The sequence below is a fragment of the Seongchinamella sediminis genome, from assembly GCF_003457605.1.
GTDB lineage: Bacteria > Pseudomonadota > Gammaproteobacteria > Pseudomonadales > Halieaceae > Halioglobus > Halioglobus sediminis.
Map to the genome: position 1 here is coordinate 115,344 of NZ_QRAN01000003.1, position 197,827 is coordinate 313,170.

A 197,827-nucleotide genomic window follows, 5' to 3' on the forward strand; every position below is an offset into this window, starting at 1 on the left:
GCGCCCTGCCGCTGGCGGTTTCCACCGCGTGCACCGCCGCCACAAAGCGTTCCAGCTCCACCCCGTAGGCGCCGATGTTCTGGATGGGCGCAGCGCCCACGGTTCCAGGTATCAGCGCCAGGTTTTCCAGCCCGTAATAGCCCCGTGCCAGGCTCTGTTCAACCAGCGCGTGCCAGTCGTGACCGGCAGCGACGCGCAACATCACGCTGTCGCCCTGCTCACTGAGTACATCTATCGCGCTGCCGCGCTGGCAGACCACCAGGGCGTCGATGTCCCCGGCCAGCACCACATTGCTGCCGCTGCCCAGGGGCAACACCGGCAGGCCCTCGGCCCGGGCCCAGTCCAGCGCTGCGCTCAGCTGCGCCCCGGAGGAGACCTCCACCAGCGCTTTGGCATGAGACTCCAGGTGCAGCGTATTGCGGGCGCGAAGCGATTCAGCGCGCAGTATCTGCACCGCCTATCTCCCTCAGCAAGCCTTCGCTGGCAGCTTCGACCATGTCCAGCACGCGAGTAAAGCCCTCGTCGCCGCCGTAGTAGGGGTCGGGCACCTCAGCGATGCTGGCCGCGGGATCGAAGGGCAGGAACAGCCCCAGGTAGCCGCTGAACCCGGCGGGGCACATGGCCTGCAGGTCAGCCAGGTTCTGCCGGTCCATGGCCAGGATGTAATCGAAGTCGTGAAAATCCCTGACCTGGACCTGCCGCGCCCGCAATCCGCTGAGGTCGTACCCCCGGCCCAGGGCTTCGGCCGTGGCGCGTTTGTCGGGGGCGTGGCCGATATGCCAGTCGCCGGTGCCGCAGGAATCGACCCGGATCTGCTGCTCCAGCCCGCGCGCCCTGACCATCGCCTCGAACACGCCGTGGGCGGTGGGTGAGCGGCAGATATTGCCCAGGCAAACGAACAACACGCGGGTGACAGGGGATTCAGTCATGACGCTGCTCCAGTCGTTGGCGCACCGCCGCCAGGTCCTCGGCGGTATCTACCCCGGCGGGCACCGCCTCGCAGGCGGGCGCCACATGGATGCGTTCGCCGTTATACAGGGCGCGCAGCTGCTCCAGCTGCTCCAGCTGTTCCAGCGGCGCTGGCGACCAGCTCACGTAGCGGTGCAGGAATCCGGCGCGGTAGGCGTAAATGCCGATGTGCCGGTACCACTGGCCAGCGGGCATGGTATCGGTGGCGGCGTTGAATGCCTCGCGCGGCCAGGGAATGGTGGCCCGGCTGAAGTACAGGGCCATGCCGCGGGCGTCGGTCACCACCTTCACTGCGTTCGGGTTGCGCAGTTCCGCCAGCCCGTTCACCGCTTCGCTGAGAGTGGCGATAGCGGCCTCGGGATTGGCCGCCAGGTTGGCGGCTACCTGGCCGATCAGTGCCGGCGGAATCAGTGGCTCGTCGCCCTGCACGTTGACCACGATCTGCTGCTCGTCCCAGTCGCGGCTCGCCGCTACCTCCTGCAGCCGGTCTGTACCCGAGGGATGGTCGGGCCTGGTCATGCAAACCTCGGCACCGAAAGCCTGCGCCACCTGCTGGATGCGGCTGTCGTCGGTGGCCACCACCACTTCACTGGCGCCCGCCCCCAGGGCCTGCTCCCAGACACGCTGGACCATGGGCTTGCCGGCGATATCCAGCAGGGGTTTGCCCGGGAGCCGGGTGGAGCCGTAGCGAGCGGGAATAACGACTGCAAATGACATGTGTTTACCTTATCGGGAATTCAGGAACGGACCAGGGCGCAGATCTCCTCCACTACCGCCGGCGGCAGGCTGGCCTCGATGCGCAGGTACCAGGCGTCCGCCCCGGCCAGTGAACGGCATTTTACCGCGTCTTTTTCGGTCATGAGAATTGTCGAACCCTGCAGCGGGGCAAAATCCTGCGGGCGGTACTGGTGGTGATCGGCAAAGCTGCGTTCGTCGCAACGAATCCCCAGGGCCTCGAGGCTGGCAAAAAACTGGGCTGGCTGGCCGATCCCGGCCACTGCCACCATACCCTCGCCGCCGCTGAAGGCGGACAGCGGGCGTTCCTCCCCTGAGGCGACATTGACCCACGCAGTCGGCCGGTAGCTGACGCTGCTGGCGGCGTCTTCGCCGCCGCGGTAGAGCACCCGGTTGACGCTGTCCAGGCGGGAGGCAGGTTCGCGCAGTGGTCCCACCGGCAGGCAGTGACCATTGCCAGTGCCGCGCGCAGCGTCGAGCAGGGCCAGCTCGTAGTCACGCTGCAGGGCATAGTGTTGCAGGCCGTCGTCGGCGAGCACCACGTCAACCGGCCCGGCTGCCAGCAGTGCCCTGACTGCCGCGGCCCGATCCGGATCGACCACGCAGGGCGCGCCGGTGCGCCGGTGAATCAACAGGGGCTCATCGCCACACTGGGCGGCGCTGCTGTTCGCCCCGACCCGATGGGGAAACTCGCCAGCAGTGGCGCCATAGCCGCGGCTGACCACGCCGGGGGTGAGCCCGCGGGCCTGCAGCGCCTCGACCAGGGCGATGATAACCGGCGTCTTGCCGGTGCCGCCAACGGTGATATTGCCCACCACGGCCACGGGACAGGAAGCGCGATAGGATGACCAGAGGCCGCTGCGATAGAGCCAGCGGCGCATCGCCGCTACCGCGCGGAACAGACCCTCAAGGGGCAGCAGCAGCCACAGCCACCAGGCGCCACGATACCAGGCCGCCGCCAGTCCACTATCCGCGGCAGTCATTAATCGCTGAATTCCTGGTGGTACAGCTGGGCGTAGATCCCGTCCCCCGCCAGCAGTTCAGCGTGAGTGCCGGTGGCGACAATGCGGCCCTCGTCCATGACCACGATGCGATCGGCTTTTTCAACGGTGGACAGGCGGTGGGCGATGATGATGGTGGTGCGATCCCGGGAGATGCGATCCAGCGATTTCTGGATCCGGTGCTCCGACTCGTTGTCCAGGGCCGAGGTGGCCTCGTCCAGGATGATGACCGGGGCATCCTTGAGGAAAGCCCGGGCAATGGCGATGCGCTGGCGCTGGCCACCGCTCAACCCGCCGCCGTCGTCGCCCAGCGGAGTGTCCATGCCGGCGGGCATGGCGTTGATGAAATCTTTTGCATAGGCCGACGCCAGCGCCTCCTCTACCGCCTCCCGGCCCTTGTCAGCCAGGGTGCCGTAGGCAATGTTGTTGTAAACGGTGTCCTGGAACAGGGTCACATTCTGCGAGACCATGGCCAGCTGCTCGCGCAGTGCGGCCAGGCGGTACTCCTGCAGGGGGATATCATCGAGCAGGATCTGGCCGGCAGTCGGCTGGTAGAAGCGCGCCAGCAACTGCACCATGGTGCTTTTGCCGCTGCCGGAGCGGCCCACCAGCGCCACGGTCTCCCCGGGGGCGATGTCCAGCGACACATCCCGCAGCACCTGGGTATCGCTGCCCGGGTAGGCGAAGCTGACCTGGCGATAGGCGATCGCACCGCGGGCGCGGGCGATCTCCCTGCCGCCCTGGTCGACCTCGTTTTCCAGGTCAAGCTGGGCAAAGATATCCTCCGCCGCCGCCAGGCCCCGCTGGATCACCGACTGGATACTGGACAGCTGGCGAATCGGTTTGCCCAGCTGCCCCGCCGCAGTCAGGAAAGCCACCAGTGAGCCGGCAGAGAAGTCCGCCAGCAGGCTGGGTTTGAGGGCGAACCACACCAGGGCCGCCAGCGACAGCGCCAGCAGGGTCTGGATAACCGGGGTGCTGAGGGCGTCGAGGAAAGCCAGCTTCAGGCTCTGGGCGCGGTTGTAGTCACTGGCGCCGTGGAAGCGCCGGGACTGCTGCTCCTGGCCGCCGAAAATCCGCACTTCCCGGTAGGCGCCGATGCTCTCGTTGGACACCTGGGTAACGTCGCCCATGGAGGCCTGGATGCGCCGGCTGTAGCGGCGAAAGTGCTTGCCCACCACACCCACTACCAGAGCAATCGCCGGCGCCACGGCGAGAAACACCAGGCACAGGCGCCAGTTGAGGTAGAGCATGTAACTGAGCAGCGCGACCACCGTCAGGCCTTCCCTGACGATGATTTTCAGGGCCTTGGTCACCGCCCCGGACACCTGCTCCACGTTGAAGGTGATCTTGGAGATCAGCACCCCCTGGCTGTGGCTGTCGTAGTAGGCACTCGGGGCCACCAGCATTTTGTCGAAAAGTTCGCAACGCAGGGTGTGGATCAGGTTGCGCGCCACGTGGTTCATGAAGTAGGTGCCGACGAAAAAGCCCATGGAACGGATAAACGCCAGCACCACCAGGCTGATGGGAAACGCCAGCCGGGTGAACTCCAGCTTGTCCATGCCCTCTTCGTAAAAAAGGCCGTAGGCCACCCGCGAGACCAGGCCCGAGTCGGCCTTGTCGGACTGGTTCAGGGCGTCGAGCAGGAACTGCATCATGTCGGCCAGCAGCACATTGCCCAGGGAGTAGACGATGTACCCCGCCAGGCTGAGCACAAATACCCACCAGTAGGGCAGCACGTAGCCGATCAGGCGGCGGTACAGCTGCCAGTCGCTCATCTTGCCCGCTCTCACCGGGTGCTGGAGGCGAGGATTACTAGCCACCGGCCTGCTCCGGGGTGGGCTGGCGGGTGGTAATACTGAGGTGGACAAAGCCCATCTGGCCCGCGGCGTCCATGGCCCGCACCACGTCCTCGTGGGCGGCCTGGGCGTCGGCGGTAATGATCATGGGCAGGGTGGTGTCGCCGGCGGAAATCTTGTAGATCGCCGCCTGCAGGGTGCGCATGCGGTTGTCCACCAGCCCCTGGCCATTGACCCGGTAGCGGCCGCTCTCATCGATGAGTATCTCGATCTCCTCCCCCTGCGCCTCCTTGAGCTGGCCCTGGGCCTCGGGCAGGTCCACGCTGAGCTGGGTTTCCCGGGTAAAGGTGGTGGACACCATGAAGAAGATCAGCAGCAGGAATACCACATCGATCAACGGCGTCAGGTTGATCGTGACGTCATCGAGGCGCTGGCGGCGGAATTTCAAAGCTTGTGTTCCGTATTCTCTTCACTGTGCAGGGCATCCACCAGCTTGATGGTTTCCTGCTCCAGCTCGACCACGATGGCGTCGATCTTGCCGGTGAAATAGCGGTGCATGGCCAGCGCCGGAATGGCCACGGTGAGACCGGCGGCGGTGGTAATCAGCGCTTCGGAAATCCCGCCGGCCAGCACGCTGGCGTTACCGGTGCCCTGGGACATGATTTCGGCGAATACCCGGATCATGCCGACCACGGTGCCCAGCAGCCCCAGCAAGGGCGCGATGGCGGCAATGGTACCCAGGGTATTGAGGTAGCGTTCCAGGTCGTGCACCACGTGCTGGGCCGCTTCCTGGATACTTTCTTTCATCACTTCCCTGCCGTGATAGGCATTGCTCAGCCCGGCGGCGAGAATTCGTCCCAGGGGAGACGATTGCTTCAGGGTCTTGAGCCGGGCCGCGTCCATTTCACCGCCCTTGAGCTGCTTCCACACTGTCGCCAGCAGGTGCGGCGGGGCAATTTTTTTCGGGTTGAGGGTTATCAGTCGTTCAATACAGATCGCCAGCACCACGATGGAACACAGTACGATCAGTACCATTAACCATCCGCCAGCCGTCAACAGTTCCAGCACAGGGACATCTCGCCAGTTTTTCCAGGAAAGGCCCATTATACGCACAGGCCGCGGAGTGACGGAACCGCGGAAAAGTCACATCCACCAGGCGTGGTATCCGTCGCGCTTAGCTGTTAGCGACCAGGCGCCGTCGGGACCAATGGCTATGCGCAGCGCGCCCCGCCGCGCAGTCTCGTGTACGGCCACGCCGGACTGGCGCAAGCGCGCCAGCACCCGGTCGTGGGGGTGGCCAAAACGACTGGCGTAGCCGGCAGCGATCAGCCCCAGCGACGGCGACACCCGGTTCAACCAGGCCTGGTAGGTGGACGTGTTACTGCCGTGGTGTGCCACCAGCAGGACCTCGCTGCGCAGGGCGTCGCCCCAGTAGCGGATCAGCTGCTGTTCCTGCTGCCGGCTGATATCACCGGGCAGCAGGATGCGCACCCGCCGCGCTTCGATCTGCAGCACGCAGGAGGCATCGTTGCCCTCCTCCGCACCCACCGGGGACAGAAAGCGAAAGCGGGTTCCCCCGGGCCAGGTCCAGGCCTGTCCCGCCCGACAGGGCCTGCTCCGCGGATGGGCCGCCTCGCCCTGCCACAGCCGCTCCACCGGCACGGCCGCCAGCACCGCAGCGAGGCCGGCGCTGTGATCGAGGTCGTTGTGGCTGATCACCAGTTCGTCAATCCGCTCCACCCCGGCATTTTGCAACCACGGCAACACCACGCTGTGGGCGAGATTGGGACCGGCGGGATTGCCGCCGCCGGTATCGTAGAGCAGTACCCGGCCACCGGCCCGGAATACCACCGCGGTGCCCTGCCCCACGTCCAGTACGTCCAGCTGCGGGGAGTCTATCGCCGGCGGCCGAGCCAGCAGTAAGGGCAGGATCATGGCGACACAGCCCAGGCGCCAGCGCCGGGAGAGCGGCACCACCAGCAGCACCGCGGCGACCAGGGCAAGGACTATCGCCGCAGCACTGCCCGCCGCGTGGATAAACAGCGTCGCCCGCTGGTCGATCAGGTGGGCAGCGGGCCAGAGCAACTCCAGGGGGACAGCTGCCAGCTGCCAGCAACGGGTGGCCAGCGGTAGAGCGCCACCAAGGGCCAGCCCTGCACCGAGTAGCGACAGGGGAATGACGTAGCAACCGAGCAGCGGAATCAGCAACAGGTTGGCCAGCGGGGCCACCCAGCTGCTGCCCCCGAACCACAGGGCCCCCATGGGCAGCATCGCCAGCCCCATCGCCAGCTGCGGCATGAGCATCCGGCCGACCCGGCCGCCGCGCTGCCAGCGCCCCAGCCACAGCAGCATGGCCACCGCGGCGAAAGACAGCCAGAAGCCCGCCCCCAGGAACACCAGCGGATTGATGAGTGACAGCACCCAGGCGGCCACGAATAAACTGTTGAACCCGGAGCTGCCGCGCCGCAGCACCCGGGCCAGCAGAAAGCAGCCGAGCATGACCAGGGCGCGCTGGGTAGCCACCGAAAACCCCGCCAGCGCGGTGTAAACCAGGGCCATGGCAAAGGCCGTGGACTCAGCCCAGGAGTAGCGGGCCAGACGCAGGCCCGCCAGCATCAGGCCGGCGGCGAGCAGTTTTCCGAGCCCGTACCCCAGGCCGGCAACCAGCGCCACATGCAGGCCGGAAATCACCAGCAGGTGATTGATACCGTAGTGCTGGAACAACTGCCACAGGCGATGATCGACACCGCTTTTGTCGGCAACGGTAACCGCCTGCAACACGGCGGTGGCCGGCGCCGACAGACCAGCCCCTGCAATCGCTTGACTGACCCGGGCACGCAGCCGGTGGTGCCAGGCCCGCCAGGCGGGGGCAGCTCCGGACAACTGCCTGTCCCCGGCGCTGCGCACCGAGCCAACAGCGTCAATACCGCTCAGCGCATACCAGGCCTGCATGTTGAAGGAGCCCGGGTTAGCCAGGCCCCAGGGGCGGCGCAGCCTGCTCTGGAACTGCCACCACTGGCCGGGCTGGATGTCCCGCTCGCCATAATACGACAGCAGCACCCGGCGCGGACCGGCGCAGCCCCGGGGCAGCAGGCTGTCGACGATAAATTCAAAGCGCTGGCGCTGCCGCCCCTCCGCCAGTTGCGACAGCCGGGGCAAAGCGGCAACGTGGCCCACCAGGACCACCGGCTCGCCGTTGCACGCCTTCGGCAGGCGCTGCTGCAGATCCACCTGCCCGCGCGCTGAACACAGCAGCACCGCGGCCAGCAGGCCCGCCCACAACGGCCGGCGCCACAGCGCCGGCACAAGGCAACAGAGCCACAGCCAGGGTGGCAGCAACCATGGGGAGACGGCCATTAACCCTGTGGCCGCAAGCCATCCGATCATCCATGAACGCATGTAGAGAAGCCGCCCCGTTGCGGGCATAATAACTGGCCCGGCGCCGCAGCCCTGGGCGGGTGCAGCGCCGGCTTACCTGCACAGTGAACCACGCTGCCAGGGAAAGCGACAGAGCAAATGCGATCAGGCGGGCGATGCCAAAGAAAACCCTAAAGTCCATTACCCCCAGCGTTGAGCGGATGCGACGAATCAGGTCACTGCGCATTCTGGGCGAATGGATTTATGCCGGCAATCTCTGGCACATCAATCGCTACTCCGCCTCGATGGCGTTCTTCGTCGGTCTGTTCATCGCCTTTATGCCCATTCCCGGGCAAATGCTGGTAGCCGCGGCACTGGCGGTTCTGGTTCGCTGCAACCTGCCTCTGTCCGTTGGACTGGTGTGGATCACCAACCCGGTAACCCTGCCGGCGGTTTTTTTCCTGGCCTACAAACTGGGAGCGATGATTATCGGCGTCCCCTTGCAAGCGCTTGAATTCGAATTGAGTTTTCACTGGCTGGCGCACCGGCTGGAGGATGTCTGGCAACCCTTCCTGCTGGGTTGCCTGCTATGCGGCCTGTTTTTCGGCTCACTGGGTTATTTTGTCATCAATATCCTGTGGCGTTTGCGGGTAGCGAGAATGCTGCGCGAGCGCCGCCGGCGGCGACGGCGTGCACAAAAGGTGCTGGCCGAGGCCGCATCCGCCAAGCTGGAAGAGACGCCCGTCAACGCTCCTGATTGAGCACTGCGGCGGGGGCCAGCCGTGCCGCCCGCCGGGCCGGGTAAATAGCCGCCACCAGGCACATGCCCAGGGCCACGCCCGCCACCGCCAACACATCCCGCAACAGCAGGTCCACCGGCAGGAAGGACACCGGGTATACATCGGTATTGAGGAAACGGATATCGAGCACTTGCTCCAGCCCCGCCACCATTGCCGGCACCAGCTGGCTGAGCAGCGCCCCCAGCAGACTGCCGCTGACGACGCCGACGGCGCCGATCATCGCGCCCTGCAGCACGAATATCCAGGCGATATCCGCACCGGACGCGCCCAGGGTTCGCAGAATGGCGATATTGTCCTGCTTGTCGAACACTACCAATACCAGTGATGACACCACATTGAAGGCCGCCACCGCGATGATGGAAAACAAAAGGATGCTGACCAGGTCCCGGGACAGCTGGATTGCCGCATAGAGGTTGCCGTGGGTCATCATCCAGTTGGTGGCGTAGTGACCCACGGGCAACTGGTTGACCACGTCCCAGCCGATCCGGCGGACCTGGAACAAGTCGCTGCTCACCAGCCGCAGGCCACTGACCGCGTCACCAAGCCCGGCCAGCCGGGAGGCGGTATTCAGGTGCAACAGGGCCACCCCCTGGTCAAGCTCGGTGCCGGTATCGACGATCCCCGCCAGGTAAAGCGCTTCAAAGCGGGTGGCGCCGGTATCGCCGGTCAGGCCGCCGCCGGGAACGATCAGGGTCAGAGTCTCACCCACCCGGGCGTTCAGGCGGCGGGCGATACCGACCCCCAGCACCAGGGCATCTGCCCTGCCGACAAAGGTGGTTCGCTGGGCGGCGGGCAGCAGCGCCAGCAGGGTCTCGCTGGCGGGGTCGGCCGCGTCCACGCCGATGCCCTGGGCGGTTTCGATATCTGCGCCGCGCATGAACAGGCTGTCGAACTGGGTGAACGGACTGGCCTGCAGCACCTGCGGATGCTGCAGCACCTCGGCACGGCGCTCCCGCCAGTCCGCCATCGGCTGGTGGGAATACACGGTGATATGCGGCACCAGGGAAAGAATGCGCTCGCGCATTTCCCGGTCGAAACCGTTCATCACCGACAGCACCACGATCAGCAGCGCAATAGCCAGTACCAGTCCCAGCATGGACAGGGATGACAGGAAGGTAGACAGGTGCCCCTGGCCGTGGGCAAAGGTGTAACGCCGCGCCAGTCGCCCACGTTCCGCCCAGTTCACGCCCGTGCCTCCAGCCGCCCCTCGAGCAGTTCCAGCGTGCGGTGCATGTGGGCGGCGATGGCCGGGTCATGGGTTACCACCACAAAGGCCGAGCTGAGCTCGCCCAGGGCATCAATGAGGGCCAGCACCTGGGCGGCGGAATGGGGGTCGAGATTGCCGGTGGGTTCATCCATCAGCACGCAGTCCGGCTCGGTGACCAGGGCCCGGGCGATGGCAACACGCTGGCGCTCGCCGCCGGAAAGCTGGGACGGGCGGTGATCCAGGCGGTGCTGCATGCCTACCCGCTCGAGCATGTCAGCCGCCCGCGCCAGCGCCGCGCGCCGCGAATGGCCACCGATGATCAATGGCATGGCCACATTTTCCCGGGCGTCAAATTCCGGCAGCAGGTGATGAAACTGGTAGACAAAGCCCAGGTGACGATTGCGCATCCGGCACAGGCTGGCCTCATCCAGCGTCGCCAGGTCCCGGGCACAGAGCAGCACCTGTCCCTCGCTGGGGGTATCCAGCCCGCCGAGCAGGTTGAGCAGGGTCGACTTGCCGGAGCCGGAGGCGCCGACGATAGCCACCTTCTCGCCGGCCTGCAGGGTCAGTTCAACGCCGTTCAGCACCTCGACGGAGCGGTCGCCATCGCGGTAACTGCGCCCCAGCGAGCGGCACTGCAGCACCGGCTCACTCATAGCGCAGGACCTCCGCCGGAGCCACCCGGGCGGCCCGCCAGGCGGGATAGAGAGTCGCCAGTAAACTCAACGCCAGTGACGCCGCCACCACCGCGGCGACATCGGTCCACAGCAGCTGCGAGGGCAGCTGGGAAATAAAGTACACGGAAGGGTCGAACAATTTCACTCCCAGCAGGTTTTCGACAAAGACAGTAATAGCGGAAATATTGAGGCCCAAGACCACGCCCAACACTGCCCCCAGGCTGATGCCGACGGCCGCCAGCCCCAGGCCATGGGCGACGAAAATGGCCATGATGCCGCCTGCCCGCGCTCCCATGGTGCGCAGCACCGCAATGTCGCGGCGCTTTTCCGCCACCGACATCACCAGCGTGGACACGATGTTAAATGCCGCCACCGCCACCACCGACAGCAGCAACAGGCTGACCATGATCTTCTCCATTTTAACCGCCTGGAACAGGGAACCCTGGGTCTGGCTCCAGTCCTGCACCGTCAGCCCCGGCGGCAGCGTGTCCGCCACCGCATTCATGGTCTGCGGTGCGGTGTACAGATTAGCGGTTTTCAGCTGCAGGCCATCGACCCCGGCCGCGGGTCCCAGCAGTTTCTGGCCGCTGCGCAGACCGATGTAGGCCTGGTAGGAGTCGGGCTGGGCGCCCACTTCAAATATGCCGGTGACCGTCAGGCGCTTGCTGCGCGGGAATACGCCAAGCGGCGTCATCGTCAGCCGGGGCACCGTGACCTCCACCGTATCACCGGTTCGCACCGCGAGCATGCGCGCCAGGGATGCCCCCAGCACCACCGGGAATCCGGGCTCCGCCAGGCTCTGCAGGCTGCCCTGCACCATGGCCGCCGGAATACGGGAGACCTGTGCCTGCAGTGCCGGGTCAATCGCGGTGAGCACGCCACCGCGCAGGGTACGTCCGCTGGCGAGAATCACCTTGGCGGAAATATAGGGCGCTACGGCCACCACCGACGCCTGCGCTTCGATAGCGGCCGCCAGCGCCTGCCAGTCCTCTATGCCCTCCTCCGCGCTGACAAACCCGTGGGGCACCAGGGACAGGATCCGGCCGCGCAGTTCGTTGCCAAAACCGTTCATTACTGACAGCACTGTCACCAGGGAAGCCACCCCGAGCACCATACCCAGCATGGAAACCAGGGCGATAACCGAGGTGAAACGATTGCGCTTGCGGGAAAAACTGTAGCGCAGGCCGATAAAGGGGGCGTAGTTAACTATGGCGTGACCGCGGGCACTCAAGCGGGCGGGCGTCCGCTACTTGCGGTCGGCGTTATAGAAAAGATCGGGGTTCTCGCGGCTGTTCTGGCCGTCGCGGGTCTCCTCGTCACAGCGTTTGGGGTCGCCGCCGCAAATATCACAGGAGGTATCGATACCCAGGGCACCCATGCCGCCACAGGAACCCTTGATCGGCCCGCGGCCCATCATCACCCCCACGGCCATTGCGGCCATGACAAGGCCGATAAAAACTGCGGTGATCACAAACAGGCTCATAGTCTTCCTCCGTAAGCGCGAGCTTACTGTTGTCCGGTCTCTGCTTCGACCAGGTAAGGGGCGAACGCATCGGTGTGACGGCTGCTGAAGCCCTGCCCTTCGCGCTGAATCAAATATACCGCCAATCCCTGCGCCTGCGCCACTGCGAAGGCCTCGTCGGCCCCCAGCACGGTCAGGGCCGTGGCCCAGGCATCTGCCATCATCGTACTTGGGTGGACAACAGTCACCGACACAAGTTCATGTGCCACCGGCCGGCCCGTGCGCGGATCGATACTGTGGGAATAGCGTTTACCGTCAACCTCGAAAAAGTTGCGGTAGTCTCCCGAGGTGGCCACGGCAGCATTGCCCAGGTAAATCGTGCGGGCAATACCGAATCCGCCGGCCTGCGGTTGTTCGATGGCAACCCGCCAGCTGTCACCGCGCGGGCTGTAGCCGGACAGGCGCATCTCGCCGCCCACTTCCACCATGTAGTTGCTGATCCCGGCAGCGCCCAGGTAGCGGGCGATCTCGTCCACCGCAAAGCCCTTGGCGATGGAGGAAAAGTCCAGGTAGACATCGGCGTCCTTGCGCAGCCGCAGCGCCTCGCCATCCACCCGCAGGTAATCCTGGCCAACGCGCGCCATGGCGGACTTAATCGCGGCATCAGCCGGCGGCTCGGGCGCCTGGCCGCCAGGACCAAAGCCCCAGAGGTTGACCAGCGGCCCGACGGTGACATCGTAGGCGCCGCCGGACTGCCAACCAATGGCCATGGCCGCAGACAGCACCTCATAGAAACCCTGAGACAGCGGAAACCATTCCCCCACCGGCGTTCGATTGAAACGGGATATCTCCGAATCCTCGCGGTAGGTGGACATGCTGTTGTTGACCGACTCCAGCAGTGCCTCTATGCCGGCCAGCAGCTGCAGTTCCTCCTGGTCGGAGTCCGGCGGCAGTATCAGGGTGGCCGACCAGGTGGTTCCCATGGTCTGGCCGCCGAGTTTGAGCAGGCTGGCGTCCCGGGCGCACGCGGCAAGCCCGGCCACAAGCAGCGCCAACAGCGAGGCCCGGACGTAAAAAAGCCACTCCAGGGAGTGGCTTCTGGCTGGTACTGGACGGCGGATCATCAGCCGCCGAAATCGTCCAGCAGGATGTTTTCGGGCTCGACCCCGAGGTCGGTCAGCATCTGGATCACCGCCGCGTTCATCATCGGCGGTCCACACATGTAGTACTCACAGTCTTCCGGCGCGGGATGATCCTTCAGGTACTGCTCGTAGAGCACATTGTGGATAAAGCCGGTCAGGCCGTCCCAGTTGTCCTCGGGCTGGGGGTCGGACAGGGCGACATGCCACTCGAAGTTGTCGTTTTCCGCCGCCAGGCCGTCGTAATCCTCGACGTAGAACATCTCACGCAGGGAGCGGGCCCCGTACCAGAAGGAAATCTTGCGCTTGCTGTGAAGACGCTTGAGCTGGTCAAAGATGTGCGAGCGCATGGGCGCCATACCGGCACCACCACCGATGAACACCATCTCGGCATCGGTATCCTTGGCGAAGAATTCGCCGAAGGGGCCATACACTTTGACCTTGTCGCCAGGCTTGAGGTTAAACACCCAGGAGGACATGATGCCCGGCGGAATGCCTTCGCTGCCGGGGGGCGGTGTGGCAATACGGATGTTGAATTTCACCACGCCCTTCTCTTCCGGGTAGTTGGCCATGGAGTAGGCGCGAATCACCGGCTCCTTGACCACGGACTCCAGTTTGAAGAAGCCAAAGTGCTCCCAGTCGCCGCGGTACTCTTCCTCGATGTCGAAGTCCGAGTACTTTACATGGTGCGGCGGGCACTCCAGCTGTACGTAACCGCCGGCACGGAAGTCGACGTTCTCACCCTCGGGCAGGCGCAGGGTCAGTTCCTTGATGAAGGTCGCCACATTGGGGTTGGACTCCACCGTGCACTCCCACTGCTTGACCCCGAATACTTCCTCGGGCACCTCGATCTTCATGTCCTGCTTGACCGCGGCCTGGCAGGACAGGCGCCAGCCCTCGGCGGCGTCGCGCTTGGTGAAGTGGGATTCCTCGGTGGGCAGCATGGAACCGCCACCCTCCTTGATGATGCATTTACACTGGGCGCAGGTGCCGCCGCCACCGCAGGCCGAAGGCAGGAACAGGCCTGATTCGGACAGGGTCTGCAGCAGCTTGCCGCCGGCGGGAACGGTGATGGTTTTCTCGCCGTTGATCTCGATGTTGACGTCGCCAGAGCTCACCAGTGAGGAACGGGCAACGAGAATAACCGCTACCAGCGCCAGCACGATGGCAGTGAACATCACCACGCCGAATACAATTGTCATATCCATATCAGTTCAATCCCGCTTAGATATCGATGCCGCCAAAGGACATGAAGCCCAGTGACATGAGGCCGACGATGATGAATGTAATGCCCAGTCCCTGCAGGCCGTCGGGCACGTCCGAGTACTTCAGCTTCTCGCGGATACCGGCCAGAGCCACAATCGCCAGGGCCCAGCCAACGCCGGCGCCGGCGCCGAAGACCACTGATTCCGCGAAGTTGTAGTCACGCTCGACCATGAACAGGGAGGCGCCGAGGATGGCGCAGTTCACGGTAATCAGCGGCAGGAACACGCCCAGGGCGTTGTACAGCGCGGGTACGTACTTGTCGAGGAACATCTCCAGGATTTGCACCAGGGCCGCGATCACGCCGATGTAGGACAGCAGGCCCAGGAAGCTCAGGTCCAGGTCGGGGAAGCCGGCCCAGGCCAGCGCGCCGTCCGCCAGCAGGTAGTTGTAGATCAGGTTGTTAACCGGCACGGTAATGGTCAGTACCACGATCACCGCCACACCCAGGCCGAAGGCTGCCTGGATCTTCTTGGATACCGCCAGGAAGGTACACATGCCCAGGAAGAAGGCCAGGGCCATGTTCTCGATGAAAATCGAGCGTACGAACAAACTCAGTAAAGCTTCCATCTTAGACGCCCTCCCTCGCTACGGTGTGTTTGGCCATTTTGAAGTCAGGCTCTTCCACCTGATCGGTCTTGACGCTGCGCAGAACCCAGATAAAGCCACCGATAAGGAAAAAGGCGCTGGGGGGCAACAGCAGCAGGCCGTTGGGGACGTACCAGCCACCCTCGGTCACGACCGGCAGGATTTCATAACCCATGAGCTTGCCGGCGCCGAACAGTTCGCGGATGACCGCCACGCTGATCAGTACTACCGAGTAGCCGAGGCCGTTGCCGACCCCGTCGAAGAAGCTGGGCAGCGGCGGGTTTTTCATGGCGAAGGCTTCCGCCCGGCCCATGACGATACAGTTTGTGATGATCAGGCCGACAAACACCGACAGCTGCTTGCTGATGGCATAGGCGTAGGCTTTCAACACCTGGTCAACCACGATTACCAGGGAGGCGATAATGATCATCTGCACAATGATGCGGATACTGCCGGGGATGTGCTTGCGAATCAGGGAGACGCCCAGGTTGGAAAACGCACACACCGAGGTCAGGGCGATACACATCACCAGGGTGACCTGCAACGAGGAGGTCACCGCCAGCGCACTGCAGACGCCGAGGATCTGCAGGGCGATCGGGTTGTTCTTGAAAATTGGGCTCGTCAGTGTCTCTTTGATGGAATCCACGCTCAGGCCTCCCCGGATTTCAGGTTGTTAAGGAATGGCTCGAAGCCGCTTTCACCCAGCCAGAACTGGACCAGGTTGGAAACGCCACGGGTGGTCAGCGTCGCGCCGGCCATGCCGTCCACTTTGTACTCGGAATTCTTCATCGCGGGATCGACAGTGCCTTTGATCACGGTCAGCTCGATGTCGCCGTCCTTGTAGACCTGCTTGCCGTCCCACAGGGACTTCCAGCGCGGGTTATCCACCTCACCGCCGAGCCCGGGGGTTTCCTTGTGCTCGTAGAAGCCGATCCCGGCCACGGTGTTGGCGTCGCCCTGGAGGGCGATGAAGCCGTACAGGGTTCCCCACAGGCCATAACCGCGGATGGGCAGGATGATCTTGCCGATATCTCCCTGGGCATCCTCGGCGAGGTAAACCAGGGCATAGTGTTCACGGCGGAACACCTTGGCGATATCCTCGTCGGTGCTCAGCTTGTCCGACATGGACGGATCCTTGGAAGCCGCCCGCTGGTCGTAACTGGCGGGATCAACCGCATCGGTAAACTGGCCGGTGCGCAGGTCTACCACACGGGTCTCGATTTTGGCGAACTGCTCCTCAACACTGCTGCCCTCTTCCAGCATGCCGGCCGCCGAGAGAATATTGCGCTTGCGGTCCAGCGACTGGTTGGCCTCCTGGGCCGGCTTGAGCACTACCGCCGCGGTGGACACAATCACCGAACAGACAATACACAGGGAGAATGCGACGATCAGGGTCTTGGAAATACTGTCGTTACTGGACACGGGCAAGCCTCCTCTTGATATTTGCCTGGACCGCGAAGTGATCCATCAGCGGGGCGAACAGGTTGGCGAACAGGATCGCCAGCATGATGCCCTCGGGGAACGCCGGGTTGACCACCCGTATCAACACCGTCATCAGGCCGATGAGAATACCGAAAGCCCACTTGCCGGAGTTGGTCATGGCAGCAGATACCGGGTCGGTCGCCATGAAAATCATGCCGAAGGCAAAACCGCCGGTGACCAGGTGCCAGTACCAGGGCATGGCGAAGGCCGGGTTGGAGTCGGAGCCCACCATGTTGAACAGGGTGCTCAGAACGACCATGCCCAGGAACACACCGGATACGATGCGCCAGGAGGCTACCCGGGTGGCCAGCAGGACGAAGCCGCCGATCAGGATAGCCAGGGTCGAGGTCTCGCCCACGGAACCCGGAATGTTGCCGAGGAACGCGTCGGTCCAGGAAACGGTTGACTGCAGCGCCGCCATACCGTCGGCAGCGACGATGGACAGGGGCGTGGCCGCGGTATAGCCGTCAACCGCCACCCAGACCGCGTCACCCGAGAGCTGTGCCGGGTAGGCGAAATACAGGAATGCGCGGCCCGTCAGCGCCGGGTTGAGGAAATTCTTGCCGGTGCCACCGAACACTTCCTTGCCGATGACCACACCGAAACTGATGCCCATGGCAACCTGCCACAGGGGAATGTCCGGCGGGCAGATCAGGGCGAACAGGATGGAAGTGACGAAGAAACCCTCGTTCACCTCGTGGCCGCGCTTCATGGCGAACAGGACTTCCCAGAACCCCCCTACGATGAAAGTCACCGCATAGATAGGCACGAAAAACACCGCGCCGTACCAGAAACAGTGCCACAGGCTGCTGGCGTCGTAACCGCCGAGCAGTTCGATCAGCCAGCCGCGCCAGCCTTCAACCGCGGCGCCGGCACCCATCGCGTCGGTGGCCTGGAAACCGAGGTTCCACATGCCGTAAAACATGGCCGGGAAAGCGGCCAGCCAGACGGTGATCATGATCCGCTTGAGGTCTATCCCGTCGCGCACGTGGGCGGTGCTGCGGGTTACCGAAGACGGTGAATAGAAGATGGTGTCCGCCGCCTCATACAGCGCATACCAGCTCTGCAGCTTGCCACCTTCAGTAAAGTGGTGCTCGATATCGTCAAGAAACTTGCGCAATCCCACGTCTTAACCCTCCTTCTCGATCAGCGTCAGGTTATCCCGCAGGATAGGACCATACTCGTATTTGCCGGCGCACACATAAGTGCACAGGGCGAGATCTTCCTCTTCCAGCTCCAGGCAACCCAGGCTCTGGGCAGTGTCGGTATCACTGACAATCAGCGCCCGCAACAGCTGGGTGGGCAGGATATCCAGTGGCATGATGGTTTCGTATTGCCCCACCGGCACCATGGCCCGCTCGGAACCATTGGTATTGGTGGTCATCGCCAGCGGCTTGAGGCCGAAAAAGCTGCTCAGGTAGATGCCGAGGCTGGAGTGCTTGTTAACGCCCGGCGACAGCCAGCCCATGAATTCCCGGTGCCGACCTTCCAGTAACACCGACACCTGGTTGTGGTAGCGGCCCAGGTAGGCGGTACCGGTAGCGACGCCACGGCCGCCCAGCACTGAGCCGGAAATGATGCGGTTGTCACCGTCCTTGAGCTGGCCGGCGCAGAGGGCCTGCAGATCCACCCCCAGGCGGGTGCGCAGCAGGCGCGGATTCTCAACCTGGGGACCGCCCAGGGAGATGACCCGGTCAGTGTACAGGCGACCGTCCAGGAACAGGCGGCCGATGGCGATAACATCCTGGTAGCCGATTTGCCACACCACCTTGCTGGTGCTCACCCCCTCGAGGAAGTGGATATGGGTACCGGCCAGTCCTGCCGGATGGGGCCCGTCGAACTCGGCTGTTTCGATATTGCCGGCCTTGCCGGTGGCCACGCTGGCGCCGGCCGCGATACACACATACACCTTGCCGCTGGTCAGCCTGGCGAGGATATCCTGGCCGAGGGCGAAGGCATCAGCCTGCTCGGCAATAATCACGGTGGGATCTGCCGCCAGCGGGTGGGTATCCATGGCGGTGATGAAGATGGCAGATGCCTCGCTGTCGATGGCGGGCACCTTGCTGAACGGGCGGGTACGCAGGGAAGTCCACTGACCGCTCTCGATCAGCTGGCTGCGGATGGTCCCGGCATCCAGCGCGGCGGCGTCGGCGGCACTGTAACTGGCAAAGGACTCCGCCTCGTCGCCGTCGATATCGATAACCACCGACTGCAGCACCCGCCGGGCGCCGCGGTTGATCGCCGACACCACCCCGGAGGCGGGTGCAGTGTAACGAACACCTTCGGTCTTCTTGTCGGTGAACAGCAGCTGGCCGAGTTTGACCCGGTCACCTTCCTTCACGTCCATCGTGGGCTTCATGCCCACATAGTCGAATCCGACCAGCGCAACCGCGCGCGCCGCAGGTGCATCTTCAATAACTTGCTGGGGAGCTCCCTGGATAGGGATATCCATACCCCGCTTGATCTTGATCATACGATCTGCCTACAGAACTAGTGTGTGAGTTGACCGGGGACGACTACAGGGAACAAATCTACTGAATAACTGCTGCAAACGCCACTGTCGCAGTGGTGATTTCTGCCACCGCGGGATGACACATGATGCCACCTGTCCCAAAACCGCGCGCATTATAGGGGAAGCGCCCTAAAAACGCCACATTTCAGCCGTCAATTCTTTGATTTTGAACAGGTTTTAGCGCTGTTTCCGGCGCGGTAAAACTACCACAAAAGGGTTAGGCGGAGCCTCTATTCATGGCAACGGCAGCGTCCGGCATCTGTCCATCTCCGGGCGGGAATGGACAGATGCCAGTGACTGGTTCAGGCACCCTCTTTCGGGTACACCGCATAGTCAATACCGGCCATTTGCTCCAGGATCCGGTGCACCTGGCAGCTGTAACCGAACTCGTTGTCGTACCAGAGGTAGAGCACCGCCTGGTTGCCATTCACAATGGTCGCCTGGGCGTCAAAGATACAGGCGTGACGGGAGCCGACGAAGTCGGTGGACACGACCTCGGGGGAATTGGAATAGTCGATCTGCTTGCGCAGCGATGAATGCAGAGCCCGGGTGCGCATGAACTCATTGACCTCTTCGGCAGTGGTTTCACGGTTCAGGGTCAGGTTGAGAATCGCCATGGACACGTTGGGCGTGGGCACCCGGATCGCATTGCCGGTGAGGCGGCCAGACAGTTGCGGCAGCACCTTGCCGACAGCCGATGCAGCGCCGGTTTCGGTCAACACCATGTTCAGCGGCGCGGCGCGGCCGCGCCGGGAGGCTTTGTGGTAGTTATCGATCAGGTTCTGGTCGTTGGTGAAGGCGTGCACGGTTTCCACGTGACCGGCGCGGATGCCGTATTCGTCATCCATGGCCTTCAGCGGCGGCGCGATCGCGTTGGTGGTGCAGGAAGCCGCGGAAATAATGCGGTCGCTGGGGTCGATAATGTCGTGGTTGATGCCGTGCACCACGTTTTTCAGCTCACCCTTGCCCGGCGCGGTCAGGATCACCTTGGACACGCCTTTGCTCTTCAGGTGCAGCGACAGGCCGGCCTCGTCACGCCAGACACCGGTGTTATCCACCACGATGGCATTGTTGATGCCGTATTCGGTGTAATCGATGGTGTCGGGACTGTCGGCATAAATCACCTTGACCTCGTTACCGTTGGCCACAAAGCTCTGGCGCTCCTCGTCCACGCGGATGGTGCCGTCGAAAGCGCCGTGAACCGAGTCGCGACGCAGCAGGCTGGCGCGCTTGACCAGGTCATTGGGGGCCTTGCCCTTGCGCACGACCACCGCCCGCAGGCGCAGGGTGTCACCGCCATCGGTCTTGTCGATCAGGATCCGGGCCATCAGCCTGCCGATGCGGCCAAAGCCGTACAGGACCACGTCCTGGGGCTGCTCCAGCGGCTTGTCGGTGGAACCGATGTCTTCCGCCACTTCCCGCCGCACATACTCTTCAATCGTCAGGTTCTCGCCCGCACCCTTATCGTAATAATTCACCGCCAGGCGCCCCACGTCGATATGGGCAGGCCCCAGGCCCAGCTTGCTCAGCTCGGTGATCACCGGGAAAGTCTCGAATTCTGACAGCTCGTTCGCCTCGACCTGGCGAACATAGCGGTGGTCTTTCATGATCTCCAGCACGGAGCGGTTTACCAGGGATTTGCCGTAGATGTAGCATTTGACGCTCTTTTCCCGGGCCAGGCTGCCCACCAGGGGAATCATGCCTTCAGCCAGGGCTTCGCGCTCTTTCCAGTCCTTGAAATAATCGTCGGGACGTTCTCTCTTGCGGTCATTCACGGTTTGTCAGTCCTTGGCGGTATTAAGGGGCGCGTATTATCGTCTGATGGCCCTTGCCACGCAAGCCGCCCGTGGCGCATACCCGCTATCAATAGCGGCAATACACTGGAGGCGGCCGCCGGGGCCGCGCTACAATGCGCTCCTCATTAAATATCCGAAGCACTGGTATGTTCACTTCCCTGGTCCAGGCCACTCCCTGGCCGAACCAAGCCGGTTCCCGCACCGCCCTCGGCCCCTTTTACGGCGGCGCCGATGCGCGCTGTATCGCCGAACTAGCAGACCCCTCCCGCCTGCTGGTCGTCATCACCGCCGATACCAGCGCCGCGCTGGCTCTCGAGCGCGAGTTGCCCTTTTACCTGGACCGGGAGTTGGAGATACTGGCCTTTCCCGACTGGGAAACCCTGCCCTACGACAATTTCTCGCCGCACCAGGACATCATCTCGGAGCGGCTGAGCACCCTGTACCGGCTGCCCCGCCTCCAGGGCGGGGTGCTGATTGTTCCGGTTTCAACCCTCATGCACCGGCTGCCGCCCACCCACTATGTGGCCGGGTCCAGCCTGCTGCTGGAACAGGGCCAGAGCATCGATCTGGCCAGCTTCCGTCGCAATCTCGAGCGCAACGGCTACCGCAATGTGGAAACGGTATTCGAGCACGGCGAGTTCGCCCTGCGCGGCTCGCTGTTCGACATTTTTCCCATGGGTTCCGCCCTGCCCTACCGCATCGACCTGCTGGACGACGAGGTCGACACCCTGCGCACCTTCGATCCGGAAACCCAGCGCACGGTGGAAAAGGTAAGCGCCATCAATATGCTGCCGGCGCGGGAATACCCCCTGGACAGCAGCGCCATCACCCGCTTCCAGATGAACTGGTGGGATACATTCGACGTCGATCACGACAGCTGCCCCACCTACGCGGAAGTCAGCGCCGGCCGCAGCCCTGGCGGCTGCGAGTACTACCTGCCGCTGTTTTTTGATGACTGCGCCACCCTCTTCGATTACCTGCCGGAGCAGGCGGCAGTGATTGCCACCGGCGATCACCACCATGCGGCCGAACATTTCTGGCAGGAAGTGGGCAGCCGTTTCGAGGAGTACGGTATCGACCCGCGCCGGCCCTTGTTACCGCCGGAGAGGGGTTTCCTGCCGGTGGCGGAGTTCTACCGTCAGTTGAAACAGTTCCCGGTGCTCGAATTGCGCCACAATCCGCAGGCACCGGTGCATCAGCAGACCAGCGTGCTGCCCCCGCCGGACCTGGCTAGCGACCAGACCGTGACCTCCGCCGCGGCCAACCTGGCCCGGTTCATCGACGCGCACCAGGGTCCGGTGCTGCTCTGCGCTGAATCTGCCGGGCGCCGGGAAATCCTGCTGCAGTCGCTTCGCGAGCAGGGTCTCAAGCCCCCTGCCGTCGCCGGCTGGCACCAGTTCCTCGACTCCGGGGAGCCCTTTGCCATCGCCACCGCCCCGCTGGACCGGGGCCTGTACTTCGGTCCCGGCAAACCCACCCTGGTCTGCGAGACCCAGCTGTTCGGCAACCGGGTGGCCCAGCGGCGTCGGCGGCGGGCCAGCGCCGAGGCCGCCAGTGCCAACGTGTTCCGCGATATCAACGAATTGCGCGAAGGTGTGCCCGTGGTCCACCTCGAGCACGGTGTCGGCCGTTACGTGGGCCTGCAGACCCTGGCGGTGGACGGCCAGGAAGCGGAGTTCCTGACCCTGGAATATGCCCGCGGCTCGAAACTTTACGTGCCGGTGGCCTCCCTGCACCTGATCAGCCGCTATGCCGGCTCCGACCCTGACCTGGCGCCACTGCACACCCTCGGCTCGGAGCAGTGGGACAAGGCCCGGCGCAAGGCCAGCGAAAAAGCCAACGATATCGCCGCCCAGTTGCTGGAGGTATACGCGCGGCGGGAGGCCCGCCAGGGCTTCAGTTTCCAGCTGGACCAGGAGGCCTACGCCCGCTTCAGCGCCGCCTTCCCCTTCGAGGAAACGCCCGACCAGGAGTTGGCGATTCGCACGGTGGTGGACGATATGTGCAGCCCCCGGGTCATGGACAGGCTGGTGTGCGGCGATGTGGGCTTTGGCAAGACCGAGGTGGCCATGCGTGCCGCCTTCATCGCCTGCCAGAACAACAAACAGGTGGCAGTACTGGTGCCCACCACCCTGCTCGCCCAGCAGCACTACAGTTCCTTCTGTGATCGTTTTGCCGACTGGCCGGTAAATGTCGAGGTGGTCTCCCGCTTCAAGTCCGCCGCCGAGATGAAAGCGGTGTCCCGGCGCATTGCCGCGGGCAAGGTCGACATTCTGGTGGGGACCCACAAGCTGCTGCAGTCGGACTTCCGCTTCGCCGACCTCGGGCTGTTGATTATTGACGAGGAGCACCGTTTCGGGGTCAAGCAGAAGGAGGCAATCAAGGCCCTGCGTTCGGAGGTAGACATCCTCACCCTGACCGCGACACCGATTCCGCGCACCCTCAACATGGCGCTCGGCGGCATGCGTGACCTGTCGATCATCGCCACCCCGCCGGCGCGGCGACTGTCCATCAAGACCTTTGTCCGCGAGCACAATATTGCCCTTATCAAAGAGGCAGTCCTGCGGGAGACCCTGCGCGGCGGGCAGGTGTATTACCTGCACAACGAGGTCAAGTCCATCGAGGAGAGCGCGCGCAAACTGCGGGAACTGGTCCCCGAGCTCAAGGTCGGCGTGGCCCACGGCCAGATGCGGGAAACCGAACTCGAGCAGGTCATGTCGGCGTTCTATCACCAGCGCCACCACATCCTGCTGTGCACCACCATTATCGAAACCGGCATCGACATTCCCAATGCCAACACCATCATTATCGAGCGGGCCGATAAATTCGGCCTGGCCCAGTTGCACCAGTTGCGCGGCCGGGTCGGGCGTTCCCACCACCAGGCTTACGCCTACCTGCTGACACCGCCCCGCTCCGCCATTACCGCCGACGCCGGCAAGCGGCTGGAGGCCATCGAGGCAGCGGGCGACCTGGGCGCCGGCTACCTGCTGGCCACCCATGACCTGGAGATTCGCGGCGCCGGCGAACTGCTGGGCGATGAACAGAGCGGCCAGATCCACTCGGTGGGCTTCTCCCTGTACATGGACATGCTGGAGCGGGCCGTGGCCGCCCTCAAGCGCGGCGAGATACCGGACGTCGATGCGCCCCTGGACGCGGGCACCGAGGTCAACCTGCACATACCGGCGCTGATCCCGGAAGACTACCTGCCCGATATCAACAGCCGCCTGGTGCTGTACAAGCGTATCGCCGCGGCGGCCGATGACGAGCAGCTGCGCGAGCTGCAGGTGGAGATGATAGACCGTTTCGGCCTGCTGCCGGAGCAGGTGGGCAACCTGTTCGAGGTGTCGCGCCTGCGGCTGCAAGCGCAGTCCCTTGGCATTCGTTCGATTGAAGCGGGCGCCAGTGGTGGTAGTATCGAGTTCAAGGAGAGCACCCGGGTCAACCCACTGTCACTGGTCAAGCTGGTGCAGGGCGATCCCCGCTCCTACAAACTGGCCGGCGCAACCCGCCTGCGTTTCGAGCGCGACCTGGACGACAAGGTCAACCGCCTGCGGTACGTCGAGGACCTGCTCAACACCTTTGCCACTGATGCCACGGAAGACGCTGCCTGATGCCTACCCTGAAGTCCCCGCTAGTCCCCTGCCTGGCCCTGGCAGCCGGTTTACTCAGCGCCCCCGCGGTCGCCGAGGAGGAACGCTGGTACCAGGTCGAGCTGTTGATCTTCAGCCATGAGAACGGCGCCAGCGACGAGCAGTGGGAGCCGCTGCCAACGCTGGCCTATCCGGATACGGGACGTTTCCTGGTCTACCCGCAGCAGGTCGCCGCCCGCGCCGAGGCGCACGAGGGCACCAGCGAAGTGGATGAATTCGGCCGCCAGTTCCTGCGCCCCTATCCCGAGCCACTGGCAGAAGAGCCGGCGCCAACCCCGGATATCCCGCGCCGGGAAGCAGCATCCCCGCCCCCGGAGGAGGAAGCCCCCCCTGTGGACGCTGCGGCGGAACCGCCGCCGGCCCTGCCCCTGACCCCGACGCCCTTTGTCGCCCTGCCCCGCAGCAGCGCAGAGTTCTACGGCAAGGCGGCGTACATGCAGCGCAGTGGCAACTACAAGACCCTGTTCCACGAAACCTGGGTGCAACCGGTGCGGGAAAAAGGCGCCGCCCTGCCGCTGATTATCGACCGCTCCGGTGACAGCGGGGAATGGCCGCGCCTGCAGGGCAGCGTCACCCTGCATATCGCGCGCTACCTGCACCTGGAGACCAGGCTCTGGCTCAACACGTCCGGCGATTACCTGCCGGGGGCCTGGCAGATGCCAGCGCCCCCCCTGGGCCCGGTTTCCCTGATCGTGGAGGAACCGGAACCGGCAGAGGAGGACTATTTCGCGGTTGATGCTGCCATGGACGCAGAACAGGATCCCGTCGAGGATGCCCTGCCGGCCGTCGGCGAGACAGCCCTGGAGGAAGATGCCGGCCCCGTCTACCCCTGGCGCCACGCGGTGCTGATGCAGCAGAGCCGCAGGATGCGCAGCAAGGAAGTGCACTACCTCGACCACCCCCTGCTGGGGGTCGTGATCAAGCTCATGCCCCTGGATGAGGAGCAACTGCAGGCCATGGCTGAGGCGGAGATTGCCGAACAGCAGGCGGCCGCTCAGTAAGTCGCCGCCAGCGCCCCCAGCAACTGGCTCACCACCGCCGCCTCCCGCTGCAGGGTAGCGCGCATCGCATCCAGGGTCAGCGGCGCGTCATCCAGCCCCGCCGCCGCGTTGACCACCATGCACACGCTGGCGTAAGCCAGGCCCAGTTCCCGGGCGAGGGAGGCCTCGGGCATGCCGGTCATGCCCACCAGGTCACAGCCGTCGTTCGCCATCCGCCGTATCTCGGCGGCGGTCTCCAGCCGCGGGCCCTGCTTCACGCCGTGCACGGCGGCGGGCTCATGGGCGATGGCCTGTTCGCTGGCAATAGCCAGCAGGCGCTGGCGCAGGGCCCGGTCGTAGGGCTCGGTGAAATCGATATGCATGAGCGTATCGTGCTCACCGGTGTCGACGGTGTGCTCACGGCCCCAGGTATAGTCGATCAGCTGGTCGGGAATGACCAGCCGCCCGGGGCGCATGGCCGCGCTGATGCCACCCACGGCGTTGATCGCCACCACATCGCTCACCCCCAGTGATCGCAGCGCCCACAGGTTGGCGCGATAGTTGATCAGGTGCGGGGGAATTGCTCGCGGGCTGCCGTGGCGCTGGAGAAAAAACAGCCGGGTACTGCCGAGCCGCCCCTCCTGGAGCACGCGCGAGGGGTCGCCGTAGGGCGTTTCAACGGCATGGTTGTCTACAATCTCCAGGCCCTCGAGCTGGTCGATACCGGTGCCGCCGATGATGCCCAGCACTGTCATTGCCGGTCCTCCGAGCCCATGTGCATTACCTGCTCCACGTGCAGGGTCCGTGTCGGGAACGCAACCTCGGCGTCGTTGGCCTCGATGATGTCGTGAATCTTCAGCATGACGTCCTGCTTGATCTCATGGTAGCGCACCCAGTTCGTGGTTTTGGTGAAGGTGTAGACGAAGAAATCCAGCGAGGAAGGCCCGAAGGCGACAAAGTTGACGATCAGCGTTCGCGACAGGTCGATTTCTTCGTGGTCTTGCAGCATGGACTTCACCTGCTCCACGATTGCCGCCATCCGGCCCACATCCTGGTAGCGAATGCCGACGGTCTCGTAAATGCGCCGGTTATTCATCCGGCTGGGGTTCTCCACCGCGATCTGGCTGAACACCGCATTGGGCACGTACAGCGGCCGCTGGTCGAAGGTGCGAATCCGGGTCAGCCGCCAGCCAATGTCTTCCACGGTACCCTCGATATTGCGGTCCGGCGAGCGAATCCAGTCGCCGGTGGTGAAGGGCCGGTCCAGGTAGATACTCAGGCCACCAAAGAAATTGGCGAGCAGGTCCTTGGCGGCAAAGCCCACCGCGATGCCACCGATACCGCCAAAGGCGAGCAGCCCGGAAATCGACACACCGATGCTCTGCAAGACGCCGAGCCCGGCGGTTACCCAGAGGGTGATACGCAATAACTGCGCTACCGCGCGTATCGTGGCCTTGTCGGAGGACGCGCGGTCGCGGGCCTCCAGCAGTTCCTGCTCGACACCGTGAATGAGCCGGTGTACGAACCAGGCGATCAGCAACACCAGGGCCGTGTCGTAGGCCTGCAGCAGCCGCCGTTGCACCCCGTCGCCGAGGGTATAGATTTCCAGGGCGAGATAGGCAACCGCCACCCACAGCACCACCCGCACCGGCTTTTCCAGGGCGGTCACCACCACATCGTCCCAGTTAAAGCGGCTGTGGCTGGCCGCATTGTGCAGGTGATTCACCAGCATCCCCAGGGCCAGGTGGGCAATGAAGCCGCAAACCAGCAACACCGCCAGGGACAGCAGCTCCGGGCCTACGCCGAGCGCCCCCGCGGCGTCGGCAAGCATCTCCATCAGGCCGCCCATGGCATTCCTCCCGGCAATGCAAGCGCAGGTTTTTTAGACGAATTTTTCATTTTGATAATCAAATTTATTCCTAAAACGGTATATAAAAACCAGCAGGGATTGAAGTCAACTCTGGGAGTGTAACGCAACTGGTTGATCTGTTTTGAAAAGAAACGGCAACTAATCAAAGGTAATTTCGCGATCTTCGTTTATAGCGTTTTCACATAATGGACAGGCCTGGCCAGAGTGATATGTTGGACTGCCACACTGCAGAAATGCCTGAGGACAGCCACATGAAAATGCTCAGCCCCGTGACAGGGGGATGGTACAAGGACCTGCAAACCCACGCACTGTTTGAAGTGATCGACTGGGACCCCACCAACCTGGCCATCGAAATCCAGTACCTGGATGGCGAGGTGGCCGAGTACGACCTCGATGCCTGGCGCGAGATGCTGCTGGAGCGGGCGGAAGCGCCCGAGGACTGGCGCAGCGCCTTCGAACTTGACGATGAGGACATGCTCGACCCGGACCTGCCCATGCAGCCGGAAGACTGGACCAACCCGATCAACTCCATCGAGCCAGACGCCATGTACGGGGTTGAGGACTTCTAAGCCACCTCACCCCGCGCACCCCACCATCGCCGCGCTGCCCGCGGCGGGGCACCTGCCAACTGTTACCTGTCGCCACCTTCCCCGGCCATTGTTTTTGCCGCCCCCACCTGTATATAATCACAGCCACTGTATAAATAAACAGATGGGGCGACCATGGAAAAGCTCACCAAGCGGCAGCAACAGGTACTGGACATCATTCGCCAGCACATCGATACCACGGGTTACCCCCCCACCCGGGCCGATATCGCCAGGGAACTGGGTTTCAAGTCGGCCAACGCCGCCGAGGAGCATCTCAAGGCCCTGGCGCGCAAAGGTGCAATCGAGATTATTCCCGGGGCTTCCCGGGGCATCAAACTCCCCGCTACCGCCGGCATCCCCATCATCGGCCGCGTGGCCGCGGGTAACCCGGTGCTGGCGGAGGAAAATATCGAGGACTACTGTGCCCTGGCGCCGGAATTCTTCAAGCCCAGGGCCGATTACTTCCTGCGCGTTACCGGCGACAGCATGATAGATATTGGCATATTCGACGGAGATCTCCTGGCGGTGCATTCCACCCCGGTGGCCAGTAATGGCGACGTGGTGGTCGCCCGCATCGAGGACGAAGTCACCGTCAAGCGCCTGCGTAAAGGAGCCGACAAGCACCTGCTGGAATTGCTGCCGGAAAATCCGGACTACCAGCCGATCACGGTGGATTTACGCGAGCAGGCCTTCGCCATCGAGGGGCTCAGCGTGGGTGTGTTGCGCCGGGGCGCCTGAGCCGCCCGACAGATTTGCGGGCGGTACCGGGAGTGACAGCACGCCAGCGGCGTCTGTGGTGAACCGGTGCCCGATACTGCCGGCCCGGGTCTGGGGAACAGCGACCGCGCTCAGTGCAGGACGCGAGGAGCCTCGACAGCGGGTTCGTTGTCCATTTCGCCCTGCTCGGCCACTTCAGCCGCTGCCTGTATGCCAGCCTGTATCATCGCCTTGGCGACTTCCAGGCTGTTGTCCATCATGTAGACGCGCGATTCTTCGGAGAAACGTATGGTTACCAGGGGTTCGGAATCGTCGTTAGCACGTTGCAGTACGATTTCGCCGTCGCCCAGGTCAACGATCTCCAGTAAGGATGCAGACACTCAATAAACCTCTCTTCGCTGAATGCAGGTTCATTGTATCAGCACGAGGTAGCGCCTGACAGCCCGGTTTTGGTGGCGCCAGCCTGCGCCACGGAGCAACGGTCTTACCCCAGGCGCAGGCTGGTCGCGCCGCTGTGCACCACACCCTCGCTGTCGGCCAGTTCCACCAGGCGATACCAGGCATTGCGCGAAAACAGGGCGGTGAGCCCGTGCCAGAGCCTGACCGCCGCCACGTTGTCGATGTCAGGGTCAAGAAACAGGGGGTGCTCCTCACCGACAAGCAGTGTTTTTCCGGTGTTGAGTGTTAATTGCAGCTCAGCGTCCACGGGCTCGACATCAGTGACGATCAGCGGGTGCGCTTCCACCTGCAGCCGCCACTTCTCGACCGGTGTCACCAGGTAGTACTCACCATCGTCCTCCCGCCGCAGGATGCTGGCAAACAGGTTGCGCAGGGACTCCCGGCGGATGAGGCTGTCTTCGTGGTACCAGCTGCCGTCGCGGGCGATGCGGATCGGGATATCCCCGGACAGCTCCGGGTTCCACAAGTGCAGGGGCGGGCTGTCGAAATTACGCCGCTTACCGACCTGGTCGGCGATCGCATCGAGCTTGTCTGTCACCTTTCGCCTCCCGCTGCCGCCGTTCAGGCGCAGTCGCCGATCATGCGTACGTTGATGACTCCCTCGAGGACCCGCATCCGCTCAAGAATCTCGTCAGTGATGTCGCCTTCCACGTCGATGAGGTTGTAGGCGATATCGTCGCGGCTCTTGTTAAGCATGTCGATCACGTTGATATTCTCGTCGGCGAGAATCGACAGCACGCTGCCCAGGATCCTGGGTACATTTTCATTGGTGACCGACAGCCTACAACCGCTGACCCGCTCCAGGACCAGGGTGGGGAAATTCACCGAATTGCGAATGTTGCCGTTCTCCAGGAAATCCTTGAGTTGATTGGCAGCCATGATTGCGCAGTTATCCTCGGCCTCGTCGGTGCTGGCGCCGATGTGTGGCATGAGGATCACGTCATCACGGCCGATGAGCTGCGGCGAGGGGAAATCGGCGATGTACTTGCGCAACTTGCCTTCGTCCAGCGCTGCAACGAGAGCGTCCTCGTCGACAATCTCCTGACGGGCGAAGTTCAGCAGGCAGGTACCCTCACTCACCGCCGCCAGCAGTTCGCTGTTTATCAGGCCGCGGGTGGAGTCGAGCACCGGCAGGTGCAGGGAAATGTAATCACAGCGCGCGAACAGGGCTGACAGCGTGTCCGCCCGGCGCACCTGGCTGGATAGCCGCCATGCCGCTTCCACCGACAGGGCCGGGTCATAGCCGACCACATCCATGCCCATGGTCAGGGCCATTTCCGCCACCATGGATCCAATCGCGCCCAGCCCGACCACACCCAGGGTCTTGCCCACCAGCTCCGAACCCTTGAACTGCTTTTTCTGCGCTTCCAGGGTTTTGTTCATCTCGGCCTTGTCAGTCATGTGCGCGAGCGTGTCGACATACTCGATACCCTCGACAATGCCGCGGGAGCCCAGCAGCATGCCCGCCGCTACCAGTTCCTTCACCGCGTTGGCGTTGGCCCCCGGCGAGTTGAACACCGGAATCCCGCGCTTGCTGCATTCGGCCACCGGAATGTTGTTAACCCCGGCGCCGGCCCTGGCAATGGCGAGTACGGTCTCCGCTATGTCCTGCGGCTGCAGTTTGTGGCTGCGCAGCAGGATCGCGTCCGGGTGGGAAAACTCGCTGGCGATTTCGTAACAGTCGCGCGGCAGTCGCTCCAGACCTTTCACGGAAATCTGGTTGAGTGTCAGTATCTGTCTGGCCATGTTCGTTTCGAGTCCCTTACAATACGTTGATGTCAGCGGACTCGCGCAAGCCCTGCCGGTATTCGTTGTCGATCAGCTGGCTGTACTCGGCTCCAACCATTTGCTGCAGGCCGCCGCGTTCAGCTTCCGCCAGTTCCGCCAGCGAACCGGGGCTGACCCGTGCTACTTCATACACCAGGGCGTCGCCGCTGGTATTGACCACGTAATCGACCACGGATTCACCCTCGGCGGGGGGCGCCAGCAAAAACGCGCTGGCGAGGATTTCCGCGGGCACCATGCTGTTGCGCCGGCTGGCGCCCAGTTCCACCTGCCACTCGTAGCCCGCGGCCTTGGCGAAGGACTCCACGCTGTCACCGGCACGCAGGCTGCGGGCGGCGGCGATGGCCGCGGCTTCGACCGCGGCGCGGGCGCGCTCATCGGTAATCCGGGCGATGATTTCTTCCTCTACCGCCGCCAGCGGTAGCACTTCTGCCGGGTGGTGTTCCCTGACACTGACCACAACCCAGTGCTCGGGGCTGAGCTCGATCACGTCGCTGTTGTGGCCGGCGTTGAGCACCTCATCGGAAAAAGCGGCGGCCAGCAGCGCCGGCTCGGCGAACAGGCCCTCCTCCTGGTTACGGCTGACCCGCTCACTGCGCTGCACCTGCAGTGACATCTCCGTCGCCGGCGCCTGCAGATCCTGGGCATTGAACGCCAGATCTTTGAGGGTCTCGACCGTGAGCAACAACTCCACCTGGGCCTCGGCCATCGCCAGCTGCTCTTCCAGTTGCGGGCGCAACTCTTCCAGCGGTGGCGGCTCACCCTCACGGCGTTCGGTGACCTTGATGATATGGACACCCGCGTCGGTTGCCACCGGTTCGGAAACGGCATTGACGTCGAGCGCCGCTATTGCCTCTTCCATCTCGGCGGGGAAAGCGTCCCCGGCGGTGAAGCCCAGATCGCCGCCAAAAGCGGTGGATCCGATATCGTCGGACGCGTCGCCCGCGACCTCGGCGAAGTCGGCGCCGCCGGCAAGACGGTCCTGGACATCGGCTATGCGCCGGGCAAAGGCCTCATCGCTCTCGTCGCTGCCCTGCTCAAACAGGATGTGGGATACCCGGGTCTCGGTCTGGTACTGGCCGTTAACGATCTCTTCCCGATAAGCGTCGACAATCGCCTGTTCTTCAACTGGCGCCCGGAAATCCTCGGCCCGCAGTTCGATGTAATCGAGCTCTACCGCTTCCTCCGACAGGAATTCGTCGGCGTGCTCGTTGTAATAGGCCTCAACATCCCCGGCGCTGACTTCGGTTTCGCTGGCAAAGGTGGCCAGCGGGATGGTCAGGTAGCGCAGGTCACGCTGCTCGCCGACTATACGGGCATTCAGTTCCAACTCTGCGGGCGTGGCAAATTCGCTACCGGCCAGTCCCGAACGGGCCTGTCCCAGGGTCATGTCTTCGACCATGGCCTGCTTGAAAGAGGTCGGGGTGAACCCGGCTTCGCCAAGGCGGGCCCGGTACATGTCCGGGGAAAACTGGCCGTCGAGCTTAAACTGTTCCATGGAGGCTACCACGGCACCGACCTGGCCAGCGGATACCGTCAAGCCCATGTCCTCCGCCGACTGCAGCAACAGTTTGCGCTGGATCAGCGACTGCATGGCCTGCTGCGAGAGCCGCTGGTCGTCCAGCATGGTGGGGTCGATATTCTCGCCCATCATGGATATCAGCTGGCGCTTCTGGTTATCGACGGCCTGCTGCAGTTCCAGCGGGCTGATCTGCTCGCCGTTCACTTCCGCGACGGAGTTGTTGCCACCGCCAAGCAGGATGGATTCAAGACCAAAGCCGGCAAAGGCTACAACAATGACACCGACGATAATCTTCGCCATTGTTCCCTGGGAGTTTTTGCGTATGTCTTGGAGCATGGGTTGTTCTCTCGGATACTTAAAAAAAAAGCGCACCGGAAGTGCGCCTTTTTATGCTTTCAAGCTCTCATCGTTGGGACGAATCAACTCAGCCGCAACGAACTGGGAAGGCCTCAGGAGTTAACGGCATCCTTGAGGGCTTTACCTGCCTTGAAGCTGGGTACTTCTGACGCAGCGATTTCAATAGTGGCACCGGTTTGCGGGTTGCGGCCGGTGCGGGCGCTGCGGTGTTTCACTGAAAAAGTGCCGAAGCCAACCAGGGAAACCTGGTCACCTTTTTTCAGTGCGTCGGTAATGCTGTCTACAACTGCGTCCAGCGCGCGGCCAGCGGAGGCCTTGGGTAGATCTGCTGCTGCTGCAATTGCATCGATGAGTTCAGTTTTGTTCACACTTATCCCCTTGGAATATTTGGTCGGTTTGTTGGTGATCTTGGTGCCCGGGGTGGGCAAAGAAATCGTTTGTTTCGCTCTGCCGATATTGGGCTGCAACTCCTGCAATCACTGCATTTCAGCCCTCAGCGCCGACGCACGACTTTATACCAGAGCGGGAATCCCGGTCAACGTGAAACCCGCTGTTAGTGCGTATTTATGCGATTTTTTTCGTCCTCGGACTCCTCGCCGCCCCCGGTAATACCACTGGCGAGGTATTCCTCGTCACTCAATGGTTTGGGCATGGACTCCAGCGCAATGGCCAGCACTTCATCGATCCACTTGACGGCGCGGATGTTGAGGTGCTCCTTGATGTTGTCCGGAATCTCTTTCAGGTCCCGTTCGTTCTCCTTTGGAATGATTACGGTCTTGATCCCGCCCCGGCGCGCCGCCAGCAATTTTTCCTTTAGTCCGCCAATCGGCAGTACCTCACCGCGCAGGGTGATTTCACCGGTCATGGCAACGTCGGCCCGCACCGGGATCTCGGTCAGCACCGATACCAGCGCCGTACACATGGCAACACCGGCGCTGGGACCGTCCTTGGGTGTCGCACCCTCGGGCACGTGAATGTGCACGTCGTGCTTTTCGTGGTAATTTGCCGGAATACCCAGCATTTGCGAACGGCTGCGCACCACTGTAGTCGCCGCCTGTATCGATTCCTGCATCACGTCACCGAGCGAGCCGGTTTTAACGTGACGCCCCTTACCGGCAACCGCAACCGCTTCGATGGTCAGCAGTTCTCCGCCCACCGATGTCCAGGCGAGACCGGTAACCTGGCCGATCTTGTTCTCTTCCTCGGCGATACCGTAGTTGTATTTACGTACCCCCAGCAGATCGCTGAGCATCTCCGGAGTCACCGTGCTGCCGCCTTCGGCTTCCTCGAGGGTAATGGCCTTGACCATTTTCCGGCAGACCTTGGCGATTTCGCGCTCGAGGGAGCGCACGCCCGCCTCACGGGTGTAATAGCGGATAATGTCGGTCACCGCTTCCGGCGCAATAAACAGTTCGTCTTTCTTCAGGCCGTTGAGCTTCACCTGCTTGGGAATCAGGTAGCGCTCGGCAATGTTGAGTTTCTCGTCCTCGGTATAACCGGGAATGCGGATGACCTCCATCCGGTCCAGTAGCGGGCCGGGGATATTCATGGTGTTGGAGGTACAGACAAACATCACATCCGAGAGATCGTAATCCACCTCCAGGTAGTGGTCGTTGAAGGCGTGGTTCTGTTCCGGGTCCAGCACTTCCAGCATCGCCGACGCCGGATCACCGCGGTGGTCCATACCCATCTTGTCGATCTCGTCGAGCAGGAACAGCGGGTTCCTGACCCCCGCCTTGGCCATTTTCTGCAGCAGCTTGCCGGGCATGGAGCCGATATAGGTGCGACGGTGGCCGCGAATTTCCGCCTCGTCGCGCACCCCGCCCAGGGCCATACGCACAAATTTGCGATTGGTGGAGCGGGCTATGGACTCGCCCAGCGAGGTCTTGCCGACACCGGGCGGCCCTACCAGGCACAGCACCGGGCCCTTCACCTTGCGCACCCGCTTTTGCACCGCCAGGTACTCGATGATGCGGTCCTTGACCTCGTCCAGTCCGTAGTGGTCCTCATCGAGAATCCGGGTCGCGCGCTTGAGATCATGCTTGACCTTGCTGCGTTTTGCCCAGGGCACGCTGACCATCCAGTCGATATAGCTGCGCACCACCGAGGCTTCCGCCGACATGGGTGACATCATTTTCAACTTGCCCAGCTCCGCCTCGGCCTTTTCTTTCGCCTCGGCGGGCATTTTCGCCTCGTCGATGCGGGACTGCAGCTCGTCCAGTTCGTTGGGCGCCTCGTCCATCTCCCCCAGCTCTTTCTGGATAGCCTTCATCTGTTCGTTGAGGTAGTACTCGCGCTGGCTCTTTTCCATCTGCTTCTTGACGCGGCCGCGGATGCGCTTCTCCACCTGGAACAGGTCGATCTCCGCTTCCATCAGGCCCATCAGGTGTTCCAGGCGCGCGCGGATCCCGGAGATCTCCAGAATGCGCTGCTTCTCCTCCAGGTCCACGCTCATGTGCGCGGCGATCGTGTCCGCCAGGCGACCGGGCTCATCGATGCCGGTCAGCGAGGTCAGTACCTCGGCCGGCACCTTCTTGCTCAGGTTGACATACTTTTCGAACTGGCTGTTGGTGGAACGCAGCAGACCCTCGGCCTCGTCCTCGGGGATGTCATCGCTGACGATTTCCCGCACGCTGGCCACGGCAAACTCGCCCTCGTCGTCGACACTGTCGATAGCGGCGCGAAAGCCCCCTTCCACCAGCACCTTGATGGTGCCATCGGGCAGCTTCAGCAGCTGCAGGATATTGGAGACGGTGCCCACCTGGTAGATGTCATCGGCGCCGGGATTGTCATCGGCTGCATCACGCTGGGCCACCAGCAGTACCTGCTTGTCGTTGGCCATGGCGTCCTCGAGGGCCTCGATAGACTTTTCCCGGCCAACGAACAGCGGCAACACCATATGCGGGTAGACCACCACATCGCGCAGGGGCAGCAGGGGAAGTTCGATAACAGAGGATGAACCCATAATAATCTCCGGGTTGGGCGGGAATGGTGTGTCGTCCCTCGGTTAATGGGGTCGGAAACCGAGAATACAACCGCCAGGGATGGCGCCCCGGTAAGCAGATCACACCCGACCCTGGCCGGGTGCAGCCTGGCTATTCTTCGGTTGACGCCGTCCGCGCAGCCGGTTCGTTGTTCTGGTAGACCAGCAGGGGCTCGGAATCCCCGCGAATCACCGACTCGTCGATAACGACCTTGCTGACGTCATCCCGCGATGGAATGTTGTACATGGAATCCAGCAGAACGCCTTCAAGAATGGAGCGCAGACCGCGGGCGCCGGTTTTGCGCTCCATGGCTCTCTCCGCCACCGCGCGCAGGCCATCCTCGCGGAAATCAACCTCCACGTCCTCCATCTCAAACAGTTTGCTGTACTGCTTGGTAAGGGAGTTCTTCGGTTCCGTGAGGATTTGGACCAGGGCCTCGGCATCGAGTTCCTCCAGGGTCGCGATCACCGGCAGGCGCCCGACAAACTCCGGGATCAGGCCGTACTGCACCAGGTCCTCGGGTTCCAGGTCAAACAGCAGTTCGCCGACATTGCTGGTCTCGTCCTTGGTCTTCACCTCGGCATTGAAACCGATACCGCCCTTCTCGGAACGGTTGCGAATCACCTTGTCGAGGCCGGCAAAGGCGCCGCCGCAGATAAACAGGATATTGGAGGTGTCCACCTGCAGGAATTCCTGCTGCGGGTGCTTGCGACCGCCCTGGGGCGGGACGGAAGCGACCGTTCCCTCGATCAGTTTCAGCAGCGCCTGCTGCACCCCCTCGCCGGACACGTCACGGGTGATGGAGGGGTTGTCGGATTTGCGGGAGATCTTGTCGATTTCGTCGATGTAGACGATACCCACCTGGGCCTTCTCCACATCGTAGTCGCACTTCTGCAGCAGCTTCTGGATGATATTTTCCACGTCCTCGCCGACATAACCCGCTTCGGTCAGCGTGGTGGCGTCGGCGATGGTGAATGGCACATCCAGCAGCCGGGCGAGGGTCTCGGCCAGCAGGGTCTTGCCGGAACCGGTGGGCCCCACCAGCAGGATATTACTCTTGCCCAGTTCGACATCGTCGCCGCGGGTCTGGCCGTGGCGCAGCCGTTTATAGTGGTTGTACACGGCGACCGACAATACTTTCTTGGCTCGTTGCTGGCCGATCACATACTCGTCAAGAATGGCCTTGATTTCCTGGGGTACCGGCAGCTGGTCCTGGGAAGACTCGCCGCTGGACTCCTGCACCTCCTCGCGAATGATGTCGTTACACAAGTCGACACATTCATCGCAGATAAACACCGAGGGACCGGCGATTAGCTTGCGCACTTCATGCTGGCTCTTGCCACAGAAGGAGCAGTACAACAGCTTGCCGCCGTCGTCGCCAGAATTGGTGGTTTCGTCACTCATTAAGCCGCCCTACGCGAAAATAGCTGAATTTCCATCATCTTAGCCCCTAAGATGATGTTTTTTCTGGTGTATTGCAAGCCCCCCGGGGGCGCAAAAGCAGGTTATACTAACAGGCTATCCCGCTCCGCCCCTGCGCGTCACAACTTCGTCCACCAAACCGTAGGTCCTGCTGTCCTCGGCGTTCATGAAGCGGTCGCGCTCGGTATCGCGCTCGATAACCTCCAGCGGCTGACCGGTGTGCTCCGCCATCAGCTCATTGAGCTTCTTGCGGATGATGAGGATTTCCCTGGCGTGAATCTCGATATCCGTGGCCTGGCCCTGGGCACCGCCCGAAGGCTGGTGAATCATGGTGCGGGCATTGGGCAGGCAGTAGCGCTTGCCCTTGGCGCCGCCGCAGAGCAGGAACGCGCCCATGGAGGCAGCCTGGCCCACACACATGGTGCTGACATCGGGCTTGATGAACTGCATGGTGTCGTAAATTGACAGCCCCGCGGTGACACTGCCGCCGGGGGAATTGATGTAGAGGTGGATGTCCTTGTCGGGGTTCTCGGACTCCAGGAACAGCATCTGGGCGACAATCAGGTTGGCCATATGATCCTCGACCGGACCGACCATGAAGATCACGCGCTCTTTCAGCAGCCGGGAGTAGATGTCGTAAGAGCGTTCCCCGCGGGAGGTCTGCTCCACCACCATGGGCACAAGCCCCAGGTTTTCTATCGTTTGAGCATTGCGCCCGTGTGGCTGAAATGGCATAGCGTTCCGTCCCTAAATAATTGATTATGCAGATCAAAGGCGACACCCAGGCGCCGCCTTACGGAGCGGTGCTATCAGGCTTCTTCCTGCGCTGCGGGGGCAATCGCCTCCTGATAGCTGCACTCCTTCTCTGTTATCTTGGCATTCTCGAGGAGTTTTTCAACCACCTGGTCTTCAAGAACCTTGGATTCAACTGAGGCAAGCTGCTCCTGGTTGGAGTAGTACCAGTTGATCACCTCCTCCGGTTCCTGGTAGGTGGAGGCCATTTCCTCGATGGTAGCGCGCACCTTGTCGGCATCCGCCTTGAGTTCCAGCTTGGAGATCAGCTCGGACAGCACCAGGCCCAGCTTGACCCGCTTTTCGGCGTTTTCGGTGAACATGTCGTCGGGCAACAGGGACTTGAGGTCCATATTCTGACCGCCGGCACCACCGAATTGCTGGAACATCTGGTTGCGCAGGGCATCGACTTCCTGGGCCACCAGGGCACGGGGAATATCCACGTTTTCGTGGGCGGCGATTACCGCATCCATCACCTGCTGCTTGACCTTGCCTTCCACCGCATTTTTCAGCTCGCGGGCCATGTTCTCGGCCACTTCCTTGCGGAACTGGGCTTCGCCGCCCTCTTCCACCCCGTACTGGGCGAACAGCTCTTCGTTGAGCTCGGCAGGCACCATCTCCTCGACCTTGTTCACGCTGACCCTGAATTCAACCGCCGCGCCCTTGAGGTCCTCGTTGTGGTAGTCCTCCGGGAAGCTCAGCTCCAGGGTCTTTTCCTCGCCGGCTTTCATGCCCACGATACCGTCCTCGAAGCCGGGGATCATGCGTCCGGAGCCCAGTTCGAGCTCGGAGCCCTCGGCGCTGCCGCCCTCGAAGGCCTCACCGTCTTTGGTGCCGCTGTAATCGATATTGACCTTGTCGCCCTCAGCGGCCGCGCGTTCCGCTTCCTGCCAGCTGCCCTGCTGCTTGCGGAACACCTCGATGATGTTATCCACGTCCTCGTCGGTCACCTCGGCGACGGGCTTCTCGACCTCGAAATCCTGCATCTCGACGACGTCCACCTCGGGGAAGACCTCGAAGGTCGCCACGTATTCAAGGTCCTTGCCGGCTTCCAGTGATTTGGGCTCGATGCTCGGCTGGCCGGCGGGACGCAGTTGCTCCTGCACCACCGCTTCCTGGAACGACTGGCTCATTACCTCACCGAGAACTTCCTGGCGAACACCGGCGCCGAAACGCTGGCGCATGACCTTCATCGGCACCTTGCCGGGGCGGAAGCCCGGCATACGGACGTCCTTGGCAGCCTTTTTCAGGCGCTCGTCGACAGCGCCGTCTATACGGGCTGCGGGTACGCCCACGGTCAAACGACGCTCCAGTCCAGAAGTCGTCTCAATAGAAACCTGCATGGTTTATCCTCATCAATAGCCAGGTAAGCGGCGCCAGCGGCGCTCTTCTTCACTTGTTACACGTTTGACAGCCCGACCCGGGGTCGAGGCTGCTCGCAAAATGGTGCGGAAGGAGAGACTCGAACTCTCACGCCTTGCGGCACTGGTACCTAAAACCAGCGCGTATACCAATTTCGCCACTTCCGCAGGTGCTGCCTCCCGTCACCAGCCAGCTAGAATCAACTGTAACTTCATACGCCTAACCAGTTGATTATTCTGGAGTATATTAGCCCTTATAGCGGTGCCTGGAGGTCTTGCAAGGGCGCAGATTCTGCCACAAAGACCAGCCCGGTTCAACCGCTCAACGACGCGGCTCGGCCAGCAGCAGGACCAGGGGCCTGGAGGGATCCGGATGGGCCAGCGAAAACTGCCCGCCACGGGGCAACAGGGCGCCCTGCTCGGGCCCGATGAGGGCCTCCCCAAGCGCCAGCTCGCCGGCAACCACCATCAGCAACTGGTAGCCCTGGCCGCATTCGACCGCCAGTGCTGCTCCCGGCGCCAGGCTCACCCGGCGCACCTCGAAATCGGGAAAGTCGACGATGCGCTCCACCGTCACCCCGGGCGGGGCGGGCAATACGCTGAAATGATCATCCACCGGTGGGGTCAACCGCATTCTGCCCACCGCCGCGGCGGTATCCCAGTGGTCCTGGGTGAGCACTTTCTGGGCGAAGGACAGGATCTGCCGCTCGTACACCGGGGTCTGGAATTCGATGGTGCGGACACCGTGCTGCAAGGAGTGGGGCATCAGCAGGGGCACTACCACCACATCTCCCACCCGCAGCTCGCGCATCGCAGTGAAGGCATTCATTGCCGCGCGCAGCGCTTCCTCGCGCTGCCGCAGGGCCTCACCGGCTGCCGCTCCCTCGGGCAGCCCATCAATTTCCCGCCGCACTGCTTCGTAGGCCTGTACCGCGGCCAGGTAATGCTGCCGGAAGACCTCCTCACTACCGGCCGCGCGCAGCTTCGCCGGGTCAAAGCCGTAGCGAATAGCCCCCACACCGTCCGGCCAGGCATTGCGGTCGACATGGGTGACCACGTAGACCTCGCGCTTTTCCTCGTGCAGCTCGAAGTACAGGTCGCCGGTCACCTCCTGAGGCGCGGGATCGAGAATCTTCAGCAGCACCAGCGGCGAATCGGGCTCCCCTGCCTGCGCCGCCGGGAACAGGGCCTGCAGCCAGGGAATCGGCACGGCATGGCGGCCATCGGAGAATCGGCACAGACCGCGCTCTTCAGCCCCGGTAAACCAGATCTCCTGGCCCCAGGGCTTGGGAATATGCACCGGCGAGAGCACCAGCGGCTGGCCGGGCTGGAACAGCGGCAGGCCCTGCCGGTCTGCCCAGGGGCCCAGCCCGAGCTCGGCGAGCTGGCCCTGGGCGGCTGTATCGACGGTCTCTGCGACGGTGCATTCATAGTCGCCGTCCCGCCGCCGACTGTATATGGCAACCAGGGCTTGCTCCGCCGGCTCCGGCAACCACCATTGCCGCAGGGGGAAGTCCACCAGCAGGAGGTCACCCGCCTGGGCGCCGGCCAGCCAGACCGCCAGGGCCTGCACCGGCTCGCCGGACACCCTGCGGATGCTGCCTGTGCTGCTCGGGTTCAAGGACAAAAGTGCACCTCTGGCTGACTGGGATCGCGATCCATATAGCTATTTATAATTAAAATAGCTAACGATATTTCCAAATATATTAAAAAATCGCCCGATCAACTGTGGAAAATTACCAAACTTGAGCGATACTAAGAGTGTGGCTACCTATCCCCTAGTTTAGTCGGGTGGTCGCGGGAGCATACCCAATGCTCTCACAGGGAAGCAATTCCTTTATGTTTCACTCCTAATGGTCTTATTGGGTCCCCTTCCGGGACCCATTTTTTTGGTCTTAGTTTTTAATAATCAACCACTTGGAGCGCTTTTAGAGAAACCACTTCAAGATTACATGGTGTGTGTGGGCCGGTCGGAGCCCAGCGAACCTGCCAGGTGATTCTCGATCTTGGCGTTGGCTGCCGCGTCCTGCTCGCTGAACTGCACCCCGATTCCCGCCGTGCGGTTACCCTGGGCGCCGCGGGGGGTTACCCACACCACCTTGCCGGCAATGGGGATTTTTTCCGCCTCGTCCATCAGGGTTAACAACATGAATACCTCATCGCCCAGCGCGTAGGCCTTGTTGGTGGGCACGAACAGCCCGCCGTTCTGGAGGAATGGCATATAGGCCGAATAGAGTACGGCCTTGTCCTTGATGGTCAGCGACAGGATGCCATTGCGGCTGTTTTGTCTGGCGTCAGTCATGCCCCGGTCTCCCCTGTTGAAGGCCTGATACTACCACTGGCCGCAGCGCTGCCCAATACAGACTGCAGCTTTTCCAGTAAAACTTCCGTCAGCAGCTGCCGGTTGGGGTTGGCACCACCGCGCACCGCCTTCTGGATGCCGTTCAGCTCGTCCAGGGTGGCAAATATGCGCCGCCCCCGCGCGCTGTTGAGGGCCGGGCCATCCAGCTGTTTCAGGCTGCTGCGCAGGGTCGTTGCCAGCTGTTCCAGCAACTCGTCAATGGAGGACTGCTCCAGCATCCGCGCCGCCTCGGCGCTACCGATCTTGCCCGTCACCAGCGAGCGGCAGGCTATCCGCGCTGCCACCAGTTCCTCGCTGTCGGCCCGGCAATGCATGGCCTCGGCGAGCATGGGCATGCCGTCTGCCAGTGTCAGCAGCGTTGCGCTCTGCTCGCGGCTACCGGTGGCCTGGTCCAGCCAGGCCAGTGCGGTTTCCGCGCCCGGCGGTGGCAGCTTGACGATCTGGCAGCGGGAACGGATGGTCGCAGGAATGCCGTGCAGGCGGTCACAGACCAGGATCAGAAAGGTACCGGGTGACGGCTCCTCCAGCGACTTGAGCAGGGCATTGGCGGCGTTGGTGTTCATGGCGTCTGCGGGGGCGATCACCACCACCTTGTGGGCGCCGAAGTTAGCGGTTTTGGTGGCGAAACTGACCGTGTCGCGAACCTGGTCGATCTTGATCGCCCGGCTTTTTTCCTCCGGCTGCAGCCAGCGCAGGTCGCCGTGGCTGCCGCTGGCGCTGAGCTCACAGGCGTGACAGCTGCCACAGTTGAGTCCACCGCTGGGGGACTGGCACAGCAACAGGCGCGCCAGCGCCAGTGCCAGGCGCCGTTTGCCGCTGTTGGCGGCGCCGGCGAGCAGCAGGGCGTGGGGCAGGTTGCCCTCGGTCAACTGGCGGTTGAACCGGGCCCAGGTGTCGCCCTGCCAGGGCAATGGCGCACTGCTGACTGGCAGCCCCGTCAATTCCATCACCGCTGCCGCACTCCCCAGCAGGTCGCCAGCTCAGCGCAGACGTCCTGTAACTGCTGCTCCACATCTTCAAGCGGCAGGGCGGCATCGATCACCCGGTAGCGGCCGCTGCCCTCCCCGGCGAGTTGCAGGTAGGTGGCCCGCACCCGCTCAAAGAATTCGACCTGTTCCTGCTCGAAGCGGTCGAGCTCGGCACGTTCCCGGGCCCGGGCCATGCCCACATCCACGGGGGCGTCCAGCAACAGGGTATAGTCCGGCCGGAGGTCGCCCTGCACCAGCTGTTCCAGTTCGCGGATTGCCGCCATGGGCAGCTGCCGGCCGCCGCCCTGGTAGGCATAGGTGGCATCGGTAAAGCGGTCGCACAGCACCCAGCGGCCGGCGTCCAGCGCGGGGATAACCACCTCGGCCAGGTGCTGGGCCCGGGCGGCGAAAATCAACAGCAGTTCAGCCCGGTCGGCGATCGGCTTGCTCCTGGGCCGCAGCAACAGCTCGCGAATATCCTCGCCCAGGGCGGTACCGCCGGGCTCCCGGGTAACCACCAGGTCGATACCCAGCGCTGTCAGGTGTTGCTCGAGGAAGGCCATGTTGGTCGATTTACCAACCCCTTCGCCGCCCTCGACGGTTATAAACAATCCGCGTGATTCCATGCTCTCTCTTATTCTGGTGGCGGGCTCGAGCGATAGTCCTCGCGCCGCTGCAGCTGGTATTTACGCACGGCCCGCTGATGCTCGGCAAGGGTGTCGCTGAAGTAGTGGCCGCCATCGCCGCGGGCGACGAAATACAGCGACGACCCCGGCGCCGGATGCAGCGCCGCGTGGATAGCCTCGCGCCCGGGCAGGGCAATGGGGGTGGGCGGCAGGCCCCGGTGCCGGTAGGTGTTGTAGGGGTTCTCGTCATCGCGCAGGTGGCTGCGCCGCAGGTTGCCATCGAAGCGCTCACCGAGGCCGTAAATGATCGTGGGATCCGTCTGCAGGCGCATGTTCTGGTTCAACCGGCGCACGAATACCCCGGCTATTTCCCCGCGCTCGTGCTCCAGTCCGGTTTCCCGTTCGATGATACTGGCCATGACCAGGGCCTCGTAGGGCGAGTCATAGGGCAGCCCTTCCTCCCGGCCCTGCCACTCCTCCTCCAGCACCCGAATCATGGCCGCCCGCGCGCGGCGCAGAATATCGTGGTCGGTTGCACCCCGTTCAAACTGGTAGCTGTCGGGAAAAAACAGTCCCTCCGGATGCGCATACGGAGCCGCCAGCGCCAGCAGGCGGGAATCCTCCGTCCCGGCCAGCGTGGTCTGCAGTTCGTCGCTGGCGGCGAGAATTTCCAGGGCGCGGGACAGGCTTATACCCTCGGGCAGGGTCACCTGATAGCTGATCACCCTGCCCTCCTGCAGCAGCTGCAGCAGGGCCCTGGCTGTAGTGCCCGCGGGGATACGGTATTCTCCGCGCTTGATCTGCTGGTCGAGACCGGTCCAGCGGCCGTACAGGCGCAGCATCCAGCCGTCGCCGGTGACCCCGTCCGCCTCCAGCTGCGCCGCCACCGAACGCAGGGTTTCACCGGCACCCACGTCGAGCAGGTAGCCCTGCCCGGGAATGGCCAGCGGCTGCTGCCAGCGCTGCTGCAGCAGGTTGAGCGCAACGGCGACGATCGCCGCCAGCACCAGCAGTGACAACAGGAGTTTCTTCAGCACGACATCGCCCCCAGGTACTGCTCGTGCAGGGCATGACAGAGCTCATGGTTATGCCAGCGGCGCTCGCCGAGACTGGCCACCGGCTGCAGCCCGCGGATGCTGTTGCAGACGAAGACCGCGTCCGCGTCGGCCAGTTGCGCCGGCGAGATGTGGGTCTCGGCGACGGGAATGGATAGCGCCGGCGCGAGTTGTTCCAGCACCAGCCGCCGCCGGGTACCGGCAATACCGCAGGTTTCCAGGGCAGGCGTCAGCAGGCGCCCCTGTTCCAGCAGAAACAGGTTGCCGGCACTCACCGAACAGACCTGGCCCTGCTGGTCGAGAACCACCAGTTCATCGGCGTCCATTGTCGCCAGCCGCGCGGCCACCAGCACCTGCTCCAGCCGGTTGAGGTGCTTGATGCCGGCCAGCTGGGGCTGGCTGGACCAGGGCATGTGCGCCCAGTCCAGCGCAAGCGGCGGCGAGAAGAGGCTGCGATCCTGGCTTAGCGGCGCGGCGGTGATCACCACCCTCGGGGTGGCAGCGGCCGGCGGGGCATAACCGCGCGGCGCCGCGCCGCGGGTCACCGTGAGCCGCAGGGCAGCCCAGGCATGAGCCTGCAGGTGCTCGGCGGCCTGCTGCAGGCAGTCCGCAGCCCGCTCAAGGCAATCGGGAAAAGACAGGACTTGCAGCCCGGCGGCCAGGCGCTCCAGGTGCAGTTGCTGGAACTGGGGAGTGCCGCTGCGCAGCAGCAGGGTTTCAAACAGGCCGTCGCCGAAATCCAGTCCGCGGTCGGGCAGCGGCAGTGCCGATGCCCGTTCGCCGTCTACCCAGATCAGCGCAGTTGCAGACACCGCCGGCCCGGTCAGTCGGGCTTGCTGAACAGCAGGGAACCGTTGGTACCGCCAAAGCCGAAGGAGTTGGAGAGCACGCTGTGGATTTCCCGCTCCTGCGCCGTGTGGGGCACGTAGTTGAGATTGGCCCCTTCGTCCGGGTTGTCGAGGTTGATGGTTGGTGGGCATACCTGGTCGCGTATCGCCAGCACCGAGAATATCGCCTCGACGGCCCCGGCGGCACCCAGCAGGTGACCGATCATGGACTTGGTAGAGCTCACCGCAACCTGTTCCGCGGCGGTGCCCAGCACGGTTTCCACCGCCCTGCTCTCGGCGACATCGCCGGCCGGGGTCGAGGTGCCGTGGGCATTGATGTAGTTGATTTTGTCCACCGGGATACCGGCATCGCGCACCGCATTGGCCATGGACGCCGCCGCCCCGCGACCATCCTCCGGCGGCAGGGTCATGTGGTAGGCGTCACCGCTCATGCCAAATCCGCACAGCTCGGCGTAGATTGTCGCGCCGCGGGCTTTTGCCGCCTCGTATTCCTCCAGCATCATGACACCGGCGCCATCACCGAGCACAAAGCCGTCGCGATCCCTGTCCCAGGGCCGGGAGGCCGCTTCGGGATCGTCATTGCGGGTCGACAGCGCCCGGGCTGCGGCGAAACCACCCAGCCCGACCGGTGTGGTTGCCATTTCCGCGCCGCCCACCAGCATGGCGTCCGCATCGCCGAGGGCGATCAGCCGCGCGCCCAGGCCAATATTGTGGGTGCCGGTGGTACAGGCGGTAACCACCGCCAGGTTCGGCCCCTGCAGGTTGTATTTCACCGACAGGTTGCCGGAAATCATATTGATAATGGAGCCCGGCACAAAGAACGGCGAGATCCGCCGGGGGCCGGAGTTGGCCACGATCTCGGTATTCTTTTCGATCTGGCCGATGCCGCCAATACCGGAGCCGATGGCGCAGCCCACGCGCGGGGCGTTCTCCTCGGTCACCTCAAAGCCGCTGTCTTCCAGCGCCTGGATACCGGCGGCCATGCCGTACTGGACGAAGGTGTCCATTTTCCGGGCGTCCTTGGGAGCCAGGTAGGGAGACATGTCGAAGTCACGCACACTGGCACTGAACCGCGTGGTGTATGCGGAGGTGTCGAAGGCTTCGATCGGGGCGGCGCCGCTCTTCCCGGCGAGGATATTTTCCCAGGTTTCGGCAACGGTATGGCCAACGGGGCTGACAACGCCCAGTCCTGTCACAACGACTCTTCTGCCAATCAACTTAGCATCTCCTCTCGGATCGGATTATAGGGAAGCATAAAGAAGAAAAGCCGCTCTATCAAAAAATAGAAACGGCTTCTCGGGGGAGCTGCTTGGATCAGGCGAGGTTTTCGTTGATGTAGTCGATCGCCAGCTTGACAGTGGTAATTTTCTCGGCTTCCTCGTCGGGAATTTCAGTCTCGAATTCCTCTTCCAGAGCCATTACCAACTCCACGGTGTCCAGAGAGTCCGCGCCCAGGTCCTCGACAAACGAGGCCTCCGTCTGCACTTCTTCTTCTTTCACGCCAAGTTGCTCCGCTACGATTTTCTTAACGCGTTCTTCAATGCTGCTCATGATTATTTGTCACTCCTGAGATTTAGTGCTGATTCAAACCCTGATTCACGGCCTGAGCGCGCATTTTACTCTGTTTTGTCCAAGAGTTATAAATATTTTTTTTGCGCGCCGCACACCGGTAACTATTAACTGCCAATTCAAACAGTTAAGCCATATACATACCACCATTTATATGCAGTGTTTCGCCGGTGATGTAGCCCGCTGCATCGCTGCACAGAAAGCCCACCAGCGCCGCGATTTCCTCGGGCTGCCCCAGCCGGCCCAGGGGTATCTGGCCCAGCATCAGCTGCCGCTGCTCCTCGTTGAGCTCGCGCGTCATGTCGGTGTCGATAAAGCCCGGCGCCACACAATTGACGGTCACCGAACGCGAGCCCAGCTCCCGCGCCAGCGCCCGGGAGAAGCCCTCGGCGCCGGCTTTGGTGGCGGCGTAATTGCTCTGGCCCATATTGCCCATGGAGCCCACCACCGAGGTGATGTTGACGATGCGCCCCCAGCGGGCCTTGGTCATGCCGCGCAGGCAGGCCTTGCTGACCCGGTACAGGGCATTGAGGTTGGTGTCGATCACATCGCTCCATTCATCGGCTTTCATGCGCATGAGAATGTTGTCGCGGGTAATACCGGCATTGTTGACCAGCACCAGGGGCGCGCCGAATTGTCCGGCGATGGCCTTGAGCACTTCAGCCACATTGTCGTCATCGGCCACGTCCAGTTTCATTCCGCAGCCGTCGTTGCCCGCCGCTTTCAGGTAGGCGCTGATATTTTCCGCGCCACCGTCACTGGTCGCGGTGCCCACCACGGTGTAACCGTCGGCGGCCAGTTGCTCGGCAATGGCCCTGCCGATTCCCCGGCTGGCGCCGGTAACCAGCGCTACCTTCCTGTCTTCACTCATTGTCGATCTCCTCTGGTGGATAGGCGGGCTCAGCCCAGTTCCTGGCGGGCGGAAGCCAGGGATTCAGGTTCTTCCAGCGAGTAGCTGGCCAGGGCTTTGTCGATGCGCCGGTTAAGCCCGCTCAACACCTTGCCCGGGCCGCACTCGACGACACTGCTGACACCGGCATCGGTCATTGCCTGCACACACCGCGTCCACTGCACCGGACTGTAAATCTGCTGCACCAGTAGCTCTCTAATAGCCCCGGGGTCGGACTCGGTGGCGGCGTGGACATTGTGCACCACCGGGATTTCCGGGGTACTGATCTCGATGCTGGCCATGGCCTCGGCCAGACGCTCTCCCGCCGGCTTCATCAGTTCCGTATGGAAGGGTGCGCTCACCGGCAGCGGCATCGCCCGCTTCGCGCCCGCCTCCTTCAGCGCCGCAATCGCGGCTTCCACCGGCGCCGTGTGACCGGCGATCACCACCTGCCCCGGCGAGTTGAAGTTAACCGCTGCCACCACCCCGTCGGTGGCGCTGCAGATATCGTTAATGACGTCGTCGTCCAGGCCGATGATCGCCGCCATGGCGCCCTCGCCCACCGGCACGGCGGTCTGCATGAACTGGCCGCGGCTGCGCACCAGGCGTACCCCGTCGGCAAAATCCAGGGCGCCAGCGCAGACCAGGGCGGAAAATTCGCCCAGGCTGTGGCCGGCCATCAGCGCCGGGCGCGCCCCGCCCTCCGCCAGCCAGGCGCGCCACAGCGCCACCGATGACGCCAGCAGCACCGGCTGGGTGGTCTCGGTGAGGTTCAGCGCCTCCTGTTCGCCGTTCTGGATCAGGTCCCACATGTCGTAACCCAGGGCCTCCGAGGCCTCGGCGAAGGTATCGCGAACCGCCGCGAACTGGTCGTGGGCGGCGGCGAGCATGCCCACTTTCTGGGAACCCTGTCCGGGGAAAACAAAAGCGAGTGAATTGTCTGACATGGTGTATTCCTGGGTGGTCTGTCGGTGTTAGGCAGCCCGGCTGATGTGCCGCGCAGGGGCCATCCCGGCTGTACGATGCAGCAGGCAACGGGGGGCAGTATTTTCAGGGGGCAGAAATGTTGACAGCGCTCCTGGTGGCAGCGCTGCCGGGGCGGCGGAGACGGCTGTCTCCGCGGAGAAAATAAACGGTACTGGTGACCGCCGGGACAAGTGCTTAGTCGTCGGAACCGGTGTCGACGACTTTCTTGCCACGGTAGAAACCGTCGGCGCTCACGTGGTGGCGACGATGGGTTTCACCAGATGTCTGGTCTACCGACAGGGTGGATCCGGACAGGGCATCGTGGGAACGACGCATCCCGCGACGAGAGCGGGTCTTCTTGCTTTTTTGCACAGCCATGGGCTAACTCCTGATTTACTTGTCCGTTTTCAACTGCGCCAGTATGTCGAAGGGATTGGGCTTGTTGTCGCCCTCGCCCTCGTCAGGAGCCGGCCCGGTATAGTCGGACAATATCTGTTTACAATCTTCAGTGTCGTGGTAGTTAAAGGAAGGCAGGGCCAGAATCAGCTCGTCCTCCAACAACTCCCACAAATTCGCGCCCTCTTCCGGCACTATCAACGGGTCCAGGTGACGGGGAAGGTGCCTGGCCTGGTCGTCGGTCCAGACAATCCCCAGGGTGTTTTCTCCCGCCAGTTCCAGGGGCATGGCCTGCAGGCAGCGTTGGCACTCTACCAGCACCTTTGCCTGGTAGCACACCTCGATCACCGGCTGCTTTTCCTCGTCCCGGGAAAACGTTAATTCCGCGTCAATCTCCCCCTGTTCGGCAGCCAACAAGGCTGTAAATCGAGGCAAATTGGCGAGGTTCAACGCACCGCTAATGCTCACTCCACGCGCTGCCGCCTTGCGGACGTCCAGCGTGCTGGGGAGGGGCTCAGTCAACATAGGCGCGCATCATAGTGAGGCAACCCCCCTTTGTCAAAAAAAATTCTATAAAATACAAGCAGTTCTCCGACTTATTCACAGGATTGTTTTACCCCCATGGAACTGATTCTCGCCTCCACCTCACCCTACCGCCGGCAACTGCTGGAACGGCTGGCTATTCCCTTCACCTGCGAGGCGCCGGCGGTGGATGAAAAGCCCCTGCCCGGGGAGGCCCCGGAGGTCCTCGCCAGCCGCCTGGCCCTGGCCAAGGCGCGCGCCATCGCCAGCCGTTTTCCCGCGGCGCTGGTGCTGGGCAGCGACCAGGTGGCGAGCATTGCCGGCGACTGCATTGGCAAGCCGGGGAATCACCAGGCCGCCGCGGCCCAGCTGCGCGCCAGTGCCGGCCGCCGCGTGTCCTTTTATACCGGGGTGGCGCTGGTGGCCCGGTCGCGGCAGCTGGAGCTGACGGCACTGGTGCCGTTCGCGGTGGAGTTCCGCGCCCTGGCAGAAGAAGAAATCCAGTCCTACCTGCAGCGGGAACAGCCCTACGACTGCGCCGGCAGCTTCAAGTGCGAGGGGCTGGGGATCAGCCTGTTTGAGCGCATGATCGGCGATGATCCCACCAGCCTGGAGGGCCTGCCCTTAATTGCCACCAATCGCCTGCTGCGCCAGGCGGGGCTACCCTGCCCCTAGGACAGGGCCTGCAGCCGCTGCGGCGACTCCTGCGGCAGCAGCACCTCCATCGCCCGGGGCAGGCTGAGGCCGATAATGTTGGCCGCCTCGGCGTCACTGGGTACCGGCAGGCCCAGCTCCCGGGCCACCGCCTGAACCGAGGCCACGATGTGGCTGACGGCGTCGCACAAGGTGCCATCCCAATCAAATATAACCATAATCAGCAATTACTTACGGAGCTTAGTTAAAACGCTTTCCAGCTCTTCATCGAGCGCCGCCTCCAGCTCCAGGCGGCCCGTTTCGGGCAGCCGCAGGCGCAGCCTGACGGCGTGCAGGAACAGCCGCTTGAGGCCCAGTTGCTGGCCCAGGGCGGCGCCCTGGTCGGAGCCGTACTTGTCGTCGCCGAGCAGGGGGAAGCCGGCGTGCTGGGCGTGGACCCGGATCTGGTGGGTGCGCCCGGTGACTGGTTTGGCCTCCACCAGGGTCGCCCCGGGGAAGCGCTCAATCACACTGAACTCGGTGATGGAGGGCTTGCCCTCCCGGGACACCCGCACCATGCGTTCTCCCGACTGCAGCACGTTCTTCTGCAGCGGCGCCTCGACCCGCTTCAGCTTGCGCGGCCACTTGCCGGGCACCAGCGCCAGGTAGCGCTTGTCGACCTTGTCCTCGCGCAGCTGGCGATGGAGCTCCCTGAGAATCGCCGGGCGCCGGGCCACCATGATCAGGCCGGAGGTATCCCGGTCCAGCCGGTGGACCAGCTCCAGGTAGCGGTCCTCCGGTCGCATCTGCCGCAGGCACTCGATCATGCCGTAATTGAGCCCGCTGCCGCCGTGGACCGCCAGCCCGGAGGGCTTGTCGACCACCAGCAGGCCCCTGTCCTCGTAGATGACCCGCGCGGCCAGCTGTTCCGACCAGTAGCGGGGAATGGTCGGCGCCTCCGAGGGTGGCGGCGTGCGCAGTGGCGGCACCCGCACCAGGTCGCCGGCGGCGAGCCGGTGGTCCGGCTTTACCCGCCCCTTGTTGACCCGGATTTCGCCCTTGCGCATCGCCTTGTAAAGCCGGGTGCGCGGCACGCCGCGCAATTCCCGGGTCAGGAAGTTGTCCAGGCGCTGGCCGGCGGAGTTCTCATCCACGGCCAGGTGGCGGACTGTTGGCCTGTTTTCTTCGCTATCTGACATAAGCTACGGAATTCGTTTAATTTTCCTGCAATAGGTGCTATAGTCCGCGGCGTGTGATTGCCGCCGCCCGCGACCAACCGGTGCCGGCGACGCATCAAACCACTGGCGATGTTTGGGCCTGCCGATGAAATACGCATGGTACCGCCAGCCGCAATCATACAATGGACGTCAATGCGCGACGGGCAAAACCCGACTAATCCACGCATATAAAGACGATGACTGAAACCGAGCAGATAATGACTGCCGGGACACCGAATCAGATTTAACAGCGTCGTCGCCAGCCCCAGGTGCTGCGACACTACCAAAAAGGCGGAGTGAGTACCATTCCCCCCGACGCTGATACGGCCACCCTGTGTGGCAAAGTAGAAAAGAATACCTGGATGCCGGGAGTGGCATTCAAGCCCCCGTGCCCACAAGGCACTTAAAACACGCGTTTAGCGTGCACGACCGCCCTCCCCCAAGGCCTTGCTGTTTAGGGCCTGCACACTGATTCCTGCCCGGCCAGGCCTGCTCACTATAGGCTTAGGCACTTATGAAAAAAATGTTAATCAATGCGACTCAACCCGAAGAGTTGCGCGTTGCGCTGGTCGATGGCCAGCGACTGTACGACCTGGATATAGAGAATCGCACCCGTATCCAGAAAAAATCCAACATCTACAAGGGCAAGATCACCCGCGTTGAGCCCTCACTCGAAGCCGCATTTGTCGACTTCGGCGCCGAGCGCCACGGCTTCCTGCCGCTGAAGGAAATTGCCCGCGAGTATTTTTACCGCAAGCCCGACGGCGATGGCCGGGTCAAGATCAAGGACGTGGTCAAGGAAGGCACCGAAATCATCGTCCAGGTAGATAAAGAAGAGCGTGGCAACAAGGGCGCCGCCCTCACCACCTTTATCTCCCTCGCCGGCCGCTACATGGTGCTGATGCCCAACAACCCCCGCGCCGGCGGCATCTCCCGCCGCATCGACGGCGACGACCGGTCTGAGCTGCGCGAGGCCCTCTCGGCCCTGGAAATCCCCAATGGCATGGGCGTTATCATCCGTACCGCCGGTGTTGGCCGCTCCTCGGAAGAACTGCAGTGGGACCTCAACTACCTGCTGCAGCTGTGGGAAAAGATCACCCAGGCCAACGAGGAAGTCAAACCCGCGACCCTGCTGTTCCAGGAGAGCAACGTTATCATCCGGGCGATCCGCGACTACCTGCGCGACGATATCGACCAGGTGCTGATCGATTCCGCTGACGCCTTCAAGCAGGCCCAGGACTTTGTCAGCCTGGTGATGCCGCAGTTCAAGAACAAGCTGCGGATCTACGAAGACAGCATTCCCATGTTCAACCGCTTCCAGATCGAGAGCCAGATCGAGACCGCGTTCCAGCGCGAGGTTCGGCTGCCCTCCGGCGGTTCCATCGTCATCGACCCCACCGAGGCCCTGGTCTCCATCGACATCAACTCCGCCCGCGCCACCAAGGGCAAGGACATCGAGGAAACCGCGCTCAAAACCAACCTGGAAGCGGCTGATGAAATCGCCCGCCAGCTGCGCCTGCGCGACATGGGCGGCCTCATCGTTATCGACTTTATCGATATGCTGGCTTCCAAGAGCCAGCGCCAGGTGGAAAACCGGATGCGCGATGCCCTGAGCATCGACCGTGCCCGGGTCCAGGTCGGCCGCATCTCCCGCTTTGGCCTGCTGGAAATGTCGCGCCAGCGCCTGCGCCCGTCGCTGGGTGAAACCAGCGCCAAGGTCTGCCCCCGCTGTACCGGCCAGGGCACGATCCGCGACACCAAGTCGCTGGCCCTGTCGATCCTCCGCCTGCTGGAAGAGGAAGCGATCAAGGACCGCAGCGCCGAGGTGCGGGCCATCGTACCGCTGGACGTGGCCGCCTACCTGCTCAATGAAAAGCGGGTCGCGCTGAGCGACATCGAGCGCGAGGCCCGGGTCAGGGTACTGGTTGTGCCCAACCCCAACATGGAAACACCACACTTCGAAGTGCAACGCCTGCGCGACGACGAAGTCGATGGTGACCACGAGATCAGCTACAAGATCGAGATGGCCCCGCCGGATGTAGAGTCCATCTCCGATACGCACACGGCCGCCATTCCGCAGCAGGAAGCCGCGGTTAAAGCCCTGGCGCCCCGCGGCCCGGCGCCGGAAGCGGCGGAAAAGCCCGCCCAGCAGCCGAAGCAGAAGGCGGGCCAGCAGCGCAAGCCGAAACAACAGGCCGCAGCGCCACAACCGCAACCGGGACTGCTGGCTCGCCTGTGGGCCGCCCTGTCCGGCGGTGCGGAGGAAGAGCAGCCCAAAGCAGCGCCGAAAAAGGCCAGCGGCGAGCAGCAGCGCCAGGGCCAGAAGTCATCCCAGGGCAATCGCAACAACCGTAACCGCAACCGCAACCGGCGCAGCGGTGAGCAACAAGCGCGCGGCGAACGCCAGGACGACAGCCGCAAGCAGCAGGACAAGCAGCGCGACGGTGCAACCGGCGACAAGCAGAAACGCCAGCGCAGCGACGAGCAGCGCAGCAATGGCAACAGCCGCAACCGGCGCCGCAACAACCGCGACGGCCAGAGCAGCAAGCAGGAAGTGAGCGCCGAAGCGGCCAACGACAGCAAGCAGAGCGCAGCCGAGCAGCCGCAGGAGCAACGCGAGGGCCAGCCCCGCAAGCGCCCGGCGGACATGAAGCGCAGCGAACCGCAGCGCCGCCGTCGCAGCCGCAAGCCCGCTGAAGGGCAGGATGCGAAACCGGAACAAGCGGCAGCGCCCGCGGCGGTCGCCGACCTGGCTGACAGCAGCAAGAGCGAAGCGGCGCCGGCGCCACAGTCTCCGCCGCCTGCCAAGCCAGAGCCTGCGGCTGCCAGCGCCGAGCAGCCGGCAGCCACTGCCGCCCCGGAAGCGCCAGCCGCACAGCAGGAGGCCAAAACTGACGCCGCGCCGGAACCCGTGGCCACCGCCCCGGAAGCGCCGGCCGCGAAAGCGCCCGTGGCCGAGGCCCAGCCTGAGCCCGCGGCAGCAGCAGCGGCGCCCTCAGCCCCCGCAGTCGCTGCCGAGCCCCCTGCCCCGGCAGCGGCACCTGCCGGCATCACCGCCGAGGGTCTCGCTGTTAACGATCCACGGGTTGAGCCGAAGCCGGTTGAGTCTGTGGCAATCAGCACCGGGCACCCGCCGCTGTTCAGCGACCGGGTAGCCCCGCCGGCAGCGCACAGTGGCCGGGTTGAAGCCCGCGCCAGTAACGACCCCCGCGGCCCGCTGCCCGGCGTGCCGATGGCCGAGGCGGCATCCGGCAACTAAAAAGGCTGAAATATAGGCACGGGAGGCACTTCGCCTCTTGTGCCTGATTTCGATAACGGTATAATCTCGCCTTCCTCGCCCCCGGGCGAAGGCACAAACTATCTGGTTTTTCGGTGGGCTGGCTGAGTGGTCGAAAGCGGCGGTCTTGAAAACCGTTGAGGCGAGAGCCTCCCGGGGTTCGAATCCCTGGCCCACCGCCATTCATAGGTAATTTGGAATCCCCCGAGATCACAATTACCGGCTCGAAAGCCCCGTATATCGGGGCTTTTTGCTTTCTGGCAGATACCCCCGTCGTGTATACCATTCATCATCCGGGCCCGGGTATTTCTTCAGCAATCAGATTCGGCCAAATCTCCGCGGATTTTCGGCCGCTATGATCAGAGGCAGGTTGACGGGCTGATTGGGCCCGACTTTCTGGCGCCAGGCCAGAGTTACAGCCAAACCTATACCGCCCGTGAGAAAACCAGTGCCCGTGGTGAAACATTCACCCAGTCCATTCAGGTCACGGATGTAAAAACCTACCGCGGCCGACGCACGGTCACGGTGCCAGCGGGCACCTTCGACACCTGTTTGTTCGAGTCTGACAGTCAGGTCAGTGGGCCATTTCCTATAGGTGGTGTCACCCGGACCTGGTTGGGCGTGGGCACGGGTGTGCTGATCAGGGAGGAAGGAGATAACGGCAGGGAAACCACTGTGTTGCTTTCGGCGAAAATTAACGGTCGGTCGATTTAAAGGTCCAGAAGACAGCCAAGAGCGGCGACGAAAAGCGCAAGACAAGCTTGAATTGGACAAAGCCGGTGTCACGCCGCGCAGCCTCATTGTTTCTCGAATGCCATAATTGCTTGAGTGGTCGCCCTCGAGTAGCTAGACTCCCAGCCATAAACAAATAAATCATAAGGAAGGAACCATGCAATCGAGATTCACTCGTCTTATTTCGGGGCTGTTGATTTTTATGGTCCCTCTATTCGCCTCTGCGCAATCAGCAGTAATCAATTACAGCACTCCACCAGCAGCTGCTCTTCCGGTCCCGATATTCGGGCAGACTGGACTATTGCTGCTGGGCCTTGCTGTCATTGTCGGGGGGCTTTTCAATCTTCGCAAAAGTGCCAGAGCTACCAGGATACTCTCGATGATGGCGATTGCCTCCGGGCTTGCCCTATCCTCACTCTCGGGAAACTGGTTAGTGTCCAACGCTAATGCGCTCGTTGCCTACACCGAGTATTTGTTTTCAGAAAACCCTGCTCCAGTTACCGTTTCTGAATTCCCTGCGGAACTGACAAACGATCTGGAAGCTCCTGCAACTATTCAGTCGATTGAGGTCTCGGGCTGTAATGACGGGACCACTCTTGTTGGAACCTGCGAGGAAGACTTTGTTGTTGAAGCCAATGGTGGAAGCTGCACCATAGAGTCAGTTTGCACGCCTCCCCTCGGCGACCCACCGGTACTGGCAGAGCAATGTGTAACCAGCAATGATCTGGTCAGTGGAGACCCATGGACGGTATGTGAGGCTGATGCCAATAGTGCATGGGTATCTGCCGACAACGAAGGTGTATACGAGGCCGACCGCATTTGCCAACAACTCGGCTTTGACAGAGTGGACCAATATGGCGGCACATGCGGTGATGTATGCGGTTACTGCCAACCTGAAACCACGTCCTGCAGCTCTCCCGGAAACAAGACTTTTGACGGTAACGGCGATGCGAACTTCCCGCAGCTCGCGTTTGCAGTCATGTGGACTTGCGTCAATGATAACTGAGCGAAAGTAGTTCAGGTAGCACGCCCCGCCTCAGTGCGGAGCACTCTTCTGCGCTGTGACTTCCGCGCGCTCTGAGGATCTATCGCTCGCTTTTCAGGTACAGAGAGAGGAAAGTTGTTTGCCCCGCTTCAGTACTCCCCCGGCGGCGAGTCATTGTCACCTTCCAGCGAATCGGGGGGTGAAGCGATGAACAGTTCCACGCCGGCCTCGATATCCGTCTGGTCGATACGAAAGGTCACGGTGGGATAGATAACGCCCTCCTTGTGCGCGGTTACCTTGTAGGTTCCATTCACCGGCATGTTCAGCCAGGTGACGCCGCCATCTACCGACACGCTCTCCTGACTGAGGTCGGGAATCACCGAGGCGTTGAAGTAAATCGGGCCGATTGCGTCCGGTGTTTCTGGCGACAGTGAAACCAGCGCCCCCGGATCCCCGTGAGGCAGGCGATCATCGTGCATGGAACCCCAGGACTTGCCCACGGTAACGACCATCGCATTGGAAAAGAAGAAATTGGGGTAGCCATTGCTGCGCATCATGCTCTCGACAAACGGCAGCATCCCGTACTGGTAGTAATAGGGATCGATAAACTGGATGGCAAAGTCGGTGTTGTCATTATCATCGATGACATTGACGTTGGTCTTGGTGGTGACCCAGTCCTCTTTCTCGAATATGAACGAGAACTCCAGGTCAACATCGCGATCTTTTACCACGTACATGGTCCACCAGCCGGTGTCGTCGGTCTGCAGGTCGAGGTCGCGGGTCCCAGGATATTCAGCGATCCACACCCGGGTCTCGGGAACCGTTGCGTGATAATCGATGTACTCCGGCGGCTGGAGCTGGATGTCAATGCCGAAATGGTTGGTCTTGCCCATCAGCTTGACCAGGCTCACCCTGGGTCCCAGGATTTCATCCTGCAGCGCTACCTCGGGATTGGCCTCGTGTTCGTCTACGATATCCTGCACCAGACGCCGGGAGAAACGCGCATCGGTAAACACCAGGATATTGTCCTGCAGTTCGACGCCGGGGTGAATGTTGTCGCTGTCGCTGCAGCCCGTGAAAACTACAGTGCAAACCGCCAGCAGCAGACCCGTTTGCAACAATCGCCGTGCGTTTCTCATGGTATGGTTCTCCCAGCATTTTTATTGTGTCCAGCTTTTGTTGAATCCATGTTAGCATCGAATACACCTGGCGACCATTGCTGATGCAGCAGCAGAGGCGGGAAGACATGCCAGCCTTCAGGTCGCCGGCAGGTTTGCGCCTGAAGGTCAGCCCACCCCATCGAGAGGTGATGCATGATGAATCAACCCCGGCAAACAAGCGGCCTGGACGAATTCAGCCGCCGCTACCTCTACCTGCTCGCCGGCGTTGTCGCCATCGGCCTGCTGTGGTGGTTATTCACCCTCGACTATCGCGTCGCTGAACTGAATGACCTGCTGGAGGCGGATGAACAACTGGCGGCCTACCCTTACCAGTTCCGGGTGCTGTCGCTGGACAATGGCAGTGCACGCATGTCCAGCCCGCGTTCGGCGCAGATGTCGGCGATCCAGGGTTTGCGCATTCTGTTCCCGCAGCTGACCACGGCCAGCGCAGACTCGGCAGAGATGCTGGCGGCGCAGGTGAAGCTGGCGCGAACCCAGTCCCGGGCCGCCGCGCTGGTCAGCGCCGAGGCGGATGTAAACCGGGTTATCTGGGTACTGGACGAACGCTGGCTGGGCAGCCACGGGGTCTACGTCCAGTAAGCCCCGGATCAGCGCGCGATTTCGCGTTCCACGTCGGCCTGCCAGTCCCCGGCAGCAAGAGCCGGCGCCGCATTGAGCTGGGCCATCATGCGCGGGTAGTGTTCCCTGAACACCGCCATGATGTCATCGAAGGGCAGGTCCGGGTACTCACCGCGATCGTTGAGGTACTCCATGTGGCGGTTACCCGCCTGGTCGAACTCGTGGTAAATGCTGTCCTCGCGGCCGTTGAACTCCAGCGGCCGCAGGCCAAACTTGTCGCACAGCGCCCGGTTGAAGGCCGGCGTGGCCTTGACCCAGCGACCTTCCAGGAAGATGGTGGTATAGCCGTGGAAGTAGAATATTTCGGTTTCCATGGACTCGCGCAAGCGCTCGGTAGAGAGGTGATTGCGCACGTCGGCGAAACCGAGCCGGGCGGGAATGCCGCTGGCGCGACACACGGCGGCCAGCAGCACCGCCTTGGGTACGCACCAGCCCTCGCCGGCGGCCAGGACCGCGGACGCACGAAAGGACGCTGGTTCGACACCCACCGCGTAGGGATTGTAGCGGATACCGTCGCGCACGGCGTAATAGAGCCACACCGCGCGGCTCAGGTCGTCGCCGGTACCGGCATGGTCGCGGGCGAAACGCTGGATCGCCGGCGCATCGGCGTCGATATAGAAGCTGGATTCCAGGAACGGCTCCACGGGTTCAAGCTCTGCTGTCGGTTGCATTGACGACTCCCTGCTGAGGTCTGACCCCACAGTATACCCGCTCGTCCTGCTCGCTTCAGAACGGGTTTTCCAGGTCGAGGTTGACCTCGTAGCCGCCCACCCGGACTTTGCGCGCATCCAGTTCCACGTCGGCATCGCCGAGCACCCCATGGTCAAAGCGATACACCGGCTCGATGGTGCCGGCTATCATGCCCTCGTCGTAATCGGCCTGCGCCTGCACCACCGCCTCGTTGGCGGCCTGCCAGTCCTGCCACTGGCGGGCGCTGCAGCGCTTTTGCAGCAGGCTCATGGTCGCCGTGGGGCTGAGCAGGGTCGCCGAGGCGTTGTTGCCGCCAAAACCCTTGGAGTTCACTACCGCGTACTGGGCCCGCGCGGGGTCAAAGCGCCGGTGCTCCCTGCTGAAGGCCAGGTGCTCGGTGCGCACGTCGTCAGCCAGCGCATCGATGGTGGTAATGCCGGGAATCAGGCCGTGGTGCCACATGCTCAGGGTGGCGGTGACCTGGTCGCCGGAAGCGGCGCCCAGGGAGTGGCCGAGATAGCTCTTCAGCGCCACCACCGGCCAGCTGTCGATGCCAAAGGCCGCGGCCGTGCGGCTGAGAATCTCCGACTCGGTCACCCGGTTCTGGGGGGTGCCGGTGCCGTGGGCCTGCACCAGGCCACCCTCGCGAACCGCCTGTTCGCCGAGAATCGCGCGGACTGCGGCCACTGCCTTGGCCATGGTGATGTAGTTACCCACCCCCGGGCCGGAAATCGACTTCTTGTAGCCATCGGCGTTGACGAACACGTCGGTGGCCGCGCCATAAACCGTGGCGCCCAGTTCCAGCGCCAGGGCGTCATCCATCAGCACCACCATTTGCGCCGATTCGGCAATGGTGAAACCGCAGTTATTGGCAAAGGGCCGGCAGGCCCGCCGATGGTCCAGCTTGTCCCCCGGGGCCAGGCCGTCCAGCTGTCGCAGTTCCTTGTCGGTGGCCAGCGCCCCCATCGCCGCGTAGCCCTCCATCACTTCGGCATTCACCGGCGCCTCGGCGGCACCGATAAAGGCCACCCGGGCCCGGCCGGCGCGAATATCGGCGATACCGTTTTTCAGGTTGTAGAGGAAAGAGGCACAGGCTCCGAGGGTGGCACCGGTAGAGCCCATCGCGCCCAGCACATAGGCATTGATAAAATCCGAGGGCATCTCGGCCAGGCTCAGGGGGCAATACTTGGAGGTCACCCGCTTGCCGTTGTAACGGGCCTTGAGCATGCCGCCGGCGCCGTAGCTGTCCAGCTGCCCCATGGCACTGCCGGCGTAGACACTGATCATGTCCGCCGGTACCCGCTGCTGGATCATCTCCCAGTCCAGGCCCAGGTTCCCCAGCGCGTCGGACGCGGCGCACACGGTCATTTGCAGGCCCCGGGGATGACTGCGCGAGGCGTAGAGTTTGCCCGGCTCATAGCCGGTGGGCAGCTGCCCGGCGGCCTTGACCTCGAACTCGCGGTTGGTGGGCAGCAGGAACTCCTGGTGGCCCTGGATATTCACGTTGACGTGGGTTACCGAGGTGGGGGTGACTTTCCAGCTGGGCGGAATATCGTCCGGCAGGTGGCGGCGCTCGATGTCGAAATTGACCGGATGGCCGTTGCTCTCGGTGGGAAAACGCTGGTTCCAGAGTACGGAGTCAACGTCGAAGTGCTGGGTTTCGATACGCCGGATCAGCGTATGCTCCAGAATGTACTGTTCCTGCCCGGCGGGGTCGGCGAGCCCCATCATCCGTGCCAGGGCGGCCAGGGTGCGCTGCTGCTGGTCACGGTCCAGGGCCTCGTAGCCCATGCGGGCAAGCGCATGATGCCCGGAAGCGCGCCCGGCGCCATTGTATCCACCCAAACTGACGATGACCGGTAAAGGCTGGCCCGACATGATAAAAACTCCGCTGCTGTGCGACTGATCACAGCAGTGTACGGGCAGGCAGCGCAGGAATTTATAGTATATCTGCCATATACTGTGGTTTTTAAGACAGGCAACGCCCATGTACCAGATTGCCGCCCTGCTCTACCCCCGGGCCCTGGCCACCAGTATCACCCTGCCGCTGGAAATCCTCCACGCCGCCGGGCAGATCGCCCGGGTGAAATCCCGGCTCAGTCCCGGTGTCCGTCACACCCTGGCCGCGGCCACCGGTGCGCCGGTGACCCTGTTCGGCGGCCTGACCCTGAGCCCGGACAGCAGTTACCGGGAATTGCCGGCGCTGGACCTGCTGATCATCCCGGCGATCTGGCGCAATCCCGCAGCGGCGATCAACAGCACCCGGAAGTGGCTGCCCGAGCTGGCCCGGATCGCCGCCAGCGGCACCCGGGTCTGCGCGGTGGGCACCGGTACCTGCCTGCTGGCCGAGGCCGGGCTGCTGGACGGCAAGCCCGCCACCACCCACTGGAACTACCTCGAGCGCTTTGCCCGGGACTACCCCGGGGTACAACTGAAGAGCCGTCACCTGATTACCCAGAGCGACAATATCTACTGTGTCGGCAGCGTCAATTCCATCGCCGACCTGATGGTCCACGTGGTCGAGGACTGGTACGGCAGCGGGGTCGCCCGGGCGGTGGAAAACCAGTTCTCACCGGAAATCCGCCGCCCTTTCCGCGCCGCCGCCTTCCAGACCGAGGGCGTGCAGAGTCACCACGACGAAACCGTGCTGGAAGCGCAGCAGTGGTTTCAGGACCGGCTGGCGGGCAGGCCCACGGTACAGGCAGCCGCCAGCGAGCTGGGCATCAGCGCCCGCACCCTCAATCGCCGCTTCCGCCAGGCCACCGGACTGTCCCCCCAGGCCTGGTTGCAGCGACTGCGGGTGCAACAGGCCCGGGAACTGTTACGCCACAGCAACCTGTCGCTGGCGGAAGTCGCCTGGCAGGTGGGCCTGCAGGATGTCAGTCACTTCGGCAAGCTGTTCCGGGAGCAGGTGGGCATGACCCCCGGCGCCTACCGGGAAGCGGTTCGCGGCAAGCTGTTCGCCACTGAGCGCGCTTGAGGAAAACAGGCGCCTGTGGCTAAATGGGCGCCCTTTTTCAAGCCTTACCCCGGAATATTATGAGCCAGGAAACCGTAGTCATTGTCGATGGCGCCCGCACCCCCATGGGCGGCCTGCAGGGCAGCCTCGCCGCTGTGCCCGCCCCCGAGCTCGCCGCGACCGCGGTTGCCGCGACCCTGGAGCGCAGCGGTGTCGAAGCCAGCGCCGTGGACGAGGTCTTCATGGGCTGCGTGCTCCCCGCCGGGCTCAAGCAATGTCCCGCCCGGCAGGCGGCAATCGGCGCCGGTATTCCCGTTGCCGCCGGCGCGGTGACCGTCAACAAGGCCTGCGGTTCCGGTATGCAGGCAACAATCTACGGCTACGACTCCATCCTTGCCGGCACCAACAAGGTGGTAATCAGCGGCGGCATGGAAAGCATGAGCAACGCCCCGCACCTGCTGCCTCCGGGCTCCCGCGCCGGCCTGCGCACCGGCCACGGCCAGATTTTCGATCACATGTTCCTGGATGGTCTGGAAGACGCCTACACCGGCCGTGCCATGGGCAGCTTCGCCCAGGAAACCGCCGACGCAAGAGGCCTGACCCGGGAGCAGATGGACGCCTTCGCCGTCGAGTCCCTGACCCGCGCCAAGCGCGCCATCGAGGACGGCTCACTCAAGGCGGAGACTGCGCCGGTCACCGTGCGCACCCGCAAGGGCGAGACCGTCGTGGCAGACGACGAGCAGCCGCACAAGGCCGCTATCGACAAGATCCCCAGCCTGCGTCCCGCCTTCGCCAAAGACGGTACCATTACCGCCGCCAACGCCAGTTCCATTTCCGACGGCGCCTCGGCGCTGATGCTGATGGCCGGCAGTGAAGCCAGCGCCCGCGGCCTGAGCCCCATGGCGACCATGGTCGGCCATGCCCGCCACAGCCAGGCCCCCGGCGAATTCACCATCGCCCCCATCGGCGCCATCAACAAGCTGCTCGACAAAACCGGCTGGAGCGTCGCCGACGTGGACCTGTTCGAGATCAACGAGGCCTTCGCCATGGTGACCATGCTGGCCATTGACGAGCTCGGCCTGGATCACGCCAGGGTCAATATCCATGGCGGCGCCTGCGCCCAGGGCCATCCCATTGGCTCCACCGGCTCCCGCATCATCGTCAGCCTGATGTACGCGCTGCGGAAACTGGGCAAGAAACGCGGCATTGCCGCCCTGTGCATCGGCGGTGGTGAAGCCACCGCTGTCGCTATCGAACTCAACTAAAAGGTAACGGCCATGGCCCTGTCCAGCGTACCGGACATTCTCGACGACATCCGCGCCGGCAAAATGGTCATCCTCATGGATGACGAGGACCGCGAAAACGAGGGTGACCTGATTGTTGCCGCCGAGGCAGTGACGCCGGAGATCATCACCTTCTTCTCCAGCGAGGCCTGCGGCCTGATCTGCATGCCCATCACGGAAGAGCGGGCCCGCCAGCTGCAGCTGCCGCTGATGGTGCGCGACAACCGCTCGCAGCACGAAACCAACTTCACCGTGTCCATCGATGCGGCCGAGAAAAAGGGTCCCGGCATCAGCTCGCTGCAGCGCGCCCACACCGCACTGACCGCGGTGGCGGCCAATGCCAAACCCTCGGACATCAACCAGCCGGGGCATATTTTCCCGCTGGTGGCCAAACCCGGCGGCGTCTTGCGCCGGGCCGGTCACACCGAAGCCGGGGTCGACCTCGCGCGCATGGCCGGTTTCGAACCGGCGGCCCTGATCGTGGAAATCATGAACGAGGACGGCACCATGGCGCGCCGCCCCGAGCTTGAAGTGTTTGCCGAGAAGCACGGCCTGCGCATGGGCACCATCGCCGACCTGATCGAGTACCGGGCCCTGCACGAGCAATCGGTGGAGTTGAGAAATTCCAAAACCGTGGACACCGAGTTCGGCCAGTTCCAGCTGCACACCTTTCTCGACCTGATTGACGATACCGTGCACTACGCCATGACCTGCGGCGATATCGACGAGTCCGAGGATGTGCTGGTGCGGGTGCAGTCCCTGAACACCCTGCGCGATGTGCTGGCGACGCGTATCGAGGGCTCTGAAGGCTGGTCCTACCGCCGGGCCATGGCGGCGGTTGCCGCCGAGGGTAAGGGTGCGGTGGTGCTGATTGGCCAGGAGACCACCCCGGAACAGGCGCTGGCGGAAGTCGTGCAGTTCCCCGAACCACCCGTTGTGCCCGGCCCCGCCGATTCCACCGGGCAACAGAACTACCGGGTGATCGGCACCGGCTCACAAATCCTCAAGCGCCTGGGCGTGGGCAAGATGCGGCTGATGTCGGCGCCCATACACTTCAACGCCCTCTCCGGTTTCAACCTGGAAGTGACCGACTTCATCGAGCCCTGACCGGGGCTCCGCTGCTTATTCCTCGATAGTTGCCCGCCGGATTTCCTGGGCGTCGCGGTCGATCTCACAGAACGGCATATCGATCCAGCCGCTCTCGGAGTACAGGCGCGTTGCGTCGGCGTAGTGCGGCGAGGCGGGGTCGGTCGACTGCGAATAGGTGAGCACCGCATTGGCGTCGGGACAGTCGCTTTCATCCCAGCTCACCGCCTGGATGTAACTGTTGCCGGCGCGCACATTGGAATAACCCTCGCCCTCGACGAAGCCCGCGCTGATCACGCTGAACAGCATGGACCCGGAACCGCCGGGAATCGGGATACGCTCGCCATTCTTCTCCACAAACTGTACCTCGCCCCAGGGTGCATCCAGGGCGATGCCGTTGTCCTCGAACAGCGCGACCGCGTCCGCCAGCCCCTGGCGCACAGTTTCCACCAGAGCCTCATTACCGGTATTCAGGGTGTTGGGGGTGTTCACCGGGTCGGTGGCATCGAAGGGCACCGCCCACAGATTGCCCTGGCTGCCTATACGCTGCCACAGCTCGTAGAAGATATGGCCGCCGACACTGTCGATCTGGTGGCGCTTGTCCCAGGCCGCCAGCACCTCGCAGGCCTGGGCCATGGTGGCATCGGAGGCGCCGTAGGGCGACCAGTCGCCGACCGCCTCGCAGATTGCGACCACGTCGTCATTGACCAGCTCCGCCGCGTGGTTGCGCGCCGAGGTCAGGATATCGCGCACCTGCTGGTTGCCCAGGCCGTCGCCGTCGACATCATCCTCACCGGCCAGGCGCTGTTCGGCCTGCACGAAGGTAAGGCGGGTGCGAATGGTCTGCGGGTATTCCTCGGGGCCTATGGCCCGGCTAAACCCGGTGAGCAGGTTGCGCGGGTTCGGCAACCAGTAGCTGTCGTTGGCGTTGGCCGCATAATCGGTGGTGCGCAGTTTCGGCAGCTTGTCAAAACCCAGCACGTTCTCCGGCGCGCCCTCATCGTTACCCAGCTGGCAGTCCGGGTCTGAACCGTCCAGCGTCACGATACCGGCCACCGCCAGGATGGGCGTGGCAATGGGGCCGCGCACGCAGCTGTCGATCAGCTGCTGCGAGGCATTGGGCACGGTCGAGATGTCGCCGTAAAAACCCTCGCCGCTGCGATCGGCGGCGATGGTGTTCACCCAGGGAATTCCAATGGTTCTGGTGGCCTCGAGAATGTCGTCCAGGCTCTCGGCCTGGCCAAAGTTAATCCAGTTTTCCAGGCCGCGCAGGTTTTCCTGGTTGACGTCGTTGAAGGCGAAGATGGTGCCATTGAAGGTGGGCCAGCCACCGAATGCCGCCAGCTGGTTGCCGAGGTCGGCGATGGTGCCGAACTGGCTCTGGTAGAAGGTGTGCTCCACGGTCTGGCCCTCGCCGTCCACAGCACTGACGGTAACCGGCTCGAGATCAACCAGCTCATCCCCGAAATAGTACTGCAGGGGGTTGTCGGGATTGATTTCCAGCTCATGCAGGGTGAAGCGGCGCGCGGTGGATACGGTATGGCTCCAGGCCGTATCCTTGTTGAAGCCGATGTTGGCCAGCGGGATGCCGAACAGCCCCGCGCCCATCACATCGTATTCACCGGGAATGGTGTAGTGGGCCATGAAGAAACGGTTGATGCCCTGCCAGGGAAAATGCGGGTTGCCGTAAAGCACACCACTGTCGATACCGGCGGCGTCCCGGCCTATGCCGTAGGCGTTGCTGCCCAGCACCTCGGTGGCGGGAAAGCCAAAACCGGCCAGCAGTTGCTCGGGCGAAGTGGCGGCAATCTGGGCCAGGGCCTGTTCCCGCAGCGGCGCGGACACCGGCGCCAGCGCGGCAACGCTGTCAGCCGGGGGTACCGCCGCCACCAGTTCCCGGTGGAAGGGATCGGCGGAGGCCCGGAGGATGGTCTTGTGGCCGGACTTCAGGGCGTCTTCCAGCGTCACGGGCCTGACCCAGGCCGCACCGCGGCAACCCTCCTCGCCTTCGGCCAGGTTGTCGACACCGGTCTCATCCAGGTAGCGGGAAATCCCGGCGGCGTAGCCGGCAAACAGGGCCAGGCCCCGCTCGCTCATCTGGGCCTTGACCCGCTCGATAGCCTCGTCCGTGTTGTAAAGTTTCATCACGAAGTCGAATTCGAGGTTGCCATCCTCGCCCAGGTACTGCGCCGACTGGCCATTGGCCCGCACCACGTCGCGCATGTAGGTACAGAAATTCTGCTCGGCAAAGGCGTAGCCGGCGCCGTAACCCAGGCCACCCCAGTCCTCCGCGTTGATATGCGGAATACCGTACTCGGTCCAGACGATGTCCGCCCGGTAGGTCAGCTCCGGTTCCGGTGGTTCTACCGGCGGGTCCACGGGACCGGGGCGATCCGAATCCGAGGAGTCACTGCAGGCGACGACGGCAAGAGAAAAAAGGGCGATCAATGGCAGCCGGAGGCTGCCGGAAAGGGAACGGCTCAAGGTAGGCACCTGTATTTATTAATGTAAATCGTTATTGCCGGCATTCTACCCCGCCAGCCGCCGCATTCCTACTCGCGACGGCAAGCAGCACCAGTCCAATCCGGCCACCAGCGGGTATATTGTGGCCAGCTCAGCGCTGGCGGAAATTCGGCGGCCGCTTTTCCATAAAGGTGGTGATCGCCTCGATATTCTCGGCGGATCCCGCCTGCCGGGCCATGGCCTGCTGCTCCGCTTCCATGGCGGCATATATGGCCGGCAGGTGGTGCAGTCTCAGGCTGCGCTTGATCTCACGCAGCGAGTTCACCGGCCACTGGGCGATTTCCCGCGCCTTCGCCAGGGCGTGCGCCTGCAGCTCCGCTGGCGGCAGCACAGCGGCCACCATGCCCTGCGCCAGTGCCTTGTCGGCGTCTACCCACTCGGCGGTATAAAACAGCTCCGCCGCTTTCTGGGCGCCGATATTGGCCTGCAACATATAGCTGCTGGCCCACTCCGGTGCCAGGCCGAGGCTGGCGAATGGCAGGCGCAGGCGCAAGGTATCGGCGGCATAGACGATGTCGGCATGGAACAGTATTGTCGCCCCGCCACCGACTGAGGCGCCCTGCACCGCCGCCACCAGCGGTTTGTCGAACTCGGCAACGGCCAGCGCTGCCGCGTTGAACAGGGCCTGGGGGTCGACGTCCTGGTCGCCGAAGCTGGCGAGATCGACGCCGGCACAGAAATTGTCGCCGGCGCCGCACAGCAGGACGCAGACCACGGCATCGTCCCCGGCGGCGGCGCGAAAGGCGTCGCGAATGCCCGCCCACATGGCGTTATTGATGGCGTTGTTTTTCTCCGGCCTGTTGAGGGTGATAACCGCGACGCCGTCGATGTTTGCGCTGCTGATGAGATCCGTCATGCTGGGCTAGTCGTGGAAGGTAACGGTGTCGGCCAGGGCGGCGCGCTCGGTGACACAGCGGTTCGCCGGCTCGTCCGGGTCCGGATAACCAAAAGAAATACCGAACAACAGCTTGTTGGACGGGTCCACCGCCAGCGCCTCCCGCACCAGATCCACCTGGAAACTGAGGGCGGTTTGCGGACAACTGCCGAGGCCGTGGGCGGTCATGGCCAGCATCAGGGTCTGGGCGTACATGCCCAGGTCGGCCGCTTCACGCAAGCCGAATGGTGCCGGGAGAAACAGGAAGGCCACATGGGGGGCGCCGAAAAAACTGAAGTTGCGCATGAACTGCTCATGCCGTCCGGCCTTGTCGTCACGGGCAATCCCTGCCGCGTCGTAGAGCGCGGCGGCGGCGCCGTACTGCCTGCTTTTGTAAACGCCCTCGTAGCTGCCGTCGTAGGGAAAATCCATGCTCATTTTCCCGGCCACGAACTGGCCGGGCATCTCCTGGCGCAGGTACTCCAGTTTGGCGCCGGATACCACATGCACCTGCCAGGGCTGGGTGTTGCAGTTACTTGGCGCACGCTGGGCACAGGCAAACACCGCTTCCAGCGTGGACTGATCCACCGGCTGTGGTAAATAACCGCGCAGTGAACGGCGCTGGTTGACGATGGCGGTAAAGGTCTGGCTCAAATCATCTGACATGGTTACTGCTGCTTTGTCTCTGGTTGGGGGCGCCATTATGGCCACCGATCAGCTACCGGTAAACCGGGCCGGGCGCTTTTCCTTGAATGCGCGCATCCCCTCCCGGGCATCGGCGGATGCGAACACCGGGCCCGCGAGCGCATCGGAGGCCTGCATCGCCTGCTCCTCCGGCATGCACTCCTGGTGCTCGCGCAGCGACTTCACCACCGCCTGGACTGCCAAAGGCCCATTGCTGCAGATCTTGCGGGCATAGTCTTTCGCCACCTCAAGGCTGGTGCCGGCGGGAACCACCTTGTTGATCAGGCCGAAGTCCAGCGCCTGCCGGGCAGTGATGTGCTCGCCGCACAGCAGCATCTCCGCCGCCAGGCAGTAGGGAATCTGCCGGCGCAGGCGAATCGTGGAACCGGACATGGGATACAGGCCCCGCGCCACCTCGGTGACCCCGAAGATGGCGTCCTCCGCCCCCACCCGAATGTCGGTACCCTGGAGTATTTCCGTGCCCCCCGCCAGCGCATAACCTTCAACGGCGAGAATCAGCGGTTTGCAGGGCCGGTTGTCGCGCAGCAGCGCCTGCCAGTGCACATTGGGCACCTCGGCCATCAAGGCCTTGAACTCCTCGGTGGCGCGCTGCTTACCCTCGGCTCCCGCTTTCAGGTCCATGCCCGCGCAGAAGGTATCGCCGTTGGCGGTGAGAATGGCACAGTACAGGTCGTCGCGCTCGTCCAGCAGGCGCCAGGCCTTGTACATACCCAGCAGCATCTCCGGGCTGAAGGCGTTCTTGGCCTCCGGGCGATTGAGGGTGACGATCAGGACATTGCCCTGCTGTTCCACGAGGCAGTTTTTGGTGCTGATAGCGAGTTCGGGCATGTGTGGTTTCCGGTGTTTGGGTGTTCAGGTATTCGGGTTGTTATCCCACCCTGTGGCTGCCCGCCAGAGCGATGGCCAGGGCTTTCGGGTAGGCGGGCTTGCCGCTGGGGGCGCGGGGCACCTCGTCCACCACGTGCAGTTCCTTTGGCAACTTGTAGCCGGCGATGTGCTGGCGGGCGTCTTCGCGCACCTGCTCCAGGCTAAGGGGGCGGGCATCGCGCAGCGACACCACGGCGGCGACCTTGCTGCCATAGCGCTCGTCCGGGGTGGCCACCACCAGGCAGTCGAATATCGCCGGGTTGGCCTTGAGCGCCTGCTCTACCTCCTCCGGGAAAATCTTCTCGCCGCCGCTGTTGATACAGTTGGAACCGCGACCGTAAACAGTAATGCTGTTGTCTTGCTCCAGCCGCGCCTCGTCGCCCAGCAGCAGCCAGGGCTTGCCATCCACGTCGACGATGGTTTTGGCCGTCTTGGCCGGGTCCTTGTAGTAACCCACGGGTATATGCCCGCTGCGGGCGAAAATACCCATTTCGCCCGCGGCGACGTGGGCATGGGGCTCGCCCTCCCGATCGCTGATGACCGACATGAATTCACTCTTGCTGACGTTGCCCAGCCCCTGGCCCTGCCTGCCGCCACCATCCATGCCCATGCTGCCGCTTTCGGAGGAACCGAAGGAGTTGGTGATGAAAACGTTGGGGAAATGTTTTTTGAAAGCGTCCTGCTTGGATGCGGAGAACACGGCGCCGCCGGAGCCAACGCTGAACAGCGAACTCAGGTCCCAACGTCCCGGATGGGCCTCCAGGGCATCCAGCAGGGGCACCGCCATGGCGTCACCGACAATGGAAATTGAATTGACCTTCTCCGCGGCGACGATATCCCACACCTGTTCGCCCACCAGCGAGTGATGGGGCGACAGGATCACGGAGTTACCCGCCAGCAACTGGATACAGGCGTACCACCAGCAGGCGCCATGCATCAGCGGCGCCAGCGCCATGCCGACGATCGCGAAATCGCCGATGCGCTCGACGATCTGCTCCGGTTCGCTGATAGCGCCATCGGGGTGGAAGAATCCCCCGCCCCCCATGGCGGCAAAAAACACCGCCTTGTGCGGCCACATCACGCCCTTGGGCATACCGGTGGTACCACCGGTGTACAGAATGAACAGGTCGTCGTCGGCCCGTTCGGGAAAATCCCGTGCCGCGCTCTGGCCTGCCATCGCCTGCTCGTATTCCACTGAGTCCACTGCTGCGGGATCAGCGCCGGAATCGTCGTCGACGTAAACCAGGGTCTGCAGGCCGGGAACCTGATCGCGAACATGGGCGATGTGGGGACTGAACTCCCGGTTGTGTATGCAGGCCACCATGTCGGCGTTGTCGAAAATGTACAACAGCTCCTCATCGACATAGCGGTAATTGACATTGATCGGCACCGCGCGAATCTTGAAGCAGGCCAGCATCCCCTCGAGGTATTCGTTGCAGTTGTAGAGGTACAGTCCCACATGATCGCCGGGACCAACGCCCTTTGCGGCGAGGTAGTGGGCCAGCCGGTTGGCCCGCTGCTCCAGCTGCAAGTAGCTGGCGCGCTGGTCGCCGCACACCAGCGCATCCCGGGACGGCACCTTGTCGGCGACCATCTCGTACATATCGGCAATATTGAAGTGCTTCTTCATAAGGGCTGCCTATCCTTTCTCCGCACCGACAATCCACATGGCATAGAACTGGGCACCGCCGCCATAGGCATGGCCCAGGGCGAGTTTTGCGCCCTCCACCTGGTGCTCTCCGGCGTCGCCGCGCACCTGCCGCGCCGCCTCGGCAAAGCGAATCATGCCCGACGCCCCAATGGGGTTGGAGCACAGCACCCCGCCGGAGGGATTCCAGGGAATATCGCCGTCCTCGTCCAGCGAGGTGGCACCCGCCATGGTCAGCTTCCAGCCCTCGCCCTCGGCGGCGAAACCGAGATTTTCCAGCCACATGGGCTCATACCAGCTGAAAGGCACGTAAACCTCGGCGCAATCCAGGTCCCGGCGCGGGTCCGTGATACCCGCCTGCTGGTAGACATCGGCGGCACAGTCCCGTCCCGCCTGCGGATTGACCTGGTCACGGCCGGCGTACATGGTCGGCTCCGAGCGCATGGCCACGCCGCGGATCCAGGCCGGCGGTTTGACTGCCGCGTCCGCCAGTTCCTCGTTGGCAATGACCATGGCGCAGGCGCCATCTGACGAGGGGCAGGACTCGAGGAAACGCAGCGGGTCCCAGAGCATGAAGGATTCCTCCACCTCCTGCATGGTGATATCGGGCTTTTGCAGGTGCGCGAGGGGATTGCGGGCGCCGTGCAGGCGGTCCTTGACCGCCACCTTGATGCCCACGTCATAGGGCGCGTTGGCGCGGCGCATGTACTCGCGGATGATGGGCGCAAAGTAACCGCCGGCGCCCGCATTGAGGTGGGTGGAAAATGGCTGTGGCGTCGACAACGCCCACATGGCATTGGATTCAGACTGCTTTTCATAGGCCACGGTAAGCACCCGCCGGAAGCTGCCGCTCTGCACATGGGAGGCTGCCACCAGCGCAGTGGAGCCGCCCACCGAACCGGCGGTATGCACCCGCAGCATCGGCTTGCCGTTACAGCCCAGGGCGTCGGCGAGGTAGATCTCGGGCATAATCACGCCCTCGAACATGTCCGGCGCCTTGCCGATGATCACCGCATCGATATCGTCCCAGCTCAGCTCGGCATCCTGCAGCGCCCTTACCGCCGCTTCCCTCACCAGTCCTGCCATGGAGACATCGTCGCGCTTGGTGGTGTACTTGGTCTGGCCAATACCGACCACTGCTGCCAGGTTCGCCATTATGCTTTCTCCACGACAGTAACGAGATTGTGCTGCAGGCAGGGGCCGGAGGTGGCGTGCGCTATACCCCGCTCCGCTTCCCCGGCAACGATGCGGTTAAATACCTCCCCGACCCGCGCCAGCCCCGAGGCCATCATCAGGTTGCCCGCCAGCACACCGCCGCTGGGGTTGATACTGGTCTCCTCGCCCAGCCCCAGCGCCCGGCTTAACACCAGCTCCTGGTGGCTGAAGGGGGCGTACAGTTCGGCAACATCGACCCTGCCGGCACCCATCCCCGCCGCCTCGGCGGCGAGCCGGGTAGAGACTGAATCGGTCAGGTCGCGCATGCCCAGGTTGTGGGTTTCCATGCGGTGGTCTATGCCGGTGATCAGGGCATGGGGCACGCCCCACTCCCGGGCCTTCTCCACGGTGCAGATGACCATCGCCGCTGCACCGTCGGAGATGGGCGCGCAATCCGACTTGCGCAGCGGCGACACATAGCGATCCGCGGCCAGCAGCTCATCGGCGCTGATATCAGCCGCCAGCTGCGCGTTGGGATTGGCCAGTGCGTTGCGCCGCGAGCGCGACACGACTTCCGCCATATCGCGCTCGGTGATGTGGCCGCCCTCCAGTAACAGGCGGGCCTGCAGCGCGGCCAGGGAGATAGTGTCTATCCACAGCGGCGCCAGGTAGTAGGGATCCAGCTGCTGTGACAGGACGACGGGTAATTCACCGGGGGAGGACTTGCCGAAACCATAGACCAGCGCCGACTCGGCGTGGCCCATGCGAATTTTCAGGATCGACTCGTACAGTGCCCAGGCCGCATCCATTTCCACATGGGATTCCTTGATCGGCGGTACCGCGCCCAGCGCGTCCACCCCGGCGACAAAGGCGAATGCCGCGCCCTGCAGGTAATCACAGCTGCCGGAGCAGACGAAATCCACATCCTGGGCATTGCTGATGCCCAGCTGCCGGTAAACGGCGGCGAGCACCGGCATGATCAATTCCACCTCGTTACAGGCGCCCACGTCAGCGAAGGCCCGCGACTGCTGGTAGGCGACGATTGCAATCTCCTTCATCAGCTCAGCCCTCCCAACCGCTTACCGGCAGTTTGCCGATTTTCTCCACCGGCACATCGGCTTCGTCGATGGGCTTGAAGTAACGGATATTGTCCATGGCGTAATCCCACTCGTCTTCCGGCTTCCACACGGCCTGCACCCGCTGGCCGATGTGGACTTCCTCGTTGACGCACTCATCCATCAGGTGAATAAAGGAGATATTGGCACCATCGGCCACCAGGTTGGCGACGATAAAAGGCGGCTTGATAGGGTTGCCGGGAATGGGTATGTGGACAATGGTGAAGGACTCCACGGTCGCTTTGTCCGACAGGGTCACCTCTTCCTCGGTGGGAACGCCGCAGGCCGCGCAGGAGCCCCGTGGCGGCACGTACACCTGCCGGCAACGGGGGCAACGCTGGCCGGTTAATACCCCTTTCTTTACCTGGGTCAGGAATCGCGCGGGGGCAGCGCCGGCAGTGAAATTGTACCTGAGGTAAACCGGGGCCTCGATACCGGTGACCGGTTCCTGTTGCTCGCTCATTGCCTATGCCTCCTGCACCAGTTCGAAACCGTTGATGTCGGTAATAAAACCCGTGGTCTGCTCGGCCCAGCGCACCCGCACCCGGGCGCCGGTGCTGACATCGCTTTCCCGCTCTGCGCGCACCCAGTGCACCATGGGCACATCGGCGCCATCCAGCCGGATCATCGCCCAGGCAAAGGGCTGCTGGCTGGGGTGGGCCTCGCGGGGGGCACTGACCCAGGCAAAGCTGACGATCTCACCAGCCTGGCCCACCTCGACAAATTCACCCAGCGCCTCCGCGGTATCCGGGTCATACTCCATGGGCGGCACCACCACCCGGCCATCGCTGGCCCTGATGCCGACGATGTTGCGCTTGCGCAACTCGGTAAAAAAACGCCCGACCACCGGCCCGGTTGAGCGGGTGTAGGTGAAGCCCAGTTCAAAGGACTGGTTCAGTAATTCCGCTTGTGACACAGACCCTGCCTCCCATGGGGAAAATATTCGCTGAACAGGAGTATCAGTGAGATGGCATATTCGCTCAATGACCCAGCGGATCAGCTGTGAGTGACATTTCAGATCAGTATGGTGAACCAGCGCGGTTTAACCGGAACCGGGTATGGCAGGGACGCAAATTTGCCCCATAATGCCTGCAATGACTCAACACCGAGGAAAAATGCATGTCTGTTTCAGCTTCAGGTTACTTGCGCATCGGCGCCACGGACGTCGATGCATGGATGGATTTCGGCACCGGCGTTCTCGGCCTGATGGATGCCCGGCGTGAAGATGCCGACGGCGCCCGCTTCCTGCGCATGGACGATCACCCCTTCCGACTGATGATTGAACCGGCCGCGAGCGATGGCCTGATCGCCACCGGCCTTGAATTCCCCGACGAGGCGGCGTTCAGGCGCACCTGCGAGGCTGTCGCCGAGGCCGGCCATGAAGTCACCCCGGGCTCTGCCGAGGATGCCGCCAGGCGCTGTGTCACGGCCTTTGTCACCACCACCGATCCCTCGGGCAATGTCCTCGAGCTGTACTGGGGCCGGGAACTGGACTATCAGCCCCTGGCCTCGTCCCAGGGCGTGGCCGGTTTCGTCACTACCTTCCAGCAGACCGGCGACCTGGGTTTTGGTCACCTGGTGCTGCCGGCGGCGGAGTTCGATGCCACGTCTGCGTTCTATACCGATATTATCGGCATGGGCATTACCGACATTCTCTACCCCCCGGGTATGGAGGGGGCGAAAATCCACTTTATGCACGCCAACAACCCGCGCCAACACTCCCTGGCGCTGTTCAACAATCCCCACCCGCTGGGCGTTGTCCACATCATGGTCGAGGTGGAAAGCATGGATGAAGTCGGCCGTGCCATGGACCGGGCCAAGGCCGCTGGCGCCCATTTCCTCGCCACCCTGGGCCGACATGTCAACGACAACATGTGCTCGGTTTACCTGCTGGCCCCGGGCGGCATTGCGGTTGAGTACGGCTACGACGGGCTATTGATCGACTGGCAGAACCATATCGCCACGGTGAGTACCGAAGGCGACCTGTGGGGCCACGAGTACAGTTTCCCGGGCGTTAATTAAAGGCTGAACCCCGGGGCCTGCCGCTACTCCTCGCGCCGGGCGTTGGCCAGGGCCTTGTCGGTAATCTGGTTCACCAGGTTGATGATTTTGGCGACGAGTTCCTCGTATTCGGGGAACTCGTGCACCAGATGGTTGAAGTTGTGCGCCCGCTTGACAATGCGGCTGAGGATTTCGATCTCACCCTCATCCAGGCTGTGGCCACTGTCCACCTCCGCTTCCAACTGCAACAGGAAACGCAGGCGGTACTTTACAAACTGCTCGGCCAGCACCTGGGAGACGCCGGTTTCATCCAGGTCCTCGTTGCGGTGAAATTCCGGCGGGGTAAAGTCCTCGTCTTCATCGTCCAGGAATCGATTGCTCACGTTTCACTCCTCGCCGGCGGTAGTGACGGCTGCAAGACTGGTGGCACTTACTGCTGCACTTCGACAGTGACCGGGATCCAGCGGTTGAGTATGTACTGCAGGGTGCCGTTGCCGCGCATCAACTGCAGCGCCCGGTTCAGCTCCGCTGCCAGGGCCCCGTCATCCTTGCGCACGGCCCAGGCCAGCATTTCCTCGGTCAGGGGGGCGTACAGACTGATCAGGTCGTCGTTTTCCATGCTGTTGGCCAGCTGCCAACTGGTGGGAGCGTCGTGAATGTACAGGTCGATCAGGTCGTTGCGTAGAGCGGCAAAGGCCTGTTCGGTATTGTCAAATTGACTGACCTCGGCGTCCTGCAACTCCCGTTCGGCAAAATCGGCACCGGTGGAACCACTCTTTACCCCGATTCTCACCCCCTCGCGATAAACCGCCCAGGGCTGCGAGTAGCGCCCTACCTTGCTCTTGTGCATGATGGCCATCTGGCCCACCCGCAGATAGGCGTCGGTGAACAGCACCTGGGCACTGCGCTCGGCGGTGACGCTGAGCCCTGACATCAGCACATCGACCTTGCCCGCCTGCAATGCCGGCAGCAGCTGTTCCAGGGGGATTTCCACGATCTCCACCCGGCGCGAGAGAATTTCACCCACGGCCGTGGCATTGTCCGCTTCGATCCCCAGATAGCGCCCATCCTGCTTGAAGTGCAGGGGCGGATAATCGGCCGACATCCCCACCCGCAGGGTTTCCGCCGCCACGAGCATCGACGGCAGGAACAACAGGCTGGCGATGACCAGGAATCTTTTCAACATGTGAGGTGCTCTCCAGAACCAGACGCGACAAACGAATGGGAAACTGTATCACCCCTGCCTCTCAGGCCAAGGAAAAATTGTGTTTGTGATGCAATAGCCGGCTTGGGCATACCCCGCCGGTGGCGTAGAATGGCCGCATGACAGCCACAGTGTACTCAGCATGACAGCACCCATTGCCCTGGACCGAGCCCTGATCGAGGCCTGGCTGGACGAAGCGCGAGTGGAATACTACACCTGCGACCACTGCGAGGGCCTGCACCTGCAGTCCCTGCAGGACATCGAAGGCATTATCGACAGCCGCCTGTTCCTGGAACCCTGGGGCCTGCTGCTCACTACCGAACTGGAAGTGCGGCCCATGGCGCTACTGCCCCTGGCCGCCGACCTGGGCCGCCTCAACATGGACTACCCGGCCCTCAAGCTGTTCCAGGACGTGGTGGACGATGCCACCCCGCAACTGGTTATCGCCGGCACCCAGCTCGCCGGGGCGGGGCTGACCCTGGAGCAGTTTGCCACTTTTGTCGCCACCACTGTGGCGGCGACGCGCCAGGTGAGCACCGAGTGCCGGCAACTCAACTACCTGTTCGCCGAGGCAAAACCGGGGGAACACCCCGGCCCCACCGCCATTCACTAGCGGGTCCGGAAGCCGGCCAGCCCGAAACGCTTGGCCATCATCCGGTCGAACACCGCAATTGGCAGCAGGCGCTTGAGCATTACCAGGCTGAAACTGCCCTTGCCGCCGCGAATCACCGCCGGGGGATTCTGTCGCAACAGCTTGTCGACGACCGGACTGACAAATTCATCCGTAGGCGTCGCGCCCTGCTGCCCGGCCTGCGCCCGCGCCTGGATGCCGGCCTCCATGGGCTTGAACAGGGAGTCTTCCGGCAAGCGAATTCCCTCCTCCGCGTGATCACCGAAGGATGAGCGCACCCCACCGGGCTGTATGGTGATGGTGCGGATACCAAAGGGGGCCAGTTCCATTCGCAGCGCGTCAGTGACCGAATGCACGCAGGCCTTGCTGGAGCAGTAAGCCCCGGCAAAGGGGGTGGTGAACAGGCCGACGATGCTGCCGACATTGACCAGGTCTGCCACCCCGTTGCTGGCGACCGCCTTGCGCAGCAGCGGCATGGCCGCGCGGGTCACCGCCACCACCGCAATCACATTGGTTTCGTATTGCTGTCGCAGGTCCTCCCGCTGCAAATCGATGATCGCGCCGACCTGGGAAAAGCCGGCATTGTTGACCAGCATGTCCAGCTGCCCCGCCTCGGCTTCCACGCAGCTCATGGCGGCGGCGATACTGCTGTCATCATTGACATCCAGGGCCAGGGTGCGCAGGCCCTGCTGCTCGAGATCCTGCAGGGTCTCGGGCCGGCGTGCAGTGGCATAGACCTGCATGCCGCGGCGATGCAGCTCCAGGGCCAGACTGCGGCCAATGCCGCTGGAACAACCGGTGATCAATACGCTGCGTGTCATTTACAAGAACTCCTGGTTTATAAGATCTCAATCCGCTTGTTGCCATTGCGCGCGCCGGGACCAGTCGCGGGGCGACTCCCCGTACCAGCTGCGGAAGCTGCGGCTGAACGCGCTGAGCTTACTGTACCCCAAAACCAGGGCCAGTTGGGTAAGCTGCATATCACCGCGACGCAGGTGAAAAGTGGCGATTTCCCGACGTACGCTCTGCAGGATATCGCGAAAGCTGCACTGCTCGTTTTCCAGACGCGCCTGCAGCGTACCCGGTGTGGTGGCCAGGCTCGCGGCATTGGAGGCGCGGGCCATCAGCAGGCCGAAGTGTTCCGCCCCGGTCTGCCTGGCGGCCAGATGCAGGAGCCGCATGTAGTTGCCATAGGGAAGAAACACGCCCGGCACTGTGAGCACCTCGAGCGCCACGTCTGCCGCTGCCAGCAGTGGCCTGGCCTCTGCACCCAGCAGGGCGACCGTGTCGGCAAAGTGCTCGAGAATACCGCCGCGGATGTAGGGCTTCATCAAGCATTCCCGGAACGGGTTAACCTGCGGGAATTGTCAAAACAGCTTCGCAAATTGTCAAGCGAAAAACCGTGGGCAGCATACAATACCGCGCTGAATTGCCATCACTCTTGATATCTAACATTAACAAGGAGTATCGCTGATGACCGCGCCCGTGAAATCGCCGCTGGAAATGTTCTACCAGTGGGAACAGCAGACCCCGGACAAAATTTACCTGCGACAGCCCCGGCAGCTCGAGTGGTCTGAGTACACCTGGGCCCAGGTCGCTGACCGGGTGCGCCGGGTCGCCGGTTTCCTGAAATCCAGGAACTACCCCGCCGGCAGCCGCATCGGCATCTGGTCGGCCAACAGCATGGACTGGCCCATCGTCGATCTGGCGATCATGCTTGCCGGACACATCAGCGTGCCCATTTACCCCGGCCAGGATATTGAATCGGCCAATTACATCTTCAACCACAGCGAAGTCAGGCTGGTTTTCTGTGGCTCCTTTGACCAGGCCGTCCGGGTCGACGAGGCCCTGGTGGACGGCATGGAAACAGCGGCCATGCTCGGCTGTGCCATCGATGCCGATATCAGCATGGAGGCAATCCTGGACCAGTTTGAGCCCGTTACCGAGTCACCGGTACCGGACCCGGAGGATATCTTTACCATTATCTATACCTCGGGCACGACCGGTAACCCCAAGGGGGTCATGCACATGCACCAGACGCCCGGCCATGTGGTCCCTGGGCTGGCCGCAACCATGGGCATGAATGAACAACCGAACGAGCTTTTCTCCTTCCTGCCCATGTCCCACGCGGCAGAACGTATCATCGTTGAAATGACCAGCCTCTACGCCAACGCCAGTATTTCCTTTTCCGAGAGCCAGCAAACCTTCGGCGACGAGATACGCTCGGTGCAACCGACATTCTTCTTCGCCGTGCCCAGGCTGTGGGTGAAGTTCAAGGAGGGCATCGACGCCAAAATTCCCCCTGCGCTCCAGGCCGACCTGTCCGAGGAGCAAAAACAGGGCGTGGCCCAGGCGCTGGGTTTGAGTCGCGCGCGCTTTATCCTGACCGGCTCCGCCCCCTGTCCCACCGATGTCCAGGACTGGTTCCTGTCCATGGGTATCGCCCTGCGTGACGGTTACGGCATGACCGAGAATTTTGTCCACGGCGTTGCCTGGACCAGGGATGACAAACCGGTCTCCGGCTGCGTCGGCCAGCCCATGGCCGACTCGGTTCAGGTGCGGCTGTCAGACAGCGGCGAGATTCAGTTCAAGAGCAAGGGCCTGATGAAGGGCTACTACAAGAATCCGGAAAAGACCGCCGAAGTATTCGACGATGGCTGGTACTGCACCGGCGACTCGGGCAGATTCGACGAAGATGGCAACCTGTGGGTCACCGGCCGGGTCAGCGAGGTATTCAAGACCACCAAGGGCAAGTTCATCGTGCCCATGAAGCTGGAGTCCAGGTTCGGCAGGAACCATAACCTGGCCCAGTTCTGCTGCATGGGCCACGGCCTGGACGCCCCGATCATCCTGGCGACGCTGTCGGAACCTGGCCTCAGCCGGGACCGGGAAGAATTGCGCGCGGAACTGGGCGCACTGCTCGATGAGATCAATGCAGAGGTGCCCCCCTACGAGCGCATCTCGCACATCTTCGTCTGCGACGAGTGGACAATTGAAAACGCGCTGCTCACCCCGACCATGAAGCTCAAACGCAAGCACATCGAGGATCACTACCGGGAACTGGTGCGCCAGCACATGGACTCCGATAGAGTGCAGTTTCTCGACTGAATTGACAGCTGATAGAGAGATCACCAGGTACCGGTGCCAGCAAAACCACACCGGTTTTGCTGCAGCAAACCACCGGCACTGTTACCCTTCGTGTTGAAAAAGCGTCTGAAAGAGTTTAAGCATATGCAAGCCTTCGCCAATAGCTACGAACCGGAACACATCGAGTGGGCCAGAATCTGCAACCAGCCGGGTGATCCCTTCGAGGGGATGAAACTGGACTACGAGTACAGCCTGCTGGGCTACGATCTCGCCGCCGGCAAACTCGATATGATGATGAGGTTCAGCCCGGAGGGCGGCTACTGCGAACCGCACAGTCACGTCGCCGCGACCACGCTGTTCATCCTCCAGGGCGAACAGCACCTGAAGGAGCAACTCCCGGACGGCGGCGAAAAGACCATCGTCCGCAAAGCCGGGGAGTACGCCATCACCGGACGTGATGCCCTGCCGCACCTGGAAACCGGCGGCCCCGAAGGGGCGGTGATTATGCTGTCGATGCAAACCGGGACTGGCGTTCTGTTTGAGGCCTTCGACCCGCAATTCAACAAGCTGTTCGACTTCACTATCGAGGACATGGTCGCCCGCTGGGAGAATCGCCATCCCTAGCGCTTGCGGCCGTGCACGATACGGTTTTTTGTAGCAACAACCCGGGCGCCAGGCCCCACTCACCGCGCTCGGAAAGGGGTTGAAACTAACACCTATTAGTCTATAGTAAAGCGCAGAACTACTACCCGGTAATACGCCATGAGCAACTGCCCTTTCGCCGATTTCAAGAACATGATCGACCCCGATACCTATGCCAGCGGCATGCCCTATGACGAACTGGCCCGCATCCGCGCGTCCGGCCCCATCCACTACATGGACGATCCCACCCGCGGGGTACCCTACTGGCTGGTCACAGGCCGGGACGAGATAGACTTCATCTCCAAGAATCCGCAGCTCTTCTCCAACCAGGCCCGCACCGCCCTGGCCGATGAGTTCACCCAGGAAGAGATCGATACCATCCAGAGCAATATGACGATCAACATGGACCCGCCCCGGCAGATGAAATCCCGCAAGATCGTGCGGGCGACCTTTACCCCGAGGGCGGTCGACTCCTACGAAGCACGTTTCCGCGAACATGCGAAGAACATCGTCGACAAGGTCGCCTCCCGCGGGGAATGCGAGTTTGTCGAGGAAGTGGCGGCAGAACTGCCGCTGCTGGCAATCCTCGAGTTGTGCGGCATTCCCGCCGAGGACCGCAAGGACTTTTTCGAGTGGACCAACACCATGATGTTCAACCAGGACTCGGACATGGCCGTCGACCAGGAAGCGGCGCAGATCGCCTCCTTCCATGTTATCGAGTACGCCATGAAACTGGCTGCCGAACACAAGGAGAACCCCAAGGACGACATCATCGGCGCCCTGCTCCGCGGCACCGAGCGCGAGGAGGGCCTGAACGAGGACGAGTTTGTCTGGTTCTTCCTGATGCTGATTGCCGCCGGCAACGAATCCACCCGCACCGTCACCAGCCACGGCATGCGCCTGCTGATGGAGCACCCGGACCAGCTCGAGTACCTGGTGCAAAACCCCGACAAGATCCCCGGCGCCTGCGAGGAAATGCTGCGTTATAACACCGCCTTCATCCTCATGCGCCGCACGGCGATGGAGGACGTGGAGATTGGCGGCCAGCAGGTCCACAAAGGCGACAAGATTATTCTCCACTACCACACGGTCAACCAGGACGAGAGCATTTTTGGCGAGGACGCCATGGAGTTCGACGTGCGCCGCGCCGAGCGCATGCCCGACCTCTACAACCAGCACCGCGCCTTCGGCATCGGCCAGCACTTCTGCCTGGGCACCCACCTGGCGAGGCTGGAAATGCGGGTAATGTTCGAGGAAATCATCCCCCGCCTGCGCCACCCGAAACTGGCAGGGCCGGTCGAGTACACCCGCTCCAGCCTGGTGAACGGCATCAAGCGCATGCCCATTACGTTTGACCCGGAGACCAGGACCGGGGCACACGCCGCCTAGCCCGACCCGGTGCCTGTTTCGGCGCAGCGTACCGCTTGCGCCGCCCCGCCAAATGTGTTCGCTGACTATTGCATGGGACCTTTCCTGTCGGTAGTATCGCCCACCCTATTATTGCAACCAGCATAGCTCGGGTGATATATCGTGCAGTTACGCAGTTTCATGTCAGCCAAGATACACAAGGCAACCGTCACCGAAGCCAACCTGGACTATGTGGGCAGCATCACCATTGATGCTGACCTGCTGGACCGCAGCGGCCTGCTCCCCAATGAAAAAGTGCTGGTGGTCAGCAACACCAGCGGCGCCCGGCTGGAAACCTATATTATCGAGGGTGAACGGGGCAGCGGCTATATCGGCGTTAACGGCGCTGCGGCGCACCTGATCGGCGCCGGCGAGGAAATTATCGTCATCGCCTTTACCCTGGCCACCGAGCCGGTGACTCCCAGGGCGATTCTGGTGGACAAAAACAACCGTTTTGTCCGCGACCTGGTGGAAAAGCAGGCGGAGTTCGCCTGACTGGCCTTCGCCAGCCGACAGCTGGGGCCGTCCGTTTCAACCAGCCGCCAGACCGGCCAGCGGCAGCATCAGGCCAGCGCCCAGCCACAGCAGTCCGCCACAGGCCAGCGCAAACAGGATTTTCTCACTGAGGGCGTCACTGCCACCGGGCAGGCCCACTTGCTTCCAGTGCCAGAACAAAAAGAACGCGCTCAGGGCGATAAAGACCAGATTGAGTGCGAGCGTGTAGTCCAGGGCAAAAAATTCGCGATCGGTCACGCTTTTACCGGCCGCAGCCTCCGGCAGAAGGTCAAGTGCAGCAAAACCGTAATGCATGAGCATTGCGCTGGCTACAAGAATGACGAAGAACACGCCGAGAATATAAAGCGCCATCCGCCAGCCGTAGTACTGGGCCTGGATACGCAATACCGGCAGCACAACCAGGTCGCTGAAAATGAACGCCATAATACCGGCAAAACTCACGCCGTTGTCGTAGAGAACCGCAGCGAGCGGAATATTGCCCATTGAGCCAATGAAGGTGAAGAATGCCGCGACCGGCCCCACCAGGCTCTGGAGAAATACTTCCCAGAAAGCGGGTTGGGCAGAATCCGAGCCAACAAACAAAGCCTGGAAGAAGCTGCGCGGCACGAACGCAGCTATGATCCCCGCCACGGTAAAGCCGATGGTCACGTCCTTCCAGACCATGTGCCACTCCATGACATAGCGGTTCGCCACCCTCCGCCATCCCTCCTGGCTGAGAATCAGTTTTTTCCAGTCGGGCGCCTCCTCGTCATTGTCATCCCCTGCCGCCGCGCGCGCCCGCTGGCGCGCTGTTTCCACCAGCTTGCGGGAAGCGGTGAGCCTGACCACCAGCCACATAAGCAGAATCAACAGTATCCCGCCGACATATTCACCGACCACGAACTGCCAACCGAGGAACACGGCGATTACGATCCCGAGTTCGATGACCAGGTTGGTTGAGGCAAGCATGAAGGCCAGCGACGGAACCAGACCGGCGCCCTTGGCAAACAGGGAGCGCGTGGAGGCAAGCGCAGAAAAAGAGCACGAGCTCGAGATAAAACCGAACAGGGCACCGAGTCCCACACTGGAAGCCCCAGTGTCGCCAAGACTGTTCTTCATGCGCTCCCTGGTCACAAATACCTGGATCATGGCGCTAATGACGTAGCCCAGTCCGAAAGCCCAGAAGGCCATCCAGAACAGTCCCACGGTGGTTGTGGCAGCCTGGTGCCACGTGCTCATGAAATAGTACAAACAATTCCTCCCTGGAAACGGAGGATGCCGCACTCAGGCGCGGGCTCTAAGGAAACGCATCCTGCCGATTTTGGTAATGTTTCGACGTTGTCCTGGTTGCTGTGCCTCAGCATAGCATCTGACACTGGGTTTTAAAGGAGCGGCACGGGCCGGGTTGCTATGTGCCTTCGCCAGCTCCGCTGGTAAAGGACCACAAAGTACCGCTTGAGACTGCAATTCAGTGACCGTTGCAGCGATGGAGTTCGATGGTTACATGAACAATCCCCAGGCGATCAGGTATGAGCGATTTATAGTAGCCAGGCGGCTGGGGATCGTGGCTGACCAGGGCGATTTCCGCCGCGTAAATGCCGTGGCCGATACACCAAACATGGATGTCGGTAATGCAATCAGTGGACTCGTTTTCAATGGCCTGCTTGAGGTCCGCGGTCATACCCTCCCCTGCCTGGGTGTCGAGCAAAACCCGGGAGGATTCCCGGATCAGGCCGTATGACCACCGTGCCACCAGCACACCACCGACGACACCCATCACCGGGTCGAGCCAGTTGGCTCCCAGGTACTTGCCCGCCAGCAGGGCGCCGATGGCGAGCAGGGAGGTTAACGCATCCGCCAGGACGTGAAAGTAAGCGGCCCGCAGATTGTGATCGTGGCCGTGATGGTGGTCATGCCCGTGCTTGTGATCGTGCCCGTGGTGGTGTTCATGGGGAGTGGATGACAGCAGCCAGGCGCTGGCACCGTTCACAACCAGCCCCAGCACAGCCACAATCAGTGCCTTGTCAAAGGAAATGGGCAGCGGATTGATAAAGCGATCGACACTCTCGACGACCATCATCACGGCAAAGACCAGTAACAATAGCGCGCTGGTGAAGCCAGCCAGGCTATTGATTTTGCCAACCCCGAAGGAGAACCGCTGGTCAGCGGCCAGCTTGCGGGACAGCACATAGGCGATAACCGCAATGCCCAGTGCCAGTGCATGGGAACCCATGTGCAGGCCATCGGCGAGCAGGGCCATGGAACCGTAAACCAGTCCGGCGGCAATCTCGACCACCATCATGATGGCGGTCACGATAACGATCAGCAGGGTACGGCTCTCTCCGGCCCGTTTCCGGTCCTGGTTGAAAACGTGATCATGGCGCCATTGTTCGAGGTTATGGGTGTGCATTCCGGGGCTCGCTGTCAGGTCAACCGGTAATATTCAGTCAGTAAAGCGGTTGTGAACAGAACCCGGGCAGGCGCCCACACCACTTGCCAACCATTATCGCTGGCAGACCATCGCGCGCAACTGTTGCTGATCAAGCACGGTAATCTTCCGGTTCCGCTTGGCGATCACCCCCGCCTTGACCAGGCGGGCAAACTCGCGGCTGCAGGTCTCGGTGCGGATGCCGAGATAATTGGCGATGTCCTGGCCACTCATGGGCAGCTGGAATTGCTGGTCGCAGCCACCGTGGCGCAGTGAACGGGCCCCCAGGCCCAGCAGGAAAGCCGCCAGGCGGCTCTGCGCCATCTTCTTGCCCGCCAGTTGGGCTACATGCTGCTGGTAGTCAATTATCCTGTGACTCATCAGCTGCAGCAGCTGGGACTGCAGTTCCGGCACCTCGCGGCACACCTCCTCCAGATCCGCGAACGGTATGACGCAAAGGCAACTGTCCTCCAACGTCATGGCATTGGTCAGGTAGCGCTTGCTGTCGACACCGGAGAAACCGAATATATCGCCGGGCAGGTGACAGCCCACAATGCTGACCTTGCCGTCGCTGTGGAGTTTGTAGGTCTTGACTGCACCGGACACCACCGCAAACAGTGCCGCAAAGGGCTGCTGGTCCTTGTACACTACGGACCTCGCGGGGTAGGTCGGGCGCTTCTCAATCACGCTTTCCAGGGCCGCCACCTCCTCCGGCCGCAGGTTCGCGGGCAGGCACAGGGACCGCAACCTGCAGGTGTCGCAGGACACATCAAAGTCGTGGTCGCAGACTACGCCCGCGTCTACCGCCAGTGTGGCAAGCTGATTATCCAAAACCGCTCTGTTCCCCCCGTCAAAGCCCGCAAGGGCAATTCTGGGGATTCTATTGCCTTGGGCCGTATTTTGCGACTGGCGATTTTATCGTCAGCAGCGTTGGGCAAAAGCAGCGTCAGGACAGCTCCGGTATCACCCGGGCGTAGCGGTCGATCATCGGCATCATCGCATCCGGCTGGTCCCACAGGTCCATGGCTACGCCGATCGTCGCCCTGGCAATGCCCAGGTCGCGGTACTGCTTGAGTTTGTCCAGGTTGGCGGTGTCCATGATCTGGATATTGATTTCGACTTCGTCGGGGTTGCGCCCGGCCGCGCGCACCTCTTCCCTGAAGGCGGCCACTGACTGCGCCACATCGCCCATGGCCACATCCACCGGGTACCAGCCATCGGCCCAGGCGGCGGCGTGTTTGCGCCCGAGGGGGCCCATGGTGCCCATGAATATTTTTGGCCCGCCGGTTTGCAGTGGCTTGGGATTCGCCCACACCGGGTCGAAACGGATGTACTCGCCCTGGAAGCCCGCCTCGTGCTCCGACCACAAAGCCCGGGTCGCTGCCACGGTTTCCCTCAGCACAGCGTAACGCTTGTCAAAGGGATGGGGGTTGACGTTTTCAAACTCCTCCCGGTTCCAGCCGACGCCGGTACCAATGATTACCCTGCCGCCGGAGAGGCGGTCCAGGGTGGCGATAGTCTTGGCCTGGGAAAAAATATCCCGTTCCATCAGCAGTGCGATCCCGGTGCCGAGTTTCAGGCTGCTGGTGGCATTGGCCGCCGTCATCAGCGACAAATAGGGGTCCATCATATTGTGGTAAGGCGCCGGCATTTCCCCACCGGGCGGATAGGGCGTGTTGCGGGAACAGGGAATATGGCTGTGCTCGCCATACCAGAGCGACTCAAAACCGCGCTCCTCCAGAGCCCGGGCCAGTTCCGCCGGGTGGGGGTCGTTGAGCGTATTCATCGAGCTGAATGCAAGGTGCATTGTGGTTCTCCCGCTTATTGGCAATGCCCATCATACTAGCCGGGCGCAGCGCCCATCGGCTTGTGGCCATTGCAGAATCAGGGATTGGTTCAACAATGCAGCTTTACTCCGGTGCCGCAATGGCTTCAAGATGGATGTTGCAGAATAACAGCCGGTGAGCGGAAGCAGGTAACGATGAATAACAAGCCCCATCTCGCGGTAGAGGCGAACAAACAATCCATCAAGCATGCCAGCGCGGGTAACAAGGCGGCCTGGCTCGCCCTCTATGCCGAGGACGCCCACCTGGCCGATCCCGTGGGGGTGTCCCCGATGGACCCCACCGGCAGGGGCCACCAGGGCATTGTCGCCATCGAGCAGTTCTGGGACACCGTCATCGGCCCCGCCAACATTGAGATGCGGGTGGAGAGGCACTGGACCAGCGGTGACTACTGCTGCTGTGCCGCCCAGGTGGCCCGCAACCACCTCGGGGCCGGCAAATACGTCGACTGCGACATGCTTGCCGTATACGAGGTCAACGAACAAGGCATCATCACCAGCATGCGCGCCCACTGGGATTTTGACGAGTTCATGGCGCGCATGGCGAAGGCAATCGCCTGACCGGGTCGTGGGGGAATTCAGGGCACCCCGCTCGATCGGGCTGGCGCTTCACTCTTCCAGCTTGAACACCCGCCGGGCGTTATCGCGCAGAAACCGGGGCCAGACATGGTCGCGCAGCGGCACATCCGGCATATCTCTGAAAATACGCTCCAGAGATATACCCATGGGGAAGTAGCCGGCGTACATGACCTGGTCAGCGCCGCGGGTATTGGCGAACTCGATGATATCGCGGGGGTAGTAGCTGGGGGCGAAGGCGCTGGTCATGTAGTGCAGGTTGGGATACTTCAGCATCAGTTTCCAGGCGAGTTCGGTCCAGGGTTCGCCGCCATGGCGCATCACCACCCGGAGCTCGGGGAAAAACCAGCACACTTCATCCAGGTGCTCCACTTTCTGCGGTTCCATGGGCAGCCTGGGGCCCGGTACACCGACACAGGGACAAAAGGGGATGTCCAGGTCGACACAGGTGGCGTAAATGGGATACCAGCGCTTGTCGTTGATCGGCACCTGGGGACAGAGACCGGATGGAAACGCCGTTACCGCCTTGATGTCGAACTCCGCCTTGAGCCGGCGAATCTTGCGTACCTCGTCCATCGCCAGGTTGGGATTGGCCTCGTAGGCGGCAAAAAACCGCGACGGATGCTCCCGCAGCGCTCGCTCGTGGCTCCTTGCGGGATCGCCGGTAATGCCCAGCATGGCGCGGTCAATACCGAAACGATCCATCTGCGCAATGGTGTAGGCCAGTCCGTCCTTGACATCTTTCAGGTCGGGCACGTTGAACATGTACTGGGCCGGCATGCTGAACATTTCCCGGCTCTCCCGATCGAGAAACAGGGGTTTCATATATTCATACCAGTGGTTCTGCTCATCACTGGGGATTGCCAGCATCAGGTCAATAATGCCGATATCTTCGGGCATGGGCATAGCGCGTCTCAAGGGTTGCGATTTATCGACCCACTGTAGCTCACCGGAGCGGTCAACACAGGCCACGGCAGGCCCCGGCCAACGATAAGCCGAGCGGGGGTTTAAATGCTTGAATTAGAGCGGCCGCAGATTAGCCACCGGCGTGCCAGCATCATTTTCTGGCGTATAGTGCACGCATATTTACCCGCCTGGCCCAGGAGCCCCCAATGACTGTTTCCGGCACCGAGATAAACAACAAAAAAACCGAACTCACGGGACCAGGCGCGTTCTTTGAAGTCGAGGACGTCCAGCTTGCCAACGGTCGCTACAAGGCCTACAAGCATGCCCCCAGAACCGCCGCCGAGATCATCAACAATGCCCGCAATCACGGCGAGCTGGAATTCCTGGTCTACGAGGAACAGCGCTACAGCTACAACCGGTTCTTCAGTGCGGTAGATGCACTGGCGGCACAGTTCCAGGACGATTTCGAGATCGAGAAAGGCGACCGTATAGCCATCGCCATGCGCAACAATGTCGAGTGGATGATTGCTTACGTTGCCGCCACCCTGGTCGGTGCGATTGTCGTACCCATCAACAGTTGGGGTAAAACGGCGGAGCTGGCGTATGCGATTTCAGATTGTGGCGCGGGCCTGCTGGTTTGCGATGAAGCCCGCTTCAGGCTGATAGCCGACAAGCTGCCGGGGATGAATATCAACGGCATCGTGGTGCCGGCCTCGGATGAGTTCGTCCGCCCTGACTACATCGCCCTGTTTGACGATGTCATCAGCGCCGGCGAGGAGCAGACCTTCCGGACCGTGGACATCTACCCGGAAGACGACGCCGTGATTCTCTATACCTCCGGCAGCACCGGGTTACCCAAGGGGGTTCTGCACCGCCACGGGGCTATCGGCCAGGCGCTGATGAACCTGATGTTTCCGGGCCTGCTGGTGGCCGAGTTCGAGGGCGGCCCCCGGGAATACCGCGGCGGCGCCGAGCGGGAAACGCCCATGCTCACGGTGCCCCTGTTTCACGCCACCGGCCTGCTGGGCGGCCTCTACCTGCCCCTGGCCATGGGGCACAAGGTGGTGATGATGTACCGCTGGGACAGCACCCGCGCGCTGGAGTTGATCGAACGGGAAAAGATCACCGGGCTTGCCACGGTACCGGCCATTCTGCAGGACCTGCTCAGCCACCCCGATTACGCCAGCTACGACACGCGTTCCCTGATGCGGGTCAGTGCCGCCGGAGCGGCAACCCCCGCCGGGCTGCCGGACCTGATCCAAAACCGGGTCGAGGAGCCCAGCAGTTCTGCCGGCTATGGCATGACCGAGACCCTCGCTGTCGGGGCCACCATGAGCGGCGCCCTGTTTGACTTCAAGCCCGACGCCGCGGGCATCCCTTCTCCGATTATGGAGTTCCGCTTTGTCGATGCCGCAGGCCGACAGCTGGCAGACGGCGAGCCCGGCGAGATCGAGTTGCGCGGCATTACCTGCACCCCGGGCTACTGGCAGAAGCCGGAAGCCAACGCCAGCACCTTCAGCGAAGATGGCTGGATGAAGACCGGCGACGTCGGCAGGATCGATGCCGATGGCTACCTGCACATCACCGGTCGGATCAAGGAAATCGTCATTCGCGGTGGTGAAAATATCTATCCCGGCGAGATTGAGCAGGCCGCCTACGAGTGTCCCGGCGTCCGCGAGGTTGTGGTCTTTGGCGAGCCCGACGAGGCCATGGGGGAGGAACTGGTGATGGTCGCCTACCTGGACCCTGGCCAGCAGTTGACCGAGGCCGAGCTGCGGGCATTCCTGCAACAACGCCTGGCGGGCTACAAGGTACCGCGGACCATACGCTTCAGCGACCAGCCCCTGCCGCGCAATGCCAGTGAGAAGCTGCACAAGCTGAAGGTGAAGGAAAGCTTCCTCGGCCAGCAAGCCGGTTAAGGCGCCGGCGGCGCCTGGATTTCGATAACCGTGCGAATACCCCGGCCCTGCGCCAGGTCGGCAAAGCCTTCGTTCACTTCCGCCAGCGGACGCCGATGGGTGATCATCGACTCGATATCCAGCAGGCCCTGGCGCCACAGGCGCAGCAGGCGCGGGATTTCGTAGAGCGAGTTGCAGGAACCGAGCAGGCATCCGCAGAGCTTTTTCTCCAGGGCCTGGAACAGGACCACATTGGGAATATGCAGGTCCTCCTCCAGTGGCGGTGAGCCGACGATCACAGTAGTGCCCCCTTTGCGCGTCAGTTGCAGGCCCTGCTCTATCAGCGCGGCCCTGCCCGCCGCTTCAAAGGCGTAGTCGACGCCAATACCGGCAGTAACCTCCATGATCAAGCCCGGCAAATCACCCGCGGCCGGATCGACCACGTGGGTGGCCCCGAAGCGGGCCGCCTGCTGCCGCCGTTCGGCGACCGGGTCCGATGCAATAATCAGCTCCGCGCCGGCGATGCGGGCCCCCTGCACGGTGGCCATGCCTATTCCCCCCAGGCCCAGCACCACGCAGGTCGCACCGGCTTCCATATTGGCGGTGTTCAATACCGCACCCACACCGGTCTGCAGGGCGCAGCCGATCACGCAGGCCACGTCCAGCGGAATATCGGTATCGATCTTTACCGCGCCGGTGGCCGGCAGGGTGACATATTCGGCCAGCGCACCGATGCCGCAGCCGCGGTATACGCGTTCACCGCGACGCGATAGCCCGGTACTGCCATCGGCCAGGGTCCCGGAGAGAATGCCAATGGCGTTGTCACAGAGGCTGTACTGCTGGCGCTGGCAGTAGTAGCACAGGCCACAGGGCGGGGCCGGGGTCAGCACCACGGGGTCGCCCACCGCCAGGTGAGTGACCCCCTCGCCCACGGCGTTGATCACACCGGCAGCTTCATGTCCCGGCACCTGGGGGCCCAACAGTGGCGATTTGCCGGTCATAAAGCCCAGGTCAGAGTGACACAGTCCACAGTATTTGACCTCTACCTGTACCTCTCCCGTCCGTGGCTGATTGACCTCCAGGTCATCGTAAATGACCAGCGCTGTACCTGCCTGCTCCAGTAGTGCCGCGCGCATGCTCCGCCCCCTTGTTATTGTCTCGTAGCGACAGGTTATCCGCGCCCTACTCCGCGGTCCAGCCCGGGAGGACACGGGCCAACCAGATAGTTGAACAGCCGGCACCTTTTTCGCCGCCGCAGACAGGGAAAACGCAGCGCTGGATTTCACCACCGGCTGCCTCGGTTATACTCGCCAGCAACTCGCTATATGACACAAGGGTTCCGCCTATGAAACTGTCCCTGGAAAAACCTGAAGATAGACTGTTCGGCAAGATTCTCCGGACACAGGCGGCAGACTGCCCGGAGAAACCATTCCTGGTGACCGATGACGTCAGTATCAGCTACGCCGAGGCCGAGGAACTCACCAACCAGCTGGCCGCGGGACTGGCGGCAATGGGCGTGTCCGCGGGCGACCGGGTGGTGCTGTTCCTCACTAACCGGCCGGAAATGGTATTGCTCACCCTGGCAATCAACAAACTTTCCGCTATCTGGGTGCCGATCAATACGGACTACCGGGGCGACTGGTTGCGCCAGGCGATTGACGGCAGCCGCCCGGCGCTGGTGATCTCCGAAGCGGCACTGGCGGACCGCCTGGTGGAACCCGCGGATGACAGCGCTTCCCCGCAACTGGTGCTGGTGGACGGTGACGGCGCCGGTCATGGCCGCGCCGTGCCCTACGAGGCACTATTGCAGCATGGCAGCCTGACCCCGGATTACAGCGACCAGGATTATGGCGATATCTGCGCCATCATGTGGACTTCCGGCACCACCGGCAAATCCAAGGGCGTGATGCAAAGCTACAATGCCTGGATCCGGGCCATCGTCAAGGGCGCCTCGGTGCTGTACGATTCGGCCGACGACGATATCTGCTACTGTCCGCTGCCGCTGTACAACTCCGGCGCCTGGATCAGCTGTGTCTACCGCGCCCTGATTGACGGCATCACCCTGGTGCTCGAGGACAAGTTTTCAGTGAGCCGCTTCTGGGAGCGCATCAACCACTTTGGCGCCACCCAGACCTTTTGTGTGGGCGCCATGGGCTCGTTCCTGATGAACGCCCCGGAATCGCCTTCCGACGCCGACAACACCCTGCGCAAGGCGCTGATTGTGCCCATGGCTCCGGATGTCTGGCAGCCTTTCGAACAGCGCTTTAATCTCAAGTTGATTGCTTCCGGTATGGGCATGAGCGAGTGCCTGATGATCATGAACCAGAATGACTGCCCGGCCGACACACCGTCCTATGCGCTGGGCAAGCCGCCGGGCGATATCGACGTCCAGCTCTGTGACGACGACGGCAGGGAAGTCACCCCCGGGGAGCCCGGGGAAATCTGTATCCGGCCCAAAGGCCCGCACATCATTTTCAGTGGCTATTTCGACAACCCCGAGGCGACTGCCGCCAGCTTCCGTGGCGACTGGTTTCTCTCCGGCGACATGGCCCGGCAGGACCCGGAAACAGGGCTTTACTACTTCTCCGACCGCAAGAAAGACGCAGTCCGATATGCCGGGCGCAACATCTCCACCCTGGAAGTGGAAAGTGTTGTGCGCCGTCATCCGGACATCGCCGACGTGGCGGCATTCGGTATTCCCTCCAAAGAGCTGGACAGTGAGGACGAATTGAAGCTGAGCGTGGTATTAAAACCGGGCAGTAAGCTGACGGAAGAGGAGCTGTGCCAGTTCATTAACGACAATGCGCCCTATTTTTTCGTGCCCCGGTTTATCGACTTTGTCGACGCCCTGCCCTACACGCCGACGCAAAAGGTGCAGAAGTTCGAGCTGCGCAAACAGGGCAATTCGGCGACGACCTGGGATCTGAAGCAATCCGGATACCAGGTGCGGCGCTGACTCGAGGCAACTGCCCCTGAATCCCGGCGCCCCGGTCTTTGCAAGTGCTTGCTTTGCGGTTATATTCGGGCTCGCTCCTCTGGAGTGACATCCTTCTTGACCCAATAAAAACCTGATAGTCGGAGCGTAGTAATGACTCAGATAATCTCTTTTGGCGCTGTCATGGCAGTTTTCGCAGTATTCGTGGCCACCGGCCTCGGCCCCCTGGCAGGCTAGCGAGATCGGGCGCTCCCGCCAGGGAGCGCCCTCTTTTCCGGTTCAATTAATCAACCCGCTTCATCGTTTCTTCCATCTACCATCGGGATATTCCACATGTCGAACAACATCGGGAGCCTGCTGAGCAAGCGTGCCGCCATCACCCCGCACAGGGAAGCTTTCGTTGAATGGGACCGCCAGCGTCGCTTCAGCTTTGCGCAACTGAACAGCCGCAGTAACGCCATCGCCAACGCCCTGCTGGCCCGTGGTGTCAAGCCCGGTGACCGGGTCGCCAGCCTGCTCAAGAACGGCATCGAATTCGTCGAGAGCTACTTCGCCGTCGCCAAAATTGGCGCGGTGATGGTACCCGTAAACTGGCGCCTGGTGGGCGCCGAGATCGCCTACATCCTCGACGACGCGGGCGCCGACGTGCTGGTCTTCGACAGCGACTTCGACGACACGGTAGCCGGCCTGCAGGCCGGCAGCCATGGCCAGCTCCGCTGCCAGCACTGGCTGCGCTGCCAGCCGGATTCGGGTGATGCGCCCGCCTGGGCCGAAGACTACGACAGCGTGCTCGCCAGCAGCAGTCGCGATGAACCCGCGATCGGCGCTGGCGATGACGACAACCTGTTCATCATGTACACCTCGGGCACAACCGGGCACCCCAAGGGCGCAGTGCACAGTCACGACGGCATGCTCTGGTCACAGCTGACCAGCATGGCCACCTCCGATATGCGCGCGGATGACCGCTTCCTGCTGGCGCTGCCCATGTTTCATGTGGGCTGCCTCAATCCAACATCGCTGCTGGTCCATCGCGGCGCCACCGGCGTCATCATGCGCGACCTGGATATGGCGGCCATGTTCCAGTGTATCGAAAAGGAACGGGTCAACATCTTCATGGCCGTACCGGCCCTGCTGCAGTTCATGCTGCAGGCACCGGAGCGGGAGCATACCGACCTTTCCTCGGTGCGCTGGATCGCCACCGGTGCGGCGCCGGTGCCGGTCTCCCTGCTGGAGGCCTGGGGCGAACTGGGGGTCAGCATCCACCAGGCCTATGGCCTGACCGAATCCTGCGGCCCCGGCACCCTGCTGCTGCCGGAGGATGCCGCCGCCAGGGTCGGCTCCTGCGGCCGGCCGCAGATGCACACCGAAGCGAAAATTGTCGACAGCCGTGGCGCGACCATTCCCCTGGGCAGCAGCGAGGCCGGTGAACTGCTGCTCGCCGGCAGGCATATCATGAAAGAGTACTGGAATAAGCCCAAGGCTACCGCCGCTACCCTGCAGGACGGCTGGCTGCACACCGGGGATATCTGTACCTGGGACGAGGAAGGTTTCATCACCATCTGCGATCGCAAGAAGGACATGATTATTTCCGGCGGCGAAAACATCTACCCGGCGGAGCTGGAGAACGTGCTGGCCGCCTGCCCCGACGTCGCCGAGGCCGCGGTGATCGGCGTACCCTCACAAAAGTGGGGGGAAACACCCCTGGCCCTGGTGGTTGCAGCGCCCGGCGCAACGCCGGACGCCGACAGCCTCAAGGCCTGGTGCAGGGAGAGGCTGGCGGGTTACAAGGTGCCGCAGCTCTACGAGGTAGTCGACAGCCTGCCCCGCAACCCCTCGGGCAAGCTGCTCAAACCACAGCTGCGCGAGGCCTTTCCCGGCCCGGCACCGTTTTAAGTGGACTCAGCTGGCCAGCACCCTGGCCAGCGTGTCCTCCTCGATACCTGCCAGATTGCGGTACAAAATACCGAAGGCAATCACCAGCGCTGGCACCGCCCAGATCAGCGGGATACCGAGGAGCAGCGTCGACAGCATAATCACAACCGCCGCAATCACATCGAAAGCCAGCACCCTGAACCAGCAGTGGCCGATAATCTTGCGCGATGCCTCCAGGGCCTGCCAGGGGCCCAGCTTCTTGTCGACCATCAGCGGCAGTGCTATCTGGTAGCTCACCGCCAGGTAAATCCCCGGCAGGACCAGCAGCAGTAAACCGACAAAGATGAGGATATTCATCAGTACCGCGGTCAGGAATATCTTCAGGGTTTTGTCATACCAGGCAAACAGGCTCTTGGGGTTGGGCCTGTGCCCCATGGCCACTGCGGTGGCCAGGAAGCCTAGCCCCACCGCCATCGGCATCAGTACCAGGGCCGATACAATATTGCCGATCAGTTCAATCAATGACGGCGGCTGCACCGTACCCGGATCCACCGGTGACGTATTCAATATGCCGAAGAACATACCGATCAGGAAAGCCAGGCCGATATAGAACAGCATGGCCATCCAGATCACGCCCTTGTTGCCATCGACCCGGCCCCAGGCTTCCGCCAGCCAACTCCCCAGGTTCAGTTGATAATCACCCGCCAGCCCCCGCTCCAGGGAACCAGCGGAACTGTCTCTGCTTGCATCCATTTCCACCACAACGACTCCTTGCCAACATGCATTAAGCCGCAATATAGCAGCAAAGCAATGCCGTACCTAGCCCGCCACAACGGATTGGCCATAACCGCCAATCTGATGCAAACTAGCGCCCGATTGATTCCCCATCGACCACGGCGCAGCCCCGGCAGCGGCGCCACAGCACAGGACACCTCGACGCCATGGGCAGCACTCATACCTACCAGCAGGATCCGCGCAACGCGGACATCCAGATCAATATAAACGGCGAGCTGTTTCACCGCGACAAGGCGGTGATCTCGGTGTTCGACTCCGGTTTTATTCTCGGCGACGGCATCTGGGAGGGCCTGCGGCTGCACAACGGCGTTATCCCCTTCCTGGACAAGCACATGAAGCGGCTCTGGGAGGGCGCCAAGGCGCTGGACCTGGACATGGGCCTGAGCAGGGAGGCGCTGATGCAGCGCCTGTACGACACCCTGGACGCCAATGACATGGAAGACCACGTACACATCCGGCTGATGGTCAGCCGCGGCATCAAGGCGACCCCCTACCAGGACCCGGCGGTCACCATCTCCGGTCCCACCATCGTCATTATCCCCGAATACAAGAACCCGGACCCGAGCCTGAATGACCGGGGCGTCAGGCTGTACACGGTGTACGTGCGCCGCGGGTACGCCGATGTGCAGGACCCGCGGATAAACAGCCACTCCAAGCTGAACTGCATCTTCGGCTGCATCCAGGCCGCCAAGGCCGGCGCCGATGAGGCCCTGATGCTGGACCCCCACGGCCACGTGGCGACCTGTAACTCCACCCACTTCTTCATCGTCCGCGACGGCGAGGTATGGACCTCTTCCGGCGATTACTGCCTGGACGGCATCACCCGTCGCAACGTCATCAACCTGTGCAAGGCCAACGGCATCCCGGTATACGAAAAGAACTTCTCGGTGATGCAGGCCTACGGCGCCGATGAAGCTTTTGTCACCGGCACCTTCGCCGGCCTTACCCCGGTATTCGATATCGACGGCCGGACCATCGGCGAAGGCAGGCGCGGGCCCATGGTCGACCGCCTGCAGGCACTGTACCTGGAGATGATCCACAACGAGTGCCAGGGAGGCCGCTGATGACCCTGCGTATAGCCATGTGGTCCGGCCCGCGCAACATCTCCACCGCGCTGATGCGCAGCTGGGAGAACCGCCCGGACTGCTCGGTGGTAGACGAACCCTTCTACGCCGCCTACCTGGCCGATACCGGTCTTGACCATCCCTGCCGGGAGCAGATCCTGCTCACCCAGAGCACCGATTACGGCAAGGTGATCGAGGAGCTGACCAGGACGCCGGTCGCCACGGCACTGCAGTACCAGAAACAAATGACCCACCACATCCCCCGCGGCATGGCCATGGACTGGTGTGCCGACTTCAAGCACTGTTTCCTGATTCGCGATCCCGCCCAGGTCATTGCCTCCTACGTGCAGAAAATGCCCGACGTCAACGAGGACGCCATCGGCATTCGCCGGCAGGCCGAACTGTTCGAGCAGATTGCCGGCCTCAGCGGCGACGTACCGCTGGTGATCGATTCCAACGATGTGCTGAAAAACCCGGAAAAAGTCCTCGGCGAATTGTGCCAGCGGCTGGGGATAGAGTTTTACCGGGAAGCGATGCTGCACTGGCCCACCGGGCGCCGTGACTCGGACGGCATCTGGGCCAGTCACTGGTACCACAACGTGGAGCAGTCAACCGGCTTCGGCACCTATACCCAGGGCGAACCCGAACTGGACGCCAGCCAGCGCGAACTGGCGCAACGGATGATGCCCTGCTACGAGCAACTGGCGGCGCAGCGTATCCTGCCCTGAGTCCTGCGCCCCCGATCGCTATTCGCCGCTGGAAATTGCGTTAAGGTGCTCCAGCGCGTCCGCGTATTCCTGTAGCAGGCTGTACATGATATCGCGGCAGGACTGTTCCTCGTTCATCTGGCCGACCACCTGTCCCACGGGGTTGAACGCCACTTTCTGGCAGTCGCCCACCCCGGCGTAACGATGGGTGCGGCGCACGGCGTCGAAGGTGAGATAGCCCTGCAGGGGCATGGGTAAAGGATCCGGGGTGTCCTCGCGCTCCCAGGCCTCGGTCCACTCGTTCTTGAGCATGCGCGCGGTCTTGCCGGTGAACGAGCGCGAACGCACCGTGTCCTCGGACGTCGCCGCCTTGTAGGACTCGCGCTGGGCCGGTTCCGCCTGGGCCTCGTTGGAGATCAGCCAGCGCGAACCCAGCCACACGCCCTGGGCGCCCATCGCCATGGCGGCCAGCATCTGGCGGCCATTGGCAATGCCACCGGCGGCCAGCACCGGCAGCGGCGCCACCGCGTCGATCATCTGCGGCCACAGGACCATCGAGGAAACCTCACCGGCATGGCCACCGCCCTCACCCCCCTGGCACACCACGAAATCGAGACCGGCATCCCGGTGATTGATTCCGTGCTTGAGGCGCCCCGCCAGGGCGCCAATCAGGCGACCGGAATCATGCACCTGCTTGATCACGTCCGCCGGCGGTGTCCCCAGGGCGTTGACGATCATCCGGCACCTGGGACGGGTCAGGGCCTCATCCACCAGCGCCTGGGCTTGCACCGCGGAAAAGCTGAGGGTGACATCGTCGTCAGCGTCGGGCCACTCGGGCACCCCCGCATCGGCAAGCAGCTTGTCGGCGAACTTGCGGTGCTGCTCCGGAATCGCCGCCTGCAACATGGCGACCAGCTCCTCGGCAGAGGTCTTTTCCATACCCTCGTATTTCTGTGGAATAGCGGTGTCGACGCCATAAATGTGCTCGCCTATGTGGGCGTCGATCCAGTCCAGTTCTTCTTTTAGCTGCGCCGGGGAAAACCCCACCGCCCCCAGGACCCCGATGCCGCCGGCCTTCGACACGGCGACCACCACGTCGCGACAATGGGTGAAGGCAAATATCGGCGCCTCTACGCCGAGCTGTTTACAGAATTCGGTTTGCATGGATATCCCCCACTGGTTAGGCAATAGCCCTAGCGTGGAGGATTCAGGCCCATAGATACATGACGGAAAAGGCCGAAAGGCATGACTGGATTTGCCTGCCCCGGCCGGCTACCGGCTTATTCCTGCAAGCTGAACAGCTGGGTATTGCCCCCCTTGGCGACCACATTGTCGGTGCGGGTTTTCTCATTGACGAAACGCAGCAGGTAGTGGGGACCGCCGGCCTTGGGGCCGGTGCCGGAAAGGCCCTGGCCACCGAAGGGGTTGACCCCGACCACCGCGCCGACCATGTTGCGGTTGATGTAGGTATTGCCGACCCGGGTGGCCCTGAACACGTCCCGGGCAAAGCCGTCGATGCGGCTGTGTACGCCCAGGGTGAGCCCGTATCCGGAGGCATTGATGTCTGCCAGAACCCTGGGCAGGTCGGCGACCTTGTAGCGGATAAGGTGCAACACCGGCCCGAATACTTCCCGCTCCAGTTGCGACAGGGATTCGATTTCATAGACCTGGGGCGCCACGAAGTATCCCGCCCGGTGGCTGTCGTCCAGGGCGCAGGCCGCCAGCGCCTTGCCTTCCCGCTTCATTCGCTGTTCATGGCGCTCCAGCATCTGCCGCGCATCCAGGTCTATCACCGGGCCGATATCGGTGCTCAGGGCGGCGGGATTGCCAATCTTCAGTTCCGCCATGGCGCCGCGCAGCATCGCGATTACGTTATCGGCGATATCCTCCTGCAGGTACAGCACCCGCAGGGCGCTGCAGCGCTGGCCGGCACTCTGGAAGGCGGAGGTAATCACGTCGTCCACCACCTGTTCCGGCAGTGCCGTGGCGTCCACCAGCATCACGTTGAGGCCACCGGTCTCGGCGATCAGCGGCACAATGGGGCCGTCGCGCTCGGCCAGCTGGCGATTGATCAGTTTCGCGGTATCGGTGCCGCCGGTGAAGGCCACCCCGGCGATACGCTGATCGGCCAGTAGCGCGCCTCCCACCGCGGCACCGTCGCCCGGCAGCAGGTGCAGCACATCGCCGGGCACGCCGGCGGTATGCAGTAGACCCACGGCCCGCGCGGCAATCAGCGGGGTTTGCTCCGCCGGTTTGGCAATGACACTGTTACCCGCGGCCAGGGCGGCAGTCACCTGGCCGACAAAAATAGCCAGCGGGAAGTTCCAGGGGCTGATACACAGGAACACGCCGCGCCCGTGCAGGCTCAGTTCATTGACCTCACCGGTAGGCCCGGGCAGGGGCTCGGGCCGGCCCATATGCGCCCTGGCCTGCTGGGCGTAGTAGCGGCAGAAATCAACCGCCTCGCGCACTTCCGACAGGGCGTCGTCTATGCTCCTGCCCGCTTCCGCCGCGATCAGGCCGATCAGGGACTCACACTGCTCCTCCATCAAGTTGGCGGCCCGCTCCAGGCACTCTGCCCGGGCCTGCGCTCCGCGCGCATCCCAGCCCGGCTGGGCGGCAGCGGCCAGCTCCAGGGCCCGATTGATGCTCTGTGTACCGGCTTCCACCACCTCGCCGACCTCGATACTGTGATCCGCCGGATTCACTACCGGACGCGCCTCCCCGGGCAGCATCTGGCCGCCCACGATCGGCCCGGCGCGGTGCCGGGTAGCCGCGGTGTCCGCCACGGTTTTCAGCAAGGGTGCCACCTCCAGGGGATCGGCCAGGTCGATGCCGGCGGCATTGGCCCAGGGGTATTGCTCATCCCGGTACAGCTCCCTGGGCACGGGAATCCGGCTGTGGCGGGCCAGCGGGTAGGAGCGGGTCTCCTCCACCGGGTCCTGCAGCAGTTCTTCCGGCGGCACCTTGGCGTCCAGGAAGCGGTTGACAAAGGAACTGTTGGCACCATTTTCCAGCAGCCGGCGCACCAGGTAGGGCAGCAGGTCGCGGTGATTGCCCACCGGCGCGTACACTCTCACCGCCACCTCGGGGCGGCTGTCCAGCACCTCGTCGTAGAGCAGGTGTCCCATGCCGTGCAGGCGCTGGAACTCGAAGCGATCGCCGTTCTCCCCCAGTTCGAGAATGAGGGCCACGGTATGGGCGTTGTGGGTGGCGAACTGGGAATAAATCTCATCCGGCGCCGCCAGCAAGATGGCCGCGCAGGCCTGGTAGGAAACATCCGTGTGACACTTGCGGGTAAATACCGGATAGTCGGGCATGCCCTGCTCCTGGGCGTGCTTGATCTCGCCGTCCCAGTAGGCCCCTTTCACCAGCCGCACCATGAAGCGCCGGTCACAGTTACGGGCCAGTTCTATCAGCCAGCGGGCCACGTGGGTGGCGCGCTTCTGGTAGGCCTGGAGGACAAAGCCGAGGCCATCCCATCCCGCCAGCTCCGGGTCCCGGGCCAGGGCTTCGAAAATATCCAGGGATATATCCAGCCGGTCGCATTCCTCGGCATCGATACTCAGGCCGATGCGACCCTGCTTCGCCATCAGCGCCAGCTCGCGCACCCGCGGCAAGACCTCGTTCATCACCCGCTGCTTCTGGCGGAACTCGTAGCGCGGGTGCAGGGCCGACAGCTTGACGGAGATACCGTTGGCCTGGACCACGCTGGCACCGGAACTGGTGGCGATAATCCGGCGAATCGCCTCGGCATAGGCCTCAAAGTAGCGGCGGGCATCATCGGCGGTGCGGGCGCCCTCGCCCAGCATGTCGAAGGAAAAGCGGGTACCCGGGCGATTGCCGCTGCTGCCCTTGGCAATCGCTTCCTCGATGTTGCGCCCCAGCACGTACTGGCCGCCCATGATGCGCATGGCCTGCAATACGGCCCGGCGAACCACCGGCTCGCCCAGTGAACTGACCAGCTTTTTCATCCAGGAGTTGGTCTCGCGGGTGATCTCGTCGTCCAGGGTCACCACCCTGCCGGTGAGCATCAGTCCCCAGACAGAGGCGTTGACAAAGCGCGACCCGGACTTGCCCTTGTGTGAGGCCCAGTCGCCCGACAGGATTTTCTCCGCGATCAGCCGGTCTGCGGTCTCCTCGTCGGGGACCCGCAACAGGGACTCCGCCAGGCACATCAGGGCAATGCCCTCTTTATTGGACAGCCCGAATTCCTGCAGGAAAGCATCCAGGGTGCCGGCCTTGTCACTCTTGCCCCGGCACCGCTCCACCAGTTCGATGGCGCGCTGGCGTACGGTCTCACTGGCCTGCGGTGCCAGCGTCGCCGCCGTCAGCAACTCCCCGACCAGGGCGGGCTCGTCGGCGTAGGTGGCCTGGCGGATGGCGGTTCTCAATTGCGTTAGGGTGTCCTGCACGGCATATCTCCCGTCGAATGAATCGCTCTATTGTCCATATTTATTACGATATTTGACGCGTATTTTGCAAATAAAACAGCGTATTATCCTGTTGTAAGCCCACAGACAGCACGATATGTCGTATGAGCAGGAGCAAGCCCCTGGATCGCACTGACCGCCTCATCCTGCAAGTGTTGCAGCGAGATGGCCGGATTTCCAATGTGGACCTGGCAAAAAAGGTAGCACTTAGTCCGACACCCTGCCTGGAGCGGGTAAAACGGCTGGAGAAGGCCGGCTATATCAGGGGCTATGTGGCCCTGCTGGACGCGGCCAAACTGAACGCCAGCACCCAGGCGTTTATCCAGGTTTCGCTGGCGAACACCAGCACCAGCGCCCTGCGGGAATTCAACCAGCGCATGCGCAAACTGGAGGAGGTGGTGAGCTGCCACATGGTGGCGGGCGGTTTCGACTACCTGCTACAGATTCGCTGCGCCGACATGCGGGACTACCAGCGTTTCCTCGGCGAAAAGCTGGCGGCCATCCCGCTGATCGGCCAGACCCACACCTATGTGGTGATCGAGGAAGTAAAGGCCGACACGGCCGTCAGCCTGGATTACATCGACCCCTGACCGTACAGCGTCAGGTAGCCGCCGGGGCGCGATTGAACTCGGGCACCGCGCGCCGGATCACCTCCAGGTAGCCACTGGCCAGGGCGTCCTCGTGACCGCGGTAGAAACCGCGCTGCAACAGCAGCTGGTGCAGGTCCCGCAATTTGTGCACCGGCACGCTGGCCAGCAGGTGATGCTCCAGGTGGTAATTGACCCGGTTGGGACACAGGATCAGGCGCTCCAGCGGATTGGCGTAAGTCGTACGGGTACTGCGCCGCGGATCGGGATCGTAGAGATCCGGCACGTTGCCGTGCTCGGCCACCTGGCGAATGCGCGCCACCAGCGGGTAGGTGGTGAGATAGGCTACCACCCACAGCAGGTAGTACCAGCCATAGCCCATGGCCAGCAGTACCCCGAACAACAGCCCATTGACCAGCAGCCCGCGCCGTTCCGAGCCGGTTTTCTCCCCGTCCCTGAGCATCAGGTTGCGGCCCTCGCCGCCAAACAGCATCCGCAGCAGCGACATGCCGGTCTGGCCGCTGAGGTCGCGCCTGATCTTGCGCAGGAAACTGGCCCTGCTGACCGGATAGGCCTGGTAGTTGGGCAGGTCCGGATCCTGGTCGGTGCCCGCGTAGCGATGGTGAACCCGGTGGGAGGCGCCATAGGCCTTGACGTCTCCCAATACCGGGTAGGCGCACAACCACTGCCCGACCACGTCGTTGAGGCGATTGCTGCGGAACAGGGTCTTATGACCCGCCTCATGCATCAGGACAGCCAGGCCCAGCTGCCGGCCACCGAGGACCAGCACCGCGAGCACCACGGTGACGGGATTGGTCCAGGTGATGACCACGGCAAACACCGCTGTGATCAGCAGCCAGTTGCTGGCAACCAGCCACCAGCCCATCAGGTCACTGCGCGCGGTAAACTGCTGTATTTCGTCCTTGCTCAGGTAGTCGCTTGCTTTCACGGTCGCCTCGTCGGGGGGCACTCACGCTGTTTTTATAACACTGAGGTACATTTTTGTCCATCGTGTGTTATATTTCTATCGCATAACAACGGCATATCGCTATGACCCAAACCACAGCCCCCTCCGCCAAGCGCCTGATCCTCTCCATGCTCGCTGCACCCAGCCTGAGCCGGGTAGAAATCGGCACGCTGGTCACCTGGGGCGCGCTGTTCGGTATCGACAGCCCCACCATCCGGGTGACCGCCAGCCGCCTGCTGCGCCAGGGCCTGCTCGCCTCGCCCGCCCGCGGGGTCTATCAGATTGGCCCCCGGGGAAAACTCCTCTCCGAGACTGCCCGTGCCTGGGTAACGGCTGAGCAGCGGGTGCGCGAGTGGTCCGGAGACTGGCTGCTGGTGCACAGTGCGCACCTGGGCCGCAGCAACAAATCCGCCCTGCGCGCCAGGGAGCGTGCCTTTCGCCTCTGTGGGTTTCGCCCCTGGGCGCCCGGACTGGACTGCCGCCCGGCGAATCTTGTTGAGCCCGCAGGCGACACCAGGGAGCGGCTGCTGCAACTGGGCCTGGACAGCGACGCGATTGTGATCGTGGCCAGCGCCCTTCCGGGTACCCGCACGCAGGAGTTATTCCGGTTGTGGCCAGTGAAGCCGTTGCAGCAGGCGTACGCTAAACACATCCGGGCGATGGAGCGCAGCCTCAAACGGCTGCCGGGTTTGCCGCTGGCCGCTGCCGCCCGTGAGACCGTCCAGGTGGGTGAGGCCGTCATCCGCCAGATCAGCAACGACCCGATGTTGCCGCGAGAACTGATTGATACCGCCCGCCGACAGCAGATGATCGAGTTGATGATTGACTACGACCGGGTCGGCCGCCGGATCTGGGAGCAATTCAACGCGCAGAGCTGACAGCGAGCTCGCCGGGTATACTCGGGTTTTCACCGGCGCCCCAGCAGCGAATAAGAGCACAACCATGGAAGACTACCAGCCCGTTCCCCTGCCCGACCGCGACAAACTCAGCGAGGCACAAATGCAGCAGCAGGCCGACGCGTAATACCATTTCATCAAGCGTCGGCACTCGGTGCGCCATTTCAGTGACAAAGCTGTACCGCGGTCGGTGATCGAAAGCTGTATTCGCGCTTATTCAGAGGTGCCCCAGGTAAAATCACCATCGAGGATAAGGCCGGACCATATGTCCTCGCCGTCAATAACCGCCCCGGTCGCTTCCATCCCGAGTCGAGCTGCCACCCGTTGGCTGTAGCGGTGATCGGGGTGAATGCGGGCAGAGACATGCCTGATACCGTTTTCTTGCAGCCAGGCTCCCAGCAGCCGGACCGCCTCGCGGGCAAAACCCCGTCCCTGCCAGGGGCTACCAATCAGCCAGGCCACACTCGCCTCTCCCCCGGCAACGGTGGCCTGCACATAGCCGATAGCCTCGTTGGAATCATTCAGCTGGACAATCCAGGTAAGCCAGCGTTCGCTGCCATCGGGTGATTGCCGACTTTCAAGCGCGGTAAACCAGCGCTCCACCTCGCCTACCGTTTCCGGAGGCGCGCCACCGGTAAACCGGTACAGCGCAGGGTCGGACAGGACCTCGTACATCGACAACGCATGTGATCGCTCGACCAGCCGCAGGGTCAGCCCCGGTTGCACGCAGCTATCCCTTGTACCCCAGGGCCGCCTGGAAACCTTTGTCCATGATGGTGGCGATAATGCCCTGAACGGCCTCGGTATCGTTGATATGCGGAAACGCCCCTCCGGGAGCGGGCAGCCCCAGAAAGTCACACAGGGGCTCCCAACCATCCGCCACCTCGAATACCAGCAGGCGCTCCGGTGAGATGGTTGCCCTGACCTCGGCCACGTGCTCGTCAAAACGTCGCACCAGGTAATCGTGATCGTGCATGCGGCCATCAAAGTAATTATTTATGGTGGCTGTGGTAAAGGCACCCGCCTCGCTTCCGGGCAGGAATTCGATCCACTCTTTGCCGAATATGGTGTCCTGTACGGAGGTAAACCATTTCTCCGGGTCACGGACGGTCAGTACAACTTTGGCGTCCGGGTAGTGGGCCGCCAGGGCGGCATAGCTGGTGCAGGTGGGAAAATCGACCGTGGCGGTAAAACCGTCGAAGATCGCATCCCAGTCCGGTCTGCCACTGCCCACCTGCTCCCAGTGCCGCCAGTGCTCCGGCCCCTTGGGAAAGCATTCAACCATGTGGTAACAGGGGTAGCCCAGCTGTTCCAGGGCGAACTTCAATGACATCGTCCCGGTTCGCCCGAAACCTGCCCCGATAATGTCGAGCGCCATTCATTTCTCCTCAAAAACTTCCGGATACAGAGAGAGTGTAGACGATGCGGACCAGCGCCGTGCGTGTCATTCAACGCGCGGCACCGGCAGGGCACCATGTTCCTTCACCGCCAGCAGGCTGAAATTGGATTCTATATTGCTGACGCCGGGAAACTTGAGAATCCGCTGCATGGCTAATTCGGAGAAGTGCTCCATGCTGCGGGCTACCACTTTCAACAGGTAGTCGTGGGAACCGCTGAGGGCGTGACACTCGACAATGTGCTCTTCCGCTTCCACCTGGGCCAGGAAAGCCCGCTGTTTTTTGTCGTCGCGCTTGTCCAGGGTCACCTGCACAAAGGCTGTGACCTGCAGCCCCAGTTCACGCTGGTTGAGCCGGGCGCTGTAGCCGGTGATGACACCCGCCTCCTCCAGGGCCCGCACCCGGCGAAAACAGGGTGACTCCGACAGCCCCACCTGATCCGCCAACTCGACATTGGATACGCGCCCGTTGTTTTGCAGCACCTGGAGAATTTCGCGCTCGGCCCTGTCCAGTCTCATGGTGCATTCCTGCTTATATTTATATTTTATAGGTGGGTTCCTGCTAACTTATAGCATATTTTGGGGTAATTAGAAGAATAATTGCCCTGGTGTGGACCTATCATCTGAGTACTACTGACTCGTATAACTGAGGCATAAAACGATGGCAGACCTGTTTGAGAACCCCATGGGCCTGAACGGCTTTGAATTCGTCGAATACGCCGCCACCGAGCGCGGCCTGCTGGAACCGGTATTCGAGACGCTGGGCTTTACCCACGTCGCCCGCCACCGCTCCAAGGACGTCGACCTGTGGCGCCAGGGTGAGATCAACTTCATCATCAACTACGAGAAGCACTCGCCGGCCTACTACTATTGCGAGGAGCACGGTCCCTCCGCCTGCGGCATGGCGTTCCGGGTCAGGGATGCCAAGCAGGCCTACCAGCGGGCTCTGGACCTGGGTGCCCAGCCCATCGATATCCCGGTGGGGCCCATGGAACTGAAGCTGCCGGCTATTCGCGGCATCGGCGGCGCCATTCTCTACCTGATCGACCGCTACGAGGACGGTGCCTCCATTTACGATATCGACTTCGAGTACCTGGATGGCGTCGAGCGCCATCCCGCCGGCTGTGGCTTCCAGCTGATCGACCACCTGACCCACAACGTTTACCGTGGGCGCATGGATTACTGGGCCAACTACTACGAGAAACTGTTCAATTTCCGCGAGATCCGCTACTTTGATATCAAGGGTGAATACACCGGCCTGCGCTCCCGGGCGATGACCGCGCCCGACGGCAAGATCCGCATTCCCCTCAATGAGGAAGGAGGCCAGGGTGGCGGTCAGATCGAGGAATACCTGCTGCAGTACAACGGCGAAGGCATCCAGCACATCGCCTTTTCCTGCGACGACCTGCCCGCCTGCCTGGACCGGCTGAAACAGCTCGGCATGCGTTTTATGACCCCGCCCCCGGATACCTACTACGAGATGCTGGAGGAGCGCCTGCCAGGCCACGGCGAGCCTGTGGAGGAGCTCAAGTCCCGGGGCATACTGCTGGACGGCAGCACCGACGATGGCGAGCCCCGGCTGCTGTTGCAGATATTTTCCGAAACCCTCATCGGGCCGATATTCTTCGAATTCATCCAGCGCAAGCACGACGAGGGCTTCGGCGAAGGCAACTTCCAGGCCCTGTTTGAATCCATCGAGCGGGATCAACTGGCCCGCGGCGCCCTCGATTCCGATTCAGCGGCCTGAGAGAATCCTGCCATGCACATAAAACGTATTCACCATGTGGCCTATCGTTGCCGCGACGCCCGGGAAACGGTGGAATTCTACCAGCGGGTACTGGGCATGGATTTCCAGCTGGCGATCGCCGAGGACAAGGTGCCGTCAACCGGTGCGCCGGACCCCTACATGCACGTATTCCTCGATGCCGGCATGGGCAATGTACTGGCCTTCTTCGAGCTGCCCAACTCCCCGGACATGGGCTTCGACAACAACACCCCGGACTGGGTGCAGCACATCGCCTTTGAACTGGAGGACATGGACGCCCTGCTGGCCGCCCGGGCGGCGGTGGAGGCAGAGGGCCTGGAGGTAACAGGCCCCACCAACCACGGGATTTTCCACTCCATTTACTTCCGCGACCCCAATGGCCACCGGCTGGAACTGGTCGCCAATACCCGCAGCGCGGAGGAAATGGCCGAGCTGCACCGGGTGGCACCGGCCATGCTGGACGAATGGAGCCGCACCAGACAAGCCCCCAGGCACGCCGCCTGGTTACACGAGAAGCAGTTTGAAGGAGACAAGCAATGAAGCTCGCCAGTCTTAAATCAGGCCGTGACGGACAGCTGGTTGTGGTGTCCAGGGATCTGCGCGAGGCAGTCGCCGCCACCGGTATCGCGCCCACCCTGCAGGCGGCCCTGGACGACTGGGAGGCCAGCGCAGCGGCGCTGCAGGCCCTTTACCAGGACCTGTGCGCCGGCAAGGCGGGCAACAGCTTTGCCTTTGACCCGGCCCGCTGTGCCGCGCCCCTGCCCCGGGCCTACCACTGGGCCGACGGCAGCGCCTATGTCACCCACGTGGAACTGGTGCGCAAGGCCCGCGGCGCCGAATTGCCGGAATCCTTCTGGACCGACCCACTGATTTACATGGGCGCCTCGGATGCCTTTATCGGCCCCTGCGATGACGTCGAGGTGGAGAGTGAGGACTGGGGCATCGATTTCGAGGCCGAGGTGGTTGTCATCACCGACGATGTGCCCGCCGGCACCAGCGCCGGGCAGGCCCGCGAACACATCAAGCTGCTGGGCCTGGTCAACGACGTGTCCCTGCGCAACCTGATCCCCGGGGAGCTGGGCAAGCAGTTCGGTTTTTACCAGTCCAAGCCCTGGACCAGTTTCACCCCGGTGCTGGTGACTCCCGACGAACTCGGCAGTGCCTGGGACGGCGCCAGGCTCAGCCTGCCCCTGCGCGCCAGCCTCAACGGTAAGCTGGTCGGCGCCCCCAACGCCGGGGTCGACATGACCTTCGACTTCCCCACCCTGATCGCCCACTGCGCCAAATCCAGGTCGCTGATGGCGGGCACGGTGATCGGTTCCGGCACCGTATCCAACGTCGGCAGCAAGGATGGTTCCTGCTGCCTGGCGGAAGTGCGCTGCCTGGAGACCATCGAGCACGGCGCCCCCAGCACGCCTTTCATGTCTTTCGGCGACCGGGTCGAGATCGAGATGCTGGACGCCAGCGGCAAATCGATTTTTGGCAAGATCGACCAGCTGGTAACACAGTATCATCCGCCGCGCTGAGGAGAAGACCGTGCAGCTTTACTCCTACTTTCGTTCGTCCGCCGCTTACCGGGTCCGCATCGCCCTTAATATCAAGGGGCTGGACTACGACTACCTGCCGGTGAACTTGCTGCAGCAGGAGCACAACGCTGAACGGTACCTGGCGCGCAATCCCCAGGGCCTGGTACCGGCGCTGCAACTCGACAGCGGCGAGGTGCTGGCCCAGAGTGTGGCCATCCTGGAGTGGCTGGAGGAGACTTGTCCCGAGCCGGCACTGCTGCCGCTTGACCCGCTGCAGCGCGCCCGCATCCGCTCCATGGTCAACAGCGTTTGCTGTGATATCCACCCGCTGTGCAACGTGGGGGTTCTCAACTACCTGCGCGAGCATTACCAGGTCACGGGAGAGGACTTGCACAACTGGTTCAGCACCTGGATGCATCGCAGTTTCAGGCCCATCGAACAAGCCCTGGCGGCCAGCAACAGCACCTACAGTTTTGGCGAGACCCCCTGCATGGCCGATGTGCTCCTGGTGCCGCAGGTGTTCAATGCCCGTCGCTTTGCCATCGCCCTGGACGATTATCCCCACCTGCAGCGGGTGGTGGATAACTGCGGCCAGCTGCCGGCATTCGCCGCCGCGGCCCCGGAGCGGCAACCGGATGCAAGCGGGTAGGCCAGGCCAATGACCCAGCAAGAGATACTTAACAGTCTGCCCGAGCACCTGCGTCCCTTCGTCAAGGACCAGCACTACGAACGCTATACCGCCAGGGACCAGGCGGTCTGGCGCTTCGTGATGAAGCACCTGACCCGGCAACTGAAAGACTCTGCCCACCCGGTTTATCTCGAGGGCCTGCAACGCACCGGAATCGCCCTGGACCACATCCCCTCCATCGAGGAAATGAACCAGTGCCTGGCGCAACTGGGGTGGCGGGCGGTGGTTGTCGACGGTTTCATTCCGCCAGCCATCTTCATGGAATTGCAGGCCCTCAAAGTGCTGGTGATCGCCCTCGACATGCGCAGTGTAGAGCACATCTTTTACACCCCGGCGCCGGACATCGTCCACGAGTCAGCGGGCCATGCGCCCTTTATCGTCGACATCGACTACGCCGAGTTCCTGCAGAGTTTTGGCGAGGTGGGCATGAAGGCCATTGCCACCCGCGCCGACCTGCAACAGTACGAGGCCATTCGCAAACTGTCCATCCTCAAGGAGAGCCCCGGATCCAGCGCCGCGGAAATCAACGCCGCCGAGGCCGAACTGGAAGCGCTGGCGACTATCGATGACAGCCCCTCAGAGGCCGCCCTGCTCACCCGCCTGCACTGGTGGACGGTGGAGTACGGCCTGGTCGGCAGCGTGGCCGATTACCACATATTCGGCGCCGGGCTGCTGTCATCCCTGGGCGAAAGCGCCAATTGCCTGGACGACAGTGCGGTGAAAAAAATTCCGCTGACCGTCAACGCGGTACTGACCCCCTACGATATCACCCGCGAGCAGCCGCAACTGTTTGTTACCCGCAGCTGCAAACACCTCAGCCAGGTGCTGGAGGAATTTGCCGAGTCCATGTGTTTTCGCCGCGGTGGCGCGTCATCACTGCAGGTCGCCATCGACGCCGGCAGCACCTGCACCGCGCGCTACGACTCGGGTATGCAGGTCAGCGGCAGGTTCTGCGAGGTGCTCTGCGACGCGGTCGGCAACGCCACTTACCTGCGCACCGAGGGCCCAACCCAGCTCGCCTACCGGGACCGGGAGCTCATCGGCCACGGGGTGGACTATCACGCCCAGGGTTTCGGTTCGCCCATCGGCCACCTCAAGGACTTCAGCCGCTGCCTGTCGCTCTATACCATCGACGAATTGAAGGCCCACGATATCGTGATCGGCGAGCGGGCCAGCCTGGAGTACCTGTCCGGCATTACCGTGAGCGGTGTTCTGGATCGCGTGCACCGCCAGGATCATCGCAACCTGGTACTCAGTTTCAGCGACTGCAAGGTACAGGACCTGGACGGGCGCATCCTGTTCGATCCGGCCTGGGGCACCTACGACCTCGCCGTCGGCGCCGCCATCGACTCGGTCTACGGCGGTGTCGCCGACCGGGAGAAGCTGCAACTGTACAAACCCACGCCGGCGACGACGACACCAGCGGGCCAGGAGGATGAGGCGCTCATGGCCTGTTACCGCAGCGTGGCGGAGCTGCGGGGTAAGCAGCCGGACGACAGCCAGATGCAGCAGCTCCACGCCATGCTGTTCACCTACCCGGATGAGTGGCTGCTGCGGGCCGAGATGCTGGAGATCGCCGACCCGGCACTGAAACAGCAGCTGCTGGCCGAGCTTGCCAGCCTGGGAGAGCGTTCGGCACAGCTGTCGCGCTTGACTGCACTGGTGCTTGATTCACAATAGGCGACTCACCCCCAACCCGGGTCCCACAGACCATGCTTGCAAATAATCGAATAGTAATCACCGGCGCGGCCGGCACCCTCGGCCAGGCTGCTGCAAAGGTTGCAAAGGAAAAAGGGGCGGAAGTAATCGGCCTCGATGTGGTGGCAGCCGACTCCCTGGACCACGTGGACAGCTATCACCAGGTCGACCTGCTGGACCGCGCCGCCACCACCAGCTGCTTCACCCGCCTCGGCGATTTTGATGCCCTGCTCAATATTGCCGGCGGCTTCAGCATGGGCATGGACGCCGCCGAACCCAGCGACGAACAGTGGGACTGGATGTTCAGGATCAACGTCACCACCCTGCGCAACGCGGTGATGGCGGCAGTGCCGGTGTTTCGCGACCGCGGCCGCGGCAAGATCGTCAACATCGGCGCCCTGGGCGCCCTTTCCGGCGCCGCTGGCCTCAGCGCCTACTGCTGTGCCAAGTCCTCGGTGATGCGGCTTACCGAAAGCCTGTCCGAGGAGCTCAAGGGCCAGGGCATCAACGTCAACGCGGTACTGCCCAGCATCATCGACACCCCGCCCAATCGCGAGTCCATGCCGGATGCGGACTTCGCCAGCTGGGTGTCAGCGGAGAAACTGGCCCAGGTGCTTTGCTTCCTGGCTTCCGAGGACGCCAGCGCCATCCACGGCGCCCTGCTGCCGGTGAAAGGCCTGGTCTAGTCCGCGGCAACCTGGTGCAGGTCACTCTGCACCAGGGTGGTATGTATTTCCATGGGGCCCTGCCGTTTCAGTCGATACGCGGCACGCTGTTCAGCAGGGCCTGGGTGTAGGGGTGCCGGGGCCGGGTCAGGATTTGCTCGGCACTGCCCTGCTCCACCAGCTTGCCCAGTTGCATCACGCCCACGTGGTGGGCCAGGGTCGGCACGATGGATAAATCGTGAGTGATGAACAGGTAGGAGACCCCGAACTCGCGCTGCAGCTCCTGCAGCAGGTCCAGCACCTCGGAACGGATGCTCACATCCAGGGCGCTGGTGGGCTCGTCACAGATAATCAGCTCGGGCTCCACCGCCAGGGCGCGGGCGATCGCGATACGCTGCAGCTGGCCGCCGGAAAACTCGTGGGGATAGCGGCTGGCGACCTCGGGCCCGAGCTGCACCCGGGTCAGCAGCGCATCGATGCGCTGCTTGCGCTCTTCCCGACTCAGGCCCAGGCCCAGGCTTTCCATGCCCTCGGCGATGATTTCGCCCACCGACAGGCGGGGATTCATCGACGAGTAGGGATTCTGGAAGATCACCTGTATCTGCTTGCGATAAGGCAGCATGGCCTTGCGGTCCAGGTGCTGGATTTCCTGGCCGTTGAATTTCACCGTGCCGCCGGCAACGGACTCCAGGTTGAGAATCGCCCGGCCCAGGGTGGATTTACCACTGCCGGACTCACCCACCAGGGCATAGGTCTCGGCGCGGCCGATATTGAGCGACACACCGTCCACCGCCCGGGTGTAATCGACGGTGCGCTGCAGCACGCCCCGCCGTATCGGGAAGTGCACCTTGACCTCGTCCAGCCTCAGCAGCGGCTGTTCGCTTGCAATGCTCTGGAAATGAGTGAGGTCAGGCAAGGCGTCGATCAACCGGCGGCTGTACGCCTGCTGCGGATTGTGAAAGAAATCGTCGACACTGGCGCGTTCGATGATCTCGCCGCGGTACATGACGCCGACATCGTCAGCGGTATTGCGCACCACCCCCATATCGTGGGTGATCAGCAGCACCGCCAGCTGGCGCGACCGGGTCAGGTCGCGAATCAGCTTCAAGACCTGCTCCTGGATGGTCACGTCGAGGGCGGTGGTGGGTTCGTCGGCGATCAATACCTCCGGCTCGCAGGCCAGGGCCATGGCGATCATCACCCGCTGCTGCTGGCCACCGGAGAGCTGGTGGGGGTAAAAACTGAAGCGCTGGTCCGGATCGGGAATACCCACCTCGGTGAACAGCTGCACCACTCGCTGGCGCAAGGCATCGCCGCGCAGCACGGTATGCAGCTTCAGGGTTTCCGCGACCTGCTGGCCCACGGTCTGCACCGGGTTGAGGGCGGTCATGGCGTTCTGGAAGATCATCGCCACCCGCCGCCCGCGGACATTGCGCATGGCCGACTCGGACAGGGCGAACAGGTCCTGCTCGCCCACCTGCACGGCACCCGCGGTGATTTCCAGCGCCTCCGGCAGCAGCCGCATCGCCGCCATGGAGGTCACCGACTTGCCGCTGCCGGACTCACCCACCAGGGCGAATATGCGCCCGGCCTGCAGCTCCACCGACACGCCCTTGAGAATTTCAGTGCCACTCTCGGCCAGGGCTACCCGCAGGTTCTGGATGCGCATACGCACGTCGTTTTGCTGGCTCATGCGTCAGACCTCCGGTTGGCGGTTCGCGGGTCGAAGGCATCGCGCACCAGGTCGGAGAACAGGTTGGCTGCCAGTACCAGGATAAACATGAAGAAGAAGGCGCCGGTGAGCGTCCACCAGACCGCCGGTTCCCGCGACAGTTCCGAGCGGGCGCCGTTGATCATGTTGCCCCAGCTGCCCATGGAGGGGTCAATACCGACGCCGATGTAGGACAGTACCGCCTCCGCCAGCACCAGGGCGGAAAAATCGAGGACAAAGGTAATGAGGATAATGTGCACCACGTTGGGCAGGATATGCCGGCTGAGAATGCGGAAGTGGCTGACGCCGAAGGCGTGGGCCGCCTGCACATAGCCGAGCTGGCTGATCTTCAGCGTTTCCGCCCGGATCAGGCGGCACAATGTGGACCAGCTGGTCACCCCGAGGATAAAACACAGGGCGATAAATTTGGCGTCGGCCTTCTCCATGCCGATGGAGAAAAAGTCCGGGTTGAGGTCTATGTAGACCTGGAACAATAGCACCGACGCCGCGATCAGCAGAATGCCGGGAATCGAGCTCAGGGTGGTGTACAGGTACTGCACCACGTCGTCCACCCAGCCCTTGAAGTAGCCCGCCATAACGCCCAGCGACACCGCAATGGGCAGCATCACCAGGGTCGACAGGGTGCCCAGCAGCACGCCGGTACGAATGCCCTTGAGGCTCTGGTAGGCGACGTCGGCGCCACCGCGGTCGGTGCCGAGCACATGGTAGTAATGGCTGATGCTAACCAGCCAGGTGAAGAAACAGATCACCACCAGCTGCACGCCCCAGGAGGCGTGCCAGGGATTGGGACTATGGCGCAGCAGCAGCCACTGCGGGGCGATGACGATGGCCGCAATCAGCAGCCCCCAGAGCAGCGCCACCAGGCTCTTGGCCAGCACATCGCCCGCCTGATCCGCGGGACCGGCCAGGTGGGTGCCGGCGTGCTTGAGCTGTGGAAAATCACGAATGGAATTGCCGGCCGCGTCCTTCATGTTTTGCTTTTCAAAGGACTTCAGCGCAAACGGCGCCGAGTAGGTGCGCTCGAAGCGGTCACCCATCCCCTGCAGCATCACATCGAGGACACTGGTGACCTTGTTGTCGTAAAACACCTCCTCGGTCTGCAGGCCCTCCGGGTTCTCCAGGGCCTGGCGGAAATGCAGCGAGTCAAGCAGGGCCACGCCAACATAGGTGATGATGATGGTAAAAGCGATCATGCCCAGGCGGGAGGAAAACACCTGGCCCCAGCGCTCGCGGGTTTGCGGGTCTTGCCGCAGTTTATAGAAGAAGATCACCAGGGCGATGACCAGCATGAAAATCAGGGCGTCGGACCACAGCAGAACAGGTTTCATTCGCGTGCAGCCCTCAGTTCAGCCGGACCCGGGGGTCAGCCCAGGTATAGGAAATATCGGTGAGAATCAGGCCGACGATGTACAGGATGGAGCCGATGAACACCATGCTGCGCACAATGGCGAAATCCTGCGACTTGATGGCGTCGAGCATGTAACTACCGAGGCCCGGTATGCCGAAGAAGGATTCGATCAACAGGCTGCCCATGAACAGTGCCGGAACCAGTACCACCACCCCGGTGAGAATGGGGATAAGCGCGTTGGGCAGGATGTGCCTGAACAGGATACTGATCTCGCTGGCGCCCTTGGCCCGGGCGGTGCGCACATAGTCCTGGTTGGCCTCCTCCAGGAACAGGGTGCGGTACCAGCGCGCCCCCGAGCCTATGCCCGCCACCACGCCGACCAGGACCGGCAGTATCAGGAAGCGCCAGACCTGGCCCTCGCTGTGGAAGCCGGACACAGGCACCAGTTTCCAGGTCTTGGCCACCAGGTACTGGCCGCCGATGATGTAGAACAGGTAGGAAATCGACATCAGGGCGACGAACACGAACACCGCCCAGCGGTCCAGCCGGGTACCGTGAAACATCACCACCATCAGCGCCACGCAGATGTTGACCCAGATACCCACCGCAAAGGTGGGCAGCGCCACCGCCAGGCTGGGCCACATGCGGGTGGAGACGTCGGTGGTGATATCCCGGCCGCTCTCGGAACGGCCGAAATCGAAGGCGAACAGGCGCACCGACTTGTTGAAGAAGATGGTCTCGGTCACCGCGCCGAGCCCCTCGGCTGCATCGTTGATGAACAGCGGCTTGTCGTAACCGTTCTTGATCTTCCACTTCTCGATGGCCTCAGGGGTGACGTACTTGTCCCCCAGCTGCGACACCGCCATGTCGTCCGGGGAGTTGACCACGAAAAACAGGGTGAAGGTTAACAGGTTCACCCCGATCAGGATCGGGATGGCGTAAATCAGGCGTCTGATGATGTAGGCGAGCATTAGTTATTATCCGATCTGCGGGCGGTAGCGTTCTGGCGGCGGCGATAGGCGGTAATCCCCGGCAGCACCAGCGCGGCGACCAGCAGCGCGCCGGCATACAGCGGCCAGGTCACCGGCTGGTTCCACTCGGCGCGCTTGCGCTGGCGCATGTCGTCGTCGATGTTGATGTACTTGAGGGTGGCCTTGGAAATGCCGTGGCGCTTGGTATTGCTGACCCAGGGATTGCTGAGGTAAATATCCTTGGGGTAGAAGGCATACAGCCAGACCGCCTCGCGACGGAAAATTTCCACCATCCGGGCGACCATCACGTCCCGCTCCGGGCCGGGCGGGGTGACCCGCACCTGGCGGAACAGCTCGTCGTACTCCTCATTCTCGAAGTTCGAGTTGTTGGCGCCGTCGCATTTGCAGTTGAGCGGCCCCTCGGGGCTGTACAGCAGGAACAGGAAGTTTTCCGGGTCCGGGTAATCTGCCAGCCAGCCGTAGGAGTAGATCTGGGTATTGCCGGTGAGCAGCTTCTCCCGGGTCCGGTTCCAGTCCGCGGGGCGGTACTCGATCTGCACGCCGATCTGGCCGAAGATACGGTCCATCCAGTTCATCTGGGTATTGCTGATGGCCTGGGACTGCACGTCGATAAACAGCTTCAGTGGCTCGCCGGTGCGGGCGTCGCGGCCGTTGGGATAACCCGCCTCCGCCAGCAGCTGCTTCGCCTCCTCGATGGAGCGGCGCACCGGCTCCCCGTCTATCCACTCATGGGTATAGGGATTCATGCCCGCCTCCCCCTTGAGGTGGCCGGCAATGCCTGGGGGGATGATGTTGTGGGCAGTAATGCCGTTGCCCTTCCTGAAAATCGCCAGGTACTCCTCGACATTGAATACGATTTGCAGGGCCCGGCGGAGCTTGCGCTTTTCCTCGGTGTAGCCGCCGACCACCGGGTCGCGCATGTTGAAGCCGTAATAGTAGATACCGGGCTTCACGTCCGGATCCATCTTGATGCCGTGGTCGGCGATTTCCGGCGACATCTCCACCCCGTCGGGGCCCACCACAAAGGCCTGGTCGAACATGCTGTTGGTGTTGCCGTGGTTCTCGCCGGAGCGGTCGTAGTAGCCCTGCAGGAACTTGGTCCACAGCGGCAGCACTTCCTTTTCCAGGCGGAACACGATGCGATCCACCAGCGGCAGCCGCTTGCCCGCGTCATCCAGGTTGCCCGCCTTCCGGTCGCCCGGCTCACCCTCGCTGGGGAAAAAGTCAGCGCGGAAATTCGGGTTGCGGGCCAGCACGATTTCACTGTTGGGGTCGTTGCGGACCATCATGAAGGGCCCCGAGCCCACCGGCCACCAGTCCAGGGTCAGGTTGCGGTCGATAAAACCCGGGTTTTTATAGAAGCGGTCGGCTTCCGGGGGAATGGGCGAGAAAAACCGCATCGCCAGCCAGTAGACAAACTGCGGATAGCGGCCGTGGATGGTGATGTTCAGGGTGCGCTCGTCGACTATTTCCAGCCCCGCCATGTCGAAATTGTCCAGGTTCAGCCAGCCGTCGCGCTCGACCCCGGCCAGCTCCTCGGTCAGCGCTTTCATGCCGACAATGTACTGGGCCATGAACGACAGCATGGGCGAGCCGAGTTCCGGGTCGGCCATGCGCTTGATGCCGTAGGCATAGTCATTGGCCCTTACCCGCCGGTCTCCGGTTTGCGGGAAATCGGGGATCTGGCTGTAGCGGGAGCCCTCACTGGCCGAATCGAACAGGTACAGCGGCTCACCCCGGGCATCGGTGGCGAACGCCGGATGCGGCTGGTAGTGGGCGTCCTCGCGCACGGTGAGGGTGTAGCGGGTATAGGCCAGGCTCTCATCGTCCTCGCTGACTTCATTGCCGTCGGCGTCGAGGAAGGTCAGCGCCGGAGCCTGCTCGATGCCCAGGGGAATCAGCTCGTAGGGGCGCTTGAGAAAGTGGTAGCCCAAGGGTGATTCATAGATCTGGCTGAGAATCAGGTTCTCGTCCGAGGCATAGGAAATTGCCGGGTCCAGGTGCTTGGGTGGGGCCGGTGACATCATCGACTGGTAGACCAGCTCCCCTTCCGGATTGGGCGGATGGGGGTTGTTCCAGGGGCCTTTACCGCATCCGGATAGGAGCAGTACAGCCGCCAGGCCAAGGGCAGCGCGCGCGGCGCACAGGATATTCATAGATACGAAACCTGGTATGTTGTTGTTATCGGCGCTTGTGGCGCCAGCGGGCAAGGGTACATGGACTGCTCGTGAGTCTCAATGCCGATATGCCCCGGTCTTACCCCTGAGACGGTTGAGGCGGCCTTTTCCTCAACCGGTTTTCGCCGGGCCCGCGCAGGCGGCTGCCGCCCGGCACAGGGGGAGCCAGAGTAAGTACTACGAAGGGCTGGCCCTCACAGCCCCAGCTGGCGGGCCGTCAGGTCGCGCATGATTTCTTCCGACCCACCGCCGATGGCCAGTACCCGAACTTCCCGGTACAGGCGCTCGGTCTTGCACTCCCGCATGTAGCCGATACCGCCCAGTATCTGCATGGCTTCGCGGGCGCAGAATTCCATGGTCTCGGTGGCCTGGACCTTGAGCATGGAAATGTCCTGCACCTTCAGCGCTCCCTGGTTGTGCTGCCAGGCGCAGATATCGCGATAGGCCTGGGTGGCGTTGATGCGCTTGTACATTTCGGCGAACTTGTGGCGGATGACCTGGTGCCTGGCCAGCGGCCGGCCGAAGGTCTCACGCTCCTGCGCCCATTGCGCCGCCTCCTCGAAACAGACCCTGGCGGCGGCCAGCGCCAGAGAGGCAATGCCCAGGCGCTCGCTGTTGAAGTTTGACACGATGGGCAGAAAGCCCTGGTTTTCCTCACCGATGAGATTCGCAACCGGCACCTTCACATTTTCGAGGTAAATGGTCGCGGTGTCAGAGCACCACCAGCCCTGCTTCCTGTCCAGCTTGGTCCGGGAGACACCCGCTGCATCCATCGGTATCAGCAACAGGGAGATGCCGCCCGCGCCATCGCCGCCGGTGCGCACCGCCGTCGTCAGCCAGTCGGCGCGCATGCCGCCGGAGATAAAGGTCTTCGAGCCATTGACCAGGTAATAATCCCCCTCCTTCCTGGCGCTCGTTTTGATCGCGGCCACATCCGAGCCCGCGCCCGGCTCGGTGATACCCAGGGAGATGCGCTTCTCGCCGCTCAACACCGGCGGCAGCACCGCCTGCCGGGTCGCCTCACTGGCGAAATTTGCCACCGGTGGCAGGCCAATACCGTGCACCATCAGCGAGGACGAGATGCCGGTGGCGCCACACCTGGCGAGCTCCTCCGAGGCCACCACGGCGTGAAACTCGTCGATGCCCTCGGACACCCCGCCATATTCTTCCGGGTAGCCCAGCTGCAGCAGGCCTATGTCCGCGGCCTTGGGCCACAGTGCCAGCGGCACCTCACCCTGCTCCTCCCACTGGTCGATATAGGGTGTTATTTCCTGCTCCACAAAGCGCCGCACCTGCTGGCGCCACTGCTGATGGGACTCGTTATAAAACGGACTCGCCAGACACAGCGAATCAAACTGGATAGTCAATCTTGTTACCTCGCGGATAGTTCAGGCTCAGGGTTTAACGTGCCGGCAATACTGCAGGATTCACTGCGCTGGCCATCGTACACAAACTCGGGCCCATTGAGGTCGGTGGCCGGGATCTGCTCGCGTTCAACCCAGTAATCCTGGTTGTGGCGCCACTCGGGCTTGTTGCCGCGGCTGGGAAGCTTGTCCAGGTCGCGCATCAGGTAGTTGGGGTTGAACTCCTCCTCCGCTATCCAGGGCAGAATGTCCATGTCCCTGTCTTCATCGCGCAGGCGGACTTCCACCCGCTGTGCCCCGCGCTCATCCATGTTGTGCAGCAGTTGGCAGACCAGCTTGCCCAGCATATCCACCCGCAGGGTCCAGCTGGCGCGGAAGTAACCGAATACCCAGACCATGTTGGGCACCCCGGTGAACATCATGCCCCGGTAATTCACCGTGTCGTGCCAGTTCACTGGCTCGCCATCGACCTCGAAGGGAATACCACCCATCACCAGCAGCTTGAACCCGGTGGCGGCAACGATGATATCCGCTTCGATTTCCTCGCCCGAGGCAGTGCGCACGCCCGTCTCGGTGAAGCTCTCCAGGGTATCGGTCACCACCGTCAGCTTGCCGTCCACCGCGGCCCTGAAGATATCGGCCTGCGGGCAAAACGCCAGCCGCTGCTGCCAGGGCCGGTAACGCGGAACAAAATGCGGCTCGAACTCGAAGTCCTCACCCACGTAACTGCGGATCTGCTGGCGCAGCAACTCGATCATGGTGTCGGGGTCGGATTCGGCGAGGCGGCTGATCTCGTACTGGTGGTAAATGAGGTCGGCGCGCACCACGCGGTGTATGGTCTCGTCATCGATGCCGATCAGGCGCAGCCGATCCGCCAGCTCATTGCGATTTTCATCGCAGTAAAAGTAGGTGGGCGAACGCTGCAGCATGGTCACGTGGCTGGCGGTTTTGGCGAACTCCGGAATGACGGTAGCGGCCGTTGCCCCGGAGCCGATCACCAGCACCTTCTTGCCGGCGTAATCGATAGCGGGGTCCCACTGCTGGGCATGCACCAGCAGGCCCTGGTACTGATCCATGCCGGGCCAGTCGGGAAGATAGGGATGCTCGTGATCGTAGTAGCCCTGGCACATCCACAGAAAGCCACAGCTGAACTGCAGCTGCTCGCCATCGGCCAGCCGGGTTACCTCCAGGCGCCAGAGATTGTCGGCGCTGGACCAGCGGCAGGCGGTGATACGGTGGCCGTAGCGGATATGGCGATCCAGGTCGTTCTCGGCGATGACCTCGCCCATGTAGTTCAGGATTTCTTCCCCGGTGGCGATGGGGTGGCCCACCCAGGGCTTGAACTCGTAGCCAAAGGTATACAGGTCCGAGTCGGAACGCACCCCGGGGTACTTGTGGGTCTCCCAGGTACCGCCGAAGGTATCTTTCATCTCGAGGATGGTGAAACGCTTCTCCGGGCAGTTTTGCTGCAGGTGATAGGCGGAACCGATACCCGAAATACCGGCACCGACGATGATTACCTCAAAGTGCGTACCTTCATTACCGCTTGCGCTTGCTTCTGCCATGGCCAGGATATTCCCCTCAGTAAGGTGTTATTGACGGACAACACCCTAGCACATTCATTTGCCTGAATTCATTGCGGCTTTCACCTGGTCGCCGGCTGTAACCTGCCCTCGAGTACCGTACCCCAGACGTCGATATCCTTGATTGCCTCGGGTTTCACCGCAAAGGGGCTGGTCGCCAGCACAGTGAAATTGGCGCGCTTGCCCGCTGTAATACTGCCGATCTCGTTTTCCAGGCGCAGGGAATACGCCGCATCGAGAGTCACCGCCCGCAGCGCCTGCTCGACACTGATGCCGAGGTCGGGCTTGGCCACCCTGCCGGAAAAGGTGGTCCGGTTAACCGCCGCCCACATCAGGTACAGGGGCCGCGCAGGTGCCATTGGCATATCCGAGTGCAGCGAGAAGGAAACACCCGCCCTGGCAACATCCCCGAGGCGAACCATCTCATTGGCCCGCTCCGGCCCGACACCGAACTTGCTGTACTGGTCCGCCAGGGCCACGGTGTAGTAGGGATTGGCACTGACAATGGCGCCCAGCGCTGCGATACGCTTGACCTGGGCCGGGGTGGAAAAGCCAAAGTGCACAATCGTTGTGCGGTGATCCTGCCGTGGGTTGCGCTGCATGTTCTCTTCCAGCACATCGAGTACCCGTTCCAGCCCCTCGTCACCATTCTGGTGGACATGTATCTGGTAACCGGCATCCCAGTAGGTGCGGAAGGCGTCGCGGTAAACGGCCTCGTCCATCAGCCACTCGCCGTGATGGCCGTCGAGATAGCCGTCCTGCATCTGCATCAACTGACTGAAGATGGCGCCATCGGCGAACAGCTTGACCTGTTGGGGCAGGAATGCCGTGTGGCCCTCGGCGCCACGTTGCACCGCCGCGGTCGCCGCCAGCAACTCATCCCCGGTGTACTTCAGGGTCAAAGAACGGCCATCGGGAATGAAGTAGAAGCGAAACGGCGTATCGGTGTCCCCCAGCACGGCAATCTGCTGGGGATAAAACCCGGAGACCCCACCCGGCTCCGCCGAGGTGGTAACGCCCGCCTGGTGCAGGTAGTGCTCGGTCATCTCGATACCGGCGCGCAATTTTTCCGGGGCTGCTATAAGCGGCAAAATCCGCGGCGAAATAAAGTCCATGGCACCCCTTTCCCAGAAGTGGCCCTTATCGAAATTGATCTGCGCTCTGATGTTTTCCGGGCTCGCGGCGACGGACTCCCGGGTAACCTCAGCCAGTGAGAGGGCCGCCGTGTTGAGAATAAATTCATGGCCGGAGCGATGCCAGATGACGATCGGACGCACCGAGGACACCTCATCGAGGTCCTCCCGCGTCAGTTCACCGTGGAAATAATGATGAAATCCCCAGGAGACAAGCGGTTCAGTCGGCGAGCCCAGGGCGGCCTCGACCGCCCGCAATCGGGCAAAGTAAGCCTGCCTGTCCCTGGCCGCGGGAAACGTCGTTTCCGGCAGCTCCCACTCCTCAATGGAAATAACCTGGGAGCCCAGTGTCAGCGCGCTCAGTACCGGATGAATATGCTGCTCGATCAGCCCCGGAACGATGACTTTGTCCGCAAAACGCTCATCCACAACAGCGGAATCGCCGGCCAGGGCCTGCATATCCTGTAGCGTACCCACACCCATGATACGCCCGTCGGCGACGGCCACCGCCTCTGCCCGGGGCTGCTGCGGGTCCATGGTAACGATTTCCCTGGCCAGATATATCTGTACGGCGGATTCCTGGCGCGCAGAGACCTGGGCGGCAAGACCCAGCAAAACAGCGACTACCATGCCGATGGTGATTGTGCGGATCATGCCTGTTCCTCTTCGCTTACTGCATATTGTCTGGATAGTGCCGGGCCATGCTACCACCACACCCCGGGCAAGTGACACGCAGATGCCCTGGCCGTGTATAGGGTGCTTTCAAGCGATACCATGCCTACCCAGGTTCACTGCTGCGGTCGGCCAAGGATTTTTCGTCCCGGGTAGCGGCCCTCGATACGCACCGAGTCCTGCACCACCTGCCGTCCGCCGACGATGACATGTTCTATCCCGGTGGGCTTCTGGTAGGGGTCACCGTAGGTCGCGTTGGCCGCAACCGTGGCGGGATTGAAGATGACAATGTCCGCGTCCATGCCTTCCCGCAGGCGCCCTTTCTTCGCAAATGCTGGTGAGGCCTGTTCCATCCACCGGGCCTGGTGCAGGCTCATTTTTGCCAGCGCTTCGCTCAGGGACAACAGGCCGGTATCGCGCACATAGTGGCCCAGTACCCGGGAAAAGGTGCCCGCGACATTGGGATTGGCCAGGATATCCAGGTCCAGTGCGGGCAGCGCATCGGTGGAGATCATCATTCCGGGCCACTTCATGGCCGTCTCCATCCACGGCTCCTTCACGTAATGGTGGTTGACCATGCCAGTGGGCTGTTCCCGGGCGTACTTTTCCCAGGTTTCCCGGGTGAGCCACTCGCCGGTGGCGACCCACTGTACGTCCTCGTAGCTGATGTCGAATATCTTCTGCCAGTCCCGGCGCCGGAACACATCGGCGGAAATGCCGGTACCCCCGGCCGCGTAGGACAGTGTTTCAGTGGTGATATTGGCCCCGGCGGCATTGGCCGCATCGATCATCGCCAGCCAGTCGCCGATCCGTCCCATCGCATTGTGAGTGATGTGGCAAATGAACAGCGCGGCTCCGGTCTCTGTCGCAAGATCCAGCACCTCAACGAGACCGGCGGGATCTCCGGTGTAGCCTCGGCGCACGTGGACGAAAATGGGCACCTCCCGATCGGCGGCCACGTCAAACAGCATGCGCAGTTCCGCCTCCGAAACCGCCGCGGTCATGTAATCGAGCAATACGCCAATACCCAGACCGCCGTCGTCAATGCCCTGGTTCACCATAGCGCGCATGGTCTGGATTTGCTCGCCAGTGGCCGGCTGCACCCAAGCGGGACCGCCCATCTTCCCAAGTTTATGCCCCATAAACAGGTAGGGCTGGTCGACACCTTCGATCACCTTGATACGGATGGCGAAATGCCCGACCGAAGTACCGTAATTCAGCTGCGCACCGCCGCTGTAGTGCTCGCCGTAAAAACTGACGGGATAGGACCCTGCCTCCAGTTCCAACTGGGTGGTCACCCCGTCCAGCAGGTTCATGTGCTGGCCCAAGAGCGTGGGTGTATGGCTGTGGACATCGATAAAGCCGGGCGCCACTAACAGGCCGCTGGCGTCGATACTGCGCTTGCCGGCGAGGGGCTTGTCCGAGACAGCAACAATGGTGCCGCCATTGACACCCACGTGACGGATCGCATCCAGTTGCGTCTCCGGGTCGATGACCCGGCCATTGGCGATCACCAGGTCGTAGTCCTCTGCGGCAAGCGGCGCCGCGAGCGCAGCAAGCAGGTACAGCAGGACTATTCCGCATTTTATCCTTGGCATGGTTATATTTCTCCTTCCCGGGCTTTCTGTTCCTCCACCAGGCGGCGCACATCGGCCAACATCTTTTCGGCGTCGAACACGATACCGTCCTTGATGGTATAGAGAATACCCCGGGTGCGTTCCATTGTGCCGGTATCGGTATTGAGTTTCTGATGCCCGGTGCCATAGAGCACCTTGAAATTGGCCAGCGGATTCTCGTTGACGATTACCAGATCGGCTTTCTTGCCGACCTCGATGGAGCCGGTCTCCCCCGCTATGCCCACGACTTCCGCCCCGTTCAGGGTGGCGGCCTGCAGCACTTCCAGGGGATGAAACCCCGCTTCCTGCAGCAATTCCAGCTCACGCACATAACCGAAGCCGTACATGCCATAGAGGAAACCGGAATCGGAGCCCACCGTGACCCGGCCACCGGCATTCTTGTAGTCGTTGACGAAACTCATCCAGAGCCGGTAGTTGTTGCGCCAGGCCACTTCATCGGCGGTGGTCCAATCGAAATGAAAGGAACCATGGATTCGGGGATTGGGTTCAAAGGCGCGAGCCATATAGGGCATCGTGTACTGGTCATGCCATTCCGCCCGCCTGGCGCGCATGGTATCCCGGTTTACCTCATAAACAGTGAAGGTGGGATCGAGGGTAAAATCCAGGCCGATCAGCTCATCGATAGTCGAGGTCCAGGGCTCTGAACCCGGGGCCGCGGTTTGTTGCCACAGTCGCCCGGCCTCGGAAAACCGGTCCTGTTCGTTATTGTAGTTGTAGCTGTCTGGGTAATCCTGGACCCGGCGGTCACGAAACATCGCCTCGGGCAGGCCATACCAGTGTTCCATGCTGTCCAGGCCCATGCGCGCCGAATCCAGCACGTTCATTCTCGCTACGGAAACCTGCGAGTGATGATACATGGTTCTCATCCCGAGCTTTCTCGCCTCGCCCATGGCGGCCTCAATCACCGCCGGTGCAGCGCCGAGAAACTTGATGCCGTCGGCGCCCTTCCTGCGCACCGCCCTCACCCAGTTGCGCGCCTCATCCGGGGAACTCATGGTCTCCGGAAACAGCGCATATACCTTGATACGGGGCGCGGCGATTTCACCACTGTCGCTGCGCTGCTTATGATCGAGAGTCCACTGCAGGCCCATTAAGGCGCCGGGTTCCCTGACCGTGGTGATACCGTGGGCCAACCACAGTTTGGCGACATACTCCGGGTTCGTGAGTGCGCCGCCAAATGCGTGGCTTGGCGTGCCGAAATGGGCGTGTGCGTCGATCAGTCCGGGGATTACATATTGTCCCGAGGCATCGATGACCCTGGTATCCGCATCGTAATCTTCCTCGCCGAGATGCAACGATCCGGTACCACCACCGCGCAGGTCGACGATCCGGTCACCTTCTATCACAATCGTGACCGGACCCTGGGTCGGCGCACCGGCACCATCGATGACGTTGGCATTCTTTATCACCAGGCGCTTGAACGGCCCTTCGCTCTCGTCCCCCCGCGGAGGCGCCACTCCGGGAGCTGCTACCCCCATGGCAAGCACGCTGGAGATCACTTCCTCCCCCGGGTCCACCTGGCCGGCAACGGCCAGGCACGGCAGCAGTAACAGATTTATCGCAGCCTTGTGTATTAAACCTTTCATCGACGCAATCCTTCTAAAGACAAAAAGGCCGGCGCGCAATGGCGCGCACCGGCAAGCACTACTCCACCTGGGAGTGTAAAGGAATCAATAATTCCAGGTGAGGGTGGCACCCACGGTTCGCGGCGCAGCGGGAGTAATGTTTTGTGACAGACCGGGGTTCATGGTGTAGTTATGCAGCATGTACTCCTCATCCGCCGCATTCTTCACCCATCCGGCAATTTCCCACTGGCCATCGCCTGCGCCATAGGCCAGACGCAAATTGACCAGTTCATAGGACTCGAGTGTTGACTCGGGGCGGTTCTGGATATCCTGGTAGGCGTCATCCTTGTAAGTATAGTCGACGCGGGCATTGATATAGTTACTCTGCAGGGGGTAATCAAACACCAGGCTCAGTGAGACCGCGTTTTCCGGCGCATTGCGCAGGCTGTTGCCCTCATTGGGCTTGAGATTGCCCTCCAGTTTGGTGTACTCGGTATCGAGGTAGGCGTAGTTTCCGGAAAGCTGCCAGTAATCGTGCAACTGCCACAATGCCTCCAGTTCGATGCCCTGGCTTTGTGCTTCACCCGCATTCTCGGTCAGCAGCGGGCCGGGCAGGCCACCGGGCTGAATTGTCTGCACCAGAACCTGCAGGTCGGAATAGTCGGTGTAAAACGCGACGGCGCTGAAACGCAGGGAATTGTCGAGCACAGTGCCTTTAATACCGAGCTCGTAGTTGGTCACGTTTTCCTCATCAAAAGAGGTGCTGGCCGCCGCTTCTGTCGGTGCCAGGCCCTGGAATCCGCCACTTTTGAAACCCGTAGAAACCGTGGCGTAGGTGGTCAGGTTTTCACCCAGGTAATAATTAACCGCGACTTTTGGGGTGAAGGCATTCCAGCTTTCCTCTTCCTCAATGTCATAGGCCTCGACGATGGAGAAGGCCCCATCAGGAGAGCCCACATTGGTTACCTCCTTCTCTTCGTAGGTATAGCGCGCGCCCAGGGTCAGGTCCCAGTGCTCGTTAAACGTCCAGGTGCCCTGGCCGAAAATCCCGTAACTGTTGGTCTCATTGGTCTGCTCGGCGCCGGCCAGGGGCAGGTGGATTGCAGCCTCGGCCGGAACACCGCAGAGCAAGCCGCAATAGATATCAATGTATTCGTTACGCGCCACCTCTTCTTTCAGGTAATACACGCCAGCCTGCCAGAACAGTTGCTCACCAGCATCGGCGGCAAAACGGAATTCCTGACTGAACTGCTCTGCCTCCTCGTCGAAAAAGTTGTCCAGGCTACCCAGTTGAAAGTATTCAATGTCCGCGGGCCAGACAATATCCCGTACATCGGCACTCGACTCCCGGTAGGCAGTAATCGAAGTGAAAGTGCCCATTTCCACCAGCCAGTCGGCCTGCAGGGAAACACCCCAGGTCTCTATATCGGCATGGGGTTCGGTACTCTGCAGGTTCTGGTAAAAGTCGGGATTGAAGCCCGACGCCGCCACGGAATCGCCCAGGGCAAATTCGGTGCCGGGGTTCCGCCCCGGGCTGTTCCTGCTGTCGTCTGAATAGTCGGCAGAGAGCAGCAGTTCCAGAGCGTCTGCTGGGCGGGTCAACAGCTGCCCGCGAATGCCGTCACTTTCATAGGCGTTCAAATCATCAATATCGGCCACCAGGCTCTCGACATAGCCATCGCGCTCCTTGTGGCTGACCGAGATCTTGCCATAGGTCTCCTCGCCAAGGGGTCCCGATACCTTGCCGCGAATGCCCAGGTAACCCATATCGCCGCCTGAGAGCTCCAGGGCGCCCGTGAGTTCTTCAGTCGGCTTCTGGGTAATGATATTGATCGCGCCACCGGCCGCATTCTTGCCGTAGAGCGTACCCTGTGGCCCGCGCAACACTTCCAGGCGCTCCAGGTCGAACAGGTCAAAGGCCTGGCCAGCCGTGCGCCCGAGGTAGACCCCGTCAAGGAATACAACCACTGACTGGTCCTCACCTGCGCCGTCGGCATTGGAGCCTACCCCGCGGATAAACAACTGGGGCTGGGCCGGGTTGAATACGCCCATGCTGAAGCCCGGCGTGCGCAGGGCAATCGCCGACAGATCGCTGATGTCGGCGGAGCGAATATCCTCTGCACCGATAGCGGTGATGGCGATCGGCACATCCTGCAGGTTTTCTTCGCGGTGCTGGGCCGTCACCACCACCTCCTCCAGGGCCTGGGCATACAGTTCAAGGGAGACTGCCGATATGGCCAGGGCCAGGGCAGTCCTGGTCAGATGCTTGCTGGATTTGCTGTACATTGATTGTTCCTCTACACAGTTATTTTCATTGGGGTACTTGTGGGGGCTGCCACAGGGCTCGTTGCGCCAGTGAGGAGTGCATCATCGCCCCCGTCGGTGGGTATTACTCAGCCACAGATTGGGCGATGTTCTGCCGCATCTGTTGCGGTTGAATGGGTGTGGACAGGACCTGCTGGAAAACCTGCCAGCGCGCTTCCCGGTCCGGGCCGGCCTGGCTCTCGACATAGTCGCGAACCAGTGTTTTACCGTAGTTGTAGTTAATGACGTAGGAGCGCATAGCCGCAATAAAGTCCAGGCGCTGGGATGCCGTGCCACGAGACTCCAGGCCAAACTCCATCAGCCACGCAATGGCCTGTTCCCTCGGCATTCCCCCGTACAGGTAATACCGGGCGACCTCATTACGGGCGAAATTGAGCTGGTCCAGCAGGGCGAAGTAGCGGTAATACAGCTCGAGCTGCTCACCGTCGAGGCCTGCCATGGGCAGAATCACCGAGCGCTCGTAGGCGATCCGTTCCGCCGGCGTGAATGCCAGGTCTACACCGTAGTTGGCCGCGCCCTCGGCGATGACTGCCTGCGAACCATGCAGGGGAATGTAGGCATACTCGATCCAGCCGCGCTTCCTGACCAGTTCCGCTTCCACCAGGGTCGCGTGCACATGATGCCCCGGGTAGGCTTCGTGGCAGCCCAGCTGAATAACCCGCTCGACATGTATCGGCACATCGCGGTTGATGTGCACCGTGGTGTGGCTGTCGCCCTGAAACTCTGCGAAGCCAACCCAATGCTTGCCGGTCGTGATGTTGAGGCTGGTGGCCTCATTGTCCGGCAGATCGATATGGCCCCTGGTACGGCGCCGGCACTCCGCCACCGATTCAGTAATGACCGCTTCCACCTTGTCAGCGGGAATAATGAACTGGTCCCTAAAACGTTCCACCCGCGCTGGCAGCGCTCCCTCCCCCGGTATCAGCTCGTCGAGCTCTGCCACCAGGGCGCGAAAGTGATCCTCATCGTAGTGCGGCGCTTCCACACCAAACAGCAAGCGGGTTTCCTCGTCGAAGCTCGCTGGAAAGCGTCCCTGAAGAATATCAAGGCGGGTGATCATGGCAGTGATCCGCCCTTGCAACACGCTCCGCCGGTCCTGGTCCATGCCAGTCGCCGGCATCGGCAGCGCCTCAATTTTCCCTTGCAGGGCGGCCAGTTCCTCCTGGATCCGGGGCATGGCAAGGGGGTTTTCACGGGCCGCGCTGCGCCAGGCATCGGGACCGAGGTAGAGATACTCGAGGGGGTCGTGGTTCTGTAACTGCAGGCCCAATCGAACATACGCCTCGGCCAACGGCGCCATGGGATCGAGAGCGGCGTCCCCCACCTGTGACCACACCTGGCTGCCAGGCAGCACAATGCTCCACAGCAAAAGAGCCGGGGCAAAGAGGGCGCGTCGCAAATTGATTATGTCTATCATCCTGGCATTGCACTGTGGGTTGAGATTCGCAGGTTTCCGGTGAATTCCCTGTGCTGCGGAGCCACCGGATAACCCGCAGCAGGGCAATCTACCAACCCCGATTGCCTTCTGCGTACCATTTTGCGACACTTTGCATACCATTTGACGACAAAAGATCATCAACCGGTCGAAGGGGGCTGGAAAGTTGCAGGTCTACGATGCTCACACACCCCTGCTCGCCACCAGCGAATTACTGCTGGGCTCGCTCGAGGCCGCCCGGGAAATTGGCGCGGACCTGACCGGGGCACTGGCTGCTAACGGCATCCAGCACGAGCTGCTGGTAGCACCCCGGGGCTTCCTCGCTCTCGACCAGATTGTGAATTTTCTTAACAGGATCGCGGAGGAGTCCAACTGCCCCCACTTCGGCTTTTTGGTCGGCGTGCACCAGCCGCCAATGCGCTTTGGTCTCATGGCACAATTGCCCAGGTTGTCGTCGACGCTGGGCGAGGCCATTGAGAACGCGCTGCAATACAACCTTCTCAACAGTGAGTTCTCGATCTGGGAGCTTCAGCGTAAAAACAGGCACGCGATTCTGGTACGAAACAATCGCATCTCCTATCAAGGATCACTAACCCAGCTGCACACCCTCGCCATCACTGTAGTGTTCAATGCGTTTAGGAGCCTGGGCGGTGAAAACTGGCGACCCAGTGCTATTTGCTTCTCCCACAAAGAGCCGGAAACAGCGCGGCTGTACAACAAGTACTTTGGCTCACCGGTTGAATTCAACCAGGATTTCACCGGGATCGTATTCCCGGCGATCGATTTGCAGATTCCAATCGCAACTGCAGACAATGAGCTGCTAGCCATTGTCAAGAGCCACCTCGATACGGTCATGGCTGACTATCAGGTGCATGATATTCTAGCTAACAGGGTCCAGCAGCATATCAGACAGCACCTCGGTACCGACCTGTGCAATCTGGAGAGTGTTGCCCAGCGACTCAATCAACACCCGAGAACATTGCAGCGGGAACTTCGCCGGCAAGGTGTCACCTTCAGGACGCTATTGACGGAAGTACGCCATGACGTCGCTGAGCATTACCTGCGCAGCTCCAGCATCGGCCTGGCCGACCTGGCGGACATTCTGGGTTATCGCAATGTCAGCGCCTTTTCCCGAGCCTTCAAAAATACCAGCGGATTGTCACCTGAACATTGGAAGCGGCTGAACGCCTGATCTGCAAAACTGCATTCACTTCGAGTAAGCTGTCCTGCAAGTCACTATTCCCGCAGCCAGAACCCCACTCCCGCTGCTGTTGCCCATTGATCGCGATATGACATGAGTATTTCCAGTCGGCAGGGCATCGTCGCCATCGAGGAGTCCAATAGCGATCCCTTTTCCACGCTGAGCAATACCTACGACATGATCGCTGCCGGCGCGATGCCGAGGTGGATGAGGTGGGCGTCATCGCACTGCAGGAGCCGGTTCACTTGGACCGCCGGCAGCGCTGGGAGCAGTAGCGCACCTTCTCCCAGTCCCGGGCCCACTTGCGCCGCCAGGCAAAGGGCCTGTTGCAGGAACGACAAATTTTTTGCGGCAGCTGACTCTTCTTCATCGCCCTGGTTACGCCATGAGATAGTGCATCGGATCTCGTTTACCAATCCGCTGCCGAGCGCTGTTCAAGCCCGCCCTGCGGCGACCAGTCGCTCCACCGGTGAGCGCAACCACGCGGCGGCGACCTGGCGGTAATCCGGCACCGACTCAAGCGTGGCGGCGAGCGCCGGCTTGATATCGGCTTCGCCATACTGCAGCAGCGCCTGGGAAGGCGCCAGGTCGATGGCGTTGTCCTCCAGCAACAGGTCATCCAGGCGGGCAAAATCCAGCCCCGATTTCTCCCCTACCAGCCGCATGGCCATGGCGCCGACCCGGGTCATGCCGCTGAACAAACCGCTGGGCAGCCGCATCACCGAGTCCTGAGACTTGCCACTGAGTTCTCCCAGGTGAAGTAACATATCATCCCAGCTGAGATTGCAATCGCCCACGGGTACGCTGATGCTGGCCTCAGGATGCTGCAGGGCCCCCGACACGGCTTTACCGATATTCTCTGCACTGATCGCCACGGCACCGCCAGAGGGGGCGACCAGCGGCCGCGAGAAGCGTACATAGTTGACCAGCGCCGACCATTGAGAGGGCTTGCCCCGGCTGCAGCCGAACACCCAGGGAATCTCCAGCACGGTGGCGATGAAGTTACCCCTGGAAACCTCCAGTGCCATGTCGCTCTGGGCGACGCGCGAGGCGATGTAGGGGTGGTGTCGCGTCAATTCGAGTTCGGGGCGCAGGCGGTCGATGCAGGTAAAAATGGAGTTGAGCAGGGCCACATGGGTAATCCCGGTGTCGCAGGCGGCCAGCAGCACCTTGCGGCAGGTGTCCACGTTCTCGCGAAAGAAGAATTCCCGGGCATCGATATCTGGCCTCACCCGCTCGTCGACGCCGGCGGCATAAACCAGTTTGCAGTAAGGCGCCATCAGGTCAGTCAGGGCCGCCTGATCCAGCTCATTGATGTCCCCCCCGACGACCTCTACGCCCTCGGCCACTTCTTTCGTGGCCCGCCCGGGGTTCCGGCTCAGCACTGCTACCTGGTGCCCCCTGGCGAGAAGTTCCTCAACGATGTAGGAACCCAGAAATCCCGTGCCACCAATAACCAACGTTTTCATGCAATGCCATCCTGACAGTAAAACAAGAACTACGGCTGATGGAGATCGCTGGATCATCGGGCTGGTGGGCGATTCGACTCGATCGATTCCGCCCAGACGTTTCCGCGGAGTTGGCAAAACGCGAAAACCACTATCGCCCGTAGTTCTGTGGTGCCAGGCAGAGGCTGATGCTGCTAGGGACAAGGCGCCGGGCGAAGGCCGAGCTGCGCCAGCAGCGGGGCAGACAGAGCCTCATCATCGAGCGCCTTGATGCCCTCCTCCATTTCTCGAGCGAACTGGTCATGGAAAACCACCGCCGCGTCCAGCGCCAACCACAAGTCAGCGGGGCGCTGATCCAGCAAAACGGCGATCAATTGTTTCGCCTGCTTCACGTCTTTGATGCTCTTTGCCCGCTGTCCCGGATTCCTTCGCTGGGCCACCACCAGTTTGTGTAGCGCGAACCGGCCCGGAACAGGCCTGACTGAGCTGCCGCGCTCAACACCTTGTAAGCCTGGTAGGAGATTCCCATGCACCCCTGAGCCACTGCCCCGGCGACCTGACGCTCCAGCATCTCGGCATCCACCCTGGATGCCCCCCAGCGTGCCTTCTGTTGCTCGATTCTGGCCAGTAGCTCAGGGGTCTCTACTCCCAGGTAGTATCGCTTTTTGGGCTTAGGCAGAGAGTGCTGCAGGTACCAGTGTATGCCTGCCGAAGACGGCCTTTTTTGGCTGGTGAACGTAAACCCCTCTCCCGTTTGGATGTCCCGGGCCATGGCGTTATCAAGCACCTCCGCATACGCCAGCTGCGCGCTGCCGGGTAGCTCTGAGTACAACATCCTGGTCATCTTGATGCCCGATTAAAATAACTTGGCATCAACAAGATGAGAGCGCCTGAAAACCCGGTCGGACCGGCACCGGTCGAACGGGGCGGCCATCCGCCGCTGCCGGTTAGCGGTTCGCGCGGCGGCCCTAACGAAAAAGACCGAGCCTCAATGAGACCCGGTCTTGATTTGGTGGAGCTAAGCGGGATCGAACCGCTGACCTCAACACTGCCAGTGTTGCGCTCTCCCAGCTGAGCTATAGCCCCAAAATTTGATGCTAACTCGTTGATCTGTCTGGTTTTTTGCCGAAGCAATATCAACGAAGAGGTGCGCATTTTAGTGAGTGCGCCAGGGCCTGTCAAGGCATCTGTCCAAGGAATTGCAGCCACAGCCACAGGCGCAGCGCCGCCGTCCCGCGGCGCCGGGAAAACAAACCAACGCCGGGAAAACAACGTACACTGCTGCTGCAACGATAACAATTGTCAGGGGGATATATCCATGCTGGGCAAAGGACTGTTGTGGGCCGCCGGCCTGGTCTTCGCCGTCTACGGTGTCGCCTGTTTCGTCACTCCCGAATTGCCCGCCGGCTATGCCGGGCTGGGCATCGGCAGCGGCGATGCCTACGCGGAAATGGCCGCCATGTACGGTGGCCTGCAGTTCGGCTTTGGCCTGTTTCTGCTGCTGGCGGCGCTGAAGCCCGGCTTCTACCGGGCGGCCCTCACCCTGCTGGTCATGGCCATCGGCTGCCTGGCGGTCGCCCGCCTGCACGCCGCCTGGGACACCGGGTGGATGGTGGCCGGCTATACCTGGGGCGCGCTGGCGTTTGAATTCGCGGTGGCAATACTGGCGGCAATTGCGCTGCGCAAACCCTGAGCGATGGGTGTAAGATACGCCCCCTTTTACCGACTACAGAGCAACAGACAGTGAACATAGGCCCCAACAGTGTCGCCGTTTTCCACTACACCCTGCGCAACGAATCCGGCGAGGAACTGGAAACCTCCCGCGGTGGTGAGCCCAGCGCCTACCTGCACGGGGCCAACAACATTATTCCCGGGCTGGAACAGGCCATGGCCGGCCACGCCGCCGGCGACGTTTTCAGCGCCACCCTGGCGCCGGCAGAGGCCTATGGCGAACGCAAGCCCGAGCGCCAGCAGCGGGTGCCGGCCAAGCACCTGGTGTTCAAGGGCAAGCTCAAGGCCGGCATGGTGGTGCAATTAAACACCAGCGAGGGCCGGGTCCCGGTCAGCGTGATCAAGGCCGGTCGCCACAGCGCCCATATTGACACCAATCACCCGCTGGCCGGACAGTCGCTGACCTTTGACGTGGAAGTCATCGACGTGCGCGCCGCCACCGAGGAAGAGATCGCCCACCGCCACGCCCACGGCCCCGGCGGCCACCAGCACTGATTGAGCCAGCAGTGACTGACAACAGTTTCGCCAGCCTGCCCTTAGCGGCGGAGCAACTGGCCAATCTCGACAGCCTCGGCTACCGGGAAATGACCGCTATCCAGGCGGCGACCCTGCCGCTGGCACTCGCCGGGCGCGACCTCATCGCCCAGGCCAAGACCGGCTCCGGCAAAACCGCCGCCTTTACCCTGCCGCTGCTGGCCAACATCAATCCCCGGGATTTTGGCGCCCAGGCGCTGATTCTCTGCCCCACCCGGGAGCTCGCCAGCCAGGTGGCCGTGGAAATCCGCCGCCTGGCCCGCTACCGGCAAAACATCAAGGTGGTGGTGCTCTGCGGTGGACAGCCCATCGGCCCGCAGATCGGCTCACTGGAGCACGGCGCCCATATCGTGGTGGGCACCCCCGGGCGTATCCAGGACCACCTGCGCAAGCGCACCCTGTCGCTGGCCCGAGCCAATACCCTGGTACTGGATGAGGCGGACCGCATGCTGGAGATGGGCTTTGTCGACGCTATCGAGCAGATCATCGAACACACGCCGCGCGAGCGGCAGACCCTGCTGTTCTCCGCCACCTACCCGGACGACATTCTCGCCCTCAGCGCCCGCTTCCAGCGCGACCCCAAGCGGGTCACGGTGGAATCGCTGCACAGCAGCGCGCATATCGACCAGCAGTTTTTCATCTGCAGCAAGCCCGGCCGGCTGGATGGGCTGCTGACCCTGCTCAACCACTTTCGCCCCACCTCAGCCGTGGTGTTCTGTAATACCAAACAGCTGGTGCGCGATGTGTGCCAGCACCTTGCCGGCAACGGCATCAGCGCCCAGGCCCTGCACGGTGACCTGGAGCAGCGGGACCGCGACCAGGTGTTGATCCAGTTCCAGCAGCGCAGCTGCAGCGTGCTGGTGGCCACCGATGTGGCGGCCCGCGGCCTGGATATCGACGAGCTGCCAGCGGTCATCAATTTTGAATTGCCGCGCAATGCCGAGGTCTACGTGCACCGCATCGGCCGCACCGGCCGGGCGGGCAAGCGCGGCCTGGCCCTGAGCCTGTTCGCCGATTCCGAGCGCTACAAACTGGAGGCCATCGCCGGCTACCAGGACACGGAGATTGGCTTCGAGGCGATAGAAACCATCCAGGTCGCCGGCGAATACATGCCCCCGCCGCCCTGCGTCACCCTGTGCATTGCCGGCGGCCGCAAGCACAAGGTGCGTCCCGGTGACATTCTCGGCGCGCTCACCGGCGAGGCCGGCATCGACGGCAAGGCGGTGGGCAAGATCAATGTGACCGATTATGCCGCCTACGTCGCCATCGACCGGGGCGTGGCCGACAAGGCACTGGGCCGCCTGCTCAACGGCAAAATCAAGGGCCGCAAGTTCAAGGTCAGGCGCCTGGCATGAAGGTGCTGGCATGAAGGTACCCAAACGCCTGCGGCCGCTGGTGGAAGACGGCATTATCGACGAGGTGCTGCGGCCGCTGATGAGCGGCAAGGAAGCCGACGTATTCATCGTCCGCTGTGGCAGCAAAACCCGCTGCGCCAAGATCTACAAGGACGCGGTAAAACGCAGCTTCAAGAAGGCGGCCCAGTACACCGAGGGCCGAAAGGTGCGCAACAGCCGCCGCGCCCGGGCCATGGAGAAAGGCTCTAAGTTCGGCCGCCGGCAGCAGGAAGAAACCTGGCAGAACGCGGAAGTGGATGCGCTGTACCGACTGGAGCGGGCCGGCGTGCGCGTCCCTGTGCCCTACGGCTGTTTCGACGGTGTACTGCTGATGGAACTGATCACCGATGAACACGGCGACGTGGCGCCACGGCTGGATGAGGTGAGCATGGCAGAGGAACAGGCCCTGGAGGACCACGCCCTGGTGATGCAGTACGTGGTACGCATGCTGTGTGCCGGCCTGGTCCACGGTGACCTCTCGGAGTTCAACGTGCTGGTCAACGATGAAGGCCCGGTGATCATCGACCTGCCCCAGGCGGTGGATGCCGCCGCCAATAACAATGCCCAGGCCATGCTGACCCGCGACGTCGACAGAATGACCGCGTACTACAGCCAGTTTGCCCCATCGCTCAAACATACCCGCTACGCCCAGGAAATCTGGGAACTGTATGAAGAGGGCGAGCTGCATCCGGACATCGAGCTTAGCGGCGATGCGGAGGAAGATACCCACGCGGCGGACGTGGATGCGGTGATGCTGGAGATCAGGGCGGCACTGGAGGCAGAGCAGGAAAGACGGGAACGGATTGCCGCGGCGGACGACCCCGAGTAAGCAGCGGCAAGCCTATCCGGCTAGAGGTGGTCGCCGTCCAGGTAGTACCAGCGGCCGTCAATGTTCTCAAAGCGGCTGCGCTCGTGCAGGCGATGCCCCGTGCCGGCGGTCTTGAAGCGGGCGACAAATTCCACCACCCCGGCAGTATCGCCCTCGCCACCGGCCTCGGTGGCCTTGATCGACAGGCCGATCCACTTCTGCGCCGGATCCAGCCGCACCCGGGACGGCCGGGTGCGCGGGTGCCAGGTCGCCAGCAGGTAATCCGCCTCGCCCAGGGCAAAGGCGCAATAGCGAGAGCGCATCAAAGCCTCAGCCGTCGGCGCGATCTCGTCGCCTTCCACAAAGGGCTGGCAACAGTCGCGGTAACTGCCGCCGCCGCAGGGGCACACTGGCCCGGCTGCCCTACTCCGCTTCACTTTGTCCCCCGTACTTGGGCAACCGCAGGTCGAACAGGATGGCGCAGGCCCGCAGGGTAAAGGCGGCCACCATTCCCAGCGGCAGGGCAAAACCGGCGGTGACCTCGAACTGGACCAACAGGGTGTAGGTGGAGGCACCGAGCACCGCGGCGGTGACGTAGATTTCCGGGCCCAGCAGCACCGGCTCCTGGTTGAGCAGGGTATCGCGAATCATCGAGCCAAAGGTCGCTGTCATTACGCCCATTCCCACGGCGACGATATCCGGCGCCCCCAGTTGCACTGCTTTTACTGCCCCCAGCACACTGAACAGGGAAATGCCCACCGCGTCGGCCCACAGCAACACTTTATGCAGTGAATTGAACTGGGGCGCCAGGAACCAGGTGGCCACGGCCGCGCCCAGGCACACCCAGAGATACTCGGTATGGTGCAGCCAGAACACCGCGTCCGCGCCCAGCAGCAGGTCGCGCACGGTGCCGCCGCCGATGCCGGTAATAGTGCCGAAGAGGATAAAACCGAGGATGTCGTTGCGCTGCTCGGCGGCCGCCAGGGCGCCGCTGATGGCGAATACCGCCGTGGCCACAAGATCGAGGGTGGTAATCAGCCCTAGCATTCGATGATATTCACCGGCACTTCCAGCACATTGACCGCCAGGCCACCGCGCGCGGTTTCCTTGTACTTGTCCTGCATGTCGCGGCCGGTATCGCGCATGGTCCGTATTACCTGGTCCAGCGACACGTAGTGTTCGCCGCTGCCGCGCAGGGCCATGCGGGCGGCGCTGATGGCCTTGATCGCCCCCATGGCGTTGCGCTCGATACAGGGCACCTGCACCAGGCCGCCAATGGGGTCGCAGGTGAGGCCCAGGTTGTGCTCCATGGCAATCTCGGCGGCGTTTTCCACCTGCGCCGGGGTGCCGCCGAGGGCATCGGCCAGGGCACCCGCCGCCATCGAACAGGCCGAGCCCACCTCGCCCTGGCAGCCGACCTCGGCGCCGGAGATGGAGGCGTTGGTCTTGTAGAGGATGCCAATGGCGGCAGCGGTCAGCAGGTAGCGGACGATGTCGTCCTCGCTGGAGCCGCTGCAGTACTTGAGGTAGTACTTGAGCACCGCGGGAATGATACCGGCGGCGCCGTTGGTGGGCGCGGTAACCACCCGGCCGCCGGCGGCGTTTTCCTCATTGACCGCCAGCGCGTACAGGGTCACCCAGTCCATGGTATTGAGCGAGGCGTCGCCGAGGGCGTTCTGCTCACTCTTGAGCTGGCGGTGCAGTTGCGCCGCCCGGCGTTTCACCTTCAGCCCGCCGGGCATGATGCCCTCGGTGGCAATGCCGCGGGCGATACAGGCATCCATTACCTGCCAGATGTGCAGCAGCTGCTGGCGGATTTCGCTTTCGCTGCGCCAGGCCTTTTCGTTCGCCAGCATCAGCGAGCTGATGGAGAGGCCATTGCTCTTGCACTGCTGCAGCAATTCCTCGGCGGTGGTGAAGGGATAAGGTAGCGGCGTGGGGTCCTCGACGATCACATCCGCCCCCGCGGCCTTGTCGTCGACGATAAACCCACCGCCCACCGAGTAGTACACACACTGCGCCAGCACTGCACCCTCGGCATCCCAGGCGCTAAAGCGCATGCCATTGGCATGGTAAGGCAGCGACTCCTGGCGATGCATGACCAGGTCATCGCGGTAATTGAAGCTGATCGCTTTACTGCCCAGGAGCTTCAGCCCGCCGCCCTCACGAATGGCGGCGACCCGCTCGGCGATGCGCTCCACCTCGACGGTCTCTGGCGTTTCCCCCTCCAGCCCCATCAGGATGGCCTTGGGTGAGCCGTGGCCGGCGCCGGTGGCGCCCAGGGAACCGTAGAGCTCGGCGCACACCCGCGCACAGTCCGCCAGGGTGCCCTCGGCCTGCAGTCGCTCGGCAAACAGGCGGGCGGCGTGCATCGGGCCCACGGTGTGCGAGCTGGAGGGCCCAATGCCTATTTTGAACAGGTCAAAGACACTGATGGACATAATTGCTTACACCTTGCGCCGGGCCGTGCATCAACAGACGGTGGTCGGCATCAGTCGCGGTAGTGCTGATCAAGGTAGCTGAGGATGTCGCCTGATTCAAACAGCCCCTGGTCGGTATTGGGGTCATACAGGTAGGGGATCGACTGCCGGCCCTCCCGCGCCAGCAGGAGGCGGCGGTTGTCCAGTTCACTCTTCGGGGTAATGCGCAGCGCGCTGCGCAGCGGTGGCAACAACCACTCGCTGGCCAGGGTGCGGCCGCAGTTGCGAACGATATAGGGGATTTCCATTTCGCACAGCTGCTCCCGCACCAGCCTGGCATAGGGGCTGGACTCGAAGCTGTAGAGTTCGAGCAGTTCCTCGGGTGGCCTGCCCGGCCGCGCCTGCATGCCCCGCCTCAGCCGCGGTGCACTGGCGAGCATGGAGCCCAGGGTCTGCAGTCCGCCCAGGCGCCATTTCAGCGGCACATCACCGCTGCCATAGGTTTCGAACAGGTAGCTGACGATGTCCAGCGACTCGTACATTTCCACCCCGGTGTTGGGGTCGTAGAGGTAGGGAAACTGGGCCTTGCCGCCGCGCTCCAGCAGTTCCGTCCGGAAGCGCTTGCCCTCCTTGGGACAGGGGAGAATAAGCACGTCGAGGTTCAGTTCGGTGAGGGCCTCGCGCACCAGGCGGCAGTAGGGGCAGTTTTCTATGTCGTAGATTTGCAGCAGTTCCGCGGGTCTGTCGGTAGTGGCGCGGCTCTGGATACCGTTGCTGCCGCGGATCAGGGTAGAGGCGAGTGAGGTGGCGATGTTCAAAGGCATTGCGATTTGCTCCGTTGTTCCCGCACAGGCAGGCAGTTCATGGATTCCGGTGTGCCGGACCACGGCTTTCGCCGGAATGACGAAAGGGTTAACACGGGGGGTTGTTACAGCCCCTGGTACTCCTTCTCCAGGCGTTTCATCGCCTTCTTGGACACCCCGCCCAGCACCGCGATCGCGCAGCGCAGGCGGGCGCGGCTCATATCGGGGCCGAGCATTTCCATGGAGTCCACTACCGAGAAGCTGGCGCTGGTACCGGCGATGGCGACAAAGATGGGCGCCAGGAAGTCCTTGACCTTGACGCCGGTGGCGTCGGCCAGGGCTTTCAGCTCTGTCCAGATGTTGTCGCGGTGCCACTGCTGCAGGGCCTCCATGCGCCAGAGGGCGAACTGCAGGCCCTTGACGATATCCTCGCGCTCGCCGCGCACCGAGGCAAAATTCTCCTCGCTGATGGGCAGGGTACCGGACACGAGGAAGCTGGCCAGGGGGGCGAAATCGCTCAGGGTTTCCATCCGCTTCTGGGCGTGGGGCAGCACCTTCATCAGGTTGGCCTCGTTGTAGGCCCAGTCAATGAGCCGCCGGGCCAGGGCCTGTTCATCCAGGTCCTCACGGATCCACAGGCCGTTGAGCCAGGACAGTTTCTCCATATCGAAAATGGGTCCGCCCAGGGAGACCCGCTGGATGTCGAAGTTATCCACCATTTGCGCCAGGGTAAACTTCTCGCTCTCGTCGGGCATGGACCAGCCCATGCGCCCCAGGTAGTTGAGCAGGGCTTCCGGTAAAAAGCCCATGCGCTGGTAATACAGGATGCTGGTGGGATTCTTGCGCTTGCTCAGCTTGGACTTGTCCGGGTTGCGCAGCAGCGGCAGGTGGCATAGCTGGGGCATATCCCAGCCGAAGTACTGGTACAGCAGCTTGTGCTTGGGGGCGGAGTTGATCCACTCCTCGCCGCGGATCACGTGGGTAATCCCCATCAGGTGGTCGTCTACCACGTTGGCCAGGTGGTAAGTGGGCATACCGTCGGACTTGAGCAGGATCTGCGCATCCACCATGCCCCAGTCCAGCTCGATGGTGCCGCGCAGCATGTCGTCCACGGCGCAGGCGCCCTCTTCCTCCGGCACTATCATGCGAATCACATAGGGATCGCCGGCGGCGCGGCGCTTTGCCACTTCCTCGTCAGCTAACTGCAGGTCCGAGGGTTTGAGGGCATTGCTGTTGCCCGCCGCCCGCCGCGCCTCGCGCAGTTCATCCAGCTCTGCCGCAGTGCGATAGCAGATGAAGGCCTTGCCCTCATCCACCAGCTGCCGGGCATACTGGCCGTAAATTTCCATGCGCTCGCTCTGGCGGTAGGGGCCACAATCGCCGCCCACGTCCGGGCCCTCGTCCCACTCCAGGCCCAGCCAGTTGAGTGAATCGAGAATGGCCTGCTCGGATTCAGGGGTGCTGCGGACCTGGTCGGTGTCCTCGATGCGCAACAGGAACTGGCCGCCGTGGGCGCGGGCAAAGCACATATTGAACAGGGCGATATAGGCGGTGCCAACGTGGGGGTCGCCGGTGGGTGATGGCGCAACGCGGGTGCGAACGGTCATGGGTATCCTGGAGGTCATTTTCGAGAGCGGCGATTATACGGCCTGCAGGGCGCAAATCCCACCGCTGCGGGGCCGGATTCAGGCCGGCTGCCTGTCCTCTTCCCGCAGCGCGTCGGTCCAGCCGAAACGGGCGATGATAGCCGCGAACCGGTCCCCGGGCGGGGCGGACAGCGCGAGGTTTTCACCACTCAAGGGGTGCTGCAGGATCAGTGCGGTACAGGCCAGCAACAGGCGGTCACAGTCAAATTCCGACTGGAAAAAACGGTTGTGCACCCCCTTGCCGTATTTGGCGTCGCCGATGATCGGGTAGCCCAGGTGCTTCATATGCCGCCGCAGCTGGTGCTTGCGCCCCTGCCGCGGCTGCAGGGCGACCAGTGCATAGCGGCTCTGCGGATAACGGTCTAGCGCATAGGGCAGTTCCACCGTAGCCAGCCGCCGATAGGCGGTCTGCGCTTCCCGCGCCGGCGCTTCCGATTGCCGGTCGCGGTCGGCGAGTTTGTCGGGCTTGTCCCTGATGGCGTGGTCGATCTCCCCCTGCTCCGGGCACCAGCCGCGGACGACGGCCAGGTAGTGTTTGCCCACGCGGTGCCCGGCGAACTGCGCCGACAGCAGCCGGGCCACCTCGGGCGACAGGGCGAACAGCAGTACGCCGGAGGTGGGCTTGTCCAGGCGGTGCACAGGATAGACCCGCTGGCCGAGCTGGTCGCGCAGCACTTGCAGGGCGAAGCGGGTTTCGTGGCGGTCAATGGGGCTGCGGTGCACCAGCAGGCCGCTGGGCTTGTTCACTGCCACCAGGTGCTCGTCCCGGTAGATTACCGGGAGCGTCTCCACGGGATCAGTACTGGTCGAAATAGGCCTGTACATCCCCGGGCAGGTCAGTTTTAGTCAGCACCAGTTTCAACAGTACCCGGGCCTGTGCCGGATTCAGTTCCCCCGAGGCCACCGTGCCCAGGGCGTCATCATCGATCTCGATATTGCGGCCCACGGTGCCGCTGGTGACCCGGGTCGACCTGACCACCACCACGCTGTTCTGGCGGGCGCGCTCCAGCGCCGCCAGCGCCTCTTTGGGCATGTTGCCGTTACCCACCCCGGCGGTGACGATGCCCCTGGCGCCGCTGGCCACTGCGGCGTCGATCAGGTCCGCGGACACCCCGGCGGAGATATAGATGATGTCCACCCGCGGCAACTGGTTGAGCTCGGCACCGGCGAACTCGGAGCCGCTGGTGTGCAGGCGATAGGGCTGCCGGTAGTAGGTGTTCTTGCCGTACAGGCTGGCGCCCATCAGGCCGCGCTCGGCGGACACAAAGGTCTGCACATCGGTGGTGCTGGTCTTGGTCATGCCCCGGGCGCCGTGAATGTCATCGTTGATGACCACCAGCACGCCCCTGCCCTTCGCCTCGGGGTCCGCCGCTACCGCCACCGCGTTGTAGATATTCAGTGGCCCGTCGGCCGACAGGGCCGTGGCCGGGCGCATGGCGGCGGTCATCACCACCGGCTTGTCGCTAGCGACCACCAGGTTGAGGAAGTAAGCTGTCTCCTCGATGGTGTCGGTACCATGAGTAATAACGATGCCGTCGACCGCCTCATCGGCCAGCAGCGCGTTCACCCGGCCCGCCAGCTGCAGCCAGATGTCGTCGTTCATGTCCTGGCTGCCGACGTTGGCCACCTGTTCGCCTTTGACCTGCGCCAGCTCCGCCAGCTGCGGCACCGCGCTGATCAGGGTTTCCACGCCCACCTCCGCCGAGGTATAGCCGGCCTGGGTGCCGGTGGCCGCGGCGCCGGCAATGGTCCCACCCGTTGCCAGGATTACGATATTCGGTTTCATGGATTCTCCTGCCATTGTCACAGCGGCACTGGCCAGCGTGGCGGCCAGTACCAGGATTCTGCTGAACATGTTCATAGATTGTCTCGCAACTGAGAAGGCACAGAGGCTGCAGTATCAATGAATTGCTGAACGCGCTCAAGCGCCGTCCGCCCACGCTGGCGGACCATGCCCGCAACAGTACCGCGGGTGACTACCGCAGGGTAAAAAAGTCCGATGCCACGATGAGCGTGGACAGCAGCAGGAATATCACCGCGCCGGTAATGACCAGGTTAACCGCGGTTTTCTCGGCGTCACCGTTGACCACAGGGTGGAAGTCATGGGCGTTGGGATGTAATTCTTCGGACGGCACCTCTTCGACAGGGCCGCTGAAGCGGTAGCCTTTATCGGCTATGGCCTCAATCGAGTGGCCTGTATTGCCGGCGGGAAAATGTGCGCTGAGCACCGACACACAGTGGCTGAGACGTTCGTCCTTGTTATCGCAACCGTTCAGGGCTTCCGCCGCCAGTGTGTCTTTCGACAAAAGCTCGCCCCGGTGCCTGATCAAACAGTCCAGTACACTGTTCTCCTCGGGCTGCAGATGTGTCGCTGTTCCCTGGACACGTATCTCACTGGCATCAGGGTCGAAATCCACTTCTCCCAGGCGATAAACAGTCACATGGCACTCATCCGTATTGCGTTAAGCTTTTCCTGAAAAGTATAGCAAGGGGGAAATGACCCAGCGTGCTGGCAGGGTCGATACTTATATCGTTTTGGCCTACTCGAGCGTTTTCCTTAAAACAAAACGCATATACCCTTAACTCACAGGGGAGGATGCACACGCCCCTCGCCAGCGCCAAGGGGCAAATTTACCCCCAGCGGGCAGCAATCGACGACCCGCATCGGTTAGAATTGCCAGCGACCTTCACAAGCTGGCCCCCATGACCGACGCATTGACAACTTCCCGTCGCTTTTCCATTGCTCCGATGATGGACTGGAGCGATCACCACTGCCGCTTCTTCTGGCGCCTGCTGAGCAGGCAGGCGCTGCTGTATACCGAGATGGTGACCACCGGCGCGCTGATCCACGGCGACCGGGAGCGATTCCTGCACTATAACGCGGAAGAGCACCCCGTTGCCCTGCAGCTGGGCGGCAGCAAGCCCGCGGACCTGGCGCGCTGCGCCCGCTGGGCCGAGGAGTGGCACTACGACGAGGTCAACCTCAATTGCGGCTGCCCCTCGGACCGGGTCCAGTCGGGCATGTTCGGCGCCTGCCTGATGGCACAGCCGCTAATGGTGGCCGATTGCGTCAGGGCCATGTGCGAGGCCACTGAGTTGCCGGTCACGGTAAAGCACCGCATCGGCATCGATGACATGGAGTCCTACCAGCAGATGCTGGACTTCGTCGCCCCGGTGGCGGAAGCGGGTTGCGGGGTGTTCATCGTGCATGCGCGCAAGGCCTGGCTACAGGGTCTGTCGCCGAAGGAAAATCGCGAGATACCGCCGCTGAACTACCCCTGGGTCTACCGGCTCAAGCGCGACCTGCCGCAGCTCGAGATCATTATCAACGGCGGCATTCAGACCCTGGACCAGTGCCAACAGCACCTGGCGCAGGTCGACGGGGTGATGATTGGCCGCGAGGCCTACCAGAACCCCTGGCTGCTGGCTGAGGTCGACGCCGAGCTGTACGGGATGGACAAAACCGTCATTTCCCGCGATGATGTGATCCTCCAGCTGCTGCCCTACGTGGAGCGGCAACTGGCCCGCGGTGCTCACCTGAATCACATTACCCGTCATATTCTCGGGCTCTACCAGGGCGTTCCCGGAGCGCGGAAATTCCGCCGCCACCTGAGTGAAAACGCCTACAAAAAAGACGCCGGGATAGGGGTGCTGACCGACGCCCTGGCAATGGTTCAGCAGGCCGCCGCCTGAAACTCCAGAACAGGAATCGACCGTGACCAGCAAACTAGACCAGCTCAAGGCGATGACCGATGTGGTCGCCGACACCGGCGACATCGAGGCCATCCGCCGCTTCCAGCCACTGGACGCCACCACCAATCCCTCGCTGCTGCTCAAGGCCGCCGCCCTGCCCCACTATGCCGGGTTGCTGGACGGCGCCAGAACCTGGGCGAGCGCCCAGGGCGGTTCCGACGCCGAGCAACTGGCCAACTGCTGCGACCGCTTCGCGGTCGATGTGGGCAAGGAAATCCTCGGCATTATCCCCGGCAGGGTTTCCACCGAGGTCGATGCCCGGCTGTCATTCGATACCGCCGCCACCGCCGAACGGGCCCGCAAGCTGATCGGCATGTACGAGGAGGCCGGCATTGGCCGCGAGCGTATCCTGATCAAAACCGCCTCCACCTGGGAGGGTATTCGCGCCGGAGCCGAGCTGGAAAAAGAAGGCATCAACTGCAACCTGACCCTGCTGTTCGGCTTTGGCCAGGCGGCGGCCTGTGCCGATGCCGGTGTATTCCTGATCTCCCCCTTCGTCGGCCGCATCCTCGACTGGTACAAAGCCAATACCGATCTTGAGGTGCAGGTCCCGCAGGATGACCCGGGGGTACAGTCGGTGAGCCGCATCTACAACTACTACAAGAGCCACGGCTACCAGACCGTGGTCATGGGCGCGAGTTTTCGCAACACCGGTGAAGTTGAAGCACTGGCCGGCTGCGACCGGCTGACCATCAGCCCGGCCCTGCTGGAGGACCTGGCGGCGGACCTCGACCAACTGCCGCGGCAACTACATGCCGACAGGGCCGCCGCCGACAGCGGCCGGCAAAGCCCGCTCGAAAGCGAGTTCCGCTATGAGCTCAATGCCGATGCCATGGCCACGGAGAAGCTGGCGGAAGGCATTCGCAACTTTGTCGCCGACCAGATAAAGCTGGAACAGCTGATCAGCAAGCGATGATAGCCGCACTCAAGGCCCTGTTTGAGAAACCGGACGCCGAGTCCGAAGCGGACCTGCAGCACCGCCTGCAGCTGGCCTCGGCTGCCCTGTTGATAGAAACCGCGCGCGCGGATTTCACCCAGGATGCGGCCGAACAGGAGACCATGGAGGCGCTGCTGTGCTCAAGCCTGAAGCTGGATGAAACAGAGGTCAGGCAACTGCTGGCCCGGGCCAGTGAGCGGGTCGATGAGTCAATCTCGCTGTATGAATTCACCCGACTGATCAACGATCACTTCAGCATGGAACAAAAGCTGCAGCTGGTGCACAACATGTGGGTGGTGGCCTGGGCGGACAACAGCGTCGACAAGTACGAAGAGCACCTGATCCGCCAGGTGGCGGAGCTGACCTATGTGCCCCACCCTGACTACATCCGCAGCAAGCACCAGGCCCGTGACAAGGTGCTGGCGCTGTAAGCTCAGCTGTGCTCGAGCACGTTGATCAGGTCCTTGAAGCGGGCCCGGTTGGCGTCAGACAGGCCCATCAACACCCGGTGCGCTTCAATCACCCTGTTTTTCACGTCGGCCTCGTCGCTGGCCACCTGGGGCAGTTCTTTTTCCTGTTCGCTATCGGCGCAGACCTCCTCGCGCAGGTCGAAGAGGCGCTGGAAGCCCATGCTCTTGAGCAGGCGGTTGATACTGGGGTCGCAGGAAAAGATGGCGGGCTGGAAGTGGTAGCGCTCCTGGGTCCTGATCGCCAGCTTGGCCAGCAGGCCCAGGGTGGTGGAATCGATACCCTCCACCTCGCATAAATCCACCCACACGCTCTTGAACTCGGGGTCGTTGAGCATTTTGCGAAAGTAGGCGTCGATGGTGGTGCACAGGGTCAGCCGCACGTCGCCCAGCATGCGTATCACGTACGCGCCATGGTGACTGGCGGCCTGTATTCTCCCTTCTTGCATCTCAGCCTCGTTTGCTGATGAACAATGCGGCGATATCATCCGGGGCTGTGTCCACCTGGTCAAGCCCCAATCGCGTCACCATTTCTTCCGGTGAATTGGCCGTTTCTTCGAATACATTGAGGAAATACTTCTCTTTTTCAATCAGGTTCTTTGGCGGCAGGATCTCCAGGATACCATCGGAGAACAGGGCCAGCATAAAGCTGGCCGGCAGGTCTATCATGTGCTCCTCGTAACTGGCGTCCTCGAGGATACCCACTGCGGAGCCCTCACCGCGCAGGTAGCGGGCGCCGTCCTCGGACACCAGCACCGGCTGCGGCAAGTGACCGGCCACGCTGTAGCGCAGGCTGTTGTGTTCCAGGTCCAGCACCCCCACCACCATGGTGGCGAATTTGCCCACCTCCAGGTCCATGAGTTCCTGGTTGGCGCGCTTCAGCAGCGCCACCGGGCTGAGGATGGTGTCATCGCTGCGGCGCAGGAAGTCGGAACGTTTGCGGGCAAACAGGTTCTTGAGCAATACCGTGGCAAAGGCTGAGGAGCTGCCATGGCCGGAAACGTCTGCCATGAAGAAGGTGACGAAATGCTCGCCGACGATGAAATAATCGGTGAAATCGCCGCTGAGGTAGAGGGACGGGATGACGGTGTGACTGAAGACATAGTCACCCAGCACCAGCGGTGAGGCCGGCAGCATGCGCAGCTGTACCTGCCGGCCCGCCTGCTGGTCCTTCTCCAGCATCTCGATGGTGCCGGTCAGTTCGGTGTTGGCCGCCTGCAGACTGCGCCGGGATTCTTCCAGTTCGCGGCGCACCTGGCGCTGGCGCACGCAGCGGTCCAGCGAGCGCCGCAGGGCCTCCACGTCATCTACCGGGCGGACAAAAAAATCGCTGGCACCCACCCGCAGGGCCCGCATCATGCGCGAGGCCTCGGCCTGGTCGCTGAACAGGATAACCGGAATCTGCACGTCCATTTCCCGCAGGGTGCGCTCGGCGAAGCTCCAGCTCAGCCCTTCCATGTCCATTTCACAGAGGATGGCATCCAGGTCGGGCCGGGTATGCAGGAATTCGCGTGCCGCGGTGGCGTCGGTGTACTTGAGCGCGGTAAAACCCAGGTCCGTTACCAGCGCAGCCAGGGCTTCCAGACGCTCGGGATTGTCATCGGCAACGAGCGCGGTACCAATTGAGTCCATGGGGGACCATGTGCTGACTGTATTGCCCTAGACAGTAAGCCCAACACCAGGGCCAGGCAAGCGCTTATAGCCAGGATTGGGCACGATTTCACACTTTCGCGAGCGCCCCCGCGATGCGGGCCCTAAAAGTCCTCGAAGTCCTCGCCTTCCTCGAAATCAGAGAAATCGTCCTGGATCACCCCGTCGTTGACGAAGGCCTCGCGATTGGAGAGGTAGGCGTCGCGGACAAAGATATAGCGATCACCCGAAATCAGCTCATCGGCGTCCAGCAGCCGGGCCCGACCGTCCACCAGCCCCAGGCCCCAGAGGCTGTTGCGCAAGGCCACGCTGGGCATGTAGGTGGGCACCGAGGTGTAGGCGTCGAAAATGGTACCGGTGCCGCTGCGCACGGTGCGCGGGCCGAACAGGGGCACCATGAGGTAGGGGCCGGAGTCGAGGCCCCACACCGACAGGGTGTGGCCAAAATCGGTGCGATAGGGCCGCACGCCCATGGGGGTGGCCACGTCGAACAGGCCGGCCAGGCCTATGGTGCTGTTCAGCAGGAAACGGCCGCCGCTCTGTCCCGCCCCGGCAAAGCGCCCCTGCAGGACACTGTTGATAGCCGAATTGAAGTCATAGAAATTGGCGAATACATTGCCCACGCCGCGTTTGGCAAAACCGGGCAGGACCCAGTCGTAGCCAACGGCGATCGGGCGCACAAGGTACTTGTCCAGGGTGTTGTTGACGCTGAACATGGTCCTGTTAAAGGACTCGAAGGGGTCGACATTGCGCGCTTCTTCCCCGGCGCCGTTAACGGCAAGCGGAAGAGCCAGCGCAAGCAACAGTAGCAGCGAACGAAACACGGTCATTCTCGGGAAATACCTGTAAGGGGGCGCTGATGGTAAGCGCGATCCGGTTAGCTGACAAGCCCGGTCAAGAGGCCACCAGAACGCCTGATTGTAACATTTGACCGAGCTGCTGTAGACCGAAGGAGTGAATTTGTGCCGCTGGCATCTGCATCTCCCGCGCCAGGGCCGAGAGGATCTCGACCGAAGACGCGCTGTCGTTGTCCCGGATCAGTTCCAGCAGGCGCGCGGTGGCCGCGTTCAGTTCGATGAATTCCACTTCGTCCCGGTGATTGCGGTAAACAACCAGGTAGGTGGGCTGGTCCGCCGTCTGCGGACGGTACCCGGCCCCCACCCGATGCACTGGAAACTGGTAGCTGAGCACCCAGGCCAGCGGCGACAAGCGCGGGCAGCAGGTCTCCAGGTCGATGGTATCCGCCGGTGCCGGCAGCTCATCCTCGGCGATATCCAGCGCCAGTTCCACCCACTCGTAGTGTGCCAGCTCCGCCATGAACGGGGGATCACACTCCCGCAGCTGATGCTCGTTGAGCAGGTAGCTGATGAATTCCTGGCTGATCTCGAGAAAATACGGCGACTTGCAGCGGTGGGTGTCCATGAACATCCGCACCAGTTGATCCCACTCCGGCTGCGGGTAGAGGCTGCGCAGCACCGGAAAACCGCCGCTGATAAATCCCTCGATATTGTTGTAGATCAGCTCCCGATAAACCTGCAGCCGGCGCTCCTCGATGCCCGCCGGCGCAGGCGCCCCTTCCGGGTCGCGCAGGTGGGCCGCCATGGCCAGCTGGGCGTCGCGCAAACTTGTCGTACTCATGCCCCGGACACCGCTTGCCGCTGACCCGCTTCCGCCGCCGCCTGCAGCTGCCTGACCTGTGCCAGCTCGAGCAGCAGTTCCGCCAGTGGCGGCAGGTTGAAGTCGCGCTCCAGCAGGGTGGGCAACACACCGGTGCGCTGGTAGGCCTGGGCCAGCAGCTCCCACACCGGGTCGATCACGTCGGCGCCGTGGGTGTCGACCTTGAGATCCTCGGCCTCATCGTAGTGACCGGCCACATGGATGTAGCGGGCCCGCTCCAGCGGCAGGGCATCGAGGAACTCAAACGCGTCGTAACCGTGGTTAATGCTGTTGACGTAGATGTTGTTCACATCCAGCAGCAGGTCACAGCCACTTTCGGCCAGCACCGCAGCAATAAACTCCGCCTCGCTCAGTTCGCAATGGGGCTGGGCGTAGTAGGAGGCATTTTCCAGGGCGATGGGGGCGCCGATGATATCCTGCACCTGCCGCACCCGCGCGGCCACGTAGTGCACGGCCTCCTCGGTGAAGGGGATCGGCAGCAGGTCGTACAGGTGCCCGTCCGCTGCGCAGTAGGTGAGATGCTCGCTGTACAGCGGCACCTGGTAAGCATCCATGAACTGGCGCACCGACCTGACCAGATCCTGGTCCAGCGGGTCGGGGCCGCCGATATCCAGGGACAGACCGTGCAGCACAATGGGAAAGCGCTCGGCCAGGCTGCGAAACTGGCGTCCGAAACGGCCGCCGACCCCGATCCAGTTCTCCGGCGCCGCCTCCATAAAATCTACCGTTCCCTGGTCCATAGACAGGAGCGGGCCCAGAAGGGCCCGCCTCAGGCCGAGTCCCGCTCCCTGGAACCCGGGGCTGTCAGTCGGCATCAGCTGCCGCACTTACCTTCGCCGCACTTGCCCTCGCCCTTGGCTTTGCCTTTGGCCTTGCCTTCGCCGCATTTACCTTCACCGCACTTGCCTTCAGCCTTGGCCTTGCCTTCGCCGCATTTACCTTCGCCGCACTTGCCTTCACCTTTGGCCTTGCCTTCGCCGCATTTACCTTCGCCGCACTTGCCTTCACCTTTGGCTTTGCCTTCACCGCACTTGCCTTCGCCGCACTTGCCGTCCCGGTGCTTGTCGTAGTTGGCCAGGTCGTAGCCGCCACTGAGCTGCTGCGCCGAGAAGGGATTCACTTCCGCGCTGGCCAGGGGTGCAATAGACGTAGCCAGGAACGCTGCGCCGAGGACGGCAGCAAGAGGTTTTTTAGAATGAGCCATGTTGTATTCCCTGTAGTAATCCGAAGTTTTTCTGCTTACACACCGCGCCGGGCCGAACATCGCCGCGACGAACGCATGTTGCAAGTTATGACCGGGCCTTTATCGCTAAGTTTCAGAGACCGGGCAAAACACCCGGTAATTTTTCACAATCACGGCAAAAGGGCAAACGGCATAAACCTAGCCAGGATTAGCGTCCAGCCAGGCCTGCACCTCCTGCCACTGCTGCTGCAGCCGCTTTTGGGAAACCGCCTGGCGCGTACCGAGCTGCTGGGCAAACAGCGATACCCGCAACTCCTCCAGCATCCAGCGATACTGGCGGGCGGCGCCACACAGCTGCCGCAGGCTTTCCCTGCCGGCCTCCGCCTGGGCCAGGGGTTCATGCAACTGCTGCAGCAGCTGCGTGTGCTTGAGGTCCTTCGGCACCTGGCCCGACAGTCGCTCGACCCGGTTGAGCAGTGCTTTCATGTAACGCGGGTACTGGCCCAGCCAGTCGGCCGGCGTGTCCCGGACAAAACCCGGACAGTACAGATTGCCCAGCTGCTGTTCCATGTCTGCCACGCTCTCCCGCCATTTGCCCGCCGGCAACGAGGCCAGCCGTTTGCGCACCTCCGCCAGCGGGGTCAGGCTATTCAGCAACAGCGTTTCGATGTCGTTGGCGCAGCTCACCACCTCGCCCTTGCCGGCCGCCAGTATGGCGTCGAAGCGGTTCCGGTCCCAGGGCAGGTCGGCCTCCAGCGCCATGGCCTGGACAAAGGCGCCATCGATGAGGTCCTCCACCAGTGCCGCCCGTTCCAGGCCGGCGCCAGCCAGTAATAGGTTGAATTCGTTGCCGCGCAACATCTGCTTGCGCAGGTACTTGACCGCCTGGGTGCTGTGCAGGCGCAGCAGCTTGAGCACGCCGCGGCGATGCTGCTGCCAGGCCAGCCCGGGATAGTCGCAGAGTTCTATCGCCACGCTCTCACCCCGGTCCACCAGGGCGGGATAGGACAGGATTTCCACCCCCGCCTGGCGGAAGCGCCACTCCCGGCCCAGGGCATCAAAGTCCCAGCGGGTAATGCCCTCGCGGGCGGGGGAGTCGCCCCGGTCCTCACCGATACTCTGGCGCGTATCGCTGCGATAGGTTTCGATCAGCGCCGCCAGGTCGCGCCCCTGCTCCAGCAGTCTTCCCTCGGCGTCCACCACCCGGATGTTCATGCGGTAGAAGTCGTCCAGCCTGCCACTGTTCCAGTCCGCGGGCGCCAGCTGCAGCCCGCCGAGCCGCCCCAGCACCCGGGACAGGGCCAGCAGCAGGTCGCTGTCTCCCGGCTCCAGTTCCGCCAGTGCCTGGTCGACGTAGTTGGGCACCGGCACCAGGCGCTTGCGTTTGTCCTTGGGCAAGCCCTTGACCAGGGCGATACATTTATCCCGCAACAGTCCCGGTACCAGCCAGTCAAACAGGAACCGCGGTACCCGGTTGAGCAGGGCCACCGGCACAGTGACCGTGACCCCGTCGCTGTCCTTGCCCGGTTCAAACTGGTAACTGAGCCTGAATTCCAGATCCTGCCACTGCAGCCTGTCGGGAAACTGGTTCTCCAGCCCGGCGCCCGGGTCCCGGGCCAGCAGGGTTTCCCTGTCCAGCCGCAGGCCCTCGGCTGCCCCCGGGGTTTTCTTCAGCCAGGACTGCAGGTGGCGGGCGGTGTAGCAGTCCGCCGGCAGCCGGGCGTCATAAAACTCGAACAAGACCTGCTCGTCCACCAGCAGGTCCCGTCGCCTCACCCGCGACTCCAGTTCCTCCAGTTCCCGCACCAGGCGCAGGTTGTGCTTGAGAAAGCCCGGGTGCTGGCGGTACCTGCCCGCGATCAGCCCGTCGCGGATCAGCAGTTCCCGGGATTCCGCGGGCGCTATCGGCCCGTAGTGCACCGGGCGCTTGTCGGCCACTGTCAGGCCGTACAGGGTAAGCCGCTCCCAGGCGACCACCCGGCCACTGCGGGGCTGCCAGCGCGCCTGGTAGTAGTGGTGCTTGAGCAGGTGCGGGTTGGTATCGACCACCCACTGGGGATCGATGGCCCCCACCGTGCGGGCAAACACCCGCGAGGTCTCCACCACCTCGGCAGCCACCAGCCATTTGGGTTTCTTGCGGGCCTGGGAGGAGCCGGGAAATATCTGCAGTTTGCGGTTGCGCGCACCCAGGTAATCCCGGTCTTCCTGGTGCTGGGCGATATTACCCAGCAGGCCGGCCAGCAGGGCCTGGTGGATACCCTGGTAATTCTCCTCCTGCGGCAGGCTGGCCGGCGGCTTCAGCTGCTGCTGGCGGCAGGCGATGGTCAGTTGCACGTGAATGTCGCGCCACTCGCGCAGACGCATGAAGGACAGAAATTCCCGCTGGCACAGCTTGCGCAGCTGGCTCTGGCTCAGTGCCTGGCGCTGTTCCTCGTAATAACGCCACAGCTTCAACCAGGCCATGAAATCGGATTTCGGGTGCTTGAAGCGCGCGTGGGACTGGTCCGACTGCTGTTGCTTGTCGGCCGGCCGCTCCCGGGGATCCTGCACCGCGAGGGCGCTGGCGATCACCAGCACTTCCGCCAGGCAGTGGCGCTCGCTGGCGGCGAGCACCATGCGCCCCAGCCGCGGGTCCACCGGCAGCCGGGACAGGCTGCGTCCCACTGGCGTCATCCTGCCGTCGGCGTCGACCGCGCCCAGTTCTTCCAGCAGTTTGTAGCCGTCGCGAACCATGCGCGAATCCGGCGGATTGATAAACGGGAATTTGTCGACCTCGCCCAGCCCGATGCTCAGCATCTGCAGGATGACCGCCGCCAGGTTGGTGCGGAGTATCTCCGGGTCGGTAAATTCCGGGCGCAGCTTGAAATCGTCCTCGCTGTACAGCCGCAGGCAGACCCCCGCCTCCACCCGGCCGCAGCGCCCCTGGCGCTGGTTGGCACTGGCCTGGGAGATCGGCTCTATCGGCAGCCGCTGCACCTTGGTGCGGTAGCTGTAGCGACTGATGCGCGCTTCCCCCGGGTCTATCACGTAGCGAATGCCCGGCACGGTCAGCGAGGTCTCCGCCACGTTGGTAGCGAGCACCACGCGGATGCCGCGGCGCCCGGCGATGTCGAACACCCGGTTCTGTTCCGCCTGGCTGAGGCGGGCATACAGCGGCAGGATATCCAGCCCGGTGTCGGCGCGCAGCTGCTTGGCCAGTTCGCGAATATCCCGTTCCCCGGGCAGGAATATCAGCACATCGCCGCGCTTGCCAAAGCTGCCGGCATCGATGTCCTGGACCAGCGTGGATATACGGCTGTAATCGTCGGTGTCCTGCTCGGCGCTGCTGCCCAGGTAGTGGGTCTGCACCGGATAAGTGCGCCCGGAAACCTCGATGACCGGGGCATCGTCGAAGTGGCGGGAAAAACTCTGCAGGTCGATGGTGGCCGAGGTGATAATGAGCTTGAGGTCGGGCCTTTTCGGTAACAGCTGCTTCAGGTAGCCGAGCAGGAAGTCGATATTGAGGCTGCGTTCGTGGGCCTCGTCGATAATCAGCGTGTCATAGCGCCGCAGCAGGCGGTCGCGCTGGATTTCCGCCAGCAGGATGCCGTCGGTCATCAGCTTGACCGCGGTATCCTCCGAGACCTTGTCGGTAAACCGCACCTGGTAACCCACCAGGCCGCCCAATTCGCTGCCCAGTTCGCTGGCGATACGCTGGGCCACGGTGCGGGCCGCGAGGCGCCGGGGCTGGGTATGGCCAATCAGCCCCTTGCTGCCCCGACCCAGCTCAAGACAGATCTTCGGCAGCTGGGTGGTCTTGCCGGAACCGGTCTCCCCGGCGACCACAATCACCTGGTTGGCGGCGATGACGCGGGCGATTTCTTCCCGCCGCTGGGACACCGGCAATTCTTCCGGGTAGTGGATACGCCGTTGCGGTTCGATGGCACTGTCGGGCATGGGAAGTTTTATCAGTCCTGGGGCTTATGCGTTATGCTTGCGCCGGCAACGGGGCAATCGAGAGAGCAGGCATGTCGCAATTGAGTAACTACACCTACGATGAAATCACCATAGGGCAAAGCGCCGAGTATTCCAAGGCGGTGACCGAGGCGGACATCCAGATGTTCGCCGCGGTGTCTGGCGATGTGAACCCGCTGCACCTCGACCCGGCGTTCGCCGCCGGCACCCGGTTCGGCGAGCGTATCGCCCACGGCATGCTCACCGCCTCATTCATTTCCGCCGCCCTGGCGATGAAACTGCCCGGTCCCGGCTGTATCTTCATGGAACAGTCGCTGAAATTTCGCCTGCCGGTCAAAATCGGCGATGTCATCACGGTCCGCCTGGAAGTCACTGACATGCAGGACCGGCGCAAGACCCTCACCCTGGACTGCAAGGCCTACAACCAGGACGACAAGCTGGTCCTGACCGGCACCTCGATGGTCATGGCTCCGCAGGACAAACTGGTCCTGGCGGAGCCGCGGACGCCCCGGGTCGAAATCCTGGCCTAGGCCTGGTCCGGCGCCGCGTCCTGCTGGGTCGCCAGGAACTGCTGGTAATCCAGGTACATCAGGCGCAGCTGGATGGCGGCCTCCCGCGGGTCGGAATGGGTGGATAACACCAGCACCGAGGGTATTCCGCGGTCGACATTGACCCCGGTGACACCGAAAATGATGTTGTCCGGGTCGCCCTGGGCGCCAAAGGTGGTGATCTCCCGCCCCGACTTGATGGCATCGGCCAGGTTGCCCAGCAACGCGGTCAGGCTGGCCCGGAAGGCGCCAAAGTTGAGCGAACCCTCGTACTGGGAGTAATCCATGCTCAGGTCGAAGCGGACGGTGGACTTGTCCTCCATCTGCACCCGGGTCAACGGCGCCCGCCGGCCCTCGATCAACTCGCGGTAGAGGATTTTGGCATCGTCACGCCTGGCTTCCATAAACGCCCGGTGTAACAGGTTCACGGCTATCGTCAGGAACTTCTCCCTGGGCATGCTCTGGGTTTCAATCCTGGACATGACTACCTCGGTCTGTAAAAAACCCGCAAGTCTACTGCCAGCGGCGGCTGCGGGCAATGCCCGGCAGCGGCTGCGGCAACTTCATGTAGTACTTCACGCCACTTTTAGATTGGCCTCCAGGTTATTGTTTCTGCTATGCTTTTTCCCTTTCCAGAGACGATAGAACCAACCCCGTGACCAGACCCACCAAGCGGCCTGCCAGGCCCCGGCGGGCGCTTGCATGAAGCGCGACAACCGCCCCTGGGGGGCCACGCCGGCGGCCACCCTCAGCTGGACCGAGGACGGCGCCCCCTACGCCAGCGACTTCGACGACCTCTACTACAGTCGCGAGGACGGCATGGCCGAGAGCCGGCACGTGTTCCTGGCCGGCAACCGCCTGCCGGCGCGCTGGCAGGCGCACCGCGATGCTGACTTTCGTATCGCCGAGACCGGCTTCGGCACCGGGCTGAATTTCCTCCTCAGCTGGCAGGCCTGGCGCCAGCTGGAGGGGCCGCGGCCGCGCCTGCACTACGTGGCGGTCGAAAAGTACCCCCTGTCGCGGGAGGACATGGGCCGCGCGCTGGCGGCCTGGCCGGAGCTGGCGGAACTGGCCGGGGCATTGCTGCAGGCCTGGCCCGGTCGACTCCCGGGGCAACACCGGCTGTTGCTGGAAGACGGACAGCTGGTCCTGGACCTGTGGTGGGAGGACGCCAGCGACAGCTTTGCCGATCTGGCCCGGCTGGGCCCCCGGTTCGACGCCTGGTACCTGGACGGTTTTGCCCCGGCGCGCAATGAATCCATGTGGCAGCCGGCGCTGTACCAGAGCATGGCGGCACTTTCCCGGCCGGGGGCCACGGTTGCCACCTTCACCGCCGCCGGCCACGTGCGCCGCGGCCTGGCGGCCGCCGGCTTCCAGATGGCCAAGGTGCCCGGCTTCGGCCGCAAGCGCGAGTCCCTGGCCGGCTGTATCGCAGTCACGGCCGCCGCGCCCGCCGCGGTGGCAACTCCCTGGGACCTGCCTGCCGAAGAGACGCCAGAGGCTGGCAGCGTGCTGATCATCGGCGCCGGCCTCGCCGGCTGCCTGCTGGCAAAATCCCTCGCCGATCGCGGGCTCACCGTGCAGCTGCTGGACCAGGGCGAACTGGCAGGCGAGGCATCCGGCAATGAGCAGGGCGTGCTCTATACGCGGCTGTCGCGCAAGCACTCGGCACTGACCGACTTCGCCCTGCAGAGCTTCAGCCACGCCGCCCGCCGCTACCGTCATTACTTTGCCAGCGGCCTGCTCGCCAGCGGCCGGGACGGAGCGCTGTGCGGCAGCTTCCACCAGCAGGCGGACGCCGACGAGCTGGCGGCGATGGAAGAGTCGCTCGCGGGCCTGGAGGGCCTGGCACAGGTGCTTGACCGGGCCGGGGCCGCGGAAAAACTGGGCGCGGAACCGGCGCTTGCCGGCTACTGGTACCCGGATTCGGGCTGGCTGCGGCCACCGGCGGTATGCCGGGCCATGCTGCAGTCCGACCTGATCGAACTGCGGGAAAATTGCGGCCCGCTGGCGCTGGTCAGGACTGGGACGCACTGGCAGGCCCTGAACGACGCCGGGGCAAGCGTTGCCAGCGCCGGGGTCGCCGTGCTGTGCACCGGCACCGGCAGCACCGGCTTCGCTCCCGCCCAGTACCTGCCGCTGCAGAGCATTCGCGGCCAAACCAGCTATTTACCGGCAAGTGACGCCAGTGCCGGCCTGCGGGCAGCCTTCTGCCACCAGGGTTATATTTCCCCGGCCAGGGACGGCGTGCACTGCATCGGCGCCAGCTTCAAGCTCCGCGACAGCAGCCGGGAGCTGCGTGCCGCCGAACACCGGGAAAACGTGGACAAGCTGGCCACCGCCCTGCCCGCGTGGGCCGCCAGCCTGGCACAGCTGGACCCGGCGACGCTGACCGGCCGGGTCGGCTTTCGCTGCGCCAGCCCCGACTACCTGCCGGTGGTCGGCCCGCTGCCCCGGCGCGCCGACTTCTTGCAGACCTATACCGCCCTGCGCAAGAATGCGAAACGGTTTATCGACGCCAGGGGCGACTACATGCAGGGTTTGTACATCAACACCGCTCACGGTTCCCGGGGCCTGAGTTCGGCGCCACTGTGCGCCGAACTGCTGGCCAGCATGATCTGCCGGGAGCCCCTGCCCCTGTCCAGCGACTTGTGCCGGGCCCTGTCACCGGCCCGCTTCCTTATTCGCGACCTGGCGCGCAACCGGCTGTGATCCGCTTGCGGGCGCTACTGGTCCTGCTGCTGGGCCCGGCACTGCTGGCGACGTCCGCCTGGGCGGTGGAACCCCTGGACTACCGGGTGCTGGCGAAAAAGCCACAGGAGCGCCGCAATTTCATCCAGGGCCTGGAGATCCTCGACGGCAAACTGTATGTGAGCTCGGGCCACTACGGCCAGTCGCGGCTGATGCGCTACAACTTCAGTGACATGAACCTGGAAGTCAGCAAGTCGTTGAACCGCCGGCTGTTCGCCGAGGGGGTGACCATACTTGGCCCCCGGCTGTACCAACTCACCTGGCGCGAACGGATGATGCTGGTGTTCGACCGGCAGAGCCTGGAGGCGCTGGAGTGGTTTCCGATCAAGGGCCAGGGCTGGGGCCTGACCAACAACGGCGAGCAACTCATCTACAGTGACGGCAGTGACCGGCTGCACTTCATGTCCCCCGACACCCGCAGCGTCAGCCGCTCACTGAGGGTGACCGAGAACGGCAGGCCGCTTGACCGGATCAACGAACTGGAGTGGATAGACGGGCGGGTCTGGGCCAACATCTGGCAGACCGACCGCATCGTCGTCATCAACCCGGAATCGGGCGTGGTCGAGGCCAGCCTGGACCTGCAGGGCCTGCTCCCCGCCAGCGAACGCCGCCCCGATACCGATGTCCTCAACGGCATCGCCCGCGACCCGGCGGACGGCAGCATCTGGGTGACCGGCAAACGCTGGCCCTGGCTGTATAAGATTGAAGTTCAACAAGGCAATTGACCGCCTGCTGGAATCGGATGTATTTATCTGGACTGAGTAAGTGCTTTATTGCAAAACCGACCCAGGCCGCCTCCATCACGCCATAGCAAGGCATCTACCACCATCCCGTAGTCGCAATCCTCTCCCCGCCAACGGGTGACAGCAGTGCCTGAATCGACCCCGGGCGCGATGCTGCTCAGGGCCTTCGCCGACGATTCCGCGGAATCGTTGGGAAACTGCGGGTAAAAGCTAGTCTCGATTTGTTCGCCCGAAGGCCTTAAGAAGGCCAGCTTCGTTTTACCCTTGTTTTTACTCGCACTAATAGAGAAGCTGCCACTGTGTAATTGCCGGTGATGGTAGCGACACAGTGTTACCAAATTGTCCAGACTGGTCTCACCGCCATCGGCCCAGTGCTGGATATGGTGAAAATCAACGTACCGAGATTCGCAGCAGCCTGGAAAACGGCAGGTTTTATCGCGCGCTTTCAATGCCCTGCCGATATGGGCAGGCACCGTGCGGCTGCGACGGCCGATATTGAGTACCTCGCCGTTTTCGTCTTCCAGCACGGTAAGCAGGCTGGCATCACAGGCCAGCCGTCGGGCGGTGTCCGGGGAGAGCCAGGTCATATCATCGAGGTGGCAGTGCTCATGGGCGCAGTCGGCCCCCTTGCTGTGCTGCCGCAGGGTGTTGATATCCACATGCAGCATCACCTGGCAGCGCTCGCTGCCTGTTAGTCCCCGCTGCTCGCCACCCCTGGTGTAAGTCGCCAGGAAATGTTCGCTCATGGCTACCAGGGCGTCCGCACGAGTGTGGCTGAGTAAGTGCTGGAATTGCTCTGTCTTTGCCTTCGACTGTGCGGGTGAAAACGATTCCGCGGAATCGTTTTGGGCTTGTTGTTGCGCGGCCTGCTGCCCGGGCAAGGCTATCGCCTCGATGGCCTTTACCAACAGGGAGCCGGCTTCCGGGGGCAGTTTTGCGTGGATGATCCACATACCATCATCGCCCTGGTAGTAAAGCAGCTCCCGTTGGTTTTCCTGCTCCTGCTCAACAGGCTGATCCGGTTTTTGGCATACCCCGCGGTATTTTTTCACCACCTGTTCCACATGGCTGGCGGTGCCCTGGCGGGCAATATAGAGAAGATACTCCTCGTTCTCCGGGGTCGCCACGCGGGTCATGGCGCGGACCTTGGAGTAGCTGATCTCGCCGGCGGCGAAGGCAGCATCAATTTGCGGCAGGTTTTCAAGGCAGTGGGCTACCCGCACTTTTTCCCGGGCGGCAACCAACGCGATCCCGCATTTCCAGTTCAACCAGTGGGCACAGGAGCGCACCGTGCCACCACCACTCCAGCCCTGGCGCCGGTCAAACTCCGCAATCAGTTTTAACAGACGGTGGTTGGCCGCATTGATCTGGCCGGCCAGCAGGGTGATGTGATCGGCCAGGTCCTGGTCGGTTTCGAGTTCGGTGGGGAGTGCAGCGAGGGCGAGATTGGTCATGATTGGGACCTCTGCTAATTACTGTATAAATACACAGTTAAGCATAGTCGCACGCGCACACCCTCGCAAGCGTTTGGCCCTATATTTATCGTATTTTTTGCTCAAACAGGGCCACTTTTGCCTACGGTTCGGAAGTCGGTGTCGCTGCTTGATTCCAGGCAAAGTGCTTCTTGTGGGATCACCCTGTAGTTGCCGGTAATACGCCTGTACAGCCATGTGCTTATTGACGGGATAGGCTGTTTTGACGGTCTGCTTTCGTCCACATAGCTGCCGTTGGGAGTAGACATGGGGCACGACCGCTAAAGTAGACGTATACATCACTGGCAGACTCCAAGGATTGGATACTTGAAAACAGCAGCTCAGTTATTTCTCGCTCTCACTTTTTCGCTGAATGCGAATCTGGGACAGACGCTATCCTACCGAGATCCGCCTCAGTTCAGAGTTATTGATGTCGTGACTGATAATCAGTTCATCCGCGTCGACAACTCTCGCAAAGTGATCGAAGTAAGGGCAGCGGACACGCTGGACTTGCTATGGGATATTCAGCTCCGCCGCTTTTACAAGTGGGAGTATGAAATTCACCTGTCTCGGGATGGGAAATATCTTTTCTACTTTCTCCCACCAACGACGATCCACGACCTTGGAAGCACAATCTTGGAAGTCTACTCGCGAGACGGCTTTATTACGGAGTACAGAGTGAACGAGGTTCTTGAAGAGCTTCCTACTGCCGAGAACCCTTGTGGAGGGTGTGCGCAACATTACTGGCGAGGAGGATACAGACAAATTCATGTCTATGACGACTTCATATTCGTTGATCTCGTCGACGGTCAACATGCTCGATTTTGGGCGAATGAGCACAGGGTTTTGCTTGGTAGCTATGAGAGCAAATCCTCCTAAACGAGCGCCAGAAAAGCCCGGAATTCTCCTCGACATTGAGCGGCTGCTTCTGGCCCCAAGGATGACATGCACATGACTCGAAAGCGAAAAAATGACTCAGATCAGATGAATACTAAGCCATGGTGGACCGACAAGAGGAACATTTTACCGGCTTTGATATTTGCGGCTGTCCTAACGCTTATGTTCGTTATGGCGATAGGTGGTCATATAGGTACGGGAGCAGGTGTTTCGCGTGGTGTCACTTACTGAGCTATGTCCGCTTTTGGCTAAAGCCGCCACCGGATTCCGGTATGCCGGACCACCGCCTTCGCGGGAATGACGTGGTCGGGAAAGGCCCCCAATCTGCCTCTCCAATTTGGCGAGAATTTCCTTGAACTAGACGATTATTGTCGAAAAACAAGCCTGGTTATATACCAGTCAACAGAAAAAGTAGCCCAGGAACAGCCGGTTAGCAATACTGCCGGTTTCGTTTTTCCTGAATAGGTACATCGCGTTAGAATGCGCGTTTACCAACACGCTGGATTATCTACATGAGCATGCCCCTACCCGAGGCGCACAGTGCCTTCGAAGCCGTTCGCCAGGAGCGCATCGAGTCGCTGAACCTGGATGTACAGGAGTTCCGGCACCGGGAAACCGGCGCCGTCCACTATCACCTGGCGGCAAACAACAGCGAGAACGTGTTCCTGGTGGCGCTGCGTACTGTGCCCGAGGACTCTACCGGGGTAGCGCATATTCTCGAGCACACTGCGCTCTGCGGGTCCGAGCGCTACCCGGTACGCGATCCCTTTTTCATGATGTTGCGGCGCTCGCTCAACACCTTCATGAACGCCTTTACCAGTTCCGACTGGACCGCCTACCCCTTTGCCAGCCAGAACCGCAAAGACTTCAACAACCTGCTGGAAGTGTACCTGGACGCGGTGTTCTTCTCCCGGCTGGACCCGCTGGACTTCGCCCAGGAAGGTCACCGGGTGGAGTTCAAGGAGCCGGACAATCCCGACAGCGAGCTGGTATTCAAGGGTGTGGTCTTCAATGAGATGAAAGGTGCCATGAGCTCCATTCCCAGCGTGCTCTGGGGCAAGCTGTGCGAGCACCTGTTCCCCACCACCACCTACCACTACAACAGTGGCGGTGAGCCGGAGCATATTCCCGACCTGAGCTACGATCAGCTCGTGGCTTTTTACCGCAGTCACTACCACCCCAGCAATGCGATATTCATGACCTTCGGCGATATCAGCGCCGCCGAGCACCAGGCGGTTTTCGAGCAGCGGGCGCTGCAGCGCTTTGAGCGCCAGGCGCTGCGTATCGAGGTACCGCCGGAACAGCGCCTGGACGCGCCGCTGCGGGTCGAGGAAAGTTACGCCTGCGATGAGTCCGGCGACCTGGCCAACCGAACTCACCTGGTCATCGGCTGGATGCTGGGAGAAAGCAGCAACCTGGAACAGATGCTCGAGGCCCAACTGCTGGCCAGCGTGCTGCTGGAGAACAGCGCCTCGCCGCTGCAGCACCTGCTGGAAACCAGCCCCCTCGGGCAGTCACCCTCGCCACTCTGCGGCCTGGAAGATTCGATGCGTGAACTGGTGTTCGTCTGCGGCCTGGAAGGCAGCGAGGCGGCACACGCGGACGAGCTGGAAAGGCAGGTCCTGGCGGTGATTGCCGGGGTCGCCGAAAACGGCATCAGCCAGGAGCGCCTGCACGCGGTACTGCACCAGCTCGAACTGCACCAGCGTGAGGTCAGCGGCGACGGCTATCCCTACGGCCTGCACCTGATCCTGCAGGCACTGGGCTGCGCCACCCACTACAGTGACCCGCTGGCGGTACTCAACCTGGACCCGGTCATTGAATCCCTGCGCCAGCGCATCGAGGATCCGGACTACATCAAGCGCCTGGCCAGGGAACTGCTGCTGGACAACCAGCACCGGGTCACCCTGGTAATGACCCCGGACCGGGAACTGTCGGCGCAGAAGCTGGCCCGAGAGAGCGAGCGGCTCGCCAGCATCAAGGCTGCCATGGACGAGACCGAGAAAGCTGCCACCGTCAAACTGGCCGCCGACCTGGTCGCCCGACAGCAGCAGGTGGATGACGAAAGCATTCTGCCCAAGGTTGAACTGGCCGACGTACCGGCGGCCCTGCCGGAGCTGGCTTACCGGGAATACGACAGCGGCCCGCTGCACCTGACAAGCTACGGCCAGGGCACCAACGGGCTGGTCTACCAGCAGGTGATCGCCCCGCTGCCGCAACTGGGCGCGGAGCAGCGCGAGCTGCTGCCGCTGTACACCAGCTTTATGACCGAGCTGGGGATAAATGATGCCAGCTACCTCGATGTGCAGCACCGGCAATCCGCCGAGGTGGGCTCCATCAACGCCTTTACCTCCATGCGCGGCAATGCAGAAAACGAGCAGGACATCACCGCCAATTTCGTCCTCTCTTCCAAAGCCCTGCAGCGCAACGCAAGCCAGCAGACCAGGCTGATGGTGGATACCCTGCTGGGGGTGCGCTTTGATGAGAGCGACCGGCTGCGCGAACTGGTCAGCCAGCAGCGGGCGCGGCGCGAGCAGTCCGTCACCGGTAACGGCCACGGCCTGGCGATGGCCGCCGCCTGCGCCGGGATGAGCCCGCTGGCGCGTCTCAATCACCAGCTCTCCGGGCTGGCCGGGCTGCGCAGCCTGCGCCAGCTAGACGACAGCCTGGCCGACCCGGGCGCGGCACGCCAGTTCAGCGAGTGCCTGGCGGCGCTACACCAACAGCTTTGCACCATGCCCCGGCAACTGCTGACTATCGCCGAGCCGGACGCCCTGGCGGACATCGTCGAGACCACCAGCCATATCTGGGGCGAGCACTCCGCCGGCGACGGCAGCAGGTTCTCGCTGGACGCGGTGCGCGAGCGCCGCAATGAGTTCTGGGTCACCAACACCCAGGTCAATTTCTGCGCCCGGGCCTACCCCTCGGTGCCGGTGCGCCATCCCGATGCGGCCGCGCTGACCGTACTCGGCGGGTTTTTACGCAACGGTTTCCTGCACCGGGCCATCCGCGAACAGGGTGGCGCCTATGGCGGCGGCGCCTCCCAGGACTCCGGCGTGGCCGCGTTCCGCTTTTACTCCTACCGCGACCCCCGGCTGGCAGACACGCTGGCAGATTTTGATGCCGCTGTTGCCTGGCTGATCGAAGCACAGCACGAGCCGCGGGCGCTGGAAGAAAGCATTCTCGGGGTGATTGGCAGCCTGGATAAACCGAGCTCACCGGCGGGCGAGGCCAAGCAGCACTTCCACAACCGCCTGTTCGGCCGCACTCACGCCCAGCGGGAGGAGTTCCGCCAGCGGATACTGGAGGTATCGCTGGCGGACCTGCGCCGGGTTGCCGAGACCTATCTGAGGCCCGAGCTGGCCAGCACCGCGGTGGTCAGTAACCGCAGCCAGCTGGACAGCAGCGGCGATCTCGTTGCCGCCCTGGCGCTGGAGGTGCAGACCCTGTAGTCAGGGGGTTAAGCCTCCGCAGCGGCTAGACTTCCAGCGCCTGGAAGCCCAGGGAGTCGTCTGCCGCCAGCAGCTGCCCCAGTTTTTCCAGTTGCTGGCTGCCATTGCCCAGGGTGTAGCTGAGCTGCTTGGCCAGCAGGTAGAAACGGTGAATCGGGTACTCGATATCCGCCCCCATACCGCCGTGGAGATGCTGCGCGGTACACACCACGCGGTGCGCTGCGTCGCAGGCCCACCACTTGGCCGCGCGGACCTCAGCGCGGGCATCGCGGCCATTACTGAGCCGCCACAGTGCCAGCCAGTAAGTGGTACGGATGGCTTCCACATCGATGTAGCTGTCGGCCATGCGCATCGCCAGCGCCTGGAAGCTGCCCAGGGGTATCCCGAATTGCTTGCGCTCGCCGAGATAGGCGGCGGTGCGCTTCATCGCCTCTTCAGTAACCCCTACCTGCAGGGCGCACTGGGCGACGTTGGCCCGCTGCTCCAGCCATTCAATGATCTGCTCTCCCTGGCCGGCGTCCCCCAGCAGGGCGTGCTCATCAACTTTCACGCCAACCAGCGACAGGTGGGCAGCGCGCTGGCCTGAGATACCAATTTCCACCGGCGTCAGCGATACCCCGTCAGCGGAGGTGGGCACGATAAAGACACTGCTTTGCCCGTCCAGTTCGGCGGGCACCAGGATATAGTCGGCCACGGCGCCATCGGGTACCGCGGCCCTGGCACCGTCCAGCACCCAGCCCTTGTCGCTGGCCGTGGCGGAGACGGTGGTTTGCATGGCGCTGTTCATCCCCAGCTCGGCCACCGCGGCGCTGAGCTTCGCTTCCCCGGAGGCCATCGCCGCCAACAGCTGCTGTTGCTCCGCAGTGCCGAACTCGGCGACGGGCAGGCCGCCGAGCACCAGGCTGGAAAACAGGGGGACCGGCGCCACCCGCCGGCCCTGCTCTTCCAGCACCAGGCACAGCTCGGTGAATCCCAGGCCACTGCCGCCCGCGCTCTCGGGGACGGCAATGCCGAGCAGGCCCTGCTCCGCCAAGGTCGCCCACAGCGGCTCGTCATAGGTCTCGTCGCCGCGGGAAAAGGTCAGCAAAAACTCATCGGTCGCCCGGTCGGTGAATATCTGGTAAGCCAACTCGCGGATGGCGTTCTGGTCGTCGCTAAATTTAAAGTCCATGACATATCCCTCTATAGCCTAGCCTGTGACCTCGCCATGGCAGCGAGGTTGCGTGTGTAATGAAGCTGCTTCTCTTCCGGATGGGCGAGAAACAGGGCGCGATAAAACATCGTGGCCATCAGTTCGGCGAACTGCTCCACGTCCAGCTCCGCAGCGAGCAGGTGTTCGCTGCGATTAATGAAATACTCCCGCATCAGACCCTCGCCGATCCCGGCCAGGGAGTACACCACCATCAATGCCTGGTGACGCTTGAAGCGGACCTCCGGAAACAGCCCCGGCATCAGGTCCACCAGCCACATCAGCTGGCTGCGATAGTTCTGCCGCAGCATTGCCCCGAACTCCGGGTCTTCATCCGCCAGCTGCAGCAGGCAGCGGGTGATGCCCGGACGGCGGGCGTAGCTGCGCACGATCACCAGGTTGTGGGCGTAAATACGGCTGTACCAGTCCCCCGGCGGCACATCCTTCTCGACCTCGGCCGGATCCTGGTTGGCCTGGGCAAACTCGGTCAAAACTTCGACAGTCAGTGACTTCAGGTCGTTGAAGTAATGATAGAACAGGCCCTGCGCCATTCCCGCCTCGCGGGTCACGTCGGCAATCCGCATCCGGTGGTAGCCTTCGCGCTCAAGCACCGTGAGGGCAGCCTCCTGCAGCCGGGCACGGGCCTTCTCGCCCTTGGCGCTCAGGGGCTTGTCCACTGGATTTTTGGCGACTGCGGTCTTAACCATGTGCACAAAATAGTTGAAATTGAATTCAATTTCAATAATATTATGCACTCTCGACAAGAGGAAACTGTTATGCACGTTGAATATACCGACGCCCAGAAAGAATTACGGCGGGAATTTCGCGCCTACTTCTCCAATCTCATCAAGCCGGAGTACCGGGAAGAACTGCGCAACGCCGAAAGTGGTGACCTGTACAAAGAACTGATTCGCCAGCAGGGCAAAGACAAGATGCTTGCCGTCGGCTGGCCTGAGGAATACGGTGGTCGCGGGCTGACCCAGTCCGAACAGTTGATCCGCTATGAGGAAGCCCTGCTGGCGGAGGCCCCTACCCCCTTCGTCACCCTGAATACGGTTGGCCCGGCCATCATGAGCCGCGGCACCGATGAGCAGAAGCGGCGTTTCCTGCCAGGCATTGCCGCCGGTGAGCTGCACTTCTCCATTGGTTACAGCGAACCTGCGGCGGGCACCGACCTGGCCGCGCTGACCACCTCGGCAGTCAAGCAGGGTGACCACTACGTGGTCAACGGCAGCAAGGTGTTCACCAGCGGCGCCGAGGGCGCAGACTACATTTTCCTGGCCGCCCGCACCGATCCGGATGCCCCCAAGCACAAGGGCATCTCCATCCTGGTGGCGGACACCAGGGATCCGGGGTTTTCCCGCGGTGACATTCACACCATGGGCGGGGTCCACACCAACGTCACCTACTACGAGAACGTCAAGGTACCCCTGGACATGATTGTCGGCGAGGAAAACGCCGGCTGGCGGCTGATCACCGAACAGCTCAATCACGAGCGGGTCGGGCTCGCGGCCTGGGGCATACAGGGCTGGAAGCTGTTCCGGGACGTGATGAAGTGGGCCCGCAACACCCGTGGCGCAAACGGTGAACGGGTCATTGACGATCCCACCGCCCAGCGTAACCTGGCGGAGGTCTACTCTCACCTGGAAGCCATGCGGGTCATGAACGCCCGTATGTCGTGGCAGCTCGACCAGCAGGAAATGGACGCGGTCTTCCCCTCTGCCATCAAGGTCTATTCTACCGAGATCATGCTGGAGATCTGCCGCCTGCTGATGGACGTGGTGGGCCCGCATTCACTGATTGCCGGCGGTAGCGAAGGCGCAGTGCTGCACGGCAACCTGGAGCATGAACATCGCCGTGCTACTATCAATACTTTCGGCGGCGGGGTGGTGGAAGTCCTGCGCGGGCTGGTCGCCACCCACGGCCTGGGCATGCCACAGCATCGCTAGCAATCGCCTTGATACCAACCAAAACAAACCCCTGACTGGAGTTTCCAATGACACCGGAAGAGCAGAAAGCCTTCGAAGAAAAGATCTACGCCTACAAGGGCGTCCAGGTCTGCCCGCCGACGCCGGCAAAGGATGCAGTCAACGCATCCATGATTCGCCACTGGGCGGAAGTAATGGGCGACACCAATCCCGCCTATACCGATGATGCCTGGGCTGCGCAGAGCAAGCGCGGCAGGACCATCGCCCCACCGGCAATGATGTATGTCTGGAACCAGGAGGGTTTCAGCGTCACCGGCGGCCGGTCCTCCGACCCGCAGACCGACATGGTCGAGCTGTTCAACGAGCACGGTTTTACCGGCGTTCTCGGCACCAATATCACCCAGGAGTACTTCAGGGAAGCCAGCCCCGGCGACACTATCTACCTGGAAATGGTCATCGACAGCATCTCCGAACGGAAGGCGACGGCACGCGGCCCGGGGTATTTCTTTGAGACCCTGGCAACATTCAGCAACCAGGACGGCCAAAAGATCGGCTCCCAGCGCTTCCGCGTGCTCAAGTTTGTGCCCCAGGAGCAACCCGCCGCCGCTCAGCAGGATACGTCCCTGGAAGTACCCACCCGCATCCCGTCCCCGCGTGGCCATGACAATGGCTGGTGGTGGGATGCCTGCGACAAGGGCCAGGTTCTGATCCAGCGCTGCAAGAACTGCCAGACGCTGCGTCACCCTCCCCGCCCCATGTGCGGCGAATGCCAGTCCATGGAGTGGGACTCCATTGAGTCGAGCCTTGAAGGCGAGGTGCTGTCATACACCGAGTTGCACCACCCGAAAGTTCCCGGGTACCAGTATCCCCTGGTCTGTGCAGTCATCCGCCTCGGTGAAGGCACCAATATCGTGTCCAACGTGGTCGGTTGCGAACCGTCCGCCGTTCACATCGGGATGAAAGTGACCGGCAAGGTGGAACAGGTCGATGAAAAGACCTTCCTGCCGCAATTCTATCCGGCACAATGAGGAGCAAGACCATGAGCGAATACAGAACATTGAGCTGCGCCGACGTCAATGTCGGCGACCAACTGCCACCGCTGGAAATTAACGTAAGCACCGGCCTGGTGGTTGGTGGCGCGCTGGCTACTCGCGACTTCGAGCCTGTGCACCACGACAAATCCGCCGCCCAGGCGACCGGCCTGCCTGACGTCTTCATGAATATCCTCACCAGCCAGGGCCTGATGAGCCGCTTCGTCACCGACTGGAGTGGACCGGAAGCGGTGATCAAAAAGCTGGACCTGAAGCTGGGTGCGCCCAACGTGCCGGGCATGGTGATGACCATCACCGGCGCGGTCACCGAGAAGGATGACGGCGAAGGCATGATCACCATCTCGGTGTTGGGAGAAAATAACATCTGGGGCATGCATATGCAGGGCACCGTTCAACTGGCATTGCCACAGGAGGGCTGAATCGTGGTCGCAAATGTAAAGAACAAGGCCGTTATCGTCGGCGTGGGCAATACCGAATTTTCCAAGGACTCGGGTGTTTCCGAACTCAACCTCGCCGTGCAGGCCTGCAAACGGGCACTGGATGATGCCGGCCTGAAACCGTCCGATGTCGATGGCATGGCGACCTTCACCATGGATACCAATGACGAGATTGAGGTGGCCCGCGCACTGGGTTGTGGCGGGCTCAATTTCTGGGGTCGCTCGCATTACGGCGGCGGGGCCGCTACCGGCACACTCCACCAGGCGGTGATGGCCATCGCCACCGGCATGGCCGAAGTGGTGATCTGCTTCCGCGCGCTCAACGGGCGCTCCGGACACCGCTTCTCTGACGGGGTATCGGGCGCCATTACCACGGCGGACGCGATTCACTGGGGCTGGTACATGCCCTATGGCCTGCTTACTCCCGCATCGTGGGTAGCAATGTTCACCCAGCGCTGGATGCACCTTACCGGCATCAGCAAAGACGCTCTTTTCGAGGTGGCGCATTCCACCCGCGAGTACGCGGTTAACAACCCCAATGCCTTCTTCCACGGCCGCGATTTTGATCGCGCCGAGTACGACGCTGCAAGAATGATTGCCGATCCACTGCAGCTGTTTGACTGTTGCCAGGAGAGTGACGGCGGTTCCGCGGTCATCCTGACCACCCCCGAACGCGCCCGGGACCTCAAACAGCCCGGCGTGGCTGTGCGCGGTGTGGCCCAGGCATCCGCACCGGACCAGGAGCAGATGACCTCGTTCTACCGGGAAGAATTTGCCGGTATTCCGGAAATGGAAACCGCAGCAAGGAATGTCTACGAAATGAGTGGACTGGGCCCCGATGATATCGATGCCGCGGTCATTTACGATGCCTTCTCCCCCATTGTCTTATGGCAGCTGGAAGCGTGGAATTTCTGCGGCTTCGGCGAGTCCGGCGACTTTGTGCTGGATGGCGCCTTGCGACCCGGTGGCCGACTGCCGACCAACACCCACGGTGGGCAGCTCAGCGAAGCCTATATTCATGGCGTCAACGGCATCGTCGAGGCCACCAGGCTGGTACGGGGCCAGTCGCTGAACCAGCCCGATAAACGCGTTGAGCACGCCCTGGTCACCTCCGGGGTGGGAATTCCCACCGGCGGTGCCATACTGGGTAAACTCGATTAATAACTGACAATTATAAACAGATGAGCTTATGTTTTTCGGCTGGAAGGTAGTTGCCGGCGGTTTCACCGCGCAACTTTTCGTGGTGGGTTTTCTCACCTACGCAGTGAGCCTGCTGGTCACGCCGGTGCAGGATGAATTCGGGGTCAGCCTGGAGCAGGTCATGTACAGCCTGACCGGGGCCACTTTCCTGGGCCTGTTCATGCAGCCCATGGCCGGCGCCATGATCGACCGTTTTTCCGTGCGCGGCATCATGATCGCCGGCTCGCTGCTGTACGCCCTGGGTCTTTACGCTGTATCGCTTGCCAGTTCTATCGGCCAATATATCGCTGCCTTTGCCCTGACCATGGCCCTCGCCAATGCCCTGGTGGGCTCCATGTGCAGCTCGGCACTGGTGTCCCGCTGGTTTGTCGCCAGTCGCGGCCGCGCCCTCGGCATTGCCGCCCTGGGCACCTCGGTCGGCGGCGTGCTGGTCCCGGCGCTGATCAGCTACTGGCTGGGCACCGTGGGCTGGCGCGGCGCGGTGGAAAACCTGGCCTTGTGTGTGCTGCTGGTCATGTTGCCGGTGGTGGCCTTGACCATACGCAATTACCCGGCGGACCTGGGACTGCATCCGGAAGGACTCACCGAGGCGCCGCCGGAGGCTGGATCCGCCGGCGACCCGGACATGCGGGGCATCCTCCGCTCGCCGGCCTTCTGGCTGCTGGGACTGGCGCTGGGGCTGCTGTTCAGCGCCTACTCGGCGGTACTGGCCAATATCAGCCCCTACGCCATTAACCTCGGCAGCAGCAAGGAGCAGGCATCCGCCCTGATCATGGCGGTTGCGATCACCGGCTTCATCGGCAAGATCCTGTTCGGCATGGCTGCCGACCGGTTCAGCCTCAAGACGGCGCTGTGGACGGCACAGGCCCTGGTGGCGCTTTCTTTCGTGGTGCTGGCGCAGCAGCCGGGCCACATTGGCATGCTGCTGGGTGCGTCGATACTGGGGCTGGCGGCGGGCGGCATGCTGCCGGTTTGGGGGGCGATGATGGCGCAACTGTTCGGGCTGGGCAGCTACGGTCGCGCCATGGGCCTGATGGGCCCGATCATTACCCTCTGCGTGATGCCGGGCTTCGCGATCGTTGGGCGCATGTATGACAGCCTGGGGAGCTACACGCCGAGCCTCTACCTGTTCACCGGCGTCTGCGCGGTCTCCGCCCTGCTGTTGCTGCCACTGAAATTGCCTGCCAGGCACGGATAACCCGGCAGGCAGTGGCAGCGGGCTACATGTAGATGAACATCAGTTCGTAGATCAAGGCCGGGCGTTCGTCCTGGCCGACCACATGCACGTGCTGCTCGAGCACCATCTTCGTCCCCTTGGATGTGGCGCTTACCTCTTTCACCCGGCTGCGACTGCGAATCGAGCAGCCAACCGGCACCACGCCGGTAAACCGCAGCTTGTCAGAGCCGTAGTTGAGCATGTTGTTGAAGCCCACCACCTCGTAGCTTTGTTCACCCTGCATTTTGGGCAGCAGCACCAGGGTCAGGAACCCGTGGGCCACAGTGCAGCCGAAGGGGCTGTCGGTTTTGGCCTTTTCCGGATCGGTGTGAATCCAGTAGTCGTCGCCAGTCAGCTCGGCAAACTGGTTGACCATATCCTGGGTGATCGCCACTTCCTGGCTCCAGGGTCCAAACTCCTCGGACACCAGTTCCTGCATGGCTGCAACATCATCGTATTGGTACTGCTTCATGGGCTTCTCCCGCCGTGACAAAAAACCGCATTTTACGCCCGGCGAGCCCCAACCGGAGCACCGGAGGGGCAGCGAAGCCGGCCCGGGCTAACCTGCTGAACCATTGTGTGCAATCGGCTTTCCGGCTTGTCGCCGATGCGGTGAAAGCGGCAGAATAGGCGACCCCTATTGACGCATTCTGTCATTGCCCCGGGTGGTCAGTAGATTAGACTAGACACCCGTCCATTTTAGTATCGCGCCTGCGGGCGCGCTTCCAGGAGATTTAATCATGCGTGAAGCAGTTATCGTCGAGGCAGTCAGAACCCCCATCGCCCGCGGCAAACCCGGCGTCGGGGACCTCAGTGGATTTCACGCGGTGGAACTGCTCGGTCTGTCGCTGGAAGAGATCATCCGGCGGACCGGGCTTGACTACGGCGATGTAGACTACCTGGCCGGCGGCTGCGTCACCCAGGCCGGCGAGCAGGCAGGGAACATTACCCGCAACGCCTGGCTCAACCTCGGCAAGGACTACACCGCCGGTGCCACTACCCTGGACAACCAGTGCGGCTCCGCCCAGACCGCGAACCACATGATCGCATCCATGATAGCCACCGGTTCGATCGACATCGGTATCGCCTGCGGCGTGGAAGCCATGAGCCGGGTGGGCCTGGGTATGAACGTCTACAACGGCCCGGGTTACTTCATTCCCAAAAACTGGCCCTGGGATTCCACCCCCGACCAGTTCTCCAGCGCCCAGCGCATCGCCGACAATCGCGGCATCACCCGGGAGATGGCTGACGAACTCGGCTACAACTCCCAGCTGCGCGCCAAACAGGCCTGGGACGAGGGCCGCTTCGATCGCGAAACCTTTACCGTCGAAGCACCGGAGATCGACGCCGAGGGCAATCCCACCGGCGCCACCCGCACCGTCACCCGCGACCAGGGCCTGCGCGAAACGCCACGCGAAGCACTGGCAGAATTGCGCAGTGTGACCGAAGGCACTATTCACACTGCCGGTAATTCCTCGCAGATTTCCGACGGTTCCGCCGCCGTGCTCTGGATGACCGCCGAGGAGGCGAAAGCGCGGGGGCTCAAGCCCCGGGCGCGGATTATTTCCGATTGCGTGGTCGGCACCGATCCCTACTACCTGCTCGACGGCCCGATTGACGCGACCGCCCGCCTGTTCAAGCGCAGCGGCATGACCATGGACGACATCGACCTGGTAGAGATCAACGAGGCCTTTGCCGCCGTGGTCCTGTCGTGGGCCCAGGTATACAAGGCCGACCTGGACAAGGTGAATGTCAACGGCGGCGCGATCGCCCTGGGCCACCCGGTGGGCTCTACCGGCGCCCGCCTGATCACCACGGCACTGCACGAACTGGAACGCACCGACAAGAACACCGCCCTCATCACCATGTGCTGTGGTTCCTCCGTGGGCACCGGCACAATCATCGAACGCATTTAAGGAGTACGCCCCATGGGAGACCTGACAGGAAAAGTCGCAGTGATAACCGGCGCTGGCCGTGGCCTGGGCCGCGAGGAAGCCATCCAGCTCGCCAGGCAGGGCGCACGCGTTGTCATCAACGACATCGACCTGCCCGACGCCCGGGAAGCCGCGGAATCAGCGGTAGAGGAAATCAAGGACTTTGGCGGCGAAGCCATTGCCGTTTACGGCGATTGCGCCGATTCCGTCGACGCCGACAACCTGCTGAAGGCCGCGCTCGACGCCTACGGCGACATGAACATCATGGTCAACAACGCCGGCTTCTGCCGCGACAAGACCATCTTCGGCATGTCCGATGAAGAGTTCGACTCGGTGGTGCGCGTGCACCTGCGCGGCCACTTCGTCAACATGCGCAACGCCACCAAATACTGGCGCGAAAAGGCCAAGTCAGGGGATGAGGTTTACGGCAGGCTGGTGAGCACCTCATCGGAAGCCGCGTTCTACGGCTCCGCCGGGCAACCCAACTACGCCGCCGCCAAGGCGGGCATCATCGCCATGACCATGGGCGCCGCCCAGCTGCTGATCAAGTACGGCATCACTGCCAACGTCATCATGCCCCGCGCTCTCACCGACATGACCGCCGGCGGCCAGACCGCAGACATGTTCGCCCCGCCGGCGGATGGCGGCTTCCATGCTTTTGACCCGGCCAATGTGGCGCCCCTGGTGGGCTACCTGGCATCGCCGGAAGCCGGCAAGATTTCCGGCGAGGTATTTGTGGTCTGGGGCAATGAAGTCCAGGTCGCCCAGCGCCCTACCCTGCGCGATGCCTTCGTCAATCCCAAGGGCCAACAGAAGTGGGAAGTCGAGGACCTGCACAGCACCATGGCGACGCATTACGACGATAACTACATGCCGGTCTGGGGCGGGTTCTCAGTACCGCCGGTGTGACGTAAACGCAGAGGCCGTGATTGCCTGGCAAGCAGGCACAAGCGCTGGGGTAAGCTCAACAGGGAGAGCGCTGTTCGACCGAATGAGATTTATCCCACGATCAAAAAAGGGGCCCGAGGGCCCCTTGCTGTTTCAAGCGCCAGCTTCAGGAGAAGCGACGACGCAGGCCGCTGAGCACACCACCCAGGGCCAGGAAGGCACCGCCCACGGCGCCGATCAGGAACAGCGGCGATGCAGTGGTGGGCATTTCCACCACCTCTTCCTCGATCACGATCAAATCCATTTCATCGGGACCGTCGTCATCGTGAACCGCCAGTGCGAAACGGTCCTGGGGCAGGTACACGTTCAGCTGCTGACCGCGCATCAGGTCGCTGGCACGGTAGCTGCGGCCACCGATTTCAGCGCGCCAGGAACTGTCCACCTGGATTGAACGGCTGTCACCCATGGTGCCGTCGGTGTGCAGCGGACGGAAGGTCATGCGATTTCCCCGCACGCGAACCACCTCTATCGTGGACTTGGCATACAGCTCGCCATCCTTCTCGTACACTGACTGACAGGAGTCGGCGATATCGGGGTTCATCGCCAGGACTTCCGCAGACCAGTTCAGGTCGGCACAGGTTACCGTGCTGCTGACCGCTTTATCCTGTGCCATCAGCGATCCCGCTGATACGGACAGGGCCATACCTACTGCTATTACCATCTTCTTATGCATGTCAATTCCTCCTTAGTTGTGATTGACATAGGTTCAGTCGAGTGACGCTGTCACGATAAATCGCTGGGGCGCGTGTCCGACAAAATAAAACGGGTAACAGGTAACCAGGGTAACGATCTGGTCACGGGTATCCTTCAGCAACCGGGTATCAGTCTTGTCGACGATGTGGATCTCGTCCACCGTGAATCGCTTTTCCCCCTCCAGCGTCTGCAGGACAACGCTGTCGCCAACCTCGACATCCTTGAGCACCCGGAAGTAACCATCGCGGTGGCCGGAAATGCCAATATTGCCGCCTTCATGAGGGTAGGCCATGCCATCGATTACGCCAGCGGCACGGTCCATCACCAACGCCGAGGCGGTCTGGTAGACGGGGACCTTGAGGGCGATGCCGGGCACCTCCAGCACACCGAGGACCGGCGGCAGCTCGGCAGTCAGGCTGGCCTGGTAGTCGGCGATACGGCCGGGTGCCCAGAGGGTCATGTCGGGCTCGCCGGTATCGTCGAAGCTGGGGGCCCGGGCGGCGGGCTGGTAGTCAGCGGCAGCCGGGTGTTCCACCGCGGCAAGCAGGGTCTGCTGTTCAAAAGCGGCAATACTGCCCTGCCGCTGCACCTCGCCCTGGGCAAGCTGCACGACAAAAAACCCGGTGAGGACGACCCCCGCCGAATAGCTGAGCACTTCCAGGCTGCGGAAGGCTAGTGTACGCAGTTTCACCGACATACAGTGCCGCGGTTTCCCCTATAAGCCATTGAGGCCATTGTGGATTGCGACTGCAATCCGCTCTGCTTAATATTCTAGTACGTTCCAGCGAAAGCGCTAGTTCAGACAATTCTTATCAGGAAACCCTAACATAGCGCAACAATCACGCTATTGTCATTCCAGCACGCCGGATTTAAATCAGGCACTACACACTTATTGCGAGGCCCAAACCGTGACCGACAACATACGCCCCTTTACCCTGGCGATTGAAGATACCGCCCTCGATGATCTGCGCCGGCGCCTGGATGCCACCCGCTGGCCGGAAGCGGAGACCTGCGACAGCTGGGACCAGGGCATGCCCCTGGACTACAGCCGCGAACTCGCCGCCTACTGGGCCCGTGATTACGACTGGCGACGCTGTGAAAAGACACTGAACAGCTGGCCCAACTATCAAACCACCATCCAGGACATCGATATACATTTCATTCACCGGCCCAGTTCCCACCCGCATGCTCTGCCGCTGATTATTTCCCACGGCTGGCCCGGCTCGGTCATCGAGTTCAGTAAAATCATCGACGCCCTGGCGCAACCGGAATTACACGGCGGCGACCCGGCGGATGCCTTTCACGTGGTGGCGCCCTCACTGCCCGGTTTTGGTTTCTCCGGCAAATCCAGGGGCACGGGAACCGGGGTGGAAAAGATCGGCCGCATGTGGGGTGAGCTGATGGCCCGCCTGGGCTATGAGCGCTACGTCGCCCAGGGAGGCGACTGGGGCTCGATGATCACCCAGAGCATGGGGCAGACGGAAACCACCCACTGCGCCGGTATCCATGTCAATATGCCAATTGTCGCCCCCGACCCGGACACCATGGACGACCTGAGTCCGCTGGAACAATCCGCCTTGGACGCCATGGCCTTCTACAACGCGCATGACTCCGGGTACTCCAGGCAACAGTCGACCCGACCCCAGACCCTGGCCTATGGACTGGCTGATTCACCGGTGGGGCAGATGGCCTGGATCGTGGAAAAGTTCTACGCCTGGACTGACTGTGAAAAGGACGGGGTAAAACACCCGGAACATGTGCTCAGTAAAGACGAGTTGCTCGACAACGTCATGCTCTACTGGCTGAACAACTGTGCCGCGAGTTCGGCGCGCCTGTACTGGGAGAGCTTTAACAGCCCCAACCTTGAGCCGATAGCAATGCCGGTGGGCTGTTCCATTTTTCCCTGTGAGATTTTCCGTTGCAGCCGCCGCTGGGCCGAGAAGCGCTTCAGTCAGCTGATTCACTGGAATGAGCTCGACCAGGGCGGACACTTTGCCGCCTTTGAGCAACCTGAGGTGTTTGTGCAGGAACTGCGCAACTGCTTCCGCCAGTTGCGCTGAGCCGCCGCCAGGGCCTGTTCAGTCAGTGTGAACAGGCCCTAGATGTCCTCGAAATCGGCAGTGTTGAGGCTGCTGGAAAACGGCCGGCTGGGAATGACAGCGGGTTCGTCTGCTGCCTCCCGCCGGGACGGCTCCGGCTGCCGCGCCTGCAACTCGACATCCCAGGCAGGCGAAAGCCTGGCGTCCAGCGGTGACGCCGCGGGATCCGGCGGCATCTGGTAGTCAGAGTCGTCGACACAGTCGATCTCGAACTCCTGGCTGTCGGTGGGCAACACCGGCGGCGGGGATTCCACGCCGTCGATGGGGGGCGGAGGCTCGAGACTGTCGAGGGGCGGCGGCACTAGCGCATCAAGCGGCTCAACATCGAAAAAGCCGCTGCAGTCCAGTGGATGGGGCTTGCGCTCGGGACGGGGCGACAACTCCGCGGGCACCCCCGCGGCGACGGGCTCCAGCGCAGTCGGCGCCGCTGCTGGCGATGTTACCTCCGCCGCCGGGACATTCTCTTCTTCTGCTGTCGATAGCGTTGGTGCCGGGGCTGGGGTTGGCGTTTCTTCTGCTTCCGGCGCTGTCTCTGCCACCGGTGCTGGCGCTTCTGCTGACGGTGGTGCTGGCTTGCGGGATGCCGGCGTCGGCCGACTCTCGCCAATACTCGGCGACCGGCTGCTGCTACCGATAAATTCGAGGTTCTGCAGGGCCGACTCCAGCAGGCTGCTGCCGCCGCTGGGAGGCTGCAGCGCGCTATGGTCGCCACGAAAGGCCAGCGGCGCCATCTGCCGGGCCCGGGACGCGAGGGTATCCCCCACCGGGATGCCGCGGGAACCGAAACGCCGGTCCTGCCCGTTGGTCGGCGTGTGGTCCTGCACGGGTGGCGGTTCGGGTACCGGCGCTGCGGCCATGGCCTGCAGCGGCAGGCGCTGCTCCTCTGCCTCGAGCTCCACCGCTTCTTCCGCTGCGTCCTCGCCGCGCAGGGCACGCTGCTTCAACACCTCGTTGGCACACTCCGACCAGCGACCAAACTGGGCCGACTCTGCCGGATCCGGCATGCGGTGCTTGCGAAAATCGCGCATCGCCTGCATGAAGCGATGCTTGACCGCACGATAGTGATAAATGTGGTCCTCGGTTGCCAGCGGCAGGAGATCGGCGCCGCCGCGGATAATCAGCATTTGCGGTGGCAACTGGCCTTGCAGGCTGTGCAACAGGTCGGCCAGGAAACACAACCGGAAGTTGGAATTCAGGGTGGTCTTGGCCTGGGTGTCGCAGGGAATGTACAGATAGTTGCCCAGCTCCGAAAAGCCGCTGGTGCGCATCAACAGATTGGCAGAACCCGATAGCGGCCCCAGCGCCAGTTGCCCGTTGACGATGTAATCCACCCCGCGACGCATGGCCTCCAGCGTTTCCCTGCGCCGCGCCGGCTCGGGAGCATCCCAGTCGACCAGGCTGACGTGTTTGTCCTCGGCGCGCAGGGTTGCCGCCAGTTCGTCCTGGCGTTCCATGGAGTTGGCAGGGGGCTTGCTGTAGCGGTCCGGGGGAATCCCGTGGTCAGGGTTTTCCAGGGTCAGCCGCTCCATCCAGCAGGCGAATGGCGACTCCCTGAACAGGACGATGTCTTCGGAAGTGTAGGTTACGGCGTTATCAACACTATAGCGGTACATGAGCGGCTGTTTGGGTCCCCCTGCGGTTGCCAACAGCATAAGTTGTCAAAGTACTTAGGCCGTTTGCATATTTATATAGGAATGCCGCGCGCGAGGCAACGGCGGCGGCAAATTTGCTGCCGCCACTGCCCCAATTGGGGACTACTGGCGCCGGTAAATCGTGGCCCCGCCGATGAGGGTGCGCTCGACCCGCAAATCGCGCATCGCCATGGGCTCCTGCAATGGGCTGCCGGACAGCACGATCATGTCCGCCAGCTTGCCCGGCTCCAGGGAGCCGATGCGGTCTTCCTGGAACACCTGCCAGGCGGCGTCGATGGTCACCGCCCGCAATGCCGACATTACATCGATGCGCTGGGCTGCGCCGATCACATCGCCGCCGTGGCTGAGGCGGAACACCTGGCTCCAGACCGCCTGCAGCGGTTGCATGGGCACCACCGGCGTATCCAGGTGGGAACTGAACACCAGACCCTGCTCCTGGGCCCAGCGCGCCGGGCTCATGGCCGCCGCCCGTTGCGGGCCCATGAAGATGTCCCGGTGCCGGTCGCCCCAGTAGTAAGTGTGGGCGGAGAAGAAACTGGGGGTCACGCCCAGCGCCTTCATCCGCGCCACCTGGTCCTCGCGGGCCATTTGCGAGTGGATCAGAATCATCCGCGGGTCGGCCACCGGGTGGGCCTGCTGGGCCGCCTCGAAGGCATCCAGTATGTCCTCGATGGATTCGTCGCCATTGCCGTGAATGGCCAGCTGGTAGCCCTGACTGTGCAGGGTCTTGACCCGTTCGATGAGCACCTCGCGGGGAATGGCCGGGTAGCCGCGGTAATCCTCGTCGCCCTTGTAGGGCACGTGGTAGGGATGGCTCAGGTAGCCGGTGTAGCCCTGGATACTGCCGTCGGCCACCAGCTTGATCGCCGGCATGCGAACCCGGTCAGTGGCGTATTTGCCGGGATCGAATTCACCGCTGTCGATCTGCTCGGCAAACTCGTCGTCAAAGGCAAACAGCACCAGTCGCTGGGGCACTATACCCAGCTTGCTGGCATAGAGCATACCCGGGGCCGACTCCGGGGTGGTACCGCCGGACTGCGCCGTGGTCACCCCCACCCGGGCATACTCCCGCACTGCCGTTTTGATCACCCGGTACAGGTCGGTCATGGACATATCCTGCATCTTCATCATGATGTCCATGCGGGCAGTTTCTTCGAGCAGGCCGTTGGGTTCGCGACTGCCCTCCCGGCGACCGATGACGCCGCCCACGGGATCCTCGGTGTCAGGGCCAATACCGGCCAGTTCCAGGGCCATACTGTTGGCCACCACCATGTGTCCCGACACATGCAGGGCCACCACCGGGTGCTCGCTGGATACCGCATCCAGCTCAGCGCGGGTCGGGTGGCGCTGCTCCGCCAGCAGGGTATCGTCATAGCCGGTACCGAACACCCACTCACCGGGGTCCACCGCCGCTGCCTGCTCCTTGAGCGCGGCGAGCACGTCGTCCATGGTTTGCTTGTCACCCACCGGCGGGCTGGCGAGATCGGCGGCAACCGCGGTCAGGCCGGAGCCGGGAAAGTGCCCGTGGGCATCCACGAAGCCGGGCATCAGGGTGCGCCCGCGCAGGTCATTGACCTCGGTACCAGGCTCCACCAGCGCCATGATCTCGTCGCTGCTGCCCACCGCCTCAATCACCTTGCCGCGCACCGCAACCGCCTCCACAACGCGGTTCTGCGCATCCATGGTGAGCACCTCGGCATTGATAAATACCTGGTGTTCCGGGGGCGCGGGCAGGCGCGTGGCTATTTTCACCAGCACCGCGGCACCGCCCAGCAATGCCACCAGTACCAGTATGCCTGTCTTCCAAGTCATCACTTACTCCCGTGCTGGCGCCGTTTCAGGCGGCCTCATCGATCATCAGTTCCGCCAGCCGGGCCCGGTGCCATACCGCGTCGCCCCACAGCATCTCACTGTGCTTCTGGCGCTTGAAAAACAGGTGCACGTAGCACTCCCAGGTAAAGCCGATGCCGCCGTGCATCTGCACCGAACGGCTGCTGGCAAAGGCCGCCATCTCCGACGCCGAGGCCTGGGCCATGTGGGCATAGCGGGCCGCTTTTTGCGGCTCGCAATCCACCGCGCAGGCGGCGTTGTAGACCAGCGACTTGGCCTGGTCGATCATCACCATGACATTGACCAGCGGGTGCTTGACGGCCTGGAAGAAGCCCAGGGGCTTGTCGAACTGCTGGCGCTGGTTGACGTATTCGACCGTGGTTTGCAGCTGCCACTCACCGGCACCGACCATGTCGGCCGCATACAGCGTCCAGACCGCGGGCATCGCCTGGGCCAGTGCCGCCGTGGCATCGGCAGTCACCTGGCGGGCGGGGGCGCCCTTGAAGTCGATGTGGGCCTGGTCGCGGGTCAGGTCGACAATCGCGTCCTGCTGCACCGCAACGCCCTCACTAGCCACCGGCAGCCAGTACAGGGCCGGCCCCCCGTCGGTCTGGGCGCACACCAGCAGGTGGCTTACCTTGCCGGCGTCCTGGACATAGTAGCCGCGGCCGTTCAATGCCTCGCCGTCAGCGCTGACCGGGGTTTCCGCCGCCGTCCACGAACCGTGCTCATTGGCGATGACCAGCGCCGCCGTGGCGCCGCCTGCGATGTCCGCCAGCGCGTCCTCAGCGCCGGCGCCCGCGGCCGCCAGGATGTAACTGGCGGCCAGCGTCGACAGCAGCGGGCAGGGAAAGGCGGCGCGTCCGGCCTCCTCCACCAGTCCCGCCACGCCCACCAGCGGCATCCCCACCCCGCCCTGGGCCTCGGGTACCGCCAGCAGGGTCCAGCCGAGATCGACCATTTGCTGCCACAGCGTCTGGTCCCACTGCACATCGGGTTCCCGCCGGGGGTTGGAGTCGGCGGCAACCAGCTGGTGCAGGGTGCCAGCACTGAAGTGCTCGCTGAATAATTTGCGGGCCGACTGTTTCAGCAGCGCCGCTTCCTCGGAAAATCCAAAATCATCGGGTTGTGCCATGTCTGTACTCCTTATTTTGACTTGGCCATGCCGAGCACACGCTCGCCAAGAATGTTGCGCTGGACTTCACTGGTACCGGCGGCGATGGTGAAACCGAATGAGTTCATATACGACATGGGCCACTGGCCACCGTCGGGGGCGGCTTCGTCCGCCAGGTACAGTGAACTGGCCGCGCCCGCGACTTCCAGCGCGATGCCGGCGGTGTCCTGGGCCAACTCGCTCATTAACAGCTTGTTCTGCAGGGCCAGGCGCATGGGGTGATCCTGCAGCGCCGTGACTCGCGAGCGGCGCTGGTTGGCCGCCATGCCCGCCTCGCGGATAAGCTGCTGCATCATGCGGTCGCGGATGATCGGGTCCTCCGAGGCCGGGGCCCCGTTGCGCCGGGTGTTCCGGGCGAGGTCTATCAGCGTCCTGGCGCTGGTAATGTGGGCGGCGCGGGTCTGCATACCGCCGGAACGCGGGGTGACCAGCTCCCCGGCCCCCCGTTCGTGCAGCAGCGTGGTCATGGCGACCTGCCAGCCCTTGCCCAACTCATCGAGGCGATAGCTGTCATCGACCTCCAGGTCTTCAAAAATCACCTCGTTGAAACCGGTTTCGCCGGTCATCTTGATCAGCGGTCGCACGGTAACGCCCTTGCCCAGCGCCGCGCGAATGGGCACCACAAAATAGGACAGGCCGTCGTGCTTGACCGACTTGTCAGTGCGCAACAGCAGAATCATCCACTCGGCAAAGTGCGCCAGTGAGGTCCACATCTTGTGGCCGTTGATCACCCACTTGTCACCCTTGCGCTCGGCGAAGGTTTGCACACTGGCGAGATCAGAACCGGCGCCTGGCTCACTGAAGCCCTGGCACCAGATGTCCTCGCCGGAGAACAGGCGCGGCAGCAGGCGCTGCTTGAGTTCCTCCTGGCCGTGGTAGAAAACCGTGGGGGCGGCCATGCCCAGGCCGATCACGTTGGGCAGAAACGGCGTGCCGGCAGCCAGCATCTCCTCGTTGGCAATGCGCTGGCAGTTCTGGTGGCCGCCGCCGCCCACTTCCACCGGGTAGTCGCAACCGATCAGGCCTGCATCGTAGGCGGCTTTCTGCCAGGCCTGCAGATACTCGAGCTGCTCCCCGGTCATGATTTCCAGCGGCGTCAGCGGCAAGCGCACCGGCGGCTCGCCGGGGGTATTTTCCGCCAGCCAGGCCCTGGCCTGCTCCCGGAATTGCGCCTGTTCCGGCGTGTCCCTGGTACCCTGTTCTGCCATACAGTCTCTCCTTTTTTCTGTCGTTATTGCGTTGTTTACGGGCCGATCACTCAGCGTGAACAGGCTAGTAATGGGGCGGCCTCTGATCCGCCGCCGGTCCGCCCTGGTCAAGCTGCGCCGCCTGTTCTTCCTGGCGCTGTTTCAACAGCGTCATTTGCTCCCGCAGCACCAGTATCTCCCGCTGCTGGCTGGCGATCGCCTCGTTCAGTGCGGCAATGGTGTCCTCCTGGAAAGCCATCTGGCTCTGCAATTCCACCACCTGCGCCAGCAGCTCCTGGGTATCGGTCATCGGCTTAGCCTGTTTGCCTTGATCAAGCGGGCTAATATACTGCCCCGCCACACGGATTGACACGGCAGCGCTATGAGCAAGGCAAAAAAAACATCCCAACGTCTCGTTTATTCAACCGATGGTGGACGGCTGTGCCCCCAGTGCCATCGCCCGGTGGCCGGGTGCGTCTGCGGCAAGGACCGGCCAGCCGCCACCGGCGATGGTATTGTTCGCCTGCAGCGGGAAACCAAGGGACGCGGCGGCAAAGCCGTCACCGTTGTCACCGGCGTTCCCCTCGCAGGCCAGGAATTAAAGGCCCTTGCCAGGGTTTTGAAGCAGAAATGCGGGGTTGGCGGCTCCCTGAAAGGTGAAAATATCGAAATTCAGGGCGACCAGCGGGCGACAATAAAAGCGGAACTGGAAAAGCGGGGCTTTACCGTTAAAATCGCAGGCGGATAGGGCTTTACAAACATATATCTACATTTTATCGTTTTTTAACGACATTTAAGCCGATGTTTTGGGCGAAAGTGTCGCCTTTTTGCGCTCCACCAGAGCCATTAAAACCCGAGTTACAGTTCATTTCCGAAATATTTATTAATTAAATGCCGCAAGGCGTTATTTTTATTGGATTTTATTTTTTCCTGTGTTAAAAAGTACCCTGTGAGCACGGAACTACGGGGAAATGGGATAGTTCTCGCGACATAAACCGCGCCACATAAGAACCATAAGTGAAACCGCAGTATCTGACGGATTTGACATCCCTGCGAGGTAGTAGGTTATGTACGTTACCGCAGAACACCTGAGAGACCAGGTCATCCGCCCTACTCTCAAATACCTGGGAAAATGGACTCCGGCAAGCGAGTCGTTCCTGCTCAATGCCGCCGTAGACGCCCCCGACCTGGGGCTGTTCTCCGCCCGCAATGACGGCCTCGGGCTGTTCCACATCACGGCATCCCAGCACCGTGACCTGTGGGACCGCTACCTGGCCTTCAATCCGGACATGGCGAGCCGGGTGCGGGGGCTGGCCAGCCAGCGGGCCTTTCTCAGCGACCCCGACGGCGAGTTGCAGACCAACCTGAGCTATTGCACCGCCATAGCCTGGCTGCTCTACCAGCGCGCCGGCCTGGCCAAGGACAGCAGCAGCGCCAGCGGCAAGGGCGAGATGGCAATGGCCTGAGCCGGTCGGGGCCCCGCCCCAGCCTGCTCATTGCGCCGTTTCCGTTACCGCCCGCCACAGGGCCAGGTCCTCGGGCCGGTCAACATCCTGCAGCTCTGCCAGTGGCTGCCACTTCGTCCCCGTGTCACTAAACCTGGCGACCGTGTCGGCATACACGCTGGCACTGCCCCACTGCACGCCGCTGAACCAGCGCTTATCCAGTTGCCGCACCCCGATCAGCACATAACCGCCATCGGCCGCCGGCCCCAGCACCGCATCACTGCGGTCCAGCGCGGCAATCGCCGACTGCAGGTAGCCGCGATCAATCTGCGGACAGTCACTGCCCACCAGAATAACCTTTTGATGATGCTCCAGGCCGCGTTGCAGGGCGTGGAACATGCGTTGCCCCAGGTCTGCGCCCTGCTGTGCGCGCACCGCCCGCACGCCCAGGCCCTGGCACTGCCGGAACAGCGCGGCGGCCGGGTTGCCCGCCACCGCCAGTTCCACCCGGCCGAGACCGGCAGCAGTGAGCGTGCGGGCTGTCCACAGCACCAGCTCCCGGTGCAGCTCACAGGCCTGCTGGGCACTGAGGGGGGGGATCATCCGGGTCTTCACCTCGCCCGGCAATGGTTCTTTGGCAAACTGGATCAACAGCAGCTCAGGCATCCTGGCCGCCCCCGTAGTAATAGCGCCACAGGCGCTGCGGCGATACCCCGAGAAAATAGGCCAGTCGCAGCCCCCACATGGTCACCACCGTCCTGAGCACGCCGTATTCGCGCCAGCGCCGACTGGAGGTGCTCACCGGCTCGCTGATCACCAGTGGCCGGCTGTCGCGGCGAAAGCGCTTGCAGATCGCCACATCCTCCATCAGCGGCTGGTTGTCAAAACCGCCCGCTGCCAGCAGTGACGCGCGCTGGAAAAAAAGCATCTGGTCGCCGGTGGCGATGCGGGTCAGCCGCGAGCGGCCATTGATAAAGACGCTGATCAGCCGGCACCACCATTCATCGCCGCTCAGGCGCAGGCGGCAAAAGCCCCAGCGGGGGCTGGCCCGCAGGTAGCCCGCCAGCGCCGACTCCGGTACCGACGGCAAACTGTCGGCGTGGAGAAAAAACAGGTAATCGCCGCTGGCCGCCTGCAGTCCCGCATTCATCTGCGCGGCTCGACCGGGCGAGGACTGCAGCAGCAGGTCGCACAGCGCTTGCGCCAGGCTGCAGGTTGCATCGCTGCTGCCGCCGTCGACCACCACCAGCTGGGCCCGGGGATACTGCGCACGCAGCTCGGTCAACAGCCCGGCAATGGCACCGGCCTCGTTGAGAGTGGGGATAATAAAACTGCAGGTCGGCGCCACGCCTATAGCGCACCGCCACAACTGCTGCCCTGGCCCGCGGTGCAGCCATAGCAGTGCTCGCCGGTGACAATGGCCTGGCCGGCGAGGCTGCGCCCATCGAGCAGGTCGCGCAGGTGCAGCCGGGAGTCACTGGCCAGCACCGGCAGTTCCAGCATCTGGTTGAAATCGCAGTCGTAGACATGACCCTGCCAGTCAACGCTGAGCAGCGACTTGCACATCAGCCCGGGCAGGTTGCCCGCGCTGAAATTGTCGCGCAGCAGCGCCATGTACTCGGTGTACTTGCCCTGGGACAGCAACACCGCGCCAAACCGGCTGATGGGCATGTTGGTGATGGTAAACAGCTGGTTAAAGTGAATACCGAAGCGCTGGCTCAACTCGCGCTTGTAATCGGCCTCCAGGGCCTGCTGGGGCGGCGGCAGCACCGGCCCCACCGGGTTGTAGACCAGGTTCAGCTGCAGGCGAGGGTCGCGGCCATAGCCGAGTCCGTTGAGTTTGCGAATGGCGCGAATACTGCTGTCGTATACCCCCTTGCCGCGCTGCTCCTGGACGTTCTCCTCCAGGTAACAGGGTAGCGAGGCGGTGACCTCCACCCCCTGCTCCGCCAGGAATTCGGCCAGGGATTCCTGTCCGGGCTCGAACAATACCGTGAGGTTACAGCGATCGATGACCTTGAGCCCGCGCGCGCGGGCGGCGCGCACCAGGCGCCTGAACTCGGCATTGAGCTCGGGGGCGCCGCCGGTGAGATCCAGGGTATGCACCTCGAGCCGGCGGGCCACCTCCAGTACCAGGTCGACCGTCTCGGCGCTCATCTGTTCGCTGCGGTTAGGGCCGGCATTGACGTGGCAATGCACGCAGCTGAGATTGCACAGGTAGCCGAGGTTGAGCTGCAGGGTTTCCACGCCCTGGCGCACCAGGGGCGGAAAGTCGCTCTCCAGCAGCAGCGGCCTTGTGTCCTGCATTGGCTTTCCCGGCTAGGTGGCGGTGTTAATAGAGCGCGCTGCGCTCCGCTTCGGTCAGCAGGCTGTGAGTATCACCCAGCCGATACTGGAATACCACGTTGTAGGACAACACGGCCTGGACATAGTTGCGGGTTTCCCGGTAGGGAATGGTCTCCACCCAGATATCCACTGGCACCTGCGCCCCGCTGCCGTTGCGCCAGCGGTCTACCCGGTGCGGCCCGGCATTGTAGGCTGCGAGGGCGAATATCCGGTTGCCGTCGAAGCGGTCGAGCAATTGCCGGTAGTAGGCGCTGCCCAGCAGGATATTGTGCTCAATCTCGTACAGGTCCTCGCGGCTGTGGGGGCGGCCGATTTTCGATGCTACCGCCTTGCCGGTGGCCGGCATGATCTGCATCAGCCCGCGGGCTCCCACCGGCGAGCGTGCCTCGGGAAAGAACGCGCTTTCCCGGCGGGCGATCGCCATCAATTCAGTGTGCGATACCTGCTGTGCAGCTGCATACTGCTGGAAGGTATCCTCATAGGCGGTAGGGAAACGCACGTCCAGTGCGTCCCAGGCCTGGGCCCGGGTGGCGGCATCAATGGCCATGCGATGCCAGCCCTGTTCCGCCGCCAGTCGCGCCAGGGCCTGCTGCTGGCCGGGTTCCGCGGTGTCCTGCAGCACCTTGTACCACTCCGAGTGGGCGTTGCGCTCCTCGCGATGGAAATTGAGTTCCCCGATGCGCTGCACCGCGGGCAGGCGATGCAGGGTAGCGGTACCGGCCGACTGCAGCACCAGCGGCTTGTAATTGAAGGCGTAGGGCTTGCGCAGGCGATCCGCCGCCAGGAAGCCATAGTAGTCACGCTCCCGGGCCAGCTCCTCCAGCAACTGCCGGGCGGCCACATCGTCACCCGCCTGGGCCAGAGCCCGGGCCCGCCAGTAACGCCACACGCCTTTTTGCTGCGCCTGGGCCGACAACAGGGGCAGGGTGTTGCTCAGCGCCGGCCAGTCCTGCTCGGCCAGCGCCCAGCGCAGGCGGATTTCAATCAGCTTGTCTTCACCCAGCCGCTCGAGGGCACCGGGCAGCCACGCCAGGTTGGCATCCGTCCTGGCAAACAGGCTTTGCAGGGTAATGGCGTATTCCACCTGGCGGCGCTGCTCATCGCTGAAACGCAGGCGATCACGGTAGTAGCTCCAGTCGTCCAGCGCCCTGGCCGGGTTGTAACGAGCCAGGTACGCCAGCCCGTGGGACGCGATATCCGCCGAGTAGGCCTGACCGGCTGGCAGGCTGTGGCTGCGCAATTTTGACGGCTGCCGGTAAACCGCCAGCAGCGTGTCGGACCAGGGCCTCAGCTGCTCGCTACCCTTGCGGGCGACGTAGCTCATCAGCGAACGCTGGCGGGAATCGAAGGCCTTTAACAGCCGCGCCCACACCACCTCGTCGCTGATCTGGTCCGCTTTCAGCCAGGCGTTGAACAGCGGGTCGCACTGCTTGGGCCGGGATGTGCCATGCACCCAGAGACGCTCGGCGCCCTCCCAGGCCGCCAGGGTATCGCCAGTGGCCAGCTTGGCCCGGAAGTAATAACACTTGAGGTCGACACTGACCGGCTCGTCCGGCTTTACTGCCAGGAAATCCTGCCAGCGCCGGTCCTTGCCGGCCTGGCGCAGGTAGCTACCCAGGAAGCGATTGGGCAGCGGCGTGTCCTCACTGAGGCTGATAAAGCGCCGGGCATCCGCCGGGCGCACCTTGCTCACCTCGCGGTTGAGCTGGTAGTAATCGAGGTAAACCGCCAGCGGATAGTCATCGAGACCGGGACGCAGTTTCCGGTACTCGGTCCACCGGCCGCGATCAATGGCCTCTACCGCCTCCGAGTAGCCGGCGCGCGAGGCGTCCAGCTCCTCGGCGGGCGCGGGAATGGCCAGCGCCGATGGGGCGATGAGGAAGAGGAAGGCATAGACCGCGACTCTGGCCTGGTACCGCAAAACAAACACCTTCAGCGAAATGCTGTTACTGAATGCGCCCCCGGGGTTGGAGTCGCTACACAACTACAGATTGATACGAGCCGCGGGGGAATGCAACAGCTGCGGGAAAAAATTCCCGCTCAGAACAACAGACCCACCGTGGGCAGGTTGATGTCGGCGTAGTCCAGCACCACCTCGCGCTGCTGCAGCAGGTAAGTATCGCCTTCCTGACACAAGGTGTCGCGGCGCTGGCCGCTGTACAGGAACTCCGCTGAGCCGGGCCGGGCATAGAACAGGTGAAAGTTGCTGACTACCGCTAGCGCCTCGCCGTTGCGTGCCATGAGTTCCACATTGCCGATGATGCGGCGGGTTCTCGCCGGCGGATTTTCCGACCAGGAATTGACCTTGAAGGCTCGCTCAACCCGCAGCATCAGGTGCACGTAGCGCTCCTCCCGCAGCGGACAGCCCAGGGACCCTGCATCTTCCAGCTCGCGCTCCACGCTGATCATATCCTCGCTGCCGCGCTGGCGGTTATTTACCATCGGGTTGGTTCGTGCCGGCAGCCGGTAGCTGATCTCGGGAGACAGCAGCGCCAGCCACTGCTGGTACTGGCGGCTGTCCAGCAGCCGGGCCTCGTGGAAGTAGAAACGCTCCAGTGCGCGCTGCTGCTCGGGTGCGGTGTACTCGGACAGGGTGCTCATTGCGCATCCTCCACGGCCTGCAGGTCGTCTCGCCAGCGGCGAAAAAAGTGGCGGGCATAAAACTCATTGGCGGTGACAGAGACCAACCCGGGCAGCTGCGGGTGCTCTTGCTCCTCGCCAAGACCCAGGCCGTAAAAAAAAGGCCGGTCATCAGCAAAGTCGATATTGGCGCCCCGGTACTGCTGCATCCATACCTCTGAATCTTCCTGTTCCAGTATGCCCCCGGGGCCAAAGAAAGAGCTGTAGTTGCTGCGCAGGACCCGCTTGATGTTGTCCGGGGCGTCGGCGGGCACCACCGCCCAGCTCCAGTACTCCACCTTACCCGGACCCCGCGGGTGCGACACCTTGAACGCGGTGTTGGACCAGAGGAAGGACAGGTTGGGGTATATGCCGTAAGTCAGGCCTTTCATCCGGGCCCGCAGCTCCCCTACCCTCTCCGCAGCCCGCGCCTGCACATCGCGCAGGTATTGCTGGACTTCCTTACCACCGAGGATGGCGCCCATGCCCTCCATGCCCCAGGCCACCTCGTCTACCGGCGTATCCTCAAGCATCAGGCGAAAGGTGGCACCGTGGCCGGGAGTCGTCACCGCGCTGTAGCCGATCTCCTCGATCTGGTCCTGGATTGCCCGGGGAATAATCGCCGCGTGCAGGAAGGCCCCGTGATTGACGTCGCCCAGCTGGTTTTCCACCGGCAGTTTCCAGTTGGCGTCCAGCACCCAGCGATGCGGCGCGCCAAGGAACTCGATGCCCGCCGGGAAGCGGCCGAAGAAGGCATCCAGGTAGAATCGCATGTCACCCAGGTAATCCTCCAGCGCAATAATATGTTCATCAAAGCTGCCAAAGACTAGCCCACGCCAGCTTTCCAGCCGGGGCACCTTCTTCAGCCCCAGGGTGGACTTGTCCGGCTTGCACCTGACCTCACTTTCCTGGGGGATGGTGACCAGGTCGCCTTCGACCGTGTAAGACCAGCTGTGATAGGGGCAGACAAAACGTCGGGTGTTGCCGTGGCTGGCCCGGCACACGGGCAGGCCACGATGGGTGCAGCTGTTGATGCTGGCATGGATGCCGCCGTCACTGCCGCGGGCGAGGATGACCGGGGTTTCGCACATGTAGGCCTGGACAAAATCACCCGGCTGGGGAATCTGTGATTCGTGCCCGAGGAACAGCCAGGCGCGGCCGAATATGCCCTGTTTTTCCAGCTCGTATACTTGCGGATCAGACCAGCAGCGCCGGCTGACCAGTGAGGCATCATGATTGACAAGATCGGCTACGCGCATACCGCGCCTCCTTAAAATTATCGTTTATTAATTTATTAGGGAATATACCGCCGCAATTATCGAAAAAGCGACCGATTTATGCTATCAATCGCCTATTAATTGACTATCGGTTGATAATTTATGCCAAACAAAGACCGAAAGCTCACCAAGGGCCAGCGCACCGCCGGCCGACTGCTGGACGCGGCCGAAGAACTGTTCACCCGACAGGGTTATGAAGGCACCAGCCTGCGCCAGATCGCCGCGGCCGCGGACATAAAAGAGCCCGGCATTTACAACCACTTCAGCGGCAAGCAGGGACTGTATGAGGCTGTGTTGCATCGCTCGCTCAACCCCATGGCCAGGGTGATGTCAGAGCGGTTGGATAAGGCGTCCGGGCTGCGCGATTACACCGACCTGCCATCACTGGTGACCGACGTGCTGATGGACCACCCGCAAATGGCCTACCTGTTTCACCAGGCACTACAGGGCGACAGCCAGTCGGTGGGAAACCGGCTGGTACTGCGATGGCTGGATGGTTTGTTCTCCCAGGGCTTGCAAGGCATGAAGGACATGGGTGGCAACAGCGACGGGGAAACCCTAGCGCTTAACGTTATCGCCCTGTTCAACATCGTCACCGGCTACGTACTCGCCCAGCAGGCTTTCCATGCCATGACCGGGGGCGATATCACCGACCCGGCCACCCTGGAGAAACAGAAACAGCTGCTGCACCGGGTGATCCGGGCCATGCTGATCAGCTGACCGCCCGCGGCGGTCAGCCTGGGCGATCAGTCGATTTCGATGCGGCGCCGTACCGGCGGTTTCTCCACCATCTTGGGCGCTTTCAGCTTGAGCACGCCGTCGCTGAAGGAGGCCTGAATGTCCTCCTCGTGAACATCACCGCCCAGGTTGAAGCTGCGCATGAACTTGCCATAGCGCCGCTCCTGGCGAATGATCCTGCCCTCTTTCTCTTCCTTGTCCTCCTGGATGTTTTCCGCCTCCAGGGTGAGGATGCCCTCATTCACATGCACGTGAATATTTTCCTTGGGTATGCCGGGCAATTCCGCGGTGATCTCGTAGTGATCATCCGCATCCTTGATATCCACCCGCGGGGCAAAAAATTCACCCATCTCGCGGTCCGCCACACGCGGCCAGTTGTCGCCAAAAAAGCGATCGACATCGAATAAACTGCTACGGGGAACTAAAGACATCCGACACCTCCTTTTACATGTGGTTTGTCTTTTCCTGTAGCAATAAATAGGGCTGGCTCCACGACTTTTCAAGGGCCCGGAGACAATGACTCTGGAACACTTGATTCATATCAAACTGAAGGTTTCGGGACCGCTTTTGCCAGGGGTATACTCACCACAGGGCCCGCGCTGTACCGGGCCCGGGCTGTACCGGGCCCGGGCTTGCCATCAACCGCCGCAACAGGAATAATGCGCCCCTTTCTTATTACCCGCCTGTAGCTCAGCTGGATAGAGCAGCCGCCTCCTAAGCGGCAGGTCGCAAGTTCGAATCTTGCCAGGCGGACCAACTCCTATAGATTCATGGACTTATAACGACTGCACCTGCCGATGTTCTGGGCGGGATTGTTGATTGACAGTCGATTGGTCGATGATCTGCCGAACAGATCGCGAACCAAACTACCCCTGCCGACTCTCTTTAACATCGTCCGCTAACCAGGCCTTTATCAATGACTGGTAAGGCATGTCTCGTTTATTAGCCTCGATCTTAATACTTTCGAGTAAGCCTTCTGGCAACCTCAGGGAGATCGTCTTGGTGGAAGGTTTCAAATTTGGCAATGATGCTGATTCAGTCTGAGTCCAATCAACGTACTCACTGGAATCATTAACTTCCCAAAACTCTCGTTCTTCCTGCTCTGAAGCGAACTTCGGTATGCGCTTGGTTTTCTTACGTTTGCTCATATACTGCCCTCTCCTTCCGATGCATATCTCTGGCGGAGATCACCCGGATAAGGGTCCCTCCTCCTCTCAGGGTGAACGTGACATGCAACTTTCTTCCGGCGTCCGTCTTTCCCAGTGTATGAACTCTTGTTTCATCAAGGCTGTGCTTCGGGTCGGCTGACAACAACAGCGGGACATTGAAGAACAGTTGCTCCGCCTCAAACTGGCTTACGTCATGCTTGTCTGCACTCTTGCGAGCGTTACCCGCGTCCCAGTCAAAGCCTGTTATCTCGTTGAGGTCAATCATTGATGTATATTACTATCATATACACAACTTTCAAATGTGCTGGATCGAAGTGATGGACACCGGCCTAGCACGGTCACCTTTACCAAGCGCTTGTTCTTCAAATGCTCACATCCTGCGTGGCTCGAATTACGGGGGTACGGTCAACCCCCCGAAACACCTCCCCTACCCGTCTCACCCGTCGAACCTGACGTAACCACGGTTCGGTTCGGAAGAAGTTCGCAGTTCAGTTTGGAAAAGCTGTTACGAATCTTAGGCTTGCTGTGGGCGGAGACCGAAACTGACCTCGAACGAGTTCGGGATAGGCTCGGTTGGTGCGGTGTGGGAAACAGAACTTGCAGAAACGCTTTATTTTTCATCACGCTACAACGACAGACCTGCCTCCTCACTCCAACTCCTAAGCGGCAGGTCGAAAGTACCTGTGCTACGTCAAAGCCTTCAGCGCTGCCTCCGCCAGAAACCTTGAACGGTTCTTGTGCTTGGCGTCGATTTTTCTGATTATTGCGCTTGGTAGTGTCACGTTGATCTTCTCGGTTTTACCCAAATATGGGTTGAGATCGATATCCACAAAGCCCCAGGTACCGCCGGCATAGTCAGGATTGTCCAGGTGGGCCTCGATGGGTTCGGCACTGGGAATTTCCATACCCTCCTCTGCCATTCCCTCGAGGTGAAACTCGATGGCTTCGATCACACTATCCAGCACCTCATCAAATGAATCGCCGGCAGAGAAACATCCCGGCAGATCGGGGACACTGACTCCGTAGGCGCTGCCCTCATCATGGTGCACTACAACTGCGTACTTCATGTGATGCTCCAATCCTCCAGTCCTGCCTGGCGCAAAATATTCTTCACGGTACCCTTTGGCACGTCCCTTTTTGGGTGCGGGATCGTAACCAGACCCGGCTTGGTGGGATGCTTAAACTGATGGTGGCTACCGCGCACGCGCCTTAGCACCCAGCCATCTTTCTCAACAAGCAAAATCAACTCCTTGCTTCTCACGTCCCCTCCTTGGGACTAAGCAGATAATAACCCCAGAGTTATATTTATTTCAAGCTTGTGAAGCCGATGGCATAACATCGAGATGCTCTAATATCTGTCGGTATTACTTGAAACTAGCTCAATACTCGGGAGCCTCAGCAGAGTGGATTATGAGGATGAAAAACAGCTGACAAGGGTTACCTGGCTACGACGAGCACTCCTCACCTGCACTATTCTCGGCCTGCTCGCAACAAACATCCCCACCGTTACCCGTACCGCCTTTAACGCAGCCCTGTCTGGCTTCATGAGTGCAACATTGGGGATAGCCACGGTTACGGAAGCCTTTCAGTCAAAGATCGCCAAACAAGATCAGGCCATGAAAAAGCATAAGGTAGTTACGAGGAAGTTCGGCAATCGGTTAGCAACCAGAACCAAACGCTTCACTGCGGCCAGCGTGGCTGCGATACCTGGAGAGACTATCCGGCTACTGAGGATAGAGATACTAGCGGCAGCTTGTAGTGGTCAACTAATCCCGGATATACCCTTTTCAAGTTTGCCCGCCAGCGCGATTAAGCTAGGATTAAGTGCCAATATCTATCTTATGTCAAATTGCGGCAGCGATCAGAAAACTGAATTGTCCCGACTTACCGATCTAAGCTCAAAGGCCACATCGCCCCGCCACCAATTGGAGCCAATGTCATCAATACAGATGCACGTTACATAATCTGGTTACTCGACTTTTTGTCTTCTCTGGGCATCGATACAGAGGCGCTCAAAGAGCAAAACCAGATTAGGCCTGCGCAACTTGAAAACCCGGACAATGCGATCAAAGCAGAGCAGCATCGCGGAGTTCTCAGGGACGCTCTGGTCGCGAGCAAAGACACGGCTTTGGGGCTGCGAATTGGCCTGCATCGCTCGATGGCAACGCTTGACCAGTTGGCTTACCTGATGATATCCAGCGCAACATTACGTGAGTCAAGTACCGTGGCGTTACGCTATCAGAATTACTCTGGTCGGTTTTCGGGAGGACAAATCGTTACGTCCTTCAGTGAATCCAACGGCGAGGGTTGCTATCAGGTTCAAGCGCAGGCGACCCTCGGAGAACTACGCTTGCTCGCGGTTGAAGATGTCCTGGCAAATATCATCACAACCTGTCGGTGGGTTCTAGGTGAAAACCTGCCGGTAACAAGGTTGCACTGTGATTATCCTGCCCCTCCGCACGCTGAGTTGTATGAGACTATCTTCAGTTGCCCGATTCAGTTTGACTCTGTTGATACGAAGCTATATTTTGACGCCGCGATTCTTGATAAACCGCTACCACAAGCCAGCCCACAGAGTGCCGCACTATATGAGGTAATTTGTGAAAAACGAAGCATCTCGCGAAATCAAGGCAACGTAGCGTGGCGAGTCTGGCAGATTATCGTTGATAACCCTACTGAGCCACCGACTATTGATCAAATGGCCAAGCAATTGCACTGTAGCAGTCGAACCCTCAGTCGCAAACTCCAGGAGCAAGGCTGGACTTACCAGCAGTTGCTCGATCAGGTACGCGAAATACATGCACGTCGGTATTTAAGTGACCCCACGTTATCTTTGACCCAGGTAGCACACTGTCTTGGTTATGCTGACAACTCCGGTTTTCAGAGAGCATTCAAGAAGTGGACTGGACATTCCCCCAAAACGTACCGCGATGCAATTTTCGGCTAGCAGCACTGTGGCGTGATTGGACACAGATTTGGCTGGATTTGCACTGCCAGAACCACCAGCATGCACTAGCATGAAGCCCTCTAGTATTTGTGACGAGAGGGACACTCTATGAATCAGTATGACGGATTGAATCAAGCGATGGTGGAGCAGTTCGCCCCAATGCCCGGTCGCCGAGCGCTATTGCCTGAACTCAGTGAAAAAGCTCGCGTCGCTCTGATGTGCAGGATGTTGTTTAGAGAAGGCTGGAACGAGCACATTGCCGGACATATTTCTTATCGCCTACCTGATGGGACGATATTGACCAATCCCTGGGAATTGGCCTGGGATGAATTGACCGCCAGTGACATTATGACGCTGGACTCAGAAGGCCGAATTATTGACGGAAAGTGGAACATCACACCGGCGATTGGCCTGCACATTCAATTACACGCGTTGCGCCCCGAGGTTAATGTCGTTATCCACAACCACGCGCATTGGAGCGGAATTTGGGCAAATCTGCAGCGAGTACCTCCAATATATGATCAAACTGGAGCACACTGTGGTGCAGAATTGCCCATCTACAATGAATATACCGGAACCTTTGAGAAAGAGAAAAGCAGCTTGTCCGCCGCAGAAGCGCTAGGTGACGCCAAGTGGGCCCTGCTCGCCCATCACGGTTCACTAGTGGTTGGCAAGGATTTGCGTCAGGCACATCTGCGCGCAGTCACCCTGGAATGGCGCTGCAAACGCGCCTATGAAGTTGAGCTGGCAGGCGGTGCAGAACCGCTTGGCAACGAAGAGATAGAGAAGGTCTCTATTACAGATGCTAATGGCTTCCCGTTTTGCTGGGAAGCGATGGCTCGAAGGGAGTTGCGCCTGGATCCGAGCATAGTTGAATAAAACTGCCCACATTCAATTGACATAATTAAAGGAAATAATGATGACTCTCACTGTTTCGCCTCTGGAAAACGTCGGTGCAGAAATCTCCGGTTTCGATATCAGTGATCCTCTCACCGACGAGATCAAAGCGGAACTGAAATCACTGTGGTACGAACATGCCATTCTGCTCTTTCGCGATCAGTGCGTATTCCGGCGAACGTGACCGTCCGTTCCGGGCATCGTGACCGACCTGCACACCAATGCTCGCTGGCGGCAGCAGTTTTACACTGACCGGTCACGTTCAGTCAATTTGTCCCTCGTTT

At 62.3% G+C, this 197,827-nt stretch carries 186 protein-coding genes and 4 tRNA genes (1 of these 190 running past the window's edge); 62 read left to right on the plus strand and 128 right to left on the minus strand.

Features of this window, described 5'->3' with window-relative positions; translation table 11 throughout:
* The 8 genes from murB to DWB85_RS03715 form a co-directional block, all read right to left on the minus strand.
* A protein-coding gene (gene murB, locus DWB85_RS03680; protein WP_117952852.1) for a UDP-N-acetylmuramate dehydrogenase crosses the window boundary here: on the minus strand, positions 1-454 show its 5' end (the start). It extends 575 nt beyond the left edge of the window; the window shows 454 of its 1,029 coding nt (coding positions 1-454); its start codon is at positions 452-454; its stop codon lies beyond the left edge, outside the window.
* Positions 435-929 carry a low molecular weight protein-tyrosine-phosphatase gene (locus DWB85_RS03685; RefSeq protein ID WP_117952853.1) on the minus strand — a complete coding sequence of 165 codons (495 nt, stop codon included), beginning with the start codon at positions 927-929 and terminating at the stop codon, positions 435-437. The genes murB and DWB85_RS03685 overlap by 20 nt, the downstream gene beginning before the upstream one ends.
* Positions 922-1,686 carry a 3-deoxy-manno-octulosonate cytidylyltransferase gene (kdsB, locus tag DWB85_RS03690; protein WP_117952854.1) on the minus strand — a complete coding sequence of 255 codons (765 nt, stop codon included), beginning with the start codon at positions 1,684-1,686 and terminating at the stop codon, positions 922-924. The genes DWB85_RS03685 and kdsB overlap by 8 nt, the downstream gene beginning before the upstream one ends.
* A gap of 20 nt (positions 1,687-1,706) precedes the next feature.
* Positions 1,707-2,687 carry a tetraacyldisaccharide 4'-kinase gene (lpxK, locus tag DWB85_RS03695; protein ID WP_117952855.1) on the minus strand — a complete coding sequence of 327 codons (981 nt, stop codon included), beginning with the start codon at positions 2,685-2,687 and terminating at the stop codon, positions 1,707-1,709.
* On the minus strand, positions 2,687-4,528 hold the full coding sequence (gene msbA, locus DWB85_RS03700) for a lipid A export permease/ATP-binding protein MsbA (protein WP_239017206.1): 1,842 nt from the start codon (positions 4,526-4,528) through the stop codon (positions 2,687-2,689). Before msbA ends, lpxK begins: the two co-directional genes overlap by 1 nt.
* Entirely contained in the window at positions 4,521-4,952 is a 432-nt protein-coding gene (locus DWB85_RS03705) for an ExbD/TolR family protein (RefSeq protein ID WP_117952857.1), read from the minus strand. The genes msbA and DWB85_RS03705 overlap by 8 nt, the downstream gene beginning before the upstream one ends.
* Entirely contained in the window at positions 4,949-5,572 is a 624-nt protein-coding gene (locus DWB85_RS03710; RefSeq protein ID WP_117952858.1) for a MotA/TolQ/ExbB proton channel family protein, read from the minus strand. Before DWB85_RS03710 ends, DWB85_RS03705 begins: the two co-directional genes overlap by 4 nt.
* A gap of 75 nt (positions 5,573-5,647) precedes the next feature.
* Positions 5,648-7,861, minus strand: coding sequence for a DNA internalization-related competence protein ComEC/Rec2 (locus DWB85_RS03715; protein ID WP_162845993.1), 2,214 nt, complete (start codon positions 7,859-7,861; stop codon positions 5,648-5,650).
* Positions 7,862-8,037: 176 nt separating this feature from the next.
* Between DWB85_RS03715 and DWB85_RS03720 the strand changes: the two genes are divergently transcribed.
* Positions 8,038-8,622 carry a DUF2062 domain-containing protein gene (locus DWB85_RS03720; protein WP_117952860.1) on the plus strand — a complete coding sequence of 195 codons (585 nt, stop codon included), beginning with the start codon at positions 8,038-8,040 and terminating at the stop codon, positions 8,620-8,622.
* Here the strand turns inward: DWB85_RS03720 and DWB85_RS03725 are convergent.
* From DWB85_RS03725 to DWB85_RS03780, 12 genes are all read right to left on the minus strand, one after another.
* Positions 8,606-9,847, minus strand: a complete 1,242-nt coding sequence (locus tag DWB85_RS03725; RefSeq protein ID WP_205422653.1) for an FtsX-like permease family protein — start codon at positions 9,845-9,847, stop codon at positions 8,606-8,608. The genes DWB85_RS03720 and DWB85_RS03725 overlap by 17 nt on opposite strands.
* Positions 9,844-10,524: an ABC transporter ATP-binding protein gene (locus DWB85_RS03730; RefSeq protein WP_117952861.1), complete on the minus strand. Its 681-nt coding sequence runs from the start codon at positions 10,522-10,524 to the stop codon at positions 9,844-9,846. The genes DWB85_RS03725 and DWB85_RS03730 overlap by 4 nt, the downstream gene beginning before the upstream one ends.
* Positions 10,517-11,776: a lipoprotein-releasing ABC transporter permease subunit gene (locus DWB85_RS03735; protein ID WP_117952862.1), complete on the minus strand. Its 1,260-nt coding sequence runs from the start codon at positions 11,774-11,776 to the stop codon at positions 10,517-10,519. Before DWB85_RS03735 ends, DWB85_RS03730 begins: the two co-directional genes overlap by 8 nt.
* 15 nt (positions 11,777-11,791) lie before the next feature.
* The gene (gene nqrM, locus DWB85_RS03740) at positions 11,792-12,028 is read right to left on the minus strand and encodes a (Na+)-NQR maturation NqrM (RefSeq protein WP_117952863.1); all 237 of its coding nucleotides are present in this window, start codon (positions 12,026-12,028) and stop codon (positions 11,792-11,794) included.
* A 23-nt stretch (positions 12,029-12,051) separates the two neighbouring features.
* Positions 12,052-13,062, minus strand: coding sequence for an FAD:protein FMN transferase (locus DWB85_RS03745; RefSeq protein ID WP_205422654.1), 1,011 nt, complete (start codon positions 13,060-13,062; stop codon positions 12,052-12,054).
* A gap of 68 nt (positions 13,063-13,130) precedes the next feature.
* Positions 13,131-14,354: an NADH:ubiquinone reductase (Na(+)-transporting) subunit F gene (gene nqrF / locus DWB85_RS03750; RefSeq protein WP_117952865.1), complete on the minus strand. Its 1,224-nt coding sequence runs from the start codon at positions 14,352-14,354 to the stop codon at positions 13,131-13,133.
* A 16-nt stretch (positions 14,355-14,370) separates the two neighbouring features.
* Positions 14,371-14,979 (minus strand): NADH:ubiquinone reductase (Na(+)-transporting) subunit E, encoded by a 609-nt coding sequence (gene nqrE / locus DWB85_RS03755; protein ID WP_117952866.1) that lies wholly within the window; start codon positions 14,977-14,979, stop codon positions 14,371-14,373.
* Between the two features lies 1 nt (position 14,980).
* Complete coding sequence (locus tag DWB85_RS03760) at positions 14,981-15,643, minus strand: NADH:ubiquinone reductase (Na(+)-transporting) subunit D (RefSeq protein ID WP_117952867.1); 663 nt, start codon at positions 15,641-15,643, stop codon at positions 14,981-14,983.
* 2 nt (positions 15,644-15,645) lie between these two features.
* Positions 15,646-16,419, minus strand: coding sequence for a Na(+)-translocating NADH-quinone reductase subunit C (locus tag DWB85_RS03765; protein ID WP_117952868.1), 774 nt, complete (start codon positions 16,417-16,419; stop codon positions 15,646-15,648).
* The gene (locus DWB85_RS03770) at positions 16,409-17,605 is read right to left on the minus strand and encodes an NADH:ubiquinone reductase (Na(+)-transporting) subunit B (protein WP_117952869.1); all 1,197 of its coding nucleotides are present in this window, start codon (positions 17,603-17,605) and stop codon (positions 16,409-16,411) included. The genes DWB85_RS03765 and DWB85_RS03770 overlap by 11 nt, the downstream gene beginning before the upstream one ends.
* A gap of 3 nt (positions 17,606-17,608) precedes the next feature.
* Complete coding sequence (locus DWB85_RS03775; RefSeq protein WP_117952870.1) at positions 17,609-18,952, minus strand: Na(+)-translocating NADH-quinone reductase subunit A; 1,344 nt, start codon at positions 18,950-18,952, stop codon at positions 17,609-17,611.
* 341 nt (positions 18,953-19,293) lie between these two features.
* Positions 19,294-20,766, minus strand: a complete 1,473-nt coding sequence (locus tag DWB85_RS03780) for a glyceraldehyde-3-phosphate dehydrogenase (RefSeq protein ID WP_117952871.1) — start codon at positions 20,764-20,766, stop codon at positions 19,294-19,296.
* Positions 20,767-20,933: 167 nt separating this feature from the next.
* Here DWB85_RS03780 and mfd point away from each other — a divergent pair, with 167 nt between their 5' ends.
* Together mfd and DWB85_RS03790 are read left to right on the plus strand one after the other, a co-directional pair.
* Complete coding sequence (gene mfd / locus DWB85_RS03785; RefSeq protein ID WP_117952872.1) at positions 20,934-24,398, plus strand: transcription-repair coupling factor; 3,465 nt, start codon at positions 20,934-20,936, stop codon at positions 24,396-24,398.
* Positions 24,398-25,438: a CsiV family protein gene (locus DWB85_RS03790; protein WP_117952873.1), complete on the plus strand. Its 1,041-nt coding sequence runs from the start codon at positions 24,398-24,400 to the stop codon at positions 25,436-25,438. The genes mfd and DWB85_RS03790 overlap by 1 nt, the downstream gene beginning before the upstream one ends.
* On the opposite strand, the gene DWB85_RS03795 is transcribed toward DWB85_RS03790, so the two are convergent.
* Positions 25,432-26,172, minus strand: a complete 741-nt coding sequence (locus DWB85_RS03795; protein ID WP_117952874.1) for an S-methyl-5'-thioinosine phosphorylase — start codon at positions 26,170-26,172, stop codon at positions 25,432-25,434. The two genes, DWB85_RS03790 and DWB85_RS03795, sit on opposite strands and share 7 nt — an antisense overlap.
* Positions 26,169-27,266, minus strand: coding sequence for a mechanosensitive ion channel family protein (locus tag DWB85_RS03800; protein WP_420820249.1), 1,098 nt, complete (start codon positions 27,264-27,266; stop codon positions 26,169-26,171). The genes DWB85_RS03795 and DWB85_RS03800 overlap by 4 nt, the downstream gene beginning before the upstream one ends.
* A gap of 272 nt (positions 27,267-27,538) precedes the next feature.
* On the opposite strand from DWB85_RS03800, the gene DWB85_RS03805 reads away from it, so the two are divergent.
* Both DWB85_RS03805 and lexA read left to right on the plus strand, forming a co-directional pair.
* Positions 27,539-27,856, plus strand: coding sequence for a DUF6763 family protein (locus DWB85_RS03805; RefSeq protein ID WP_117953032.1), 318 nt, complete (start codon positions 27,539-27,541; stop codon positions 27,854-27,856).
* 153 nt (positions 27,857-28,009) lie between these two features.
* Positions 28,010-28,612, plus strand: a complete 603-nt coding sequence (gene lexA, locus DWB85_RS03810; RefSeq protein WP_117952875.1) for a transcriptional repressor LexA — start codon at positions 28,010-28,012, stop codon at positions 28,610-28,612.
* A 110-nt stretch (positions 28,613-28,722) separates the two neighbouring features.
* Here lexA and DWB85_RS03815 read toward each other — a convergent pair whose 3' ends face one another.
* The 22 genes from DWB85_RS03815 to DWB85_RS03920 form a co-directional block, all read right to left on the minus strand.
* Positions 28,723-28,971: a hypothetical protein gene (locus tag DWB85_RS03815; RefSeq protein WP_117952876.1), complete on the minus strand. Its 249-nt coding sequence runs from the start codon at positions 28,969-28,971 to the stop codon at positions 28,723-28,725.
* Positions 28,972-29,075: 104 nt separating this feature from the next.
* Entirely contained in the window at positions 29,076-29,588 is a 513-nt protein-coding gene (locus tag DWB85_RS03820) for a DUF1285 domain-containing protein (protein ID WP_117952877.1), read from the minus strand.
* Between the two features lie 23 nt (positions 29,589-29,611).
* The gene (locus DWB85_RS03825; RefSeq protein WP_117952878.1) at positions 29,612-30,796 is read right to left on the minus strand and encodes a phosphoglycerate dehydrogenase; all 1,185 of its coding nucleotides are present in this window, start codon (positions 30,794-30,796) and stop codon (positions 29,612-29,614) included.
* Between the two features lie 16 nt (positions 30,797-30,812).
* Positions 30,813-32,693, minus strand: a complete 1,881-nt coding sequence (locus DWB85_RS03830) for a SurA N-terminal domain-containing protein (RefSeq protein ID WP_117952879.1) — start codon at positions 32,691-32,693, stop codon at positions 30,813-30,815.
* 113 nt (positions 32,694-32,806) lie between these two features.
* The gene (locus DWB85_RS03835) at positions 32,807-33,082 is read right to left on the minus strand and encodes an HU family DNA-binding protein (RefSeq protein WP_117953033.1); all 276 of its coding nucleotides are present in this window, start codon (positions 33,080-33,082) and stop codon (positions 32,807-32,809) included.
* Positions 33,083-33,267: 185 nt separating this feature from the next.
* The gene (gene lon / locus DWB85_RS03840; RefSeq protein ID WP_117952880.1) at positions 33,268-35,679 is read right to left on the minus strand and encodes an endopeptidase La; all 2,412 of its coding nucleotides are present in this window, start codon (positions 35,677-35,679) and stop codon (positions 33,268-33,270) included.
* Positions 35,680-35,809: 130 nt separating this feature from the next.
* Entirely contained in the window at positions 35,810-37,102 is a 1,293-nt protein-coding gene (gene clpX, locus DWB85_RS03845) for an ATP-dependent Clp protease ATP-binding subunit ClpX (protein WP_117952881.1), read from the minus strand.
* A gap of 114 nt (positions 37,103-37,216) precedes the next feature.
* Complete coding sequence (gene clpP / locus DWB85_RS03850; protein ID WP_117952882.1) at positions 37,217-37,855, minus strand: ATP-dependent Clp endopeptidase proteolytic subunit ClpP; 639 nt, start codon at positions 37,853-37,855, stop codon at positions 37,217-37,219.
* Between the two features lie 74 nt (positions 37,856-37,929).
* Positions 37,930-39,255 carry a trigger factor gene (gene tig / locus DWB85_RS03855; RefSeq protein ID WP_117952883.1) on the minus strand — a complete coding sequence of 442 codons (1,326 nt, stop codon included), beginning with the start codon at positions 39,253-39,255 and terminating at the stop codon, positions 37,930-37,932.
* A gap of 101 nt (positions 39,256-39,356) precedes the next feature.
* Positions 39,357-39,441: transfer RNA gene (locus DWB85_RS03860), tRNA-Leu, on the minus strand.
* A 154-nt stretch (positions 39,442-39,595) separates the two neighbouring features.
* Positions 39,596-40,894, minus strand: coding sequence for a hypothetical protein (locus DWB85_RS03865; protein WP_133300556.1), 1,299 nt, complete (start codon positions 40,892-40,894; stop codon positions 39,596-39,598).
* Positions 40,895-41,221: 327 nt separating this feature from the next.
* Positions 41,222-41,575: a PilZ domain-containing protein gene (locus DWB85_RS03870; protein WP_117952885.1), complete on the minus strand. Its 354-nt coding sequence runs from the start codon at positions 41,573-41,575 to the stop codon at positions 41,222-41,224.
* The gene (gene holB, locus DWB85_RS03875) at positions 41,572-42,582 is read right to left on the minus strand and encodes a DNA polymerase III subunit delta' (protein WP_117952886.1); all 1,011 of its coding nucleotides are present in this window, start codon (positions 42,580-42,582) and stop codon (positions 41,572-41,574) included. The genes DWB85_RS03870 and holB overlap by 4 nt, the downstream gene beginning before the upstream one ends.
* Positions 42,582-43,229 carry a dTMP kinase gene (gene tmk / locus DWB85_RS03880; protein WP_117952887.1) on the minus strand — a complete coding sequence of 216 codons (648 nt, stop codon included), beginning with the start codon at positions 43,227-43,229 and terminating at the stop codon, positions 42,582-42,584. The genes holB and tmk overlap by 1 nt, the downstream gene beginning before the upstream one ends.
* Before the next feature lie 8 nt (positions 43,230-43,237).
* The gene (mltG, locus tag DWB85_RS03885; protein WP_117952888.1) at positions 43,238-44,266 is read right to left on the minus strand and encodes an endolytic transglycosylase MltG; all 1,029 of its coding nucleotides are present in this window, start codon (positions 44,264-44,266) and stop codon (positions 43,238-43,240) included.
* Positions 44,260-45,096: an aminodeoxychorismate lyase gene (pabC, locus tag DWB85_RS03890; RefSeq protein ID WP_162845994.1), complete on the minus strand. Its 837-nt coding sequence runs from the start codon at positions 45,094-45,096 to the stop codon at positions 44,260-44,262. The genes mltG and pabC overlap by 7 nt, the downstream gene beginning before the upstream one ends.
* Positions 45,097-45,107: 11 nt before the next feature.
* A complete protein-coding gene (fabF, locus tag DWB85_RS03895) occupies positions 45,108-46,349 on the minus strand; it encodes a beta-ketoacyl-ACP synthase II (RefSeq protein ID WP_117952890.1) in 1,242 nt (413 codons plus the stop codon).
* 97 nt (positions 46,350-46,446) lie between these two features.
* Positions 46,447-46,683 (minus strand): acyl carrier protein, encoded by a 237-nt coding sequence (gene acpP, locus DWB85_RS03900; protein ID WP_066056577.1) that lies wholly within the window; start codon positions 46,681-46,683, stop codon positions 46,447-46,449.
* Between the two features lie 145 nt (positions 46,684-46,828).
* The gene (gene fabG, locus DWB85_RS03905; protein WP_117952891.1) at positions 46,829-47,572 is read right to left on the minus strand and encodes a 3-oxoacyl-ACP reductase FabG; all 744 of its coding nucleotides are present in this window, start codon (positions 47,570-47,572) and stop codon (positions 46,829-46,831) included.
* A gap of 29 nt (positions 47,573-47,601) precedes the next feature.
* Entirely contained in the window at positions 47,602-48,537 is a 936-nt protein-coding gene (gene fabD / locus DWB85_RS03910; protein WP_117952892.1) for an ACP S-malonyltransferase, read from the minus strand.
* Between the two features lie 214 nt (positions 48,538-48,751).
* Positions 48,752-48,934: a 50S ribosomal protein L32 gene (gene rpmF, locus DWB85_RS03915; protein WP_117952893.1), complete on the minus strand. Its 183-nt coding sequence runs from the start codon at positions 48,932-48,934 to the stop codon at positions 48,752-48,754.
* Between the two features lie 15 nt (positions 48,935-48,949).
* Complete coding sequence (locus DWB85_RS03920) at positions 48,950-49,387, minus strand: YceD family protein (protein WP_162845995.1); 438 nt, start codon at positions 49,385-49,387, stop codon at positions 48,950-48,952.
* A 186-nt stretch (positions 49,388-49,573) separates the two neighbouring features.
* Here DWB85_RS03920 and DWB85_RS03925 point away from each other — a divergent pair, with 186 nt between their 5' ends.
* Positions 49,574-50,149, plus strand: coding sequence for a Maf family protein (locus DWB85_RS03925; protein WP_117952895.1), 576 nt, complete (start codon positions 49,574-49,576; stop codon positions 50,147-50,149).
* Here DWB85_RS03925 and DWB85_RS03930 read toward each other — a convergent pair.
* Positions 50,146-50,346, minus strand: coding sequence for an HAD hydrolase-like protein (locus DWB85_RS03930; RefSeq protein WP_239017208.1), 201 nt, complete (start codon positions 50,344-50,346; stop codon positions 50,146-50,148). The two genes, DWB85_RS03925 and DWB85_RS03930, sit on opposite strands and share 4 nt — an antisense overlap.
* 9 nt (positions 50,347-50,355) lie before the next feature.
* Positions 50,356-51,306, minus strand: a complete 951-nt coding sequence (rluC, locus tag DWB85_RS03935; protein WP_117952896.1) for a 23S rRNA pseudouridine(955/2504/2580) synthase RluC — start codon at positions 51,304-51,306, stop codon at positions 50,356-50,358.
* Positions 51,307-51,838: 532 nt separating this feature from the next.
* On the opposite strand from rluC, the gene rne reads away from it, so the two are divergent.
* The 3 genes from rne (at position 51,839) to DWB85_RS19390 (ending at position 56,339) form a co-directional block, all read left to right on the plus strand.
* The gene (rne, locus tag DWB85_RS03940; protein WP_117952897.1) at positions 51,839-54,583 is read left to right on the plus strand and encodes a ribonuclease E; all 2,745 of its coding nucleotides are present in this window, start codon (positions 51,839-51,841) and stop codon (positions 54,581-54,583) included.
* Between the two features lie 112 nt (positions 54,584-54,695).
* Positions 54,696-54,783 (plus strand) — tRNA-Ser (locus tag DWB85_RS03945).
* 707 nt (positions 54,784-55,490) lie between these two features.
* Positions 55,491-56,339, plus strand: a complete 849-nt coding sequence (locus DWB85_RS19390; RefSeq protein WP_133300558.1) for a hypothetical protein — start codon at positions 55,491-55,493, stop codon at positions 56,337-56,339.
* A gap of 128 nt (positions 56,340-56,467) precedes the next feature.
* On the opposite strand, the gene DWB85_RS03950 is transcribed toward DWB85_RS19390, so the two are convergent.
* Positions 56,468-57,457 carry a hypothetical protein gene (locus DWB85_RS03950; RefSeq protein WP_133300559.1) on the minus strand — a complete coding sequence of 330 codons (990 nt, stop codon included), beginning with the start codon at positions 57,455-57,457 and terminating at the stop codon, positions 56,468-56,470.
* A gap of 174 nt (positions 57,458-57,631) precedes the next feature.
* Here DWB85_RS03950 and DWB85_RS03955 point away from each other — a divergent pair, with 174 nt between their 5' ends.
* Positions 57,632-58,078 carry a hypothetical protein gene (locus DWB85_RS03955; protein ID WP_205422655.1) on the plus strand — a complete coding sequence of 149 codons (447 nt, stop codon included), beginning with the start codon at positions 57,632-57,634 and terminating at the stop codon, positions 58,076-58,078.
* 8 nt (positions 58,079-58,086) lie between these two features.
* Here the strand turns inward: DWB85_RS03955 and DWB85_RS03960 are convergent, their stop codons facing one another.
* Positions 58,087-58,788, minus strand: coding sequence for a transglutaminase-like domain-containing protein (locus tag DWB85_RS03960; RefSeq protein WP_117952899.1), 702 nt, complete (start codon positions 58,786-58,788; stop codon positions 58,087-58,089).
* A 55-nt stretch (positions 58,789-58,843) separates the two neighbouring features.
* On the minus strand, positions 58,844-60,685 hold the full coding sequence (locus DWB85_RS03965; protein ID WP_117953035.1) for a beta-ketoacyl synthase: 1,842 nt from the start codon (positions 60,683-60,685) through the stop codon (positions 58,844-58,846).
* Between the two features lie 109 nt (positions 60,686-60,794).
* Here DWB85_RS03965 and DWB85_RS03970 point away from each other — a divergent pair, with 109 nt between their 5' ends.
* Genes DWB85_RS03970 through ribB form a run of 3 tightly spaced genes read left to right on the plus strand, consistent with a single transcriptional unit; the run spans position 60,795 to position 64,156 of the window.
* Positions 60,795-61,787 carry a GlxA family transcriptional regulator gene (locus DWB85_RS03970; protein WP_117952900.1) on the plus strand — a complete coding sequence of 331 codons (993 nt, stop codon included), beginning with the start codon at positions 60,795-60,797 and terminating at the stop codon, positions 61,785-61,787.
* A 59-nt stretch (positions 61,788-61,846) separates the two neighbouring features.
* Positions 61,847-63,031 (plus strand): acetyl-CoA C-acyltransferase, encoded by a 1,185-nt coding sequence (locus tag DWB85_RS03975; protein ID WP_117952901.1) that lies wholly within the window; start codon positions 61,847-61,849, stop codon positions 63,029-63,031.
* Positions 63,032-63,043: 12 nt separating this feature from the next.
* Positions 63,044-64,156, plus strand: a complete 1,113-nt coding sequence (gene ribB / locus DWB85_RS03980; RefSeq protein ID WP_117952902.1) for a 3,4-dihydroxy-2-butanone-4-phosphate synthase — start codon at positions 63,044-63,046, stop codon at positions 64,154-64,156.
* A 15-nt stretch (positions 64,157-64,171) separates the two neighbouring features.
* On the opposite strand, the gene DWB85_RS03985 is transcribed toward ribB, so the two are convergent.
* The 9 genes from DWB85_RS03985 to DWB85_RS19630 all read right to left on the minus strand — a co-directional run bounded on the left by DWB85_RS03985 (position 64,172) and on the right by DWB85_RS19630 (position 73,938).
* Positions 64,172-66,619, minus strand: coding sequence for a penicillin acylase family protein (locus DWB85_RS03985; RefSeq protein ID WP_162845996.1), 2,448 nt, complete (start codon positions 66,617-66,619; stop codon positions 64,172-64,174).
* Between the two features lie 130 nt (positions 66,620-66,749).
* Positions 66,750-67,514: an enoyl-CoA hydratase-related protein gene (locus tag DWB85_RS03990; RefSeq protein ID WP_117952904.1), complete on the minus strand. Its 765-nt coding sequence runs from the start codon at positions 67,512-67,514 to the stop codon at positions 66,750-66,752.
* A 6-nt stretch (positions 67,515-67,520) separates the two neighbouring features.
* A complete protein-coding gene (locus DWB85_RS03995) occupies positions 67,521-68,198 on the minus strand; it encodes a nitroreductase (RefSeq protein WP_117952905.1) in 678 nt (225 codons plus the stop codon).
* Positions 68,199-68,246: 48 nt separating this feature from the next.
* On the minus strand, positions 68,247-69,065 hold the full coding sequence (locus tag DWB85_RS04000; RefSeq protein WP_117952906.1) for a crotonase/enoyl-CoA hydratase family protein: 819 nt from the start codon (positions 69,063-69,065) through the stop codon (positions 68,247-68,249).
* Between the two features lie 40 nt (positions 69,066-69,105).
* The gene (locus DWB85_RS04005; protein ID WP_117952907.1) at positions 69,106-70,734 is read right to left on the minus strand and encodes an acyl-CoA synthetase; all 1,629 of its coding nucleotides are present in this window, start codon (positions 70,732-70,734) and stop codon (positions 69,106-69,108) included.
* Between the two features lie 9 nt (positions 70,735-70,743).
* A complete protein-coding gene (locus DWB85_RS04010; protein WP_117952908.1) occupies positions 70,744-71,907 on the minus strand; it encodes a thiolase domain-containing protein in 1,164 nt (387 codons plus the stop codon).
* Entirely contained in the window at positions 71,907-72,965 is a 1,059-nt protein-coding gene (locus DWB85_RS04015; protein ID WP_117952909.1) for a lipid-transfer protein, read from the minus strand. Before DWB85_RS04015 ends, DWB85_RS04010 begins: the two co-directional genes overlap by 1 nt.
* A 4-nt stretch (positions 72,966-72,969) precedes the next feature.
* The gene (locus DWB85_RS19625) at positions 72,970-73,485 is read right to left on the minus strand and encodes a Zn-ribbon domain-containing OB-fold protein (RefSeq protein ID WP_117952910.1); all 516 of its coding nucleotides are present in this window, start codon (positions 73,483-73,485) and stop codon (positions 72,970-72,972) included.
* A gap of 3 nt (positions 73,486-73,488) precedes the next feature.
* Positions 73,489-73,938 carry a Zn-ribbon domain-containing OB-fold protein gene (locus DWB85_RS19630; protein ID WP_239017209.1) on the minus strand — a complete coding sequence of 150 codons (450 nt, stop codon included), beginning with the start codon at positions 73,936-73,938 and terminating at the stop codon, positions 73,489-73,491.
* Between the two features lie 203 nt (positions 73,939-74,141).
* On the opposite strand from DWB85_RS19630, the gene DWB85_RS04030 reads away from it, so the two are divergent.
* A complete protein-coding gene (locus DWB85_RS04030) occupies positions 74,142-75,044 on the plus strand; it encodes a VOC family protein (RefSeq protein ID WP_117952912.1) in 903 nt (300 codons plus the stop codon).
* 23 nt (positions 75,045-75,067) lie between these two features.
* On the opposite strand, the gene DWB85_RS04035 is transcribed toward DWB85_RS04030, so the two are convergent.
* Both DWB85_RS04035 and DWB85_RS04040 read right to left on the minus strand, forming a co-directional pair.
* The gene (locus DWB85_RS04035; protein ID WP_117952913.1) at positions 75,068-75,406 is read right to left on the minus strand and encodes a hypothetical protein; all 339 of its coding nucleotides are present in this window, start codon (positions 75,404-75,406) and stop codon (positions 75,068-75,070) included.
* Between the two features lie 47 nt (positions 75,407-75,453).
* Positions 75,454-76,209 (minus strand): transporter substrate-binding domain-containing protein, encoded by a 756-nt coding sequence (locus DWB85_RS04040; RefSeq protein WP_117952914.1) that lies wholly within the window; start codon positions 76,207-76,209, stop codon positions 75,454-75,456.
* A gap of 160 nt (positions 76,210-76,369) precedes the next feature.
* Here DWB85_RS04040 and DWB85_RS04045 point away from each other — a divergent pair, with 160 nt between their 5' ends.
* Entirely contained in the window at positions 76,370-76,840 is a 471-nt protein-coding gene (locus DWB85_RS04045; protein ID WP_117952915.1) for a type III secretion system chaperone family protein, read from the plus strand.
* On the opposite strand, the gene DWB85_RS04050 is transcribed toward DWB85_RS04045, so the two are convergent.
* The gene (locus DWB85_RS04050) at positions 76,837-77,679 is read right to left on the minus strand and encodes an SDR family NAD(P)-dependent oxidoreductase (RefSeq protein ID WP_117952916.1); all 843 of its coding nucleotides are present in this window, start codon (positions 77,677-77,679) and stop codon (positions 76,837-76,839) included. The two genes, DWB85_RS04045 and DWB85_RS04050, sit on opposite strands and share 4 nt — an antisense overlap.
* A gap of 27 nt (positions 77,680-77,706) precedes the next feature.
* The gene (locus tag DWB85_RS04055; protein WP_117952917.1) at positions 77,707-78,189 is read right to left on the minus strand and encodes a helix-turn-helix domain-containing protein; all 483 of its coding nucleotides are present in this window, start codon (positions 78,187-78,189) and stop codon (positions 77,707-77,709) included.
* 142 nt (positions 78,190-78,331) lie between these two features.
* Here DWB85_RS04055 and DWB85_RS04060 point away from each other — a divergent pair, with 142 nt between their 5' ends.
* The 4 genes from DWB85_RS04060 to panD all read left to right on the plus strand — a co-directional run bounded on the left by DWB85_RS04060 (position 78,332) and on the right by panD (position 82,489).
* Complete coding sequence (locus DWB85_RS04060) at positions 78,332-79,966, plus strand: AMP-binding protein (RefSeq protein WP_117952918.1); 1,635 nt, start codon at positions 78,332-78,334, stop codon at positions 79,964-79,966.
* 123 nt (positions 79,967-80,089) lie between these two features.
* Entirely contained in the window at positions 80,090-80,569 is a 480-nt protein-coding gene (locus DWB85_RS04065) for a hypothetical protein (protein WP_133300560.1), read from the plus strand.
* 138 nt (positions 80,570-80,707) lie between these two features.
* A complete protein-coding gene (locus tag DWB85_RS04070; RefSeq protein ID WP_117952920.1) occupies positions 80,708-81,976 on the plus strand; it encodes a cytochrome P450 in 1,269 nt (422 codons plus the stop codon).
* A 141-nt stretch (positions 81,977-82,117) separates the two neighbouring features.
* Positions 82,118-82,489, plus strand: a complete 372-nt coding sequence (panD, locus tag DWB85_RS04075) for an aspartate 1-decarboxylase (RefSeq protein ID WP_275399601.1) — start codon at positions 82,118-82,120, stop codon at positions 82,487-82,489.
* A 36-nt stretch (positions 82,490-82,525) separates the two neighbouring features.
* Here panD and DWB85_RS04080 read toward each other — a convergent pair whose 3' ends face one another.
* The 4 genes from DWB85_RS04080 to DWB85_RS04095 all read right to left on the minus strand — a co-directional run bounded on the left by DWB85_RS04080 (position 82,526) and on the right by DWB85_RS04095 (position 86,724).
* Entirely contained in the window at positions 82,526-83,728 is a 1,203-nt protein-coding gene (locus DWB85_RS04080; RefSeq protein ID WP_117953037.1) for a permease, read from the minus strand.
* A gap of 229 nt (positions 83,729-83,957) precedes the next feature.
* Entirely contained in the window at positions 83,958-84,899 is a 942-nt protein-coding gene (gene dmeF, locus DWB85_RS04085) for a CDF family Co(II)/Ni(II) efflux transporter DmeF (RefSeq protein WP_117952921.1), read from the minus strand.
* Between the two features lie 93 nt (positions 84,900-84,992).
* Complete coding sequence (locus DWB85_RS04090) at positions 84,993-85,748, minus strand: Crp/Fnr family transcriptional regulator (RefSeq protein ID WP_117952922.1); 756 nt, start codon at positions 85,746-85,748, stop codon at positions 84,993-84,995.
* A 115-nt stretch (positions 85,749-85,863) separates the two neighbouring features.
* Positions 85,864-86,724 carry an LLM class F420-dependent oxidoreductase gene (locus tag DWB85_RS04095; RefSeq protein WP_117952923.1) on the minus strand — a complete coding sequence of 287 codons (861 nt, stop codon included), beginning with the start codon at positions 86,722-86,724 and terminating at the stop codon, positions 85,864-85,866.
* Between the two features lie 174 nt (positions 86,725-86,898).
* Between DWB85_RS04095 and DWB85_RS04100 the strand changes: the two genes are divergently transcribed.
* Positions 86,899-87,321 carry a nuclear transport factor 2 family protein gene (locus DWB85_RS04100; RefSeq protein WP_117952924.1) on the plus strand — a complete coding sequence of 141 codons (423 nt, stop codon included), beginning with the start codon at positions 86,899-86,901 and terminating at the stop codon, positions 87,319-87,321.
* Positions 87,322-87,369: 48 nt separating this feature from the next.
* Here DWB85_RS04100 and DWB85_RS04105 read toward each other — a convergent pair whose 3' ends face one another.
* A complete protein-coding gene (locus DWB85_RS04105; RefSeq protein ID WP_117952925.1) occupies positions 87,370-88,242 on the minus strand; it encodes an amidohydrolase family protein in 873 nt (290 codons plus the stop codon).
* Between the two features lie 206 nt (positions 88,243-88,448).
* On the opposite strand from DWB85_RS04105, the gene DWB85_RS04110 reads away from it, so the two are divergent.
* The gene (locus tag DWB85_RS04110; protein ID WP_117952926.1) at positions 88,449-90,161 is read left to right on the plus strand and encodes a class I adenylate-forming enzyme family protein; all 1,713 of its coding nucleotides are present in this window, start codon (positions 88,449-88,451) and stop codon (positions 90,159-90,161) included.
* Here DWB85_RS04110 and DWB85_RS04115 read toward each other — a convergent pair.
* A complete protein-coding gene (locus tag DWB85_RS04115; RefSeq protein ID WP_117952927.1) occupies positions 90,158-91,276 on the minus strand; it encodes a Zn-dependent alcohol dehydrogenase in 1,119 nt (372 codons plus the stop codon). The genes DWB85_RS04110 and DWB85_RS04115 overlap by 4 nt on opposite strands.
* Positions 91,277-91,485: 209 nt before the next feature.
* Between DWB85_RS04115 and DWB85_RS04120 the strand changes: the two genes are divergently transcribed.
* Both DWB85_RS04120 and DWB85_RS04125 read left to right on the plus strand, forming a co-directional pair.
* Positions 91,486-93,096 carry an AMP-binding protein gene (locus DWB85_RS04120; RefSeq protein WP_117952928.1) on the plus strand — a complete coding sequence of 537 codons (1,611 nt, stop codon included), beginning with the start codon at positions 91,486-91,488 and terminating at the stop codon, positions 93,094-93,096.
* Positions 93,097-93,408: 312 nt separating this feature from the next.
* On the plus strand, positions 93,409-94,968 hold the full coding sequence (locus DWB85_RS04125; RefSeq protein ID WP_117952929.1) for a long-chain-fatty-acid--CoA ligase: 1,560 nt from the start codon (positions 93,409-93,411) through the stop codon (positions 94,966-94,968).
* A 6-nt stretch (positions 94,969-94,974) separates the two neighbouring features.
* Here the strand turns inward: DWB85_RS04125 and DWB85_RS04130 are convergent, their stop codons facing one another.
* Entirely contained in the window at positions 94,975-95,700 is a 726-nt protein-coding gene (locus DWB85_RS04130; protein WP_133300561.1) for a hypothetical protein, read from the minus strand.
* A 188-nt stretch (positions 95,701-95,888) separates the two neighbouring features.
* On the opposite strand from DWB85_RS04130, the gene DWB85_RS04135 reads away from it, so the two are divergent.
* Both DWB85_RS04135 and DWB85_RS04140 read left to right on the plus strand, forming a co-directional pair.
* Complete coding sequence (locus DWB85_RS04135; protein ID WP_117952931.1) at positions 95,889-96,806, plus strand: aminotransferase class IV; 918 nt, start codon at positions 95,889-95,891, stop codon at positions 96,804-96,806.
* Positions 96,806-97,534 carry a sulfotransferase-like domain-containing protein gene (locus DWB85_RS04140; RefSeq protein ID WP_239017210.1) on the plus strand — a complete coding sequence of 243 codons (729 nt, stop codon included), beginning with the start codon at positions 96,806-96,808 and terminating at the stop codon, positions 97,532-97,534. Before DWB85_RS04135 ends, DWB85_RS04140 begins: the two co-directional genes overlap by 1 nt.
* 18 nt (positions 97,535-97,552) lie before the next feature.
* On the opposite strand, the gene DWB85_RS04145 is transcribed toward DWB85_RS04140, so the two are convergent.
* Positions 97,553-98,677: an NAD(P)H-dependent flavin oxidoreductase gene (locus tag DWB85_RS04145; protein ID WP_117952932.1), complete on the minus strand. Its 1,125-nt coding sequence runs from the start codon at positions 98,675-98,677 to the stop codon at positions 97,553-97,555.
* Between the two features lie 116 nt (positions 98,678-98,793).
* Complete coding sequence (gene putA / locus DWB85_RS04150; protein ID WP_117952933.1) at positions 98,794-101,928, minus strand: bifunctional proline dehydrogenase/L-glutamate gamma-semialdehyde dehydrogenase PutA; 3,135 nt, start codon at positions 101,926-101,928, stop codon at positions 98,794-98,796.
* 122 nt (positions 101,929-102,050) lie between these two features.
* On the opposite strand from putA, the gene DWB85_RS04155 reads away from it, so the two are divergent.
* Complete coding sequence (locus DWB85_RS04155) at positions 102,051-102,536, plus strand: Lrp/AsnC ligand binding domain-containing protein (protein WP_117952934.1); 486 nt, start codon at positions 102,051-102,053, stop codon at positions 102,534-102,536.
* A gap of 10 nt (positions 102,537-102,546) precedes the next feature.
* Here DWB85_RS04155 and DWB85_RS04160 read toward each other — a convergent pair whose 3' ends face one another.
* Positions 102,547-103,482, minus strand: coding sequence for a fatty acid desaturase family protein (locus tag DWB85_RS04160; RefSeq protein ID WP_117953039.1), 936 nt, complete (start codon positions 103,480-103,482; stop codon positions 102,547-102,549).
* Between the two features lie 101 nt (positions 103,483-103,583).
* Here DWB85_RS04160 and DWB85_RS04165 point away from each other — a divergent pair, with 101 nt between their 5' ends.
* Positions 103,584-104,378, plus strand: a complete 795-nt coding sequence (locus DWB85_RS04165; RefSeq protein WP_117952935.1) for a PaaX — start codon at positions 103,584-103,586, stop codon at positions 104,376-104,378.
* A gap of 231 nt (positions 104,379-104,609) precedes the next feature.
* On the opposite strand, the gene DWB85_RS04175 is transcribed toward DWB85_RS04165, so the two are convergent.
* From DWB85_RS04175 to DWB85_RS04185, 3 genes are all read right to left on the minus strand, one after another.
* Positions 104,610-105,122 (minus strand): GNAT family N-acetyltransferase, encoded by a 513-nt coding sequence (locus DWB85_RS04175; protein WP_205422657.1) that lies wholly within the window; start codon positions 105,120-105,122, stop codon positions 104,610-104,612.
* 4 nt (positions 105,123-105,126) lie between these two features.
* Entirely contained in the window at positions 105,127-105,774 is a 648-nt protein-coding gene (locus tag DWB85_RS04180; protein WP_162845998.1) for a sulfotransferase family protein, read from the minus strand.
* A gap of 66 nt (positions 105,775-105,840) precedes the next feature.
* The gene (locus tag DWB85_RS04185; RefSeq protein ID WP_117952938.1) at positions 105,841-106,311 is read right to left on the minus strand and encodes an Lrp/AsnC family transcriptional regulator; all 471 of its coding nucleotides are present in this window, start codon (positions 106,309-106,311) and stop codon (positions 105,841-105,843) included.
* A 142-nt stretch (positions 106,312-106,453) separates the two neighbouring features.
* Here DWB85_RS04185 and hppD point away from each other — a divergent pair, with 142 nt between their 5' ends.
* Genes hppD through DWB85_RS04215 form a run of 6 tightly spaced genes read left to right on the plus strand, consistent with a single transcriptional unit; the run spans position 106,454 to position 112,155 of the window.
* Positions 106,454-107,539 carry a 4-hydroxyphenylpyruvate dioxygenase gene (hppD, locus tag DWB85_RS04190; RefSeq protein ID WP_117952939.1) on the plus strand — a complete coding sequence of 362 codons (1,086 nt, stop codon included), beginning with the start codon at positions 106,454-106,456 and terminating at the stop codon, positions 107,537-107,539.
* Between the two features lie 12 nt (positions 107,540-107,551).
* Complete coding sequence (locus DWB85_RS04195; protein ID WP_117952940.1) at positions 107,552-108,097, plus strand: VOC family protein; 546 nt, start codon at positions 107,552-107,554, stop codon at positions 108,095-108,097.
* Entirely contained in the window at positions 108,094-109,083 is a 990-nt protein-coding gene (locus DWB85_RS04200; protein ID WP_117952941.1) for a fumarylacetoacetate hydrolase family protein, read from the plus strand. The genes DWB85_RS04195 and DWB85_RS04200 overlap by 4 nt, the downstream gene beginning before the upstream one ends.
* Before the next feature lie 10 nt (positions 109,084-109,093).
* On the plus strand, positions 109,094-109,732 hold the full coding sequence (gene maiA, locus DWB85_RS04205) for a maleylacetoacetate isomerase (protein WP_117952942.1): 639 nt from the start codon (positions 109,094-109,096) through the stop codon (positions 109,730-109,732).
* Between the two features lie 9 nt (positions 109,733-109,741).
* Positions 109,742-111,451, plus strand: a complete 1,710-nt coding sequence (locus tag DWB85_RS04210) for an aromatic amino acid hydroxylase (RefSeq protein ID WP_117952943.1) — start codon at positions 109,742-109,744, stop codon at positions 111,449-111,451.
* Between the two features lie 32 nt (positions 111,452-111,483).
* Positions 111,484-112,155: an SDR family NAD(P)-dependent oxidoreductase gene (locus DWB85_RS04215; protein ID WP_117952944.1), complete on the plus strand. Its 672-nt coding sequence runs from the start codon at positions 111,484-111,486 to the stop codon at positions 112,153-112,155.
* A 67-nt stretch (positions 112,156-112,222) separates the two neighbouring features.
* On the opposite strand, the gene DWB85_RS04220 is transcribed toward DWB85_RS04215, so the two are convergent.
* From DWB85_RS04220 to DWB85_RS04270, 11 genes are all read right to left on the minus strand, one after another.
* Positions 112,223-113,827: an ABC transporter ATP-binding protein gene (locus DWB85_RS04220; protein ID WP_117952945.1), complete on the minus strand. Its 1,605-nt coding sequence runs from the start codon at positions 113,825-113,827 to the stop codon at positions 112,223-112,225.
* Positions 113,824-115,194 (minus strand): ABC transporter permease, encoded by a 1,371-nt coding sequence (locus tag DWB85_RS04225; RefSeq protein WP_117952946.1) that lies wholly within the window; start codon positions 115,192-115,194, stop codon positions 113,824-113,826. The genes DWB85_RS04220 and DWB85_RS04225 overlap by 4 nt, the downstream gene beginning before the upstream one ends.
* 13 nt (positions 115,195-115,207) lie before the next feature.
* Complete coding sequence (locus DWB85_RS04230) at positions 115,208-116,185, minus strand: ABC transporter permease (RefSeq protein WP_117952947.1); 978 nt, start codon at positions 116,183-116,185, stop codon at positions 115,208-115,210.
* On the minus strand, positions 116,185-118,362 hold the full coding sequence (locus DWB85_RS04235) for an ABC transporter substrate-binding protein (RefSeq protein WP_239017211.1): 2,178 nt from the start codon (positions 118,360-118,362) through the stop codon (positions 116,185-116,187). The genes DWB85_RS04230 and DWB85_RS04235 overlap by 1 nt, the downstream gene beginning before the upstream one ends.
* 215 nt (positions 118,363-118,577) lie before the next feature.
* Complete coding sequence (locus DWB85_RS04240; RefSeq protein ID WP_117952948.1) at positions 118,578-119,750, minus strand: acyl-CoA dehydrogenase family protein; 1,173 nt, start codon at positions 119,748-119,750, stop codon at positions 118,578-118,580.
* A 5-nt stretch (positions 119,751-119,755) separates the two neighbouring features.
* Positions 119,756-121,312: a flavin-containing monooxygenase gene (locus DWB85_RS04245; protein ID WP_117952949.1), complete on the minus strand. Its 1,557-nt coding sequence runs from the start codon at positions 121,310-121,312 to the stop codon at positions 119,756-119,758.
* Between the two features lie 80 nt (positions 121,313-121,392).
* The gene (locus tag DWB85_RS04250) at positions 121,393-123,117 is read right to left on the minus strand and encodes an amidohydrolase (protein WP_117952950.1); all 1,725 of its coding nucleotides are present in this window, start codon (positions 123,115-123,117) and stop codon (positions 121,393-121,395) included.
* Between the two features lie 134 nt (positions 123,118-123,251).
* Positions 123,252-124,733: an amidohydrolase family protein gene (locus DWB85_RS04255; protein WP_117952951.1), complete on the minus strand. Its 1,482-nt coding sequence runs from the start codon at positions 124,731-124,733 to the stop codon at positions 123,252-123,254.
* Positions 124,734-124,735: 2 nt separating this feature from the next.
* Positions 124,736-126,358: an amidohydrolase family protein gene (locus tag DWB85_RS04260; protein ID WP_117952952.1), complete on the minus strand. Its 1,623-nt coding sequence runs from the start codon at positions 126,356-126,358 to the stop codon at positions 124,736-124,738.
* An 84-nt stretch (positions 126,359-126,442) separates the two neighbouring features.
* Positions 126,443-128,623 (minus strand): TonB-dependent receptor, encoded by a 2,181-nt coding sequence (locus DWB85_RS04265; protein ID WP_117952953.1) that lies wholly within the window; start codon positions 128,621-128,623, stop codon positions 126,443-126,445.
* A gap of 103 nt (positions 128,624-128,726) precedes the next feature.
* The gene (locus tag DWB85_RS04270; RefSeq protein ID WP_117952954.1) at positions 128,727-130,079 is read right to left on the minus strand and encodes a DUF885 domain-containing protein; all 1,353 of its coding nucleotides are present in this window, start codon (positions 130,077-130,079) and stop codon (positions 128,727-128,729) included.
* Positions 130,080-130,263: 184 nt separating this feature from the next.
* On the opposite strand from DWB85_RS04270, the gene DWB85_RS04275 reads away from it, so the two are divergent.
* Positions 130,264-131,289, plus strand: coding sequence for an AraC family transcriptional regulator (locus DWB85_RS04275; RefSeq protein ID WP_117952955.1), 1,026 nt, complete (start codon positions 130,264-130,266; stop codon positions 131,287-131,289).
* A 250-nt stretch (positions 131,290-131,539) separates the two neighbouring features.
* Here DWB85_RS04275 and DWB85_RS19830 read toward each other — a convergent pair whose 3' ends face one another.
* The 4 genes from DWB85_RS19830 to DWB85_RS04295 all read right to left on the minus strand — a co-directional run bounded on the left by DWB85_RS19830 (position 131,540) and on the right by DWB85_RS04295 (position 133,832).
* Positions 131,540-131,668 carry a DUF2256 domain-containing protein gene (locus tag DWB85_RS19830; RefSeq protein WP_117952956.1) on the minus strand — a complete coding sequence of 43 codons (129 nt, stop codon included), beginning with the start codon at positions 131,666-131,668 and terminating at the stop codon, positions 131,540-131,542.
* A 64-nt stretch (positions 131,669-131,732) separates the two neighbouring features.
* Complete coding sequence (locus DWB85_RS04285) at positions 131,733-132,767, minus strand: NAD-dependent epimerase/dehydratase family protein (protein WP_162845999.1); 1,035 nt, start codon at positions 132,765-132,767, stop codon at positions 131,733-131,735.
* Positions 132,768-132,940: 173 nt separating this feature from the next.
* Complete coding sequence (locus tag DWB85_RS19935) at positions 132,941-133,279, minus strand: GSU2403 family nucleotidyltransferase fold protein (RefSeq protein ID WP_420820250.1); 339 nt, start codon at positions 133,277-133,279, stop codon at positions 132,941-132,943.
* Positions 133,280-133,756: 477 nt separating this feature from the next.
* Positions 133,757-133,832, minus strand: a tRNA-Ala gene (locus DWB85_RS04295).
* A gap of 232 nt (positions 133,833-134,064) precedes the next feature.
* Here DWB85_RS04295 and DWB85_RS04300 point away from each other — a divergent pair.
* From DWB85_RS04300 to DWB85_RS04315, 4 genes are read left to right on the plus strand one after another with little or no spacing between them, the layout of a single operon-like run.
* Positions 134,065-134,439: a DUF4345 family protein gene (locus DWB85_RS04300; protein WP_117952959.1), complete on the plus strand. Its 375-nt coding sequence runs from the start codon at positions 134,065-134,067 to the stop codon at positions 134,437-134,439.
* 50 nt (positions 134,440-134,489) lie between these two features.
* Positions 134,490-134,972, plus strand: coding sequence for an FKBP-type peptidyl-prolyl cis-trans isomerase (locus DWB85_RS04305; RefSeq protein ID WP_117952960.1), 483 nt, complete (start codon positions 134,490-134,492; stop codon positions 134,970-134,972).
* Positions 134,973-134,983: 11 nt separating this feature from the next.
* Positions 134,984-136,366 (plus strand): ATP-dependent RNA helicase DbpA, encoded by a 1,383-nt coding sequence (dbpA, locus tag DWB85_RS04310; protein ID WP_117952961.1) that lies wholly within the window; start codon positions 134,984-134,986, stop codon positions 136,364-136,366.
* A gap of 10 nt (positions 136,367-136,376) precedes the next feature.
* Positions 136,377-137,234 (plus strand): PA4780 family RIO1-like protein kinase, encoded by an 858-nt coding sequence (locus tag DWB85_RS04315; protein ID WP_117952962.1) that lies wholly within the window; start codon positions 136,377-136,379, stop codon positions 137,232-137,234.
* Positions 137,235-137,254: 20 nt separating this feature from the next.
* On the opposite strand, the gene DWB85_RS04320 is transcribed toward DWB85_RS04315, so the two are convergent.
* From DWB85_RS04320 to DWB85_RS04355, 8 genes are all read right to left on the minus strand, one after another.
* Positions 137,255-137,650 (minus strand): YchJ family protein, encoded by a 396-nt coding sequence (locus DWB85_RS04320; protein ID WP_117952963.1) that lies wholly within the window; start codon positions 137,648-137,650, stop codon positions 137,255-137,257.
* On the minus strand, positions 137,637-138,260 hold the full coding sequence (locus tag DWB85_RS04325; protein WP_117952964.1) for a trimeric intracellular cation channel family protein: 624 nt from the start codon (positions 138,258-138,260) through the stop codon (positions 137,637-137,639). Before DWB85_RS04325 ends, DWB85_RS04320 begins: the two co-directional genes overlap by 14 nt.
* Complete coding sequence (locus DWB85_RS04330; RefSeq protein WP_117952965.1) at positions 138,254-139,654, minus strand: L-serine ammonia-lyase; 1,401 nt, start codon at positions 139,652-139,654, stop codon at positions 138,254-138,256. The genes DWB85_RS04325 and DWB85_RS04330 overlap by 7 nt, the downstream gene beginning before the upstream one ends.
* Positions 139,655-139,704: 50 nt before the next feature.
* The gene (locus tag DWB85_RS04335; RefSeq protein WP_117952966.1) at positions 139,705-140,457 is read right to left on the minus strand and encodes a glutathione S-transferase N-terminal domain-containing protein; all 753 of its coding nucleotides are present in this window, start codon (positions 140,455-140,457) and stop codon (positions 139,705-139,707) included.
* 104 nt (positions 140,458-140,561) lie between these two features.
* Positions 140,562-142,043 carry a glutamate--tRNA ligase gene (gene gltX, locus DWB85_RS04340; protein WP_117952967.1) on the minus strand — a complete coding sequence of 494 codons (1,482 nt, stop codon included), beginning with the start codon at positions 142,041-142,043 and terminating at the stop codon, positions 140,562-140,564.
* Positions 142,044-142,121: 78 nt separating this feature from the next.
* Positions 142,122-142,874 (minus strand): tRNA pseudouridine(65) synthase TruC, encoded by a 753-nt coding sequence (gene truC / locus DWB85_RS04345; RefSeq protein WP_239017213.1) that lies wholly within the window; start codon positions 142,872-142,874, stop codon positions 142,122-142,124.
* 4 nt (positions 142,875-142,878) lie between these two features.
* A complete protein-coding gene (locus DWB85_RS04350; protein ID WP_239017214.1) occupies positions 142,879-143,868 on the minus strand; it encodes a type II asparaginase in 990 nt (329 codons plus the stop codon).
* Positions 143,869-144,058: 190 nt separating this feature from the next.
* Positions 144,059-144,523, minus strand: coding sequence for a winged helix-turn-helix domain-containing protein (locus tag DWB85_RS04355; protein WP_117952970.1), 465 nt, complete (start codon positions 144,521-144,523; stop codon positions 144,059-144,061).
* A 262-nt stretch (positions 144,524-144,785) separates the two neighbouring features.
* On the opposite strand from DWB85_RS04355, the gene dusA reads away from it, so the two are divergent.
* Genes dusA through DWB85_RS04370 form a run of 3 tightly spaced genes read left to right on the plus strand, consistent with a single transcriptional unit; the run spans position 144,786 to position 147,203 of the window.
* Positions 144,786-145,775 carry a tRNA dihydrouridine(20/20a) synthase DusA gene (gene dusA, locus DWB85_RS04360; RefSeq protein WP_117952971.1) on the plus strand — a complete coding sequence of 330 codons (990 nt, stop codon included), beginning with the start codon at positions 144,786-144,788 and terminating at the stop codon, positions 145,773-145,775.
* 22 nt (positions 145,776-145,797) lie between these two features.
* Entirely contained in the window at positions 145,798-146,751 is a 954-nt protein-coding gene (gene tal, locus DWB85_RS04365) for a transaldolase (RefSeq protein ID WP_117952972.1), read from the plus strand.
* Entirely contained in the window at positions 146,748-147,203 is a 456-nt protein-coding gene (locus DWB85_RS04370) for a tellurite resistance TerB family protein (protein ID WP_117952973.1), read from the plus strand. Before tal ends, DWB85_RS04370 begins: the two co-directional genes overlap by 4 nt.
* Positions 147,204-147,205: 2 nt before the next feature.
* On the opposite strand, the gene DWB85_RS04375 is transcribed toward DWB85_RS04370, so the two are convergent.
* The 7 genes from DWB85_RS04375 to hrpA form a co-directional block, all read right to left on the minus strand.
* On the minus strand, positions 147,206-147,688 hold the full coding sequence (locus DWB85_RS04375) for an STAS domain-containing protein (protein WP_117952974.1): 483 nt from the start codon (positions 147,686-147,688) through the stop codon (positions 147,206-147,208).
* 1 nt (position 147,689) lies between these two features.
* Entirely contained in the window at positions 147,690-148,871 is a 1,182-nt protein-coding gene (locus tag DWB85_RS04380) for a PP2C family protein-serine/threonine phosphatase (RefSeq protein ID WP_117952975.1), read from the minus strand.
* A gap of 122 nt (positions 148,872-148,993) precedes the next feature.
* Positions 148,994-149,719 (minus strand): MlaA family lipoprotein, encoded by a 726-nt coding sequence (locus DWB85_RS04385; protein ID WP_117952976.1) that lies wholly within the window; start codon positions 149,717-149,719, stop codon positions 148,994-148,996.
* A 64-nt stretch (positions 149,720-149,783) separates the two neighbouring features.
* A complete protein-coding gene (locus DWB85_RS04390) occupies positions 149,784-150,527 on the minus strand; it encodes an HvfC family RiPP maturation protein (RefSeq protein WP_117952977.1) in 744 nt (247 codons plus the stop codon).
* Positions 150,524-151,381 (minus strand): HvfB family MNIO-type RiPP peptide maturase, encoded by an 858-nt coding sequence (locus DWB85_RS04395; RefSeq protein WP_117953042.1) that lies wholly within the window; start codon positions 151,379-151,381, stop codon positions 150,524-150,526. The genes DWB85_RS04390 and DWB85_RS04395 overlap by 4 nt, the downstream gene beginning before the upstream one ends.
* Positions 151,381-151,854 (minus strand): HvfA family oxazolone/thioamide-modified RiPP metallophore, encoded by a 474-nt coding sequence (locus tag DWB85_RS04400; protein ID WP_420820251.1) that lies wholly within the window; start codon positions 151,852-151,854, stop codon positions 151,381-151,383. The genes DWB85_RS04395 and DWB85_RS04400 overlap by 1 nt, the downstream gene beginning before the upstream one ends.
* A 93-nt stretch (positions 151,855-151,947) precedes the next feature.
* Positions 151,948-155,685 (minus strand): ATP-dependent RNA helicase HrpA, encoded by a 3,738-nt coding sequence (hrpA, locus tag DWB85_RS04405; protein WP_117952979.1) that lies wholly within the window; start codon positions 155,683-155,685, stop codon positions 151,948-151,950.
* A gap of 71 nt (positions 155,686-155,756) precedes the next feature.
* Between hrpA and DWB85_RS04410 the strand changes: the two genes are divergently transcribed.
* Positions 155,757-156,233 carry a MaoC family dehydratase gene (locus tag DWB85_RS04410; protein WP_117952980.1) on the plus strand — a complete coding sequence of 159 codons (477 nt, stop codon included), beginning with the start codon at positions 155,757-155,759 and terminating at the stop codon, positions 156,231-156,233.
* On the opposite strand, the gene DWB85_RS04415 is transcribed toward DWB85_RS04410, so the two are convergent.
* Positions 156,230-156,733 (minus strand): hypothetical protein, encoded by a 504-nt coding sequence (locus DWB85_RS04415; protein ID WP_117952981.1) that lies wholly within the window; start codon positions 156,731-156,733, stop codon positions 156,230-156,232. The genes DWB85_RS04410 and DWB85_RS04415 overlap by 4 nt on opposite strands.
* A gap of 220 nt (positions 156,734-156,953) precedes the next feature.
* Here DWB85_RS04415 and mnmC point away from each other — a divergent pair, with 220 nt between their 5' ends.
* A complete protein-coding gene (gene mnmC, locus DWB85_RS04420; protein WP_117952982.1) occupies positions 156,954-158,963 on the plus strand; it encodes a bifunctional tRNA (5-methylaminomethyl-2-thiouridine)(34)-methyltransferase MnmC2/FAD-dependent 5-carboxymethylaminomethyl-2-thiouridine(34) oxidoreductase MnmC1 in 2,010 nt (669 codons plus the stop codon).
* Positions 158,960-159,727, plus strand: a complete 768-nt coding sequence (locus tag DWB85_RS04425; RefSeq protein WP_162846002.1) for a glutaminyl-peptide cyclotransferase — start codon at positions 158,960-158,962, stop codon at positions 159,725-159,727. Before mnmC ends, DWB85_RS04425 begins: the two co-directional genes overlap by 4 nt.
* A 23-nt stretch (positions 159,728-159,750) precedes the next feature.
* Here the strand turns inward: DWB85_RS04425 and DWB85_RS04430 are convergent, their stop codons facing one another.
* A complete protein-coding gene (locus tag DWB85_RS04430) occupies positions 159,751-161,199 on the minus strand; it encodes an HNH endonuclease signature motif containing protein (RefSeq protein WP_117952984.1) in 1,449 nt (482 codons plus the stop codon).
* A gap of 345 nt (positions 161,200-161,544) precedes the next feature.
* Here DWB85_RS04430 and DWB85_RS04435 point away from each other — a divergent pair, with 345 nt between their 5' ends.
* Both DWB85_RS04435 and DWB85_RS04440 read left to right on the plus strand, forming a co-directional pair.
* On the plus strand, positions 161,545-162,096 hold the full coding sequence (locus DWB85_RS04435) for a hypothetical protein (protein ID WP_117952985.1): 552 nt from the start codon (positions 161,545-161,547) through the stop codon (positions 162,094-162,096).
* A 530-nt stretch (positions 162,097-162,626) separates the two neighbouring features.
* A complete protein-coding gene (locus DWB85_RS04440; protein ID WP_117952986.1) occupies positions 162,627-165,566 on the plus strand; it encodes an insulinase family protein in 2,940 nt (979 codons plus the stop codon).
* A gap of 25 nt (positions 165,567-165,591) precedes the next feature.
* On the opposite strand, the gene DWB85_RS04445 is transcribed toward DWB85_RS04440, so the two are convergent.
* Complete coding sequence (locus DWB85_RS04445) at positions 165,592-166,737, minus strand: acyl-CoA dehydrogenase family protein (RefSeq protein WP_117952987.1); 1,146 nt, start codon at positions 166,735-166,737, stop codon at positions 165,592-165,594.
* An 11-nt stretch (positions 166,738-166,748) separates the two neighbouring features.
* Positions 166,749-167,432: a TetR/AcrR family transcriptional regulator gene (locus tag DWB85_RS04450; protein ID WP_162846003.1), complete on the minus strand. Its 684-nt coding sequence runs from the start codon at positions 167,430-167,432 to the stop codon at positions 166,749-166,751.
* Positions 167,433-167,531: 99 nt separating this feature from the next.
* On the opposite strand from DWB85_RS04450, the gene DWB85_RS04455 reads away from it, so the two are divergent.
* Genes DWB85_RS04455 through DWB85_RS04475 form a run of 5 tightly spaced genes read left to right on the plus strand, consistent with a single transcriptional unit; the run spans position 167,532 to position 172,570 of the window.
* Positions 167,532-168,704 carry an acyl-CoA dehydrogenase family protein gene (locus tag DWB85_RS04455; RefSeq protein WP_117952989.1) on the plus strand — a complete coding sequence of 391 codons (1,173 nt, stop codon included), beginning with the start codon at positions 167,532-167,534 and terminating at the stop codon, positions 168,702-168,704.
* Between the two features lie 47 nt (positions 168,705-168,751).
* Complete coding sequence (locus tag DWB85_RS04460; protein WP_117952990.1) at positions 168,752-169,711, plus strand: bifunctional MaoC family dehydratase N-terminal/OB-fold nucleic acid binding domain-containing protein; 960 nt, start codon at positions 168,752-168,754, stop codon at positions 169,709-169,711.
* An 11-nt stretch (positions 169,712-169,722) separates the two neighbouring features.
* Positions 169,723-170,154: a hotdog family protein gene (locus tag DWB85_RS04465; RefSeq protein WP_117952991.1), complete on the plus strand. Its 432-nt coding sequence runs from the start codon at positions 169,723-169,725 to the stop codon at positions 170,152-170,154.
* 3 nt (positions 170,155-170,157) lie between these two features.
* Positions 170,158-171,333, plus strand: coding sequence for a lipid-transfer protein (locus tag DWB85_RS04470; RefSeq protein ID WP_117952992.1), 1,176 nt, complete (start codon positions 170,158-170,160; stop codon positions 171,331-171,333).
* A 28-nt stretch (positions 171,334-171,361) separates the two neighbouring features.
* Positions 171,362-172,570, plus strand: a complete 1,209-nt coding sequence (locus DWB85_RS04475; RefSeq protein WP_117952993.1) for an MFS transporter — start codon at positions 171,362-171,364, stop codon at positions 172,568-172,570.
* 22 nt (positions 172,571-172,592) lie between these two features.
* On the opposite strand, the gene DWB85_RS04480 is transcribed toward DWB85_RS04475, so the two are convergent.
* On the minus strand, positions 172,593-173,060 hold the full coding sequence (locus DWB85_RS04480) for a MaoC family dehydratase (RefSeq protein ID WP_117952994.1): 468 nt from the start codon (positions 173,058-173,060) through the stop codon (positions 172,593-172,595).
* A 268-nt stretch (positions 173,061-173,328) separates the two neighbouring features.
* Between DWB85_RS04480 and DWB85_RS04485 the strand changes: the two genes are divergently transcribed.
* Both DWB85_RS04485 and DWB85_RS04490 read left to right on the plus strand, forming a co-directional pair.
* On the plus strand, positions 173,329-174,504 hold the full coding sequence (locus tag DWB85_RS04485) for a steroid 3-ketoacyl-CoA thiolase (protein ID WP_117952995.1): 1,176 nt from the start codon (positions 173,329-173,331) through the stop codon (positions 174,502-174,504).
* Positions 174,505-174,516: 12 nt separating this feature from the next.
* Positions 174,517-175,431 (plus strand): SDR family NAD(P)-dependent oxidoreductase, encoded by a 915-nt coding sequence (locus DWB85_RS04490; protein ID WP_117952996.1) that lies wholly within the window; start codon positions 174,517-174,519, stop codon positions 175,429-175,431.
* A gap of 145 nt (positions 175,432-175,576) precedes the next feature.
* Here the strand turns inward: DWB85_RS04490 and DWB85_RS04495 are convergent, their stop codons facing one another.
* The gene (locus DWB85_RS04495; RefSeq protein ID WP_117952997.1) at positions 175,577-176,143 is read right to left on the minus strand and encodes a hypothetical protein; all 567 of its coding nucleotides are present in this window, start codon (positions 176,141-176,143) and stop codon (positions 175,577-175,579) included.
* A gap of 33 nt (positions 176,144-176,176) precedes the next feature.
* A complete protein-coding gene (locus tag DWB85_RS04500; RefSeq protein ID WP_205422658.1) occupies positions 176,177-176,854 on the minus strand; it encodes a class D sortase in 678 nt (225 codons plus the stop codon).
* A 217-nt stretch (positions 176,855-177,071) separates the two neighbouring features.
* Here DWB85_RS04500 and DWB85_RS04505 point away from each other — a divergent pair, with 217 nt between their 5' ends.
* Entirely contained in the window at positions 177,072-178,223 is a 1,152-nt protein-coding gene (locus DWB85_RS04505; protein WP_117952998.1) for an epoxide hydrolase family protein, read from the plus strand.
* A gap of 38 nt (positions 178,224-178,261) precedes the next feature.
* On the opposite strand, the gene DWB85_RS04510 is transcribed toward DWB85_RS04505, so the two are convergent.
* The 5 genes from DWB85_RS04510 to DWB85_RS04530 form a co-directional block, all read right to left on the minus strand.
* Complete coding sequence (locus DWB85_RS04510) at positions 178,262-179,875, minus strand: hypothetical protein (protein WP_117952999.1); 1,614 nt, start codon at positions 179,873-179,875, stop codon at positions 178,262-178,264.
* A gap of 141 nt (positions 179,876-180,016) precedes the next feature.
* Positions 180,017-181,726, minus strand: coding sequence for an amidohydrolase (locus DWB85_RS04515; protein ID WP_117953000.1), 1,710 nt, complete (start codon positions 181,724-181,726; stop codon positions 180,017-180,019).
* Positions 181,727-181,751: 25 nt separating this feature from the next.
* A complete protein-coding gene (locus DWB85_RS04520; RefSeq protein WP_117953001.1) occupies positions 181,752-182,879 on the minus strand; it encodes an acyl-CoA dehydrogenase family protein in 1,128 nt (375 codons plus the stop codon).
* 11 nt (positions 182,880-182,890) lie between these two features.
* Entirely contained in the window at positions 182,891-184,126 is a 1,236-nt protein-coding gene (locus DWB85_RS04525; protein WP_117953002.1) for an acyl-CoA dehydrogenase family protein, read from the minus strand.
* A gap of 64 nt (positions 184,127-184,190) precedes the next feature.
* Positions 184,191-184,415: a SlyX family protein gene (locus tag DWB85_RS04530; protein WP_117953003.1), complete on the minus strand. Its 225-nt coding sequence runs from the start codon at positions 184,413-184,415 to the stop codon at positions 184,191-184,193.
* 72 nt (positions 184,416-184,487) lie between these two features.
* Between DWB85_RS04530 and DWB85_RS04535 the strand changes: the two genes are divergently transcribed.
* Both DWB85_RS04535 and DWB85_RS04540 read left to right on the plus strand, forming a co-directional pair.
* On the plus strand, positions 184,488-184,853 hold the full coding sequence (locus tag DWB85_RS04535) for a translation initiation factor Sui1 (protein ID WP_117953004.1): 366 nt from the start codon (positions 184,488-184,490) through the stop codon (positions 184,851-184,853).
* A 319-nt stretch (positions 184,854-185,172) separates the two neighbouring features.
* Positions 185,173-185,571 (plus strand): hypothetical protein, encoded by a 399-nt coding sequence (locus DWB85_RS04540; protein WP_117953005.1) that lies wholly within the window; start codon positions 185,173-185,175, stop codon positions 185,569-185,571.
* 27 nt (positions 185,572-185,598) lie between these two features.
* Here the strand turns inward: DWB85_RS04540 and DWB85_RS04545 are convergent, their stop codons facing one another.
* The 6 genes from DWB85_RS04545 to DWB85_RS04570 all read right to left on the minus strand — a co-directional run bounded on the left by DWB85_RS04545 (position 185,599) and on the right by DWB85_RS04570 (position 191,774).
* Entirely contained in the window at positions 185,599-186,216 is a 618-nt protein-coding gene (locus tag DWB85_RS04545; RefSeq protein ID WP_117953006.1) for a TIGR04282 family arsenosugar biosynthesis glycosyltransferase, read from the minus strand.
* Positions 186,209-186,898, minus strand: a complete 690-nt coding sequence (locus DWB85_RS04550; protein ID WP_117953007.1) for a TIGR04283 family arsenosugar biosynthesis glycosyltransferase — start codon at positions 186,896-186,898, stop codon at positions 186,209-186,211. Before DWB85_RS04550 ends, DWB85_RS04545 begins: the two co-directional genes overlap by 8 nt.
* 2 nt (positions 186,899-186,900) lie before the next feature.
* Positions 186,901-187,857 (minus strand): arsenosugar biosynthesis radical SAM (seleno)protein ArsS, encoded by a 957-nt coding sequence (gene arsS, locus DWB85_RS04555; RefSeq protein WP_117953008.1) that lies wholly within the window; start codon positions 187,855-187,857, stop codon positions 186,901-186,903.
* Between the two features lie 25 nt (positions 187,858-187,882).
* On the minus strand, positions 187,883-189,817 hold the full coding sequence (locus tag DWB85_RS04560) for a transglycosylase SLT domain-containing protein (RefSeq protein ID WP_133300563.1): 1,935 nt from the start codon (positions 189,815-189,817) through the stop codon (positions 187,883-187,885).
* 119 nt (positions 189,818-189,936) lie between these two features.
* Entirely contained in the window at positions 189,937-190,497 is a 561-nt protein-coding gene (locus DWB85_RS04565; protein ID WP_117953010.1) for an aromatic-ring-hydroxylating dioxygenase subunit beta, read from the minus strand.
* Positions 190,494-191,774, minus strand: a complete 1,281-nt coding sequence (locus DWB85_RS04570) for an aromatic ring-hydroxylating oxygenase subunit alpha (RefSeq protein WP_117953011.1) — start codon at positions 191,772-191,774, stop codon at positions 190,494-190,496. Before DWB85_RS04570 ends, DWB85_RS04565 begins: the two co-directional genes overlap by 4 nt.
* Positions 191,775-191,894: 120 nt before the next feature.
* Here DWB85_RS04570 and DWB85_RS04575 point away from each other — a divergent pair, with 120 nt between their 5' ends.
* Positions 191,895-192,512: a TetR/AcrR family transcriptional regulator gene (locus tag DWB85_RS04575; protein ID WP_117953012.1), complete on the plus strand. Its 618-nt coding sequence runs from the start codon at positions 191,895-191,897 to the stop codon at positions 192,510-192,512.
* Between the two features lie 26 nt (positions 192,513-192,538).
* Here DWB85_RS04575 and DWB85_RS04580 read toward each other — a convergent pair whose 3' ends face one another.
* Positions 192,539-192,961 carry an Hsp20/alpha crystallin family protein gene (locus tag DWB85_RS04580; protein ID WP_117953013.1) on the minus strand — a complete coding sequence of 141 codons (423 nt, stop codon included), beginning with the start codon at positions 192,959-192,961 and terminating at the stop codon, positions 192,539-192,541.
* 248 nt (positions 192,962-193,209) lie between these two features.
* Between DWB85_RS04580 and DWB85_RS04585 the strand changes: the two genes are divergently transcribed.
* Positions 193,210-193,286 (plus strand) — tRNA-Arg (locus DWB85_RS04585).
* A 110-nt stretch (positions 193,287-193,396) separates the two neighbouring features.
* Here DWB85_RS04585 and DWB85_RS04590 read toward each other — a convergent pair.
* From DWB85_RS04590 to DWB85_RS04605, 4 genes are all read right to left on the minus strand, one after another.
* Positions 193,397-193,678, minus strand: coding sequence for a BrnA antitoxin family protein (locus tag DWB85_RS04590; RefSeq protein WP_117953014.1), 282 nt, complete (start codon positions 193,676-193,678; stop codon positions 193,397-193,399).
* Positions 193,665-193,964 carry a BrnT family toxin gene (locus DWB85_RS04595; protein WP_117953015.1) on the minus strand — a complete coding sequence of 100 codons (300 nt, stop codon included), beginning with the start codon at positions 193,962-193,964 and terminating at the stop codon, positions 193,665-193,667. The genes DWB85_RS04590 and DWB85_RS04595 overlap by 14 nt, the downstream gene beginning before the upstream one ends.
* Before the next feature lie 421 nt (positions 193,965-194,385).
* Positions 194,386-194,766, minus strand: a complete 381-nt coding sequence (locus DWB85_RS04600; RefSeq protein WP_117953016.1) for a type II toxin-antitoxin system HicB family antitoxin — start codon at positions 194,764-194,766, stop codon at positions 194,386-194,388.
* Complete coding sequence (locus DWB85_RS04605) at positions 194,763-194,960, minus strand: type II toxin-antitoxin system HicA family toxin (protein ID WP_117953017.1); 198 nt, start codon at positions 194,958-194,960, stop codon at positions 194,763-194,765. The genes DWB85_RS04600 and DWB85_RS04605 overlap by 4 nt, the downstream gene beginning before the upstream one ends.
* Before the next feature lie 142 nt (positions 194,961-195,102).
* Between DWB85_RS04605 and DWB85_RS04610 the strand changes: the two genes are divergently transcribed.
* The 4 genes from DWB85_RS04610 to DWB85_RS04625 all read left to right on the plus strand — a co-directional run bounded on the left by DWB85_RS04610 (position 195,103) and on the right by DWB85_RS04625 (position 197,727).
* Entirely contained in the window at positions 195,103-195,663 is a 561-nt protein-coding gene (locus tag DWB85_RS04610; protein WP_117953018.1) for a hypothetical protein, read from the plus strand.
* 17 nt (positions 195,664-195,680) lie between these two features.
* Positions 195,681-196,646 carry an AraC family transcriptional regulator gene (locus DWB85_RS04615; RefSeq protein ID WP_205422659.1) on the plus strand — a complete coding sequence of 322 codons (966 nt, stop codon included), beginning with the start codon at positions 195,681-195,683 and terminating at the stop codon, positions 196,644-196,646.
* A 108-nt stretch (positions 196,647-196,754) separates the two neighbouring features.
* A complete protein-coding gene (locus tag DWB85_RS04620) occupies positions 196,755-197,525 on the plus strand; it encodes a class II aldolase/adducin family protein (protein ID WP_117953019.1) in 771 nt (256 codons plus the stop codon).
* 40 nt (positions 197,526-197,565) lie between these two features.
* Entirely contained in the window at positions 197,566-197,727 is a 162-nt protein-coding gene (locus DWB85_RS04625) for a TauD/TfdA family dioxygenase (protein ID WP_117953020.1), read from the plus strand.
* Positions 197,728-197,827 lie beyond the last annotated feature (100 nt).

What these genes read in the sequence shown, in the direction of transcription:
- DWB85_RS03685 (WP_117952853.1), bottom strand. Translation starts at nt 929, where the DNA reads ATGACTGAATCCCCTGTCACCCGCGTGTTGTTCGTTTGCCTGGGCAAT.
- kdsB (WP_117952854.1), bottom strand. Translation starts at nt 1,686, where the DNA reads ATGTCATTTGCAGTCGTTATTCCCGCTCGCTACGGCTCCACCCGGCTC.
- lpxK (WP_117952855.1), bottom strand. Translation starts at nt 2,687, where the DNA reads ATGACTGCCGCGGATAGTGGACTGGCGGCGGCCTGGTATCGTGGCGCC.
- DWB85_RS03715 (WP_162845993.1), bottom strand. Translation starts at nt 7,861, where the DNA reads ATGGCCGTCTCCCCATGGTTGCTGCCACCCTGGCTGTGGCTCTGTTGC.
- DWB85_RS03720 (WP_117952860.1), top strand. Translation starts at nt 8,038, where the DNA reads ATGCCAAAGAAAACCCTAAAGTCCATTACCCCCAGCGTTGAGCGGATG.
- DWB85_RS03730 (WP_117952861.1), bottom strand. Translation starts at nt 10,524, where the DNA reads ATGAGTGAGCCGGTGCTGCAGTGCCGCTCGCTGGGGCGCAGTTACCGC.
- nqrM (WP_117952863.1), bottom strand. Translation starts at nt 12,028, where the DNA reads ATGAGCCTGTTTGTGATCACCGCAGTTTTTATCGGCCTTGTCATGGCC.
- nqrF (WP_117952865.1), bottom strand. Translation starts at nt 14,354, where the DNA reads ATGGATATGACAATTGTATTCGGCGTGGTGATGTTCACTGCCATCGTG.
- nqrE (WP_117952866.1), bottom strand. Translation starts at nt 14,979, where the DNA reads ATGGAAGCTTTACTGAGTTTGTTCGTACGCTCGATTTTCATCGAGAAC.
- DWB85_RS03775 (WP_117952870.1), bottom strand. Translation starts at nt 18,952, where the DNA reads ATGATCAAGATCAAGCGGGGTATGGATATCCCTATCCAGGGAGCTCCC.
- mfd (WP_117952872.1), top strand. Translation starts at nt 20,934, where the DNA reads ATGTTCACTTCCCTGGTCCAGGCCACTCCCTGGCCGAACCAAGCCGGT.
- DWB85_RS03790 (WP_117952873.1), top strand. Translation starts at nt 24,398, where the DNA reads ATGCCTACCCTGAAGTCCCCGCTAGTCCCCTGCCTGGCCCTGGCAGCC.
- DWB85_RS03795 (WP_117952874.1), bottom strand. Translation starts at nt 26,172, where the DNA reads ATGACAGTGCTGGGCATCATCGGCGGCACCGGTATCGACCAGCTCGAG.
- DWB85_RS03800 (WP_420820249.1), bottom strand. Translation starts at nt 27,266, where the DNA reads ATGGGCGGCCTGATGGAGATGCTTGCCGACGCCGCGGGGGCGCTCGGC.
- DWB85_RS03805 (WP_117953032.1), top strand. Translation starts at nt 27,539, where the DNA reads ATGAAAATGCTCAGCCCCGTGACAGGGGGATGGTACAAGGACCTGCAA.
- lexA (WP_117952875.1), top strand. Translation starts at nt 28,010, where the DNA reads ATGGAAAAGCTCACCAAGCGGCAGCAACAGGTACTGGACATCATTCGC.
- DWB85_RS03825 (WP_117952878.1), bottom strand. Translation starts at nt 30,796, where the DNA reads ATGGCCAGACAGATACTGACACTCAACCAGATTTCCGTGAAAGGTCTG.
- DWB85_RS03830 (WP_117952879.1), bottom strand. Translation starts at nt 32,693, where the DNA reads ATGCTCCAAGACATACGCAAAAACTCCCAGGGAACAATGGCGAAGATT.
- lon (WP_117952880.1), bottom strand. Translation starts at nt 35,679, where the DNA reads ATGGGTTCATCCTCTGTTATCGAACTTCCCCTGCTGCCCCTGCGCGAT.
- clpX (WP_117952881.1), bottom strand. Translation starts at nt 37,102, where the DNA reads ATGAGTGACGAAACCACCAATTCTGGCGACGACGGCGGCAAGCTGTTG.
- clpP (WP_117952882.1), bottom strand. Translation starts at nt 37,855, where the DNA reads ATGCCATTTCAGCCACACGGGCGCAATGCTCAAACGATAGAAAACCTG.
- tig (WP_117952883.1), bottom strand. Translation starts at nt 39,255, where the DNA reads ATGCAGGTTTCTATTGAGACGACTTCTGGACTGGAGCGTCGTTTGACC.
- DWB85_RS03870 (WP_117952885.1), bottom strand. Translation starts at nt 41,575, where the DNA reads ATGACTGACGCCAGACAAAACAGCCGCAATGGCATCCTGTCGCTGACC.
- holB (WP_117952886.1), bottom strand. Translation starts at nt 42,582, where the DNA reads ATGGAATTGACGGGGCTGCCAGTCAGCAGTGCGCCATTGCCCTGGCAG.
- tmk (WP_117952887.1), bottom strand. Translation starts at nt 43,229, where the DNA reads ATGGAATCACGCGGATTGTTTATAACCGTCGAGGGCGGCGAAGGGGTT.
- acpP (WP_066056577.1), bottom strand. Translation starts at nt 46,683, where the DNA reads ATGAGCAGCATTGAAGAACGCGTTAAGAAAATCGTAGCGGAGCAACTT.
- fabG (WP_117952891.1), bottom strand. Translation starts at nt 47,572, where the DNA reads ATGAGTGAAGACAGGAAGGTAGCGCTGGTTACCGGCGCCAGCCGGGGA.
- fabD (WP_117952892.1), bottom strand. Translation starts at nt 48,537, where the DNA reads ATGTCAGACAATTCACTCGCTTTTGTTTTCCCCGGACAGGGTTCCCAG.
- rpmF (WP_117952893.1), bottom strand. Translation starts at nt 48,934, where the DNA reads ATGGCTGTGCAAAAAAGCAAGAAGACCCGCTCTCGTCGCGGGATGCGT.
- DWB85_RS03925 (WP_117952895.1), top strand. Translation starts at nt 49,574, where the DNA reads ATGGAACTGATTCTCGCCTCCACCTCACCCTACCGCCGGCAACTGCTG.
- DWB85_RS03930 (WP_239017208.1), bottom strand. Translation starts at nt 50,346, where the DNA reads ATGGTTATATTTGATTGGGATGGCACCTTGTGCGACGCCGTCAGCCAC.
- rluC (WP_117952896.1), bottom strand. Translation starts at nt 51,306, where the DNA reads ATGTCAGATAGCGAAGAAAACAGGCCAACAGTCCGCCACCTGGCCGTG.
- rne (WP_117952897.1), top strand. Translation starts at nt 51,839, where the DNA reads ATGAAAAAAATGTTAATCAATGCGACTCAACCCGAAGAGTTGCGCGTT.
- DWB85_RS19390 (WP_133300558.1), top strand. Translation starts at nt 55,491, where the DNA reads ATGCAATCGAGATTCACTCGTCTTATTTCGGGGCTGTTGATTTTTATG.
- DWB85_RS03950 (WP_133300559.1), bottom strand. Translation starts at nt 57,457, where the DNA reads ATGAGAAACGCACGGCGATTGTTGCAAACGGGTCTGCTGCTGGCGGTT.
- DWB85_RS03955 (WP_205422655.1), top strand. Translation starts at nt 57,632, where the DNA reads ATGATGAATCAACCCCGGCAAACAAGCGGCCTGGACGAATTCAGCCGC.
- DWB85_RS03960 (WP_117952899.1), bottom strand. Translation starts at nt 58,788, where the DNA reads ATGCAACCGACAGCAGAGCTTGAACCCGTGGAGCCGTTCCTGGAATCC.
- DWB85_RS03965 (WP_117953035.1), bottom strand. Translation starts at nt 60,685, where the DNA reads ATGTCGGGCCAGCCTTTACCGGTCATCGTCAGTTTGGGTGGATACAAT.
- DWB85_RS03970 (WP_117952900.1), top strand. Translation starts at nt 60,795, where the DNA reads ATGTACCAGATTGCCGCCCTGCTCTACCCCCGGGCCCTGGCCACCAGT.
- DWB85_RS03975 (WP_117952901.1), top strand. Translation starts at nt 61,847, where the DNA reads ATGAGCCAGGAAACCGTAGTCATTGTCGATGGCGCCCGCACCCCCATG.
- ribB (WP_117952902.1), top strand. Translation starts at nt 63,044, where the DNA reads ATGGCCCTGTCCAGCGTACCGGACATTCTCGACGACATCCGCGCCGGC.
- DWB85_RS03990 (WP_117952904.1), bottom strand. Translation starts at nt 67,514, where the DNA reads ATGACGGATCTCATCAGCAGCGCAAACATCGACGGCGTCGCGGTTATC.
- DWB85_RS03995 (WP_117952905.1), bottom strand. Translation starts at nt 68,198, where the DNA reads ATGTCAGATGATTTGAGCCAGACCTTTACCGCCATCGTCAACCAGCGC.
- DWB85_RS04000 (WP_117952906.1), bottom strand. Translation starts at nt 69,065, where the DNA reads ATGCCCGAACTCGCTATCAGCACCAAAAACTGCCTCGTGGAACAGCAG.
- DWB85_RS04005 (WP_117952907.1), bottom strand. Translation starts at nt 70,734, where the DNA reads ATGAAGAAGCACTTCAATATTGCCGATATGTACGAGATGGTCGCCGAC.
- DWB85_RS04010 (WP_117952908.1), bottom strand. Translation starts at nt 71,907, where the DNA reads ATGGCGAACCTGGCAGCAGTGGTCGGTATTGGCCAGACCAAGTACACC.
- DWB85_RS04015 (WP_117952909.1), bottom strand. Translation starts at nt 72,965, where the DNA reads ATGAAGGAGATTGCAATCGTCGCCTACCAGCAGTCGCGGGCCTTCGCT.
- DWB85_RS19625 (WP_117952910.1), bottom strand. Translation starts at nt 73,485, where the DNA reads ATGAGCGAGCAACAGGAACCGGTCACCGGTATCGAGGCCCCGGTTTAC.
- DWB85_RS04030 (WP_117952912.1), top strand. Translation starts at nt 74,142, where the DNA reads ATGTCTGTTTCAGCTTCAGGTTACTTGCGCATCGGCGCCACGGACGTC.
- DWB85_RS04040 (WP_117952914.1), bottom strand. Translation starts at nt 76,209, where the DNA reads ATGTTGAAAAGATTCCTGGTCATCGCCAGCCTGTTGTTCCTGCCGTCG.
- DWB85_RS04045 (WP_117952915.1), top strand. Translation starts at nt 76,370, where the DNA reads ATGACAGCACCCATTGCCCTGGACCGAGCCCTGATCGAGGCCTGGCTG.
- DWB85_RS04050 (WP_117952916.1), bottom strand. Translation starts at nt 77,679, where the DNA reads ATGACACGCAGCGTATTGATCACCGGTTGTTCCAGCGGCATTGGCCGC.
- DWB85_RS04055 (WP_117952917.1), bottom strand. Translation starts at nt 78,189, where the DNA reads ATGAAGCCCTACATCCGCGGCGGTATTCTCGAGCACTTTGCCGACACG.
- DWB85_RS04060 (WP_117952918.1), top strand. Translation starts at nt 78,332, where the DNA reads ATGACCGCGCCCGTGAAATCGCCGCTGGAAATGTTCTACCAGTGGGAA.
- DWB85_RS04065 (WP_133300560.1), top strand. Translation starts at nt 80,090, where the DNA reads ATGCAAGCCTTCGCCAATAGCTACGAACCGGAACACATCGAGTGGGCC.
- DWB85_RS04070 (WP_117952920.1), top strand. Translation starts at nt 80,708, where the DNA reads ATGAGCAACTGCCCTTTCGCCGATTTCAAGAACATGATCGACCCCGAT.
- DWB85_RS04080 (WP_117953037.1), bottom strand. Translation starts at nt 83,728, where the DNA reads ATGAGCACGTGGCACCAGGCTGCCACAACCACCGTGGGACTGTTCTGG.
- dmeF (WP_117952921.1), bottom strand. Translation starts at nt 84,899, where the DNA reads ATGCACACCCATAACCTCGAACAATGGCGCCATGATCACGTTTTCAAC.
- DWB85_RS04095 (WP_117952923.1), bottom strand. Translation starts at nt 86,724, where the DNA reads ATGCACCTTGCATTCAGCTCGATGAATACGCTCAACGACCCCCACCCG.
- DWB85_RS04100 (WP_117952924.1), top strand. Translation starts at nt 86,899, where the DNA reads ATGAATAACAAGCCCCATCTCGCGGTAGAGGCGAACAAACAATCCATC.
- DWB85_RS04105 (WP_117952925.1), bottom strand. Translation starts at nt 88,242, where the DNA reads ATGCCCATGCCCGAAGATATCGGCATTATTGACCTGATGCTGGCAATC.
- DWB85_RS04110 (WP_117952926.1), top strand. Translation starts at nt 88,449, where the DNA reads ATGACTGTTTCCGGCACCGAGATAAACAACAAAAAAACCGAACTCACG.
- DWB85_RS04115 (WP_117952927.1), bottom strand. Translation starts at nt 91,276, where the DNA reads ATGCGCGCGGCACTACTGGAGCAGGCAGGTACAGCGCTGGTCATTTAC.
- DWB85_RS04120 (WP_117952928.1), top strand. Translation starts at nt 91,486, where the DNA reads ATGAAACTGTCCCTGGAAAAACCTGAAGATAGACTGTTCGGCAAGATT.
- DWB85_RS04125 (WP_117952929.1), top strand. Translation starts at nt 93,409, where the DNA reads ATGTCGAACAACATCGGGAGCCTGCTGAGCAAGCGTGCCGCCATCACC.
- DWB85_RS04130 (WP_133300561.1), bottom strand. Translation starts at nt 95,700, where the DNA reads ATGGATGCAAGCAGAGACAGTTCCGCTGGTTCCCTGGAGCGGGGGCTG.
- DWB85_RS04135 (WP_117952931.1), top strand. Translation starts at nt 95,889, where the DNA reads ATGGGCAGCACTCATACCTACCAGCAGGATCCGCGCAACGCGGACATC.
- DWB85_RS04140 (WP_239017210.1), top strand. Translation starts at nt 96,806, where the DNA reads ATGACCCTGCGTATAGCCATGTGGTCCGGCCCGCGCAACATCTCCACC.
- DWB85_RS04145 (WP_117952932.1), bottom strand. Translation starts at nt 98,677, where the DNA reads ATGCAAACCGAATTCTGTAAACAGCTCGGCGTAGAGGCGCCGATATTT.
- DWB85_RS04155 (WP_117952934.1), top strand. Translation starts at nt 102,051, where the DNA reads ATGAGCAGGAGCAAGCCCCTGGATCGCACTGACCGCCTCATCCTGCAA.
- DWB85_RS04165 (WP_117952935.1), top strand. Translation starts at nt 103,584, where the DNA reads ATGACCCAAACCACAGCCCCCTCCGCCAAGCGCCTGATCCTCTCCATG.
- DWB85_RS04180 (WP_162845998.1), bottom strand. Translation starts at nt 105,774, where the DNA reads ATGGCGCTCGACATTATCGGGGCAGGTTTCGGGCGAACCGGGACGATG.
- DWB85_RS04185 (WP_117952938.1), bottom strand. Translation starts at nt 106,311, where the DNA reads ATGAGACTGGACAGGGCCGAGCGCGAAATTCTCCAGGTGCTGCAAAAC.
- hppD (WP_117952939.1), top strand. Translation starts at nt 106,454, where the DNA reads ATGGCAGACCTGTTTGAGAACCCCATGGGCCTGAACGGCTTTGAATTC.
- DWB85_RS04195 (WP_117952940.1), top strand. Translation starts at nt 107,552, where the DNA reads ATGCACATAAAACGTATTCACCATGTGGCCTATCGTTGCCGCGACGCC.
- DWB85_RS04200 (WP_117952941.1), top strand. Translation starts at nt 108,094, where the DNA reads ATGAAGCTCGCCAGTCTTAAATCAGGCCGTGACGGACAGCTGGTTGTG.
- DWB85_RS04210 (WP_117952943.1), top strand. Translation starts at nt 109,742, where the DNA reads ATGACCCAGCAAGAGATACTTAACAGTCTGCCCGAGCACCTGCGTCCC.
- DWB85_RS04215 (WP_117952944.1), top strand. Translation starts at nt 111,484, where the DNA reads ATGCTTGCAAATAATCGAATAGTAATCACCGGCGCGGCCGGCACCCTC.
- DWB85_RS04220 (WP_117952945.1), bottom strand. Translation starts at nt 113,827, where the DNA reads ATGAGCCAGCAAAACGACGTGCGTATGCGCATCCAGAACCTGCGGGTA.
- DWB85_RS04225 (WP_117952946.1), bottom strand. Translation starts at nt 115,194, where the DNA reads ATGAAACCTGTTCTGCTGTGGTCCGACGCCCTGATTTTCATGCTGGTC.
- DWB85_RS04230 (WP_117952947.1), bottom strand. Translation starts at nt 116,185, where the DNA reads ATGCTCGCCTACATCATCAGACGCCTGATTTACGCCATCCCGATCCTG.
- DWB85_RS04235 (WP_239017211.1), bottom strand. Translation starts at nt 118,362, where the DNA reads ATGAATATCCTGTGCGCCGCGCGCGCTGCCCTTGGCCTGGCGGCTGTA.
- DWB85_RS04245 (WP_117952949.1), bottom strand. Translation starts at nt 121,312, where the DNA reads ATGGCAGAAGCAAGCGCAAGCGGTAATGAAGGTACGCACTTTGAGGTA.
- DWB85_RS04250 (WP_117952950.1), bottom strand. Translation starts at nt 123,117, where the DNA reads ATGATCCGCACAATCACCATCGGCATGGTAGTCGCTGTTTTGCTGGGT.
- DWB85_RS04255 (WP_117952951.1), bottom strand. Translation starts at nt 124,733, where the DNA reads ATGCCAAGGATAAAATGCGGAATAGTCCTGCTGTACCTGCTTGCTGCG.
- DWB85_RS04260 (WP_117952952.1), bottom strand. Translation starts at nt 126,358, where the DNA reads ATGAAAGGTTTAATACACAAGGCTGCGATAAATCTGTTACTGCTGCCG.
- DWB85_RS04265 (WP_117952953.1), bottom strand. Translation starts at nt 128,623, where the DNA reads ATGTACAGCAAATCCAGCAAGCATCTGACCAGGACTGCCCTGGCCCTG.
- DWB85_RS04270 (WP_117952954.1), bottom strand. Translation starts at nt 130,079, where the DNA reads ATGATAGACATAATCAATTTGCGACGCGCCCTCTTTGCCCCGGCTCTT.
- DWB85_RS19830 (WP_117952956.1), bottom strand. Translation starts at nt 131,668, where the DNA reads ATGAAGAAGAGTCAGCTGCCGCAAAAAATTTGTCGTTCCTGCAACAGG.
- DWB85_RS04285 (WP_162845999.1), bottom strand. Translation starts at nt 132,767, where the DNA reads ATGAAAACGTTGGTTATTGGTGGCACGGGATTTCTGGGTTCCTACATC.
- DWB85_RS04300 (WP_117952959.1), top strand. Translation starts at nt 134,065, where the DNA reads ATGCTGGGCAAAGGACTGTTGTGGGCCGCCGGCCTGGTCTTCGCCGTC.
- DWB85_RS04315 (WP_117952962.1), top strand. Translation starts at nt 136,377, where the DNA reads ATGAAGGTACCCAAACGCCTGCGGCCGCTGGTGGAAGACGGCATTATC.
- DWB85_RS04325 (WP_117952964.1), bottom strand. Translation starts at nt 138,260, where the DNA reads ATGCTAGGGCTGATTACCACCCTCGATCTTGTGGCCACGGCGGTATTC.
- DWB85_RS04330 (WP_117952965.1), bottom strand. Translation starts at nt 139,654, where the DNA reads ATGTCCATCAGTGTCTTTGACCTGTTCAAAATAGGCATTGGGCCCTCC.
- DWB85_RS04335 (WP_117952966.1), bottom strand. Translation starts at nt 140,457, where the DNA reads ATGCCTTTGAACATCGCCACCTCACTCGCCTCTACCCTGATCCGCGGC.
- gltX (WP_117952967.1), bottom strand. Translation starts at nt 142,043, where the DNA reads ATGACCGTTCGCACCCGCGTTGCGCCATCACCCACCGGCGACCCCCAC.
- DWB85_RS04350 (WP_239017214.1), bottom strand. Translation starts at nt 143,868, where the DNA reads ATGAAACCGAATATCGTAATCCTGGCAACGGGTGGGACCATTGCCGGC.
- dusA (WP_117952971.1), top strand. Translation starts at nt 144,786, where the DNA reads ATGACCGACGCATTGACAACTTCCCGTCGCTTTTCCATTGCTCCGATG.
- DWB85_RS04370 (WP_117952973.1), top strand. Translation starts at nt 146,748, where the DNA reads ATGATAGCCGCACTCAAGGCCCTGTTTGAGAAACCGGACGCCGAGTCC.
- DWB85_RS04375 (WP_117952974.1), bottom strand. Translation starts at nt 147,688, where the DNA reads ATGCAAGAAGGGAGAATACAGGCCGCCAGTCACCATGGCGCGTACGTG.
- DWB85_RS04380 (WP_117952975.1), bottom strand. Translation starts at nt 148,871, where the DNA reads ATGGACTCAATTGGTACCGCGCTCGTTGCCGATGACAATCCCGAGCGT.
- DWB85_RS04385 (WP_117952976.1), bottom strand. Translation starts at nt 149,719, where the DNA reads ATGACCGTGTTTCGTTCGCTGCTACTGTTGCTTGCGCTGGCTCTTCCG.
- DWB85_RS04390 (WP_117952977.1), bottom strand. Translation starts at nt 150,527, where the DNA reads ATGAGTACGACAAGTTTGCGCGACGCCCAGCTGGCCATGGCGGCCCAC.
- DWB85_RS04395 (WP_117953042.1), bottom strand. Translation starts at nt 151,381, where the DNA reads ATGCCGACTGACAGCCCCGGGTTCCAGGGAGCGGGACTCGGCCTGAGG.
- hrpA (WP_117952979.1), bottom strand. Translation starts at nt 155,685, where the DNA reads ATGCCCGACAGTGCCATCGAACCGCAACGGCGTATCCACTACCCGGAA.
- DWB85_RS04410 (WP_117952980.1), top strand. Translation starts at nt 155,757, where the DNA reads ATGTCGCAATTGAGTAACTACACCTACGATGAAATCACCATAGGGCAA.
- DWB85_RS04415 (WP_117952981.1), bottom strand. Translation starts at nt 156,733, where the DNA reads ATGTCCAGGATTGAAACCCAGAGCATGCCCAGGGAGAAGTTCCTGACG.
- mnmC (WP_117952982.1), top strand. Translation starts at nt 156,954, where the DNA reads ATGAAGCGCGACAACCGCCCCTGGGGGGCCACGCCGGCGGCCACCCTC.
- DWB85_RS04430 (WP_117952984.1), bottom strand. Translation starts at nt 161,199, where the DNA reads ATGACCAATCTCGCCCTCGCTGCACTCCCCACCGAACTCGAAACCGAC.
- DWB85_RS04440 (WP_117952986.1), top strand. Translation starts at nt 162,627, where the DNA reads ATGAGCATGCCCCTACCCGAGGCGCACAGTGCCTTCGAAGCCGTTCGC.
- DWB85_RS04445 (WP_117952987.1), bottom strand. Translation starts at nt 166,737, where the DNA reads ATGGACTTTAAATTTAGCGACGACCAGAACGCCATCCGCGAGTTGGCT.
- DWB85_RS04455 (WP_117952989.1), top strand. Translation starts at nt 167,532, where the DNA reads ATGCACGTTGAATATACCGACGCCCAGAAAGAATTACGGCGGGAATTT.
- DWB85_RS04460 (WP_117952990.1), top strand. Translation starts at nt 168,752, where the DNA reads ATGACACCGGAAGAGCAGAAAGCCTTCGAAGAAAAGATCTACGCCTAC.
- DWB85_RS04465 (WP_117952991.1), top strand. Translation starts at nt 169,723, where the DNA reads ATGAGCGAATACAGAACATTGAGCTGCGCCGACGTCAATGTCGGCGAC.
- DWB85_RS04475 (WP_117952993.1), top strand. Translation starts at nt 171,362, where the DNA reads ATGTTTTTCGGCTGGAAGGTAGTTGCCGGCGGTTTCACCGCGCAACTT.
- DWB85_RS04480 (WP_117952994.1), bottom strand. Translation starts at nt 173,060, where the DNA reads ATGAAGCAGTACCAATACGATGATGTTGCAGCCATGCAGGAACTGGTG.
- DWB85_RS04485 (WP_117952995.1), top strand. Translation starts at nt 173,329, where the DNA reads ATGCGTGAAGCAGTTATCGTCGAGGCAGTCAGAACCCCCATCGCCCGC.
- DWB85_RS04490 (WP_117952996.1), top strand. Translation starts at nt 174,517, where the DNA reads ATGGGAGACCTGACAGGAAAAGTCGCAGTGATAACCGGCGCTGGCCGT.
- DWB85_RS04495 (WP_117952997.1), bottom strand. Translation starts at nt 176,143, where the DNA reads ATGCATAAGAAGATGGTAATAGCAGTAGGTATGGCCCTGTCCGTATCA.
- DWB85_RS04510 (WP_117952999.1), bottom strand. Translation starts at nt 179,875, where the DNA reads ATGTACCGCTATAGTGTTGATAACGCCGTAACCTACACTTCCGAAGAC.
- DWB85_RS04515 (WP_117953000.1), bottom strand. Translation starts at nt 181,726, where the DNA reads ATGACTTGGAAGACAGGCATACTGGTACTGGTGGCATTGCTGGGCGGT.
- DWB85_RS04520 (WP_117953001.1), bottom strand. Translation starts at nt 182,879, where the DNA reads ATGGCACAACCCGATGATTTTGGATTTTCCGAGGAAGCGGCGCTGCTG.
- DWB85_RS04525 (WP_117953002.1), bottom strand. Translation starts at nt 184,126, where the DNA reads ATGGCAGAACAGGGTACCAGGGACACGCCGGAACAGGCGCAATTCCGG.
- DWB85_RS04530 (WP_117953003.1), bottom strand. Translation starts at nt 184,415, where the DNA reads ATGACCGATACCCAGGAGCTGCTGGCGCAGGTGGTGGAATTGCAGAGC.
- DWB85_RS04535 (WP_117953004.1), top strand. Translation starts at nt 184,488, where the DNA reads ATGAGCAAGGCAAAAAAAACATCCCAACGTCTCGTTTATTCAACCGAT.
- DWB85_RS04540 (WP_117953005.1), top strand. Translation starts at nt 185,173, where the DNA reads ATGTACGTTACCGCAGAACACCTGAGAGACCAGGTCATCCGCCCTACT.
- DWB85_RS04545 (WP_117953006.1), bottom strand. Translation starts at nt 186,216, where the DNA reads ATGCCTGAGCTGCTGTTGATCCAGTTTGCCAAAGAACCATTGCCGGGC.
- arsS (WP_117953008.1), bottom strand. Translation starts at nt 187,857, where the DNA reads ATGCAGGACACAAGGCCGCTGCTGCTGGAGAGCGACTTTCCGCCCCTG.
- DWB85_RS04565 (WP_117953010.1), bottom strand. Translation starts at nt 190,497, where the DNA reads ATGAGCACCCTGTCCGAGTACACCGCACCCGAGCAGCAGCGCGCACTG.
- DWB85_RS04570 (WP_117953011.1), bottom strand. Translation starts at nt 191,774, where the DNA reads ATGCGCGTAGCCGATCTTGTCAATCATGATGCCTCACTGGTCAGCCGG.
- DWB85_RS04575 (WP_117953012.1), top strand. Translation starts at nt 191,895, where the DNA reads ATGCCAAACAAAGACCGAAAGCTCACCAAGGGCCAGCGCACCGCCGGC.
- DWB85_RS04580 (WP_117953013.1), bottom strand. Translation starts at nt 192,961, where the DNA reads ATGTCTTTAGTTCCCCGTAGCAGTTTATTCGATGTCGATCGCTTTTTT.
- DWB85_RS04590 (WP_117953014.1), bottom strand. Translation starts at nt 193,678, where the DNA reads ATGAGCAAACGTAAGAAAACCAAGCGCATACCGAAGTTCGCTTCAGAG.
- DWB85_RS04595 (WP_117953015.1), bottom strand. Translation starts at nt 193,964, where the DNA reads ATGATTGACCTCAACGAGATAACAGGCTTTGACTGGGACGCGGGTAAC.
- DWB85_RS04600 (WP_117953016.1), bottom strand. Translation starts at nt 194,766, where the DNA reads ATGAAGTACGCAGTTGTAGTGCACCATGATGAGGGCAGCGCCTACGGA.
- DWB85_RS04620 (WP_117953019.1), top strand. Translation starts at nt 196,755, where the DNA reads ATGAATCAGTATGACGGATTGAATCAAGCGATGGTGGAGCAGTTCGCC.
- DWB85_RS04625 (WP_117953020.1), top strand. Translation starts at nt 197,566, where the DNA reads ATGACTCTCACTGTTTCGCCTCTGGAAAACGTCGGTGCAGAAATCTCC.